Here is a 227,552-nt window from a genome sequence, read left to right as displayed (position 1 = left end):
AGCGCGGGTACTGGTCCGCCTACCCGGAGTCACCCAGCCCCCGGGTGTACGGCGAGACCGCCGCCGCCGACGGCAAGGCCGCCTTCGAGGCGTACCTCGGTCGTGACTTCCCCCTCGATCAGCCCGGCGACGGGAGTACGGTCGCCACCGAGGCCAGCCCGTTCGGCGTCGACCTGGGCGTCCGCTACCCGCACGCGGCGGCCGACCAGCTCGTCGCCGCGGCCACCGCCGCCCTGCCCGCCTGGCGCGACGCCGGCCCGCAGGCCCGGGTGGGCGTCTGCCTGGAGATCCTGGACCGGCTGCACAAGAACATCTTCGAGCTGGCCAACGCGGTGCAGTTCACCAGCGGCCAGGCGTTCGTGATGGCGTTCCAGGCCGGCGGGGCGCACGCCCTGGACCGCGCGCTGGAGGCGCTCGCGTACGCGTACGCGGAGATGACCCGGCACCCGGGGACGGCCGGCTGGGAGAAGGCGGCCGGCAAGGGCGACCCGCTGCGGATGACCAAGACGTTCCACGTCGTGCCGCGCGGTGTCGCGCTCGTGATCGGCTGCAACACCTTCCCGACGTGGAACTCGTACCCCGGGCTCTTCGCCTCGCTCGTCACCGGGAACCCGGTCGTCGTCAAGCCCCACCCGCGGGCGGTGCTGCCGCTCGCGATCACCGTGAAGTACGCCCGGGAGGTGCTCGCCGAGGCCGGCTTCGACCCCAACCTCGTGCTGCTGGCCACCGAGGCGTCCGGCGAGAAGCTCGCCTCGACGCTGGCCCTGCACCCGTCCGTGAAGATCGTCGACTTCACCGGCTCCACCGAGTACGGCGACTGGCTGGAGGCCAACGCCCGGCAGGCGCAGGTCTACACCGAAAAGGCCGGCCTGAACACGGTGGTGGTTGACTCCACCGACGACTTCGCCGGGATGTGCCGCAACCTGGGCTTCACGCTGACCCTGTACAGCGGTCAGATGTGCACCACCTCGCAGAACATCCTGATCCCGCGGGACGGCATCGAGACCGACCAGGGGCACAAGAGCTTCGACGAGGTGGCCGGCGGCATCGCGGCGGCGGTCGGCAAGCTCACCGCGGACGCGGCGCGCGGCGTCGAGTTGACCGGCGCGATCGTCAACGACGGGGTGTTGGAGCGTCTCGACGAGGTGACCAAGGTCGGCGAGCCGGTGCTGGAGTCCCGTACGGTCGAACACCCCGCCTTCCCCGGCGCGGTCGTGCGGACGCCGACCATCGTCAAGCTGGACGCCGGTGACACCACCACCTACTCGCGGGAGTGGTTCGGCCCGATCTCCTTCGCCATCGCGACCGACTCCACCGCCCACAGCCTGGAGATCCTGCGGTCCACCGTCGGCGAGAAGGGCGCGCTGACCGCGGCGGTCTACTCCCGCGACGAAGCCGTGCTGGACGCGGCCGAGGAGGCGGCGGTCGAGGTCGGGGTGCACCTGTCGGCCAACCTGACCGGCGGCGTGTTCGTGAACCAGTCGGCGGCGTTCTCCGACTTCCACGGCAGCGGCGCCAACGCGGCGGCCAACGCGGCCCTCACCGACGGCGCGTACGTGGCCAACCGGTTCCGCATCGTCCAGAGCCGCCGCCACGCCTGAGGTGGCAGCCGGGGCTCCTGCCGACGGTGGGAGCCCCGGGCTCAGGCCGGGCGGCGCATCTGGAGTTCGGTCAGGGTCGGGACCGTCGGGTGCGGGACGCGTACGCCGGTGTCGACGAAGCCCAGCCGCTGGTACGCCCGGTAGGCCCGGTCGTTGCCGACCACGACCTCCAGCATCAGCTCGCGGCGACCGCAGGCGCGCGACCAGCCGGCCACCGCGTCGATCAGGTCGGCGAGCAGGCCGGTGCCCCGCCAGGACGGGGTGACGTACACGGCGTAGACGACGGTGAGCCCGGGCTCCTCCGGGGCCACCGTGCCACCGGCGTGCCCGACCAGGCGGCCGCCCGGGTCGGCCACGAACTGCGCCGTGTCCGTGCCCTCGGACGTGTACGCGATCCGCGCGGCGTACTCGGCGTGCGGGCGGGCGGCCGCGTCGGCGATCGTCTCCAGGAAGGCGAGCGGGGCGTCGGCGAGCATCTCCAGCCGCAGGGCCCGCATCCGGGCGGCGTCGCGCGGCCGGACCCGCCGCACCCGGGCCCGTGCCGCCGCCACCTGCCCCGGGCCGGGCCCGCCCGGAGTGCTCGTCATGCCGAATGCCTACCACAGCGATGAACGGCAATGCGGAACGCTCGGAATATGCCCGATTTGTGGTCGTGCGCCGCCGTCACGCCTCGTGTAGCGTGCGATTTCGGTCACCGATTCAGCGGCCGTCGCCGCTCGCCGAACCGGTGCCGCCCCGCGGTCCGGCGCGCCCGGTCGGCGGGGTGAGTGGGAACGCCGCGCAGAGTGAGGAAGTGCACCGTGGCACAGGGCACCGTGAAGTGGTTCAACGCCGAAAAGGGCTACGGCTTCATCGCCGTCGACGGCGGGCAGGACGTCTTCGTCCACTTCTCCGCCATCGAGATGGACGGCTACAAGGCGCTGGACGACGGCCAGCGGGTGGAGTTCGAGATCGCCCAGGGCCAGAAGGGGCCCCAGGCCGAGCGGGTGCGCGTCATCGCCTGAGCGCGGCCCGCACGACGGGGCGGACGGACGGCCGTGATCCGCCGAGAACCACGGCCGTTCGGGGGTGCGGTGCCGGCACCGCACCAGGGAAGATCATGAGCCGTTCCAGCGCTCGCTGAGGAGGGTTCATTGTCCGATCAGCCACCCCCGACCGTGCCGTCTCCGGCGCCCGGCGATCCCGATCCGGCGTCCGGCGCCACGTCGGTGCCGCCCGCCTCGGATCCGTGGGCACCCTCCGCGCCTCCGCCGCCGCATCAGTGGGATCCGGCCGCGCCGCCGGCTCCGCAACCGCACCCGTGGGGTCCGGCCGCGCCGCCGTACCCCGGGAGCCCGGCCGCGTCCCCGTACCCCTGGGATCCGGCCGCCGGGCAGCCGTGGGGCACTCCCGGCCATCCGGGCGCTCCGGCCTGGCCGGTGCCGCCGTTCTCCGGTTGGGTCATGCCCGGGTTCGACCCGACCGATCCACTGGTCACCCCGCCGGGCGCGGGCCTGGAGGGGTGGTTCAACCGCTGCCGGGGGGCGGTCCGGCGCGGATGGCGCCTCCTCCTGCCGATCGTGTTGCTGACCCAGGTGCTGCCGGCCGCGGTGATCGCGATCCTCACCTACGCGGCCGACCCGAGCGCCGAGTGGGCGGCCACCGGCGCCGACGACCCGACCGCGCTGCCCCCCGGCTTCGGGGCGGACGTGGCCACGCTGGTCGCCGTCAGCCTCGGGGGCGCGGTGCTCTTCGGTCTGGTGCAGAGCCTGGGGTGGGCGGCCGGCACCTGGGTGATCACCCGTCAGGCGGCCGGCGAGAGCGTCGGCCTCGCCGGAGCGCTCCGGTACGGCCTGCGTCGCGCCCTCGGCCTCTGGGGCTGGACCCTGCTGATGGGGCTGCTCATCGGCGTCGGCGTGTGCTTCTGCGTGCTCCCCGGCATCTACCTCGCGTTCGCCCTCAGCCTGGCCGGTCCGGTGTACCTCTTCGAGCGCCAGGCGCCGATCGGCCGCTCCTTCCGGATGTTCCACGACCGCCTCGGGCTGGTGCTCGGCCGGGTGGCGCTGATCGCGGCCGTCGTGGTGGTGGTGACCGTGGTGGCCGGCGTGATCGAGAGCCTGGCCACGGCCCCGCTGGGCGCCACCCCGTTGGGCTCGCCGGGCACGGCCCTGGGGATCGTCGTCGTGGTGACCCTCACCGCGCTGCTGTCCCTTCCGGCCCACTTCGCCCAGCAGGTCGGGCTCGTCGTGACGTACGCCGAGCAGCGCGCTCATGAGGCACCGGTGAACGCCGCACGGCTGGCCGCCGAACTCGGGTGACCGGGGCGGTCGTGCTTGCACTCGGCAAGGGAGAGTGCTAAACAAGTCATTGGCACTCGCAGACCGTGAGTGCCAATGGTCGGGGCGGTAGGGCCACGGCCGCACGCGGTGTCGCGAGGCACCGGGTGCGGCACATGGCCGGTCGTCGCGGGCTATCCGGCCCGGCCGGCGGACGTCGTCGTCGCCAGGTGGCGACGTCCCAAGGTGCGTACACCAGACGGCCCATCCGGGCACACACTCGGGTGGCCCGTGAGTGTCCAGGAGGACAACGCCGTATGGCCAAGATGATCGCGTTCGACGAGGAGGCTCGCCGCGGCCTCGAGCGGGGCATGAACCAGCTCGCCGACGCCGTGAAGGTGACCCTCGGCCCCAAGGGCCGCAACGTCGTGCTCGAGAAGAAGTGGGGTGCCCCCACCATCACCAACGATGGTGTGAGCATCGCCAAGGAGATCGAGCTCGAGGACCCGTACGAGAAGATCGGCGCCGAGCTGGTCAAGGAGGTCGCGAAGAAGACCGACGACGTTGCCGGTGACGGCACGACGACGGCGACCGTCCTGGCCCAGGCCCTGGTCCGCGAGGGCCTGCGCAACGTGGCCGCCGGTGCCAACCCGATGGCCCTGAAGCGGGGCATCGAGGCCGCGGTCGCGAGCGTCTCGGAGGAGCTGCTGAAGCTCGCCAAGGACGTCGAGACCAAGGAGCAGATCGCCTCCACCGCCTCCATCTCCGCTGGTGACACCAGCGTCGGCGAGATCATCGCCGAGGCGATGGACAAGGTCGGCAAGGAAGGCGTCATCACCGTCGAGGAGAGCAACACCTTCGGCCTGGAGCTGGAGCTCACCGAGGGCATGCGCTTCGACAAGGGCTACGTGTCGGCCTACTTCATGACCGACCCGGAGCGGATGGAGGCCGTCTTCGACGACCCCTACATCCTGATCGTCAACAGCAAGATCTCCTCGGTGAAGGACCTGCTCCCGATCCTGGAGAAGGTCATGCAGTCGGGCAAGCCGCTGCTGATCATCGCCGAGGACATCGAGGGCGAGGCCCTGGCGACCCTGGTCGTCAACAAGGTCCGCGGCACCTTCAAGTCGGTCGCCGTCAAGGCGCCGGGCTTCGGTGACCGCCGCAAGGCAATGCTCGCCGACATCGCCATCCTCACCGGTGGCCAGGTCATCAGCGAGGAGGTCGGCCTCAAGCTCGACGCCGTCGGCCTCGACATGCTGGGCCGCGCCCGCAAGGTCGTGGTGACCAAGGACGAGACCACCATCGTCGACGGTGCCGGCGACGCCGAGCAGATCCAGGGCCGGGTCAACCAGATCCGGGCCGAGATCGAGAAGAGCGACTCCGACTACGACCGCGAGAAGCTGCAGGAGCGCCTGGCCAAGCTGGCCGGCGGTGTCGCGGTGATCAAGGTCGGCGCGGCCACCGAGGTCGAGCTGAAGGAGCGCAAGCACCGCATCGAGGACGCCGTCCGCAACGCGAAGGCCGCCGTCGAGGAGGGCATCGTCCCGGGTGGTGGCGTCGCGCTGGTGCAGGCCGGCAAGACCGCCTTCGACAAGCTGGACCTGACCGGTGACGAGGCGACCGGCGCCCAGATCGTCAAGATCGCGCTGGACGCCCCGCTGCGGCAGATCGCCGTCAACGCCGGCCTCGAGGGTGGCGTCGTCGTCGAGCACGTCCGCAACATCGAGGCGGGCCACGGCCTCAACGCCGCGACCGGCGAGTACGTGGACCTGCTGGCCGCGGGCATCATCGACCCGGCCAAGGTGACCCGGTCGGCGCTGCAGAACGCGTCGTCGATCGCGGCGCTCTTCCTCACCACCGAGGCCGTCGTGGCGGACAAGCCGGAGAAGACCCCGGCTGCCCCGGCCGGCCCGGGTGGCGGGGACATGGACTTCTGAGTCCAGGCTCCACGAGACCGGGAGGGGCGGACCGCGTCAGCGGTCCGCCCCTCTTCGTCATGTCGGCAACGGCCGTTGGTTGCGCCGCTTGTGCGCCCGGTCGTACGGCTGCGGTACCTGGACCGGCTCGTCCACCACCGTCGCCGGCTCGTCCGCCGGGGGGTCGTCGATGCCCTCCATCTCGGCCCGCTGCTCCGCGTCGCCGTAGTCGAGGCGATCGAAGGGCAGTGGTCCGGGGCGTTCGTCGTCCGTGGTCATGGCGCCTCCTCTACCAAAAACGGTAGGGGGCGTCGATGGGCGACGGGGGCGAATGACGCTATCAGGTGATCTATCCTATTCGCCCGTTATCGATCCGCGAGAGTCCTCCGGTAGAGGAAGAAGACCCGCTCGATCCGGGCGCCCGCGCTGCCCGAGTAGAACGGGACCGGCCCCACCCAGCCGATCTGCGCGGCCGTGACCCCCGCCGCCCGCTGGTCGGTTAGGCAGCGACGCAGCAGCACTCCGCCGATGCCGGAGCCCTCCGCCGCCGGCACCGTGCCCATCGGGCCGAACCAGCTCGGCCGGGACGAGCCCCACGCGGCGAACCCGAGCAGCTCGCCGTCCCGCTCCGCCAGGTGACATCCCGCCAGCTCCCGGCCGACCGAGCCGGCCAGCTCCGCGTCCCAGGTGCCGCCGAACACCGACCGGGCCAAGGCCGCCAGCGCCGGCAGGTCCGCCGGCTCCGCCCGCCGCACGGTGACGCCCCGGCCGGCCAGCCGCTCCTCCGCCGGCGCCGTCGTGCGCAGGGCGGGGCTGCCGTCGTACGACAGGTCGGCGGTCATGTTCCAGGCAGTGCGGTCCTGGGTGTAGCCGAGCGCCTGGGCCGCGCAGACCGCCGGCGTGTAGCGCACGTCGATGCCCGGCCAGGCGTAGTACGGCGGGTTGCCCGCCAGCAGCACCTCCACCGCACCGAGCCCGGCGAGCTTCTCCTCGGCGTACGACAGCAGCGCCCGCCCGACGCCGCGCCGCCGGTGCCCGGGGTCCACCGCCACCAGGTCGACGTGTCCCTGCGTGCCGTCGCGTCCGGAGAGCGAACCGATGAGCACGCCGGTGAGGCGGCCGTCCCGGTACGCGCCGAGCACGACAACCGGACGGTCGGCGGCGGCCCGCGACCAGAGCGTGTCCACGATGGCCGCCGCCTCGGCGGCGTCCTCCGGCAGATCCAGCGACCGGGCGCACAGGTCAACCACGGCGGGCAGCCGGTCCGGACCCAGCTCGACGATCTCGACGTCCATGGACGCCGACCCTAGATCACCGCGGCCCAACTGTTAAGAAGGGGTCCTGTTGCCTCGCGGCGCCAGGACGGGGCCCGTCCCTCACCGCTGTGCGGCGCGCACGGCCGCGTACGCGTCGACGAGACCGGCGCCGGTCACGTTCCGCGCGTCGCCGCACGTGTCGGTGCCGGGCTCGGCCGGTGCCGCGGTCTCGGTCAGGATTCGCCGGGTCCGGGGGAGGTCCCCGACCAGGGCCGGGTTGGCCGACCACATCAGCGCCACCACGCCCGCCACCTGCGGGGTCGCCATGGACGTGCCGCTCAGTTCGGCGTACCCGCCACCGGGCATCGCCGAGAGCACCTTGTCGCCGGGCGCCACCAGGTCGGGCTTGGCCGCTCCGCCGGGGGCCGGGCCCCGCGAGGAGAAATCCGTCACCCGGCGCTGCCGGTCGACCGCACCGACGGTCAGCACGTCCGCGTAGGGGGCCGGCGGGTCGTCGACCGAGCGGCAGTACGGCCCGGTGTTGCCGGCGGCGGCGACCACCAGGATGCCGGCGGCGTCCAGGGCGGCGGTGGCCGGCCGCAGCGTGCGAGGGTCGCAGCCCTCGATCGCCGGGCAGCCCCACGAGTTGGTGAGGATGTCGGGCGCGCGGTCTGGGCGGCCGTCGGTGAACGGGTTCCCGCCGGCCGGGAAGGGCGCCAGCATGAACTGGAGGCAGCCCAGGTAGTAGGCGGGGTTGCCGAGGTTGCGGTCCAGGTTGACGCAGCCGGTCCAGGAGGCGCCGGGGGCCACTCCGACGCCGTCGCGGCCGACCGCGCTGCCCAGCGTGTGGGTGCCGTGCCCGCCCTGGTCGGTCGGGGTCGCGGTGGCGTCCCAGGGGTCGTACCAGGAGTCGTCGCCGCCGCGGAAGCCGGCGGCGAGTGCGGGGTGCGCACCGTCCACACCCGAGTCGGAGCTGCCCACGGTCACGCCAGCACCGGTGACGCCCAGCTCGGACCAGACCCGGTCGGCGCCGATCAGCCGGACGTTCCACGCGGGACCGCTCGGGGCCGGTGCGTCGCCGCGAGCGGCGGCCGCCGGCGCGGGCAGCGGACGGATCCGCTGGCTCACCAGCACCCGGTCCACCTCGGGGCGGCCGGCGAGCCAGGCCCGCACCGCCGGCCCGCCGTCGACCTCGATCGCGTTGACCAGGTAGTACGGGGTGTGGTCCAGCCGGAAGCGGCGCAGGTCGCGGCGCAGGTCGGCCTGCGTACGCTCGGCCGTCTCGACGAGCCGCCGGTAGACCTCCCGGGCCCGGGCGTCGCGGCCGGCCCGGCCGGTCGTGACCGGTACGCCGCTCAGGTCGGCCTGCTCCCGCAGCACCACGAAGAGCCGCTCGCCGTGCAGGCCGGGCTGCCCCGGCCCCACGGCCACGATCCCCGCCGTGAGCAGCAGGACGGCGGCGGCCACCGCGGCCACCGCCCGGTGGGGTGTGATGGCGTGCCGCCGGGCGAGCAGCACGCCGTACCCGACGGCGAGCACGACCGCGACGGCGAGCCCGGCGCCGGCGGCGACCGACACCCAGAACGGCACGTCGCGGGTGCCCGCCAGGACGACGCTGATCTCCTCGTCGTCGGTCCAGGCGAGCGGGCCGAGGACGGTGAGCCCGACCAGCCAGGCCGTCGCGGCCCCGCCGCCGACCGCGGTACGCCGCCCCGCCGCGGCCAGGGCCGCCAGCGCGAAGCCGGCCGGGGGGAGGGTCAGCAGGAGCGGGAGCTGCGCGCCGGACTGCCCGACGCCCGCGCCGAGCGACAGCAGGGCGACGCCGGCGACCAGGCCGCCGACCAGCACCAGGCGGGCCGGTCGGGGCGGCGTGCCGACCGCGAACCGGGACCAGAAGCCGTCGCCCAGCAACGCGGCGGCCAACCCGCCGACGGCCGCCGCCGCGATCCCGGCGAGCAGCGTCTCCAACAGCCCGCCGAGGGCGCCGAACCACACCCAGGGCAGCAGCAGCGCGAGGCCGCCCGCGAGGCCGAGCAGCGTCACCGGAGCGGGACGCGACACCCGTCCCTGGGCCCAGGGACGCCGCTCGTCCGCCATGCCGCCGCTCGCGGTCGCCGGGTCGGGTGCCGGCGGGGGTACGGCCGGTACGGCCGGCGCGCCGGGCGGAGGCGCGTAGGGTCCGCCCGGCGGTGCGGCGACGGGCGTGACGGCCGCTCGGCGGCGCAGCCGCCGCACGACGAGTGCCGCCAGGGCGGCCGTGGCGGCCAGCGCGGCCAGGTACGCCTCGTGGTGCACCGGCGGCAGCGCCCGGAGCAGGCTCAGGGCGCCGAACCCGAGCAGCGCGACCAGCCAGACACGACCGGTGGTGCGGACGGCGGCCGAGCGGGGCGCCAGGGCCAGGGCCAGGGTGGGTGTGCCGGCCAGGAGCACGACGGCGACGGCCAGCACCGGCCAGAGCCACACCGTCCGGTCCAGCCCGGAGGCCAGCAGGATCTGGTCGGCCAGCCAGCCACCGAGCTGGGACAGCACGGTGAGCCCGACGATCCACAGCCCGGTCGACACGGCGGCCACCACCGCCCAGGGACTTCCCGGCTCGACGCCGTGCGGAGTCGGGGCGACGTGTCCCGGGCGTTCAGGCTGCACGGGCAAACAGTACGTCGCCGCCACAAAGTCGGCGGTGCCGCCGCCCGATCCGCACCCGGAACGAGATCTTGGCAATCCTCCAAGATCCACGATGCGCCGTGGCCGCCGCACGGCGTCGTTGCCGACGGTCGGCCCGGGCGGTACGGGCGTCGTGGATGCCGCCGACGCGGGCCGAGCGGCTACGGTGGAGACGTGCGTGACCCCAACGTGTCCCGAGCGGCAGCCGGCCAGCTCTCCCCGCAGCGGAGGGCCGCCGACCTGCGCCGCCTGGCCGCGGAGCGCTTCGACGTCCTGGTGATCGGCGGTGGGGTGACCGGCGCGGGCGCCGCGCTGGACGCCGCCTCGCGCGGCCTCAAGGTCGCCCTCGTCGAGGCCCGCGACTACGCCGCCGGCACGTCCAGCCGGTCCAGCAAGCTGATCCACGGCGGCCTGCGCTACCTGGAGCAGCTCGAGTTCCACCTGGTTCACGAGGCGCTCACCGAGCGGGGCCTGCTCGCCACCCGCCTCGCGCCGCACCTGGTCCGGCCGGTGCCGTTCCTGGTGCCGCTGCCGGCCGGCCGGGGCCTGCGTGACCTGCCCGGCCGGGTCTTCCGCCGCTCCTACTACGGGGCCGGTGTGGCGACCTACGACGCCTTCGCCGGGATCTTCGGCGGCGGCCGGGGGATGCCCCTGCACCGGCACCTCACCCGCGAGGGCGCCCGCCGGATCTTCCCCAGCCTCAAGGCGGAGGGGCTGGCCGGCGCCATCCGCTACTACGACGGCCAGGTCGACGACGCCCGCCTGGTGGTCACCCTGGCCCGGACCGCCGCCAGCCTCGGCGCGACCGTGGTGACCAGCGCCCGCGCCGTCGGCCTCATCCGGCAGGCCCGGGAGGTCACCGGCGTCCGCGTCCGTGACCTGGAGGCGCCGGCCGGCTCCCCGGACGCCGAGTTCGAGGTACGCGCCCGGACCGTCATCGCCGCCACCGGCGTGTGGAGCGACGACATGTCGCGGATGCTCGACGACGTCGGGCTGCGCCCCGGCGTGCGGGTCCGCGCATCCAAGGGCGTGCACCTGGTCGTGCCCCGGTCGGCGATCACCGGCGAGACCGGGCTGATCCTGCGTACCGCGACGAGCGTGCTCTTCGTCATCCCGTGGGGTGGGCACTGGATCATCGGCACCACCGACACCGACTGGCGGCTCGACCGGTCCCACCCGGCGGCCTCCGCCCGCGACATCGAGTACCTGCTGACGCAGGTCAACGCCGTCCTGGACCGGCCGCTCACCACCGCCGACATCGAGGGCGTGTACGCGGGCCTGCGGCCGCTGCTGGCCGGCGAGGCGGACTCCACGTCGAAGCTGTCCCGGGAGCACGCCGTGTTCGAGCCGATGCTCGGCCTGCTGCTGGTCGCCGGCGGGAAGTACACGACGTACCGGGTGATGGCCTCGGACGTGGTCGACCGGGCCGCCCACCGGCTCGGGGCGGTGCGGGCGTCGCGTACCGCCGACCTTCCCCTGCTCGGCGCGGACGGGTACGCGGCGATGTGGCGGGACCGGGCGGACCTGGCCCGCCGCCACGGGGTGCCGGTCGGCGTGGTGGAGCACCTGCTGGAGCGGTACGGCACGCTCACCCTGGAACTGCTCGCCCTGATCGACGCGGACCCGCTGCTCGCCTCACCGCTGGCCGGCGCACCCGAGTACCTGGCCGCCGAGGTGACCTACGCGGCCCGGGCCGAGGGGGCGCTGCACCTGGAGGACGTGCTCACCCGGCGTACCCGGATCTCCATCGAGACCGTCCACCGCGGCCTGGAGTCCGCCGAGCACGCCGCGGAGCTGATGGGTGCGGTGCTCGGCTGGGACGCCGAGGTGCGGGCGCGGGAGATCGCGCACTACCGGGCGCGGGTGGCGGCCGAGCGGAACTCCCAGCTGATGCCGGACGACGCGACCGCCGACGCGGCTCGGCTCGGCGCGCCGGACGTCCGGGGCTTCGCCGCGGACCGCGGCGGGGACGGCGACGCGGTTGAACTTCCGTCCTCGTCCCGCTGACCGATCCGCCCACGGAACGTCCATCATCGATGCCCGACCGGTCGGTGGGTTACGTGCGCTACCTACGGTGGGGTAGGTTTCGGCGCGTGCTTGCCGCATCCTGGTCGCGTCCGGTCTCGCTGTCCGTCGCCGCGCTGCTGGCGGCCGTGCTCGCCGGCTGCTCCGGCGCCGATGCGGGGGGCTCGCCGAGCCCGGACGGGTCGGTGCCGCCCCAGCAGCAACTCGGCAACGCGGCGACCATCAGCGAGGGCCGGGTCAGCCTGCTTCAGAAGCTGGGCGAGACCGGGCCTCTGCGGACACTCAATGTGGAGGTCGACGGCCGGTGGGAGTGCGTCGACTGCGCCGGCGACGGCGTGACGTCGACCGGCGCTCTCACGCCGGAGCAACTCGCACGCCTCCAGACGCTGCTCGCCGACCCGGGGCTGGCCAAGGAGACCGATCAGGCCCGCCAGTACCGGGTGACCTGCATCGACGTGTTGACCTCCAGCCTGCTCACCGCGTCCGGCCTGATCACCTCCCAGGACTGCCCGGGCGAGGAGAAGCCGCCGATCGCCCACGAGATCCTGCTGCTGCTGACCCAGGCCACCCCGGCGGACCCGACCTCCTGAGCCGGCGCCGACCTGCGGGCCGTCCCTGCGCGGCGTGCGAGGCGCGGGCCGTCCCTGCGCGGCGCGTGCGAGGCGCGGGCCGTCCCTGCGCGGCGTGCGAGGCGCGGGCCGGCAGTCAGAGGACCTTGCCGGGGTTGAGCAGACCGGTCGGGTCGAGCGCGGCCTTGATCGCCTGGTGCACCCGTACGCCGACCGGGCCGATCTCGCGGGCCAGCCAGTCCCGCTTGAGCAGGCCGACCCCGTGCTCGCCGGTGCAGGTGCCGCCCAGGTCGAGCCCGAGCCGCATGATCTCGTCGAAGGCCCGGCGGCCGCGTTCCAGGCTCGCCGGGTCCGCCCGGTCCACCACGATGTTGGGGTGCAGGTTGCCGTCGCCGGCGTGACCCACGACGCCGATCGGCACGTCGCACTCGGCGGCGATCCGCGCCACCCCGTCGAGCATGGCGACCAGCGCGCCGCGGGGCACGGCCACGTCGTCGATGACCAGCCCGCCGTTGCCGGCCGGGTACGTGTCGGCGGCGAACTTCTCCATCGCCGGGTGCGCCAGCCGGCGCGCCTGGAGCAGCGCCGCCGCCTCCACCGCGTCGGTCGCCGCGTACACCTCGTCGGCGCCGGCCGCCTCGCAGACCGCCGCGAGGCCGGCCAGGTCCTCGGCTGCCCGCGACCCGGTGTCCACGGCGGCCAGCAGCAGCGCCTGGGCGTCCGTCCGCAGCCCCATCGGCCGGTACGACTCGATCGCGCGTAGGTGGGTCTGGTCGAGCAGCTCCAGCAGGCTGGGGGAGAGCCCCTGGGCGGCGATCTCCGCCACGGCGACGCCGGCGGCGGCGGTGGAGGGGAAGACCGCCACCATGGTCAGCGACTCGGCCGGGGCGGGACGCAGCGCGACGGTCACCTCGGTGATCACACCGAGGGTGCCCTCGGAACCGACGAAGAGCCGGGTCAGGTCGTACCCGGCCACGCCCTTGGCGGTCCGCCGGCCCGTGCGCAGCACCTCCCCGGACGCGAGCACCACCTCCAGGCCGAGCACGTACTCCGTTGTCACGCCGTACTTGACGCAGCACATGCCGCCCGCGTTGGTGGCGACGTTCCCGCCGATGGTCGACGACTCCCAGGAGCCAGGGTCGGGCGGGTACCAGAGGCCGTGCTTGGCGACGGCGGCGGCGAGCGTCGCGTTGACCACCCCGGGTCGCACCACGGCGATCCGGCTGACCGGGTCGATCTCGAGGATGGCGTCCAGCGCCGCCGTGCTGATCACCACGGCACCGTCGACCGCGTTCGCCGCGCCGGCCAGCCCGGTGCGCGCGCCCTGCGGCACCACGGGTACGCCGTGCCGGGCCGCCGCCCGGACGACCGCAGCCACCTGGGCGGTGTCGCGCGGCCGGGTGACCACGAGGGGCGTGCCGGAGGCGCAGAGGTCCGCCTCGTCCCGTTCGTGCATCCGGAGCAGATCCGGATCCGTCAGTACGCCGTCGTCACCCAGCGCGGCACGCAGTTCATCGAGGAGGGGACCCATGCGCCGAGGCTACGACCCCCGCGTCATGATCATCAAACCCGGCCCCCACCCCTCGCGATCTTGCACTTTCGGCCCCCGACTTATCCCTTGTGGGCGGATTCGTCGGGGCGGGAAATGCAAGATCGCGGGAAGTCGGCGGTGGGGACGGTTCGCCGAGCGCAGGGTTTGGACGGCTCGGTACGGGTAGTACCCGTTGTGGCTCGGAACGACCAACCCTCGATGGCGCAACGGTTCGGGTTGCGCGACGGCGGCGTCGACATCGACGGCGCGCGGATCGCCGAAGCGATGAGCCAGCTGCACCACCGTGGGAAGGCGACCCTGCACGACCGCCTGCACCGCGTCCGCATGGCGCTGGGTCTCGCCGTCCAGGCCGGGCTCGCCGCCGGGCTGTCCTGGCTGGCGGCGCACGAGTTGCTCGGCAACCCGCAACCCGTCTTCGCGCCGATCTCGGCGGTCGGCACCCTGGCTGTCTCGGTGGGCCAGCGGTTCCGGCGGACGGTCGAGCTGATCGTGGGGGTGGCGGTCGGGGTGGCCCTCGGCGACTTCCTCATCTACCTGCTGGGCACCGGCGCCTGGCAGCTCGGTCTCGTCGTGACCTCGGCGATCATCCTGACCGTCTTCGCCGGGGCGAGCGTCGCCATCGTCATCCAGGCGGCGGCCACCGCCGTGCTGATCGTGACGCTCAGCCCGCAGACCGAGAACCTGGAGATACCCCGCTTCGTCGACGCGTTCGTCGGCGGCGGTATCGCGCTGCTGGTCACCGCGTTGCTGCTGCCGCTCAACCCGCTGCGGGTGCTCAACCGGGCCGCCCGCCCCGCGCTGGACCTGCTCGCCGCCCAGCTCGACGCCACCGCCGACGGCCTGCGCGAACGGGACCGGGACAAGGTGCAGCGGGCGCTGGAACGGCTGCGCGACAACAAGGAGGAGTTGGCCGTGTTCGGCGAGGCGATCGAGGGCGCCAAGGAGACCGCCATGCTGTCGCCGGCGCGCTGGCACCGGCGCGACGAACTGGCGCACTACTCCGAGGCGGCCGAACCGATCGACCGCGCGATGCGCAACAGCGGCACGCTGATCCGGCGCGCGGTCACCCTCATCGAGGACGAGGAGGCGATCCCCGACCCGATGCCGGACGCGGTGGCCCACCTCGCCGAGTCGGTGCGCCTGCTCAAGCACGAGTTCGCCGTCGGCGAGGAGCCCGAGAAGGCGCGCGAGCGGTCGCTGCGCGCGGTCAGCGAGGCCGGCCGGGCGTACGGGGAGGGCGTGGGCTTCTCCGGCAGCGTGGTGATCGCGCAGGTGCGTACCACCGCGAGCGACCTGCTGGTCGCCTCCGGCATCAGTCAGGAGGAGGCGAACAGCTGGGTCCGCAAGTCCTTCGGCGAGCTGGAGCAGCCGCCGGGGCGGCCGGCCGAGCCGCAGGGCGCCCCGAAGCCGCCGACCGCCCCACCGATCGGATGACCCGAGAGCTCAGCCCAGCGTGGCGAGGGCGGCGAGCAGCGCGTCCACGTGCTCCTCGGTGCTGCCCAGGCCGATGCTGGCCCGCAGCGCCGTCGGCGGCAGGTCGCGCCGGCCGCTGCGCCCGGCCGCCTCGGTGAGCAGGCGGCGGGCGAGCGGGTGGGCGCAGAACAGGCCGTCGCGTACCCCGATGTCGTGGTGCGCGGCCAGGTGGGCGGCGACCTCGCCCGAGTCCCGGCCGGCCACCACGAACGAGGCGATCCCCACGCGCGCCGCTGCCGGGCCGAAGGTGCGCAGCTCCACCACGTGCGGCAGCGCCGCGATGCCGTCCCGCAGCCGGGCCAGCAGCGCCTGCTCGGCGTCGTGCAGCGCGCCCCGGTCGGCCCCGGCGAGGGCGGCGCACACCGCGGCCAGGGCCACCGCGCCGAGGAGGTTCGGGGTGCCGGCCTCGTGCCGGGCCGGCCCGGTCGCCCACCGGACGTCGTGGGTGGCATCCCCGACGTGGCTCGTCGCGCCGCCACCCGCGAGGTACGGCGCCGCCGCGTCCAGCCAGTCGGCCCGCCCGACGAGCACGCCCGCGCCGAACGGCGCGTACAGCTTGTGGCCGGAGACGGTCAGGTAGTCGACGTCGAGCGCGCTGAGGTCGACGGGGGCGTGCGGGGCGAGCTGGGCGGCGTCCACCGCGATCCGGGCCCGGTGCCGGTGGGCCACCCGGGCCAGTTCGGCGAGCGGCCACCGCTCGCCGGTCACGTTGCTCGCCCCGGTCACGGCGACCAGCACCGGCAGCTCCCGGTTGGGGGTGCCGCCCCGGCGCAGCTCGCCGAGGGCGGCGTCGAGCGCGCGGACCGCTCCGCGCGGGTCGTTTGGCACCGGCAGCCGTACCGAGCCGCGCGGCCAGGGCAGCAGGTTGGCGTGGTGCTCGCCGCCGAAGGTGACCACGGTGGCGCCGGCCGGCAGGGCCCGGGCGAGCAGGTTGAGCGCGTCGGTCGTGTTGCGGGTGAAGACCACGTGGTCGTCCGCCCGGGCGCCGAAGAAGTCGCCGATTGTCTGCCGGGCCCGCTCGTAGGCCAGCGTGGAGCGCCGCGACAGCGCCCCGGCGCCCCGGTGCACGCTCGCGTACCAGGGCAGCAGCTCCGCCACCGCGTCGGCGGCGGCCCGCGCGCACGGCGCGGTGGCCGCGTAGTCGAGGTTGATCTGACCGGGTACGCCGAGCACGTCGAGCGGTCCGGTCGCCGCCCGCGACGGCACGGGCGGGGGTACGAGGGTGAGGGTCATCTGCGGCACCTCCGGGTCCAGGGACCCCGGGTGGGCACACGGGCGGGGTCCGCGCTTGCCCAGCACACGGATCGGGCCGGGCCCGGTCATCACCCGGGGCACCCCACCGCGAACCTCGACGAGGGTTGCCGGCCAGCAAGCCGGGGCTTGACGCTGGCGCTCGTGACCTGCCGGCAGCATAGCGGGCCGGCGGTGCGGGCGGTCCGGCGGGCCGGCGGTGACTACGCTGACGGCATGGCCGACACCCCGCCCGGCGCGGCCCCGCCGCCGCCGACCGCCGCCCCTGTCCCGCCGCCGGTCGAAGGCGTGACGAAGGCCCCCCGGCGCCGGGTCAGCTGGGTACGCGCCCTGGTGCTGGCCGTGGTGATCCTCTTCATCGCCGGCTGCGCGGTCTTCATGGTCTGGACCCTCGGCGAGAGCCTCGGCGGCGAGGCGCTGCTGATCGGGGTGATCGCGGCGGTCCTCCCGGTTCCGGTGCTGGTGGCCTGCTTCCTCTGGCTCGACCGGTACGAGCCGGAGCCCCTCAAGTACCTGATCTTCTGCTTCGCCTGGGGAGCGTTCGTCTCCACCGCCGCCTCCCTGACGGTGAACAACTTCGCCGCCGACTCGTTCGAGCGGCTGAAGCTGCCGACCGCGCTCACGGCGGTGCTGGTCGCGCCGTTCATCGAGGAGTTGACCAAGGCGCTCGGGCCGATCCTCCTGCTGATCTTCCGGCGCCGGGAGTTCTCCGGCATCACCGACGCCCTGGTCTACTGCGGGCTCTCCGCGATCGGCTTCGCGATGGTGGAGAACATCCTGTACCTCGGCGGCTACGGGTACGCGACCGGCGTGGAACGGTACGGTCCGGCGACCGGGACGCAGCAGGTCATCGCGATCTTCATCGTGCGCATCCTGCTCTTCGGGTTCGCCCACCCGCTCTTCACGTCGATGACCGGTGTGGGGCTCGGCATCGCCGCCCGCGCGGCCGACCGGCGGGTACGGGTGCTCGCGCCGGTCGCCGGCCTGCTGCTGGCGATGATGCTGCACGGCACCTGGAACCTGCTGCCGACGCTCACCCAGGCCACCGGCCAGCCGCTGATCCTGCTATACGGCTTCATCGGCGTGATGGTGCCGATCTTCTTCGGCATGGTGGGGCTCGCCGTCTGGCTACGCTCCTGGGAGGGGCGGCTCACCGAGCGCACCCTGCCGGACTACGTCCAGGCCGGCTGGCTCACCCCGCCGGAGGTGGCGGCGCTCAGCAGTCTCGGACGCCGGCACGCGGCCCGGGTGTGGGCCAAGCGCGTGGGCGGTGACGCGGGCCTGAAGGCGATGCGCGGGTACCAGTTCGCCGCGACCCGGCTCGCGCTGCTGCGCGACGGGACGCGCCGTGGGCTGGACCGCCGGCCCGTCGACCGGGCGCGGGCGGCCGCGGAGGAACGGCACCTGCTCGAGGCGATCGCCGGTTACCGGGCGTACTTCGTGGGCCGGGATCCGCAGGCCCCGGTCGGCGTCTGGGACGGGCACCGCTACCACCTGCGCTTCCCGGACGGCTCCCAGCGGCCTGTGGACGCCCCGGACGAGCCGGTGGTCCCGATCCCCGTCGTCCTCGCCCCGCCTCCGCCTCCGCCCGTCTTCCCTGGCTACGGTCCCCCTCCGGGCTGGCCCGGCGTGCGTCCGCCGGCGCCCTGGCCGCCCGCCCGGCCCTGAACCGCGCCCGCTGCCACCCGGCTGGCTGGCCGGCCGACCAGCCGGCCAGTCGGTCAGGTCATCAGGCTGGTCAGGAAGTCACCGAAACCCTGGAACATCGCTACCAGGGCGGCGCCGATCGCCTTGAACATCTCCGCCGCGCCCTCGGGCCGGAACGCCATGAAGTAGATCAGGAACGCGATGAAGCCCCAGAACAGCAACTTCTTGATCAACTCCGGCATGGTCCCTCCCCAGGGCCGCTGGTGCGGCTGGCTTCCCGAGAAGGAGCAGCGCAAACGGCCCTACAGGTAGAGACCGGTCGAGTCCGGTTGGACGCGTTCGGCGGCGACGGCGTGCACGTCCCGCTCGCGCAGCAGCACGTACCCGCGGCCGTGCAGCTCGACCTCCGAGCGGTCGTCCGGGTCGAAGAGCACCCGGTCCCCGGAGACGATCGAACGCACGTTCGGCCCCACCCCGACGGCGGTGGCCCAGGCCAGGCGCTTGCCGACCGCGGCCGTCGCCGGGATCACGATGCCGGCGGTGGAGCGGCGCTCACCCTCGCCGCCCTCCATGCGCACCAGCACGCGGTCGTGCAGCAGCCGGATCGGCAGGCCGGAGTCGAGATTCTTGTCGGCGGTCACGTCGCAGACGCTACCGTGTCCCGCCCCGCCGACCCCGGCGTGGTTACGCGGCGGTGGGTGGGGGCAATGTGTGGCCGATCTGCCCTACGGTGGCAGGGTCGGACGTATCCTGTCCGACCTGACGCCCTGGCCGGTAACGGCTTCTTCGCAGGAGGTGCGCTTGAGCCGCTTCGAGCGGATGCGCGGACGGCTCCGCCGCGCGTACGAGTCGGGCCGTGAGTCGGTGCGCGCGGGGCGCGCGTCCGCCGAGACCCGCCGTGCGCCGGAGGTTCCCGAGCGGGCCGGCACCGCCTCGCCGGCCTCGCCGGGCCCGGTGGCGCCTCCGGCGGCGACCGTCGTCGGTGCGGAGAACCCGACCGCGGTGCACAACTCGACGACCAGCCGCGACGACGCGGACGTGCCGCACGGGCTGCGCATCGCCGCCGCCTGGTCCTGGCGGCTGATCGCGATCGGCATCGTCGCGTGGGCGCTGCTGAAGATCGTTGGCCAGATCCGGATCGTCATCATCCCGCTGGCGATCGCCCTGCTGCTGTCGGCCCTGCTCGCGCCGGCGGTGGGCTGGCTGCTGCGGGCGCGGCTGCCGAGGTCCCTGGCGACGGCCGTGGTGCTGGTGGGCGGGCTCGCCGGGGTGATCGGCACGCTGACCCTGGTGGTCAACGAGTTCATCCAGGGCGTGCCGGAGCTGAGCGAGAAGTCCTCGCAGGGCGTACGGCAGATCCAGGACTGGCTGAAGACCGGGCCGCTGCACCTCGACGACGGCCAGTTGAACCGCTACATCGACGAGGCCGAGGCCTGGGTCGAGAGCAACACCCAGACCTTCACCAGCGGGGCGATCTCCACCGCCGCCACCCTCGCCGAGGTGCTGACCGGCACCGTGCTGGTCCTCTTCGCGACGTTCTTCTTCCTCCGCGACGGCAACCGGATCTGGCGCTTCCTGGTGCGGCTGCTGCCGGTGGGCGCCCGCTGGAAGGTCGACGACGCCGGTCGCGCGTCCTGGCAGACGCTGGGCGCGTACGTCCGTGCCACCGTGCTGGTCGCCTTCATCGACGCGGTGGGCATCGGAATCTTCCTGGTCGTCTTCGACATCCCGTTCGCGTTCCCGCTCGCCGCGCTGGTCTTCCTCGCGTCGTTCATCCCGATCGTCGGGGCCACGCTGTCGGGCGGTGTCGCGGTGCTCGTCGCCCTGGTGGACAGCGGCCCGATCACCGCGCTGATCATTCTCGGCGCGGTGATCGGCGTGCAGCAGTTGGAGGGGCACGTGCTCCAGCCGCTGATCATGGGACGGGCCGTGGCCATCCATCCCCTCGCGGTGATCGTCGGCATCGCCGCCGGGGTGGTGCTCGCCGGGATCACCGGGGCGCTGGTCGCGGTGCCGCTGATCGCGGTGCTCAACACCGCCATCCGCCGCCTCGCCGCCCGTACCGTCCCGGACACCCCACCCGACGCCGTCGTCGTGGCGAGCCAGGCCCCCTGACGCGGGCGGCGCGGGGTCAGGACTTCGCGAGGCGTTCCAGGGCGCCGCGGGCCACGTCGGGGCGGGTCGTGTACCAGAACGGGGGCAGGGACCGGCGCAGGAACGGGCCGTACCCCCGGGCGGTCTCCAACCGGGAGTCGAGCACCGCGACCACGCCCCGGTCGGTGGTGGCCCGGATGAGCCGGCCGACCCCCTGCGCGAGCCGGACGGCGGCGATCGGCACGCTCACCGCCGCGAACCCCGACCCGCCGGTCGCGTCCACGGCCGCGGCGCGGGCGGCGGCGAGCGGCTCGTCCGGCCGGGGGAAGGGCAGCCGGTCGATGACCACCAGTTGGCAGGAGTCGCCCGGCACGTCCACCCCCTGCCAGAGCGACATCACCCCGAACAGGCAGCTCTCCCGCTCCTCCCGGAAGCGGCGGACCAGCAGCGGCAGCGCCTCCTCGCCCTGGAGCAGCACCGGCAGGTCGGTGCGCGCGCGGAGCAGCTCCGCCGCCTGCTGCGCGGCCCGTCGGGAGGAGAAGAGCCCGAGGGTACGCCCACCGAGCGCCTCGACCAGCCCCAGCAGCTCCTCGCCGGCGGCGTCGGGCAGGCCGGAGGCGCTGGGCCGGGGCAGGTGCGCCGCGACGTACAGGATGCCCTGGCGGGCGTAGTCGAACGGGGAGCCCACGTCGAGCGACCGCCAGCCGGGCCCGGAGGTGGGCGGGGCGGCCGGCTCGGCGGCGCGTCCCCCACGGGCGGCGACGGCGAGGGCGGCGGCGGCCGGTGAGAGCGGGGTGTCGGGGACGTCCAGGCCGAGTGCCCGGGCCACCGTGTCGAAGCGCCCACCCAGGGTCAGGGTCGCGGAGGTGGCGACGACGGTGCGTTCCTCGTACAGGTGGGTGGCGAGGGTGCCGGCCACGGAGAGCGGGGCGACCACCAGCGCCCGCCGCCCGGTGGCGTCGTTCTTCTCCACCCACGCCACGTCGTGGTCGGCCTCCTCCAGCATCCGCTGCGCCGTGGTCGAGAGCTCGTCGAGCACCGCCTTGGCCTGCTGCTTGCGGACCGGGTCCGGGTCGTCGGCCTTGACGTCCCCGATCGCGTCGAGCGCGGCCCGGGTGGCGGCGTCGAGCAGCGTGCAGGCCTCCCGCAGCGGGCCCGGCAGCCCGGCGGTGAGCCGCCCGGCCGGCGCCTCGGCCAGCCCGACCGCCAGCGCGTCGCCCGCGGCGGTGAGCGCGTCGGCGGTCTCCGGGCGCAGCAGCGGCCGCGCCCGCCGGGCGGACCGGTCGATCAGCTCGGGCACCAGCTCCGCCTGGGCGGCGGACGAGACCCGGTCGGCCAGCTCGTGTGCCTCGTCCACGACGAGCAGCTTGTGCGGCGGCACGATCTGCCGCCCGGCCAGCATGTCCACCGCGAGCAGGCTGTGGTTGGTCACCACGACGTCGGCCTCGCGGGCGCGGGCCCGGGACGCCTCGGCGAAGCACTCGGCGCCGAACGGACAGCGGGCCGCGCCCACACACTCCCGCGCGGGCATCGACACCAGCCGCCAGGCCTGGTCGTCGACGCCCGGATCCAGCTCGTCGCGGTCGCCCGTGTCGGTCTTCTCGGCCCAGTCGCGCAGCCGCTGGATCTGCTTGCCGAGCCGGCCCGCCTCGCCGAGCCACTTCGTGCCCCCGGCGGGCCGGGGAGCGTCGAAGAGCGTGTCGCCGGGATCCTCCTCGGTGGAGCTGTCCAGGCGGGCCAGGCAGAGGTAGTGGTGGCGCCCCTTCAGCACCGCGAAGGTGGGCCGCCGGCCCAGCAGCGGCTCGACCGCGTCGGCCAGCCGGGGCAGGTCGTGGTCGACGAGTTGGGACTGGAGGGCCAGGGTCGCGGTGGAGACGACCACCGGGCCGTCGACCGTGAGCGCGGGCGCCAGGTACGCCAGGGACTTGCCGGTGCCGGTGCCGGCCTGCACCAGGAGGTGCTCGCGGGCCGCCACGGCGGTCTCGATCGCGGCGGCCATCTCCTGCTGACCGGGGCGCGCGGCGCCGCCCGGCACCGCGCCGACCGCCGCCGCCAGCAGCTCCGCGGCCGTCCCCCGGCCGCCCGACCGCCGGCCACCCGAACGGGACGAGGGGCTGGCGGAACCGGTGGCGGTGCGGGGCGGGGTCACCGTGCGACGGTACCCGTCGGCGCCGACAGGCGTCGGCCGCCGGGCGGCGTGGCGTCGTCACGGTACGGCCGCGTCCGGTTACTTCCCTCCCGCGTCCGTTGAGTCGAATCGGCTAGGGTGCCAGTCATGCCGAGCGACGTGGTCCGTGTGATCTACCGCAAGTACGACGGCAGCGCTCACCGCGACTACCCGGCCCGACGGCTGACCGAGGACGACCTCGGCGTCTGGCTCGGGGTGACGGCCGGCACCCCCTCGGTCTACCACGGCCGGCCCTCCGTCGAGCAGATCCCGTTCGTGCTCCTGGTGCCCCACCACGCCTGGTGGACGGGCATGTTCAACCCGCCGCCGCGCACCAGCGAGGTCTACTGCGACATCGCCAGCCCCGCCCGCTGGGAGGACGACGACACCGTCCATCTGATCGACCTCGACCTCGACGTGGTGCGCCGGCGCGGCACCGGCCTGGTCGAGTTGCGGGACGAGGACGAGTTCGCCGAGCACCGCGAGCGGTTCGGCTACCCGGACGAGGTGGTCGTCGAGGCGCAGGCGGCGGCCCGCTGGCTGTTCGGCGCGCTCGGCGACGGCACCGAGCCGTTCGCCACGTCGTACCGGAAGTGGCTCGCCCTGGTGGTGTGAGCCGGCGGGGTCGGCACGCCGGGACCGTGCCGGCCGGCGGCGGCGTCACCAGCGCGGCGGCCAGGTGTCCTCGGGCCCGAGCGGCGCCAGGTCGCGCAGCTTCTCCGGGTTGAGCTGGTTGAAGACACCGGTGACCCGGCCGTTCTCCACCGCGAGGGCGCTGACGATCCGCAGCGGCCGCCCGTCCCGGAAGACCGTCTCCATCTGGATCCCGAGCACACCGTCGACCAGCACGGGACGGGCCCGCAGGGCGGCGCCGTAACGGCCGGCGTGGCCGAACAGGCCCAGGATGAAGCGGCCCACCTTGTCGGCGCCGTACACGGGCCTGCGGCCGGCGGGGAAGTGGCCGCCGCCGTCGCCGATCAGCACCACGTCCGGCGCGAGGACCTTCAGCAGCGCGTCCAGCTCTCCGGATTCGGCGGCGGTGACGAACGCCTCGACCACCCGGCGCTGCTCGGCCGCGTCCGCGGTCTGCCGGGGCGCCTCGGGTGCGTTGACGGCCCGGCGGGCCCGGGACGCCAACTGCCGGGCGGCGGCGTCGGTGGTGCCGAGCACCTCCGCGACCCGGGCGAACGGAACGGCGAAGACGTCGTGCAGCACGAAGGCGACCCGCTGCTCCGGGCTGAGCCGTTCCAGCACGACCAGCAGGGCGGTGCCGACCTGGTCGGTGCGGACCGCCCGCTCGGCCGGGTCGGGGGCGAAGCCCTCACCGGGAGGCGCCGCGTCGACCGGCGTCACCACCGGCTCCGGCAGCCACGGACCGGGGTACGTCTCCCGGCGTACCCGGGCGGAGCGCAGCACGTCGAGGCAGATCCGCGCGCAGGTGGTGGTCAGCCAGGCGCCGAGCTGGCGGATCTCGGCGCGGGCCGCCGGGTCGGCGAGGGCGGCGGCGTACCGCAGCCAGGTCTCCTGCACGGCGTCCTCGGCCTCGCTGCGGCTGCCGAGCATCCGGTACGCGACCGCGGTCAGCCGTCCCCGCTCGGCCTCGAACTCGGTCACCAGATCCGTCACGCGTCCGCCTCCCTCTCCGCGGACGTCAATTCTCCCGCCCACAGGACACCCCAACGGTGCCGAACGTGACGAGAGTTACCGCCGATCATGGAGCTGTGGTGCCTGACAAAGGCCGTGAATGAGGGCTTTCCGCCCACCACAACTCCATGATCGGCGCGTGCGGTGCGCTCGCCGAGCGGTCTCGGGCGGGCTGGGTGATGATCCGGGGATGACTGGGAGCGACGCGGCCTCGGTGGTGCGGCCCGGGGGCGGGCCGATGCGGGAGTTGCTGCGGGGCGGCCCGGGTGGCCTGGGCGCGGTCGACCCGCGGTCGACGCCGGGGTTGCCGGGGCGGGACGTGACGGGCGAGGACCGCAAGGGCTGGGCCCGCACGCAGGTCCGGCTGCTCGGTGACGACCTGGCCCGCCAGCAGGAGATGCTCTTCGCCACCGCGAAGGCCCGGGCCGGGGCGGCGGGTGGCACGGAGGCCGTGGCGGGCACGAGCGCCGGGGCGGTGGGGGCGCCCCGGGTGCTGCTCGTGCTCCAGGCGATGGACTGTGGTGGCAAGGACGGCACGGTGAAGCGGGTGGCCGGCGCGATGAACCCGCTCGGCCTCCACATCCGGTCGTTCGGCCCGCCCACCCCCGAGGAGTTGCGGCACGACTTCCTGTGGCGCATCCGGCGCGCGCTGCCGCCGCCCGGGTACGTGGGTGTCTTCAACCGGTCGCACTACGAGGACGTGCTGGTCGCCCGGGTCGAGTCCCTGGTGCCCGAGGCGACCTGGCAGGCCCGGTACGACGAGATCAACGCCTTCGAGCGGGAGTTGGTCGACGCCGGGGTGGCCCTGGTCAAGGTGCTCCTGCACATCTCGTACGCCGAACAGGGCCGGCGGCTGCTGGAACGCCTGGACGACCCCCGCAAGCACTGGAAGTACGACCCTTCCGACATCGACGCCCGGACCCGCTGGGACGACTACCAGGCCGCGTACGCGGAGGCGCTGAGCCGCTGCGGCACGGACGCGGCGCCCTGGTATGTGGTGCCCGCGGACCGCAAGTGGTACCGGGACTGGGCGGTCGCGCACCTGTTGCGGGAGACGTTCGACACTCTCGCTCTCGGGTATCCGGCTGCCGATTTCGACGTCCGACGGGAACGGGAGCGGCTGTTGGGGTTTGAGGAAACCAATGAAGGTGAACGGAAGGTGAACGAGCAGTAAATGCCACCTGGCCAGTGGTGGGCCGGCGAATTCCTGGATCTGGGGGCACCTAGCATTCCCTGGCGGGCGCCCCGGGGCGGCCGCCACCCTTCCACCGACACGACGAGGTCCGTGCTGTGAAGTTTTCCTTCCGCCCGAACGAGGGCGCCTTCTACGAGCTCTTCACCAGGGCCGCGCACAACCTGGTGCGGGGCACCGAGCTGCTCAACGAGCTGGCCCTGCCGGGCGTCGAGGTGCAGTCGGTGAGCGAGCGGCTGACCGAGGTCGAGCACGACAGCGACCAGATCACCCACGAGCTGTTCAAGAAGATCAACTCCACCTTCATCACGCCGTTCGACCGCGAGGACATCTACCGGCTGGGCTCGCAGCTGGACGACGTGATGGACCACCTGGAGGCGGTCGGCAACCTGCTCTACCTCTACGGCCTGACCAAGCTCCCCTCGCTGCCGCGGGAGATGCACGAGCTGGTCAACGTCCTGGACCAGCAGGCGAAGCTGACCGCCGAGGCGATGCCCCGGCTGAAGACCATGAAGGCCCTCGAGGACTACTGGATCGAGTGCAACCGGCTCGAGAACGACGGCGACCAGGCGTACCGGATGCTGCTGGTCCGCCTCTTCTCCGGCGAGTACGACGCACTGACCGTGCTGAAGATGAAGGAGGTCGCCGACGAGCTGGAGGCCGCCTGCGACGCCTTCGAGCACGTGGCCAACACCGTCGAGACCATCGCGGTCAAGGAGTCCTGATCCTGTGAGTCCCGAACTCATCGCCGTGCTGGCGGTGATCGCGGTGGCCCTGCTGTTCGACTACACGAACGGCTTCCACGACGCCGCCAACGCGATCGCGACCAGCATCTCGACCCGGGCGCTGACACCCCGGGTGGCCCTGGCCATGGCGGCGGTCGGCAACTTCATCGGCGCCCACTTCGGCGCCGAGGTGGCCAAGACCGTCGGCAGCGGCCTGGTCAAGCTACCGACCGGCCAGGCCAGCCTCGGCATCGTCTTCGCCGGTGTCATCGGCGCCATCGTCTGGAACATCATCACCTGGTACTTCGGCCTGCCGTCGTCCTCGTCCCACGCCCTGATCGGCGGCCTGGTCGGCTCGACCATCGCCGCGTCCGGCACGGTGCTGTGGACCGGCATCGGCGAGAGCGTCATCATCCCGATGATCCTGTCGCCGATGGTCGGCTTCCTGCTCGGCTACATCGTGATGATCGCCGTGCAGTGGATCTTCCGGAAGGGGCACCCGGGCAAGCTCAACCGGGGCTTCCGCTGGGCGCAGACCGCCTCGGCCGCCGCCATGTCGGTCGGCCACGGCATGCAGGACGCCGCGAAGACCATCGGCATCGTGGTGCTCGCGCTCTACGTCGGCGGCTACCAGGACGACGCCACCTTCATCCCGGAGTGGGCATTCTGGACCTCGGCCGCCGTCCTCGCCGCCGGCACGTACGCCGGTGGCTGGCGGATCATCCGGACGCTGGGTCGGAAGATCATCGACCTGCGCCCGCCGGAGGGCTTCGCCGCGGAGACCGTGGCCAGCTCGGTGCTGTACTTCAACGCGCTGGTGCTCGGCGCACCGATCTCCACCACCCACACGATCACCTCGGCGATCATGGGTGTGGGTGCCACCAAGCGGCTCTCCGCCGTCCGGTGGGGCGTCGCGGGCAACATCATCGGCGCGTGGGTCCTGACCTTCCCCGCCGCCGGCTCCATCGGCGCCCTGATGTACTTCCTGGCCCGCCCGCTCTTCAGCTGAGCCGGCCGACGGGAGGGGCCCCCGGTCGATCGACCGGGGGCCCCTCCCGTTCACACGTACTCGACGCCGATCCGGGCGCGGATGCCGTCCAGCAGGGCCATGATCTCCAGGGTCGCCGAGTGCGGGACCAGCGGGCTCTCCAGCAGGCCCTCGGCGAGGCAGCGCTGCACCTCGGCCGCCTCGTCCTGGTAGCCGTTGCCCACCAGCTCCGCGCCGATCGTCTCCGGCTCGGCGCCGGCCCGGTGCAGGGTCACCGACCCGGGACGGTAGAACGGCTCCGGCAGGTCGATCCGGCCCTCCGTACCGGTGATCGAGGCGGTCAGCGGCGTCGCGCCGACCATGCCGCAGCTGAGGGTGGCGACCGCGCCCGAGTCGTACCCGAGGACGATCCCGGTGTTCTCGTCCACGCCCTCCGGGCTGATCTTCGCCCACGCGTGGACGTGGTCGGGCACCCCGAGCAGGAGGTGGGCCAGGCTGACCGGGTACACCCCCAGGTCGAGCAGCGCGCCGCCACCGAGGGCGCGGGCCCGCATCCGGTGCTCGGGCGGGAACGGCCCGCCCGCCCCGAAGTCGGCCCGCACGCTCGTGACCGTGCCGATCGCCCCGTCGGCGACCAGTTCGCACACCCGCCGGATGAGCGGGTTGGTGCGCATCCACATGGCCTCCATCAGGAAGACGGCGGCCCCGCGCGCCGTCTCCACCAGCTCGCGGCTGGTGGCCAGGTCGAGGGTGAACGGCTTCTCCAGCAGCACCGCCCGCCCGGCCCGCAGGCAGGTCAGGGCGGCCTCGTGGTGGGCGGCGTGGGGCGTGGCCACGTAGATCACGTCCAGATCGGGGTCCGCCGCCAGCTCCGACCAGGAGGCGTACGCCCGGGGTGCGCCGTGCCGCCGCGCGAACCGCTCCGCGCTCTCGGCGGTCCGTGAACCGACAGCGACCAGTTCGGCGTCCGGCACCAGCCGGAGGTCTTCGGCGAAGCGCCCGGCGATGTGGCCGGTGGCGAGGATGCCCCATCGAGTCATGGCGGCCACGCTAGCGAAGGAGCCCAGGGTGGCCGGCGCCCGTTCCGGCAGCCGGGAACCGCGGTGTGCTCCCGCGAGGCCGGTCGAGCCGAGCGGGCCCGGTGCAGGCCGGTGGGCGCTTCCGGGGCATGCCCTAGGCTCGCCGCATGACGATCGACCCCGACGGCTTCCCCGCACCGCCGGCGCTCGTGGAGCACGCCCGCCGGTTCCACGCGGAGGGCGGCACCCCGGCGGTGCCCAGGGTGGCGGCCACGGTGCTGCTGCTCCGGCCGGCCACGCCCGGCTTCGAGGTGTACCTGATCCGCCGGGTCGCCGCGATGGCCTTCGGCGGCATGTACGCCTTCCCCGGCGGCGGGGTCGACCCGTCGGACTCGGCGGCCCACGTGGGCTGGGCGGGCCCCACCCCGGCGGAGTGGGGCGTCCGGCTCGGCCTGGCTCCGGAGGCCGCGCAGGCGGTGGTGTGCGCCGCCGCCCGCGAGGTGTTCGAGGAGGCGGGCGTCCTGCTCGCCGGCCCGGACGCCGGCACGGTGGTGGGCGACGTGAGCGGGGACGACTGGGAGGCGGCCCGGGTCGCCCTGGAACGGCGTGACGTGGGCTTCGCGGACCTGCTCGCCGACCGTGGCCTCACCCTCCGGTCCGACCTGCTGCTGCCGTGGAGCCGGTGGATCACGCCCGAGTTCGAGCCGCGCCGCTTCGACACGTACTTCTTTGTCGCCCTGCTGCCGGCGGGACAGCGGACCCGGGACGTCTCCGGCGAGGCCGACCGGACGCTGTGGATCCGCCCGGCGGACGCCGGCGCCCGGGCCGGGGCCGGCGAGCTGACGATGCTCCCGCCCACGCTGGTCACCCTCGGCCAGGTCGCGGCGTGCGGGGACCTGGACGCTGTCGCGGCGGCCTCGGCGACCCGCGACCCGGCCACCCCGGTCGCCCCCCACCTCGACCTCCGCCCCGACGGCGAAGCCCGCTTCGTCCTCGGCTGAGCGCCCTCGCACAGCGAAAGAGTGGCCATTCCCGCGGGAACGGCCACTCTTTCGTGAATCTGCGCGGGGTCCCGGTGACCGGGCACGCGGCTCAGCCGAAGCGGCCCGTGATGTAGTCCTCGGTCTTCTTCACGCTCGGGTTGCTGAAGATCTTCTGCGTGTTGTCGTACTCGATGAGGCGGCCCGGGTCGCCGGTCTTCTCGATGGAGAAGAAGGCGGTCCGGTCCGACACACGCGCGGCCTGCTGCATGTTGTGCGTGACGATGATGATCGTGAACTTGTCCTTGAGCTGGAACATCAGGTCCTCGATGGCCAGCGTCGAGATCGGGTCGAGCGCGGAGCAGGGCTCGTCCATCAGGACCACCTGCGGCTCGACCGCGATGGTGCGGGCGATGCAGAGCCGCTGCTGCTGACCGCCGGAGAGGCCGGCGCCGGGCTTGCCGAGCCGGTCCTTCACCTCGTCCCACAGGTTCGCCGAGCGGAGCGCCTTCTCGGCCGCCTCGTCCAGGATCGACTTGCGGCGCACGCCGTTGAGGCGCAGACCGGCCACCACGTTCTCGTAGATGCTCATCGTCGGGAACGGGTTGGGGCGCTGGAAGACCATGCCGATCATGCGGCGGACCGCGGTGACGTCCACGTCGCGGTCGTAGATGTCCTGGCCGTCGATGGTCAGGCTGCCCTCGACCCGGGCGCCGGGGAGCACCTCGTGCATCCGGTTGATGGACCGCAGGAAGGTGGACTTGCCGCAGCCGGACGGCCCGATCAGGGCGGTCACGGTCTTCGGCTCGACGGTCAGGTTGATGTTCTCGATGGCCTTGAAGCCGCCGTAGTAGGCGGTGACGTTCGAGGCTTCGATGCGCTTGGCCATGGTGGTGGTACCTCCGGAATTCATCGGCCGAGCCGGTTGCGACGGGCCAGCAGCTTCGCCGCGATCGTCAGGATCAGCACGAGGGCGACCAGGGTGAGTGCCGCGGTCCAGGCCCGCGCGGGCGCGTACCGGGACGCGTCACCGGCCTGCTGGTAGACGAAGAGGGCCAGCGACGACTGGTTGTTCTCGAACGGGTTGAAGTTGATCGCCGCGCCGCCGCCGGCGACGAGCAGCACCGGGGCCGTCTCGCCGGCCGCGCGGGCGATGGCGAGCATCACACCGGTGACGATGCCCGGCAGGGCGGTGGGCAAAACGATCCGCAGGATGGTCTTCCACTTCGGTACGCCCAACGCGTACGCGCCCTCGCGCAGCGGCGCGGGGACCAGGCGCAGCATCTCCTCCGTGGAACGGACCACGGTCGGGAGCATCAGCACGCTCAGTGCCAACGCCGCGGCGAAGCCGGAGAATCCCGGCCGCCCGTCGTTGAAGTACGGCGAGACGATCAGCACCCAGAACGCCAGGATGAACAGGCCGGCGACGATCGACGGGATGCCGGTCATGACGTCGACGAAGAACCGGATGGCGAAGGCGAACTTGCCCCGGCCGTACTCGACCACGTAGATCGCGCAGAGGATGCCGAGCGGGACCGTGATCAGCGCCGCGATACCGACCTGGAGCAGGGTGCCGACGATGGCGTGGTACGCGCCGCCCTCCGGGTCCCGGGCCCCGATGTTGTTCATCGAGGTGAGGAAGAAGTTGGCGTCGAACCGCTCCAGACCCTTGCTGACCAGCGTCCAGACCACCGAGGCCAGCGGCAGGACGGCCAGCACGAACGCCGAGTGGATCAGGGCGCTCCAGGTGCGGTTGCGGGCCGACCGGCGGCCCTCCACAACGTTCGCCGCGACGTACAGCGCGCCCAGGTAGAGCAGCGCCCCGATCACCACGACCAGGACCGGGCCGCCGATGCCGGCGCCGTACACGATCGCCGCGGCGACCAGCAGCGCGGCGAGCGCGATGGCCGGTGCCACGTACTTCGGCAGCCGGCGGGCCCGCAGCGTCGGCGGCTGGGCCGGCGGGCGCGTGCGGTGCGAGGTGACGGTGGTGGTCATGCGGCCGACTCCGTGAACTCCCGGCGGCGGTAGATGATCGCCCGCGCCGTGATGTTGACGATCAGCGTGATGGCGAAGAGGACCAGACCGGAGGCGATCAGCGCGCCCCGACCCGTCTCGTTCGCCTCGCCGAACGCGTTGGCGATGTTGGCGGCGATCGTGTTGCCGCCGTTCTCGATCAGGTTGAACGAGATGCCGAAGGTGATGCCGAGGGTCAGCGCCAGCGCGATCGTCTCGCCCAGCGCCCGGCCCAGGCCGAGCATCACCGCGGCGATGATGCCGGGACGGCCGTACGGGAGGACCGCCGTGCGGATCATCTCCCACCGGGTCGCGCCGAGCGCGAGCGCGGCCTCCTCGTTGGCGGTCGGCGTCTGGAGGAACACCTCACGGGAGAGCGAGGTGATGATCGGCAGCACCATGATCGCCAGGACCAGGGCGCCGAGCAGGATCGACCGTCCGAAGGGCCCGTCGCCCCCGAAGAGCGGGAGCCAGCTGAAGTACTCGTTCAGCCAGACCGAGAAGTCGCGGACCGGGTTGATGAACACCTCACGCCCCCAGAGCCCGAAGACGACGCTGGGCACGGCCGCCAGCAGGTCGATCAGGAAGCCGAGCGTCGTCCCGAGCCGGCGCGGTGCGTAGTGCGACAGGTAGAGCGCGATGCCCAGGGCGATCGGCACCGCGACCAGTAGTGCGAGTGCGGAGCTGAGCACGGTGCCGAAGGCGAGCGCGCCGATACCGAACTTCGGCTCGGCATCGTTGGGGAACCAGCCCTCGAACGACCAGAAGTTCTCGGTGTTCGCCCGAAGCGCCGGCACCGCCTTGGCGACCAGGAAGATCGCGATCGCCGCGATGACGACCAGGACGGCGGTCCCGGCGGCCATGGTGAGGCCGCGGAAGGCCCGCTCCGCGCCGAACCTGCGGGCGCGCGGCAACGCACCGCCGCCGCCCAGCCCGCTCCCGCTCGGGCCGCTGGTGTGGAAGGAGTTCTCGGCCACACGCGCCGAGGCACCGGCGGGCCACTCGCGACCTTCGGTCACGGGGGTCCCGCCGGTGCCGGCGTTGGCCGAGCGGGAAGGGTAGTCACCCATCAGCTCGCTCGCTCCGATTGAGGAATATGGCGTGGTTCAGGATCCGGTCAGGAGAGGCTCTTGACCGCGGTCTCGACCTTGGTGCGGACGGTCTCCGGCAGCGGGGCGTAGCCGAGCTCGGTCAGCTCCGCCTGGCCCTCGGTGCTGGCCGCGTGGCCGAGGAAGCCCTTGACCAGGTTGAGCTTGTCGGCGGCGGTGCCCTTCTCGCAGACGATCTCGTACGTCACCAGGACGATCGGGTAGGCCCCGGCCTCCTTGGTGTTGTAGTCGATCTTCATCTTGAGGTCGTTGCCCTGGCCCGTGACCTCGGCACCGGCGATCGTCTTGCCGGCCGCCTCGGCGGTCAACTCGGCGAACTCGCCGGCGCCGTTACCGATCTTGGCGATGCCCAGGTCGGCGTTCTCGGCGAACGACCACTCCATGTAGCCGATGGCGCCGTCGGCCTGCTTGACCGCGCTGGCCACGCCGTCCGAGCCCTTGGCGCCGGTGCCGCCCGGGGCCTTCCACTCCTTGGCCTTACCGAAGGTCCAGTCGGCTTCGGAGGTCTTGGCGAGGAAGTCGGTGAAGTTGTCGGTGGTGCCGGACGAGTCCGACCGGTGCACGGTCTGGATGGTGGTGGCCGGCAGCTTGGCGTCCGGGTTGTCCGCCTTGATCGCCGCGTCGTCCCACTTGGTGATCTTGCCAGCGAAGATCTTGGCCAGGGTGGCCGGCTTCAGCTGGAGGTTCTCCACGCCGTTCAGGTTGTAGGCGACGGCGACCGGGCCGATCACCATCGGCAGGTTGATGGCCTTGCCGGTGGCGCAGCGCGCGTCCGCCTTCGGCTGCTGGTCCTCCTTGAGGGCGGAGTCCGAGCCGGCGAAGTCGGCGGTGCCGGCGATGAAGGCTTCGATGCCGGCGCCGGAGCCCGAGGGCTCGTAGTTGATCGTGACACCCTGGCACTTCTGCTGGTACGCCTTGATCCACTCGGCCATGGCGTTCTTCTGGGCCGAGGAGCCCTGGGCGTTCAGCGTGCCGGTGGCGCAGTCGGCCGCGGCGGACGACCCGGAGGCCGACGGGTTGGCAGGCTCGTTGTTGTCCGAGCCGCATGCACTGAGAGCGAGCGTCGCGGTAAGAGCGAGGCAGGCGAGAGTGCCGTGCCGCTGGAGCTTCACCTGAGGGGTTTCCCTTCACGTCTGACTGGCTTGGCGGCCCCGGGTTGGGGGCCGGGGGAGCCGGCACGCTGACCGGCCTGGTCCAAAAGCTAGGAGCGCCAGGTGACCGGATCGCCGGTCACAAGTGAACGGAAGGTGAACACGTGCGCCCCTCGTGGTGTCCGCTCGCTGAGGGCGAGTTGTCCGTTAAGTGAACTCGGCTGCCCCTGTCGGAAGTATGAGCATTTTTCCGGTAGGCCGTTACCGCGTCGAGTCGCGGCCGTTATCCGGCGGTGATGCGGAGTGGCGGCCCGGGTCACGAGATGCGGGCGACCTCGGCGGCCACCCGCCGGCGCAGCGCCTCCGGCAGCGGCGCGTAGCCCAGCTCGGTGAGGAGCCGCTGGCCCTCCGCGCTGGCCGCCCACCCCAGGAACCCCCGGACCAGCGGCACCTCGTCGGCGGCGAGCCCGCGGTCGCAGACAAACTCGTACGTCACCAGCACGATCGGGTACGCCCCGTCGGCCCGCGTCCCGCTGTGGACGTCGACGCGCAGGTCGCCCGTCGGCTCGGGGACGGCCTTCACGGCGGCCTCGGCCGACGGGGCAACGAACCCACCGGACGCGTTGCGGATCCGCGCCACCGCCAGGCCCTGCGTCCGGGCGTACGACAGCTCCAGGTAGCCGATCGCGCCGTCGGTGTCCCGAACCGTCTCGGCCAGCCGCTCCGATCCCTCGGTGCCGATGCCGCCCGACGCCGGCCACTTCCGGTCGGAGCCGAGCGTCCACTCCGCCGGGGCCGCCTCGGAGAGGAAGGTGGTGAACGTCTCGGTGGTGCCGGACTCGTCCGCCCGGTGGACCGCGTGGACCGGGGTAGGGGGCAGCTGCACACCCGGGTTGTCCGCCCGGATCGCCGGATCGTCCCATCGCTCGATCTCGCCCGCGAAGATCCGGGCGAGGAGCGCCGGGCTCAGCCGCAGCTCGGGGAGGCCGCCGACCCGGTAGGCGACCGCCACCGGGCCGATCACCATCGGCAGGGTGACCGCCCGACCGCCCGAGCACTGCGCGTCGGCCTGCACCTGCTCCTTCGGCTCGAGCAGCGACTCGCTGCCGGCGAAGTCCGCCATGCCGGCGACCAGCGCCTTGATGCCCGCGCCCGAGCCGGAGGGCTCGTAGTTGATGGTCGAGCCGGGACACGACCGCTGGTACGCGCGGATCCACTGGTCCATGGCGTTGCGCTGGGCGGAGGAGCCCTGGGCGTCCAGGGTGCCGGAGGCGCAGAACTCCTCGGGCACCGGGCCGTACGGCGGGGCGGGCGCGCACCCGGCGACCAGCAGTGCCAGGCACAACCCGGCCAGGGCCGGCCGCCACCGGGGCCGGCGGTCGGCGAACGGACGGCACCGCGAGCCACTCGTCCGCCGGCCGCCCACGGGTCAGCCCAGGTGGTAGTTGACGTGCGCGGACCAGCGGGCGAAGCCGAGCCGCTCGTACAGGGCCACCGCCGCGGTGTTGGACTCGTCGACGTAGAGCATCACCCGGTCCAGGCCGCGCCGGTCCCGCAGGTACGCGAGGCCGGCCGCGGTCAGCGCCTTGCCGAGCCCGCCGCCGTGGGCGCCCGGGTCGACGCCGAGCACGTACACCTCGCCGATCGGGGCGGAGCCGGGCCGCTCGTGGACCTTCGTCCAGTGGAAGCCGAGCAGCTCACCCGTCGACTCGGCGACGGCGAGCAGGAAGCCGGCCGGGTCGAACCACGGCTCGTCGAGGCGTACCCGCAGGTCGGCGGCGGTCCAGCGGCCCTGCTCGGGGTGGTCGGCGAAGGCTCGCGCGTTGAGCGCCAGCCAGGCGTCGTCGTCGGTGCCCGGCCGGTACGCGCGCAGCGCCACCCCGTCGGGCAGGCGCGGCTCGGGAACCGGGGCGGTGAGCGGCCGGCGCAGTTGCCACAGCACCCGGGCCCGCGTGAAGGCCAGGTCCACCGCGAGGGCCGCGGCCGAGGGGTGGTCGCCGTGCGCCCAGGCGCGCAGCGGCCCGGTCGCCGCCGCCAGCACGCCGCGGGCCAGGGCGCGTCCGGTGCCACGCCGGCGGCGGGCGGGATGGACCACCATCTCCACGCCGGTGCCCGCCGCCGGGTCGGTGGTGTCCAGGTGCGCGTACCCGGTCAGGGTGCCGTCGTCGGCGCGGGCGGTGAGGTGCACGGCCGCTGCCCGCGGGTCCCGGAGCCGGAGCAGGACGTGCTCGTCGAGTGGGCCGGCGCCGTCGGCGTCCCCGGCGGCGCGGGCGAGGGCCAGCACGTCGGCGATCTCCGTCGGGTCGAGTCGGTCGGTCCGGTACACCCGGTCACTGGTGGGTTCGGGGCTGCTCACCGGGTCACCGTAGCCCGTTCCCCAGGCCGGCTCCGGCGGACCGCACGGCCTCCGCCGCCGGCGCGCCCGCCTGCCCGGCGGTTCCCGGCCGGCGCCACCGCCGACCGTCGTGGACGTCGCCGTCACGTCGTTTCGGGCGGCAGGGCCTCCACCTGGAACCGGCTGGTGAGATCCGGCAGGATCCGGTACAGCGCGTCCACCGTGCCCTGCCGGTCGCCGCCGGCGTCGTGCAGCAGCACGACCGCACCCGGCTCCACGCCGGTGGTCACCGTCGAAGCGATGCGGCCCGCGCCGGGCGCGCGCCAGTCGGACGGGTCGACCGTCCAGTGCAGCGGAATCATGCCGAGTTCCCGTGCCACCTTGACCACGGGGTACGTCCAGGCGCCGCCGGGCTGCCGGTAGTAGGCGACCGGCGCGTCCGGCACCGCCGCCCGGATCGCCTCGGTCGTCCGGAGCAGGTCGGCCCGGATCCGGTCCGGCGACTTGGCGCCGAGCGTGACGTCGTGGTTCCAGGTGTGGTTGCACAGCGTGTGGCCGTCGGCCACGATCGCCCGGATCAGTTCGGGGTGGTTGCGCGCGTTCTCGCCGACCACGCAGAACGTCGCCGTGACGTGGAACTCGCGCAGGATCGCGAGGACCTGCGGGGTGTACGTGGGGTCGGGCCCGTCGTCGAAGGTCAGCGCGACCGTCGACGTGCCGGTCGTGCTGCGGGCGCCGTACGTGTGGACGCCGTCGACGATCTCCGGCTCGCCGGTCGGCTCCTTCGGCCCGGTACGCCTCGGGGCGTCACCCGACCGGGACGGGACGGCCTCGGCCTCCCCGGGCATCTGGTCGCCGTAGTGCGGGCCGGTGGCGCTGGTGGTGACGCCGGAGCCCAACCCGTCCGGGACGAGGCTGCGGCCGATCCCGTACGCCGAACCGAGCAGCGCGGTCAGGACCAGCGTCACGATGCCGAGGGCGCGGACCGTCGGAGAGACGCGCATCAGTCAGCCCACCTGTGTCGAACCGCCGCTCCTGTGGTTATCGCGCGCACCGTCGCCCCCTCTGACTGTCCGAACCTGGCAGTCAGAATAAATTGAGCTATTCGCCCAAAAGGGGCGAATAGCTCAATCGGGGGCTCAGACCGGCAGTGGCGCGTGCTCGCTGTCCGGCAGCGACCGCGACGGCGGGACGACGAACTTGTAACCCACCTGGCGGACCGTGCCGATCATCGACTCGTACTCCGAGCCGAGCTTGGCCCGCAACCGCCGGACGTGCACGTCCACCGTGCGGGTGCCGCCGAAGTAGTCGTAGCCCCAGACCTCGCGCAGCAGCTGGTCCCGGGTGAAGACCCGGCCCGGGTGCTGGGCCAGGAACTTGAGCAGCTCGAACTCCTTGTAGGTGAGGTCGAGCGGACGGCCCTTCAGCTTCGCGGCGTACGTGTCGGGGTCGATGGTGAGCTCGCCGGCCCGGATCGAGCCACCGGCGCCGGCGGTCGCGCTGCTCAGCCGGCCCACGGCCAGGCGCAGCCGCGCCTCGACCTCGGCCGGACCGGCCGAGGCGAGGATGACGTCGTCGACGCCCCAGTCGGAGTTGAGGGCGATCAGGCCGGCCTCGGTGACCACGGCGACCAGCGGCACGCCGAGCCCGGTGGCGTGCAGCATCCGGCAGGTGGCCCGGGCCTCGCTCAGCTCGGAACGGGCGTCGACCAGCACCGCGTCGGGGCTGGGGCCGGCGACCAGCGTGCGGACGTCGCGCGGCGCGGTGCGGACCGAGTGCGGCAGCAGGTCGAGCGCCGGCAGCACAGCGGACGGCTCACCTGCTCGCGCGGTCACCAGCAGCAGGATCTCCACGATCACCTCCGTCCCGGCGGCCTTCGGCCGCGCGCGACCAGCGGCACACTCCTCGCGGGTGGCGCTGAGAACTTGCGTGGGTCCCGGCGTCGCTGACGGGCGGGGTAACGGCTTGAGCGTAACCGATCGCCCCGGCTGGGCCTCCTGGCCATTTCCCGTTTGCCCGATGTGCCCTTGATCGCGCCACAGGTTTTAACCTCGCCGAAACCGCAACCCCCGTGGCCGGGGCCGGGTCTGGCACGATCGGTGGGTGTTTCCCTCCAGCACGCCGGACACCGGCCGTGACCCGTGGCCCGACCAGTCCCCGGGCGGCCCGCCGAGCGCGCCACGGCCCGGTGACGACGAGGAGCGGGCGGAGCGCGGCGGCCCCCGCCGGGCCCGGCGGGACGGGGAGCCGGCGCGCCGGCCCCCCGCCGAACCGGGGGACGAGAAGGGCGAGGAGGTCACCCCGCCCGTCGAGGTGCGGCGGCCGCTCGCGCTGAGCGTCGCCGGCTTCGCCGCCCTGCTCGGAACCGGTCTGGTCCTGGCGGCGCAGACCTCGGGGCCCGGTCACCGCCTGCCGTTCACGATCGTCGTCCTCAGCGTCCAGCTGCTCTCGGTGCTGGCCTGGACGATGGCGGCGCGGCCGCCCGCGCTGGCGGTGGTCGCCGCGGTCAGCGCCGTCGCGGCGGTCACGGCCGACACGCTGGCCGTGCAGACCGACGTCGCCCGGCTGATGCCCCTGGTCCAGGTCCTCCTGGTGGGTCTGGTGGCCGCCGTCCTCGGCCAGCTCGTCCGCCGGGTCGACCGGGTGCGGGTCACCGACTCGCTCCGGGGCACCGCGCTGATCGTGGCCGGCGTCGTGGCGTTCGGCACGCTGATCGTGCTGAGCCGGATCCCGGCGGGCACCCAGACCATGACGGTCTGCCTCACCGCGGCCGGCGTCGCGCTCACCGTCGCCCGGGCCACCGACGCGTTCGCCGCCTGGCCCCGGCTGGCCCCTCAGGTTCCCCGGGGCGCCGCCGGCGTGGTCGGCGGCGCCATGGTCGGCACCCTCGTCAGCGCGCTCCTCGGCAGCTACCTGGTGACCCCGTTCACCCCGACCCGGGCCGCGATCATGGGCCTGGTCGCGGCCGTCGCGGCCGTCCTGGCCGACCTGGCGGTCGGGTACGCGGAGGCGGGCCGCCTGATGGCCGGCGAGCAGCCCACCATGTGGGTGGCCCGGCACATGCAGGGCCCGCTCGCCGGCTTCGCCCTCGCCGCTCCGGCCGCGTACGCCATGTGCAAGCTGGTCCTCTGACCGGAGATTGAGAATTCGACCGTTCGGGTACCACCGAGGCGCCGCGGCGCGGCACCGGCGAGGACGACAGGAGGCGGCGTGACCGAGGAGTACGCGTACCAGGAGCGGCCCCGGCGGCGGGGGCGCCGCGCACTCGTCGTCCTCCTCGTCCTGCTGCTGGTCCTGGTCGGGCTGCTGGTGGTGGCCGACCGCGTGGCGGCCGGGGTGGCCGAGCGCGCGATCGCCGACCAGGTACGCCAGGAGATCGCAAAGCAGGACGCCCAGTCCTCCCCGCCGGAGGTCGAGATCGGCGGCTTCCCCTTCCTCACGCAGGTGCTCGACGGCCGGTACGAGCGCATCTCCATCGGGCTGCGCGAGGTGCGCGGCTCGGTGCAGGGCGACGCGGTGGCGCTGCCGACCCTCGACGTGGACGCCCGCGACGTGGCCGCCTCGCTGGACACCATCCGGTCCGGGCAGGGTGACGTGGTGGCCGAGACCGTCAACGGCACCGGCATCATCAGCTACGACAGCCTCGCGGCGCTGCTCGACCGCGAAGGGCTTCGACTGGGCGAGCAGGGCGGCCGGCTCGCGGTGACCGCCCCGGTGGACATCCTCGGGCAGCGGCTGACCGTCACCGGCACCGCCGACATCACGGTCAGCGAGCAGGGGAAGGTGGCCCTGCGGTTCAACAACCTCACCGCCGAGGGGCTGCCCAACGTGCCGCTGGCGCGCACCCTGCTCAACAACTACGCGCAGAGCATCTCGATCGACGTGCCCCTGCCGGACCTGCCGTTCCAGCTCAGGGTCCGTGAGGTCCGGCCGCTGTCCGAGGGGCTCCAGGTGACTGCCGACGCCAGCAACGTGCCGATCAACGCGGTGAGCTGACCGGCCGGCGTCCGGGCGGCGCGTCCCGGATGCTGGTCCGGCCGGTGGCGTCGCCTGGGATCGCTGGTAGGCTCCCTGCCCATGGGGACGCTCCTCACCAAACGGCGCGCGGTCGACCTGTGCCGCGTGGCCACCTGCCTGTGTCGCCCCGTCATCTGACGGCGGGGCTGTCCTCGGCTGCCTAGCAGCCATCGGCACGCAGGGGCTTCTTTCTTCTCCCGTGCTCTCTTTCCACGCCCGGCAGCGGCGCCGTCGCGCGAACCCGTGATCCGTCCATACGGTGGATTCCGCGCGTGGTGCGATCCTCACATCTTTCGATGCCTCGTGCTGGTTCACCGTCCATCTTCACCAAGGAGTGATCTGATGAGTCGCGACACCGCACTCGTCTCGGCCGACTGGGCCGAGAAGAACCTCGACGCCCCGGGCGTCGTCTTCGTCGAGGTCGACGAGGACACCTCGGCCTACGACGCCGGCCACCTGCCCGGCGCGATCAAGCTCGACTGGAAGACCGACCTGCAGGACCCGGTCCGCCGGGACTTCGTCAACAAGGCCCAGTTCGAGGCGCTCCTCTCGGAGCGGGGCATCGCCAACGACGACACCGTCATCCTCTACGGCGGCAACAACAACTGGTTCGCCGCGTACGCGTACTGGTACTTCAAGCTCTACGGCCACGGCGACGTCAAGCTGCTCGACGGCGGCCGCAAGAAGTGGGAGCTGGACGCCCGCCCGCTGGTCAAGGACGCGGTGACCCGTCCGGCGACCCAGTACGTGGCCCAGGAGCCGGACACCAGCATCCGGGCCTTCCGCGACGAGGTCGTCGCCGCCATCGGCACGAAGAACCTCGTCGACGTCCGCAGCCCCGACGAGTACGCGGGCCGCCTCCTCGCCCCCGCCCACCTCCCGCAGGAGCAGGCGCAGCGCGCCGGCCACGTCCCGACCGCGATCAGCGTGCCGTGGTCGAAGGCGGCCAACGAGGACGGCACCTTCAAGTCCGACGACGAGCTGCGCAAGATCTACGCCGAGGCCGGGCTGGACGACAGCAAGGAGACCATCGCGTACTGCCGGATCGGCGAGCGCTCCTCGCACACCTGGTTCGTGCTCCAGGAGCTGCTCGGCCACCGGAACGTGAAGAACTACGACGGATCCTGGACCGAGTACGGCTCGCTGGTCGGTGTGCCGGTCGCGCTCGGCGACACGCCCGGCGAAGCCGGGCCCAACAGCACTGTCGGGGAGGCCTGAGATGACCGCACCCACCGCAGCAAGCGCTGTCAGCGCCGCCGGTTGCGCCGCACCGGACCAGGCCGCCCCGCTGCCCGCCAGCCTCGACCTGGAGAAGGAGACCGTCATCACCGGCGTCGTCCGCTCCACCGAGGGCGAATCGGTGCCGGGCGCGTACGTCCGGCTGCTCGACTCCACCGGTGAGTTCACCGCCGAGGTGGTCACCTCGCCGGCCGGGCAGTTCCGCTTCTTCGCCGCTCCCGGCACGTGGACGCTGCGGGCGCTCTCCCGTCACGGCAACGGCGACACCGCCGTGACCGCCGCCCGGGGCATCAACGAGGTGGCCGTCACGGTCGCCAACTGACCCACGCTCTGAATCGACCGCGGCCCGTCGCTCCTGCCGGAGTGGCGGGCCGCGGTCGTGCACGTCAGGACCAGCGGCTCAGTCGGCGTCCGGGTCCGGGCGGCGCAGCGTCAGCGACTGGAACCGGTAGCCGCGGCCGGTGTCGACAGGGTGGAAGTCCACGACGTCGAACCGCGCGTCGGTGGCGAAGCCGAGCAACTGCCGGTCGGTGCGCCACGAGAAGAACCGTGGCGGCACGTGCGCGTCGTCGTCGATCGGGCCTTCGGCGCTCTCGTCGCCGCCGTACACCCCGACGAAGAACAGCCCGCCGGGGCGCAGGACCGCCCGTACCGCCGCCAGGACCGCGGGCGCTGTCCTGCCCGGTGCCGGCGCCGATCTCCAGCAGCCGTGCGTCCGGCGCCAGCCGCTTCCGGAACGCCTGCCGCTCCGCCAGCTTCCACGGCTCCTTGCGCTGCCCGTCACGCCAGGCCGCCCGGGCGTCGTACGCCTCACGCAACGGGCCGAGTACCTCGTCGTATCGAACGCTCATCCGGCCCTTGTCGACGGGCGTGCGCGAGCGCAGGTGCCCGGCGGCCCGCCCTCGCAGCGCGCCACCTAGTAAGACGTGACGCCGCTCGGCTCCCTTTGGAGCTGATCCACCTATGTCGTCAGCAAGCGGTCCACCTGTGTCGTCAGCAAGCGGTCCACCTGTGTCGTCAGCAAGCGGGCGGTTGCCGGGGCACCAATGCGATGCACTGACGACATCAGCTCCAAAGGGAGCGATCGGCGTCGTCCTTCCGGCCGGGAACGGCCGGAGCCCCGGCCCGACGAGGCGCACGGGAAGACCGGAGTCGTTCTTCGGCCGGACCCGGCCGGACCGGCCGGACCCGACCGGAGCCGACCGGAGCCCCGGTACACCGAGGCGCACGGGAGAACCGTTTGAGTCGGTCCGGTGGGTTCCCGAGACGGCTGGTGGTTGGCGGTCCCCTGGACCGCCGACCACCAACTCACTCAGATGCCGGTCGCTCTCGTGCAGCCCGACGACGGATCGAGGGCGAAGTCGAGGGTGCGGACGAAGCCCGCCTCGACCCGGGTGCGCTGCACCTCCGGGATCCAGCCGTCCTTGGCGACGATCACCTCGTACCGGCCCTTAGGCAGCCACCACGCGTACCGGCCGCGGGTGTCGGCGGTGAGCGTGTGGCCGCTGGTGCCACCGACCAGGTTCACCCGCACCGTCGCCGGCACGCCGACCGTCACGCCGCCGCAGGTCACGCCGGTGACCGTGCCCTGGAGCTTGCCCCAGCTCGCCGGGGGAGACACGTTCATCTCCACGTTGACCGGTGGCACCGCGTACGGCACGTCGGCCGCGAAGGCCAGCTCACCCGCGTACCGTCCCGGCTGCGCCACCCCGGCGGCGGCCGTCGCGGTGAGCGTGACGGTCACCGTGCGGGACGCTCCGGGCGCCAGCGTGAAGCTGGCGGGCGACGTGGCGAGCCAGGGCAGGTCCGCCTCCTCCGCGCACAGCTCCAGGCCACCGAGCCGTTCGCTCTGCGTCGACCCGACGAAGGAGGTGGGTGAGCCGCCGATCCGGTACGCCCCGCACGCGGCGGCGCCGCGGTACCGTGCGAACCCGGTGTTCGGCAGGGTCCGCCAGCTCCCGGTCGCCGGGTCGTAGCCGACCGTCCGGTTCGTCACCACGCTGGATCCGCTGGTCACGCCGCCGGCCAGCACGAGCATCCCGCCGGCCGCCGCGTACTGCGAGCCCCACATCTCCAGCGGCAGGTCGGCGATCCGGGTCCAGCTGTCCGAGGCCGGGTCGTACCGGTACGCGTCGGTGTACTCGGTGCTGCCGGTGCCGCCGGCGCAGTACACCTGGGCGCCGATCCCGCCGCAGCTCAGCCAGGCGACCGGGTGCGGGTAGGGCGCGCCGGTGGTGAAGGTTCCGGTCTTCGGGTCGAACACCACCAGCCGGTCGGTCGCCGCGCAGGCCCCGTCGGCGCAGCCGCCCACGAGGTAGACCTTGCCGCCCGCGACCGCCGTCCCGGCGGCGGCGACCGGTGCCGGGTTGGTCGCCCCGGACAGCGTGCTCCAGGTGCCGGTGCCCGGATCGAGCACGTCCACCGACGCCACGGTGTCCTCGTCGGCACCCCAGCCGCCGAGCACGTAGAGCTTGCCACCAACCGACGCGACGCCCGGCTTGGCGCGAGCGGTCGGCAGGTCGGGCAGGGCCGTCCAGGCCTCCGTGCCGGGGTCGTACGCCCAGGCCTTGCGCTCGGTCCCGGTGCCGCTGCCACCGCCGACCGAGTAGACCCGCCCGTCGAGCCACGCGGCCCCGTTGTCGAAAACGGCCGCCGGCAGGTCGGCGATCTGGGCCCAGGCGTCGTCCGCCGACGTACCGGCCTCCGGCGCCGCGCCGCCGTACGCGGTCCCGGTGCGCGCCTTGCTGATCCCCTTCACCGTGACCTCGCGCAGCGGGGCGCCCGCCCGGTCGAGCAGCTCGAACCGGCCGGCCCGCTCCAGCACCTCCACGGTGGCCGGGGCGGTGCCGGTGTTCCTCATCGTGAGCCGGGTGCTCCGGGTGCTGCCGTACGGCTGGTGGGACTCCACCTGCGCCGGGGTGACCGTGAGCCGGCCGGCAGCCAGCGCGAAGTCGGCTCGCCGGACGTCGTCGGCGACGACCGCCACGTCACGGGTGGCCGGCGCGTACGGCGTCCGCGTCGCGGTGACGGGGTGCGTCCCGGTGAGGCCGGAGAAGAGCCAGTAGAAGCCGTCCGGCTCGTTCGGGTCGTCCGGCGTGGCGGCCGAGACGCCCTTGTCGGCCGGGCGGTCCACGCTGGTCACGGAGACCCCGTTCACCGGGGTGCCGGTGTTGCGGTCGGTCGTCGTGCCGACCACCAGGCCACCGGGCACCGGCGTGCAGTCCCGGTTGACGAGGGCGACGTCGTCGACCTGCCACCACCAGGCGAACGTGCCCTTGAAGCGGAACCGCACCCGGACGTCGGAGGCGCCTCCGGCCCCGGTCAGCGGCACTTCCTCGATGCGCGGCCCGCGCCGGCTCGACGTCTGGTGCCAGACGGTGGTCCACGTGGCGCCACCGTCGGTGGAGACGTCCACGTCGGCGGTGTCGGTCACCCCCACCGCCCGCCAGTCGCTGCGAAAACGCAGGACGGGCGCCGGCGCGCCGGACAGGTCCACCGCCGGGGCCACCAGGTCGGTGTCCTGGGTGTTGCCGGAGCCCAGCGAGTCACTGTCGATGATCGCGAAGCCGCCGCTGCCGCCGGTGAGGTTGCCGCGGCGCCCGGGGTCGTCGAAGGCCCAGCCGCCCTTGTCGGTGCGCTTGACCACCGACCACCCGGCCGGTGCGGTGGTGCCGTCGAAGCCCTGCGTGAGCAGCGGCGCGCCGAAGCTGCTCGTGTAGCCCGCGGCGGTGCAGGCCGGGTCGACCGGCACCGCGACGTCCGCCGTGGTGGCACCGTCGCCGACCGGGACGTCGCGGGTCACGGTGCGGTAGCCCGGGTACCGGGCCGTAACCGTGATCCGGTACGCGGCGTCCCCGGCCACGGTGGCCGACCAGCGACCGGTCGCCGGGTCGGTGAAGACCGGGCCGCCGGGACGGCCGGCCACGTCGACGCGGGCGTAGAGCGGCCAGCCGTGCCCGGAGCCGTCGGTGACCCGGCCGCCGAGCGTGACCATCGGGCTCGCCACCAGCGCGAAGTCCCGGGTGACCGCCGCGCCCTCGGCGACCGTGACGGTGGCCGACTGCGTGGCGAAGCCGTACGCGGAGACCGTGACGGTGGTCTCGCCGGCCGGCACCGTCAGCGCGTACCGGCCGTCGGGGCCGGTGGTGACGGTGCGGGTGCCGTCGCCGACGGTCGCCCCGGCGACCGGGTCGTCGTCACCGGCCGAGGTCACCGTGCCGGTGATCCGGCCGACCGCTCCGCGCGGGGCGCCGCGCACCGCCTCGTACGCGTCGAGGCGCCCTTCGCCGAACACGTTGTTGTCGGCGGCGGTCCCGCCGCAGGTGGTGGCGTCCACGTCCCGGGCGGTGCGGTCCAGCAACGCCTCGGTGGCGGCGACGTCACCGCGCAGGCTGGGGGCGGCCGACCAGACCAGGGCCGCGGTTCCGGCGACGTGCGGGGCGGCCATCGACGTGCCGTTGAAGGCCGCGTACCCGCCGCCGGGCACGCTGGAGCGGACGGCCACCCCGGGGGCGGCGACGTTCGGCTTCAGCGGTTCGGTGCCGGAGCCGCGACCGGAGAAGTTGGCGATAGCGCCGTTCGACGCGTACGCCCCGACGGCGTACGCGGTCGGGTAGTCACCGGGTGAGCCGGCGCTGCCGCAGGCCGGGCCGTCGTTGCCGGCGGAGAACACCGGGAAGATGCCGGCGGCCCGCCAGGCGGCCACGGTCTGCTGGTACCAGGGGTCGCCCCCGTTGCCGCCCCACGAGTTGTTGACGATGTCGGGACGCAGGTCGGGTCGCGGGTTCTGTCCGTTCGGGTCGGTCGGGGCCAGGACCCACTGGCCGGCGGCGAGCAGCGAGGCGTCCGAGCACGTGTTCACCTCGCACCCCTTGGCGGCCATCCACCGCGCGCCGGGGGCGACACCGATCTGGTTGCCGGCCCCGTCGTCGCCGACCATCGTGCCCATCACGTGGGTGCCGTGGTCGTTGTTGTCGCAGGGCGCCGGGCCGGCGCAGATCCCGGTCGGGTCGTACCAGTTGTAGGCGTGGTCGAAGCTGCCGCCGAGGTTGCCCCGGTAGGAGCGGACCAGGGCGGGGTGGTCGTACTGCACGCCGCTGTCGATGTTCGCCACCACGACGCCCTCGCCGCGGTCGCCGAACTCATCCCACACGCGGGGCGCGCCGATGTCGGTGATACCCCACTCGACGGCGGCGGTCCGGGCGCGGTCGACCGTGGCCGGCGTGGGCCGGACCAGCGGGTAGCTGCGGGTGGGCTCGATCCGGGCCACCTCGGGCCGGCCCGCCAGCTCGTCGACCAGGGCGCGGTCGCCACGGACGCGGAGGGCGTTGGCGATCCAGTACGACGTGTGGTCCACCTTCCGCGCGTCCAGCAGTTTCCGGAGGTCGCGCTGGGTGCGCTCGGCGGTGCCGGTCAGCAGCTGGTGCACGGCGCGGGCCCGGCTGTCCGCGTCCCGCAGTTTCGCGGTGTCGGCGAGCGGGGCCGTCTCCCGCAGGTATACCAGGAACGTCGCACTGCCGGTGGCGGTGCGGCCGTCGAGCAGCCCCGGCGCGACGGTCGCCCGGGCCGGTGTGCCGGGCGGCGACGCGGCGAGCGCCGGCTGGGCGGTCAGCCCGAGCACCAGCGCGCCGAGCGCGACGGCCACACGCCCCAGGCGGGACCGCGCGGATGGTCGTACGAACACTGTTGCCTCCCCACGTCCGCGGGTCCGGGCGGTTCCGGTCCCGCGAAAGCCATGCTCGTGGGCCGACAGAGGACGATCAATGGAATGTTTCGGTCAGTACCTGGTCAGTGACGGGGCGCGATTCTGGCCGATACGCTGACCGCGGGCCCCGTCGGTACGCGTCGGCGGGTGGGAGCGTTCACGTCAGCGCGGACAGCCGGGGAGGCAGCGTGTCCGGTGGGGGAGTCCCGATAGTTGTCTGTGTCAGTCCCGACGTGGCCGTGCGCGAACATGTGCTGCGCCGGCTCGACGGGGTGGGGCCGGTCGTGAGTTGCGCCGATCTCGCCGAGCTGCGCGCGATGCTCTTTCCCGAGCCGCCGGTGCCGGTTCCAGTGCCACCGGAGAGCCCGGTGAGCTGCGGTGACCTGGTCGTCGACGGGCCGGGGCACCTGGTCACCTGGCGGGGGCGGCCGCTGGCGCTGACCCGCACCGAGCGGGAGCTGCTGGCGCGGTTGGCCAGCCCGCCGGTCGTGCTCTGGAGCTACGAGCAGCTCTTCGCCTCGGTCTGGGGCGGCGCGTACCTCGGCGACACGGCCATCCTGCACTCGGCGATGAAGCGGCTCCGGCACAAGCTTCGCCTGCTCTCCGGCGGCCCGCGGGTGCACACCGTGCGCGGGGTCGGCTACCGTCTCGTCTCCGTACCGGACGACCCCGACGGGTGAGCCGCGGGGGGAGTTCGGGCGGGCGACGCCGGGGGTGCGCGGTCGGCGCGCGGCGGGCCGTCGAGCCGTCGGCGGGTGACGTGCCGGCGCGTGACACGATGGCGCGGTGAGTGCCGTCCACCCCGGGTACGCCCTACCGTCCGGTCCTGACCGCCCGCCGGGCCGCCGGCGGGCCGCGCGTTGGGTCGTCGTCGCGGCCGTGGCGTGGGCGGTGCTGCTGGCGGCGCTTGCGTGGTGGTCGGTCCGCACCGACCCGCCGACCGTGAAGGAGCAGCGCACCATCGGCCAGGCGACGCCGGTGGTCCACCGGGCGGTGGGCCACCTCGTCGCCGCGATCGGCCCGGCCGGCGCGTGGGTCATGACCCCGGAAACGGTCGAGAAGGGATGCCGCGTCACGCCGGTCAGCGACGGCGCCGACCTGACCCGTGGCGTGGACGTGCTGGTCGCCGAGGGCGGGGAACGGGCCCTGCTCGACCGGGTCGCCGACGCGCTTCCGGAGCCCTGGCGGGCCGGGGTGCGGGACAGCGTGGACGGCCCGCGCCTGCGCGCCGACGCCGGCGAATTCATCCCGGTCGAGGGCCGGGTTGCCGCGCCCGGCCGGGTCCGGTTCACGGTGGCGACCGGCTGCCGGCCGGCCGACGTGGAGTTCGGGGACCTGCTGCCGCTGCACGCCGCCGGCCCGGCACTGGAGGAGGCGTCACGCGCCCTGGGCCGACCGGCGACGGACGTCACGCGGGTGGTGGTGGCACGCTGCCCCGACGGCGGTAATGCCTGGACCCGCTGGGTGGACGCCGGTTCCGACCCGGTGTCGCTGGACGCGCTGGCGCCGCTGGCCGCCGGCGCCGTCCTCGTCGACACCCCGGAGGCGTACGCCTACCGGCGCGGCCCGGACATCGTCCTCGCCGACGCCACCGGCGAGGAGCTTCGGCTCGCCGCCTCCACGGGCTGCGCCGGCTGACCACGCTGCCGTCGGACGGGCGACCGGCCGCGCGGAGGGCGACGCCTCAGCGGCCTCGGCTGGAGTCGTGCGGGGTGCGGCTGCGGCCGAGGGCGTCGACCCGGCCCCAGCGGCCCGGGATGTCGAGCAGTTCGATGCGGCCCATGCCGTCCGGCACGTACGGGTCGATGATCAGGTGGTCCCCCTGCGGCTCCAGACCGAGGATGACCCGGAGCAGCAGCAGCGGTGTCCCCGCCGACCAGGCCTGGGGGCTGCACGCGGTGGGGTACTTCACCGGGTACTCGGTGAGGGTCCGGTCGTAGCCGGCGAACGCCTCCGGCAGCCGGCCCTCGAAGAAGCGGGAGGCGTCGAGGATCGCGTCGCAGATCCGCCCGGCCTCCTCGCGGAAGCCGTACTTCCACAGGCCCCAGGCGATGATCGAGTTGTCGAACGGCCAGACGGTGCCGACGTGGTAGCCGATGGGGTTGTACCGGCCCTGGTCGTCGGCGAGCGTTCGCACGCCCCAGCCGGTGAAGAGGCGGGGGCCGAGCAGATGCTCGGCGAGCCGCCCCGCGCGTGACTCGTCCACGATGCCGCTCCAGAGGAGGTGGCCGACGTTCGAGCTGAGCGCGTCCACCTGCCGGCCGTCGGCGTCGAGAGCGAGCGCGTAGTACTCCTTGTCCGGGATCCAGAAGTCCCGGTTGAACCGCATCTTCAGATCGGCGGCCTCCCGCTCCAGCCGGTCTGCGTAGGCGGGGTCGTTGAAGAACCGGCGGGCCAGCCGGGCGCCCCGGATCTTCGCGTCGTACGCGTACCCCTGTAGTTCGCAGGTGGCGCGGGGGAAGCCCGGCAGCCGGCCGTCGCGGTACGAGATCGAGTCCCAGGAGTCCTTCCAGCACTGGTTCGCGAGTCCGGTGTCCGGGTTGCGGGTCCGGTACCAGATGTAGCCGGTCCCGAGCAGGTCGCCGTACGTGTCGATCCAGGCGAGGGCGGCGCGGATGGAGGACTCCAGCTTCATGATCAGCGCGCCGTCGCCGGTCCACCGCTCGTACTCGTCGAGCAGGATCACGAAGAGCGGCGTGGCGTCGGCGGAGCCGTAGTAGGGCGAGTGCGGCTGCTCCTCGAAGCCTGCGGTCTCGCCGTACCGCAGCTCGTGCAGGATCTTGCCCGGCTCCTCGTCCCGGAAGTCGTCCAGCCGGTGTCCCTGGAGACCGGCGAGGAGCAAGAGCGTCGACGGAATCAGCTCGGGCAGGAACGGCAGCACCTGGAGGGAGGTGAAGATGCTGTCCCGCCCGAACAGGGTCATGAACCATGGCAGGCCGGCGGAGATCAGCCGGGCCCCGAGGGAGATGGACTCGTAGCGCAGGGCGGCCAGGTCGTTCAGGCTGCGCCGGTACGCCCCGGCGAGCGGCTCGCAGTCGCAGCCGAGTTTCGGGGCCTGCTCGATCAGCTCGTCCTGCTCGGCCTCGATGGCCGCCGGGTTGCGGACACCCCGGTACAGCGGCAGGTTGGACCGGATGTCCTCGCCCCGGGCGCCGTAGATGAGGGTGGCCACGTGCAGCCGGGTCGTCCACTCCCCGTGCGGGCCGATGCGGATCCGGAACGTCATCCCGGCCACGTCGATGTCGCCGGGCGTGCTGGTCGACACCACGGTCTCCCGGTGGAAGGCGTCGCGCCGGTAGGTGAGCCGCAGTTCGTTCTCGCCGACGCTGGCGGTGGCGTGGCCGTGTTTCTGACGGACGTTCTTGATCTCGAACAGGTCGGCGAAGTCGGCGCCGATGTCGAGCCGGAGGGCGAACTCGATCTCCTCGCCGGCGTGGTTGAGCACGGTCACTTCCTCGTCGATGCTCCCACCGATGGCCCGGCTGCGGATCACCGACACCTTCGCGTCGAGGTAGTGGGTCGGCTCGCCGGGGGCCAGGAAGAACCGGGTCTGGTACGACCGGGCGTCGTCCACCGACAGGGCGTGCAGGCGTTGCCCGTCGAGCGTGATCAGCCACGTGGAGAGGAACCGGGTGTCGAACGAGAAGAGCCCGGTGGGGAAGTCCAGGGACGGCTCGACGTCCCCGCGGCGGTCGCTGACCAGGAAGGTGTTGCCGTCCAGGATGCTGATCAGTTGCTTCACCGCAGCCGCCCGACCTGTTCACGCGCGACCTCGCGCGGGTCCCGGGTGCCCGGCGGCTCGGGGAAGAACCGGCGGAAGGCGAGGAAGAGCACGACGTTGCCGCTGAAGCTGCTCTCGTTGCGCAGCACTGCGGAGATCGCCTGCGCCCGGCCGGTGACGAGCTGGTCGAAGAGGTCCTGGCTGCTGTACCAGATCCCGTCGGCGGGGCCGCGCATGCGGCTGACCTCGACCGAGCCGGGTCCCATCCGGACCCGCCAGTGCTCGGTCCGGTTGCCGTCGCTGAGGTCGATCTGGATCGTGCCGCTGACCGGGCCCCGGAGGATGGCCGGGGCGCGCGCCGGCAGTGATTCGAAGAATCGCTCCGTCGCCTCGGTCACAACCGAATCGTAGGCATTGGCCCGAGTTGCCGGGTCGGTTCCCGTCCGGCGCTTCGCCGACGAGCTCCGGAAGAGTCGCCCTCGGGCCGGTGTACTCGGCTCGACCGAGGACTGCGACACCGGCCCTAGTAGACGAGCGCCCGGGCGTCCTCGGCCATGGTCTCCTCGACGAAGACCGCCGCGCCCGCGATCCGGACGCCCGGCAGCACGTCGCCCGGGCCGATGTCGCGCCGCGCGGCGCACTGGGTGCACGCCGTCACCCGGCCGGTGGTCAGGATCACGTGCAGCAGTTCCGCCAGCGGCGCCGAGTGCGGCAGCTCGAACTCCTGTGCCCGCCCGGGCAGCGCGAACCAGGTCGCCTCACCGGTCAACCACAGCGAGACGTCCACCCCGGCCGCGGCCGCGGTGGACGCGACCGTGAACGCCTGTGCGCACCGCTCCGGGGCATCGGCGCCCGCGGTGGCCTTGACGACGAGGGTACGGGCCATGACGCCAGCATAGGATGGTCGCCGATGGTCACCGAGATAGGGTTCGTCAGCCTGTTGGTCGCCGGCCTCGGTGCGCTCGCCGGTGGCCTGGTCTACCTTGCCGTACGCATATCGAGAGGCCGTTGGTGAGCGCGAGGAGTGAGCCGGGTTTGCGAGCCCCGCAGTCGCGAACGAAAAGTGACGCGGTGAGCGCGAGAAGTGGGCGTGCCCCGACGGGGAAGGGCGGAGTGAACCGGTGAGCGACGAGAATCCACTGCAGCCACCGCCGTGGCTGAACGCGCCGCCGGTCGACCCGTACCCCTACGAGGAGAGCCACGACCTGCGGGTCGGCCCGAAGCTGCACCCGACGCTGGACGGCCTGCTGCCGTACATCGGGGTGTGGCGGGGGCGCGGCCGGGGCGGCTTTCCCACGATCGAGGACTTCGACTTCGCGCAGGAGATCCGGATCAGCCACGACGGCCGGCCGTTCCTGTTCTACGAGTCCCGGGCCTGGCTGCTGGACGAGCAGAGCCGGCCGATCCGCCCCGCCGGGCGCGAGGTCGGCTGGTGGCGGCCGGTGCTGGCGGGTGATCGGGCGACCGACGAGCTGGAAGCGCTGATGACCACGCCCACCGGCGTGATGGAGCTGCACATCGGCAAGCGCAAGGGCACGCAGATCGAGTTCGTGACCGACGCCGTCGTCCGCACCTCCACCGCCAAGGAGGTCACCGCCGGCCACCGCCTGTTCGGCATCGTGGAAGGCGCTCTGCTGTACGCGCAGGAGATGGCTGCCGTCGGTCATGGCCTGTCCCCGCACCTCTCCGCCCGACTGATCCGCGTCGGCGGCTGAGCACCGGCCGGGGTCCGGGTCGCGGACCCCGCCTCAGCCCGATGGCACGGGAAAGCCCACCAGGGCCTGCAACCGCCCGGTGTACGCCGACCGGGGCCGGTCGACTCCGTCGAGCGCACGGACCTCGACCAGGCCCCGGACCGACGAGGTGAACCAGACGCCGTCGGCGGCGACCAGGTCGGCCGGCGTCGCCATCCGTTCGTCGGCGCCCAGCCCCGCCTCGTCGGCGTGGGCGAGCAGCCAGGCGGCGGTGGTGCCGGGAAGGATGCCGGTGTCGGCGGCGGGCACCGTGCAGAGGACATCCCCGGCCAGCCACACGACGTTCGCGATCGGCCCCTCCAGGGCGTACCCGTCGGAGGAGATCCAGAGCACGTCGTCGACGCCTGTCCGGGAGGCCCAGCGGCGGGCGGCGGTGCTCACCGCGTACGACGTCGACTTGACTCCGGCGGGCAGCCAGTCCAGGCCAGCCCGGGCCCGGGCGGGCACGCCCAGCGGCAGCGTCGCCACGGTGATGGCGTCGCGGCGGGCGTCCCGCGCCGACGCCGGCACCTCGGCCAGCGTCGCGTACACGGTGGGCGGCCCGCCGCCCTCCGGCCCCCGGGTGCAGACCAGCCGCAGCGCCCCCTCGACGTCGACGGGCCACCCCTCGGCGACCTCGTCGAGCAGGGCGACCAGCGCCTCGGCCGGGGGGAGGGGCAGCTCCACCGCCTTCGCCGACCGGGCCATCCGCTCCAGGTGGGCCTCCCGCAGCCAGGGCCGCCCGGACCGCAGGTGCATCGTCTCGAAGAGCCCGTCGCCGCGCAGGACGCCGAGGTCGTCGCCGCGCAGCACCGCCTCCCCGGCCGGCACCCGGCCGCGCCCGAGCACCGCCAATCTCGCCGCCACCATGACCGCCGAGCATAGGGCCTGTGCCGCGGCGGCCGGGTCCCGCGCGGGGGCGAACTATGATCGGACGGTGTCCGAAACCTCCCTCGCGGAACTGCTCCGGGCCCGTGGCCTGCGGCTGACGGCGCAGCGGCAGCTCGTCCTCCAGGCGGTGCTCGACCTGGGGCATGCCACGCCGGAACAGGTCCACACGGCCGTCCGGGAGGTGGCCGCGGGGGTCAACATCACCACCATCTACCGCACGCTGGAGCTGCTGGAACGGCTCGGCCTGGTGACCCACACCCACCTCTCGCACGGCTCGCCGACGTACCACGCGGCCGGCGAGGACCAGCACGTGCACCTGGTCTGCCGCGAGTGCGGCGCGATCGACGAGATCGATCCGGACCTGCTGCGCCCGCTGGCCGACCAGCTCACCGCGCAGCGGGGGTTCTGGGTGGACATCGGCCACGTCTCCCTCTTCGGTGTCTGCGGCCGCTGCGGGAACGGGGACCGGGAATGATCGACATTGCGGGTGCGGTGGCTGTCGAGAGCATCGACGAGGCCAGCCGGGACCAGCCGGAGCCGGTGCACGCGGCGGCCGGCGTACGCGGGGTGGCCGCACACTACGGCGACCCGCTGCGCGAGCAGCGCACGCTGGAGACCGCCGTCGGCCTGGTCGACCGCTCCCACCGGGGCGTGATCGCGGTGCCCGGCGAGGACCGGGCCGGCTGGCTGCACACGCTCACCACCCAGCACCTCGGGCAACTGGCCGCCGGGCAGGGCACCGAGCTGCTGGTGCTCTCCCCGCACGGGCACGTGGAGCAGCACGCGATGGTCGCCGAGGACGGCGTCACCACCTGGCTGGACACCGAGCCGGGCGCGACCTGCGACCTGCTCGCGTACCTGGAGCGGATGCGCTTCTTCAGCAAGGTCGACCCGCGGGACGTGACGCCGGACCACGCGCTGCTCTCGCTGGTCGGCCCCGAGGCGCCGGCCGCCCTGGCGACCCTGGGCGTGAGCGGCCTGGCCGCGCCCGACGTGGTCGCCGTACCGGGCCCGAAGTTCCACGCCGGCTCGGTGCCGCCCCGGCCCACCGTGCTCTACGACGTGCGCCCGCTGCCGGTGGGCGGGTGGGCGCGCCGCGGGCACCTGGGTGTCGACCTGCTGGTGCCCCGGGCCGCGATGGCGCAGGTGGTGGCGGAGCTGCGCGGCGCCGGCGTGCCGGTGGCGGGCCTCTGGGCGTACGAGGCGGTGCGGGTGGCCGCCCGTCGGGCCCGGGTCGGGGTGGACACCGACCACCGCACCATCCCCGCCGAGGTGGACCTGATCGCTCCGGCCGTACACCTGGAGAAGGGCTGCTACCGGGGGCAGGAGACGGTGGCCCGGGTGCACAACATGGGCCGGCCGCCACGCCGGCTCGTCCTCCTGCACCTCGACGGGGTGACCACCGACCGGCCGCCGGCCGCCGGGACGCCGGTGACCCTCGACGGCCGGGCGGTCGGCTTCGTCGGCACCGCCGTGCAGCACCACGAGCTGGGCCAGATCGCCCTGGCGGTGGTCAAGCGCAACGTCCCCGACGACGCCCGACTGTTCATCGGCGACACCGCCGCCGCGATCGATCCGGCGTAGAGCCGCCTTCAGAGGAAGGTTCACTTCCCCGTGGCACCGATGACGGAAAACTTCCTGTCGACCGGTGCCGGGGCCGCCGTCTAGGATCCGGGGCATGACGACAGGGACGTTGATCACGGTTGCCCCGACCGGCGCGGAGTCGGCCAAGGCGGAGGTGCCGGCGCTGCCGGTGACCCTCGACGAGCTGCTGCTGACCGCCAAGGAGTGCGAGGCGCTGGGCGCCGCGGTGATCCACGTCCACATCCGGGACGACGACGCCCGGCCGACCCTCGACCAGGGCCGGCTGCGCGACACCGTGGCGGCGCTGCGGGACAGCACCGATCTCGTCGTCCAGCTCTCGTCCGGCGGCGCGGTCACCGACCCGGAGGCCGACCGGCTCGCCGTCCTCGACGCCGGCCCGGACATGGCCTCCTGCACCATGGGCACGGTCAACTTCGGCGACGACGTGTTCCTCAACCGGTGGGAGTTCATCGTCGAGCTGCACACGCGTATGCAGGAGCGGGGCATCGTCCCCGAGTACGAGATCTTCGACCTCGGCCACCTCACCGCCCTCCAGCGGCTGCTCGGGAAGTACGGCCTGCCGGCGGGCGGGCACGTGCACGTCGACTTCGTCATGGGTGTCCCCGGGGGCATGCCCGGCACCACGGCGACGCTGGTCGCCGCCCAGCAGATGCTGCGTGACCTGCCGGAGAGCACCACGTTCTCGGCGACCGGCATCGGTCGCAGCACGATCCCGGTGCTGCTCGCCTCGCTGTCCGCCGGCGGGCACCTGCGGGTCGGCATGGAGGACACGGTGACGTACGCCAAGGGCCGGCCGGTCGAGTCCAACATGCAGCTCGTCGCGCGCGCGGTCGGCTTCGCCCAGCTCGCTCAGCGCCCGCCGCTCACCACCGCCGAGGCCCGCGGGCTGCTCGGCGTGACCGCCGCCGGCCGGTAAGCGGCGGCGGGTCGAGCGTCCGTGTACGCCGCCGCGTGGTGTACCTGGTCACCCGCCCGACGACGGTGATCGGCGGGCGGTACCGTCCACGTCGTGGGAAAGACGTACGAGGGCGGCGTGCCGCTCGCCGAGGTGGTCCGGTCCGGGTTCGTGGAGGGCGTGCACCGAGGGTCGGTGGTGGTGCTGGATGCCGCCGGTGTACCGGTGGCCGCCGCCGGGGACGTGACCGCACCGGTCTTCCCCCGCTCGTCGAACAAGCCGATGCAGGCGGTCGGCATGATCCGCGCCGGGCTGCCGTTGACGGACCCGGCCGATCTGGCCCTCGTCTCGGCCAGCCACGCGGGGGAGGAGTTCCACCTCGCCCGGGTCGGCGCGCTGCTGGCGCAGGCCGGGCTCGACGAGTCGGCGTTGCACTGCCCGCCGGACCTGCCGGTCGGGGAGGACGCCCGCGCCGCCGTGCTGCGCGCGGCCGGCGGCCCCACGCGTATTCAGATGAACTGCTCCGGCAAGCACAGCGGGATGCTGTTGACCTGCCGCGCCGCGGGGTGGCCGCTGGAGGGGTACTGGCGGCCGGAGCACCCGTTGCAGGAGCGGCTGCGGGAGGCGGTCGAGGAGCTCACGGGTGAGCCGGTGGCGGCGACCGGTGTGGACGGGTGCGGCGCCCCCGTGCTCGCCGTGTCGTTGACCGGCCTCGCGACGGCGTTCCTCCGGCTGGTCTCCGCCGAGCCGGGTGCGGTGCCGCGTGTGGTGGCCGACGCGATGCGGGCCCACCCCGAGATCGTGGGCGGTACGCAGGCCGACGACACCCGGCTGATGCGCGGGGTGCCGGAGCTGCTCGCCAAGGTCGGTGCCGAGGGCGTCATCGCGGCGGCGGTGCCCGGCGTCGGGGCGGTCGCCCTCAAGATCGACGACGGCGCCGGCCGGGCCCGGATGCCGGTGCTGGTCTCCGCGCTGCGCCGGCTCGGTGTCGCCGCGCCGGTGCTGGAGGAGTTCGCCGAGGTGCCCCTGTTCGGCGGCGGCCTCCCCGTCGGAGCCGTCCGCCCCCTCTGGTAACCGACCCGGCCCCACCCGCGCCGATCATGAAGATAGCGGGTGATTCGGCGATCAACTCACCCGCCAACTCCATGATCAACGCGCTTGGGTCGGCCTGGCTCGGGTCGGCCGGGTCCGGGTTTCAGGGGAGGAAGTCGAGTAGGGCGGTCGGCGTTGGCGGGGTCCACCTCGCCGATCAGGCTGTCCCAGAGGTCGTTGGCCTCGTCGGACCACCGGTTGCCGGAGACCGCCGCACCCAGCAGGGCCAACGCCGTCACCCGGTCCGGATGCGCCAGCGCGGTGTCGATCGCGACCGCGCCACCGAAGGACCAGCCGACCAGGGCGGCGCGCTCGATGCCGAGCGCGTCCAGCAGCCCGGCCACGTCGTCGTGGTTGGCGAACGGTGCGGGCGGCAGCTCGGACTCGCCGTAGCCGCGCAGGTCCAGGGCGATCACCCGGTGCCGGGACGCCAGTGCGTCCACCTGCTCCCGCCACATCCGGCGGTCGGCGATTCCCGCGTGCAACAGGACGACGGGCGTGCCGTCGCCGATGTCGTCGTACGCCAGTCGTGCCCGTGAACCATGATCTCAGCCATCGCGGGAACCGTAGAGATCCGGACGCGGGAGGCGCAGGGGGATTGCTGAGACGTTGCTAACTCTGGCTAGCGATCCGCTTGCAGGAGCTAGCAGTGGGAGATAGCGTCGAGGTATGGCTACTGGTAAAGACCTTCCCGACGTCGGCGAGTTCATTCGTGACCTGCGCCGGAACGCGAAGATTTCGCTCCGGCAGCTCGCCGAGCAGGCGGGGGTCAGCAACCCGTACCTGAGTCAGATCGAGCGTGGGCTGCGCAAGCCCAGCGCCGAGGTGCTCCAGCAGCTCGCCAGCGCGTTGCGGGTGTCGACGCCCGCGATGTACCTGCGGGCCGGTCTGCTGGACGACAAGGAGGGGCAGGGCGTCCTGGCCGCGATCGCCGTCGACCCCGACCTGACCATGGCACAGAAGCAGTCGCTCACGCAGATCTACGAGACGTTCCGCCGGGAGAACGCGCGGCTGGCGGAGGCCACCGCGGCCGCCGGCGGCGCGACACCGGCCACCACCGAGGAGGCGGGCCCCTCGACGCCGTCCGGGTCGGCTGCGGACCTGGCCAACGCCGCCGCCACCGGGCCGACCACACCGGAGGGCACGCCGACCGAGGCGGTCATCGAGTCGGTCGCCGTCACGGAGTCCGGCCCCGCACCCGCCCCGACCCCCGCGAAGAAGGCCGTCCGCCGGGCGGCCCCGAAGGCCGCCGGTGCGGCCGAGGAGGAGAAGTCATGACCACCCAGCCGAAGACCAACCGCATCCCGGCCCCGCTCTACGCCGCCGCCGGCGCGGGCGAGCTGGCGTACCAGCAGCTGCGCAAGCTTCCCGCCGTGGTGGGCGACCTGGGCACCCGGGTCGTCGCCGACCTCGGCGGCAAGGCCGTCGTCACCGGCGTCGAGCTGCGGCAGAAGGCCAACGAGACCCTGCGCACCGCGACGGTGACCGCCGAGGGCCTGCGCCAGAAGGCCGCCACCGACCTGGACCTCAACCGGCTCCGCGAGGCCGCGGACCTCAAGCGCGTCCGCGAGGCGGCCGACCTCAACCGGCTCCGTGAGGTCGCCGACCTCGACAAGCTGCGCGAGGTCGCCACGCGCAACGCCGCCGTCGTGGTCGCCGGCGCGCACGCCGCGCAGGAGCGGGCGCTCGCCGCGTACGGCGCGCTGGTCGCCCGTGGTGAGCGGGTCGTCGGTGCCGGCGTGCTGGAGGCCGCCGAAACGGTGAACGCCGACATCGACGCCACCGAGGGCGCGCTCGCCGCGCCGACCACCACCGACGGCGCGCTCGCCGCGCCCACCACCGAGGGCGCGCTCGCCGCGCCGGCCACCGCCGAGGTGCCGACCCCCGCCGAGGTCGCCGAGGTGGCCGAGGCCAAGCCGGCCGCCGTGAAGAAGCGGGCCACCAAGGCCGCCGCCAAGCCGGCCACCCCGTCCGCGAAGCTGCCGCGCGCCACGAAGCGGACCCGCCCGGCCGCCGAGTGACCTGCCGAAGAAAGTGACCCCGGGTACGTCCTGTCGGACGTACCCGGGGTCACCGGCATAAGCTTGCCGTCATGGCCACTGCCGCGCCGATCTTCGCCTTCGCCGTCCGTGACGTGATCGAGCTGATCCTGCTCGCCTTCGCACTGATCGTCCAGGGTGTAGCCCTGGTGCACGCCATCACGCAACGGTCCGACGGGTTCACCGCGATCGGCACCCTGCCCAAGGGTGGCTGGGTCGCGATCCTCGCCGTCTGCCTCGTGCTGACCCTGCTCGGCTTCGGTCCGATCAGCCTCTTCGGACTGATCGGCATCGCCGCCGGGCTCATCTACCTGCTCGACGTCCGGGTCGGCCTGCGCGACCTCAGCGACGGCCGAGGATCCTGGTGAGGGGTTTCCGCTGGCCCCCACCGCCGGACGGCGGTCCCCGCACCTGGGGCCCCGGCCCGGGAGCCCCCCGCACCGGCCGTCCGGCCCTGCCCGAGCCGGAGACGGACCTGGTCACCACCCCGCACGGCGTACGCCTGGAACAGCTGGTCACCGGCGCGGGTGACCCGGTCACGGTGTTCGCGCACGGGTTGGGCAACGGCATCGCGACCACCCGGCCGTTCGGGAGCGGCGTGGCCGGCCGCAAGATCTTCTTCCAGTTCCGCGGTCACGGCCGCTCCGACGCGCCGGCCGGTCCGTGGAGCTACGCCGACCTCGCCCGCGACCTGCGCGCGGTCGCCGACCTCGGCGGCGCGACCCGGGCGTTCGGCGCGAGTCTGGGTGCCGGCGCGCTCTGCCGACTGCTCCTCGAGAGTCCGCACCGGTTCGAGCGGCTGGTCTTCTTCCTGCCGGCGGTGCTGGACCGGCCACGCGGCGAGGTGGCCCGGGACCGGCTGACGGCGCTGCTCGACGCGGTCGAGAGCGGCGACGCGGCCACGGTCGCGGACGTCGTGCAGGTGGAGCTGCCGTCGGCCGTACGGAACACGCCCGCCGGCTGGGCGTACCTGCGGCAGCGCCTCGACCAGCTCCTGCGTGACGGTCTCGCGCCGGGCCTGGCCAGCCTGCCCGACTCGGTGCCGCTGCGCGACGCCACGGCGCTGGCCGCGGTGACCGCACCGGCCCTCGTGATCGCGTGCGCGGGCGACGACCTGCACCCGGTCGAGGTCGCGGAGCAGCTCGCGGGTGCGCTGCCCCGGGCCACCCTGCACGTGTACGACCGGCCGGGTGTCCTCTGGACCGACCGCGCCGATCTGCGGGAGCGCGTCTCGGGCTTCCTCAACGAGTAGCCTGCGGTGGCATGGGCGTCACACACCACGGCCGTACGCACCGGCTCGACCTCGCGGACCCGACCCTGCGGGAGTGGGAGTGCACGGTGCTGCTCGCCGACGCGGAGCAGGGCATCGTGCTGGACCAGTCGGCCTTCTACCCGGGCGGTGGCGGGCAGCCGCCGGACCACGGCGTCCTGCTCTGGCAGGGCGTGCAGACCCGCGTCGTCGGCACCCGCAAGGGCGACGACCTCTACCTGATCCCGGCCGAGGGTGACCCGCTGCCGCCGCCCGGCACGACCGTCACCGGCGCGATCGAGGACGAGCGGCGCACCCGGCTGATGCGTATCCACTCCGGCCTGCACGTGCTCTGCGGCGTGGTCTTCCGGGACTTCGGCGCGCTGGTCACCGGCGGCAACATGGAACCCGGCGAGGCGCGGATGGACTTCAACCTCCCCGAGGTGCCGCCGGACTTCAAGACCCGCATCGAGGAGCTGGTCAACGCCGAGGTCGCGGCCGACCGGGCCGTCGCCGTCCGGGTGCTGCCCCGGGCCCAGGCCCTCGCCCTGCCGGACATCATCCGTACCCAGTCCAACCTGATCCCGCCGGACGAGCAGGAGGTGCGGATCGTCGACATCGTCGGGTTGGACGTGCAGGCCGACGGCGGCACGCACGTGGCCTCCACCGCGCAGATCGGCAAGGTCCAGGTGGTCAAGGTGGAGAGCAAGGGCCGGGCGAACCGCCGGGTCCGCGTCCGCCTGGTCGACTGAGGACGTACGCGCCGTGGCGACCTTGCCGAGAGGTTGCCATCAGGTGAACAGGTGACGAGGATCTCCGAAGGATCGGTCCCCGGCCTCGACGGCCGGGGCCCCGGCGACAAAGGAGTCCCCGATGCCTGATCTTGACCGGCGTACGTTGCTGCGCGGCGCGGCCGCCGCGGCCGGCGGCGCCGTCCTCGGCGGCCCGTTCCTCGGGTTCGTGGCGCGTGACCAAGCCGGCGCGGTCGGCCGGCGTCCGGCGCCCGACCCGGTCCTCGGGCCGGTGCCGGACCTGCGCGACGGCCAGGTCCGCCTGCACCTGCCCGAGGGCTTCCAGTACCGGTCGTTCCACGACACCGAGTTCCCGGTGGTCCTCGACGACGGCACGCGGCTGCCGGGCCGGCACGACGGCATGGGCGCGTTCCGTGGCCGCGGCGGCACGGTGCGGCTGGTCCGCAACCACGAGGTGAACAACCCCGGCCCGGCCTTCGGCGACGCCTCCACCGCGTACGACCCGATGGCGCAGGGCGGCACCACCACGATCGAGGTGACCCGGTACGGCGAGGTCCGCCGCTCCTGGACCAGCCTGAACGGCACGATGATGAACTGCTCCGGCGGCGTGATGCCCTGGGGGAGCTGGATCACCTGCGAGGAGACGGTCAACGGGCCGGACGTCGGCCCGGACTTCACCGGTACCTCCAACGTGCCGCTCACCCAGCCGCACGGCTTCATCTACGAGGTACCCGTCGACGGGCGGTCGGACGGACAGCCGATCACCGCCGCCGGCCGGTTCGCCCACGAGTCGGTGGCGTACGACCCGCGCGGCGGGCACCTGTACCTCACCGAGGACAACTTCGGCTTCCCCTCCGGCTTCTACCGCTACACCCCGCCCCGGCACCCAAGGTCGTGCGGCCGGCTGCTGGACGGGGGCCGCCTGCAGATGCTCGCGGTGCGTGGCCGGCCCAACCTGGACCTCGCCGCGGCGCAGCCGAGGCACGCCGCGTACCGGGTGGAGTGGGTGGACATCGACGACCCGGCGCCCCGGTTCCCGTACACCCCCGGTGAGGTGGCGCCCACCACCAACGAACAGGCGCTGACGTACGTCTCGCGGCAGGGCTGGGAACGCGGCGCCGCCTACTTCTCCCGGCTGGAGGGATCGGCGTACGACGACGGCGTCGTCTACTTCACGGCCACCCAGGGTGGTGGCCCCGCCGAGACCTCGACCGGCCCGATCGCCGACGGGTACGGCAACGGGCACGGCCAGGTGTGGGCGTACCACTGCCGGTCGCAGGTGCTGCGGCTGGTGTACGAGTCGCCGGGGCCGGATGTGCTGGACTTCCCGGACAACGTGACCACCAGCCCGCGCGGCACCCTGGTGGTCTGCGAGGACAACGTGAACGACAACTACCTGCGCGGGCTCACCCCTCGTGGCGAGTTGTTCGACATCGCGCTGAACCGGCTGGTCAGCAGCACCGGCGCGGACCGGTCCAACGACGAGTTCGCCGGCTCCACGTTCAGCCCGGACGGGCACACCCTGTTCGTCAACATCCAGGCGAGCCGGGGCATGACGTTCGCGATCTGGGGCCCCTGGTCGCGGATCGGCGTCTGAACCAGCGGTCGTGGGGGTGGCGGTTCCACCCCCACGACCGGGTCAGCCGCGGGGTTCGGCGGGCAGGTGGGCGGCGCGGACGTCCAGCAGCCAGCGCTCCACGGCCGCCTCGTCGGGGCGGTCCGGCAACGGCGTCCGGATGCCGTCGAAGTCGCGTTCCGCCTCCGCCAGCAGCGTCCGCGCCGCCTCGATGTCACCGCCGGCCACCCGCTCGCCGAAGGACCGGAACCACTGTGGATCCGCGAGCCGGATCTCCAACACGCCGGTGGCGTAGAGGTGCCGGCCCTGGTGCACCAGCCGGGCCAGGTGCCGGGCGTGTTTCGCGGTGCGGCGCCGCACGTCGGACGAGAACGTTCCGTCGCCGCGCGACTCCAGCTTGCGGAACTGCCGGGACGCGTACCCGAGGAAGGCGTCGCGGACCCGAGGTGCGGACAGGAACGCGGACCGGATCGCGATCAGCCGCTCGCCGAACTCCGTCCGCGTCTCGTAGCAGTCGTCGGGCAGCCACATCAGCTCGGTGGCGGTCGGGTTGCCGCTGAGCGCCAGCTTCGCGTACTTCGCAGCCTCGTGAAGCGTGACGTCCGGGTCGGTGGTGACCACGGACTCCTTCGGCGGGTGCAGGCCGTGGAACGCGACGGTGGGCGCGGCGAACACGCCGATCCGGTCGACGTCGGAGCCGGGGCCGGCCAGCCCGTACGCGACCGAGCCGACGATCCCGGAGAGCAGCAGGTGCATGCCGGCGAGCATGACGCACGACACCCGGCCGGGAAACCGGACTTCGGATGTCAGGTTTTCCTGACAGGGTCGGACGCATGACGACGACACCGCTGACAGGAAAGGTCGCGCTGGTCGCCGGCGCGACCCGGGGCGCCGGCCGGCAGATCGCGGTCCAGCTCGGTGCGGCCGGCGCGACGGTCTACGCCACCGGTCGCAGCAGCCGGGCGGGGCGCTCGGAGATGGACCGGCCGGAGACGATCGAGGAGACCGCCGAGCTGGTGACCGCGGCCGGCGGCACCGGCATCGGCGTCCGGGTGGACCACCTGGTCCCCGACGAGGTTCGCGCGCTGGTCGAGCGGATCGACGCCGAACAGGGCCGGCTCGACGTGCTGGTCAACGACATCTGGGGCGCCGACCCGCTGATCACCTGGGAGAAGCCGGTCTGGGAGCAGAAGCTCGACGACGGCTTCCGTGCCCTGCGGCTCGCCGTGGACACGCACATCATCACCAGCCACTTCGCGCTCCCGCTGCTGATCCGCCGCCCGGGCGGGCTGGTCGTCGAGATGGGCGACGGCACGAGGGCGTTCAACGAGGACCGGTACCGGTTGTCGGTCTTCTACGACCTGGCCAAGGTCTCGGTGACCCGGCTGGCGTTCGCCTGGGGGCACGAGCTGAAGCCGCACGGCGGCACGGCCGTCGCACTCACCCCGGGTTGGATCCGGTCGGAGGCGATGCTGGAGCACTTCGGGGTCACCGAGGAGAACTGGCGCGACGGCGCCGCCAAGGACCCGCACTTCCTCATCTCGGAGACCCCGGCCTTCGTCGGGCGCGCGGTCGCCGCGCTGGCCGCCGACGAGGACCGGGCCCGCTGGAACCAGGCCTCCGTCTCGGCCGGGGAGCTGTCCCAGGTGTACGGGTTCACCGACGTCGACGGCAGCCGACCGGACGCCTACCGCTACATCGCCGAGGTGGTGGAGAAGGGCAGGCCGGCGGACGTGACCGGCTACCGCTGAGCGGTGCGCGCGGGCGGCCCGGCGTCACCCCGCGCCGCCCGCGTCGCCGGTCCCGCCCGCGTAGAGCGCCGCGCTGCGCCGGGCGGCGTCCGCCAGCCGCGCCCGCAGCTCGGGCGGGTCGAGCACCTCCACCTCCGGCCCCAGCCCCAGCAGCTGCGGGTACGCGACCTGAAGCGACTCGACGGGCAGCCGGGTCACCACCCACCCCTGCCCGTCGGGCTCGCCGGCGGCGGCGAGCGCCTCGTCGTACACGAAGGGGGCGTCGGCGAGGAAGCGGAGCCCGCGCAGGCCGGCGGGGCTCAGCCGGATCGTCACCTCGGCCCGGAGCATGCTCCGCAGGAACGCCTCGGCCTGCTCCCGCCAGTACGCGGCCAGGTCGAAGCCGGCGTCCCGGTCGAAGGTCTCGGCGTCCACCTCGACGTGGGTGACCCGGTCCACCCGGTACGTGCGGTACGCGTCGCCGACCCGGCCGACCAGATACCAGACGCCGCTCTTGAGGACCAGCCCGTACGGGTGTGCCTTCCGCTCGACCTCGCGGTCGCCGCGCCGGTAGCGCAGCCGGACCACCCGGTCGCGCCAGACCGCGCCGGCCAACTCGCTCAACCACGGCGGTGGCCCGGTCTCGCGGAACCAGCCCGGCACGTCCAGGTGGAACCGTTGGCCGGTGCGCACCGGCGCGTCGCGCAGGCTCGGCGGCAGCGCGGCGAGCACCTTCAGCTCGGCGGACGCCACCGCGTCGGCCAACCCCATGTCACCCGCCGGCCCCGGCAGCCCGGCCAGGAAGAGCGCCTCCGCCTCGTCCCGGGTCAGCCCGGTCAGCCGGGTCCGGTAGCCGCCCAGCAGCCGGTAGCCGCCCGCACGACCCCGGTCGGCGTAGACCGGCACCCCGGCGGCGGACAGCGCCAGCACGTCCCGGTAGACGGTGCGCTCGGAGACCTCCAGCTCGCGCGCCAGCTCCGCCGCCGTCATCGTCTCCCGCGACTGGAGCAGCAACACCAACGAGATCAACCGGGCCGCCCGCACCCGCCCATTGTGTCGCGAGCGACCGATAGGCTCGGCGACCGTGAGCACACCCCGTGACCTCGCCGCACCCGTGACCGGGGCCGCCGGCCGGTTCCTCGCCGGCGTCGGGCTGTTCCTGCGCGGGCTCGGCCTGTACGTCCGCAGTCCCGGCCTGATGCTGCTCGGCGTCGTGCCGGCGCTGATCTCCGGGGCGCTCTTCGTCACCGCGTTCGCCACGCTGGTGTACTTCGTGGACGACCTCGCGGCGCTGCTCACGCCGTTCGCCGACGGGTGGTCCGCCACCTGGCGCAGCCTGGTCCGGGTGGTCGCCGGCCTGGCCCTGCTCGGGTTGGGCGGCCTGCTCGCCGTGGTCGCGTTCACCGCCGTCACCCTGGTCATCGGCGACCCGTTCTACGAGAAGATCTCCGAGCGGGTGGAGGAACGGTACGGCGGCACGCCGAACGCCGTCGACGTGCCGCTCTGGGCGTCGCTGCGGCGCAGCGCCGCCGACTCCGTGCGGTTGGTGGGGCTGTCGGTGCTGTTCGGGGTGCCCCTGTTCGCCGCCGGCTTCATCCCGGTGGTCGGCCAGACCGTGGTGCCGGTGCTCGGCGCGGCCGTCGGCGGCTGGCTGCTCGCGGTGGAGCTGACCGGCGCGCCGTTCTCCCGGCGCGGCAAGCGGCTGCCGGACCGGCGCGCCGCCCTGCGGGCGGACCGGCCGACCGCCCTCGGCTTCGGGACGGCGGTCTTCGTCTGCTTCCTGATCCCGCTCGGCGCGGTGCTGCTCATGCCGGCCGCCGTCGCCGGCGCGACGCTGCTGACCCGTCGCGTGCTCGGCCAGCCGACGGAGGCCGGACCGTGAAGATCACCCTGGTCGAGGGGGACATCACCGCCCAGCGGGTCGACGTCGTCGTCAACGCCGCCAACTCGTCCCTGCTGGGTGGCGGTGGAGTCGACGGGGCCATCCACCGCCGGGGCGGCCCGGCCATCCTGGCCGAGTGCCGGCAGCTGCGGGCCTCCCGGTACGGGCGCGGGCTGCCCACCGGGCAGGCGGTCGCGACCACCGCCGGTGACCTGCCCGCGCGCTGGGTCGTCCACACGGTGGGGCCGGTCTGGTCGGCCACCGAGGACCGCTCGGGGCTGCTGCGTGACTGCTACGCGAACAGCCTGCGCGTCGCCGACGAGCTGGGCGCGGCGACCGTCGCGTTCCCGCTGATCTCCGCCGGGGTGTACGGCTGGCCGCTGGAGGACGCGGTGCGCCAGGCGCTGGCGGTGCTGCGGTCCGCCAGCCCGGCGCACGTCACCGAGGCCCGGCTGGTCCTGTTCGGCGCGGCCACGTACGCGGTCGCCGAGCGGGTGGCCGACGCCAGCTGATCAGGGGCGCGGCCCGTGAAGGGACCAGGGCTCATCCGCCGAGGGGTGCGATCTCGGGGTTGTCAGCGCCGCCGCCCCGGCATCGCGCTGACGATCCGATGCATGCCTGTGCGCGATCGCGCGATCCAACGATGGATTCTGAGCGCTTCGGGGCCTGTGCTTGCTGCACTCCCGCAACGCGGGGCGTAAGCCCGCCGGAGGGCTGGCGTACGCCGCCTCGGGCTCGGAGCTGGCTCGGCGCGGCCGAGGCCAGCGAGGTCAGCGCGACACGCCGAAGAATCCGAAGCGCGCTCCGGTTTTCGCTGATGAGCGCCTAGACCGGCTATCCTTCATCCACAGGTTGTCCACAGGGGAGGCTGACGTAACCGAGCCAGGATCGCCCCTTGGTGCCCGATTTGCTGAGGTCGAACATATGTTCTGCCTTCGAATCGAAGGCACAACCCGCGCCGCCCGCCAAGCGGCTGGACGTTTTCCACAAGATGTGGGCCATCCTGACGCATATGTCCACGACATGTGGGGGTCTGGGTCAGCTTGCGAATCTTCGGTCCGACCTGTACGGGGATCTCCCGGAAGCACGAAAAAACCCGGCGTCCGCCGGGTGGCGGTCGCCGGGTCTCCTCGTACTGTCAGAGGTTTGAGAGACTAGCAGGGTGGCGCGCTCCTCGTAAGAGGTAGTGCGCCTTCTTGTTGCGTGGTCGCCACGGCTTCCTCCATCAGGAAGGACGCCATGTCCAAGCAGAAGGTCACCGGCAGCCCCGGTGAGGCCGCCCCGAAGAGCGGTCAGTACAAGCCGGTGAAGGGTGGCAACGAGGTGACGGTCCCGAAGGGCACCACCCTCCCGCCGACCCCGAAGGGCGGCGACTGGGTCTTGGTCGACCCGAGCAAGAACAAGTCCGGCAAGTAGTCCGCCCGCCCTAGCTGCGGCCGGGCCTTGATCCAGGAAGCCCGTCCGGTCCGCCGGGCGGGCTTCCTGCGATCTGCCACCCCGGGACTCTGGCGATCGAGGGATGTCGTAGTGCAATGGCTTTCGACGGGCGTCCCCCGCAGGAAGCTCTAGGCCTCTCGGCAGAGCGAATCAGGGTGTGGCGGCTGCCTGCCTCTTAGCGTCTCGGGCGGCCCTCGCTCTGGCGACCTTAGCTGGTGACTGGAAGACCTCGCTGAGAACTTCACTCATCAGTGCCAAGACCAGGTCGGCGTCCTCCTTGTCCACGGGATCGACGAAGTCACCATGAGCCATGTCGTTCCCGAGATAGCGCACTTCGTGCGCGCCCTCCTTAATGTGTTCTCTGATGAATCCCTGATCGTGCATCTCATCGATCTTGTCCGCCAAGCTGCCCTTCTTGATGTCCTTCGCCTTGGCGGTCGCCTCGATCACTGACCTTGCGAGCAGGACAGCTGCCCTCAGGTCGTTGTTTTCGGCGCAGCGATATGCCTCGGATGCCGCCGCTCCGATGTGCTCGGGCACGTCGAGGAAGCCCCTATTGCTGGATGCGCTCGGAGTCCATCGCAGGAACTCTCGATGGTCGTTGAGAAAGGACAGGATCCCGCTAACGCTGTCGTTGTCGGGGTATGCGTCGGCCTCGATGGAGGCGATCATTAAGCCGGAGCAGCCGTCGCACTTAAAGCAGGCCATGGTCGTTGCAAGGACCGTTTCGGTGTCCATGAACCACGTCGCCGCGTGTGATCCGTCCACGTACGCCATGTGCGCGTATCGCCCGCACCATGCACAGTAAGCTGCCGCCACGCACGAAGCCTACGTCCCAGCTTGGGCGGCTTCCTACCCAGATTGTTCGGCGCTCATCGCCACATGTCCGGCTCGGGGAACAGCTCGTACGCCGTGCGCCGAAGCCCTTCAAGTCGGTGGTAGACAAACTGGGGCAGGGGCAGGTTGCGCCGGCCGCGGGATCTGTCCCGGTCCTGATTGCCAGGTAAGGCCGATTCGCTCGGCGGACGTGGGAGCATCCAGCGTCCACTCGCGGCGTGAGCCGTCGATGCCCACCAGACGCGATCCTGTTGATGTCGGTGATGTCGCGGCAGCCGTGGCAGACCCACGTATCCCGCACGGGTGCGCCACGGCTCTTACTGAGCAGGTTCCCGCTGGGTCGCGCGTCATCACCATCTCGTGCGCTGGACGAAGCACCCACATGTGCGCACAGCCGCAGCGCTGGCAGGGCCCGCCGTTGGTGTAGCTGGGGTGAGAAGATGCAGCCGGGGTCAGCGCGGCGCACATCTCGTCCACGTCCGTTTAGGCAAAGCGCTCGCCGGGGACGGCGGAGGCGTCTTGTGCCACCGCGTGAAGCCGGTCTGCTCACGATGTGCGTTCCCCACCAGCCCCGAGCCGCGTCCTCGCTGAGGTAGTCCGGCGGAAGCAGGCATGACGGGGACGCCGCTGACTACGACGCTTCTTCGTCGGCCAGCCGACGGCCTCGCCGTTCCGCGTACGCGCGCACCTCGGCGGCGTCCCAAATGCGGCCGACGGTCAGGGTGTCGATGGGGGCGGGAAAGTCCGGTCGGTCGACCAGGATCGCGGCGCGCTGGCGGGAGACGCCAAGGTGATCAGCGACCTCTGCTAACGCCATGACCCGCACGGGCGGACCTTCCGGTGACATGGGTAGGCAACTTGCCATCGGAGGGGTTGACTACCTGCCAACAGTGAGTCAACGTGGGGGTATGCCCGTACGCCGTACCTGCAAACCTGTGCCGCTCGCCCCACGCCACCGCCGGACCTGGCGCACGCTTTGGCGTCGCTGTTCGTGTGGCCTCCCGGCCCCGTGCCCTGACCGGTTCGCGCCCGTTCCGGTTGAGGGGAGCCGGCAGAGTTGAGCGCCATCGCTGTCGGTCGCACGATCCGGGTACCCGAGGGCGCCTACAAATTCGGCACGGGCACCCTGACCCTGACCATCACCGAGGTCATCAGCAGCCAGGTCATAGACGGCGCGATCTGGGTCCAACTCAAGGGTCGGCAGGTCCGTCCGGACGGGTCACTCGCCGTTCGTGAGCGTTACGCCGCCGTACGGCTCGACGCGGTGACGGAAGTCGAGCCGGCGCGGTGACCCGGCGCCACCCGGACCATCTCCCGTCACGGCCGACCTGGCGCTGCTCCACCTGCGGTATCGCCTGGCCCTGTTCACCGGCGAAGCTGCGGCTCCTGGTTGAGTACCGGAAGGATCGAACCGCCCTGCTGATCTACCTTGCCACCCTGGAGACAGAGGCCGCCGAACATCTCGCCAAGCTGGGTGGCAGCCCACCAAAGAACCTCGCCGAGCGTTTCATCCTGTGGGCCCGCGCTCGGTAGTCGCTGGCCGGTCAGGCCGTTTCGCGGAGGCAACTCCACTGGGAAGCGACCGGCCGGTAGCCGAGGCGCTCGTTGATGGCCACCATCGGGGCGTTGGCCTCGTCGTTGCCCGTGTACGCGACGGTCACCCCGCTCGCGGCGGCCCGGTGCAGGGCGGCGGTCTTCGCGGCAGTGGCCAGCCCGCGTCCCCGGTACGCCGGCACGGTGCCGGTGTAGTCCGACCACATCCGCGCGCCGTCGCGCTTGACCAGGCTGATCGCGGCCAGGACGCCGTCCACCTCCGCGCCCGTGCTGGCCTCCCGGTCCAGCCCGACGTTGTCCCACGTGTCGGCCAGCCAGTGCTCGTACGCGAGGGCGTCGGTCGGCACGTCCCCGGGCTCGTCGACGCTGGCGGCCGCATCCACCTCGTACACCCGGCGCGGGTCGACGCCGGCCAGGGAGATCAGGCGCACCCCGGCGGGAGCGGGCGGCAGCGGCGGGAGCGACCCGAGGTCCAGCGCGGAGAAGCGTTCCTCCCGGCTCGGCGTGAAACCGCGCCGCCGGGCGTACGGCAGCGCCTCCGCCAGCGCCCGCCCGCGCAGCAGCGGGAGCCGCAGCGGGGCGAGGTGGTCCAGGGCGGCGTCCAGAAGTCCACTGCCGATGCCCCGCCCCCGGTGCTCGGGGTGGACGTGCAGGAGCGAGACCTCGCCCACCGGGCGGGTGGAGCTGGTGTTACGGAACGCCGAGACCCAACCGACGACCTCACCCTGGACCTCGGCGACGAAGGCCGTCCAGTGCCGGTCCGGCGGCGGTTCCGCGATCATCTGCCGGGTCGACGCGACGCCGCGCACCAGGAACGGCAGGACGTGGGCGCGCAGCGCCGCGACGGCGGGCGCGTCGTCCGGGACGGCGGTACGGATCCCCACCTCAGCCCTCCGCCGGTACGGCGGCGACGGCCTCGACCTCGACGAGTTGGTCGGGGTAGCCGAGGACCGCCACGCCGAGCAGGGTGCTGGGCGGGTCGTGGTCGCCGAAGGCGTCCCGGACGACCTGCCAGACCGCCACCAGGTCGGGGCGGTGCGCCGACGCCACGTACACCGTGGTCTTGACGACGTCGGCGAGGCCGGCGCCGGCCGCCGCGAGGGCGGTCTCCAGGTTGGCCATCACCTGCCGAGCCTGCGCGGCGTGGTCACCGGGGGCGACGGTACGGCCCTCGCTGTCCAGCGGGCACGCGCCGGCGGTGAAGACGAGGCGGGTCGCTGACTCGACCGTGGCGACGTAGGCGTACTCGGCATCGGCGAGCGCGGGAACGTGAAGGAGATGGGGCACCGCCCGACGCTAGCCCCGCCCCGGCGGACGCTCGACCCAATTTCCGGGTGTTAACAGGGGGCCCTTCCCCTACCGGAGGCGTTAAGAAGGGGCCCTTCCTTTCAGGCGGACTCGCGCACCACCAGCTCCGTCGGGAGGATCACTGCCGGCTCGATCGGCTCCCCGGCGGCCAGGCGCAGCAGTTGCCGGGTCATCTGCCGGCCGATCTCCTGGATCGGCTGGCGGACGGTGGTGAGCGGCGGCTCGGTGTACGCGGCGGTCTCGATGTCGTCGAAGCCGATCACCGCGACGTCGTCCGGCACCCGCCGCCCCGCCTCGCGCAGCGTCCGCAGGGCGGCGTGCGCCATCAGGTCGGAGGCGGCGAAGATCGCGTCCACATCCGGGTGCTCGGCGAGGATCTGCCGCGTCGCCGCCGCCCCGGACTCGCGGGTGAAGTCACCGAGGGCGATCATCTCGGCCAGACCGGCGGCGACCACCGTCTCGCGGTAGCCGGTGAGCCGCTCGATACCGGCCACCATGTCCTGCGGGCCGGCGATCGTGGCGATCCGCCGCCGGCCGCCGTCGATCAGGTGCCGCACCGCGCGGCTCACCCCGCCGACGTGGTCGACGTCCACGTACGGCACGTCCTCGTCGCCGAGCGGCCGGCCGCTGCACACCACCGGGATGCCCAGCCGGGCCAGCCGGCCGGGCAGCGGGTCGGCACCGTGCAGCGAGGCGAACAGCACCCCGTCCACGTGCCGGCCGGTGGTGTACCGCTCCACCCGCTCGTGCCCGCCCGGCGAGCCGGCCAGCATCAGCACCAACTGCTTGTCGGCCGCCTCCAGCTCCTGGGCCGCCCCCCGGATGATGCCGGGGAAGACCTGGTCGTCGGAGAACACCCGGGTCGCCGCCTCGGGCATCACCAGCGCGATCGAGTCGGTCCGCTGGGTCACCAGGCTGCGGGCGGCCAGGTTCGGCACGTACCCCAGCTCGGCGACCGCGCGGCGCACGGCCTCGCGGATCGGCTCGGCCACCGTGGTGGAGCCGTTCACCACCCGGGACACGGTCGCCCGGGAGACCCCGGCCCGCCGGGCCACCGCCTCGAGCGTCGGTCGTTGCGCCGTCGTCATCGCCGTCGTACCCCCGCTCGTCACAGCCCGTTCCGGGAGATCACCTCCTGGTACCAGCGGGCGCTCGCCTTCGGTGTGCGCCGCTGGGTCAGGTAGTCGACGTGGACGATCCCGAACCGCTTCCGGTAACCCTCGGCCCACTCGAAGTTGTCCAGGAACGACCATACGAGATAGCCGCGCAGATCCACTCCCCGGGCGATGGCCTCGTGCGCCGCCCGCAGGTGCCCGTCGAGATACGCGATCCGGTCGGTGTCGACGATCTCCCCGGCCGGGTCGCTCCCGGTCTTGTCCGGGAAGGCCGCGCCGTTCTCGGTGACCAGCAGTGGCACCCCCGGATAGTCGGTGGCGAGGCGCTCCAGCATCCGGGTGAGGCCGGCCGGCTCGATCATCCAGCCCGTGTCGGTGAGCGGACCGGCGGGCGGCAGGAACTCCACGGCACCGTCGGTGCCCGGGTACGCCCCGCCGCCCCCGGCGCCGTCCGGCCTCCCGGCGACGTAGGTGGGCGCGTAGTAGTTCACCCCGAGCAGGTCGACCGGCGCCGCGATCAGCTTCTCGTCCCCGTCCCGGACGAAGCTCGGCTCGACGATCCGCGCCACGTGCTCCAGCACGTCGTCCGGGTAGGCCGCCCGCAGCAGCGGCTCCAGGAAGATCCGGTTCTGCAGGCCGTCGACCAGGCGCACCGCGGCGGCGTCCGCCGCGCTGTCCGGGTCCGCCGGGCGGATGTCGCCGGTGTTGAGCGTGATCCCCACGGTCTCCGCGCCGGCCGCCCGCAGCGCCCGGGCCGCCAGGCCGTGCCCGAGCAGCAGATGGTGTACGGCGGTGAAGGCGGCGCCCGCGTCCCGCACCCCGGGGGCGTGCACCCCGTTGCCGTACCCCAGGTAGGCCGAGCACCACGGCTCGTTGAGCGTGGTCCACGTGCGCACCCGGTCGCCGAGCCGGGCGTACACGGCGGTGGCGTAGGTGGCGAAGTGCTCCGCGGTCTCCCGCTCGATCCAGCCGCCCCGGTCCTCCAGCGCCTGCGGCAGGTCCCAGTGGTAGAGCGTGACGAGCGGGTCGATGCCCCGGTCGAGCAGCGCGTCCACCAGCCGGTCGTAGAAGTCCAGGCCGCGCGGGTTGACCGGGCCGGTGCCGTCGGGCTGGATCCGGGGCCAGGCGACCGAGAAGCGGTACGTCCGCAGCCCGAGCTCCGCCATCAGGGCCACGTCGTCGGCGTACCGGTGGTAGTGGTCGCAGGCGACGTCACCGGTGTGGCCCTGGTGGACCTTCCCCGGCGTACGGCTGAAGGTGTCCCAGATCGACGGGCCGCGGCCGTCGTCGCGGGCCGCGCCCTCGATCTGGTACGCCGCGGTGGCGGCACCCCAGCGGAAGTCCTCGGGAAATCGCAGCTCGTTCACGCGGTACCTTCTTTCGTTCGCGACTGCGGGGCTCGCAACCCCGGCTCACTCCTCGCGCTCACGCCTTGACCGCACCTTCCATGATCCCGCCGATGATCTGGCGGCCGAACAGGACGAAGACCAGCAGCAGCGGGAGCGTCGCGATGGCCGTGCCGGTGAAGACCTGCGACATGTCCTGGTAGTACCCGTCCGACAGGGCCCGCAACGACAACTGCACGGTCGGGTTCTCCGGGTCGTTGAGCACGGCGTACGGCCAGAGGAAGTCGTTCCAGGTGGTCATGAAGGTGAGCAGGCCGAGGACCGCGGCGGCCGGGCGGAGCGCCGGCAGCACCACGTTCCAGTAGATGCGCGCCGTGCCGCAGCCGTCGACCCGGGCCGCCTCGATCAGCTCGGTGCTGACGGCCTGCGCCGCGTACTGGCGCATCATGAACACCCCGAACCCGGTGACCAGGGCGGGGACGATCACGGCCGGCAGCCGATCGTTCCAGTTCAACTTGGTCATCAGCATGTACAACGGGATGACGCCGAGCTGGGTGGGCACCATCATCGTCGCGATGATGACCATGAGCAGGGCGTTCCGCCCGCGGAAGCGCAGCTTCGCGAAGGCGAAACCGGCGAGGGTGGAGAAGAAGACCACCGACACGGTGACGGTGGTCGCCACGATCGCCGAGTTGATCAGACCGGTGAGGAAGTACGCGTCGGTGTTGGCGAAGAGCCGGGAGATGTTCGCTCCCAGGTTGCCGCCGGGGGTGACCGGCGGCGGGAGCTGACCCATCGCGTCGCTGGACCGGCTGGCCACCACGAACATCCACCAGATCGGGAAGATCGAGGAGAACGCGGCGACCACCAGGGCGCCGTACGTGAGCGGGCTGGCCCGCCAGAGCCGGCTCATCCCCGGCCTCCCTTCCGGCCGCCCGGGCGGGTCCCCGCGCCGGTGCCGAGCCGGCGGATGATCAGCACGTTGACCACCGCCACGACGGCGATGAGCGCGAAGAGCAGCCAGGCCACGGCCGAGCCGTACCCGAAGTTGTAGTACGGGGCGAACGCGTTCTCGAACATGTACATCGTCACCGTCTGGGACTCCCGGGACGGCCCGCCGCGGATCGCGTTGGTCCCGGCGTGGAAGAGGCGGGGCTCGGTGAAGAGCTGAAGCCCGCCGATGGTGGAGATGATGACCGCGAAGATGATCGTCGGCCGGAGCAGCGGGACGGTGATCGACCAGAACTGCCGGGCCCGGCTCGCCCCGTCGATCGCCGCCGACTCGTACAGGTCGCGCGGAATGGCCTGCATGGCGGCGAGGAAGATCAGCGCGTTGTAGCCGGTCCACCGCCAGTCCACCATGGTGGAGATGGCGACCCAGGACGCCACGCGGTTGGCCTTCCAGTCGATCCCGTCGACGCCGGCCAGGTCGAGCACCCAGTTGACCATGCCGAACTCGCGGCCGAACAGCACCCCGAAGACGATCGCCACCGCGGCGGTGGAGGTGACGTTGGGGACCAGCACGGCCATCCGCCAGCCGGTCCGGGCACGGAGCTGACGGTTGAGCAGGTTGGCAAGCCAGAGCGCGGCGAGCAGCTGCGGGACGGTGGAGATGACGAAGATGCCCAGGGTGTTGACGACCGCGTGCCAGAAGTCCACGTCGGCCAGCAGCCGGGTGTAGTTCTCCGCGCCGATGAAGGTCGGATCGGTACCGAGCAGGTCCCACTCGTGCAGGGAGACCCAGAGCGTGTACGCCAGCGGGTACGCCCCGAAGACCGCGAAGAGCAGGAAGAACGGGGCGATGTAGAGGTAGGGCGACCAGCGCGCGTCGAACCGGCTGAGCCGGTACGAGCGGGTGGGTCGCACGGGTGGTGCCGCCGCCACCGGCGGCCGGGCGTCAAGCTGAACGCTCATGCCCGCGTACTCCTTTCCACGCCGCCCGCTCCCCACCGGCCCCGACGCGACGGTTCGGGGGGCCGGTGGGGCAGCGGGGAGCGGCTACTTGGCGGCGGCCTTCTTCGCGTTCGTCACCGCGTCGGTCCAGCCCTGGTCCGGGCTGCGCTGACCCAGTTCCACGGTGCGGACGGCGTTCTCGACCTCGGTGCGGACGGCCTGGTTCTTCGGGCCCATGTAGACCGGCTTCAGGCTCTTGGCGCCGGCGGCGAAGATCTGGCCCACCGGGGCGCCGGAGAAGTACGCGTTGGTGGCCCCGGCGACGGCCGGGTCGTCGAGCGCCTGCGGCGAGGAGGGCAGTGGACCCTTGGCCTTGAACGCGCCGATCTGGCCCTTGGCGCTGGTCAGGTACTTCGCCAGCTTGACCGCCTCGTCCTGGTGCTTGCTCTGCTTCGGCACCGCGAGGTACGAGCCGCCCCAGTTGCCGCCGTTGCCGGGCACCCGGGCGATGTCCCACTTGCCCTTGGCGGCCGGGCCGGCGTTGCCCTCGATGACGCCGGTCATCCAGGCCGGGCAGGCGATGGTGGCGAACTTGGCCTGCTTGAACGCGGAGACCCACTCCTCGGACCACGCGCCGTACTTGCCGGACAGGCCGGAGTCGATGATGTCCATGGTGGTGTCCCAGGCCTGCTTCACCGCCGGGTTGGTGTCGACCACCAGGTTGTCGCCGGTGTCGTAGTAGTGGTAGCCCGAGGAGTTGCCGGCGGTCTGCAGCACGATCGTGTTGAACGTGTTGGTGGCCGCGTCCAGGAACGACGCCCCGGTCTTCGCCGCGGTGAACTTCTCACCGACCCGGATGTAGTCCTGCCAGGTCGGCCAGAGCGCCGACACGGCGTCCCGCTCGGTGGGCAGGCCGGCCTTGGCGAACAGGTCCTTGCGGTAGCACATCGCCATGCCGCCGACGTCGGTGCCGAGACCGATGAGCTGCTTGCCGTCGGCGGTGAGGCCGGCGTTCCACTTCCAGTCGAGGAAGTTGCCCTTCAGCTCGGCCGCGCCGTGGTCGAGCAGGTTGACGAAGTTGCCCGGGTTGGCCTTGTACTCGACCAGCAGGCCCTCCTCGATCGCGACCACGTCGCCGGCGCCCTTGCCGGCGGCGAGCCACTGGGTGAGCTTCGGCGAGTACTCGTCGAGGTTGCCGCCGGTGCCCCGCTCGACGATCTTCACGCCGGGGTTGGCGGCCATGTACTCCTTGTACAGCTCCTCGTAGCCGAACTGGCCGAACACGTCCACGGTCAAGGTGACCGTGCCGTCGCCGGCGTCTTCGCCGTCTCCGCCGCAGGCGGTGGTGGCGAGCAGGGTGGTGGCGGCGAGGAAGGCGACCGCCGCGAGGCGGCGGCGCGAGGTGGCACCCATGTCTCGGACCCCTCTCAGGTCGGGTGGGTGGTGGTGGGTTGAATCTGAGAGAGCGCTCTCTCAGAGCCTCGCCTGCCGCCGTGCCGGCTGTCAAGAGAGCGCTCTCTCGGTTCCCCGCCGACCGCCTGGAAGAGGCCGCTCACGCGAAAGAGTGGCTGATCCGGCGCGGACAGCCACTCTTTCGGGGAAGCGCGCGTCCCTGGGTCGGGGCGCGGCCGGCGGGGTGTGGGGCGGTGGGTCAGCCGACGCGGAGGCCGCCCAGGAGGTTCCGGTCGCCGGTGGCGGTCAGGGTGTCGAAGCTGACCCGACCCCAGAGCGCCAGCAGCAGGTCACTGGCCGTGCCGACGACCTGGACGCGAGCGTGGTGGTCGTCGTGGAAGATGGTCGCGGTGTCCAGCAGGGCGACGCCCTCGCCGCGCAGCCGCAGGAACCACTCCTGCGCCGTGTCGGGAGCCGACAGGTGCACCACCCCGTGCCACGGCCCGCCCGGCCGGCGGCGCCCGGCGGGCAGCCAGGTGTCCAGCACCTCGCTCACCCCGTCGGCCGCGAGCTTCGCCTCGATGGGCTCACCGGCGGCGATGGCGAGCTGGGCGTCCCAGCGGTGCACCGCCGTCTCGTGCGCCATCCGGCGCGGCCAGAACCCGGCCTTCTTTGGCTGGGGCGCCCAGTTCCACGCCGGCGCCTCCGGGTCGAGCGTGTCGAAACGGGCCATGAGCTGGTCGTACGCCTGCTGCCAGACCTGCAGCGGGGTCTCGCCCGGACCCGGCTCGGCCGGCTGGGGGCGGCCGGACGGTGCGGTGGTGGCGGGCGTCCCGGCGACGCCGTGCACCCAGCGGTAGATCCCGGCGAGGTGCAGTGTCAGGTCGGCCACCGTCCAGCCGGGGCAGGACAGCACCGGCGTCTCCGGCGGTGCCTCGGCAACCGCCGCGGCGAACGCCGCGCCCTCCGCCCGGAGTGCCCCGATCCAGAAGTCCTTCGTGCCGTGCAGTCTGCTCATCGCCATCCTCCCGGGGGTGACCCGGCCACCAGTGGGTGCCGCGGCTACCCCTCAGCCTAGGGTGAAGGGCGTGTCAGACGTCCATACCCAGCCGACAATCGGGGCCGAACGGGACGCCGGGTTCCATCTGGCGCCGTACACGACACTGCGTCTGGGCGGCGTGGCCACCCGCGTGGTCACGGCCACCACCGCCGACGAGATCATCCGCGCCGTACGGGAGGCGGGTGAGCGGGGCGAGAAGACCCTGATCCTCGCCGGCGGCAGCAACGTGGTGATCGGAGACGCCGGCTTCCCCGGGACCGTGGTGCTGGTCCGCTCCCGGGGCGTCCAGGTCGTCGCGGAGGACGCCGACACGGTCACCGTACGCGTCGAGGCCGGCGAGCCGTGGGACGAGTTCGTCGCCACCACGGTGGCCAACGGCTGGTCCGGCCTCGAGTGCCTCTCCGGGATCCCCGGCTCCACCGGCGCCACCCCCATCCAGAACGTCGGGGCGTACGGGCAGGAGGTCGCCGAGACCATCACCGGCGTGCAGGTCTACGACCGGGTCGCCGGCACCACCGACCGGATCGCCGCCGCCGACTGCGGCTTCATGTACCGGTCCAGCATCTTCAAGTACAGCGACCGCTGGGTGGTGCTGTCGGTCGACTTCCGGCTCGCGCGGTCGCCGCTGTCCGGCCCGGTCCGGTACGCGGAACTGGCCCGGGCGCTCGGCGTCGAGGTGGGTGACCGGGTGCCGCTGGCCGACGCGCGTACCACCGTGCTGCGGTTGCGCGCCGGCAAGGGCATGGTGCTCGACGCCGCCGATCCGGACACCTGGTCGGTCGGGTCGTTCTTCACCAACCCGGTGCTCGACCGGGCCGCGTACGAGCGCCTGCGGGAGCGGGCCGCCGACGTCGGTGAGCCGCCGTCCTGGCCCGGCGCGGGGGACACGGTGAAGGTCAGCGCGGCGTGGCTGATCGACAAGGCCGGCTTCGGCAAGGGCCACCCGGGCCCCGAGGGCGTCGTCGCCATCTCCTCGAAGCACACCCTGGCCCTCACCCACCGCAGCGGCACCGCCCGCACGGAGGACCTGGTGGCCCTGGCCCGCGAGATCCGCGCCGGCGTGGAGTCCCGCTTCGGCGTAACCCTCCACCCCGAACCCGTCCTGGTCAACTGCACCCTGTAACCCCCCGGACGCCGCGATCTTGCACTTTCTGCCCGGACGAAAGCCGCCGTTAAGGACATAGCGGGGGCCAAAACTGCAAGATCGCGGGATGTGGGGGCGTCAGCGGGGGGCCACGGCGGGCCAGGGGAGGGTGAGCCGGCCGTGGCGCCAGTCGTGACGACGGTCGGCGAGGACGGGCCAGCCGGACTCGCGGACGGCGGTCACCGTTCGCAGCCAGCGTTGGCGGGGGCCGTAGGGCGCGTAGGGGGCCGCTGAGTGCCAGCCGCTCTCCAGCGTCTTGAGCAGGGCGTGGATGGGCTCGCCGTCGACGTTGCGGTGGATCAGGGCCTTGGGGAGGCGCTCGGCGAACTGGGCGGGGCTCGCCAGGGTGGTGAGCTTCGCGGCCAGGGTCAGCGAGCGCGGGCCGTCCGCGTCGAGCAGCACCCACGCGCCGAGCCGGCCCAGTTCGTCGCAGGTCCCCTCGACCAGCCGGCCGCCCGGGGCGAGCGCCCCGGTCATCGTCGCCCAGGCGCCGGCGACCTCGCTCTCGTCGTACTGGCGCAGCACGTTGAACGCGCGGACCAGGGCAGGACGGAGCCCGGCCAGCTCGAAGCCGCCCCGGGCGAACGTGAGCCACGGCGGGTCGGCGGCGGGCTGGGCGGCGGCGACGCGTACCGGATCGATCTCCAGCCCGACCACCCGCACGTCGGCGCGGACCGCGGCGGCGAGCCGGGCCCGCAGTTCGACGGCCGTGACCGGGGTGGCGCCGTAGCCGAGGTCGACCACCAGCGGGTCGGCGGCGGCCCGTACGACGTCACCGCAGGCGTCGACGATCCAGTTGTCCACCCGGCGCAGCCGGTTGGGGTTGGTCGTCCCGCGGGTGACGACGCCCTGCGGTCGCCGCGCCGACCCTGCCATCAACCCACCCGGTGCACCTTGTGCTGGGCGGCCTGCGCCAGCGGGCGGACCACCAGCCGGTCCACGTTGACGTGGTGCGGCCGGGTCGCGCACCAGGCGACGCAGTCGGCCACGTCGTCGGCGACCAGCGGGTCGGGGACCCCGGCGTAGACGGCGGCCGCCCGGTCGGCGTCCCCGTCGAAGCGGACCAGCGAGAACTCGTCGGTCTTCACCATCCCGGGGTCGATCTCGACGACCCGGACCGGCCGGCCGCACAACTCCAGGCGCAGCGTGCCGGCGACGGCGGTCTGCGCGTGCTTGGCGGCCGTGTAGCCGCCCCCGCCCTCGTAGACGGTGAAGCCGGCGGTCGACGACACGATGACGATGGTGCCGGCGCCGGAGGCCTCCAAGGCGGGCAGCAGCGCCTGGGTGACCCGCAGGGTGCCCAGCACGTTCACGTCGTACATCCACTGCCAGTCGCCGACCGAGCCGGTTTCCACCGGGTCCATGCCCCGCGCACCGCCGGCGTTGTTGACCAGCAGGGTGACCGGCCCGGGCGCCGCGGCGGCCGCGGCGGCGAGCCCGGCCACCGAGTCGTCGGAGGTGACGTCGCAGGCCACCGCGGTGGCCGAGCCCCCGGCGGCCGCGATCTCCGCGACCAGGTCGGCGAGCCGGTCGGTACGACGCGCGGCGGCCAGCACGTGGAAGCCCTCGGCGGCGAGGCGGCGGGCGGTGGCCGCACCGATCCCGCTGGAGGCTCCGGTGACGACGGCGACTGAGGTCATCCGCTCATTCTCACCCCCGGCCGCGACCGGTGGCGTGATGAGGTCCGTCACGCCCGGGACCGCCGGGAGGCATTACCGATCCCCGATCGGGAAGATGACATCCGGCGTGGAGGTTGACCGAGAAGCGCCGGTCGTGCGGAACGGCAACAACCGTGACAGAAGGAGCGGGACGTGGCGGAACAGCACACCGGTGTCGGTCGTCAGCGAGGTGCCCGCCCGTGGCCGCGGCCCCGCCGCATCGCGACGCTCTCCGTGCACACGTCGCCGCTGCACCAGCCGGGCACCGGCGACGCCGGCGGGATGAACGTCTACATCGTCGAGGTCGCCCGGCGGCTCGCCGAGGCGGACGTCGAGGTGGAGATCTTCACCCGGGCCACCTCCGGTGACCTGCCCCCGGTGGTCGAGATGGTGCCCGGCGTCCACGTCCGGCACATCACCTCCGGCCCACTGGAGGGGCTGACCAAGGAGGAACTGCCCGGTCAGCTCTGCGCGTTCACCGCCGGAGTGCTGCGCGCCGAGGCCTCCCGCCCACCGGGCCACTACGACCTCATCCACTCGCACTACTGGCTCTCCGGCCAGGTCGGCTGGCTGGCCAAGGAGCGCTGGGGCGTGCCGCTCGTGCACAGCGCGCACACCCTCGCCAAGGTGAAGAACGCGCAGCTCGCGGCCGGGGACCGGCCGGAGCCCAAGGCCCGCGTGATCGGCGAGGAGCAGGTCGTCGCCGAGGCCGACCGCCTGGTCGCCAACACCAAGGTCGAGGCCGGCGACCTCATCGACCGGTACGACGCCGACCCGACCCGCGTCGCCGTGGTGGAGCCCGGCGTGGACCTGACCCGCTTCCGGCCGGCCGCCGGCGACCGCGAGCGGGTCCGGAGCGCCGTCCGCCGCCGGCTCGGCCTGCCCGCCAACGGGTACGTCGTGGCGTTCGTCGGCCGGATCCAGCCGCTCAAGGCGCCCGACGTGCTGATCCGCGCGGTGGCCGCCCTGCGGGAGCGGGATCCGGCGCTCGCCGCTGAGATGACCGTGGTGATCTGCGGCGGCCCCAGCGGCAGCGGGCTCGACCGGCCGACCGCGCTGATCGAGCTGGCCGCCTCGCTCGGCGCCACCGACCGGGTGCGCTTCCTGCCGCCACAGACCGGTGACGCGCTGCCCGCCCTGTACCGGGCCGCCGATCTGGTGGCTGTCCCGTCGTACAACGAGAGCTTCGGGCTGGTGGCGCTGGAGGCACAGGCCTGCGGCACGCCGGTCGTGGCGGCCGCGGTCGGCGGCCTGGTCACCGCCGTCCGCGACCAGGTGAGCGGCGTCCTCGTGGGCAGCCACGACCCGGTCGACTGGGCCCGTACGCTGGCGCAGTTGCTGCCGGACGCGGGCCGCCGGGCGGAGCTGGCCCGGGCCGCGGAACGGCACGCCCGCAACTTCTCCTGGGACCGTACGGTCGCCGGCCTGCTGGACGTCTACGGCGAGGCGATGTCCGAGCAGCGCGCCCGCCTGACGTCCGAACTCGCCACCTGCTCCTGGTGAACCGGCGCCGCGCGGGTCGGTCGGGGCGACCGTAGAGTGGGTGCGATGAGCGGGAAGAGCGATCTCGGGGCGTTGATCGAGTCGGTCTGCGACGAGCGGGACCTGGCGTGGGAGTCCACCGGCCCGAACTCGTACGCGGTCACCCTGCCGGGCACCCACAAGCTCAAGACGGTCTGCAACCTGATCGTCGGCGAGCACGCCCTGCGGATCGAGGCGTTCGTGATGCGGCAGCCGGACGAGCGCCGCGAGGAGCTCTGGGCGTGGCTGCTCCAGCGCAACGCCCGCATGTACGCGGTCTCCTTCTCCATCGACGCCGTCGGCGACGTCTACCTGACCGGCCGGGTCAATCCGGCGGGCGTCGACGCCGACGAACTGGACCGACTGCTCGGTGCGGTGCTGACGTACGCCGACGAGTCCTTCGACACCATGCTGGAGATCGGCTTCGGCACCTCGATCCGCCGGGAATGGGAGTGGCGGGTCAAGCGCGGCGAATCCACCGCGAACCTCGCCGCGTTCGCGCACCTCTTCGAGCCCTCCGCCGCGGGCACCGACCCGGCCGTCGCGGGCACCGACCCGGCCGCCGCGGGTACCGGCCCGGCCGCCGGAGGTTCGGACCGGTCCTGACGGGTATGCCGCACCGCGCGGTGCGGCACTTGGGACCCGCCGCGTGCCGAGAACGGACTGTCGAGGAGCGTGAGCGTCCCATGGCTCAGCGAAGCAGCTCAGGTCGTGGTGGGACTGCGACCCGGACCGGACGGCAGGCGGGGAACCAGACCCCGAACACACCGGACATCTCCGAATCCGCGATCTCTCGGATGAAGGTGGACGAGATCCGCGGGCAGTTGCGCCGGCACGGGGTGTCCGGCGTCTCCGCACTGCGCAAGCCCGAACTGGTGAAGACACTGGCGAACGCGATGCGGTCGGCACGGCGCGGCGGCGGTGCGGCCCGGACGACCACCGGCCCCGCCGGCCGGGCGGCCGGCACCAGGGCGTCGGCGGGCCGCGCGGCGGCGACGAAGCGGGCGGCCGGGCGTACCGCGAAGGCCGCGCCGGCCCGCGCGAAGGCCGCGCCCGCCAACAAGGCCGCGCCCGCGAAGAAGGCCGCGGTGAAGAAGGCCGCCGCCCGCAAGGCGGCACCCGCGAAGAAGGCGGCGGTGGTCAAGAAGGCGGCGCCGGCGAGGAAGACGGCGGCGGCGAGGAAGACGGCGGCGGCGAGGAAGACGGCGGCGGCGAAGAAGGCGGCGCCCGCGAAGAAGACCACGGCGGCGAGGAAGGCCGCGCCGGCGAAGAAGGCCGCGGCGGCGAGGAAGGCGGCGCCCGCGAGGAAGGCCCCGCCGGCGAAGAAGGCCGCGGCGGCGAAGAAGGCGGCGCCCGCGAAGAAGGCCCCGCCCGCGAAGAAGGCCCCGCCCGCGAAGAAGGCCGCGGCGGCGAGGAAGGCCGCGCCCGCGAGGAAGGCCGCCGCGGCGAGGAAGGCCGCGCCGGCGAGAAAGATCACGGCGGCGGCGAAGGCCGCGCCCGCGCCCGCGACGAAGGCCACGGCGGCCCCGTCCGGCCGCGGTACGGGGGTGCGGACCGGGCGGACCACGTCGCGGTCGGTCCTGTCGTCGCAGGTCATCTCCTCGCCGGCCGACCGGCCCGAGCGGCCCGGTCGCAGCCTGGTGACCAGCAACCACGACGTCATCCGGCAGTGGGCCGAGCAGCGCAACGCGAGACCGGCCACGATCGCGGGCACCGAACGGGAGGGCCGCGCCGGCGTGCTGACGTTCAACATGCCGGGTTACCGGGAGAGCAGCCGGGTTCGGGAGATCAGCTGGAACGAGTGGTTCCAGACCTTCGACCAGCGGAAGCTGAACCTGATCTACCAGGAGCAGATGCGGGACGGCCGGCAGAGCAACTTCTTCCGGACCGAGTCACCCGATCGCGAGGACGCCTGAGTGTTTGCGGGAATGGACAACGGGTATGCGCTGTTGGCCAAAGGGAGACCCGTGACGGCGGTGACACCGGGTGGGACACCGGTGCTGTGACCGGCGAGACAGCCGGTTCAGGTTGAATCCGCAATCCGGGCGAACTAACTTTATTGCACCGCGCTGCGCTCGGTTCCGTTCGGGGGAGCGGAGGATCGATCAGATCCGTGCACGAGCGGAGTGCGGGGGACGGGTGGACCAGCACCGTTGGGGGACGGTGGCCACCTGTTTGGACCGGCGGCGCGAGTGGGCGCCGCTTACGGGGGTGAGTGCCGCCCGCCGCCGCCGGTCATACGCGCGAAACGCCCACCACGACGAACTCGTGGTGGGCGTTTCGCGCGTGCGGGCAGTCCGCCGAGACCGGCCCCTCGCTCGCGCCAAGATCCTCGCAACTTCAGGGGAAGAGTGTCCTCGACTCCGCCGTGGGAGGCCACTCTTTCCCTGAAGTTGCGTTCTCAGGTCATGGCGGCGGGGGAGGGGCGGTCAGCGGTCGGTCGCCAGAGCGGGCTCGCGGCGGGTCGCCAGGGTCCGGCGCAGGGCGGCGACGCGGCGCTCACGCGGCGGGCCGGCGAGCAGGTGGCAGCCGGCGGCGAGCAGGCCCAGGGCGCCGACGATCAGCCAGTGCCGCTCGCCGAGGTACTGGAGACTCACGCCGCCGAGGGTCGGCGCGACGAACGACGCCGCCGGGAACGCGAGGTAGAAGACCGACTGGTACCGGGCCCGCAGCTCCGGCGGCGCCAGGTCGGCGTTGATCTGCGCGTTGGGCGGGGCGGCGAGCATCTGGCCCACTGTCCAGACCACCGCCGCGGCCAGGTAGACCCAGAGGTCGTCGGCGACGGCGAGAGCCGCGAAGCCCGCCGCCAGCAGCGCGGTCGAGACGGCCAGGACGCGGGCCTTGCGGTGCCGGTCGATCAGCCGGGGTACGAAGAGCTGCCCCACCACGATGAGTACCCCGCCGAGCGCCACCACCGCGCCGTACGCCGAGGGGCGCAGCCCGTCCGCCCGCATGGCGAGCGGCATGATCGTGGAGGTCTGCATGGTCAGCACGGCCAGCACGAAGGTCAGCCCGACGAAGGCCAGGAACACCCGGTCGGTCAGCGCCGTGTGCAGACCGGGACGTCGTACCCGCCCGGCCTGATCCGTCCGTCCGGCCTGATCCGTCTGCCCGGCCCGGCGCGCGCGGCGGGTGTCCGGCAGCGTCTCGGGCACCTTCGCGGCGATCACCAGCGCCGCGATCAGGGTCGCCCCGGCGTCGACCAGGAAGAGCGCGAGGAAGCTCGCCTCGGCGAGGACGCCGGCGAGCAGCGACGCGACCGCCATGCCGAGGTTGAACGCCCAGAACTGGAGGTTGAAGGCCCGCGACCGGCGTTCCTCGGGCACCACGTCGACGATGGCCGCGACGAAGGCGGGACTGGGCATCGAGTGGGCCACGCCGACCAGGGCGCTGAGCACCGCGATGAGCAGCAGGTGCCGGCTGAACGCGAGCGCCACCATCAGCGCGGTCGTGACGAGGTGGGCGGCGAGCAGGGTGGCCCGCCGCCCCCAGCGGTCGGCGAGCACCCCGCCGAGCAGCACGCCGGCCGCTCCACCCAGCCCGTACGCCCCGACCACGGTCCCGGCCAGGCTCTCGCTCGCCCCCCGTGCCACGGTGAGGTAGAGCGAGAGGAAGAGCATGGCGAAGGCGCCGGCGCGGTTGATCAGCAGACCGGCCCAGAGGTACCAGAACGTGGCGGGGAGCCCGCCGGCGGTGTCGTGCAGCCAGCGGCGCAGCACGTGCCCTCCGAACAGTTTTGTTTCCTAAACGAACTGTTCCCGACCGTAGGAAGGTCAACCCTCCCGCGCCAGCGTGTCGCGCGTCACGCCCATGCCTAACCGGCGGCGACCGTGGTGGTGCGCGTACCCCGATCGGGCGTGCCCGGGAGCGGCTCGGCCGGCGCGGTCGCCGCCGCCTCGCCCGCCTCCGGTGCGGGCGGCTGGAGCGCCACGGCCGGGACCACCGGCGTTGCCGTCCGCAGCGCGGCGGCGCGCCGCTCGCGGGCCGGCCCGGAGACCAGGTGCGCCACCGCCATCAGTCCGCCGATCACGGCGCAGCCCAGCCACAGCGCCGTGTTGCCGGCCTGCTCCCGGACCAGGCCGCCGAGGACCGGCGCGACGGCACCGGCCACCTGCCAGGACAGCGAGAAGACGCCCTGGTAGCGGCCCCGCAGCTCGGCGGGGGAGAGCTCGGCGATCAGGGTGGCGTTGGACGGCGAGTTGAGCATCTCGCCGACGGTCCAGATCAGTACGGTCAGGCCGTAGAACCAGGCGGTCTCGGCGAACGCGGTCAGGCCGAAGCCGATCCCCATCACCACCGCCGCCAGGGCGAGCACGTGCGAGCGGCTGCGCCCCCTGATCAGCCGTGGGACGAAGAGCTGCCCCACCACGATCAGCACGCCGTTCAGGGCGATCACCGAGCCGTACGTGGTGGGGGTGAGGCCCGAGTCGCCCATGGCGATCGGCAGCATCGAGATGTGCTGGAGGAACACCAGCGCGGCGAAGAGGTTCAACGCCACGAAACCGAGGTAGACGCGGTCGGTCAGGATCGTGCGCAGCGCCCCGGCCGGTGCGGACGGCCGCCCGGCGAGGGCCACCACCGGCCGGCGGGTCTCCCCGACCTTGAGGAAGATGATCAGCGCGGTGACCAGGGTGGTGGCGGCGTCGACGACGAAGAGCAGCAGGTAGCCCGCCTCGGCCGCGACACCGGCGAGTACCGCGGCACAGGCGAAGCCGAGGTTGATCGCCCAGTAGTTCAGGGAGAAGGCGCGCAACCGGTCCTTCTCGGGGACGACGTCGATCATCATCGCGCCGAACGCGGGGCGGGCCGCCTCGGCGAAGAGGCCGAGCAGGAGGGCGCCGAGCCCGACCGCCCACAGGTCCCGGGCGAAGCCGAGGGCCAGCATCATGGTCGCGGCGCCGAGGTGGGCGGTGAGCAGGGTCGGGCGGCGACCCCAGCGGTCGGTGAGCGTCCCGCCGATGGTGGTGCCCACCGCGCCGCCGACGCCCCAGAGGCCCAGCACCAGGCCGGCTTGGGAGGCGGAGAAGCCCCGCTCCTGGGTGAGGTAGATGGCGAGGAAGACCAGGACGAACGAACCGAGGCGATTGATCAGGGTGCCGGCCCACAGGTACCAGAAGGTCCGGGGCAGTCCGCCGGCCGTGTCCTGTAACCAACCCCGCATCGTCCGCACGTCGGCGCCCCCGTATTCGTAATGACCGGTGTTATGGCAGCGCCTTACAACCTAGTGTCGCCGCCCGGCGGGGGGCATCGGATTTTCCACGTGGTGGTCGTCACGACCCTTCGCGCGCGTGCGCCGGGTCGGTGCGGCAGGATGATCGGCATGACTGCTAGCGATGGGCCCACCGTCGGGACGCTGGTCCTGCTGCGGCACGGCGAGAGCGACTGGAACGCGAAGAACCTCTTCACCGGCTGGGTCGACGTCGACCTGACCGCGAAGGGCGAGGCGGAGGCGTGCCGGGGCGGTGAGCTGATTCGCGAGCACGACCTGCTGCCGGACGTGGTGCACACCAGCCTGCTGCGGCGGGCGATCCGCACCGCCGAGCTGGCGCTGAACACGGCGGACCGGCAGTGGATCGCGGTACGCCGGTCGTGGCGGCTCAACGAGCGCCACTACGGCGCCCTTCAGGGCAAGAACAAGAAGCAGACCCTCGACGAGTACGGCGAGGACCAGTTCATGCTGTGGCGCCGCTCGTACGACACGCCGCCGCCGCCCATCGCGGACGACGACGAGTGGTCGCAGGTCGGCGACCCGCGCTACAAGCTGCTGCCGCCGGAGCTGATGCCGCGGACGGAGTGCCTCAAGGACGTCGTCGAGCGGATGCTGCCGTACTGGTACGACTCGATCGTGCCGGACATCCTGGCCGGCCGGACGGTGCTGGTGGCGGCGCACGGCAATTCGCTGCGTGCCCTTGTCAAGCACCTCGACCAGATCAGCGACGAGGAGATCGCCAAGCTGAACATCCCGACCGGGATCCCGCTGCGGTACGACCTCGACTCCGAGCTGCGGCCGCACAAGCTGGGCGGCACCTACCTCGACCCGGAGGCGGCGAAGGCGGCGGCCGCCGCAGTGGCCAACCAGGGTCGCTGACCGAAGCGACGACGGCCCCCGGTCCGGGTGGACCGGGGGCCGTCACGCGTCGCGGCTCAGCCGGCCGACGGCGTCGTCTCGCCGGTGATCAGGTAGACGACGTGCTCGCCCGCGTTGACCGCGTGGTCGGCGAAGCGCTCGTAGAAGCGCCCCAGGAGGGTCGCGTCGATCGCGGTCTCCACCCCGTACGGCCAGTCGTCGCCGAGCAGCACGCCGAACAGGCTCTTGTGCAGGTCGTCCATGGCGTCGTCGTCGCGGTCCAGCTCGGCCGCCAGGTCGGCGTCGGGCTTGGCCAGCACGGTGGCGATCTTCGCGCCCATCCGGTCCGCGATCCCGGCCATGTCGGTGAAGATCGGCCGCAGCTCCGCCGGTACGGCCGGCGACGGGTGCCGCCGCAGCGCCGTCTTCGCCACGTGGTCGGCCAGGTCGCCCATGCGCTCGAGGTCGGCGGCGACGTGCAGCGCGGTGATCATCATGCGCAGGTCGGACGCGACCGGCGCCTGCCGGGCGAGCAGGTCGCACACCCGCTCCTCGACGTTCCGGTAGAGGTCGTCGATCTCCGCGTCCCGCTCGATCACGGTCTCGGCAGCCGCCCGGTCGGCGGTGAGCAGGGCGCGGGTGGCCTGCCGCATCGCGGCGCGGACCCCCTCCGCCATGTCCACCAGCAGCTGGCTGACGAGCTGCAGATCGGCCCGGAACTCCTCGCGCATGATCACGTCCTGTGGTCGGTGTCGCCGGTCGGTGCCGGCGGGATGGCAGTCAGGTGCGGGGCCCACGGTAGGCCGGACGGGCGGACCGCAGATGAACCCCGGTGAACGAGGCCGGACGCAATGGTGAACTTTCCCGGAAGCGAGAGGGTTTCGTCCAGTTCTGGGCGGTCGCCAGGTTAACAATGACCCTACGATCGCCGCGTGGAGTGGGCGGTGACGGTCGCGGTGGCCGTGGGCGTGGTGGCCGGGCTGGCGGCCGGGGTGCTGCTGTCCCGGCTCGCCCCGGCGCTGCGCCAGCGTGCCGCCGCTACGGGGAGCCGCTGGTCCGGCTTTCTCTGGAGCAGGGGGAGGCTCACCATAGCCGAGGATCCGCAGTCCGGCCTCGGCCGCCGGACGATCGACTCCCTCCGGGCCGGTGTCGTCGTGCTCGATCCCGACGACGTGCCCGTCCTGGTCAACCCGGCGGCCCGCGCGATGGGGCTGCTCCGTACGGGCACCTCACCGGGTTCGATCGCGGCCCACCCGTTGATCCGTACGCTCGCCGGCCAGGTCCGGCGCACCGGTGTACGGCGCGAGATCGAGCTGGACCTGCCCCGGGGCCGCGACAACGCGGGGGACCCGCTGGGCGTGCACCTGCGGGCGATGGGGATCGGTGCCGGTTACATCGCGGTCGAGGCCGCCGACGTGACCGAGTCGCACCGGCTCGCCCGGGTCCGGCGCGACTTCGTGGCCAACGTGAGTCACGAGCTGAAGACGCCCATCGGTGCCCTGCAACTGCTGGCCGAGGCACTGTTGGACGCCACCGAACCCGGCGGCGAGGGGCAACCGGACCTCTCCGAGGACCTGGTCGCGGCGCGCCGGTTCGCCGAGCGGATCCAGCACGAGTCCACCCGGCTGGGGCGGCTGGTGCAGGAGTTGCTGGAGTTGACCCGGCTCCAGGGCGCCGAGCCGAAACCGGCTCCCGAGCCGGTCGCGGTGGACTGGGTGATCGCCGAGGTCATCGACCGTACGCGGACCAGCGCCAGCTCCCGTCGGATCGACGTGGTCGTCGACGGCGAGCGAGGGCTGACCGTGTACGGCAGTGACACCCAACTCGCCACGGCGGTGGCGAACCTGGTCGAGAACGCCATCAACTACTCGGGCGAGGACACCACGGTCCGCATCACCGCCCGGGCGGACGACGACCACGTCACGATCGCCGTCGCCGACCAGGGCATCGGCATCGCCCCGACCGACGTCGACCGGATCTTCGAGCGGTTCTACCGCGCCGACCAGGCCCGGTCCCGCGCGACCGGCGGCACCGGTCTCGGGCTCGCCATCGTCAAGCACATCGCCAGCAACCATGGCGGAAGGGTCGAGGTGTCGAGCACTCTTGGTGGGGGGTCGACGTTCACCCTCCGGCTGCCCGCCCGTCCACCGGACGACCTCCTGGCGACACTGCCCTCCGCTGGGATCGAGGCCGGTCCGGCCGAGCTCCGGCAGGTCTGACAGCAATGAAAGGACATTTCCGTTGAGCCGCGTTCTGGTGGTGGAGGACGAGGAGTCGTTCTCGGACGCCCTGTCGTACATGCTCCGCAAGGAGGGCTTCGAGGTCTCCGTCGCCGCCACAGGCCCCTCCGCCCTCACCGAGTTCGACCGGACCGGCGCCGACATCGTGCTGCTCGACCTGATGCTGCCCGAGATGTCGGGCACCGAGGTGTGCCGCCAGCTCCGGCAGCGCTCGCACGTGCCGATCATCATGGTCACGGCGCGGGACAGCGAGATCGACAAGGTGGTCGGCCTGGAGATCGGTGCCGACGACTACGTGACCAAGCCGTACTCGCCGCGCGAGCTGGTCGCCCGCATCCGGGCGGTGCTGCGCCGGCAGAGCGCCGAGGCGGCCGAGTCGGGGGCGCCGACGCTGGCCGCCGGCCCGGTCCGGATGGACATCGAGCGGCACGTGGTCACCGTCGACGGCGCTGCCGTGCAGCTGCCGCTCAAGGAGTTCGAGCTGCTGGAGCTGCTGCTGCGCAACGCCGGTCGGGTGCTCACCCGCGGCCAGCTCATCGACCGGGTCTGGGGAGCCGACTACGTCGGCGACACGAAGACGCTGGACGTGCACGTCAAGCGGCTGCGCTCCAAGATCGAGCCGGAGCCGTCCGCTCCGCGCTACATCGTCACGGTCCGCGGCCTGGGCTACAAGTTCGAGCCGTGATGTGACGGACCCGAAAGGGGGGCTCGCGCCGATCGCGCGGGCCCCTCTTCTCGTCGTCCTCCGTCAGCCCACCCAGCAGTAGCGCCGCTCCGGGCGGCCGGCGGCACCGTACCGAAGGCTCACCTCCGCCCGGCCGGTGCCGGAGAAGTGCTCCAGGTAGCGGCGGGCGCTGACCCGGGAGATGCCCACCCGGTTGGCGCACTCCGCGGCGGACAGCGTGCCGGTGATCTCCCGCAGGGCGCGTTCGACCAGTTCCGCCGTCTCGGGGCTCAACCCCACCGGCAGTGTCGAGGTCGCGATGTGCGACCCGGTACGCGACAACACCCGGTCGACGTCGGCCTGGTCGCTGACGACCGCTGCGCGCAGTGAGTTGCGCCGGGCGGCGTACTGCTCGAGCCGGCTCCGCAGCTCGTCGAAGCCGAACGGCTTGAGCAGGTAGTTGACCGCTCCGTAGCGGACCGCCTGGCGTACCGCCTCGGCCTCCCGGGCGGCGCTGATGACGAGGATGTCGCAGTCGTGCCGGGCGGCGCGCAGGCGGGTCACCACGTCCAGACCGAACATGTCCGGTAGGTAGAGGTCGAGCAGCACCAGGTCGGGGTGGAGCTCGTCGACGGCGGCGAGTGCCTCCGCCCCGGTGCTCGCGCTGCCGACCGCCTGGAAACCGTCGACCCGGTCGACGAAGCCGCGGTGGATCCGGGCCACCATGAAGTCGTCGTCGACGACCAGCACCTTGATCATCGAACCTCCTCCAATGCCCTGGTGAGCGACATCCGGGCGGTGAACATCGCGCCCTCCTCGGTGTTCGTCACCGCGACCTCGCCGCCGCGACGGTGACAGACCAACCGGGTGAGCGCGAGGCCGATGCCGCGCTCACCGCCCTGGGCCGCCTTCGTGGTGAAGCCGTGGGTGAAGACCTCCTTGGCCAGCTCGGGCGCGATCCCGGGGCCGGAGTCGCGGACGACGATCTCCACGGACGACGCGTCCTGGCGCAGCTCGACCTCCACCCATGCGGCCCCGCCCGTCCGGTGACCACCCTCGCCCGGGCCGGTGCCGGCCTGCGTCGTGCCGCCCTCCGCGGGGCAGGCGTCCCGGCCGGTGCCGGCCTGCGTCGTGCCGCCCTCCGCCGGGCCGGCATCCCGGCCGGTGACGGCCTCGACGGCGTTGTCGATCAGGTTGCCGAGCACCGTCGCCACATCGGCCGAGACCTCCGGCGCCAGCCGGTCCAGCCCGGTCCGCTCGGACACCCGCAACTCCACCCGGCGCTCGGCGGCCACGGCCGACTTGGCCATGAGCAGGGCGGCGACCGCGGTGTCGTGGACCCGGCTGGTGACGGTCAGGTCCAGCGACGCCCGGTGCCGGCTCAGCGCGTCCACGTACCGGACCACCTCGTCGTGCTCGCCGATCTGGATCAGCCCGGAGATCGTGTGCAGCTGGTTGGCGAACTCGTGGGTCTGCGCGCGGAGCAGCTCGGTCGTACTACGGAAGGAGCCGATCTCCTGCTCCAGCCGGGCCAGTTCGGTGCGGTCCCGCAGGGTCGTGACCGAGCCGAGCCGCCGGCCGTCCTTGCGCACCGTCATCCGGTTCATCACCAGCACCCGGCCGGCCCGGACCACGACCTGGTCACGGGCTGCGGAGTCGCCACCGGCGCCGGCCAGCACGTCCCGCAGCCGCCCGGAGATTCCGAGGTCGGTGAGGCTGCGCCCGAGGAAGTCCGCCGGCAGGTCCAGCAACCGCCGGCCGACCGCGTTCGCCAGGGTGACCCGGTGCTGCGGGTCCAGCGCGATGACGCCCTCGGCGATGCCGTGCAGGAGCGCCTCCCGGTGCTCGGCCAGGCCGGCGATCTCCCGTGGTTCGAGACCGAGGGTCTGCCGCTTGATCCGCCGGGCCAACAGCCACGAACCGGCCACGCCGAGGGCGCAGGCGATGCCCAGGTAGGTGAAGAGGTACGACGAGGCCCCGACCAGCCGCTGTGACCAGGTCGGCGACGCCTCGCCGATCACCACCACGCCCAGTTGACGTCCGAGGTTCTCCGCCTTGCGGTCGCCGAGCACCGGCACCTGGGCCACCAGCTCGCGCGACCCGTCGACGTCCAGCTCGCCGAACCAGGCACGGCCCTGCGCCACCCTGGGATCACCGAGCACCATGGGGCTGCCCACCAGGGTCGGGTTGGTGGAGCTGACCACCCGCCCCCGCGCGTCGGCGACGCTGACGGTGGTCACGCCGGACTGCGTCAGCACGTTCTGCACCAGCGGTGCGATCGTCTCCGCGGGGGCCGGCTGGGTGAGCCGGTCGCGCAGCAGCGGGTTGCCGGCGAGCTGCTCACCCAGGGCGGCGACGCGGCGCCCCTCGACCCGGTTGAAGGTCGCCGCGGACTGGGCCAGCGACACGGCGGCGACGGCCAGCAGCACCACGACGATGATCGCGAGCTGGAGGACCAGCAGCTGCCCGGCCAAGGTGCGGCGGCGGGACGTGATCGCGACCACAAAGACCTCAACTTCCGCTGGTGACACAACGCAGACGGGCGGTCCGTCCGGAGGCCATCATCTTGCCGCCGGACTCATTCGAAACGGAAGAGAAACAACATGGCAACTAGGAGAAACGTGCTGGTCATGGGCGTCGCCGCCGCCACGGCGCTCGCCCTGGCTGCCTGCGGCGCCACGGCCGACAAGAACGAGGGCGGCACCTCCGGCGGCGACGGCAAGCCGGTCACCGGTCTGCGGATCATGGTGCCGAACACCCCGGGCGGCGGATACGACACCACCGCCCGCACCGCCGCAAAGGTGATGGAGGACGCGAAGATCGCCACCGGTGTGCAGGTGTTCAACCTGCCCGGCGCGGGCGGCACCGTGGGCCTCCAGCGGACCGTCAACGAGAAGGGCAACGGCAAGCTGGCCATGCAGATGGGGCTTGGCGTGGTCGGCGCCTCGTACACCTCGAAGTCGAAGGCGACCCTCACTCAGACCACCCCCCTGGCCAAGCTGATCGAGGAGGCCGGCGCCATCGTGGTGCCGAAGGACTCGCCGTACCGGACGATCGGCGACCTGATCGCGGCCTGGAAGGCCAACCCCAAGGGCATCGCCGTCGGCGGCGGCTCGTCGCCCGGCGGCCCGGACCACCTGCTGCCGATGCAGCTCGCGAAGACCGTCGGCATCGACCCCCGGCAGGTCAACTACGTCTCGTACGACGGTGGCGGTGAGCTGCTGCCCGCCCTGCTCGGTAACAAGATCGCCTTCGGCGCCAGCGGCTTCGGGGAGTTTCTCGACCAGGTGGAGGCCGGCCAGATCCGGGTCCTCGCGGTGACCAGTGAGGCGCCGATCGAAGCGCTGAAGGAGGTGCCCACGCTCAAGTCCGCGGGCATCGACCTGGTCTTCACCAACTGGCGGGGCATCGTCGCGCCGCCGGAGATCAGCGACGCCGACAAGAAGGTCTGGATCGACACTCTGACCAGGATGCACGAGTCCGCGGAGTGGAAGGCCGAGCTGACCAAGCGCGGCTGGACCGACGCCTTCGTCACCGGCGACCAGTTCGGCACGTTCCTGACCGAGCAGGACAAGGCCGTCGCGGACATCCTCAAGCAGCTCGGGCTGGCGTGAGCGCCATGACGACCCGACCGGACCGGGGCGGCGACCCGCCGCCCCGCCCGGCCGCGCCCGGAGAGACGGGCGCGGCCGGCGCCGTACCGTCGATCCCGGAGCAGCCGACCGCGGAGCGTCCGCAGCCGGCGGCGGCGCGGCCCGCACCGGCCGACGTCGCCCCGGCGGTCGTGACGGATGACCCGGCCGACGGCGAGCGACCGGCAACCAGGCCGGACCGCGCGCAGTACGGCGTGTGCGCGTTCCTCGCCCTGGTCGGCGCCCTGGTGATCGTGGACGCGACGCGGATCGGGCACGCGGTCAGCAGCGCCGACCCGGTCGGTCCGAAGCCGGTGCCGATCCTGCTGGGCGTGCTGCTGCTGGTCATCGCCGCGATCTACGCGGTGGACGTGGCACGCGGCGGCACGGGTGAACCCGAGGCCGGCGAGGACGTCGACCTGAGCAGCCCGATCGACTGGCGGACCCTGCTGCTGCTGATCGGCGCGTTCCTGGTCAACGCGGTGCTGATCGACCGGCTCGGCTGGGTGATCAGCGGCAGCCTGCTCTTCTGGGGCTGCGCGTTCGCCCTGGGCAACCGCCACCACGTCCGCAACCTGCTGATCGCCGTCGCCCTGTCGCTGATCACCTTCTACACGTTCGCGATCGGGCTGGGGGTCAACCTGCCCGCCGGCGTCCTGCAAGGAATCCTCTGATGGACAACCTCGCCTCCCTGCTCGACGGGTTCGCCACCGTGGTGACCCCGATGAACCTGCTGATCGCGCTGCTCGGCGTGACCATCGGCACCGCGGTCGGCGTGCTGCCGGGCATCGGTCCGGCGATGACGGTGGCGCTGCTGCTGCCGGTCACCTACGGGATGGAGCCGGCCCAGGCGTTCATCATGTTCGCCGGCATCTTCTACGGCGGCATGTACGGCGGTTCGACAACGTCGATCCTGCTCAACACCCCCGGCGAGTCGTCCTCGGTGATCACCGCGATCGAGGGCAACCGGATGGCCAGGGCCGGTCGGGCCGCCCAGGCGCTGGCCACCGCCGCGATCGGTTCCTTCATCGCCGGCACCATCGGCACCCTGCTGCTGGTGCTGGTGGCCCCACCGGTGGTGGCGTTCGCGGTCAGCCTTGGCGCGCCGGACTACTTCGCCCTCATGCTGCTGTCGTTCGTCGCGGTCACGGCGGTGCTCGGCGCCTCCCGGGTGCGCGGCTTCGCCTCGCTGCTCATCGGCCTGGTCATCGGCATCGTCGGCATCGACGCGGTGAGCGGCCAGCAACGGCTCACCTTCGGGGTTCCGCTGCTCGCCGACGGCATCGACGTCGTGGTGGTCGCGGTGGGCATCTTCGCCGTGGGCGAGGCGTTGTGGATCGCCGCGCACCTGCGCCGCCGGGCTGCCGAGGTGATCGGCGTGGGCCGTCCGTGGATGGGCCGCCAGGACTGGAAGCGGTCCTGGAAACCGTGGCTGCGGGGTACCGCGTACGGGTTCCCCTTCGGCGCGCTGCCCGCAGGCGGTGCGGAGATCCCGACCTTCCTGTCGTACGCCACCGAGAAGAAGCTGTCGAAGCACCCGGAGGAGTTCGGTCGGGGCGCGATCGAGGGCGTCGCCGGGCCGGAAGCCGCAAACAACGCCTCCGCGGCGGGCACGCTGGTGCCGATGCTGGCGATCGGCCTGCCCACCAACGCCACCGCCGCGGTCATGCTGGCCGCCTTCCAGCAGTACGGCATCCAGCCCGGCCCGCTGCTCTTCGAGCGGGAGTCCGCCCTGGTGTGGACGCTGATCGCCAGCCTGTTCGTCGGCAACCTGCTGCTGCTGGTGCTCAACCTGCCGCTCGCTCCCGCCTGGGCCCGGCTGCTGCGGATCCCCCGCCCGTACCTCTACGCGGGGATCCTCTTCTTCGCCTCGATGGGCGCGTACGCGGTCAACGCCCAGCCGTTCGACCTGTTCCTGCTGCTCACCCTCGGCCTGATCGGGTTCGGGATGCGGCGCTTCGGCCTGCCCATCCTGCCGCTGATCGTCGGGGTGATCCTCGGCCCGCGTGCCGAACTCCAGGGGCGCCGGGCGTTGCAGCTCTCCGGTGGCGAGCTGCACGGCCTGGTCGGCGGCTGGGTGTCCTGGCTGATCTACGCGGTGATCGCGGTGGTGCTGCTCTGGCCGCTGCTCGGCCGTTTCGTGGTCCGTCCGCTTCGTGGGAGGTTGGTGACCGGATGACCGTGCTGGTGGGATACGTGCCCTCGCCGCTCGGCGAGGTGGCTCTGGCGGCCGCGGTGGAGCAGGCCCGGTTCCGTGACGAGCCGGTGCTGGTCGTGAACACGTCACGCGGTGACGCGTACGTCGACCCGCGCCTCGCACCGGAGGCCGACCTGGACCGGGTGGTCCGTGAGTTGACCGCGGCCGGAGTGCCGCACAGCGTCCGCCAGCTGATCCGCGGCCGGGACGCGGCGGAGGAGATCGTGGAGATCGCGGAGACGGAGGACGTGTCGCTGGTGGTGATCGGAATCCGGCACCGCAGCCCGGTGGGCAAGCTGATCATGGGGTCGACCGCGCAGCAGGTCCTGCTCGACGCGCCCTGCCCGGTGCTCGCAGTCAAGGCAAGGTGAGCGGGCGAAGGGGGCTCCCGGTTTGACGGGAGCCCCGGTGCGCACTCAGGCGGGCCTGCTGCTCGCGCACACCATCGTGGTGCAGGCGGTCACCTTCGTACTCCGCCCCGCGTCCGCGTACCAGGCGCTGGACCTGGACGTGCCGGCGGCCTGGCTCGGGGTGCTCGGCGCGAGCTTCGCGGTCGTACCGCTGGTGCTCGCGGTCCCCTCCGGCCACGCCGTCGACCGGTTCGGCGAACGCCGGATCGTGCTGGCCGGGTCGGCCCTGCTCGCCGTCGCCGGCCTCTGCTTCGTGCTCCTCGCCGAGTCGGTCGCCGGCCTGGTGCTGGCCAGCATGGTCCTCGGCACCGGACACCTCTGCGCGGTGGTGGCACAGCAGGCGCTGGTCGCCAACCGCACCCCGCCGACCGCTACGACGCCGCGTTCGGCTACTACACGTTCGCGGCCTCGCTGGGGCAGGCCCTCGGCCCCGGCCTGATCGTGCTGTTCGGCGGGGACCGCCCGATCCCGGACACCGGAGGGATCTTCCTCGGCGCGACCGCCCTCACCGTGCCACTGCTGGTCGTCGCCGTCCTGCTCCGCCCGTCCGGGCACCATCAGCGGGCCGCCGGTCCGGGCTGCGGCGGGATCCGGGACCTGCTCCGTCAGCCGGGCCTGGTGCGGGCCCTCACCGTCAGTTGCATCGTCCTGGCCGCCGTCGACATCACCCTGGTCTACCTGCCGGCGCTCGGCGCGGAGCGCGGGATCGCCGCCGGCTCGATCGGCGTCCTGCTGGGGCTGCGCGCGGTCGCCTCGATGGCCTCCCGGCTGCTGCTGGGCCGCCTGGTCGCCGCGGTGGGCCGGCGCACGCTGCTGATCGGCACCGTCGTGCTCTCCGCCGTCGGCCTCGGGCTGCTGCTGCCGCCCCTCCCGGTGTGGGCGATGGCCGTGGTCGTCATCGTCGCCGGGCTGGGGCTGGGCGCCGGGCAACCGCTGACCATGTCGTTCCTGGCCGAGTCGGCCCCACCCGGGCTCCGCGGCCGCGCGATGTCGCTGCGGCTCACCGGCAACCGGCTCGGGCAGGTGCTGATCCCCAGCGCGGCCGGGGCGCTGGCGGCCGGCGCCGGCGCCGTCGGGGTGCTCGCCTGCACCGCCGCGGGCCTGGCCGGCGCGGCTGTCGCCGCCACCGGCCTGCACCGGCCGAACCCGACCGCCGACTAGACGATTCCGTGGCGCGCCCTCGTCGGCGGGAGCCCGGCTGCCGCACGACGCCCCGCGGTGGGTAGCAACGGCCGTCGGCCGTCGCGTCCCGATTTCCCTGCTCAGCCGTTGCTGGCCGGGTGGGGGGCGATCTGGCCCTGGCGCAGCCGGGCGGCGCACATCTCGGCGAGCGTCGCGTACGCGGGGGCGCCGATCAGGGCGGTCAGCTCCGGGCCGTACGAGACGTACATCGGTTCGGTGCCGACGTGCGCGTCCGTCGACGAGGTGCACCACCAGTCCAGGTCGTGGCCACCGGCGCCCCAGCCCCGGCGGTCGAACTCGCCCAGCGTGGACATCAACACCTTGGTGTTGTCGGTCCGCTTGACCCACTCCTGGTCCCGGCGGATCGGCAGCTGCCAACAGACGTCCGGCTTGTACTCCAGCGGGTGCACGCCGTCCCGCAGCGCCTGCGCGTGCAGGGCGCAGCCGCCCCCGCCCGGGAAGTCGGCGTCGTTCAGGAAGACGCACGGACCGTCCGCGTCCCGGGTGGCCGTCCGGCGGGCCGGCGTCTTGCCGTCGACCGTGTCGTCCGCGGTCCAGTTCTTGAAGCCCCGCCGGTGGTGCTGCCAGGTCTCCGGCGTCAGCCGCTTCACCGCGGCGCGGACCCGCTTCTCGTCGTCGGAATCGGTGAAGAACGCGCCGTGCGAGCAGCAGCCGTCGGCGGCCCGGCCGGCGATGATGCCGTGGCAGCCGCGACCGAAGACGCACGTCCAGCGGGACAGCAGCCACGTCAGGTCGGCCCGGACCACGTGCTTCTCGTCGGCCGGGTCGACGAACTCGATCCACTCCCGGGGGAAGTCCAGCGGGACCTCGCGGCTACGCGGGTCGCCCGGGTCGTCCACCAGCACGCGGAGCTCGATCTGCCCTGTCACCCGGCCCAGCGTACGCGCGGAGTCGCGGGCGGGCCGGCGAGCCGGGCGAACGAGTTGGGCCTAGTGTCGTGGACATGCGACTGGGTGTCCTCGACGTCGGGTCCAACACGGTGCACCTCCTGGTGGTCGACGCCCACCGTGGCGCCCACCCCTGGCCGGCGCACTCCGAGAAGGCGGTGCTGCGCCTGGCCGAGCAGATCGGCCCGGATGGCGCGCTCACCGACGCCGGCGCGGACGCCCTGGTGAAGGCGGTCGCCACGGCCAAGGAGGCCGCGGCGGGGCTGGACACCGACGACCTGATGGCCTTCGCCACCTCGGCGGTCCGTGACGCCGCCAACTCCTCCCAGGTGCTGGCCCGGGTCCGCGACGAGACCGGCGTACGCCTGGAGGTCCTTCCCGGTGCGGACGAGGCCCGGATGACCTTCCTCGCGGTGCGGCGCTGGTTCGGCTGGTCCGCCGGGCGCCTGCTGGTGCTGGACATCGGCGGCGGTTCGCTGGAGATCGCGGCCGGCATCGACGAGGAGCCGGACGCCGCCGTCTCGTTGCCGCTGGGGGCCGGCCGGCTCACCCGCGACCGCCTCCGGGTCTCCCCGGACAGCGCCGCGCCGCCGTCGGCCGAGCTGGTGGACGACCTGCGGGCGTACGTGGACGGCCGGCTCGACAAGGTGGTCGAGCAGTTGACCGAGGTGGGCTGGGAGCGTCCGGTCGCCACCTCGAAGACCTTCCGCATGCTGGCGCGGCTCGCCGGGGCCGCCCCCTCCGGAGCCGGCCTGTGGGTCCGCCGCCAGCTGACCCGCTCCGGGCTGCGGCAGGTGCTCGGCTTCATCCGGCACATCCCCCCGGCGCAGCTCGTCGAGTTGGAGGGGGTCAGCGTGGGCCGTGCCCACCAGCTCCTCGCCGGCGCGGTCGTCGCCGAGGCGGTGATGCGCCGCCTCGACGTCGACGCGCTGGACATCTGTCCCTGGGCGCTGCGGGAGGGCGTCATCCTGCGCCGGCTGGATCAGCTCGCGCCGATGTGACGTACGCGGGGGCCCTGCGGAGTTTGCGGACACTCGTCCTGAAGGTCCCATCGACGCCCGCTACCCTCGACGGTGTGACTTCCCGCGTCCCGGTGCTCCTGTCCACGTCGTCGGTCTTTCCCGAGCGGACGGCGGCGGCGTTCCAGCTCGCCGCGGCGCTCGGCTACGACGGCGTCGAGGTCATGGTCTGGACGGACGCCGTGAGCCAGGACGCCGGCGCGCTCGCCGGGCTCGCCAAGCACTACGGCGTGCCGGTGCTCTCCGTCCACGCCCCGTGCCTGCTGGTCACCCAGCGGGTGTGGAGCGCCGACCCGTGGGAGCGGCTGCGGCGCTCCGGTGAGCTGGCCGAGACCCTCGGCGCCCCGACGGTGGTGGTGCACCCGCCGTTCACCTGGCAGCGGGAGTACGCGCGCACCTTCGCCGAGGGCCTGCACGAGGTAACCGAGCGGTTCGGCGGGCTGCGGTTTCCGGTGGAGAACATGTACCCGGTCCGGATGGCCGGCCGGCAGTTCGTCCCGTACGTGCCCGGCTGGGACCCGACCGAGACCGGCTACCCGTCGTACACCCTCGACCTGTCCCACTGCGCCGCCTCGCACACCGATTCACTGGAGATGGCGGACCGGATGGGCGCCGGCCTGGCGCACGTCCACCTGGGCGACGGCACCGGCGAGGGGCGCGACGAGCACCTGGTGCCGGGTCGGGGCAACCAGCCCTGCGCGGAGCTGCTGCGGTCCCTGGCCGGTCGGGGCTTCACCGGGTCGGTGGCGGTGGAGGTGTCGACCCGGGGCGCGAAGAGCCGCGCCGACCGCGAGGCCGACCTGCGGGCCGCGCTGGAGTTCGCCCGGCAGCACCTCGGCACCCCGTCCCCGGTCGACGCCTGAGCGTCGACCCGCCCGACCGGACGGGACGACGAGGTCAGCTGACCGGCGTCAGGGTGTCCGCCGGGGCGGTGGACTGGGCCGCCACCGGAACCTGCTCGCCGACCGCGGCCCGCTTCCGGGCGCGGTGCGCGGCCACGTGGGAGCGGGTGGCGCAGCGTTCGGAGCAGAACCGCCGGCAGCAGTTGGACGAGGTGTCCAGGTAGACGTTGCCGCAGCGCTCGTCGGCGCACACCCCGAACCGGGCACTGCCGTACTCGCAGAGCCAGACCGACAGGCCCCAGACGGCACCGGCCAGGTACTCCGCGCTCACCGAGGCACCGCGGCTGGTGACGTGCATGTGCCAGTCGCTGGAGTCGTGCCCGGAGATGCGCGGCTGCACCGGGTACGCCTCGAGGAGCGCGTTCAGTTCGGCGACCGCCTGGGCGTCCCGCCCGGAGGTGCCGTAGTCGAAGACGTCGCGCAGGCGCTTCTGCGCCCGCCGGAAGATCGCGAGGTCCCGCTCCGACACCTCGTCGCGCATCCACGCGTTGTCGTCGGGGAAGAGGGCCCGCAGGGCGTCGAGGTCGTCCAGCCGCGCGTTGACGAGATCAACGCCGGTCCGGGCGTACGCGTCGAAGTTCACCCCACCAACGGTAGACGACTCACGGGGCGCGTGGCGCGTCGATGTAGTGCGGCAGGAACCGCGCGTAGCCGTCGGTGATCAGACTCGCGCTCTCCCGGACGCCGGCACCGGCCGACTCGCCGTCCACGACCCAGCTGCCCAGCACCATCCGGTTGCCGGCGAACTCGGGCAGCGCGCGGAACTCCTGGTAGCACCAGCCCTCGTTGCCGTAGATCCCCGGATTGACGATCTCGGTGCCGCCGGTCACGATGCGCACCGAGCCACCCTCCCGGCCGAGCAGCGGCTTGGCGACGTACTCGGACATTCCGCGCGGCGAGTCCAGGTACGCGGGAAGCAGCAGCTCGTGCCCCGGGTACAGCTCCCACAGCACGGCGAGCAGCGCCTTGTTCGACAGGAGGAGCTTCCAGGCCGGCTCGATCCAGGTGGTGGGGGTGCCCGGGTCCAGCGTCGGCCGCCCGTACGGCTCGGCGAGCATCCACTCCCAGGGGTAGAGCTTGAAGCAGGTGGTGACCGGGCGATCGGCGGCGTCGACGAAGCGGCGGCCGTCCCAGCCGATCTCCTGGATCGGCAGCAGCTCCACGTCGAGGCCGGCCTGCCGGGCGGTCTCGGCCAGGTAGCCGGCGGTCATGTGGTCCTCGCCGGACTCCTCCTCGCTCGACCAGACCACGTGCACCCGCCGGTCGTGCAGCCCCGCGCCGATCTTGGCCCAGGCGGTGACCAGGCGCTCGTGCAGGCTGTTCCACTGGTCCAACTCCGGCCGGGTGTGCTCCAGCCAGTACCACTGCACGATGGCCGCCTCGACAAGCGCGGTCGGGGTGTCGGCGTTGTACTCCAGCAGCTTCGGCGGCCAGCTGCCGTCGTACCAGAGGTCGAACCGGCCGTACAGGGTGGGCGGCGCCTCGCGCAGCGACCGGGCGACCGCCTCGGCCGCCCAGGCGGGGATGCCGAACTCCGCGTACCGGTTGCGGGCCACCACGTGCTCGGCGGCGGCCACCGACATCCGGTGCAGCTCCTCGGTGGCCTCCTCCAGGCGGAGCACCTCGGGCAGGTCGAAGGCGTACGCGGCGGTCTCGTCCCAGTACGACATGATCCCGCCGTCGGGCAGTTCGGTGTCCACGTACACCAGGCCCTGCGAGCGGACCGTCGCGTCCCAGCCGGCGCGGGGGGTCACCGGCGTCCGGCGCACGTCAGCCGCCGCAGGCGGCGAGGTGGCTGCCGAAGCCGCCGCGCTCCGGCAGCGCGGCCGGGGCCGGCTCGGGGGCGACCCGCGCGGCGCCGGCCTCGGGTACGCGCAGCGCCAGGGCGACCGTGCCGCCACCGCCGACCGGGCCGATGGCGCAGTCGTCGTCATCGTCGTCGGACGTCATGTTGCAGCCGGAGAGGGCGAGCGCCAGGGCGGTGAGCGCGCCGAGCTGCACGGAGGCCGACCGGAGCCGGCGGCGGGGATGTGCGGTCACGTTCATGGTTGTAACCGATGAACGCCACCCGCGTCGTCCCGCGCAGGTGCAAGGAGCGGCCCTTCCTATCGCCTCGTGAGGTGCGAGGGGCCCCTGTTGGCACCTCGGCCGGCCGTGCGTCACACCCCCGGCCGCCGCCCGGCGCGGCTCCCCGTGCTGGCGTTACGCTCAGCTCATGCTCCGTTCTGTCATCCTCGCCGCTTCCCGGTCATCCCAGGTCGAGCGGCTCGTCGCGACAGCCCCGTTCACCCGGGACGTCGTCCGCCGGTTCGTCGCCGGCGCCAAGACCGACGACGCGTTGCGCGCGACCCGCGCACTCGTCGACGACGGTCTCGCGGTCACCCTCGACAACCTCGGCGAGGACACCGTCACCCCCGAGCAGGCGAACGCCACCCGGGACGAGTACCTGAAGCTGCTGCGGCTGCTCGCCGCCGCCGGCCTGACGCCGGCCGCCGAGGTGAGCGTCAAGCTCTCCGCTCTGGGGCAGGCGTTCGACGAGCAACTCGCGTACGACAACGCACGGGCGATCTGCGCGGCGGCCGACGAGGCGGGCACCACGGTCACCCTCGACATGGAGGACCACACCACCACCGACTCGACGCTGGACATCCTCGCCAAGCTGCGCAAGGACTACCCGTCGACCGGGGCGGTGCTCCAGGCGTACCTGCGGCGCACCGAGTCGGACTGCCGCGAGCTGGCCGGCGCCGGTTCCCGGGTGCGGCTGTGCAAGGGCGCGTACAAGGAGCCCGAGTCGGTGGCCTACCAGTCCGCCCGCGAGGTGGACAAGTCGTACGTCCGCTGCCTGAACATCCTGATGTCCGGCGACGGGTACCCGATGCTCGCCACGCACGACCCCCGGCTGATCGCGATCGGTGAGGACCGGGCCCGCTGGTTCGACCGCGGCCCGGAGCGGTTCGAGTTCCAGATGCTGTACGGCATCCGCCCCGAGGAGCAGAAGCGCCTCGTCGGCGAGGGCTACACCGTGCGCACCTACGTCCCCTACGGCGACGAGTGGTACGGCTACCTCATGCGCCGTCTCGCCGAGCGTCCCGCCAACCTGGCGTTCTTCGCCCGCGCCCTGGCCTCGAAGAAGTAGCGCCGCGACGCGGTCGACGGGCCACTTGACGGCATTGGCTAATGACATTAGCTTTAAGGCTATGGGCGTTAGCTTTGTGGAGCGGCCGGGCGGACGGATCGCGTACGAGGTGCACGGGCAGGGCCCGCTGGTCGTGCTCTCGCACGGCATGGGGGAGAACCGCGGCTCGTTCCGCCACCTCGTGCCGCTGCTGGTCGAGGCGGGCTACCGGGTGGCGGCCGTGGACGTGCGCGGGCACGGTGCGTCGAGCGCCGGTTGGCCCACGTACGCCCCGGCCGAGGTCGGCGCCGACCTCCTCGCGGTCGTCCGCGACCTCGGCGGCGGACCGGCCACCCTGGTCGGCAGCTCGTCCAGCGCGGCGGCCGTGGTCTTCGCCGCCACCGACGCGCCGGAGCTGGTCAGCGGCATCGTGCAGATCGGCGCGTTCGTCGGTCAGGCCAAGCCGAACCCGGCGCTGCGGCTGGCCCAGTTCGTGGTGCTGCGCAGCCCACGGCTGTTCGGGGCGTTCCACCGCACACTCTTCCCCGTGCGACGGCCGGCCGACGACACCGCGTACCGGAAGGCCATGGTGGCCACGCTGCGGGAGCCCGGCCGGATGGCCGCGACCCGGGGCGTCGTCGCGCCCGTCGAGCCGCACTGGACCACCCGGGCGCCGCAGGTCCGGCAGCCCGTGCTGGTGCTGATGGGGACCAAGGACCCGGACTTCCCCGACCCGGGCGCGGAGGCGCGCGCCGCCCGGCGGCTCTTCGCCACCGCCGAGGCGCGGATGATCGACGACGCCGGGCACTACCCGCACGCCGACAGCCCGGCGGCGACCGCCGCCCCGCTCGTCGAGTTCCTGGCGGTGACCGCCGGTGCCTAGGGCCGGCCTCACCCCGGACACCGTCGTGCGCGAGGCGGCCCGGCTCGCCGACGAGGTCGGCCACGACCGGCTGACCCTCGCCGCCCTGGCCACCCGGCTCGGCGTCGCGTTGCCGAGCCTCTACAAGCACGTGCGAGGTGCCGACGCGCTCGCGCAGCGCCTCTCCGTGCTGGCGACCGCCGAGCTCGCCGACGAGATGACCGCGGCGGCCGCCGGCCACGCCGGCGCCGACGCGCTCCGCGCCGTCGCCACCGCCTACCGGGCGTACGCGCGCCGGCACCCCGGCCGCTATCCGGCCGCCCAGCGGGCGCCCGACCCGGCCGACGCCGAGCACCAGGCGGCGGGGGAACGGGCGGTCGGCGTCGTCTACGCCGTCCTCCGGGGGTACGGGGTGACCGGCGAGCCGGCCGTCGACGCCGTGCGCATGTTCCGCAGCGCCGTGCACGGCTTCGTGTCCCTCGAGGCGGCCGGCGGGTTCGGGCTCCCGCAGGACGTGGACCGCTCGTTCGAGCGGCTGCTCGACGGCCTCGACGCCGCATTCCGTTCCTGGCCGACGCACTGACCCGTCGCGCGCGGCGGCGAGGGCAGGGTCAATCCGGCGGCGCCGGCGAGCCCCTCGCTCGATGGGGACACGGGTGGGACGTGCTCGCGGGCCGGCTGACGGGGCCGTACCCTTCGGCGGTGACTGAGGGCACACCCGTGACCGACGGCGCGGCGGAGGGCACGCCGGATGGGGCATGCCGGGGCATCGCCCGGTCGGAAGACCCCGACCTGGCGCAACCCGTCCCCCGGGTGCCGGCCGCGCCCGGCGACGCCCCGCTCGGGGAGGGTGGCGCGGAGGGGCCGGCGGAGGTCGTACCCACGCCGGCGCCGCGCCGGTCGCGCCGCTGGGCGCTGTGGACGGCGCTGGCGGCCGTGGTCGTGCTGCTGGCCTGCGGCCTGCCGGCGGCGCTGGTGGCCGGGGAGCGGGGGAGCACCGGGCCCGCCGTGGCGGCCGTCGAGCCGGCGACCGTCGTCGCCCGCCAGTTCGCCGAGCGGGTCGACGCGCAGCTCGACCGCCAGTCGGCCGCCCTGCTGCGCGGCGACCGGGCGGGGTGGCTGGCCGTCGCCGAGCCGGGCGTCCACGCCGAGCTGCGGCGTCGCTTCGCCGCGCTGCGCGCATTGCGGGTGACCGGTTGGCAGGCCCGGCCGGACGGCCTGCCGACGCCGGTCGAGGGCCGGCCGGGCGAGTGGCGGGTGATGGTCGAGTTCCGCTACTGCTTCGCCGTGCCGGACTGCCGGACCAGCCCGGTGCTGACCGCCACCCGCTGGCGGGACGCCACCCAGCCCCGGCTGCTCGCCGTCGAGCCCTCCGCGTCGAGGTCGGCCGGCACCCGGCCGTGGGAGGTCAGCGACCTGGTCGTCGCGGTCGGCGAGCGTACCGTCGTCGCCACCACGCCGGCGCAACGAAAGCGGCTGCCCGACCTGTTGGCGCGGGCCGAATCAGCCGCCCGGATCGCCGACACCTACGCCGTCGACGGGCGGACGCCGGACCGGTACCGGATCTTCCACGCCGGCCCGGCCGAGTGGAAGCGCTGGTACGGCGGCGGCCGGCCCAGATGGACGGCGGGGTACGCGGTCACCGTCGGCGGCGGCCACCACGAGGTGGTGCTGAACGCCGACAGCGTCACCGGGACCGGACTCGACGACCTGCTCCGCCACGAGCTGACCCACGCCGCCACCATGCCCGACGTCGGCTATCCGGGCGCCCGGGCGTGGTGGCTGGTCGAGGGACTGGCCGAGTACGCGGGCGTCGACGGCCGGCCGGTCGAACGGTACGACGGGCTGGCGGACGTCCGGCGGCTGGTCACCGGGGACTGGTCCGGGCGGCTCGACCGCCTCGCGCCGGCCGGCAGCGCCCCGGCCGACCGGGTCTCCGGCAGCTACGGGGTCGCCTACCTGGCGGTCCAGCACCTGGTGGACCGGTTCGGCATCGAGCGGCTGCTCGCGTTGTTCCGGGTCGTGGCGCACGAGGGGCGGTCGCTCGACGAGGCCGCCGACGAGGTGTTCGACACCCCCTGGAGCGTCCTGCACGACGAGTGCGTCGCGTACGCCCGCTCGCTCACCGGCTGAGCCGACATCGGCGCACGTCGCGGTGCCCCCGTCGCGCCGCCGCCGCGCGGACGCGCCTCCCGGCGTCGTAGCCCGGCCCAGGGGACCGCAGACGGGCGCGGGACCGTACTCTTCGCCGCGTGACTGACCGGCAGCCCCTGACCGACCTTCTGCCAACGACGCCCGCCGCGCCGGCCCCGGCGACCGACCCTGCACCGCATCCGGCGCCCGACCGACGACCGCGCCGGCGCTGGCCGTTGTGGTCGGCGCTCGTCGCGATCCTGCTACTCGTCTCCGGCCTGGTCATGGTGCTGCCGGCCGTTGTCGCCCGCGACGGCGCGGCGTTCGCCGGGGTCGTCGCGCGGGCCGAGAACCCCACCACCCGGGCGGCGCGGCTGCTCGCGGGGCGGATCACCGGGCAGCTGGACCGGCAGTCCGCCGCGCTGCTCGCCGGAGACCGGGCCGGGTTCCTTGCGATCGCGGAACCCGCCGTGCACGCCGACCTGCGCCGCCGGTTCACCACGCTCCGGGCGCTTCAAGTGACTGGTTGGGAGGCCCGCCCGAGCGGCCTGCCCACTGAAGCGGGACGACCGGGTGAGTGGCGGTTGACGGTCGAGTTCCGGTACTGCTTCGTGGTGCCGGACTGCCGTACCAGTTCGGTGCTCGTCGAGACCCGGTGGCGGGGGGACAGGGGGGAACCACGCCTGCTCGCGTTGGCCGGGTCGCGGACCGAGACGCAGCTGGCCGGTCGAGCCGAGTGGCAGGCCGAGGCTCTGCCCTGGGAAGTCAGTGAGCTGGTAGTCGCGGTGGGCGGACGTACGCTCGTGGCGACCACCCCGGCGTTGCGCAAGCGGCTGCCGGACCTGCTGGCCCGTGCCGAGGCGGCGGCCAAGGTCGCCGACCGGTACGTGGTGACCGGTTCCCGACCTGACCGTTACCGGATCTACTACGCCGGGCCGAAGGAGTGGAAGCGCTGGTACGGCGGCGACCTGCCGGGGTGGGCAGCCGGGTACGCGATCGGCATCGGTGGCGGTCACCGCGACATCGTCGTCAGGGCGGGCCAATACACCGACACCGCCGTGGACGAGCTCCTCCGGCACGAGCTGGCGCATGCCGCCTCGCTTCCCGACAACGACCGCTGGGACGAGTCGGCGTGGTGGCTGGTTGAAGGCCTGGCCGAGTATGTGGCCTCCGACGGACGGTCGATCAGCCGGTACGACGGACTGAGTGCGACCCGGCGGTTGGTCAACCGCGGCTGGAACGGCAAGCTCGACAGCGTCGCCCCCGCCGACGACGCCTCGCCCCTGCGGGTGGCCGGGAACTACGGGATCTCGTACCTCGCCGTTTCGCACCTCGTCGCCCGGTTCGGCGAGGAGCGCGTGTTCGCCTTCGTCAAGGCGGTCATCCACGATCTCCGGATTCCGAGGCAGACCGCCGAGGAGATCTTCGGCCAGCCCTGGTCGACCATCCACGACGGCTGTGTCGCGTACATACGGGACGTGGCGGGATGACGAGCCGGGACGGCCGTATCGTCGTACGTCGACGTGCCTCGTAGCATGGGGCGCGTGCGCCGCACCGACCCGCCGCGGCTGCCCGCAGCCACGCGCTTCCGCCCCCGCCTGCTCACCGCCCTCCTCGCGGTCGTCGTCCTGACCGGCACCACCGCCGCCTCGTGCGGCGGGGAGGAGTCACCGGTCGCCCTGGCGGCCGCCGGCCGGACCGCTGTCGCCGAGGTCATCGACGCGCCGGCCACCGTGACCGCCCGGGCCGCCGCCACCCTCACCGCCGCCGCGGACGGGACGCTGGCGAGCCTCCGCGTGCAGCCCGGCCAGCGGGTCCGGCGGGGGCAGGTGCTCGCCGTCATCGACTCGCCGCAGGCGGAGGAGCGGCTCCGCCAGGCCCGGGACGCGCTCGCCGCCGCGCGGCGGGCCGGGCGCGGCGGCGGCGGGGGCGACCTGACCGGCGGGCTGCGGGGCACCGACCGCGCGGCCGACGAGACGTACGCGGCGGCCCGCGCCGCGGCGGCGAAGATCAGTGACCCGGAGCTGCGGGAGGCGCTGCTGCTCCAGGTCCGGGACGCCCAGCAGCGGTACGAGACCGCCGCCCGCGCCGCCGACCGTGCGGTGCGCGCGGTGCAGCGCGGCGTGAGCAACCTCAACGCCGCCGTCGGCGCGCTCGCCACCGCCCAGCGCCTCCAGGCCCAGCAGGCGTACGACCTGGCGAAGGCGACCGTCGACGCGCTGACCCTGCGCGCCCCGATCAACGGTGTCGTCCAGGCGGGCGGCACGACCACCGGGGGTGGTGTCGCGCCGGACGCCCTGGCCGGCCTGCTCGGCGGGGGCGCGGCGACCGGCCTGAACCCGTCGGCGCTCGGGCCCGTGCCGGCCGGCCCGCCGCCCGGTGTGGACGTCGCCGTTCCGGTGGGTGGCCTGGTCACCGCCGGGACGCCGGTGCTGACCATCGTCGACACCGGCCAGCTCGGGCTGCTCGCCGAGGTGGACGAGACCGACGTCCTCCTGGTGAAGGCGGGGCTGGCCGCGACGGTCGAGCTGGACGCGGTCCCCGGCGCCACGTACGAGGCCACGGTCCGCTCGGTCGACGTCCTGCCCACCACCTCGGCGCGGGGCGGGGTGGGCTACCGGGTGCGGCTGGTCCTCGGCGCGGGCCGGTTCGGCGAGGGCGAGCCGGCGCCGGCCCCGCGGCCGGGCATGAACGCGGTGGTCCGCCTCCAGGCACGGGAGGCCACCGACGCGGTCACCGTGCCGGCGTCGGCCGTCTTCTCGGCCGACGGGCGCGACGTGGTCTGGGTGGTACGGGAGGGCCGGGCCGAGCGGGCGGCGGTGACGGTCGGCGTACAGGGCCAGGACCTGGTGCAGATCGTGAGCGGGGTGCAGGCCGGCGACCGGGTCGTGGTCCGGGGCGCCGACCAGGTCCGCGACGGCCAGGAGCTGGGGTGACCGCCCCGGCGATCGAGGCCGTGGACGTGTCCCGCACGTACCAGCTCGACGGCGTCTCGGTGCCGGCCCTGCGCGGGGTGTCGCTGACCGTCGCGCCGGGGGACTACGTGGCCCTGGTCGGGCCGTCCGGCTCGGGCAAGTCGACCCTCATGCACCTGCTCGGCGGGCTGGACCGGCCGACCGGTGGCCGGCTGGCGATCGGCGGCCGGGAGGTGGGCAGCCTCTCCCCCGGGGAACTCGCCGCGTTGCGCAACGAGACCATCGGCTTCGTCTTCCAGGCCTTCCACCTGCTGCCCCGTACCTCCGCGGTGGACAACGTGGCTCTACCCCTGGTCTACCGGGGGGTGGGCGCCCGGCAGCGGCGGGAGCGGGCCGCCGCCATGCTCGGCCGGGTCGGCCTCGGGCACCGCCTCGACCACCGGCCGAACCAGCTCTCCGGCGGCGAGCAGCAGCGGGTGGCCATCGCCCGCGCCCTCGTCACCGATCCCACGGTGCTGCTGGCCGACGAGCCCACCGGCAACCTCGACAGCGTCACCGGCGCGGCTGTGCTGGAGCTGCTGGAACGGCTCAACGCCGAGTCCGGTGTGGCGTTGGTGATGGTCACCCACGACCACGAGGTGGCGGCGCGGGCCCGTCGACGGATCGCGATGCGCGACGGTGTGGTCGTGGCGGACAGCGCCGACGAGCGTCATGATCCACCGGTGTCGGCGGGCACCGGGCGACCTGACACACTGGTGCCCGCTCCCAGCGCGGAGTCCCGGTCCGCGTCCGGAAGCGGCCCGGGGCACCCGTCCGGTGGCACCGGTGGCGCCGCCGGAGCCACCGGGCGCCGCGCGGGCGAGGGGCCGGCCGGTGACGCGCCCGCCGTGCCGGCCGACGAGGAGGCCGTCCCGTGAGACTGGCCGAGGCCTGGCGGGTGGCGCTGGACGCCCTGCGCGCCAATCGCCTGCGCAGCGCCCTCACCATGCTCGGCGTGATCATCGGTGTCGCCTCGGTCGTGATCCTCGTGGCCATCGGCACCGGCACCAAGCAGAAGGTCGAGCAGCAGGTCGAAGGGCTGGGCTCCAACCTGCTGCTGGTCGTACCCGGCCGGATCGACGTGGGCTCCGCGCCCGCGCTCTCCCCGCTGACCCTGGACGACGTCGACGCGGTGTCCCGCGTGGTCGGGGACCCCGACCGGGTGGCCGTCACCGTCGCCTCCGGCGCCACCGTCCGGGCGGGCGCCCGGTCGGACTTCAGCACGGTCCAGGGCGTACTGGAGACCACGCCCGCGGTGTTCACCCGTGAGCTGGCCCGGGGCCGCTACCTCACCGGGTCCGACGTGGACACCAGCCGCCGGGTGGCGGTGCTGGGCGCGTCGGTGGCGCGGGCTCTCTTCCCCGACCGGGATCCGGTCGGGCAGCAGGTCACCGTCTCCGGGGTCCGGTTCCGGGTGATCGGGGTCTTCGCCCCGCTCGGCCAGAGCCTCGGCGTGGACCGGGACGACGAGGTCCACGTGCCGGTCACCGCCGCGCAGCGGCTCTACGGCACGCAGCGGATCGACGGCATCGCGGTGAAGGCGCCGGACCGCGAGCGGATCGACGAGTTGGGCGGGCGGATCGTCGCCGAGTTGACCCGTCGCCACCCGGGGACCGAGTTCAGCGCGGTCACCCAGGAGCAGATCCTCGGTGTCCTCGGCGACATCCTCGGCATCCTCACCGGCGTGCTGGCCGCCATCGCCGGCATCTCGCTGCTGGTCGGCGGCGTCGGCGTCTCCAACATCATGCTGGTCTCGGTCCGCGAGCGGACCAGGGAGATCGGGCTGCGCAAGGCGGTCGGCGCCCGCCCGCGCGACATCGGCGTGCAGTTCCTGCTGGAGGCGGTGCTGCTCACCTCGATCGGCGGCCTGACCGGCATGGCCCTCGGGGTTGGTACGGCCCTGACCGTGGCCGCCGTGTCGCCGATCCCGGCGGCGGTCACGTGGTGGTCGCTGGCGCTGGCGTTCGGCGTGTCGGCCGCGGTGGGGATCGTGTTCGGCGTGGTGCCGGCCCAGCGCGCCGGTCGGCTCGATCCCGTGGTGGCGCTGCGCTCCGAGTGACCCCGCGATCCGGACGGGTGAACCGCGAGCCGGACGACCGACCCGCGAAGCCGGTAAACGATGTAACAGACGGTCGGACACCCGTGCGAATTATGATCAGTTGTACGAAGGGATCGCGCCGGTCACAGCGGCCCCGCTACCGTACTGGTAACACGCGCGTCGCCGGTCCGGGCGGAGGTTCCCCGCCGGATGGGACGCGCCGGGCATGGGATGGGTCGGGTGAGCCATGGCCGGGTCGCAGTCCGACGGTCGGCTGTCGGAGGTCAAGTTCCTCACTGTCGCCGAGGTGGCGACGGTCATGCGGGTGTCGAAGATGACGGTCTACCGCCTGGTGCACAGCGGCGAGCTCACCGCGGTCCGGGTCGGCCGGTCGTTCCGTGTTCCCGAGCACGCGGTGCACGAGTACCTGCGCGGTGCCTTTCAGGAAACCGCCTGAGCCGCCGCCGGGGCAGGCGGACCAGCCGGCGTGACGGGCATCGAGGGGCCGCGTTGGTCCTGCTGAGGCTCTCCGGCTACCCTGGACCCCGACCGTGACCGCAGGTGCGCTCCGCCGCCCGTCCCGCTGGTCCGGTCCGTTGTCCGCAAGCGGTCGCCGGCGTCACCCGTGGCGTCATCCGGTCCGCCCCGCACGTTGCATCGAAAGGCTGTCGTATGGGCTCGGTGGTCAAGAAGCGCCGCAAGCGCATGGCTAAGAAGAAGCACCGCAAGCTGCTGCGCAAGACCCGCGTCCAGCGTCGCCGTCTCGGCAAGTGACCGGGGCCGGGCCCGGCCCGGCACCGTCGTCACCGCCAACTGTCGACCCTCGGAGGCTCAGGTGATCAGGCCGTGGACGTCCCGGCTCGGTCCCGCCTGCCGGGGGAGGTGCGAGACATGACCCCCGGTGGCACCCCTGGTGCTCCGGGGGTCGTGGTCGTGACCGGGGTGAGTCGGTACCTCGGCGCCCACGTCGCGGCCCGGCTCGCCGCCGACCCGCGGATCGAACGCGTCATCGGCGTCGACCCGCCCGAGTCCGGCGCGGAGCTGACCGACCTGCTCGACCGCGTCGAGCGCGTCCGGGTGGACGCCGGCTCGATCGGCGGCCTGCTCGCCGACCTCGACGTGGACGCCGTCGTGCACCTCGCGCTGGTCAGCGCACCGGACCCGCAGCACGGGGGCCGGGCGGGCATGAAGGAGCAGAACGTCATCGGCACGATGCAGCTGCTCGCCGCCGCCCAGCGTGCTCCCCGGCTGCGCAAGCTCGTCGTCCGCTCGTCGACCGCCGCGTACGGGGCCTCGTTCCGCGACCCGGCCGTCTTCACCGAGGAGACCGAGCCGCGCGAGGTGCCGCGCGGCGGTTTCGGCCGCGACATCCTGGACATCGAGGGGTACGTGCGAGGTTTCCGCCGCCGCCGGCCCGACGTGACCGCCACCGTCCTGCGGTTCGCGCCGTTCATCGGCTCGACCGCCGACACCACGCTGACCCGCTACTTCTCGCAGCCGGTGGTGCCCACCGTCTTCGGCCGCGACCCGCGCCTGCAGTTCCTGCACTTCGACGACGCGCTGGAGGTGCTGCACCGGTCGATCGTCGAGGATCATCCCGGCACGTACAACGTCGCCGGTCCCGGCGTGCTGGCCCTCTCCCAGGCGATCCGGCGGGCCGGCCGCATCGCGATGCCGGTCCTCGAACCGGGCCTGTCCGGGGCGGCGGCGCTCGCCCGCAGCCTCGGTTTCGGCCGCATCGGGCTCGACCAGGTCGACCTCTTCGTGCACGGCCGGGTCGTCGACACCGGTCGGCTGGAGCGGGAGTACGGCTTCACGCCGCGCTCCACCGCCGCCGCGTTCGACGACTTCATCCGCGCCCACCGTGGTGGGGCCGTGGTGACCCGGGACCAGCTCGCCGCCGCCGAGCGGCTGGTGCTGGACGGGATCCGGCAGGTCCGGGCGGCCGCCCGGGAGCGGTCGTGACCGCCCGGCCCCGGCGCGAGCCCGCCGGCGGCGACGGCCGGTACGACGTACCCCTGGCCGTGCCGGATCCGGCGGCGGAGCCGGCGCGGGCCAACGGTCACCGGCCCGTCGCGGCGGCGGTGCCGGTGCCCGACGAGCTGGACACCTCCGCGACGGACGAGGCTCTGGCCGTGCCCGACGAGCTGGACACGGCGGCGACGGACGAGCCGGCGGCGGTGCCGGACGAGCTGGACACGGCCGTGACCGACGACACGCCCGGTGCCGTCGAGCGGGCCGCCGTGGCGCCGGACGGGCCGGCCGTCCCCGACCGGCCGGGCGACCACTGGGACCGCAAGGTGGCCACCGGCCTGGCGTTCCTGCGGCGGAGGCTCGCCGGGGAGTACGAGGTCGACGAGTTCGGCTTCGACCCGCAGATCACCGAGGCGGTGTTCCACCCGCTGCTGCGGCTGCTGTACCGGGACTGGTTCCGCACCGAGGTCAGCGGCCTGGAGAACGTGCCCGCCGACGGCGCCGGCCTGGTCGTCGGCAACCACTCCGGCACCGTCGCCCTCGACGCGCTGATCCTCTCGGCGGTGCTGCACGACCGGCACCCGGCGCACCGGTTCCTCCGCCTGCTCGGTGCGGACCTGGTCTTCCGGATGCCGGTGGTGTCGGAGATCGCCCGCAAGACGGGCGGCACGGTCGCCTGCAACCCGGACGCGGAGCGCCTGCTCGGCTCCGGTGAGCTGGTCGGCGTCTTCCCCGAGGGCTTCAAGGGCATCGGCAAGCTGTACGCGGAGCGCTACAAGCTGCAACGCTTCGGCCGGGGCGGGTTCGTGTCGGCGGCGCTGCGCACCGGTACGCCGATCGTGCCGGTGGCGATCGTCGGGGGCGAGGAGATCTACCCGATGCTCGCCGACGTCAAGCCGCTCGCGCGGTTGCTCAAGCTTCCGTACTTCCCGATCACGCCGACCTTCCCGTGGCTCGGCCCGCTGGGCATGGTGCCGCTGCCGAGCAAGTGGCTGATCGAGTTCTGTCCGCCGATCCCCACCGCGCACCTGACCGACTCGGCCGACGACCCGCTGGTCGTGTTCAACCTCGCCGACCAGGTGCGGGAGACGATCCAGCAGACCCTGCACAAGCTGCTGGAACGCCGGCCGGATCCGTTCGGCCCCTGACCGTCGGCTGCCGGTGGCGGGGAGCACCTCGCCGGTAATGCGGGTGCGCCACCCCGTCCGGCGTCGTACGGTCCTGGGTTTGTGAGCAGGGTCGTGGAGGCCGTCGTACCGGCCCGGTTGGGGAATGGTTTCCGCTGGTTGCTGGCCTCGTCGTGGGCGACGAACCTCGGCGACGGGGTGGCGGTCGCCGCCGGGCCGCTGCTGGTGGCGTCGCTGACCGACAATCCCTTCCTGGTCTCACTGGCGGCGCTGCTGCGGTGGGCCCCGCCGATGCTGTTCGGCCTGTACGCGGGCGTGCTCTCCGACCGGCTCGACCGGCGCCGGATCGTGATCGTGGCGAACGCCGTCCGCGTCGGCGTCCTGGGCGTGCTGACCCTGGCGCTGGTCGCCGACCGGCTCTCGGTGTTCGGAGCGCTGCTGGCGCTGGCGCTGCTCGCCACCGCCGAGGTCTTCGCCGACAACACGACCGGAACGCTGACGCCCATGCTGGTGCGTCGGGAGGACCTGGCGATCGCCAACTCCCGCGTCCTCGCCGGGTTCATCACGCTCAACCAGTTGGCCGGCCCGGCGATCGGTGCGGCGCTCTTCGCGGCCGGCCAGGCCTGGCCGTTCGCCGCCGAGGCCCTCCTCGCGGCCGCCGGGCTGCTGCTGGTGTCCCGGGTGTCGCTGCCGCCCCGCGACCCGGCCCCGACGGAGGCGACCCGCAGCGTGCGGCGGGACATCGTCGAAGGGCTCCGGTGGACCGTCCGCCATCCGGCCGTCCGGACGCTCTGCCTCACCATCCTGGTCTTCAACATCACGTACGGCGCGGCGTGGTCGGTCCTGGTGCTCTACGCGAGCGACCGCCTCGACCTGGGTGCCGTCGGCTTCGGCCTGCTCAGCACGGTGACGGCGGTCGGCGGGCTGCTCGGGACCGTCGGGTACGGGTGGCTGACCCGCCGGGTGAGCCTGGGCCAGATCATGCGGATCGGGCTGATCATCGAGACCCTCACCCATCTCGGTCTCGCCGTCACCACGTCACCGTGGGTCGCCTCGGCGATCCTCTTCGTCTTCGGCGCGCACGCGTTCGTCTGGGGGACCACCTCGCTGACCATCCGGCAGCGGGCCGTCCCCGCCCAACTCCAGGGGCGGGTCAACAGCATCAACACCATGAGCACGTACGGCGGTCTGGTCGTCGGTTCGGCGGTGGGCGGCCTGCTGGTGACCCACTTCGGGGTGACCGCGCCGTTCTGGTTCGCGTTCGCCGGCTCGGCGGTCCTGGTCGCCCTGCTGTGGCGCGAGTTCACCCGCATCGCGCACGAGGACGACCCGGCCCCGGAGCCGGCCGTGGCGACCGGCTGACGGTCTCCGGAAGTCAGGAGCCGCGGTGGCGGCGCCGGTGCAGCGCCAGCCCGGCGGTGACGGCACCCGCGACGAGCCCGGCGGCCGCGGTCGACGGGACCGCGATCTTCACCGCCCGGCGCCCGGTGCGGAAGTCCCGCACCTCCCAGCCCCGCTGCCGGGCCTCCCGCAGCAGCGTGCCGTCCGGGTTGACCGCGACCCCACGACCGACCGCGCTGAGCATCGGCAGGTCGTTGGACGAGTCGCTGTACGCGGTGCAGCGGGACAGGTCCAGCCCCTCGACCGCGGCGAGCTGGGTGACCGCCTCGGCCTTCGCCGGCCCGTGCATCAGGTCGCCCACCAGCCGCCCGGTGTACGCCCCGTCGACGACCTCGGCAACGGTGCCGATCGCCCCGGACAGCCCCAGCCGGGCGGCGATGATCCGGCCGATCTCCACCGGCGCCGCGCTGACCAGCCAGACCCGCTCGCCGGCGTCGAGGTGACGCTGGGCGAGCCGGCGGGTGCCGGCCCAGATCCGGGGGGCCATCAGCTCGTCGAAGATCTCCTCCGCGAGCCGCTCCACGTCGTCCACCCGCCAGCCCTCGATGAACGCGAGCGCGGTCTCCTTGGCCTGCGACATGTCACCCGCGTGCTCGGTGGCCAGCACCCGGAACCGGAGCTGCTGCCAGGCGAACCGGAGCAGGTCCCCGGTGGTGAAGTAGTTGCGCGCGGCCAGCCCACGGGCGAACCAGTAGATCGAGGCGCCCTGCATCATCGTGTTGTCCACGTCGAAGAAGGCTGCGGCCGTCGGATCCGGCGCCGGGGGCGGGGCGTCCGCCTCCGCCCAGCCGGAGGTGTGACCGTGGGTGTCGGTGCTGACCGTCACCTTACGGCTGCGGGCCACGCGCCCTCCCTCCGCTCGATCGGCGCGCCGTGCGCCACCTGGCGAGGGTAGCCGGACGCACGGCCGAGCCGGCGACCCTCCGGGCAACTGTGGCGTGGACGGCCCGCACGGCCGGTGCCGACGTCACGCCGGGGTACGGAAACGGCACCTGTGTCCGGGCCGGTCGGGGCCGGACCTCCCCCGCGGCTCGTGCCCGGACGTCGAGGGCCGGTGTCGAAGTCCCTGGCTGGACTCCGCCTCGGCTCGACCGAGGACTTCGACACCGGTCCTAGCGGTCGGCGGGGCAGGTGGCCGGGGCCGGGCCGAGGGCGTCGCTGCCGGCCGGGGCGGGCAGGCCGCACGCGATGGCGGCGCGCAGCGCGTCCGAACGCTTGCGGACGGCGTCCAGCAGGGCGAGCGAGCGGCGGGTACGGTCCCGCTCGGTGCGCGTCCCGTCGTCGAGCAGGCCGCTGACCGCCTGCCGCTGCGCGGTGACGAAGGTGTTGACCGCGTCCAGCGGAGCCGGGTCGGAGCGCTGCACGGCGGCACCGGTCAGCAGGCGTACGCCCTGGCGGGTGTCGGCGTCCATGTCGTCCAGGACACCGCTGTAGCCGGCCCGGTCGCCCCGCAGCTCCGCCGCCTCGCTCAGCCGGGTGCGGGCGAAGCCCAGGAAAAGCTGCCCACGGCTCACGTCCGAGCTGGTGAGCGCGAGCTGGGCGCGCTCGGTCGAGCGCTTCATGCCGTAGAGGGCGTCACCCGGCACGGCGTTCTCGCTGGCGGCCGAGATGCCGGAGACGGCCACGGCACCGGCCGCGATACCGACGAGGATGGCGCCACGGGCGCGGGCCCGTCGGGCGGTGACCGCCGGCAGCAGCGACGGGCGGAATGCTTTCGTGCGGCGCGTCGTCGAGCCGGACGCGGCGTCGGTGGCGGGTGCGCCGATGCCCTCGCGTTCGGCGGTGGCCAGCAGCATCGCCCGCAGGCCGGTACGGAATTCCGGGTCCACCTCGACGGCCGGCGGGGCGGCGCTGAGCCGCTGCCCGACCGCGACGAGGGCGGCGAGCTGATCGTCCACGCGGGACCGTTTGTGCTGCCGCCGGCCGCCGTTCGCCTCGTCGAGAAGTTGAGCGAAGCGCTCGGCGCGCCGACGGGAGAAGAGGTCGCTGTCCACCGTGGGGCACCTCCTCTCGCTGGTCACGGCCGGTCGGCCGCGGTCGTCACCGGCGACCGGTGACGACGGCACACCACAGGGAGGCTCGTGGCCGGCAGGATCGCCGGACCTGAGGAACCCGGGGGGACGCCGGGACTGCCAACGGTCGCACCCGGAGAAACGCGCCGCGCAGGGCATGGGTTACGGGGCCGGCGCGGGAGAAATCACGGAAAGTGATCGGTCTCACCAAGCGATGCCGCCGCCGAGCTGCGCGGACGTCCGTCGGGCCGCCCGGGGGTCACGGTTGGAAGCCGTCGGGCAGCAGCCGAGCCAGCGCGCGGACCGCCCGGTACTGCAACGCCTTGATCGCACCCTCGTTCTTGCCCATCGCCCGGGCCGTCTCCGCCACGGAGAAGCCCTGGAGGAAGCGGAGCACGATGCACTCCTGCTGCTCCGGGTTGAGCTGCTTGACGGCGCTGAGCAGGGCGACGTTCGTGATGTGCTCGACCACCGCCGCCTCCGGGCTGCCCTCCGGTCCCCGGTCCTCGCGGTCGGCGTCGAGGACGTCCCCGGTGGTCACCTCCAGCCGGTACCGGCCGGACTTGAAGTGGTCCGCGACGAGGTTGCGGGCGATCGTCACCAGCCACGCCCCGAGGTCCCGACCCTGCCAGGTGAAGCTGCCGATCCGCTTGAGCGCGCGCAGGAAGGTGTCGGACGTGAGGTCCTCCGCCAGTTGGCGGTTGCCGACGCGGAAGTAGACGAACCGGAAGACCGTGTCGACGTACCGGTCGTAGATCAGACCGAAGGCCTCGGCCTCACCGGCCTGCGCCCGCTCGACCAGCGCCCAGACCTCGGTGGCCGGGTCGGACGGGTCGGGGCGGCTCGGGAAGCCGGTCGTGGTGCCGGGCGTGGCGGCGGACACCGCCGGCAGCACCGCGGTCTCCGTGGTGGACGGGTCGGCCGTGGTCGGCGGGTCGGTGGCCCGACGGCCCTGCACCGGCATCGTCGGTCGGGCCGGTGTCGCGACCCGGCCGCCGATCGGCTTGGCGTTCCCGCCCGGCGTCGCCGGTCGCACCGGCGGCTCGTTGTGGTGCGGTCGGTTACGCAGGCGGTTCGACGCCCCGTCGCCACGGGTGGCGAGGCTGCCCGTGTCCTCCACCGGGCCCCGGGCGGCCGGGCGTTCGTTCGTCGCGGGGCGTGGGGCCGGACCGGTCAGGCCGAGCGGGCGGTCCGCGTAGCCGAAGGTCGTCATCGGGCCACCTCCGTCCCGCCGGTCACACGCCGCGCGCCCGGCGCGCCGGGGACGCGGGAGGCGGGCAGGGCGGGTCGGGGGCGTGCCGACAGGCGGCAGATCCCCTTGAGGTGCTGGTCCAATGCGCTCACGGGCACGGGGGCCTCCTCGGGCTGAGGGGTGTCGACTCACGGCAAATGGGGTGAGCCGACCCGAGTGATGATAGGGCCAACGTCACCCGCGCGTGGCAAGTCCGTTACACAGGGCCGAAGTATTTCCCGCGGTGTCGCACAAATGGCGGACCGGTTGTCCGTCGTGTGCGGTTGACTTTCGGATTTGCCGGTGATCCGCAATGGATTCCCAGGTAGAGCGCCTGCGGCGAGCCGACTCGGCGGTCCGCTCGACCCGGTCGGCCGAGGGTGGGTCGGTGTGTCGGCCGGATCCGGTGTGTCCTGTGGACGGGACCGAAGACGTCACGGCAGGCGTCGAACGTCGGTCCTGTCGGCGGGACCGAGCCGGATATCTATCGAGGATTGCCGATGCCGGCGGGCGACATTCGGCGTGGGTCCCGTTGCGGCATGGCCGGCCGACCCGGCCTGTGCCAGACTCAGCGACCGTGCAGGACGCAACCGGAAGCACCCTGTCGACCCTCGCCGACCGGCTCCGCCGGGCGGCCGCCGCCCACGGCGACCGCCCCGCGCTGCACTGGCGCGACGACACCCTGACCTGGTCCGAACTGGACGCCGCGGTGACCGCCGTCGCGCACGCGTTGGCCGCGCAGGCGCCCGGCGCCGACCGGCATCCGCCCCGGGTCGCGATCGCGCTCGGCAACACGCCGGACTTCGTGGTCAGCTACCTGGCCACGCTCCGTGCCGGCCTGGTCGCGGTGCCGGTCAACCCCGCCTTCACCGCCCGCGAACTGACCCACGTCCTCGCGGACTCGGGCGCGTCCGTGCTGATCGGCACCGCGCCGGTGCGCGACCGCGTCGCCGAGGTGGCCGGCGACCTGCCGGCCCTCGCCGCCGTGCACACCACGCCGCCGACAGCGGACGGTGACGGCGCGTTTCCCGCCCGGAGCGGGGACGACCTGGCCGTGCTGCTCTACACCTCCGGCACCGAGGGGCGGCCGAAGGGGGCGATGCTGTCGCACCGCGCCCTGGCGGCCAACCACGAGCAGGTCGACCGCATCGAGCCGCCCGTGGTGGGCCCGGACGACACGGTGCTGCTCGCGTTGCCGCTGTTCCACGCGTACGGGCTCAACTCCGGGCTCGGCGCGGTCGTCCACCATGGCGCCACCGGGGTGCTCGTCGACGACCTCGGCGGCGACGCGGGACTGGCGGAGATCGCCCGGCACCGGGTGACCGTGCTGGTCGGCGTACCGTCGATGGTCGCGGCCTGGTCCACGGCGGACCCCGGGACCGCCGCGACGGCGCTGGCGTCGGTGCGGGTCGCGGTCTGCGGCGCGGCACCGCTGGAGCCGGCCGCCGCGGCGCGCTTCAGCGAGGCCACCGGGCTGCCGGTGCATGTCGGGTACGGGCTGACGGAGACCGCTCCCGTGCTCACCTCCACCCTCGTGGGCGGGGAGCCGAAGCCCGGCTCGATCGGTCGCCCGCTGCCCGGTGTGGAGCTGCGGCTGGTCGCGCCGGACGGCACCGACCTGTGGCGGGACGGCGTGGCGGTGCCCGACGAGGACGCCGACGAGCTGGACATCGCCGACACGGCCCCGGGCGCCGACCCGGGCCAGATCGTGGTGCGCGGGGCCAACCTGTTCTCCGGCTACTGGCCCGACGGGCGGGACGGGCCCGACGCCGACGGCTGGTGGGCGACCGGGGACGTGGCGTACGCCGACGAGGACGGCGACCTGTTCCTGGTCGACCGGATCGGCGAGCTGATCCTCGTCAACGGCTTCAACGTCTACCCGCACGAGGTCGAGTTGGTGCTCGCCGCGTACCCGGGCGTGGCGGAGTCGGCGGTACTGGGTGTGCCGCACCCGCGGACCGGCGAGACTGTCCAGGCGTACGTGGTGCCGGAGCCGGGGCGGGAGGTGACGGCGGAGGAGCTGCTCGCCCACTGCGCCCGCAACCTGGCCCGCTTCAAGTGCCCGACCGCCGTCGAGTTCGTCGACGAGTTGCCGTACTCGGCGATCGGGAAGGTCCGCAAGACGCTGCTCCGGCCACCGGCCGGGGCGATGCCCGCGACGCCGGCCCCGGCGGCGGCGCCGGCCAGCCACCCGCCGGTCCCGGCCGGCACGACGGAGGAGACCGATGCGTGAACCCCGCCTCACCCTGATCACCCGGCCGGGCTGCCACCTCTGCGAGGACGCGAAGGCGGCGCTGGACCGGGTGGTGTCGGTCACCGGGGACCGGTGGATCGAGAAGGACGTGACCGGCGACATCGAGCTGGAGCGGGAGTACGGCGACCGGTTGCCGGTGGTGCTGCTCGACGGCAAGGAGCACGGCTACTGGCGCGTCGAGGAGGACCGGCTGCTGCGCGACCTCACCACCCCGCAGCTCTGACCGCCCCGAATGTAGGGTGCGGCGATGACCCCTGCGCACCCCCACCTGGTCTGGGACTGGAACGGCACCCTGCTCAACGACCTGGACCTGGTCGTGGCGTCCACCAACGCGGCCTTCGCCAGCGTCGGCGGGCCGGCGGTCACCGCCGACGAGCACCGGGTCCGGTTCCGCCGGCCGATCGCGGACTACTACGCGGAGGTGCTCGGGCAGGCGGTCGACGACGAGGCGTTCGGTCGGCTCGACAAGATCTTCCACGACGCGTACCGGGACGGGCTGACGACCTGCGCGCTGGCGCACGACGCGGTCGAGGCGATGTCGTCCTGGCCGGGTGGCCAGTCGTTGCTGTCCATGTGGTTCCACGACGAGCTGGTGCCGGCCGTCCACACGTACGGGCTGACCGGCCGCTTCCTGCGGGTCGACGGGTTGCGGGCGACGGTCGGCGGTGACCGCAAGGCCGAGTCGCTGGCCCGGCACCTGGCCGAGCTGGGGGTCGACGGCCGGGACGTGGTGCTGATCGGCGACTCCCTCGACGACGCCGACGCCGCCCTGTCCGTGGGCGGCCGCGCGGTCCTCTACACCGGCGGCTTCACCGACCCCGCCCGCCTGAAGTCCTCCGGCCACCCGGTGGCCGACACCCTCACCGAAGCAGTAACCCTGGCCCACACCCTGTAACCCGCCCCGTGGCCCCCGCCCGCCCCCGCCCCCCCCGCCCCCGCTTGCGTTGATCATGGAGTTGGCGGGTGCTTTGATCTCCGGACCACCCGTCAATTTCATGATCGACGGGGTTCGGCTCGGGCGTCAGGTGCGGAGGTAGGTCAGGACGGCGCGGACCCGGCGGTGTTGTTCCGTGTCCGGGGGCAGGTCGAGCTTGGTGAAGATGTTCCGGACGTGCTTCTCCACCGCGCCGTCCGTCACGACCAGGGTGCGGGCGATGGCCGTGTTGGACTGGCCCTCGGCCATCAGAGCGAGCACCTCCCGCTCCCGCGGCGTCAGGTTGCGCAGCGGGTCGTCGCGGCGGCGCCGGGCGAAGAGCTGGCCGATCACCTCGGGGTCGAGCACGGTGCCGCCACGGGAGACCCGCTCCAGCGCGTCGAGGAACTCGCCGATCGCGGCCACCCGGTCCTTGAGCAGGTAGCCGATCCCGGCCCCGGTGGCGAGCAGGTCGTCGGCGTACGACACCTCGACGTACTGGGACAGCACCAGGATCGGGGTCCGGGGCACCAGCCGCCGGGCCTCCACCGCCGCGCGCAACCCCTCGTCGGTGTGCGACGGAGGCATCCGGACGTCGACGATCGACACGTCCGGTCGGTGGGCCTCCACCGCCGCCACCAGGGCGTCACCGTCGCCGACGGCGGCCACCACGTCGTGCCCGCGTTCGGTGAGCAGCCGGACCAGCCCCTCCCGGAGCAGGACGGCGTCGTCGGCGATCACGATCCGCATGGCCGGTTGTCTACCACGTCGGCACTACGCCCGGCCGGCTCGTCGTCCGGCAGCCGTCGCCGCGGCTCACCGCGGGAGGTCCGCGCGTACCTCGGTGGGGCCGCCGGCCGGGCTGGTCACGGTGAGCCGGCCGCCGGCCGCCCGGACGCGGTCGGCGATGCCGGCCAGCCCGTGGCCCTTGGCCAGGTGCGCGCCGCCCTCGCCGTCGTCCTGCACGGCGACCCACAGCAGCGGGCCGTCCCGCTCCACGATGACGCGGCACTCGGTGGCCCGGCTGTGCTTCGCCACGTTGGTCAGCGCCTCCGCGACGACGAAGTACGCCGTGCTCTCGACCGCCGGGTCGAGCCGACCGCCGGACGCGCCGAGCGCGGGGTCGACCCGCAGCTCGATCGGGATCAGCCCGCGCCCGGCGAGCGCGGCCAGGGCGCTCGGCAGGCCCCGGTCGACCAGGATGGGCGGCGCGATGCCCCGGGACAGGGCGCGCAGCTCGGCGAGGGTCTCCCGGGTCTGGGCGACCGCCTCGTCCAGCGTCCGGCGGGCCGCCTCCGGATCGGACGCGAGCTGCTCGCGCGCCCGGCTGAGGTCCATCGCGAGCCGGACCAGGCGCTGCTGAGGCCCGTCGTGGATGTCGCGCTCCAGCCGGCGCAGCGCGCTCGCCTCGGCGGACACGGCCGCGCGCTTCTGCTCCTCGAGAGTGGTGATGCGGTTGCGCATCTCGGCCACCCCGGTCAGCAGCGAGCGGGCCAGGCCGGCCTGGAGCCGGGCGCAGGCACGGGCGACCAACGGCAGGGTGAACAGGAAGAACACGCCGATGGCGGAGTTCAGGAAGATCCGTGCGCCGGTGCCGTCGCCCATCCCGAGGAGCTGGCTCAGGTCCTGGTCGTCCGGGCCGCGCGGGATCGCCCAGTCGTACGCCCCGTAGAGGGTGCCGGCGAGGACCGGCAGGCCGAGCGTGGTTACCAGCAGGGCGGCGGTGAGTGAGATCCCGGCCACGGCGAGCACGAAGCCGACCAGCGCGAGCGGCAGGCCGAAGAGCACGTAGCCCGAGTCGCGCAGGACCTGACGGGCGACGCTGCGGACGGGTGTGACGGGGGCCGGTGCGGTGCCCACTGGTACGGCGGTCATGCAGCGAGGCTATGGGCCGGTGGCCGTCCGGCCCATCCCGTACACCGCCCTCCGGACAGTGGTGCTGGCCCTACCGCGGGTCGATCCGGGATGTGACGCGCCCGCGCGCGATTGGTCAGAGAAGTCGCAATTGAGCAATAATCGGCGGGCGGCGCCGGCGGAGGCCGCCGGATCGATCTTGCGGAATGGAGGGCCTGGTGGAGCCGCGTCGCGCGCGACCAAGATCGCGATTTGTGCGTGTCTTCACAAGCGCCTACGCTGTAGTTCCGACGCGCACTGCTAGCACAGCCGGCAACCTCGGTCGCCAGCGGGAGTCCCTCAGCGGCCGACCGGCGGAGTTGGCCCAGGATCGCACCGCACGGAGTCGCATGAGTCAGCACCGCCACCCAGGCGCGCCCGACCGCCCCGGGGCCGTCCCCGCGCTGCCGGACCTGCCCGAGGCGACCGTCGCCCGGCTCCCCGAGTACCTCCGTGCCCTGCACAACCTGGCCGAAACCGGCCACGAGACGGTGTCGAGCGAGGGGCTGGCCAGCGCCGCCGGGGTGAACTCCGCCAAGCTCCGCAAGGACCTGTCGCACCTGGGGTCGTACGGCACCCGGGGCGTGGGCTACGACGTGGCCCTGCTGATCGACCAGATCGAGTACGTGCTCGGGCTCACCCATCGGCGGTCGGTCGCCCTGGTCGGGGTGGGTAATCTCGGTCACGCCCTGGCCGGCTACGACGGCTTCGCCACCCGTGGCTTCCGCATCGCCGCGCTCTTCGACGCCGACCCGTCCCGCGTCGGTGAGGAGATCAACGGACTGGTCGTCCGGCACGTCGACGAGCTGCCCGGGGTCGCCGCCGAGGAGTCGATCGCGATCGGCGTGATCGCCACCCCCGCCGCCGCCGCGCAGCGCGTCGCCGACCAGCTGGTCGCCGCCGGCGTGACGAGCATCCTGAACTTCGCGCCCTGCGTACTCTCGGTTCCGGACGGTGTCGACGTGCGCAAGGTCGACCTCGCCATCGAGCTGCAGATCCTGTCGTTCCACGAGCACCGCAAGGCGTCCCTGACCGCGCTCCCCGCCACCGGCGGGTCCACCCTCACCGCCCTGCCCGGCGGCCTCGCGGTCACCGACCCCCAGGAGGCGATCGGCACGTGAAACTGCTCGTCGTCGGTGCGTCCTACCGCACCGCTCCCGTCGCCACGCTGGAGAAGCTCGCGGTCGCGCCCGCCGATCTCACCCGCACCCTGGACCGGCTGGTCGCGCAGCCGTACGTCACCGAGGCCGTGCTCGTCTCCACCTGCAACCGGGTGGAGGTGTACGCCGCCGTGTCCGGCTTCCACGGCGGTCTGGGCGACATCTGCGCCGTCCTGGCCGAGCAGGCCGGCTGCCAGCCGGCGGCGCTCGCCAACCACCTGTACGTGCACTTCGACGCCGCCGCCGTCGACCACGTCTTCCGGGTCGCCGCCGGCCTGGACTCGATGGTGGTGGGCGAGGCGCAGATCCTCGGCCAGGTCCGTGACGCGTACCACTGGGCGTCCGGCGCCGACACCACCGGCCGGTTGCTGCACGAGCTGATGCAGCAGGCGCTGCGGGTGGGCAAGCGGGCCCACTCCGAGACCGGCATCGACCGCGCCGGGCAGAGCGTGGTCACCGCCGCGCTCGACCTCGCCGCCGAACTGCTCGACGGCGACCTGACCGGCCGTCCGGCGCTGGTCGTCGGGGCGGGCGCCATGGGCTCGCTCGGCGTGGCGACCCTCTCCCGGCTGGGTGCCGGGCCGATCACCGTGACCAACCGCGGTGCCGACCGGGCGGTCCGGCTGGCCGAGTCGTACGGCGCCGCCGCCGCGCCGATGGCCGAGCTGACCGCGACGCTCTCCACGGTGGACATCGTCGTGGCCGCCACCGCCGCCACCGAGCCGGTCCTCACCCGCGAGGTCGTGACCCGGGCGCTCGCCGACCGGGACCCGGCCCGCGGCCCGCTGGTCCTGCTCGACCTGGCCGTCCCGCGCGACGTCGAGGCCGGCGTCGCCGAGCTGCCCGGCGTCGAGGTGATCGACATCGACCGGATGGCCGCGCTGATCGCCGACGGCCCGGCCGCCGCCGACGCCGCCGCCGTCGAGGGGATCGTCGTCGGCGAGGTCGACGCCTTCCTCACCTGGCTGCGGGGCGCCGACGTCGCGCCGACCGTCGCCGCCCTGCGGGGCCGCGCCGACGACGTGGTCAGCGCCGAGCTGCGCCGGCTCGCCCAGCGCCGCCCCGACCTCACCGACGACCAGCGGGCCGAGGTGGCCCGGACGGTGCACCGCGTCGTCCAGCGCCTGCTGCACCAGCCAACCGTGCGGGTCCGCCAGCTCGCCGCCGAACCCGGCGGCGACCAGTACGCGGCCCTGCTGCGCGAGCTGTTCGACCTCCAGGTGCCGCAGACCTCACCGGTCGACACCGTTCCCGACGTGGTGGAGCCCGAGGTCGTCCCGCCGCTCGGCGGCACCGCCGGCCTTCCACCGCTCGACGGCGCCGCCGGCCTCCCGCCGCGCGGCCACGCCGTCGACGTCCCACCCACCGGAGGTGAGCGATGAGCACCACCCCCCTGCGCCTCGGCACCCGGGGTAGCGCCCTGGCGATGGCCCAGTCCGGGCACGTCGCCGAGGCGCTGACCGCTGCCACCGGCCGCCCGGTGGAGCTGGTCGAGGTGGTGACCGCCGGCGACCGCTCGAACGCCCCGGTGCACCGGCTCGGTGTCGGCGTGTTCGTGTCGGCGCTGCGTGACGCCCTCGCCGCCCGCACCATCGACTTCGCGGTGCACTCGTACAAGGACCTGCCCACCGCGGCGGCCCCCGGCCTGCACATCGCGGCGGTCCCGCCCCGGCAGGACCCACGTGACGCGCTCGTCGCCCGGGACGGCCGTACGCTCGCCGAGCTCCCGCCCGGCGCGCGGATCGGCACCGGCGCCCTGCGCCGGATGGCCCAGCTGTACGCCCTCGGGCTGCAGCTGGAGGTCCAGCCCATCCGGGGCAACGTCGACACCCGCCTGGCGCGGGTGCTCGGCCCCGAGGCCGACCTGGACGCCGTCGTCCTGGCCCGGGCCGGGCTCGCCCGGCTCGGCCGGACCGACATGATCACCGAGACGCTCGACCCGATGCTGATGCTGCCCGCGCCTGCCCAGGGGGCGCTGGCCGTGGAGTGCCGGATCGACGATCCGGACCTGGTCGAGCTGCTCGCCGTGCTCGACCACGCACCGTCCCGCGCCGCGGTCGTCGCGGAGCGGGCGCTGCTGGCCACCCTGGAGGCCGGGTGCAGCGCACCGGTCGCCGCCTACGCCGAGCTCGCCGAGGGCGACGCCGGTGAAGAGATCTACCTGCGCGGGGCGGTGATCAGCCCGGACGGCACCCGTGACCTCCGGCTGTCCCGCACCGGAACGCCCGCCGACGCGGCGGAGATCGGTAAGGCACTCGCCGCCGAACTCCTCGACCTCGGCGCCGACTCGATCCTCGGCCAGGAAGGACACACCGGCCCGGGGACCCAGCAATTTGGGAGCACAGAATGACCCGCACCCGTAAGCCCGTAGGCCGTATCGCGTTCGTCGGGGCCGGTCCCGGCGACCCGGGCCTGCTGACCCGCCGGGCGCACGACGCCCTGGTCGACGCCGACCAGGTGGTGTACGACCGGGGAGTCCCCGAGTCGCTGCTCGACGTCGTCCGCGCGGAGGCGAAGGAGGACGCCCAGTTCACTCCGGCCGAGGGCGCGCCGGGTGACGTGGCGAAGGTGCTGATCTCGGCGGCCCGTTCCGGGCTGAACGCGGTGCACCTGGTCGCCGGGGACCCGTTCGGCCACGAGTCGGTGGTCAAGGAGGTGCAGGCGGTCGCGCGTACGGCCGCGCACTTCGAGGTGGTGCCGGGCGTCGGGCAGGCCGAGGGTGTGGCGACGTACGCGGGCGTGCCGCTGCCGGGCGTCCGCACGGTCGCCGACGCCGAGGACGTGACCACGCTGGACTTCGACGCGCTGGCCGCGGCCGTCGCGCGCGGCTCGCTGGCGCTCGCGGTGGACGCGGGCGACCTCGCCGCGGTCCGGGACGGGCTGCTCGCCGCCGGCGTCGACGGGGTCACCGCCGTCGGGGTGACCGGCGACGGCACGGGCGAGACGCAGTACACCACCACGTCGACCGTCGACTCCTTCGTCGCGGCGGCGCTCGGCTTCACCGGCCGGGTCGTGCTCACCGTCGGCGACGGCGTCGGCCAGCGGGACAAGCTGAGCTGGTGGGAGAACCGCCCGCTGTACGGCTGGAAGGTGCTCGTCCCCCGGACCAAGGAGCAGGCCGGCGCGATGAGTGCGCGGCTGCGTGCGTACGGCGCCATCCCCTGCGAGGTGCCGACCATCGCGGTCGAGCCGCCGCGCACCCCCGCCCAGATGGAGCGGGCGGTCAAGGGCCTGGTCGACGGCCGGTATGCCTGGGTGATCTTCACCTCGGTGAACGCGGTCCGCGCGGTGTGGGAGAAGTTCGCCGAGCACGGTCTCGACGCTCGCCACTTCGGCGGCGTCAAGATCGCCTGCATCGGTGAGGCGACCGCCGACGCCGTCCGCGCGTTCGGCATCCAGCCGGAGCTGATCCCGTCCGGGGAACAGTCCTCGGAGGGCCTGCTGGCCGAGTTCTCGCCGCACGACGAGGTGCTCGACCCGGTCGGCCGGGTGCTGCTGCCGCGCGCCGACATCGCCACCGAGACGCTCGCCGCCGGGCTCACCGAGCGCGGCTGGGAGGTCGACGACGTGACCGCGTACCGGACGGTCCGGGCGGCCCCGCCGCCGGCCGAGATCCGCGACGCCATCAAGTCGGGCGGGTTCGACGCCGTGCTCTTCACGTCGTCGTCCACGGTCCGGAACCTGGTCGGCATCGCGGGGAAGCCGCACGCGCGTACCGTTGTTGCTGTCATCGGGCCCAAGACGGCGGAGACCGCCACCGAGTTCGGCCTCCGGGTCGACGTGCAGCCTCAGCACGCCTCGGTGCCCGACCTGGTGGAGGCGCTGGCCGCCTACGCCGTCGAGCTGCGCGAGAAGCTCGCCGCCATGCCGGCGAAGCAGCGGCGCGGTTCGAAGGTGCAGGGGCCGACCGCCCTGAGGTTCCGCTGACCCTGGAGGCTTCCGTGCCGTACCCCGAGATCCGGCCCCGCCGGCTGCGTCGCAACGCCGCCGTGCGGCGGCTGGTCTCCGAGACCCGCGTCGACCCGGCCGAGCTGGTCCTTCCGATGTTCGTCAAGGAGGGGCTGGCCGAGCCGCGGGCCGTGGCGTCGCTCCCGGGGGTGCTCCAGCACTCCCGGGACTCGCTCCGCAAGGCCGCTGTCGAGGCGGTCCAGGCCGGGGTAGGCGGGATCATGCTCTTCGGGGTGCCGGAGTCGCGGGACGAACGCGGCTCGGGCGGGATCGACCCGGACGGCATCCTCAACGTCGCCATCCGGGACGTGGTCTCCGAGGTGGGCGACGCCACGGTCGTGATGAGCGACCTGTGCCTGGACGAGTTCACCTCGCACGGGCACTGCGGCCTGCTCACCCCCGACGGCGGGGTGGACAACGACGCCACCCTGGCCGCGTACGCGGAGATGGCGGTGGCCCAGGCCGCCGCCGGGGTCCACGTGGTCGGGCCATCCGGCATGATGGACGGCCAGGTCGGCGTGGCCCGCCGGGCCCTGGACGCCGCCGGGCACCAGGACGTCGGCATCCTCGCGTACGCCGTGAAGTACGCCTCGGCGTTCTACGGCCCCTTCCGGGACGCGGTGGAGTCGGCGCTGGAGGGCGACCGCCGTACCTACCAGCAGGACCCGGCGAACCTGCGGGAGTCGCTGCGCGAGGTCGAGCTGGACGTCGCCGAGGGCGCCGACATGGTGATGGTCAAGCCGGCGCTGCCGTACCTCGACGTGGTCGCGGCGGTCCGGGCCGCGGTGGACGTCCCGGTCGCCGCCTACCAGGTCTCCGGCGAGTACGCGATGGTCGAGGCGGCCGCTGCGAACGGCTGGATCGACCGTGAGCGGGTGATGCTGGAGACGCTCACCTCGATCCGGCGGGCCGGCGCGCAGATCATCCTCACCTACTGGGCGGTCGAGGCCGCCGGCCTGCTCCGCCAGCGCTACTGAACGCTGACGCGTCAGGCACACGCCTCCCACCCGGGATCGGTTCCCACCCCACGTCGGCCCGTCTCTGGCGCGCGGGTTGAAGCAGAGCAAAAGGCGGCGGAGAGGGTCGGAGGGGGCGCCTACCGTCGTTGTCCACAGGCTTATCCACAGGGGTTGTCGCGCCGGCCGCCGAGCCGGGACAGTCTCGACATGACCTCCGCCTTCGACCCGCCGACACCGGCCCGACCCTCGGCCCGTTTCCGGTCGAGGGGCTTGTCCGCCGGGCACGCCGGATCCTCGGCCTCAGCCAGATCCGCATGGCACGCTTCGGTCGCGCAGAACCGGACCGTTCCGCGCCCGCCGAGCCCGCGCAACTACCGGTGACGGCCCGTCGGCCAGGAGCGAGACCTGGCCGACGGGCCGTCGATGAAACGGGGCGACGAGGGTCAGTCGTCGTTGACGATCGTGCCGGCGCCGAGCGGGTCGGCCAGGCGGAGCCCCGGCACCCCGGCCACCAGCAGCGTCAGCTTCTCGTCGCCCTCAAGCTTCCGGTCACCGCGCACGGTCACCGGGAACGTGAGGGTCGTCTGACCGGCCGCCAGGGTCTTGCACCCGACGTACGACTCGTAGTCCGAGCCGGACTGGGCGGTCGTCCCGTAGGTCGCGGCGCAGACCAGGACCGGCTGGGACAGCGGCCGCGAGACGGTGACGGTGAAGGCGAGCTGGGTGGTGTCCCGGTCGCCCTCGACCACCGACGCGTCTCCCACGCTCAGGGAGGCGCGGGAGCGGAACCGGGCCACCTGCGGGTCGTGGTCGCTGGAGCCGCGCGTGCCGTCACCGGCGTGCTCGGCCGGCCAGTCGGCGTTGATGTGCGCGGCCCGCATCCGCACCAGGTCGCCGTGCAGCGCCTCGTTCACGAACAGGTGGTCCAGCGTCTGCGCCTGCCCCTCGAAGCTGTACGAGTACGCGGACGACGGCGCGTCGGCGAGCAGGTCCTCCCAGAGGTTGCGCAGCCCCGCCTCGTACAGCGGGCCGAGCTGGTCCGACGGGGTCGGGTCCGCCCCGGTCGCGATCGGGTCATCGGGGCGCGGGAACACGTTCAGGTCGCCGCCGTACACCACGCGCGCGTTCGGGTCGGACGCCTCGATCGCCGTCACGATCGCGGCACCGTACGCGGCCTGCTCCCGGCGCTGCCCCACCCGGCTGTCCGGACCGGACGAGTAGTGGTTGCTGGCCGCCCACACCGTGAACCGCTCGCTCGACCCGGGCTCGGCGGCCACGGTGAACTTGCCCAGCTGCGGCGCCCGGGTGAAGACGTTGTCGCCGTCCTTGCCGGTGGAGGTGTCCACATCGGACGGCAGCACCGCGTTGAGCGCCTTCGGGTTCTGCACGTCCGCGTTGGACGGCAGCCCCGCGGCGCGGTACTGCACCGTCGGCGACGAGCCCAGCAGCGGGTCGTCGGCGGTCGCCTCGGCCAGCGAGACGCGGTCGGTGCGGTAGAGGAAGGCCGCCGTGATGCCCCGGGCGTCCGCGCCGGTGCGGTCGTACGCGGCCGCGTAGGCGGGACCGCCGTTCGCGGCGATGGTCAACGCCAGCTCCTGGAGGGTGTCCGGCGCGCCGTCGGCGTTGTTCGTGGTGCCGCAGACCAGCTCGCTGCCGCTGACCGTGCAGATGTCCTGGTCCTCCGCCTCCTGCACGAGGATCAGGTCGGGGGAGTGCAGGTCGGTGGTGATCTGGTCGGCCAGCGCGGCGAGCTGATCCCGGTACTCCTGCTCGCTGCCCGGCACGTAGTCGAACGGCGGGCGGACCCCGGTGCAGCCGGCGTTGCCGGTGAAGTCGCAGCCGTCGAACGGGTCGTCGCGGAAGTCGTACAGGTTCTCCACGTTGTACGTCGCGACCGCGAACTCCTCCGACCGCTTGGCCGGCTGCGGCGGGTTGTTCTTCGACGGGTCGGCCCCGGCGGTGAACGCGGCCGTCTCGACCTGGACGCCGTACTTCTCGAACGAGTAGTAGAGGCCACCGACCGCGTCGCCGGTCAGGGTGTCGAAGGTGTGCGCCGGCGGCAGCAGCGCGCCACTGTCACCGGTGGTGCCCTTGACGCCCATGCTGCCCAGCATGATCCGCTGGCCGTTGCCGTCGTCGAAGGTACGGGTCGGGTCGTTGTCGAGCGGGTGCGTGTCCCGGAAGACCCGGCGGGTGTACGGGTCGGCGCGGTCGAGCAGCGGGTCGTCCCGGTCGATGACGAACGTCTCGGCGTCGGCGGTGGAGGCGAAGACGTTCCGCCCGCTCACCGCGGCGCTGCCGGCGCGGACCCGGAGCCGGGCGCCCTCGTGCCGCTCCCAGAAGCGCTGCGCGTCGGCCAGGTCGACCGGCGGAACCGCGTCGGTCACCGCGACCACCGCGTCCACGTCCAGCCCGGAGGCGAGCTTGCGGACCAGCGACGCGCTGGAGAGCTGGGTCATGTTGAAGTACTCGGAGACGCGGGCGCGCAGCACCACCTCGTCGCCGACGGTCGGCACGTAGCCGCCGACGAGCGACGTGAACGAGCCCATGAAGACGAAGATGCCGTCGGAGCTGGTCGGGTCGCCGTCGGTGGCGTCGGAGCGGCTCTGGAGGAAGAAGCCGTGCTGGTCCCGGCCGGACGAGTCACGGGCCAGGGTGCGCTGGGTGATCACGCCGCGGACGTCGTGCAGCGCGCTGCTGGTCCCGTTGCCGCTGGCCGGCGCGAGCGGCGAGCGGTCGGCCGGGCCGGCCTCGGCGTCCGTGGTCGGGCCCTGCACCTCGCCGACGGCCAGCTCCCGGGTCACCTGCACGGCCAGGGTGCAGGTGGCGGTGGTGCCGTCCGCGTCGGTCGCGGTCAGGACCACGGAGTACGCCCCGGCGGCCAGGTCGGCGCTCGCGGTGACGGTGGCCCGGGCGGTGCCGCCGGCCGCGTCGGCGGGGGTGACCGCCGTACGGCTGATCGAGCCGGCGGCCGGCGTCGGGCTGACCGAGGTGACGGCCAGGTCGACGATCCGGTCGTCCGGGTCGGTGGCGGTCACCTCGCGGGTCGCGGCGGTGCCGGCCGGGGTGACGAGCGCGCCGCCGCACGTGACGGTGGCCGGCGCGTCGACCGGGCCGCCGCCGTCGGTCGTGTGGGCGCCGAGCCCGTCGACCGTGTCGACGGCGAAGCCCGCCCACTGGGCGGCCGGGTCGAAGGCGTCGGCGGGATCGGTGTCGCCGGCCGTGACGCCGCCCAGGCGGCGCAGCGTGTTGTCGGCGGTGCTGGTCACGCCCGTGCCCCACTCGGCGCCCGGGTCCACGCCGACCTGGCCGATCGCGTCGAGCACGGTGTCACCGCGCCGCAGGACGATCGCGTCGTCGCCGTTGAACAGGCCGGCGCCGGTGGTCTGGTCGGCCTGGGCGAGGATCGCGGCGTTCGCCGACGAGTGGGCGAAGACGTGGACGTCACCCGCCGCGACCGTGCCGGTCAAGGGGAAGGCCGTCGGCGTGGTGGAGCCGTTGAAGTACAGCAGCAGCTGGTAGCCGCCGGCGCTCAGGTCGATCGGCGCGCCGGTGCCGTTGAAGAGCTCGATCGCCTTGTTGTTGGACGAGCCTTCGACGTACTCCGAGATGAACAGGTCGGTGGGCGCGGCGCTGGCCGCGGTGGGTGCGACTGCGACCGCCGTGACGGTGACGGCGGCGGTGGCGGTCGCGAGCGCGGCGAGTGTGCGGCGCGGGCGCATGGAGCCTCCACGGTGGGTGGACGTGAACTAACGCACGTTAAGGGGCGTGGTTGACCGCCGTCCATCCCCCGACGGACCGTTTCGTGAACTTCTCAGCGCCCCGCGTCGAGCCGATGGACGAGGTCGGCCACGTCCACGCTGTACTCGCACCACTCGCGGTCGGGGCGGTACCCCAGCTCGGCGTTGACCTTGAGCATCGCCTCGTTGGCCTGGGCGTTCCAGGTCTGCACCTCGGCAAGCTGGGGCTCGGCCGAGCGCAGCTCCAGCAGCATGCGTGCCTTGATGGCCCGGTCGATGCCGTAGCCGCGGTGGTCCTGGACGACGATCGTGTCGTACTGGTCGGCGCGGGTGGGGTGCTGGGCCGGCACCACCACCTCGGTCAGGCCGGCCACCTCGCCGGTCTGCTCGTGCAGGGCGAGCACGATGTACGGCTTCATGCCCCGCCGGTGCAGGCAGTCCAGGCTGTCGCGCAGCCGCTGCGGGTCGTACGAGCTGGGGCGCAGTTCGCCGTCCTCGATGTCGCGCACCTCGGCCTTGGCGCGCGCGTACGCCTCGATCAGCTCGTCGGGCGGCCCGCCGGGGTGGAACTCCAGGTGGTACCCCGCGCCGATGCCGGTGGACATCTCGGTCAGCTCGGCCCAGTCCACCGCGGAGAGGTCGAGCACGCTGCGGGTCTCCACGTACTCCTTGGCGAAGCCGAGCGCCTCGTAGAAGGCGACCGCCGGGGTGTCGCCGACGACCTCGACGCCGATCGACTGGAACCCCTCCTGGTAGACCCGGCGGGCGGCGGTCAGGACCAGCTCGCGGCCGAGGCCGGTGCGCCGCGCGGACGGGTGCACCAGCACCTCGAGCACGCCGATGTCGCCGAGCAGCAGCACGTGGACCTGCCCCAGGATCGCCCCCGGGACGCCGTTGGAGGCCGGCTCCGCCTGGGCGACCCAGGAGATCCGTCGCTCGCCGGGCATCACCTCGGCCAGGTATTCCCGCAGGGAATGCTCCTGCCACGGCGGATCCTGCGGCAGATCGGCCGCCAGGACCGCGTTCAGCGTGTCCAGCAGCGACGCGATCTCGGCGGACGACGCGGTCCTGGGGTCCCACTCGCGCACCATCACCCGTCTAGCTTGCCGCTAACGGCTGCTCGGCGGAAGTGTCCAGTTCTCCAATGTATGCGGACGATCACGTCACGTGCGGCTGGCCTGCCCGTACTGGTTGGCCTTGTCGAACACGTCCTGCGCGTACCGCCGGACGTCGTTGTACGACAGGATGGCGTTCCACCAGTCACCGGCGATGGTCAGGTTGCGGCCGCCCTTGCACAGGTAGTTCGCGGCGGCCAGGGCGGCGTCGTCGATGTCGTGCGGGTCCTTGCGGCCGTCGTTGTCCGCGTCGGCGCCGACCTCCTGCCAGGTGGTCGGGATGAACTGCATCGGCCCGATCGCCCGGTCGTAGATCGTGTCCCGGTCGAGCGCACCACGGTCGGTGTCGCGGATCAGCATCCGGTTGTCCCGCCCGTCCAGCGGGAGGCCGATGATCTCGGGGGCGGCTCGGCCGTCCGTGCCGAGCCGGGCGCCGTTGGCCTGCCCGTGCGCGGACTCGACGTGCCCGATCGCGGCCAGCGTGGTCCAGCTCAGCGCGCAGCTCCGGTTGGTCTGGGCGAGGACCAGCTCGGCGTACCCGTACGCCTGCATGGCCACCGGGGCGATGCCCACCTTCGGGCCGATCTGGGCCGCCCACCCGGCGAGGGCGTCGGCGGGCCGGCCGGTGCCGGGCGCCGGGACGACGGTGCCGCCGGTGGGCGCCACGGCCGTCGGCCCGCCGAGCGGCGGCAGCGTCGTGGCCGGCAGCGGTGCGCCCGCCGCCAGGGTCGGGTCGGGAGCGGTCGTCGGTGCCCCCGCGCTGGCGTCGACCGCGACCGGCCGGGACCGTACGGCCGCGGGCACCAGCAGGGCACCGGCCGCGGCGGTCGCCGCGACCAGGAACAGCAGGAAGACGCCGGGTAGGGTGAGCCGGCCGCTGGGGCGCCGCGACCAGTCGCGGACCGCCCGTGTCGCACCCACCGCCAACTGTCTCGGCCGGGTACGTACGGCGTGCGCGAAGGGGACCCGGCGCCGCCGGGCTGCCGCGGGCCGGTGCGGGGCGGCCGGGTCGAGCGGAGCCAGCGGGTCGACCCGGGTGACCGTGAGGTCGTCGCCGGTGCGCGGCGGCGCCGCCGTCGACGGTCCCTCCGTAGGCGCCCCGCCCTTGGTCGTCGTCACCGGCTCCGGATCGGCCTGCGCCGCGGGCCGGTCGTCCGTCCGCGCCGCGGGAGGGTCGTCCGTCCGCGCTGCCTCGTCGTCGGTGTGCGGCGCCTCGTCGTCGGCGGGTGTCGCCGATCGCAGCCACGGCCGGCGCGGGCGGGGCACCGGCGCGAGCGGCTCGTCCGGGGCGGCGCCGGAGCCGGCGACCGGCCCGTCGGGCGGCGCGGCCGGCCGGAGGGGTCGAAGGTTCGTCCTGTCCTCGCCGTCCACCACCCGTCGAGTATCACCCATGTTCCGCGTGGCGTCAGGACCGGTCCTAGGCTGGTGTCATGCCCCGGTACGAGTTCCGCTGCCGCGCCTGCGGCGACACCTTCGAGGTCAACCGTCCGATGGCGCGGGCCGCCGAGCCGGCGTCCTGCCCGCAGGGGCACGACGACACGGTCAAGCTGCTGTCCACGATCGCGGTGACCGGCCGCGGCGGGGCGGGCGCGCCCACCCCGGCGCCGAGCGGTGGCGGCTGCTGCGGCGGCGGCTGCGGCTGCTGAAACGCACTCGGAGTCCGTCGGTACGGCCCCCGCGCTTGCCCGCACGAGGTGCTAGTGGCACGTTGGGGCGGAGCCGGGACGGCCGTTCTCACGATGCGTGACGGCTTGCCTTCAGGCAGCATGAACCCGACGTCACGGGGCGGAGGTTCCACGCATGTCGCCACGGATCCACCTCCCGGCTGGGTGGGTGACCTTCGTCTTCACCGACATCGAGGGTTCGACCCGGCTGGCCCAGCTGCTCGGCCCCGACTACCGGCCGGTGCTGCGGGAACACCGGCGCCTGCTGCGCCGGACCATCGCCGCCACCGAAGGCGCGGAGCTGCTCACCGAGGGGGACTCGTTCTTCCTGGCCTTCGGTGACGCGTCCGCCGCGCTGACCGCCTGCCTGACCGCCCAGCGGGCCCTGGCCAGTCATGACTGGCCGACGCAGGAGGCCGTGCCCCGGGTGCGGATGGGCCTGCACACCGGGTGGGCCGAGCCGCGCGACGGCGAGTACGCGAGCCCCGAGGTCCACCGCGCCGCCCGGGTCGCCGCGGCCGCGCACGGCGGGCAGGTGCTCTGTTCCGCGGCGACGGCGAGGCATGCCGACCCGCTGCCGTCCGGCGCGTCCCTGCTCGACCTCGGCCTGCACCGGCTGCGCGGCTTCGACGACCGGGAGCGACTGTTCCAGCTCGTCGCCCCGGGGCTGGAGCGGCAGTTCCCGCGCCCGCGTACCGCCGACGCGGTGGCGCACAACCTGCCGACCCAGGTCACCTCGTTCGTGGGCCGGCAGAACGAGTGCGCCGAACTGCGGCGGCTGGTGGAGGGGCACCGGCTGGTCACCGTGCTCGGTGCGGGTGGCGCCGGCAAGACCCGCCTCGCCGTGGAACTCGCCAGCGACCTGGTCGAGTCCTATCCGGACGGGGTGTGGTTCGTCGACATCGCCACCGTCACCGACCCGGGTCTGGTGGCGTTCGCCATCGCCGCCGTGCTCGGCCTCCGCCCGGAGCCGGGCCGTCCGATGGTGGACACCCTGGTGGAGTACGCGGCCGCCCGTCAGATGCTCGTCCTCCTCGACACCTGTGACGCCCAGCCGGCCGCGTCGGCCGAGGTGATCTCCCGGCTGCTCGCCGGCGGGATGGGCGTCCGGGTCCTCGCCACCAGCCGGGAGTCGTTCGGTGTGCCCGGCGAGGTGGTGTGGCGGATCCCTCCGCTGTCGGTGGACCCGCCTCCGGACGGCGCGGAGAGCGACGCGGTCGCACTGCTGCTCGACCGGACGGCCGCGGCCCGGGGCGGCCGGCAGCCGGACCCGGCCGAGTCAGCCGACCTGCGCCGGGTCGTGCAGCGGCTGGACGGCCTGCCGCTCGCCATCGAGCTGGCCGCCGCCCGGCTGCGGGTGCTCTCCGTCGGCCAGCTCGCCGAACGACTCGACGACGTGCTGGGCACCCTGGACGCCGGCCGGGACGACCCGGAGCCGCCGCCGGCCGATCGCGGCTGGATGGGCAACCAGCAGGACACCGTGGACCTGGTCGCGGCGGCGGCCGGGATGAGCCCGCCCAGTCCGGCCACGCGCGCGGTGCAGCGGTCGGCGACGGAACGGCACCTCACCATGCAGGCCACCGTCACGTGGTCGTACCGGACGCTCGGGCCGCGCGCCGCCCGGCTGCTGCGGTGGTTGGCGGTGTTCGCCGGACCGGTGGACCTGCCGACCGTGGAGTGGCTGCTCGAGGACGATCCGCTCGACCCGCTGTCGGTCCTGGTGGACAAGTCGATGGTGCTGGCCGAGCCGCACGCCTCGGGCAGCACGTACCGGATGCTCGACCCGATCCGCGCGTACGCGGCCCGGCGGCTGGTGGACGCGGGGGAGGAGCAGGCCGCCCGGGACCGGCACGTGGCCTGGTCCGCCCACGCGCTCCAGCGGGCGCACCTCGGTCCGGACGGCCGGCCGGCGACCCTCTCGCTGTACGCGCTCGACCCGCTCGCCGGTGAGCTTCGCGCCGCGCTGCGCTGGTGCGCCACGGGCGGCAGCGCCCGGGCGGGGCTGGAGCTGGCCGGTGGGCTGGACCAGTGGTGGCGGGAGCGGGGGCTGGCCCGGGAGGGGCGGCTCTGGCTGTCCCGGCTGTACGGCCGGATCGCCGAGACCGGGGAGCGGATCCCGGAGGCGGAGCTGGCGGCGGCGTACCACATGCACTCGCTGCACGCCGGTGCCGACGGCGAGTTCGCCGAGGAGCTGCGCTTCTCGCAGCGCGCGGAGGAGGCGGCGCGGCAGGCCGGCGACGCGGGCCTGCTCGCCCGGGTCCTGGCCGGTCGGGCGGCCCCCCTGGTCGACATGGGACAGTTCGCCGAGGCCGAGCGGGTGTGCCGGGAGGTGATCGATTGGGCGCACCGGCAGGACGTGGTGGGTGACGCCCTGTTCGCCGTGTTCAGCCTGGCCGAGCTGCTCTGGTGCCGGGGCGCGCTGGACGAGGCGGCCGAGCTGCTCGGCGCGGCCCGCCCGGTGGAGGCGGCCCGCCCGCTGGAGCGTGGCCGGCGCTCGGTGGACATGCTGCTCGGCCTGGTCGCGCTGGCCCGGGGGGATCTGATCGCCGCGCACGAGCACCTGCTGGTGGCGCTCCGCTCCCGCATGGCGCACGGCTTCCACGGCCGCGCCTGCGACACGCTGCACGCGATCGCGGTGCGCTGCGCCGCCGGGGGTGACCCGCTGACCGCCGCGCGGCTGTTCGGGGCGGCGCAGGCGACGCGGGCGAGCCTGCGCTGCACACCGGGCATCTACGGCGCGTACTGGGCGCAGCGGCAGGCGGAACTCCGCGCGGTGCTGGGCGACACGGCCTTCGACGACGCGTACGCCGTGGGCGCGGAACTGAGCCTGGAGGAGGCGGCGGCGGTGGCGCTCGGCGTAGAGCACCCCGACCTGGCCGCGGACTCGACCCGTTTCGCGACGGGCGCCGCCAACCCCGCTCCCCGCCAACCCACCGGCACCCCCACCCCGACCCCCCACACGGAGCACGCCTGACCCTCACCGCGTTGATCATGAAGTTAGCGGGTGCTTTGATCTCCATATGACCCGCTAACCTCATGATCAACTTGGTGAGTGGGGGTTAGGTGCGGGAGGTGGTGCGGGCGCGGCGTTCGGCGTCGGCCTTCATCCTGGCGGCGCGGTCGATGTCGGACTGCTGGACGGCGGCGACCGAGCCGAAGACGCTGACCGCCTGGTAGTAGGTCCAGGCCAGGCTGTAGCAGGCCGGCCGGACAACCGAGCTGTACGTGGCGCAGACCCGCTTCAGGTCCTCGTAGAAGGCGCTGTCCAGGCGGGCCTTGTTTGACGAGAACAGGCCCATCGCCTTGTAGTTGCGGTACCCGAAGTCGTGCCGGTAGCAGGACAGGGTGAAGTTGAACCCGAGCGGGTTGTCCGGGCTCGACGAGCAGTAGTCGGTGGACCAGTCGAAGGCGTACTCGGACCAGGCGGCCTTGTTCAGCCGACCGGCGTTCCAGGCGTTGTAGCTGGTCGCGCTGGTCTGGGTCCAGCTGGACAGGACGGAGAGCTTCTGCTCGCGGGTGACGGCCGCGGCGGGCGAGGCCAGGCCGAGGGCGACGAGCAGGGTGACCGTGAGCGAGGCGAGGAGGGTGGCGAGGCGTCTGGACACGATTACCTCCGCGAGGGTGTGCGGGACGGCACGTTACCGGCCGGTTACCAGGTGTAGATCAGTGTCGATCCCGTGCCTCGCGCCGACCTCGCGGCGGTCTCAACAATTCGTTGCCGGCGCCTAAACAGACGAATGCCCCGGGCGCCAGGGGCACCCGGGGCGTTCATCGAGGAAGGGTCAGCGGACGAAGGCCGGCGAGCTGGCCGGTCCCTCGTTGGCCACCCGGCCGAGCGCCCGCACGTAGTAGGTGTACGAGCGGCCCGCCCCGGCGGTGGTGTCCACCCAGGACTCGACGCCACCGGTCGCCCGGACGGTGTCGACCAGGTGCGCCGCGTCGGCGAAGTCGCACCGGCCGGCCAGGTCGAACCCGTCGAGGCGGTAGATCGCGTACGACGTGGCGGTGCCCAGCGGGCCGCTCCCGTCGGCCGGCTGCCGCCAGGTCAGCCGGATCCCGTCGTCCTGCCGCTCCTTGTCGGTGACCACCGGCATGAGCAGCGGCTCGGCCGGCAGGTGCGGCATCGCCGGCACCAGCGCCGGGCGGGAGTAGTGCTCGGCGGCGTAGATGTCGGTCGCGCCGAGGCGGTTGGCCCGCACCTGGACGGCGGAGAAGTGGACGTTGCCCAGCACCTCGGGGTACTGCCGGTTGAGCGTCAGGTGGTCGGACAGCTCGCGCGGGTTCATCCAGAACGAGCCGTACACCGGGTCGCCGCTCTTGTAGTCGGCCTGTCCGATGTAGAGCTGCACGCGGGTGCCGCGCACCTGCTCCGCCCACCACGGCACCAGGCGCGCGTAGTCGGCGGCCGGGTACTGGCCGATGTACCAGTAGAGCTGCGGCACGACGTAGTCGATCCACTCCTCCTTGATCCACTTACGGGTGTCGGCGGAGATGATGTCGTACGACTGGCTGCCGGTGGTGTCCGAGCCCAGCGGGTCGACGGACTTGTTGCGCCAGATGCCGAACGGGCTGACGCCGAACTTGACCCACGGCTTCTCGGCCTTGATCTTGGCGTTCATCTCCTGGATCAGCAGGTTGATGTTGTCCCGCCGCCAGTCGGCCTTGTTCGTGAAGCCCCGGTTGTGCTCCGCGAACGTCGCGTCGTCCGGCACCTGGTGGGTGCCGCTCGGGTACGGGTAGAAGTAGTCGTCGAAGTGGACGCCGTCGATGTCGTACCGCTTGACCGCGTCGAGCATCGCGGTCTGGACGAACTCGCGGACCGCCGGGATGCCGGGGTTGTAGTAGAGCCGGCTGCCGGCGACGCCGGCCGGCGGGTACGCGAAGACCCAGTCGGGGTGCTCGCGGGCCGGGTGGTTGGGCGCCAGCTTGCTGATGTCGGCGCCGGCGCCGCTCGGTGCGGGCATCGAGACGCGGTACGGGTTGAACCAGGCGTGGAACTCCAGGTTCCGCTTGTGCGCCTCCTCGACGACGAAGGCCAACGGGTCCCAGCCCGGGTTCTTGCCGCGTTCCCCGGTCAGGTACTCCGACCACGGCTCGTACGGCGAGGGCCAGAACGCGTCGGCGGTCGGGCGGATCTGCACGACGACGGCGTTGTGGTTGAGGCGCTCGGCGAGGTCGAGCCAGCCCAGGTACTCGGCCTTCTGCGCCGCGATCTGGTCCGGTGCGGTCCAGGAGCCCTTGGTGGGCCAGTCGATGTTGGTGACCGACGCGATCCACATGGCACGGAACTGCCGCTTCGGGGTGGCCGGGTCGGTGGTGCAGGTCGTGGTGGAGGCGCTGGCCGTGTCGGGTGCCGCGGTCGCCGGGGTGGTGGCGACGAGCGCCCCCAGCAGCGCCGCGGCGAGCCCGGCGGCGCCGAGCCGAGTTGCCTTCATGCGGTGTGTCCCTTCGTTGGGCCCCCGTGACAGGGTTCGAGCGGCGCCCTCGGCAACATCCGCCGCTGACTAGGTTCCGCTGGTAGAAAATTTTCACACCGTACGCGCTCCGCGCAAGGGTCTGCGACTGATCGATCCGTCCGTCGCTTTCCGGGTCCGTCGAGTGGCCCAGCTCACCGTGCGGACCGTGACGACCTACACGCGCCTGGTGGCGACCGGGTTGCGGCGAGAAGTGGGGGTTGAGGCGGATCCGCCCTGGGTAGCTTGGCCCGACGCCGACCACCGCGGGGGTGGTCGAGGGAGGGGTGAGCGCGGTGTCCGTGCTGCGTACCAAACCGATCTCAGACGTCATCGCCCAGAGCGCGGCCGACCGCCGGTGCTGCCGATCGTCTCCGCCCTGGCCTGCCGCTACCTGATGCTCAACCTCTCGGTGGAGACCTGGCTGCGGTTCGGCGTCTGGATGCTGCTCGGCGCCCTGATCTACGTCGGCTACGACTACCGCCGCAACCGCCTGGCCACCCGGGAGCAGGCGCCCTCCCCGGAGACCACCTCGGCGTGACGAGGAGCCACGTAGGGACGGTCGGTAGACACCGACCGTCCCTGGGGTCTGTGCCGAAGTCCCTGGCCGGCCTGCGGCGGGCCCAGGCGCCGACCGAGGACTTCGACCCAGACCCTACGTCGGCGGGACCGTCAGAGACCGTTGGTGAACACCAGCCGGTTCGGCGTGCCGGCCAGGTCGCCCTGGACGACCCCGGTGGTGGCGTTGCCGACCAGCCAGCTGTGCAGGGTCGCCTGCGGGGTGTCGCCGTTCGCGCTCTTGTACAGCGCGGCGATCCCCGCCACGTGCGGCGTGGCCATCGAGGTGCCGTTGAAGACGGCCGTGGTGTTGTTCGGCTGGGTCGACAGGATCGCCGAGCCGGGGGCGTAGAGGTCGACGCAGGCGCCGGTCGAGGAGTAGCTGGCGCGGGCGTCGGTGTTGGTGGAGGCGGCGACGGCCACCGCGGCGGTCACCGCCCGGGGCAGCCGGTCGCAGGAGTCGGCGCCGGTGTTGCCTGCCGAGGTGGCCAGGAAGACACCGGAGTCGATCATGCCGGTGATCGCGGCGGCCATCGTGTCGGAGTAGGTCCAGTTCCACGACGTGTTCGCCACCGCGGGCCGCACCGCGTTGGCGGTCACCCAGTCGATCGCGGCGATGGTGGCCGAGGTCTTGCCGGACCCCCGGCAGTTGAGCATCTTCACCGCGTGCAGGCGGACGCCCTTCGCCACCCCGTACGTCCGGGAGCCGATCGTCCCGGCGACGTGGGTGCCGTGCCCGTCGCAGTCGGTGTCGCGCCGGTCGATGGCGTTGTAGTCGAAGCTGGCCCGTCCCTCGAAGTCCGGGTGGGTGACGTCGATGCCCGTGTCGATGACGTACGCGTGCACGCCGGCGCCGGTCGCGGTGGTGGTGTAGCTCGCCGACAGCGGCAGCGTCCGCTGGTCGACGCGGTCGATACCCCAGGACGGCGGATTGGTCTGCGTGCCCTCGGTGACGTCGTCGAGCCAGGCGTCCTGCTCCACGGCGAGCACCGCGGGATCGCGTCGCAGCGCCTGCACCTGGCCGGCGGTCAGTGTGGCGGCGAACCCGTTGACCGCCCGCTCGTAGACGAAGTGCGGGGTGACCGCCAGGGCGCGGGCGAGGCCGCGCGCGTCGGCTCCCGGTCGCAGCCGGACGATGTAGTCGCCCGCGACCGGCCGGACACCGGGCGCCGCCGACGCCGCGCTGATCGAAGCGAGCGACTCCGACGCGGGTGCCGCCGTGGCCGGTACGGCGAACAGGGCGCTGCCGGCGGCCACCAGCGAGGCGATCAGGACTCGTGATCTCATGCTGCCTCCCAGACTCACCCGGCGTCATCAGGGGTGGAGTGATGACGTCCGTGGTGAGGAGGCACGTTAGGTGGACGGATGTCGAAACGTCAATGGCCTGTCCGGGTCGGTCCCCCGGGCCCTGCCCGCCTCCGTAACCGGCGTCAGGGCCGGGACTGGCGGGTGGCGGTGGGGCCCTTGACGACCGGCTTGCCGTTCTCCCAGACGACCTCGTCGAGCCAGACCTGGCGGCCCGGGTCGATCGTGCCCTCCTGGCCCGGCGGCCAGGCGTGGTAGAGCAGCCAGGTGCGGCCGTCCTCGACCACCATCGACGCGTGGCCGGGGCCCGAGGCGACCTCGTTGCTGCGCAGGATCGGGTTCTCCGGCGCCTTCACGCACGGGCCGGCCGGGCTCTCGCAGACCGCGTAGCCCTCCGCGTACTCGGCGCGGTCGTACGCGTTGGCGGCGAAGAACAGGTACAGCTTCCCGTCCTGGCGGTGCAGGAACGGCCCCTCGATCAGGGTGCCCTCCCACGGCTCGCTCTGCTTGAGCAGCTTCGTCGGCTCGCCCACCAGCGTGAGCCCGTCGTCGGCGAGGCGCTGCGACCAGAGCCAGGTGTCCACCCCGATGGCGTTGCCGTCGTTCTTCCACAGCAGCCACAGGCTGCCGTCGGTGTCCCGGAACGGGCTGGCGTCGATCGCGCCGCCCAGCTCCGCCTGGCAGATCAGCGGCCCGGTCGAGTCGTCCCGGTACGGCCCCGCCGGCGCGCTCGCCACCGCCCGCCCGACGCACTGCCGGCCCGACTCCCGTCCGGCCGCGGTGTAGTACAGCACGAACCGGTCCGGGGCCAGCTCGATCGCCTCGGGCGCCCAGTTCTTCCCCGGCTCCACCCAGGCCGGCAGGTCCGGCAGGGCGTCGCCGGCCGGCGTCCAGGTCACCAGGTCGGGCGAGGTGAGCACGGGGACGTTCCGGCCGCCCGCGTTGGTGTGGAACAGGTACCAGGTGTCGCCGACCCGGATCGCCTGCGGGTCGGGGGCGTCGCTGCGGACGACCGGGTTGGTGAACATGGACGCGTCGTCTCCCGTACTCGAAGGGGCTTCTCCACCACTGCAACCGGCGGCGAGCAGCGCGGCGGCGAGCACTGCCGCCGCGCGTCGCCGCGTGGGTCGCGCCGTCACCCCTTGAGCCCGCTGCGCGACACGCCCTGGATGATGTGCCGCTGTGCCAGCACGAACAGGATCAGCACCGGCACGCTGGCCAGCACCGCGCCGGCCATGATGACCGGGTAGTCGGTGACGTACGAGCCCTGGAGCAGGCCGAGGCCCGGCGGCAGGGTCAGCGTCTCCGGGCTGAACAGCACGTAGATCGGCCAGAGGAAGTCGTTCCAGTTGGTGAGGAACGACAGCACGGCGAGGGTGGCCAGCGCCGGCTTGGAGAGCGGGAGCACGACCTTCCAGAAGATCTGCCACTGGCTGGCGCCGTCCAGCGTGGCGGCCTCCTCCAGCTCGCGAGGCAGGGAGAGGAAGAACTGCCGCAGGAAGAACACCCCGAACGCGCTCGCCGTACCGGGGACGATCACCACGGTCAGCGTGTCGAGCCAGCCCAGCGAGTCGACGATCAGGAAGTTCGGGACGATCAGCGAGGTCGGCGGGATGAACAGCGTCCCGACGACCAGGGCGAACAGCACCTTGCGGCCGCGGAACCGCAGCCGGGCCAGGGCGTACGCGGCCATCGAGGCGGTCACCAGCACGAGCAGCGCGTGCAGCGTGGCGGCCACCATGCTGTTGAGGAACCAGCGCAGCACCGGGTTCGCCGTGTTGTTCAGGATCTGCTCGTACCCGTAGCCGGAGAGCGGGTCCGGCAGCCACGTCGGCGGGATCTGCTGGGCGCCCGCGTAGGTTTTCAGCGAGGTGATCAGCATCCACACCAGCGGCATGAGGAAGACCAGGGCCAGGGCCACCAGGGTGGCGTAGAGCGCCGTCCGGCGCAGCGCGAGCCCGGGGGCGCGCGTGGGCGCCGACGCGTCGGTCACCGCCGGGGCGGGGCCGCGCGTGGTGGGCGTGGACGTCGTCATGGCGGCCCCCTCAGTCTTCCCGGTAGCGGAAGAGGCGGAAGTTGGCGATGCTCACCACCGCCAGCATCAGCGCGAACACGATGCTCATCGCGGCGGCGCGACCGGCGTCGTTGTCGCGCAGACCCTCCTCGACGATGAACCACACCACGGTGCGGGTCTTGGTGCCCGGCGCGCCCTGCGTGATCAGGAACGACTGGCCGAACACGTTCGCCGAGGCGAGCACGGTCGTGGTGATGATGAAGAGCAGCACCGGCCGCAGTCCCGGCAGCGTGACGTTCCGGAATCGGTCCCAGGCGTTCGCGCCGTCCACCTTTGCCGCCTCGTACAGCTCGGCGGGGACGTCCTGGAGGCCGGCCAGGTAGATCACCGCGTTGAAGCCGGAGGTCCACCAGACGGTGACCCCGACCAGCGAGATCCAGGCCCACGGGGTGCTGGTCACCCACGGGGTGTCCGACGGGAGCCCGACCATGCCCGCGAGCCGGTTCACCAGGCCCAGGTTGGCGTCGAGCAGGAACCGCCAGAGCAGGCCGATGACCGCCACACCCAGCACGTACGGCGCGAAGTAGACCGCCCGGAAGAAGGTGCGGCCGGGGAACGAGTGGTTGAGCAGCAGCGCCAGCCCCAGCGGTACGACCACCAGCAGCGGCACCGACAGCACGGTGAAGATCGCCGTCGCCCGGACGCTCTGCCACCAGTCGCCGTAGATCGCCGAGTCGCTGGAGAACAGCTCGGCGTAGTTGTCCAGCCCGACGAAGGGCCGGTTGGGCAGCTGGAAGTCCCACTGGTGCACGCTCAGCCAGAGGCCCAGCACGATCGGCAGGAGGCCGAAGACCCCGAAGAGCAGCAGGTACGGGGCGAGGAACAGGTACGGCGTCGCCCGGCCGGCCCGGCGTACGGGAGCGTTCCGCCGGCCGGGGCCGGCCGCCGGGGGCGGCGCGTCACCACGCGCCGCCCCGACCTCGATCACGTCCGCCACAGGGGATCAGCTCCCGTACTTCTTGCGGTTGTCCTCGAGCTGCTTGTTGGCCTTGGCCACCCCGTCGTCCAGCGCCTGCTTGGCCGACTTCTTGCCCAGCACCGCCTCGTTGAACGAGTTGTAGAAGGTGGTCATGACCTCGCCCAGGCCGGGGGCCGCCGGCGGGAACGCCGCGTACTCCAGCTCCGGGGCCAGGGCGTTGACCTCGGTCAGCGCCGTGAACTCGCCGCTCTCCCGGACCGCCTTCCGGGCCGGCACCTGGCCGCCCTTGGCCCAGTCGAGGGAGTGCTGGCTGAGCCAGTTGATGAAGACCTTCGACGCGGAGACCTTGTTGGCGTCGTTGGCGCGGCCCTTGACGATGGTGAAGTTGTGGGAGTTGGCCCACGCCGCCGGCTGGGAGCCGATCTGCGGCAGCGGCGCCACGCCCCACTGGATCTCCGGGCTCTTCTTCAGGTCGTTGATCTGCCAGATGCCGTTCCAGTTGAACGCGTTCCTGCCGCTCTTGAACGCGAGGTAGTCCGCGTCCTGGCCGACGTTGGCCGGGGAGTGGCCCTGCTTGATCATGTCGATCAGCCAGGTGGCGGCCTCGACCGCGGGCTCCGAGTTGAAGGTGGCGGTGCGCGCCTCGCCGTCGAAGACGCTGCCGCCCCACTGGTGCAGCAGCGAGTAGAAGGTCATGCCGCCGGTGAACTGGAAGGGGCTCACCCAGAAGCCCTGCACGCCCGACTTCTTCAGCTCGGTCAGCGCCGCCTCGTACTCGGCGCGGGTGGTCGGCGGCTTGTTCGGGTCCAGGCCGGCCTTCTGCATGACCCCCTTGTTGTAGTAAAAGCCGAGCGGGTGCATGTCCAGCGGGATGCCGTACCGCTTGTTGTTGTAGAGCCCGCCTTTCCAGACGGTCGGGGCGAAGTCGCCCTCGGTCAGTTCCAGAGTCTTCGCCACGTCGTCCAGCTCGGTGATGACGCCGCGGGCGGCGAACGTGGCGAGCTGGTCCATGTGCATGACCGCGATGTCCGGTCCGTTGCCGCTCGACGCCGCGCCGGGGAGCTTGTTGTAGTAGTCGTCCCACTGGTACGTGGCGATCGTCACCGCGATGTTCTGGTGCTCGGTGTTGAACTGGTTCACCAGCGTCTTGAAGATGTCGCCGTCACCGCCGGTGAACCCGTTCCACAGCTTCAGGTCCACCTTCGGGCCGGTGTACTCCTTGCCGCCGTTGCCGGCCGCCGGCCCGGCGTCGTCGCCACCGCCGCAGCCGGCCAGGGTCAGCGACGCCGCGGCGCCGAGCCCGAGGCCGAGCCCGAGCAGCCGCCTCCGGCTCATCTCGTTGTGGATCATGCTGTTCAACTCCTTGGGGGACGGGATGAATTCTGCCTGGTCAGAGCCGGTGCTCAGACATCGCCGGTGGGGGCGAAGCGCAGCACGTTCCAGGACACAGCCGGCAGCAGCACGGAGGACCGGCCGCCGTCGGTGGTGGGGGTGTTCATCTCCCGGGGCGTGACCCGCTCGGGCTCCGCCTCGGTGTTCGTCGCCGTCGGGTCGTCCCCGGCGGCGAGGCTCGTGTGGGCCAGCCCGCGCAGGCCGGGCAGCCCGCGCAGGTCCAGGTCCAGGGGCAGGTCGGTCTCGCCCCGGTTCACCGCGAAGACCGTGAGGACCCCGGTCTCCTCGTCGTGCACGGCGACCGTGTCCAGCACCGGGACCTCGCCGTACTTCTTCGTCTCGTACGTGGGCGAGACCGGCTCGGTCCGCAGCACGGTGCCGCGGGCGTACCGGGCGGTCAGCGCGAAGGGGTGGAAGATGCTCTGCCGCCAGGCGGGCCCGCCGGTGCGCGTCCGGATCGGGGCGATCACGTTGGCGAGCTGGGCCTGGCAGGCGACGCCCACCCGGTCGGCGTGCCGGAGCAGGGTGATCAGCAGGTCGCCGACCACCACCGCGTCGACGGCGGTGAAGTCGTCCTCGATCAGTGCCGGGGCCTCGACCCAGCCGCGCCGGTCGAGGTCGGCCTGGAGGCGGGACTCGTACCAGACGTTCCACTCGTCGAAGGAGATCCTGAGCTTGCGCCGGTGGCGCTGCTTCGCCGCCACGTGGTCGGCGGTGGCCACCACGTCGCGGATGAAGTTGTCCATGTCGACGGCGGAGGCGAGGATGCTCGCCCGGTCCCCGTCGGACGGGTCGTAGTAGGTGTGCGCCGAGATGTAGTCGACGTGCTCGTACGTGTGCTCCAGCACGGTCGCCTCCCAGGAGGCGAAGGTCGGCATCCGCCGGTTGGAGCTGCCGCAGGCCACCAGGCTGATCGACGGGTCGATCATCTTCATCGCGCGGGCGGTCTCGGCGGCGAGGCGGCCGTACTCGTCGGCGGTCTTGTGGCCCACCTGCCACGGCCCGTCCAGCTCGTTGCCGAGGCACCAGAGCCGCACCCCGTACGGCTCCTCGGCGCCGTGCTTGCGGCGCAGGTCCGACAGCTGGGTGCCGCCCGGGTGGTTCGCGTACTCCAGCAGGTCGAGCGCCTCCCGCACGCCCCGGGTGCCGAGGTTGACCGCCATCATCGGCTCGACGCCCGCCTCGGCCGCCCAGGTCATGAACTCGTCCAGCCCGAACGCGTTGGTCTCGATCGTCTTCCAGGCCAGGTCGAGCCGGCGCGGCCGGTCACCGACCGGGCCGACGCCGTCCTCCCAGCGGTAGCCGGAGACGAAGTTGCCGCCGGGGTAGCGGACCACGGAGACGCCCAGCTCCCGGGTCAGTGCCAGCACGTCGCCGCGCAGCCCCCGTCCGTCGGCGGTGGGGTGGCCGGGCTCGTAAACCCCGCCGTACACGCAGCGGCCCATGTGCTCGACGAAGGAGCCGAAGAGCCGGCGGTCCGCCGGGCCGATGGTGAAGGCCGGGTCGATCGTGAGCTGCGCGGTCCGCAAGGGGGTGCCACCTTTCCTGTCGCCGAGCCGGGTGACCCGGGTCACCCGTTCCGCTCGCTTTCTACAACGTTGTAAGCAACGTTGTAAAGAGGTCGTGACCCGCCCGTGACGCGGTAGAGTGCGGGCCAGCGTCTCGCGGGAGGAAGCAGTGCGGCACAGGCTCAAGGACGTGGCGGAGCGCGCCGGCGTGTCGGTGAAGACCGTCTCCAACGTCGTCAACGGCTACGTGCACGTCCGGCCGGACACCCGGGCGCGGGTCGAGGAGGCGATCGCCGAGCTCAACTACCGGCCCAACCTGTCCGCCCGTAACCTGCGCAAGGGGCGCACCGGGGTGATCGCCCTGGCCGTGCCCGAGCTGGACATCCCGTACTTCGCCGAACTGGCCCGGCACGTCGTCACCGCCGCCGCCGAGCACGGCTGGACGGTCCTGATCGACCAGACCGGCGGCGGCCGGGAGCAGGAACGGGTCGCCGCCGCGGGCATCGGCGACCACATGATCGACGGTCTGATCTTCAGCCCCCTCGCGCTCACCGCCGACGACCTGGCCGGCCTCGACGGCACCCCGATGGTGCTGCTCGGTGAGCGGGTCGACCACGGCCCCGCCGACCACGTGGGGATCGACAACGTGGCCGCCGCCCGGGAGATGACCGCCCACCTCATCGGGCTCGGCCGCCGCCGGGTCGCCGCGATCGGGTCGCAGCGCACCCCCGAGGGCGCCAGCGCCCGGCTCCGGCTCGCCGGCTACGCCGCCGCGCTCGCCGACGCCGGCATCGCGTACGACGAGTCGCTGGTGGCCTCCGCGCCGGCCTGGCACCGCGCGGAGGGCGCGGCCGCGATGCGGTCGCTGTTGGCCTCGGGGGTACGCCCCGACGCCGTCTTCTGTTTCAACGACACCCTCGCCCTCGGCGCCCTGCGTGCCCTGCACGAGGCCGGTCTGCGCGTGCCCGAGGACGTCGCGGTGGCCGGCTTCGACGACATCGAGGACGGCCGCTTCTCGGTCCCCACCCTGACCACCATCGCCCCGGACAAGGAACGCATCGCCCGGCTGGCCGTCGACCTCCTCGCCAACCGCCTGGGAGGCGACCGCACGGCCCCCCCACGAGAACTCCCCGCCCCCTGGACCCTGATCCCCCGCGAATCCACCACCCCGGCCTAACCCCCGCCCCCCGCCCGTTACCCCCCCCGGGCCCCGGCCCACCCCGCCCGGCCCCGCCTGTCCTGGTTGATCATGGAGTTAGCGGGTGGATTGATCTCCAACTCACCCGCTAACTCCATGATCGACCCGACGCGGGTGGGGGCCGGCGGGATGCGGAGGGGGTTAGGCGAAGAAGCGGGCCAGGTGGGACGGGGATGGGCCGTCGGCGTCGGGTGGGAGCGGGGTCAGGTCGGCGAAGATGCTGGCGCCGTCGCAGCCGGCGTGCAGCGGATACCAGCGCGGGGTGCCCGGTGGGCGCTGCATGCAGATGCCCTTGATGGTCTGGACGTCGAGGAGCCGGACGTGGGTGGGATCGGCGACCGCGTTGACGTGCCCCCACCAGGGGCTCATCACGTGCAGGACGCCCCCCGGCCGCAGCACCCGGTGCGCCTCGTCGACCAGCGGCAGGAAGTCGATCAGGTGCTCCAGGATGTGGACGGTGAAGAGCACGTCCACCGAGTCGTCGGCCAGCGGCAGGGTGCCCGACAGGTCCGCGACCACGTCCACGCCGGATGCCGGGAAGATGTCCAGCCCCAGGTTGCCGGGCCACTGCTTGGTCGCCCCGCAGCCCAGGTCCACCACGACGGGATCCCGTCCGCCGACGCGGACCCGGCACCAGACGGCCAGGACCCCGGCGAGCCGGCCGACGCGATCCCGCACCAGACGCAGGTCGTCCGGCTCGCCGACCTCCCCGGTCAGGTGAGCCACCCCCCGGTCGAAGCGCACCTCGACGGCGAGGTCCCGCAGGCGGTCGTCATGCCGGGCCTGGTCCGTCCAGGCTTCGGCGAGGAACTCGTCGACCGCCCGCAGCCGCTCGGCCGAGGGCGGGGTCAGTGCCAGCGCGACCATCGGCCCACCTCCGGCCGCCCGTTACCCACATCCCCGCCCGGTATGCCCCACCTCTCGGAGGTTAGCCGGAGAGGGTGCGGCGGGGGCGGCCCACCGTACGCATCCGCTGGCGTGGCTGGGGAGCGGCGGGTTTGGGCCGCTTCAGGTGGTAGCGGTGGAGTTCGTTGTTGCCGGGCAGGGACGGGTCCTCGCTCATCGCGACGAGTTCCCAGCCCTGGTCACCGGCCCGGTTCAGGTGGGCCAGCGCGGTGTCCCCGTACGGGGTGACGTCGACCATCGAGCCGTCCGGGCCGTACCAGACGAAGACGACCTCCCAGCCGATGTCGTTGGTGGCCGCCTGCCGACGGCGGACCAGCAGCGCGTACTCCCACTTGAGCATGCGCTCATTCTCACCCGGCGCGACCGGGTCGGCACGGATCAGTCCTCGGCGATCCGTCCGGCGTCCACCCGGAGCCGCCGGTTGACGCTCACCGCGTCGAGCATCCGCCGGTCGTGGGTGACCAGCAGCAGCGTGCCGGGGTAGCCGGCCAGCGCGGATTCCAGCTGTTCGATGGCCGGCAGGTCGAGGTGGTTGGTCGGCTCGTCGAGCACCAGCAGGTTCACCCCGCGCCCCTGCAGCAGCGCGAGCGCCGCCCGGGTGCGCTCGCCGGGGGAGAGGGTGGCCGCCGGCCGCAGCACGTGCGCCGCGCGCAGGCCGAACTTGGCCAGCAGGGTCCGCGCGTCGGCCGGCGACAGGTCGGGTACGGCCAGCCGGAAGGCGTCGAGCAGCGGCGCGTCGCCCAGGAAAAGCCCGCGTGCCTGGTCGACCTCGCCGACGACGACACCCGGCCCGAGCGACGACTGCCCGGCGTCCAGCGGCAGCCGGCCGAGCAGGGCGGCGAGCAGGGTGGACTTGCCGGACCCGTTCGCCCCGGTGACGGCCACCCGGTCCGCCCAGTCGATCTGGAGGTTCACCGGCCCGAGGGTGAAGGCGCCGCGGCGTACCACGGCGTCGCGGAGCGTGGCCACGACGGCGCCGGCGCGGGGCGCGGCGGCGATCTCCATGCGTAGCTCCCACTCCTTGCGCGGCTCCTCGACCACCTCCAACCGTTCGATGAGCCGCTCGGTCTGCCGGGCCTTGGCCGCCTGCTTCTCGGTCGCCTCGGAGCGGAACTTGCGGCCGATCTTGTCGTTGTCGGTGGCCTTGCGCCGGGCGTTCTTGACGCCCTTCTCCATCCACGACCGCTGCGTCCGGGCGCGCGCCTCCAGGTCGGCACGGGTCTCGGCGTACTCCTCGTAGTCGGCGCGGGCGTGTCGCCGCGCCACCTCCCGCTCCTCCAGGTAGGCCGCGTAGCCGCCGCCGTAGTGGTTGACCTGCCGCTGGTGCAGGTCCAGTTCGAGGACGCGCGTCACGGTGCGGGTGAGGAACTCGCGGTCGTGGCTGACCAGGACGGTCCCGGCGCGCAGCCCGGTGACGAACTCCTCCAGCCGCTCCAGCCCGGCCAGGTCCAGGTCGTTGGTGGGCTCGTCGAGGAGGAAGACGTCGTACCGGCTGAGCAGCAGCGACGCCAGCCCGGCCCGCGCGGCCTGGCCGCCGGAGAGGCCCGTCATCGCCATGTCGAGGGAGACGGCGAGGCCGAGGTCGGCGGCGACCTGTTCGGCGCGTTCGTCCAGGTCGGCGCCGCCGAGGGCGAGCCACCGGTCCAGCGCCTCGGCGTACGCGTCGTCGGCGCCGGGGGCTCCCGCGGTCAGCGCCTCGGTGGCCGCGTCCAGCGCCGCCTGCGCCCCGGCCACTCCGGTGCGCCGCGCCAGGAAGTCGCGGACCCGCTCACCGGCCCGCCGCTCCGGCTCCTGCGGCAGGTGCCCCACGCTCGCGGTGGGCGGGCTGATCGTGACGCTCCCGGCCTCGACAGGGAGCAGCCCGGCAAGGGTACGCAGCAACGTCGACTTCCCGGCGCCATTCGGCCCGACGAGCCCAACCACGTCCCCCGGCGCAACCACAAAATCAAGCCCGGAGAACAACTCCCGCTCCCCGTGCCCAGCACCCAACCCCTTGACAACCAACGTCCCACTCATCAGCCCGCAACCCTATCCGGCCCCCACCGCTCCCGCGATCTTGCACTTCCTGTCCGGACATTAGCTCGCAAAAGCGGCATATCGCGGGCCAAAAACGCATGATCGGCGAGGGTGGTCCGGCGCGGACCGGGCACACTTCTCGGCGTGGTGACCACTCTCGCGATCGACTGCGGCGGCGGCGGGCTCAAGGCGTCCGTCCTCGACGCCGCCGGGACGATGCGGGCGCGGCCGGTGCGCGTGCCGACGCCGTACCCGCTGCCGCCCGCGCTCTTCGTCAAGACGCTGCACGACCTGGGGTCGCAGCTGCCGCCGGCGGACCGCCTGACCGTGGGCATGCCCGGCATGATCCGGCACGGGGTGGTGGTGGCCACGCCGCACTACGTCACCCGTTCCGGCCCCCGCAGCCGGGTGGATCCCAACCTGGTCGCCGAGTGGTCGGGGTACGACGCGCGCAGCGCCCTCGCCGACGCCTTCGGGGTGCCGGCGCTGGTGCTCAACGACGCCGAGGTGCACGGGGCCGGCGTGGTCGCCGGCACCGGTTGCGAGCTGGTGCTGACGCTCGGCACGGGGCTGGGCAGCGCCCTCTTCGACGGGGGCGTGCTCGCCCCGCACCTGGAGCTGTCCCACGCCCCGGTGCGCTGGGGCACGACGTACGACACGTACGTCGGCGAGGTCGAGCGGCGCCGGCTCGGGGACGCCTTCTGGTCGCGCCGGGTGCGGCAGGTGGTGGAGGGGTTGCGGCCGGTGTTCCGGTGGGACCGGCTCTACCTGGGCGGGGGCAACTCCCGGTTGATCCGCCCTGAGCAGCTGGCCCGGATGGGCGACGACGTGGTGGTGGTGCCGAACACGGCCGGCATCGTGGGCGGTGTCCGCGCCTGGGACCTCGCCGCCGCCCGGTCGGTCTGACGTGCGATTCCCAGCGGGGAACAGTCGCGGTGCGGCTGGTGTTGTGCCAGCGTCGGTGCAGTGACGACGTGACACGAGGGGGTGGGTCGAATGGATCTTCTGGCTGAGTACCGGCGGGCGACTCTGTTCTTCGAAGCCGGTGACCCGACCGGAGCGGCCCGGCTGCTCGAGCCGATCGTCGAGGCCGAGCCCGGCAACTCCGCCGTCCGGCAGCTGCTGGCCCGGGCCTACTTCCAGTCGGCCCAGCTCAACCGGGCCGAGGAGCAGCTCCGCGAGCTGGTCGACCGGGATCCCAGCGACCACTACGCCCACCACGTGCTGGGCCGGACGCTGGAGCGGCTGAACCGGCCGGCCGACGCGCTGCGGCACCTGCGCATCGCGGCGGCCATGCACCACGGGAACGACGACTACCAGGCGGCGCTGCGCCGGGTGGAGACCCGGATCGGCCGCTGACCGAACACGACGGGGCAGCCCTTCGGGGCTGCCCCGTCGTCGTCTGCCCGGTGTCAAACCGGGAGGCGGTAGACGGACACGTGGGAGCGGGAGTCCGCGGTGAACTCCGCCCCGGTCCAGTCCGCGTGCCGGCTCTCCAGCTCGAACCCGGCGAGCTGGGCCATCAGGTCGAGTTCCGCCGGCCAGATGTAGCGGTGCGGGCTGAAGTACACCCGGGCCGTGCCGTCCTCCTCGTACCGGACGTGGTGCGACACGGCCCGCTGGTGGAGCACGTCGTACGTGTCCAGGCCGATGTAGCCCGGTTCGTAGTGCCAGACCGTGGCCGCCTGGCCCGGTGGGAGCTTGCGGAGCTCCGGCACCCACAACTCGATCACGAACCGGCCGCCGGGTGCCAGGTGCCGGGCGGCGTTACGGAAGCAGGCGACCTGCTCCGCCTGGGTCTGCAGGTTCGAGATCGTGTTGTAGACGAGGTACACGAGCGTGTACGTCCCCGGTGCGGTGGCGACGGCCATGTCGCCCTGGACCACCGGGATCGTCTCCTCGTCCACCTTCGTCCGTAGCTGCTCGATCATCGGACCGGACAGCTCGATCCCGGTGACCGGTACGCCCCGCTCGGCGAGCGGGACCGCCACCCGGCCGGTGCCGATCGCGAACTCCAGGGCCCGGCCCCCGCCGGCCAGCCCGGCGAGCCGATCCGCGGTCGGTTCCAGCACCTCGGGTGCGAACATCCCGCTGCCCGGTGTGTCGTAACGCCGCGCGGCGTCGGTGTTCCAGAGATCCTCTTGGCGCATCCCCCGACGATCGTCACCGGCAGGAGGGACGTCCACCGATTTCCGGCGCCCAGCTCACCCCGGCCTACCATGGGCAGGCCATGGAACCCGACCCGCTGGAGGCCCGGCCGTGAAGCTCAAGCTGGACCTGCACGACATCTACAACAGGGGCATCGACATCGACCGCGCCCTGCGCGGGATCATGGACGAGGCGGTGGCGAAGAAGGCCACCCTCGTGGAGATCATCCCCGGCAAGGGTTCCGGCCAGCTCAAGAAGCGGGTGCTGCGGTTCCTCGACCAGAAGGACGTCAAGGCGCTCTACCACCGCGTCGAGAAGGACTCGAAGAACTTCGGCCGCCTCTTCGTGCACTTCCGCTGGAAGTAGCCGCCCGCCCCCGCGATCTTGCAGTTTGTGCCGCCGGGACGCACCTTTCGGTCCGTTTCGCCGGGGCAGGAAGTGCAAGATCGCGGAAGCGGGGTCAGGGCGGGGAGCGGGAGCGTCAGAGCGGGTAGGTGCGGGCCACCGCGAGCATCTCCGAGCTGTGCGAACCGACGATCCCGACGTCCGGCGGGCGGGGCCGGAAGCCGGGTACGGAGTCCAGGCCGTCGCTGGCGTCCATCGCCCGGAACGCCACCTGGCCCGCCTTCGGCGTCACCGTCAGCGTCACCTCGATGCCCTCAGCCGGCGGGGCGTGGAAGACCACCCCGAAGCCCCAGCGGCCCTCGCGCGGCTCGACCGGCACCGACCGGCCGGCCACCTCGGCGCGCAGCACCGTCGCCGTGCCGGAGTCGACGTGCAGGGCGGCCAGGCGGACCGGCCGCTGCGGGGTGAGCCGTAGCCGCAGCATGCGTTCCGCACCGGCGGTGGTGTCGGCGAGCACGTCCAGCCTCGGGGCGGGAAGGCCCGCCGCCCGCGCCGGACCGGCCAGCAGCTTCTCGTCACCGAAGACCGGGAACTCGTCGGCGACGGAGACCGGGTCGCCGTCCACGTACCCGTCGGTCCACGCTTGCGGCTCGGCCTCGTGGCTGAGCCAGCGGGCCTGGCCGGTGCCGGCGTCGAGCGCGTACATCAGGTGGGTCGGCGCGGGGTGCGCGGCGTCGAACCGGTCGACGGTGAGCCCGACCCCGGCGAACACCGCGGCCGCGAGGGTCGCGGCGGCGGCCGGCAGCGCGCCGAGCCGGCGGGCCCGGAGGGCGACCATCCCGCGTTGCCCGCCGGCCTGCGGGTGCAGCAGGTCGACCACGGGCAGGGCGGCGAGGCCGAGCAGCACCGCCACGAGCGCGGCGACGCCACCCATCGCCATGCCGAGCGCGGGGAAGAGCAGCACGACGGTGGGCAGCAGCACCACCACGGCCACCGCGCCGGCCAGCGTCACCGCGACCACGGGCCACGGCCCGTCGATCCGCGTGGCGAGCGCGACCAGCCCGGCGAGGGCGCCGGCCAGGGCCGGCAGGGTCACCAGGTACGCCCCGCCGGGCACCAGGGCGGCGAACAGCACACCGAGCAGGGCCAGCCACCCGAGCGCGCCGATCGCCAGCGCGGCCGGGCCGACCCGGCGGCGGGTCAGCGCGTACCAGGCGAACAGGACCGCCGCGGCGAGCGCCAGCACGGCGAGCCGGTACCACGTGGGTCGGTACGGGTCGAGCAGTTCGGCGTAGCCGGGGCGTGCCGCGGTGATCCCCGCCCAGAGCAGCGTCGCGCCGACCGGGGCGACCACCAGCGGCACGAGCGCCAGGCCGAAGCCGGCGGCCAGCCGGCCGGCGGTCACCCGCCCCCGGCGCCGCGCGAGCCAGCCGAGCGCGACCACGCCGGCGAGCGCGAGCAGCGCGAGCGGCAGCGCCAGCCAGCCCGGGTAGCGGACCAGCCCGCCGGGGACGGGGAAGTACGTGGCGTCGTGCCCGGCGTCGAGCGTCGCCAGGTCGACCCGGCCGAACTCGCGGGCCAGGGCGAGCGCGTTGTCGCCGTGGTGCTGGAGGCTCGCCCGGTCCATCGCGGCCGGCGTGTCCAGCGGGGTGTGGTAGATCGCCCCGCCGTCGATGTACGCCGAGTTGAGGCCCACGAAGCCGGCCTCGTCGAGGAAGGCGGTGAAGTCGGTGTCGTTCGGCAGCGCGCGGTAGATCTCGACCGCGAACGAGGTGCCCACGGGGTGCGGGGCGGCCCGGCCGAAGGCGTCGACCAGGGCGGCGTTCCGTTCGGACGTCTCGAACATGATCACCGGCCCGGTCGAGCCCCGCGCCTCCAGGTTCAGCACGACGCCGCCGTCCGCGGCGAGCGGGTGGGTCGACGCGAACGCGGACGCGCCGCACAGGCACGCCTCCTCGGCGTCGGTGAGCACGAAGACGACGTCGTTGCGGGGCCGCGGAGCGGCGGTGAGCGCCCGGGCCACCTCCAGGATGGCCGAGGTGCCGGCGGCGTCGTCGTTGCCACCCGGTCCGACCTGGACGGAGTCGTAGTGCGCGACGAGGAAGACCTTCCCGGTCGGGTCGGTGCCGGGGAGGCGGGCCACCACGTTGCGTACCCGGGCCAGGGTCGCGCCCCCGGCCGCGCCGCTGAGCTGGCCGGCCTCCGGGGCGACCGTGTCCTGCACGCCGGTCTCCAGGCCGAGGCCGCGCAGCACCCCGACCAGATGCTCGCGGACCTGGTCGTTGGCGGGACTGCCGGCCACGTGGGTGCGGGCCGCGATGACCCGCACCTGGTCGTACGCCCTCGCCGCGCTGAACTCGCCGGGCGGTGCGTCGGCCGGACGCGGCGCGGGGGTGCGCAGGTCGACCAGGGTCACGGCGCCGACGGCGACGAGCGCGACCAGCGCGGCCACCGCGGCCGCGAGCCGCCGGCGGGGTCGGGCCAGCGTGCGGTCGGAGGCGAGGACGAGCGCCGCCGCGGCGATGGACCGGTGCTTCGTGGTCGGGATGGGAGGTACGCCCACGGGGACTCCTCGGGGGTGGGGGTGGCACCATCCTGCACCCCTCCGGGCGTCGGCGGGACTCCCGGTGTGGCCCGACCGAGGTCGCCACTTGCCGGATTCGTCCCCTCTGCACCTGGGGCGTCCCGTGATCGGGAGCATCGGGCGTCGGGCCGAGGCCGTCGTGTTGTGTGGGACCGTTGTCTAATACAGGATCAGCAGGGCACTTGGAAGGAGCCCGACATCACCAGCGATCTTCCGCGTCTCGCGGCGGTGACCCGGCCGCACCGGGGGACCGGCCTGGCCGGTCCTTCCGTCGTGGGCCGGGCCGACCCGCTCGGCGGTCTCGGGCACCACGCCAGCGTGCCACCGGGCGAGCGGCTGCGCGTGCTGCTGGTCGAGGACGACGAGGGCGACGCCTTCCTGGTCGGCGAGCTGCTCGCCGAGACCAAGTCGGGTATCGACCTGCTGGTGGCGACCAGTCTGCGCGAGGCGCGCAAGCGCGTGATGGGCGTGGACTGCGTCCTGCTCGACCTCGGCCTGCCGGACGCGCAGGGCATCGACGGGCTGCGCCAGGTGCTGGAGATGGCCAGCGGCGCGGCGGTGTGTGTGCTCACCGGCCGGTCCGACGAGCACCTCGGCATCGTCGCGGTCGCCGAGGGTGCGCAGGACTACCTGGTCAAGGGCCAGGTCGACGGTGTGCTGCTGACCCGCGCGCTGCGGTACGCGGTGGAGCGCAAGCGGGCCGACGAGAACGCCCGCCGGCTGCGCGAGGTGGAGCTGCGCCAGGCCGAGTCCGCCCGCCTGGAACGGGGCCTGCTGCCGCAGCCGCTGATGTCGACCGAGCAGGTCGCGGTGCACACCTTCTACCGGCCGGGCCGGCACGCCGCCCTGATCGGCGGCGACTTCTTCGACGTGGTGCAGACCCGCCCCGACCGGCTCGACCTGATCGTCGGCGACGTCTGCGGGCACGGGGTGGACGAGGCGGCGCTCGGCGTCGAACTGCGGGTCGCCTGGCGGGCGCTGATCCTGGCCGGCGTGCCGGACGACGAGGTGCTGCCGGCGCTGGAGCAGGTGCTGATGAGCGAACGCCGGCTCCAGGAGATCTTCGCGACCGTCGCCACCACCCGACTCCACCTGGGCGCCAACCGGGCCACCGTGCGGCTGGCCGGGCACCCGCCGCCGCTGCTGCTCCGCGGGGGGCGGGTCGCGCCCGTCCCGGCGCCCGGCGGGCTGCTGCTCGGCGTACGGCCCCGTCGGCCGGTCGCGTACGACCTGGAGTTCGACACCGAGGACTGGTCCCTGTTGATGTACACCGACGGTCTGATCGAGGGGCGCGTTGGCGAGGGCGACGAGCGCCTGGACGTGGACGGCCTGGCGGGCCTGCTCGCCGACCCGGCCACCGCCGGAGTGCCCCTGTCCGAGCTGCCGGCCTGGCTGGTCGGGCGGGCCGAGCAGCTCAACGGCGGCCCGCTGGCCGACGACGTCGCCATGCTGCTGGTCACCAGCGGTGGTGGCCGGTGATGCGCGTGGCCGGGGGTTGGACGCTGCGCCAGCGGGTCGTCACGCTGCTCACCGTGGTCGCGCTGCTCCTGGTCGCGCTGGCCGGCGGGGCGGTGGCCGTGGCGGCCCGCAACCGGACCCACATCGACGCGATCCTCAACAAGACCGGTCCGCTGCGGGTGCAGGCCCAGGAGGTGCTCAACGCGCTGCTGGACCAGGAGACCGCCGTCCGTGGCTACGCCGTCAGCGGTGATCCGGCAGACCTGGCTCCGTACGAGGACGGCGTGAAGCTCGAGCGCGAGCGGGTGGCCTCGATGCGGCGGATCCTCGTCGACTACCCGGAGATCCGGCAGGAGCTCGGGGTGGTCGAGGAGCGGGCGGAGCAGTGGCGCCAGGCGGTGGCCGTACCGGTCATCACGACAACCCGGCAGGAGGGCACCGCCGCCGGGCAGGCGCTGATGACCGAGGACGCTCGCCAGCGGTTCGACCTCGTCCGGACCGCCGTGGAGGAACTCCAGTTCTCGATCTTCCAGGCTCGGCAGAAGAGCGCCCAGGACGTCCGAAGCACCAGCAACCTCCTGGTCATGCTGCTGATCATCGCCCTCGCGGTGGTGATCCTCGCCGGAACGGTGCTGTTGCTGTCGCTGGACCGGATGGTGATCCGGCCGCTCTCCGGCCTCGCGGACCAGGTGCGCGAGGTCGCGGACGGGGACTACCGGCACGGCATCACCGGCGCCGGCCCGGCCGAGTTCGTGCGGCTCGCCGGCGACGTGGACGCGATGCGGCAGAAGATCGCGAGGGAACTCGACGAGGTTCGCGAGGCCCGCGAGCGGATCGAGTGGGTCAACAGCCAACTCCAGAAGCAGGCCGAGGAGCTGACCCGCTCCAACCGCGACCTGGAGCAGTTCGCGTACGTCGCCTCGCACGACCTCCAGGAGCCGCTGCGCAAGGTGGCCAGCTTCTGTCAGCTGCTCCAGCGCCGGTACGCGGGTCAGCTCGACGAGCGCGCCGACCAGTACATCGCGTTCGCGGTGGACGGGGCGCAGCGGATGCAGCGGCTCATCAACGACCTGCTCGCCTTCTCCCGGATCGGCCGGCTCACCACCGGCTTCACCGAGGTCGACCTCAACAAGGTGATGGGTGACGTGGCCGCCCAGACGGAGGCCGCCCGCCAGTACACCGACGGAGAGCTGACCTGGGGCGAGCTGCCGGTGATCCGGGGCGAGGAGCCCCTGCTGACGAACCTGCTGGCCAACCTGGTCAGCAACTCGATCAAGTTCCGTCGCCCGGACGTGCCGCCGAAGGTGCACGTGTCCGCCCGGCTGGTCGGCGACGAGTGGGAGATCAGCTGCGAGGACAACGGCATCGGGATCGAGCCGGAGTTCGCCGACAAGATCTTCGTCATCTTCCAGCGGCTGCACGCGAAGGACGCCTACCCGGGCACCGGCATCGGGCTGGCCATCGTCAAGAAGATCGTGGAGTACCACGGCGGCCGGGTCTGGGTCGACACCAGCCTCCCCGAGGGGACGGCGATCCGGTTCACGCTGCCCGCGTTGCCCGAGGACGTGGAGGCCGCCGCGGCCGGCGACGCCGCGGCCGAGAACGTCGCGGCCGGCGACGCCGGGGACGGCACGACGGCCGACGGGCCGGCGGGCGAGGGGTCGGGCGGTCGCGTGGACGGTGGCCCGGCGGAGGACGCGGTGGCCGGGGACGGGCCGACGGACGGCGACGGCGACGGCGACCGTGCCGGTACGGCGGACGGCCCCGGTGGCGAGCCGGATGGCGGTAGAACGGGTGACATGAGGGAGACGGTGGGATGACCGTGCCGGCGGACGGCAACAGCCCGATCGAGGTGCTGCTGGTCGAGGACGATCCGGGCGACGTGCTGATGACCCAGGAGGCGTTCGAGGAGCACAAGCTCCGCAACCGCCTGACCGTGGTGTCCGACGGCGCCGAGGCCCTGGCGTACCTGCGGCGCGAGGGGCCGTACGCGGACGCGATCCAGCCGGACCTGATCCTGCTCGACCTGAACCTGCCCCGCCGGGACGGGCGGGAGGTGCTCGAGGAGATCAAGAAGGACGAGCAGCTCTGCCGGATCCCGGTCGTGGTGCTCACCACCTCCCAGGCCGACGAGGACATCCTGCGCAGCTACCAGCTCCACGCGAACGCGTACGTGACCAAGCCGGTGGACTTCGAGCGGTTCATCTCGGTGGTGCGTCAGATCGACGAGTTCTTCGTCAGCGTGGTCAAGCTCCCGCCGCGTGGCTGACACCCTGCTCGACGACGTCGGTGGGCTGCTGCGCGAGGCGGCCGACCAGGCCGTGCTGCCGCTGTTCCGCAAGCTCGACGACGACGACGTCGCGGAGAAGGCCCCGGGCGACCTGGTCACGGTCGCCGACCGGGCGGCCGAGGAGCTGATCTCGGCGGGCCTGTGCCGCCTGCGGCCGGGGTCGGTGGTGGTCGGCGAGGAGGCGGTCGCCGACGATCCGGGCCTGCTGCGGCACCTGCGCGGATCGGGTGACGTGTGGCTGGTGGACCCGGTCGACGGCACCGCGAACTTCGCGGCCGGCCGTCGACCCTTCGCGCTGATGGTGGCGCTGCTGACCGACGGGGAACCGGCCGCCGCGTGGGTGCTCGACCCGCTGGCGGACACCCTGGCCGTGGCTCGGGTCGGCGTGGGGACGTACCTCGACGGGCGGCCGGTGCGGACGGCCGACGTGCCGTCCACGCCCGGCGACCTGCGCGGCGCCGCGATGTCCCGCTTCCTGCCGTCCCGGGCCCGGGCCCGGGTGGAGGCCGGCGGTGCGCGGCTGGGCGAGCTGCTCCCCGGCCAGCACTGCGCCGGTCGGGAGTACCTGGACGTGCTCACCGGCGACCAGCAGTTCGTGCTCTTCTGGCGCACCCTGCCGTGGGACCACGCGCCCGGCACCCTCCTGGTACGGGCGGCCGGCGGCGTCGCCCGGCGGTTCGACGGCACCGAGTACCACCCGGCCGACGAGGGGCACGGGCTGCTCGTCGCGGCGAACGAGCGGGTGTGGTCCGAGGTGCGGGAGGCGCTGCTCGGCGGAGCGTGACCGGCGCCGCGACGGAGCGTCGATGTTCGATGGTTCGCCGGGTCGCGGGCCTGGTCAGCGGTCGCCGGTCCGGTATCGTGTCCGGCGGTCTCCGCCAGCAGGCCGCCACCCGGCGCCCGGTGGGGCCGCCGCCGCGCAAGAGCACCGACCGGGGGCCGGCGGCCGACGGAAGGATGAACGTGCGTACGACCCTGCCCCGCGGGCGTCGCGGCCCGCTGATCGCTCTCCTCGCCGCCGTGGCGCTGTTCCTCGGCCTCGGTGCGGTGCCCGCGCACGCGGAGCCCAACGAGGGCGGGACGAAGAAGCTGCGGGACGCCCTGGCGGCCACCGCCAAGGCGCACCTCGAGGCGACGACCAAGCTGGAGAACTCGAAGCGGCGGCAGAAGGCCCTGACCGCGGAGGTGAAGGCCCTCGAGGTGCGCCTGGTGGACCTCACCGCCCAGGTGGGGGAGGTGGCGGCGCAGTCGTACCGGCTGGGCCGGCTCACCTCCGCCGCGATGCTGCTGGAGAGCAAGTCGCCGGAGGCCTTCCTGGAGCGGGTGGCGAGCCTGGACACGATGGCCCAGCGCGACGGCCGGAAGGTGCGGGAGCTGACCGAGGCCCGGCAGGCGGCGCGGGATGCCAAGATCGCCATTGACGCCGAGGTCCGCGAGCAGACGAAGCAGGTCGCCGTGCTGAGGAAGAACAAGCAGGCGGCCGAGGCGGCGCTCGCCGCGGTCAGCTCCGGAAGCAGCTCCGGCTTCAGCGGATCGTCGACCAGCGCCAGACCGGCCCCGCGCAACTCGGACGGCTCCTGGCCGTCGGAGTCCTGCTCGGTGGACGACCCGACCACCTCGGGCTGCATCACCCCGCGCACCCTGCACATGCTCAGGCAGGCCCAGGCGGCCAACTACAAGCGGTACGTCTCCTGTTACCGCAGCGGCGGCGACGGCGAGCATCCGAAGGGTCGGGCCTGCGACTTCTCCGCCGCCAGCGGTGGCTTCGAGAACGTCTCCGCGACCGGCGGCGACAAGGCGTACGGCGACAGCCTGGCCGCGTACCTCAAGAACAACGCGAGCCGGCTCGGCGTGATGTACGTGATCTGGTACCGGCAGATCTGGATGCCGAGCACCGGATGGCGGTCGTACAGCGGTGGTGGCAGTCCCGCCGCCGACCACACAAACCATGTTCATGTTTCGATGTACTGACCCGGGCGGCCAGGTTCGCTGCGTACCATCGCGCGGGTGAACCCTGCATCGTCCGACGTCACCGTCCCGGCCCGGCCCGCACCGGCGACCGGCCGGGCCCTGCCCACCGGGCTCGCCGCGTTCCTGGTCTTCTTCTCCAGCGGCGCGGTCCTGGTGCTGGAGACCGCCGCGCTGCGCCTGGTCGGCCCGTACGTCGGGGTGACCCTCCAGGTGACCAGCTCGGTCATCGGCATCGCGCTGGCCGCCATCGCGTACGGGGCGTGGGCCGGCGGGTGGCTGGCCGACCGGCGGGATCCCCGCACCCTGCTGGCGCCGGCGCTGGTGCTGGCCGGCATCGCCACCGCGGTGACCCTGCCCGCGGTCCGCTACGCTGGTGAGGTGCTGCGGGGTGGGGCGGCCACCGCGATCCTCCTGCTCGTCGCGCTCGCGGTGTTCGTTCCGGCGATGCTGCTGTCGGCGGTCACCCCGATGGTGGTCAAGCTTCAGCTCGCCGACCTGCGCCGCACCGGCCAGGTCGTCGGCCGGCTCTCCTCCATCGGCACGCTGGGCGCCGTCACGGCCACCCTGGTCACCGGCTTCGTGCTGGTGGCGGCCCTGCCCAGCACGGTGATCCTGCTCGGCCTGGCGGTGTCCCTCGGGGTCACCGGGCTGGCCCTCGGCGTGTGGCTGCGCCGGGCTGCCGGCGCGCCGGTGACCGGGCCGGCCCGGGTGTCGGCGAGTCTCGCGGTGCTCGGCCTGATCGGTGCCGGCCTCACCACCGTCGCGCCGAACCCGTGCGACATCGAGACCGCGTACCACTGCGCCCGTGTCGAAGCCGACCCCGGCCGGGAGACCGGGCGGACGCTGCTGCTCAACTCGGCGGAGCACTCGTACGTGGACCTGGCGGACCCGACCTACCTGGAGTACGCGTACACGAAGTGGATCGGCGCGGTCGCGGACGTGGCGGCCCCGGCCGGGCGACGGCTGGACGCGCTGCACCTCGGCGGGGGCGGCTTCACCGTGCCGCGGTACCTGACCGCCACCCGCCCGGGCACCGACAACGTCGTGTTCGAGATCGACGGCGGCCTCGTCGAGCTGGGCGAGGAGAAGCTCGGCGTACGCCAGGGGCCGGACCTGCGCGCGGTGGTGGGTGACGCCCGGATGCTGGTCGCCGACGAGCCCGCGGGCAGTCGCGACATGGTGGTGGGGGACGCGTTCGGGCACCTGGTGGTGCCCTGGCACCTCGCCACCCGGGAGATGGCCGCCGAGATCCGCCGGGTGACCCGTCCGGGCGGCGTGTACGTGCAGAACGTCATCGACTATCCGCCGCTGCGGTTCATCCGCAGCGAGGTCGCCACCGTGGCGGCCGAGTTCGGGCACGTCGCGCTGATCGCGCCACCGGCCGCGCTCGCCGGCACGGAGGGGTCGAACTTCCTCATCGTCGCCTCGGACGCCCCGCTGCCGCTGGAGGCGGTCCGCGCCCGGCTCGGCCGGGTCGACCCGTCGGTGACGGTGCTCGACGAGGAGGCGCTGGCCGATTTCGTCGGCGACGCTCTGGTGCTGACCGACGACTACGCCCCGGTGGACCAGCTGCTCGCCACCGCCTGATCGGGTGACATTGCGAACCGGATCCGATTCGGAGGTGTAGCCCCGCCGGTCCGGGGCAACAACGATCCCCATGGGTGGAGGTGTCCGTGACGGCGCGCAACTGCTCGGTGAGCGGTACCGGCTGATCGAGCAGCTCGGTGCCGGTGGCATGTCCGTGGTCTGGCGGGGCTACGACGAGGTGCTCGGCCGCCAGGTGGCGGTCAAGGTGCTCGCCTCCCGGCTCGCCAGCGACCGGGCCTTCCGGCACCGGATCCGCGTGGAGGCCCAGGCCGCCGCCCGGCTGTGCCACCCCAACATCACCAACGTGTACGACTACGGCGAGTCCGAGCAGGTCGGGCTGACCGTGCCGTACGTGGTCATGGAACTGATCGACGGCGAGTCCCTGACCGGGCGGCTGCGGCGGGGGCCGCTGCCCTGGCGGGAGGCGGTGACGGTCGGCGCGGAGGTGGCCTCGGCGCTGGCCACCGCCCACTCGCGCGGGGTGGTGCACCGGGACGTCACCCCCGGCAACATCATGCTGACGGCCACCGGCGTCAAGGTCGTCGACTTCGGCATCTCGGCGCTGGTGGGGGAGAAGGAGAAGGGCCCGGACGGGGCGCTGCTCGGCACCCCCGCGTACCTGGCCCCGGAGCGCCTGGACAACGGTGACGTGTCGCCGGCCACCGACGTGTACGCGGTGGGCCTGCTGCTCTACCGGATGCTCACCGGTCGGCTCCCCTGGGAGGCGAGCACCACCACGCAGATGCTGCGCGCGCACATGTACAACGACCCCGAGCCGATGCCGCCGGTGCCCGGGCTCCCCGACGAGGTCGCCGACCTGGTGCGCCGGTGCCTGGCGAAGCGCCCCGAGGACCGGCCGGTCACCGCCGAGGTCGCGCGTACGCTCGCCGCGGCCGCCGGAATGATGGCCGCCGTGCCCGTCTCCCCGGCTCCGGCTGGCCTCGTCGACGCGACCACCGTGGCGAACCTCGGCACCACGATCCTCCCCTGGTCGGCGGCGACCGACGCGCTGCCGTTCTCCCGTCGCCGCAATCGGCGAGCGTTGACCCGGCGCCGGCGGGTGGAGGCCGGGGTCGCCGCCGCGGGCCTGGTCGCCGTGACGGCCACGATGTGGGGAGTGACCTCCGGCAGTTCGGCGAGCGGCGGCGTCGACCAGCCCACCGAGGTGCGGATGGGCGCCGAGGAGAAGATCTCCTGCCGGGTGACGTACGCCCTGCGCACGGACTCGGGCAAGGACTTCGCAGCCGAGCTGTCGCTCACCAACACCGGCGATCGCGAGCTGCGCGACTGGCGGCTCGCCTTCGCCTTCCCCGGCCAGCAGACGGTGACGAAGGCGTCGCCGGTGCCGGTCCGCCAGGAGGGCCGGAACGTCCACGTGCAGCCCGTGCCCCAGCGGGCCGCTCTGGCGCCCGGAGCGACCGAGAAGTTCACGCTCACCGGCCGCTACACCGGGGTCAACCCGCTGCCGGTGGAGTTCCGCATCGCCGACGAGCTGTGCGGTGTCCAGGTCTCCGGGGTGGCCGGGACGGTCCCGAGCACGGCTCCCGCCACGAAGGCACCGGCGAAGAAGGCGCCGCCGAAGAAGGCGCCGGTGAAGAAGGCCACCACCTCCAGTCGCGGCTCGACCGCGAAGGTCGTGAGCGACAGCAAGGGCAAGGGCGATGGTGGCGGAAAAAGCCGCGGGGAGGGAACAGCGCGACGATGACGACTGAGCGCGCCGCGCTCAACTGAGCGCCGCGAACCGCTGCACCCCGTCGATGCTGCCCTCCACGATCAGCATGCTTCCCGCCACCGGGACGGTGGCGTCGGTGGCGTACCGGTACCGTTCGTTTGGGAGCTTGACCCCGACGACCCGGACGCCGTAACGGTCCGCCGGCCGCAGCTCGCCGAGGGGACGCCCGGTCATGCTCGGCGGGGCGAGCACCTTGGCGATGGCGAAGTCGTCGCCGAACTCGACGAAGTCGAGCATCTTGCTGACGATCAGGTGCGCGACCCGCTCACCGGTCTCCTGTTCGGGAAAGATCACGTGATGGGCGCCGACCGACGACAGGATCTTCGCGTGCTTGTTCGATGTCGCCCGGGCCCAGATCTGCGGCACGCCCAGCTCGACCAGCGCGAGCACGGTGAGCACGCTGGCCTCGACCGAGTCGCCGATCGCCACCACGGCCCGCTCCATGTCGGCCAACCCGAGCTGCCGGAGGACACCCTCCTGCGTCGCGTCGGCCTGCACCACCCGGTCGAGCTGGTCGGACCAGCGTTGCACCGGGGCGGCGTCCCGATCGATCGCCAGCACCTGGTGGTGCTGCCGGATCAACGAGTCGGCGAGGTGGGACCCGAACCGGCCCAGCCCGATCACCACGATTCCACTACGTTCCGCGTCCCTAGCCGACAATGGGCTGCTCCTCCGGATAGCGGTAGAGGCGGCGTCGGGTGTTGATCGCGATCGCCGACCCGAGTGTCAGCGGCCCGACCCGGCCGATGTACATGAGGACGGTCAGCAGGAAGACGCCGCCGTCCGAAACTGACTGCGTGATACCGACGGACAGCCCCGTCGTGCTGAACGCGGAGGTGACCTCGAACAACGCCTGGTAGAACTGGACGCCCGAGGTGATCAGGATCAGCGTGGCCGTGCCGGCGACCACCAGCGCCACGCTGAGCAGCGCGACGGTTATCGCCTGGCGCTGGCTGGCGGTGGCCACGCGCCGCCGCCCGACCGCCACGTCCGGCTCGCCGCGCAGCTCCGCCCAGATCACGAAGGCGAGCAGGAAGAAGGTGCTGACCTTGATGCCGCCGGCGGTGCTGGCACTCCCGCCGCCGATGAACATCAGCGCGATGAGCAGCGGGTAACTCTCCTCCCGCAGGTAGCCGGTGGGCAGCACACTGAACCCGCCGGTGCGGCTGAGCGCGATCTGGGCGAACGACGCCACCACCTTGCCGGGCACGTCGTACTGGCCGATCGTGCGCGGGTTGGCCCATTCGGCGATCAGCAGCACGACGAAGCCGACGACCAGCAGCACGACGCTGCCCCAGATGGTCAGCTTGGTGGCGACCGCCCACCCGGCCGGGTGGCGCCACTCCCGTACAGCCTCGAAGAGCGCCGGGAAGCCGAGGCCGCCGATGATGGCACCGAAGGAGAGCGGCAGGGCCACCCAGGGGTCGCGGGCGAACGCCAGCAGCCCGTCGGAGTACAGGGCGAAGCCGCCGTTGTTGAACGCCTGCACCGAGTGGAACAGGGCGGACCACAGTGCGCGACCGGGCGAATAGTCGTAGCCGAACCAGAGCCGCGCCGTGATGATCACGGTCATCACCGCCTCCGTGACGAACACCGTCGCCACGATGCGGAACAGCAGCCGGCGCACGTCACCGATGCCGTACTCGGCGGTCTCGGCCTGCACCAGCAACCGGTTCCGCAGGCCGAGCTGCCGGGACACGGCGAGGACGACCAGCGCCGCGCCGGTCAGGATGCCGATCCCGCCGATCTGGGTCAGCACGGTGATCAGGACCAGGCCGGGCCCCGACCAGTAGTTCGGCGTCTCGGTCACCGCCATCCCGGTGACCGAGACCGCCGACGTGGCGGTGAAGAGCGCGTCGATGAACGGCGTGGGCTGATACTCGGTTCTGGCCGGGCGCAGCATCAGCAGGCCGGTGCCGATCAGGATCGCCACCAGGAACCCGACCGGCACCAGCCGGACGGGGCGACGCAGCAGCCAGCGCACCTGACAATCTTCACTTTTCGGTACGGGCGGCGGTGGCGGAAACGGCATCCCGGAGGGTTCACCCGGCGGCCAGCAACCGACCACCTCGCCGTCAACGTCGGCGGTTCTGCTGAGGCGGTTGCCCCGACGAACGACAGGAGACGGCGTTGCGACGACGCACCCTTTCCGCCCTCGGCCTGGCCGGCGCGCTGCTCGCGGCCACGGTCGCCGTGCCGGCCGTGACCGCCTCCGCCGACCCGGCGCCGGCCGCCGACCGGTCCCGCGCCGATGACCGCCCCATCGTGATCGCCCACCGCGGCGCCAGCGGCTACCGTCCCGAGCACACCCTCGAGGCGTACCGGCTGGCGATCCGGCAGGGCGCCGACTACATCGAGCCGGACCTGGTCGCCACCCGCGACGGCGTGCTGGTCGCGCGGCACGAGAACGAGATCAGCGGTACGACCGACGTGGCGGCCCGCCCGGAGTTCGCCGCCCGGAAGGCGACGAAGACCATCGACGGCGTGGCGGTGACCGGCTGGTTCACCGAGGACTTCACGCTCGCCGAGCTGAAGACGCTGCGCGCCAAGGAGCGGCTGCCGCAGGTCCGCGTGGCGAACACCGCCTTCGACGGCCGGTTCCAGGTGCCGACCTTCCAGGAGGTCATCGACCTGGCCCGGACCGAGGGCAGGGCACGGGGGCGGGTGATCGGTGTCTACCCCGAGACCAAGCACCCGACCTACTTCGCCTCGATCGGGCTGCCGCTGGAGAAGCCGCTGGTCGAGGTGCTGCGGCGCAACAAGCTGACCCACCGGAACTCGCCGGTCGTCATCCAGTCCTTCGAGACCGCCAACCTGCGTGAGCTCAACAAGGTCATCGACGTCAAGCTGGCCCAGCTGCTGAACGCCAGCGGCCGCCCGTACGACTTCACTGTCGCCGGCGACACCCGTACCTACCGCGACCTGGCCGCACCGGCCGGCCTGAAGTGGATCGCCGGGTACGCCGACGGCGTGGGCGCCAACAAGGACCTGATCGTCCCCCGCGACGCCGCCGGCAAGCTGCTCGCCCCGACCACGCTCGTCCGGGACGCGCACCGGGAGAAGCTGATCGTCCACGCCTGGACGTTCCGGGCGGAGAACCAGTTCCTGCCGGCCGACTTCCGGGTCGGAACCGACCCGAACGCGCGCGGTGACATCCAGGCCGAGTTCGAGCTCTTCTACGGCCTGGGCCTGGACGGCGTCTTCACCGACCACCCGGACACGGCCGTGGCCGCCCGCGCCGGCCTGCCCCGCCACTGACGCCGCCTTCCTCCTGTCGGCCCGCCACCCCGGTCCGGGTGGCGGGCCGACGCCTGCGGTGCGCCCCGGGGCCGGCGCCAAGAGCATCCCGCCTTCATGGAAGTCGGGCTGTCCGGCACGGCGTGACACCCCGACTTCCATGAAGACGAGTCGATCGTGCTGGTCCGGACGGTGCCGGCGGCTCGGTGATCGGCCAGGGCACCTGTCGAGCTGCCCCGCCTGTGCGACCGCTGCCGCAGGGAGCGACCTTGTCGGCCCCGAACTGCCCGCCACCATTCGTGAGCGGGACACGGGTCAGGGGTCACGTGCGGTCGCGGGTCCTTTGGAGCTGATGTCGTGGATGGATCAACCGGCTCATCGGCAACGGACATAGCCGTGCGTTGCCTGTCGAGCGAGGAGACCATCTCGATGATCGACTCCGTGCCGGCGGCATGGGGGTGCCCGCCCGCGCCGGTCGGATACCGCGATGCCACCGGCATGGAGACGATCACCGGCTTTGGGCCTCGCCTGGTTATCCTGCGGAGTGGTTACCGCCCGGGCTGCTCCGCGACGTAGGTGCCCCGGCCGGGCTGGCCGGTGATCAGCTCCCGGTCGTGCAGGAGGGACATCGCCCGGTAGGCCGTGTTCATGCTGACCTCGTACTGGTCGGCAATCTGCCGGGTTGACGGCAGCTTGTCGCCGGGCTTGAGCTCGCCGCTCTTGATCTTCGCGGCGAAATCGTTGGCGATCACCTTGTAAGGGGCAGGCGCTGTGGGCATGGCGAAGACTCCGGTTGGTTCGGCGACTTCGATCCTGCCCTACCTACACAAGTAACTGCAACAAGTTGCGACGCGGCGGCGGTTCGAGGCTCGACCAACGCAAGATACTGGTGTAGGTCTCGGATGTCCGGCTCCGGTTGGTTCGGCAAGCCTCGGGGTCGGGCCCGAAAGTGGGCTCCGGGGTCGTGCCGCCGATGAGGGCTGCGGTTGCGGGGCCGGCGGTCCGGTCCGCGTCCCCTATCGGCGGGCCGGACCGCCCTCCAGGTCCCGTCATCAAGGAGGTCCGGCTTGCGCAACGTGCTCAACCTGTTTGGCGAGATCAGAACCAGGCGGCCGGGGCGGTCGCCGAACGGCGGGTGGTACCGGTCGGAGTCGTGCCGGCCGTTGACCGCGAGGCAGGTGCGGGACCGGCAGTTCCGGTCGGTACGGCGGGGGCTCGACCCGGCCGAGGTGCACGCGTTCCTGCACCGGGTGGCCTGTGAACTGGCCGCCGCTCGGCGCGACCTCGTGGCGGTCACCGAGGAGAACGCCCGGATCAAGCGGGCGCTGCGGAGCTGGCAGGCCCGGTTCGCGTCGGAAGCGCGGCGGTGAGCCGGGACCGCTTCGTGGTGCACCTGCCGGTGCTCGCCGCCGACCTGGCCGCCGCGAAGCGCTTCGCCCGGACGATCACCCGCTCGCTCGGCTTCCTGCCCGACATCGACCCGGCCGAGACGACGGTGTCCGAGGAGGACGCACAGTTCGTACGCCATCGGGTCTTCTGCGACGCCCGGTTGGACGGCGCCGGCCGCTGCGCGCGCCTGGCCGACCACGACGGCCCCTGCGTCCCACCGCCCACCACCTGACGCCCCCGCTCGTCGATCTTGCAGTTTCGGCCCCCGTTATCTACAGGTTCACCCGATTCGCCGGGGCAGGAAGTGCATGATCGCGGGCCTGGGGTGGGGCGCGGCGTGGGTCGGCTGGTCGGGTGGGGGTGGGTGGCGGGACGGGTGGCCCTGCACGGCGTTCGGCGATGGTGGTGGCGGGGGGCGACACACGGCCGCCGCCGGCCGTGGCGGCGACGGCCGTAGCATCCGGAGGCCGTCACTGCCGGTCAGGCGACGCTGTCACCGAGGGCCATCCATCCCCTGTTACTTGTGTGTTTCGACCACATAGCCCGTGCATGACGTCACTTCTAGCGTGAGCCGACAAACGAGTTCCCTTCCTCCGAGTCCTCACGTGGAGTCGCAATGACGGTCCGGACGACGCGGCGGGTGTTCCTCTCCGCCGCCACGATGATGGCGGCGGTGCTCGCCGCCACGGCCTGTGGCAGCCCGCAGGAAACCGCCTCCGGTGGCGGCGACAGCGCCGCGCCGGTGAAGGTTGGCCTGGTGTACTCCCAGTCGGGAGCCCTGGCCAGCTACGGAAAGCAGTACATCGAGGGGTTCAAGGCCGGTCTCGACTTCGCCACCAAGGGCACCAACAAGGTCGGTGACCGGGCCGTCGAGCTGACCGAGGTCGACGACGCCGGTGACCCGGCGAAGGCCGTCAACGCCGCCAAGGACCTGATCGGCAAGGGGCACAAGATCATCGCCGGGTCGACTGCGTCCGGTGTGGCCCTCCAGGTCGCCCCTATCGCCGCCCAGAACAAGGTGCTGTTCATCTCCGGGCCCGCCGCCACCGACGGCGTGACCGGCGCCAACAAGTACACGTTCCGCTCGGGTCGGCAGTCGTACCAGGACGTCGTGACCGCGAAGTCGTTCATCGGCGACCCGGCCGGCAAGAAGGTGGTCGTCTTCGCGCAGGACGGCGCGTTCGGCGACGCGAACGAGGCGGCCGTCAAGGCGGTCATCGGCGGTGCCGGCGCCACCGTCAGCAGCGTACGGGCCCCGGCCAGCGCGACCGAGTTCACGCCGTTCGCCAGCCAGATCAAGGCCGCCAAGCCGGACCTGCTCTTCGTCGCCTGGGCCGGCACCACCGCCCCGGCGATGTGGCAGACCCTCGACCAGCAGGGCGTGCTGACCTCCACCACGGTCGTCACCGGCCTGGACATCCGCGCCTCGTGGCCCACCTTCGGCGCCGCCGGCAGCAAGATCTCCTTCCTGTCGCACTACTTCGACGGGGCCACCGACAACGAGGCCACCAAGGCCGCCAAGGCGAAGATCCCCGGCGGCACGCTGGACCTGTTCCACCCGGACGGGTTCCACGCGGCGCAGATGGTCGTCCGCGCCATCGAGGAGGGCGGCGACGACGTCGAGAAGATGGTCACCGCCCTGGAGGGGTGGAGCTTCGAGGGCGTCAAGGGACAGCTGACCATCCGCAAGGAGGACCACGCCCTGCTCCAGCCGATGTTCCAGGCGAAGCTCTCCGGCAGCGGCCAGGCGTTCACCGCCAGCGCGCAGAAGAGCCTCACCGGTGACGAGACCGCGCCGCCGGTCGTGGCGATGAAGGGCTGACAGGAATGCTCGCCACCCGCGGTCTGACCTGGCGGATCGGTGAGGTCGCCATCGTCGACAGCGTCTACCTCGACCTGGCGCCCGGGGAGTTCCTTGGCGTCATCGGGCCAAACGGCGCCGGCAAGACCTCACTGTTCAACCTGATCACCGGCCTGCGCCGGGCCACGGAAGGTCGGATCACCCTCGACGGGCAGGACATCAGCGCCCTCCCGCCGTACAAGCGGGCCCGCCTCGGGCTCGGCCGTACCTTCCAGGCGTCCTCGGTCTTCGGTTCGCTCAGCGTGCGGGAGAACGTCCGGCTCGCCGTGCAGGCGTACCGCGGGGGCTCGATGAAGCTGTGGCGGCGGGCGGCGGCCGACCGGGAGGTCGCCGCCGCCGCCGACGCGGCGCTCGAACGGGTGGGCCTGGCCCACCGGGGTACGGCGCTCGCCGGCACCCTCGCCCACGGCGAGAAGCGCAAGCTGGAGATCGCCCTGCTGCTCGCCGGTGAACCGCGGGTGATGCTGCTGGACGAGCCGATGGCCGGGGTCAGCGCCGAGGACGTGCCCGAGCTGGTGCAGGTGATCCGTTCGCTGACCGGCGACAGCGGTCGCTCGGTGCTGATGGTCGAGCACCACATGGACGTGATCCTGGAACTGGCCGACCGGATCGCCGTGATGCACCACGGCGCGCTGCTGGCCTGCGACACCCCGGAGACGGTCATGGCCAACCCGACGGTGCAAGAGGCCTACCTGGGGGAGTCCCTATGACCGAGCCGGTACTCAGCGTGGCGGACCTGTCGGTCCGGATCTCCGGGCTGCACATCCTCCAGGGGGTGTCCTTCACGGTCGCCCCGACCGGCGTCACCGTGCTGCTCGGCCGCAACGGCGTCGGCAAGACCACCACCCTACGGGCCATCGTCGGGCTCACCCCGCGGGCGGGCGAGGTGCACGGCACCATCCGGATGGGCGCGCAGAGCCTGCTGGCCCGGCCCACCCACCGGCTGGTCCGCGGTGGGCTCGGCTACGTGCCGGAGGACCGCTGCGTCTTCGCCGGCCTCACGGTCGCCGAGAACCTGCGGCTCGCCGAGCGGCGGGGGACCACCCCGGCGTACGACCGGGTGTACGCGCTCTTCCCCGAGCTGGACCGGCGGGGACGGCAGCGGGCCGGCTCGCTCTCCGGCGGGCAGCAGCAGATGCTGGCGATCGGCCGGGTGCTGCTCAACGACAACCGGCTGCTGCTGATCGACGAGCCGACCAAGGGCCTCGCGCCGAAGGTCGTGACCGAGGTGGCCGAGGTGCTCGAACGGGTCGCCGAGTCGGTGCCGGTGCTGCTGGTCGAGCAGAACCTGGCCGTGGTGCGGCGGCTGGCCCGGGACGCGGTGGTGCTCGCCGCCGGCAAGGTGGCCTGGACCGGCGACGCGCAGGAGCTGCTGCTGGAGACCGGCCTGACGAAGTCGCTGCTCGGCGTGGGCTCCGCGGAGGTGCATCACTAGTGGACACGATCATCCTGTTGACGCTGACCGGGCTCGGCCTGGCGGCGCTCTACTTCCTGGTCGCCTCCGGCCTGTCCCTCGTCTTCGGCCTGGCCGACGTGCTCAACTTCGCGCACGGGCTGTTCCTCGGCGTCGGGGCGTACGCGACCTGGTGGGCGGCCGGCAACCTGCCCGGCGCCGGCGGTGACGGGTTCGGGTTCGTCGTCGCGGTCGCCTTCGGCGTGCTCGCCGGCACCCTGGTCGCGGTCCTGGTCGAGCTGGTGCTGATCCGGCCGTTGTACTCGCGCACGATCGAGCAGGTCCTGGTCACCGTCGGTCTCTCGCTGGCCGGGGTGGCGCTGCTCCAGGCGACGTGGGGTGCCGACGCGCGCACGTTCCCGCGCCCGGAGTGGACCCGGCAGGTCACCAACGTGCTGGGCGCCAACGTGCCCAACGGCGGCCTGCTGCTGATCGTCGCGGCGGTGCTGGTGCTCGGCGCGATCCTGACCTTCCTCCGCTGGACCCGCTACGGCCTGGTGATCCGGGCGGGCGTGGAGAACCGGGAGATGGTCACCGCGCTCGGCATCGACGTCCGGAAGGCGTTCACGCTGGTCTTCGCCATCGGTGGGGCGGCCGCCGCGCTGGCCGGGGCGCTCGGCAGCGTCTACTTCGGCACCGTCTCACCCGGGCAGGGCGGCTCGCTGCTGATCTTCGCGTTCATCGTGGTGGTCATCGGCGGCATGGGCTCGGTCGTCGGGTCCGCGTACGCGGCCGTCGCGGTGGGGCTGCTGCAACAGTTCGTCAACTACTACGGCACCTCCGGGCTGGGCGACATCTGCGTGGTCGGGCTGCTCGCCGTGGTGCTGCTGCTGCGCCCCCAGGGCATCGCCGGAAAGGTGGCAACGGCATGACCGAGGTCAAGAGTCCCGAGGTTCCGGCGCCCCCGGCGGCGGTGCCCTCCGAGCTGACGCCCGGCGGTCGCTGGGGTCGCGTGCGCCCGTTCCTGCCGCTGGTCGCGCTGGCTGTGGCGCTGACCCTGCCGTACTCGACGCTGCACCTGCCGGGGATCTTCGAGGGCGCGCTGAACGAGCCGGGCACCCTGCAACTGCTCGCCGTCTGCATGGTCTTCGGTGGGCTCGCCGCCGGGTACGACCTGCTGTTCGGGCGGACCGGGATGCTCTCCTTCGGGCACGCCCTCTACTTCGCCGCCGGTGTTTACGGCACCGACATCCTGGTCACCAAGGCCGGGCTGCCGCTGTGGCAGGCCGCGCTGTTCACGATCACCGGCGGGACGATCCTCGCCGCGCTGATCGGCGCGGTGGCGCTGCGGACCGTCGGCATCGCGTTCGCCATGGTCACGCTGGCCTTCGCCCAGGTCGGCGCGATCCTGGTGGCCCGCGACTTCGGCGGGCTGACGGGCGGCGAGGAGGGCCTGCCGCTGGACGTCTCCGGGGTGCCGGAGGCGCTGGTCGGGGTGACGAACACGGTCAACCTGTACTGGCTCGCGCTGGCGTACCTGGTCGTCGTGGTGTTCGTCGTGCACCGGGTGAGCGGCTCGCCGACCGGGCGGGTGCTCGCCGGCCTGCGCGACGACGAGCGGCGGGTCGGTGTGCTCGGGCTCGACCCGTACCGGTTCAAGCTGGTGGCGTTCACGCTGGCCGGCGGGCTCGCGGCGGCCGGTGGCGTGGTCTACTGCCTGATCGTCGGCGGCGCCTCCCCGCACATCACGTCCAGCGAGTTGACCCTGTCGCTGCTGGTCATGGTGGTGCTCGGCGGGCCGGGCACCCGGTGGGGGCCGGTGCTCGGCGGCATCCTCTACATGTACCTGGACCACCGGCTGGTCGCCTTCGGCGCCAGCGAGGCGGTGGACGCCCTCCCGGCGTTCCTCAGCCGGCCCCTGTCCCAGCCGCTGTTCGTGCTGGGCGCCGTGTTCATCCTGGCCGTGTACTTCTTCCCCGGCGGTCTGGCCAGCCTGGCCCCCCGCCTGGCGCTGCTCCGCGGTTCCCTCCGTATCCCGTCCCGGGGTCGCTGACCCGAACAGCGCACCGGGACCACCCGCCGATCATGAAGTTACTGTTGCGACACGCCGTGTGTCTGGGCGATAACTTCATGATCGGCGGGGTTTCGGCGGGTTGGGGAGGACGACGTATGGGTGAGCGGCTTGCGGTCGTCAGCGGCGGCGGGACCGGGATCGGGGCCGCCGTCGCCCGGGTGCTGGCCACCGACGGGTTCGACGTGTTCGTCGTCGGGCGGCGGGCGGACGTGCTCACGGACACCGCCGAGCGGATCTCCTGGGACATCGGGCGCCCCCGTGCCGTCCGGCCCGTGGTCGCCGACCTGACCGACCCGGAGCAGGTGTCCGAGGTGGTCGAGGCGGTCGGGGACCGGGCGGTGGACGCGGTCGTCAACAACGCCGGCGGATACCTCGGCGGCGACACCGGCGGCCTGGCCGGGATCGCCGCGCACTGGCGGGCGAACCTCGACGCCAACGTGCTCACCGCGGTCCTGCTCACCGAGGCGCTGCGGTCGGCCCTGCGCCGCCCCGGCGGGCGGGTGGTCCTGGTCAGCTCGATCGCCGCCCAGCGGGGCGGCGCCGGGCCGTACTCGGCGGCGAAGGCGGCGCTGCACGGCTGGGCGTACGACCTGGCGGCGCAGCTCGGGCCGGACCAGATCACGGTCAACGTGGTGAGCCCCGGTTACGTCGCCGACACCGAGTTCTTCGGTGACCGGATGACCCCGGAGGGGCACGCCAAGCGGGTGGCGGCCACCCTCGTCGGCCGGGCCGGCGTACCGGACGACATCGCCGAGGCGGTCCGCTACCTGATCGGCCCCGCCGCCGGTTACGTCACCGGGCAGGTCCTCGGCGTCAACGGCGGGTCCGTCCTCGGCCGATGAGGCGGACGGCGAAGGGGCCGCGGCTCCCCGTGTGGCCGCGGCCCCGTACGCCGTGTGTCAGCCGTTGAACATCTCGTACGCCGACGCCGGTGCCGCCTTCGCGCCCTCGGGCGCGGTGATCGCCGGCGCCTTGCCGAAGTCGTAGTACTTCACGACGTACTTCAGCGCCTTCTGCTTGCCGGCGGCCGGGATGTCGAGGGTCAGCGAGGTGAGGTTGCCGTCCGGTCCGACCACCGCGGTGAACGGCACGGTCTTGGCGGCGTCACCGAGCGCGGCGACGTCGATGCTGTCCATGGCTTCGACCGCCTCCGGGCCGGACAGGTCGACCGTTCCCGCGTACGTCCCGTCGGCCTGCTTCTCGACCGTGGTGGCGGTGGCGATGATCGGGCGGGCGTTGCCCGGGTCCGCGCCCTCGTAGCCGGGCACGGCCTCCGCGTCGGTGAGCTTCGCCTTGTCCAGCTCCATCCAGTTCTTCGGCAGCTTGAGTAGGGTGTGCAGCTCCTCCGCGCCGCCGAAGTCCACCTTCACCCAGGACTGCTGGTCCACGAAGCGGAAGGACATCTTCATCGTGAAGCCGGCCTCCGCGTCCTTCTCGGTGACGTTCAGCTCCATGCCCTTGCTGGCCGGGTCCACGGAGCCGGTGACCGTGCCGTCGGCGTCGGTGCCGCTGAAGAGGAACGCCGGGTCCTTCTCGTCCGGCACGGCGGCCAGCAGGTCGGCCTTCGGGTCGGGCGACGGGGACGGCTCCGCCGAACCCCCGTCCTTGCCGGTGCACCCGGCCAGCAGAGCCGTGGCGGCCAGCACGGCGGTCGCGCCGGTGACGGCCCGGCGGGCCAGGGCGGCGGTGCCGGTTCGCTGCGTCATCAGATGATCTCTTTCTCGTACGGGGCTGTTGCCAGGGCCGATACTGGCACGAGTTCGCTGCCGCGCCACTGCCGCTATGCTGCCGTCCGACTGCCGCACGCTGCCGCTTGGCGCGCGGCCGGGTGTCAGGAGCGGTGAACTCGCATGTCAGGGTCGTTGCGCTTCGAGCTTCTCGGGCCACAGCGGGCCTGGTACGCCGACCGCGAGCTGGACCTCGGTCCGGGCAAGCGCCGTGCGGTGCTGGCCGTGCTGCTGCTCTCCGCCGGCCGGCCGGTCCCGACCGCGCACATCGTGGACGCCGTCTGGCCGGACGATCCACCGGCGAACGGCCCGAACGTGGTGCAGAAGCACGTCGCCGGGCTGCGCCGGATCCTGGAACCGGAGCGGTCGCCACGGACACCCGGACAGGTGCTCGCCTTGACCGACGCCGGTTACCTGCTCCACGTGGACCCGGAGGCCGTCGACGCGATCCGCTTCGAGCGGGGCGTACGCCGGGCGGAGCGGCACCGGGAGGAGGGCCGGCCGGCGGAGGCGCTGGCTGAGCTGGCCGCGGCGCTGGACCTGTGGCGGGGCGAGCCGTTCACCGGCTTCGGCGGGCCGTTCTTCGACTCGGTCCGGCAGCGGTACGTCGACCTGCGGGCGACCGCCCTGGAGAACCGGGTCGAGGTCGAGCTGGACCAGGGCCGGCACCGGGAGCTGGTGGGCCCGCTCGTGGAGCTGGCGGTGGAGTTCCCGGTCCGGGAGCGGCTGCGGCGGCACCTGATGGTGGCCCTGTACCGCAGCGGCCGGCAGGCGGAGGCCCTCGCGGCGTACCGCGACCTGGACGAGCTGCTGCGCGACGAGTACGGCATCGAGCCGGGCGAGGAACTGCGCGAGCTGCACCGCCGCATCCTGTGCGCCGACCCCGAGTTGCTGCGCGCCGCGCCCCCGCCGCCCCCGGCCGCGCCGGCCCCGGCCGCGACATCCGAGCCGGCCCGGCCCATGCCCACCGCGTCGGCACCGGCTGCGACCGACCTGCCGGCCCCCGTCGGGTACGCGGTGCCCGCGCCGGTGCCGGCCCCGCACACATGGCCGCCCGTGCCGGCGCAGGTGGCACCCCCGGCCGTCCCGTGGCCCGCCGTCGCCGCCACCGTCCACCAGATCGCGGTCGGCCCGGCCTCCCATCCCGTGACCACCGCGCCGCTCCGGCGGGCTCCCCGCTGGCTCGGTGTCGTCGCCACGGTCGTCGGCACGCTGACCGTCCTGCTCTCCTTCGGCGGGCTCACCTGGCTGGTGATGCTCGGGTACGCGGCCTGGCGGCGCAGTTGGCTGCTGGCGCTCGCCGGCGCCGGATACCTGGCAGTCCTCGTCGGGCTCGTCGTCGTGGGCGCGCAGGTGGATCCGGATCCCGACGTGGAGCTGCCCGACTCCCAGTTCCTCTTCCTGGTCGGCGCGGTGGGCGTGTGCTGGCTGGTCGGGGCGCTGCACGTGATCCTGCTCGACCGGGGGGTCCGCGCGTTGCTCGGCGGCGGGCGACCGGCCGGCGACGGACACCAGCCGGGCGGCGTGCCCGGACGCTGGTAGAAATGCCGGATGAGCCAGGACCGGACGGCGGTACGCGAGCGGGCCGAGGCGGTGCTGCGGCAGCTCGCCGGGGAGCACGCCCGGCTCCGGGAGGACCAGTGGCGGGCGATCGAGGCGCTGGTGGTCGACCGGCGGCGGGTGCTCTGCGTCCAGCGCACCGGGTGGGGCAAGTCGGCCGTCTACTTCGTGGCCACCGCCCTGCTGCGCGAGACCGGTGAGCACGGCCCGACGGTGATCGTGTCGCCGCTGCTGGCGCTGATGCGCAACCAGGTCGACTCGGCAGCCCGGGCCGGCATCCGCGCCCGGACCATCAACTCCGCGAACCTGGACGAGTGGGACGAGATCACCGCCGAGATCCACGCGGGGGCGGTGGACGTCCTGCTGATCAGCCCGGAACGGCTCAACAACCCCGACTTCCGGGACACGGTGCTCCCGAAGCTGGCGGCCACCACCGGGCTGCTCGTGGTGGACGAGGCGCACTGCGTCTCCGACTGGGGGCACGACTTCCGCCCGGACTACCGCCGGCTGCGGACGTTCCTCGGCAACCTGCCGTCGGGCACGCCGGTGCTCGCCACCACGGCCACCGCCAATGCCCGCGTCACGCAGGACGTCGCCGAGCAGCTCGGCGACGTAGGGCCTGCGCCGACGTCACAGCCCGGCCGCGCCGGACCCAGACGACGACCGGCGGCGTTGGAGATCGGTCCGGATACAACACCGGTATCCGGACCGATCTCCGCCTTGCCGGATCGCCGCCTGGGCCTCGCCGCAGCTCGGGCCGGGACGTCGGCGCAGGCCCTGGTCCTGCGGGGCAGCCTGGACCGGGAGTCGCTGCGGCTCGGCGTGGTCGACCTGCCCGGCCCGGCGCACCGGCTGGCCTGGCTCGCCGACCACCTCGACGAGCTGCCCGGCTCCGGCATCGTCTACACGCTGACCGTCGCGGCGGCGGGGGAGACCGCCGAGTTCCTGCGCTCCCGGGGCTACGCGGTGGCCTCGTACACCGGGCAGGCCGAGGACGCGGACCGCCGCGCCGCCGAGCAGGACCTGCTCGACAACAAGATCAAGGCGCTGGTCGCCACCAGCGCGCTGGGAATGGGCTTCGACAAGCCGGACCTCGGCTTCGTCGTGCACCTCGGCGCACCACCGTCGCCCATCGCGTACTACCAGCAGGTCGGCCGCGCCGGCCGCGCCGTCGCGCACGCCGAGGTGCTGCTGCTTCCCGGCGCCGAGGACGCGGCGATCTGGCGGTACTTCGCCTCGCTCGCCTTCCCGCCGGAGGAGCAGGTGCGGGCCGTGCTCGCCGCCCTGTCCACCGACCGGCCGCTCTCCACCCAGGCCCTGGAGCCGGTCGTCGACCTGCGCCGGGCACGGCTGGAGCTGATGCTCAAGGTCCTGGACGTCGACGGCGCGGTCCGCCGGGTACGCGGCGGGTGGCTCGCCACCGGCGAGCCATGGGCCTACGACGAGGCCCGGTTGCGGCGCGTCGCCGCCGCGCGCACCGCCGAGCAGGCGGCGATGCGGGAGTACGCGACAACGCCCGGCTGCCGCCTGCGTTACCTGCGGGAATGCCTGGACGACGCCGGGGCGGCGGACTGCGGCCGGTGCGACCGGTGCGCGGAGCCCATCTTCTCCGTCGACGTCTCCGAGGCGGCGCTGCGCGCCGCGCAGGCCTTCCTCGGCCGCCCCGGCGTCGAGGTGCCGCCGAAGAAGCTCTGGCCGACCGGGCTGGAGGCGGTCGGCGTACCCCTCAAGGGGCGCATCGCGCCCGCGGAGCAGGCGCTGCCCGGCCGGGCGGTCGGGCGCCTGTCCGACCTCGGCTGGGGTGGCCGGCTGCGCGAGCTGGTCGGGCCGGACGCGGCGGACGTCGACGTCCCGGACGACCTGGCCGCCGCCGTGGTCGAGGTGCTGAAGGCGTGGGCGCACGGCGACGATCCCTGGCCGCGCCGGCCGGTGGGGGTGGTCGCGGTCGGGTCGCGCCGCCGGCCCCGACTGGTCGGCTCGCTCGCCGGGCGGATCGCCACGGTGGGGCGGTTGCCGCTGCTCGGCGCCGTAACCGTGACGGCACCGGGCGGCCCGCGCGGCAACAGCGCCCAGCGGGTACGCGCCCTGCACGGCGCGGTCACCGTGCCGCCGGACCTGGCCGGTGCCCTCGCCGGGCTGGACGGGCCGGTGCTGCTCGTCGACGACCTGGTCGACTCGGGCTGGACGCTGACCATGGTCGCCCGCGACCTGCGCCGCGCCGGAGCGCCGGACGTGCTCCCGCTCGCCCTGGCCGTCGCGGGCTGACCGCGGGGATGCGTCCTGACCTGCCCGTACGTCGTCGGACGGGCCGGAGAAGTTCCCGGGCCCGGCGGATTGCGACGGTCACCACGCCCGGCGGGCACCCGCCCGGCGGGGCGCGTCGCCGACGGTAGCGTGGACGGTATGACCGATCAGCCGCCGCCGGACGCCGCGCGCGCTGACCGTGTCTCCGCCGTGCCCGACCGGAGCACGCTGCGGCTGGCGCTGGTGGTGGGCGGGCTGATCCTCGCCGTCCTGCTCGGGTTCGGCCTCGGCCGGACCGGCGGCGGCGACCCGACCACGGAGGTCGGCTACGGCAGCGCGCTCGCCGACCACACCCACGCACCCGGCACCGGGGCCCACGAACACGGTGCCGACCAGGGCCTGGCGGCGGAGGCCACCGGCCTGTCGGTCAGCGCCGCCGGCTACACCCTCGCCCCGTCGGCCGTGGACTTCGTCGCCGGCCGTCCCGGCGAGCTGAGGTTCCAGATCCGCGACGCGCAGCGCCGCCCGGTGACCCGGTTCGCCGTGGTGCACGACAAGCCGCTGCACCTCATCGTGGTGCGCCGTGACCTCACCGGCTACCAGCACGTGCACCCCACGATGGCGGCCGACGGCACCTGGTCGGTGCCGCTGACGCTGCCGCAGCCGGGCGTCTGGCGCGCGTACGCCGACTTCACCGCCCTCGCCGACGACGGCCGGCAGACGGCGGTGACCCTGGGAAGAGACCTGGTCGCGGCCGGCGACTACGACCCGCGCCCGCTGCCGGCGGCGACCACGTCGACCACCGTGGGCGGGTTCACCGTCGACTACCAGGGCACCCCGCAGGCCGGCGTGTCGGTGCCGCTGACCTTCCGGATCACCGGCGAGGGTGGCCGACCGGTGACGCTGGAGCGGTACCTCGGGGCGTACGGGCACCTGGTCGCGCTCCGCGCGGGAGACCTCGGATACCTGCACGTCCACCCCGAACCGGCCCTGGTCGACGGGACGGTGCGGTTCTGGGTGACCGTGCCCGGCTCCGGCCGGTACCGCCTCTACCTGGACTTCCAGGTCGACGGTGTGGTGCGGACCGCCGAGTTCACGCTCGACGCCTGACCGGCGGCGCACGCCCCGGCCGGGGCGCGGCCCCGCCCGTTCGTCAGCCGACCCGGCGGATCGGGCGGCGGGCCAGGTAGCGCAGCAGGTCCCGGATGTGGTGCTTCTCCTCGGCCGGCACGGTCGGGTCGGCGAGCCGCTGGAGGATCACCCGGACGTCCGCGTCGACCGGCCCGTCGTCGCTGCGGCGGCGGGGCGTGGGGCCGGCGTCCGGCAGGCCGAGCGCGCGGAACGCGGCCGCGACGGGCAGGTCGAGCGCGGCGCAGAACCCGCGCACCTTCGCCAGCTCGGGGTAGTCCTGCCAGTCACCGGCGAGCCAGCGGAAGACGGTGGAGCGACCGACACCTGTGTGTGACGCCAGGTCGGTGACGGTCCACCCGCGCTCCTCCCGGGCGTCGTCGATGGCGCGCCGCACGAAGCGCGCGAACGCCGCCTGCGGCGATAGCTCTACCGAAGCCATTCCAGCGGGTCTTCCCTCCCGGCCGGCACCGACGGTGCGTGGGTTCGAGGGTAGTACGGCTCGCGGTGGAAGCAATTGACTGACCGACCAGACCGTCCCGTCGACGGGACGGTCCGTCGTGCGGCCGCAGAACGCGCGCCGGTACGAGCGATGATTGTCGTTCATCAATCAGGCACGACGTTCGGAACGGCGACCGCCGCCGCTGACCCGGCGTCAGCCCGCGGTCGCCCCGGCGGCCGTGCCACCGGTGACGGGGCCCGGCGCGGCGGTGCTGCCGTCGGTGGCGTCGCCCACCGGCCCACCGAGCAGGGTCGCCAGCCTCGGCGTGACGCCCCACTGGTCGACCAGCGCCCGGTACTCCGCCCGCTGCGCCCCGGTCGGTGCGGTGGCGGTGCGCCGGGCCCGGATCAACAGGTTCCGCGGCGTGTGCCGCGAGTCGACGAATTCGACCACCTCGGCCCGGTAGCCGTGCAGCCGCAGCAGCCCCGCCCGCAGCGCGTCGGTGAGCACGTCCGCGAAGCGCTCCCGGAGGATGCCCTGCCGGGTCAGCAGGTCGTACGGCGGCGGCGCCGGCCGGGAGCGCAGCTGCGCCGCGACGTCGTGGTGGCAGCACGGTGCCGCGAGCACCCAGCGAGCCCTCCAGCGGACGGCCCGCGCGAGCGCCTCGTCGGTGGCGGTGTCGCAGGCGTGCAGCGCCAGCACCAGGTCCGGAGCGGGCTCGACGATCGCGTCGGCGATCGAGCCCGCGACGAATCGCACCCGGTCCGCCCAGCCCAGCCGCTGTGCCAGCTCGGTGTTGCGCTGCCGCTGGTCCTCGCGGACGTCCACGCCGACCAGGTGCACGTCGAGCCCCCGCTGGGCCAGCCACCGGTACGCGGCGAACGTCAGGTACGCGTTCCCGCACCCCAGGTCCACCACCCGCAGCGGGCCGGTCAGGTCGTCGGGGAGCGTCGCGGCGAGCGCCCGCAGGAAGGCGTCCACCTGACGCCGCTTCGCCGCCGATCCGCCGATCTCGGCGAAGATGGGATCACCGGGGTCCAGCAGGTAGTCCTTCGCCCGGTCGTGACCGGCCGGCTCGGCTGTCGGGCGGTCCGTCGCCGCGCGGTGCACCTGTGCCTCGCCCGACTTCGTCACCCGCAGTTGCAGGGTCGTCCGCACGGTCTCCACGTGCCAGTTGCCGAACGGCTCGGCGAGCAGCGCGTCCACCGCCGCGTCCGCCTCCGTGCCGGGCGCCACATTGCGGGTGTAGGGCCGGCTGCCGTCGGACGTGGCGATCTGGAGGCGGGGGCCGGCCTTGAGGGTGACCGGCCGCAGCTCCGCCCGGACCACCGAGGGGCGCTGCCCGCGCCGCCGGCCGGCGGCCACCGCCCGCGTCAGCCCGGGGTCGAGCAGCAGCGCCCGCACCTCGGCGAGCGCGGCGTCCAGTGGCTCCGGCATGGGTTGATCCTCCCCGGTGGGGTGTTGTGCCCGGCGGCGACGAACTGATGTACCCGCAGAGCAAAGGAGGCCGGCCGAGTGGTCGACGGTGCGGCCCGTGTCTTCCTGAGCGCGCGACGTCCCCCGCTCCCTAAGGAGACGGGGGACGTGGGATGTGCGCGTGTGTCAGTCGGCGGTCGCCTCGGCCGGCGTACCCGCGCCGGAACCACCGCCACCACGACGGCGCCGGCGGCGGCGCGGCTTCGGCGACGCCGTGCCCTCGGCGGCGATGGCCGCCGCCAGCTCGGTGCCGCCCTCGGCGGAGATCACCGCGGTCGGCTCGCCCGCGACCACCTCGCCGGCCCGGCGGCGCCGGCGGCGGCGCGGGCTGCGCTCCTCGCCGTCCTCGGCGGCGTCGGTCGGCGCGTCCGTCGTCGACGCGGCGGCCGCCTCCCCGCCCCGGCTGCCCCGGCGCTCCCGCCCCCGGCCCTCGCCACGCCGCGAGCCCCGGGCGTCGCCCCGGCGGGACCGGCCGCCGAGGTCCTCCTCGACCTCGGCGGAAAGCCCGGCGCGGGTGCGCTCGGCGGTCGGCAGGGTGCCGGTGACCTCGGTGGAGATGCCCAGGTCGGTGTAGATGTGCGGGGACGTGTGGTACGTCTCCGGCGGCTCCGCCATGTCCAGGCCGAGCGTCTTGTCGATGATCCGCCAGCGGGGCATGTCGTCCCAGTCGACGAAGGTCACCGCGACGCCGGTCGCCCCGGCCCGGCCGGTGCGACCGATCCGGTGGGTGTAGGTGTCCTGGTCCTCGGGGCAGTCGTAGTTGATGACGTGGGTGACGCCGGAGACGTCGATGCCGCGCGCGGCGACGTCGGTGGCGACCAGGGTGTCGATCTTGCCGGCGCGGAACGCCCGCAGCGCCCGCTCGCGGGCGCCCTGTCCGAGGTCGCCGTGCACAGCGGCCACGGCGAAGCCCCGGAAGTCGAGGTCCTCCGCGACCCGGTCGGCGGCCCGCTTCGTCCGGGTGAAGATCATGGTGAGCCCGCGTCCCTCGGCCTGGAGGATCCGCGCCACGATCTCGACCTTGTTCATCGAGTGGGTGCGGTACGCCAGCTGCTTGGTCTGCGGCGACGGGCCGGTCTCGGCGGTGTGCCCGGCGTGGATCGTCACCGGACGGCGCAGGAAGCGCCGCGACAGCGCGACGATCGGGTCCGGCATGGTGGCCGAGAACAGCATCGTCTGCCGGTCCTCCGGAAGCATCGCCAGGATCTTCTCGACGTCGTCGAGGAAGCCCAGGTCGAGCATGCGGTCGGCCTCGTCGAGGACGAGCGCGTGGACCCGGTCGAGGCGCAGGTGCTTCTGCTTGGCCAGGTCGAGCAGCCGGCCGGGGGTGCCGACCAGGATCTCGACGCCCTTGCGGAGCGCCTCGATCTGCGGCTCGTACGCGACACCGCCGTAGATCGGCAGGACGCGGACGCCCCGGGTGCTGCCCGCGGCCTGGAGGTCCTTGGCGACCTGGATGCCCAGCTCACGGGTGGGGACGACGACGAGCGCCTGCGGCTGGCCGTCACCGCCCTCGGACGGGGCGAAGACCCGCTCCAGCAGCGGGATGCCGAAACCGAGCGTCTTGCCGGTGCCGGTGGGCGCCTGGCCGATCAGGTCGGTGCCGCGCAGCGCGATCGGCAGCGCGTACTCCTGGATGGCGAAGGCGCGGGTGATGCCGGCCGCGGTCAGCGCCTCGACGGTCTCCCGCCGGGCGCCGAGCTCGGCGAACGTGGGTGCCTCCGGTCGTACCGGGGCGGTGGGGGCCAGCTCGTGGCCGTCCATCAGTTCTTGCGTCAGCTCGCTCATGTGGATTTGGGGGTGCCCTCTCGTGGGTGCGCCCCGTTGAGTCCTCAGGGCGCGGACGGTATGGCGCGGGCCACACGGTCGGCGGCGGATCTGCCGCGCGGGACCGGGCCGCACGCGCGCCGTGGGACCGGCTGCGACCAGATCAAACGTCGGTCGGCGCCCACGGCAACTGCTCCAGTCTACCTGAACAGGTCCGACCCCGTTCTGATTCCTGGTCGGGGTGCCGTACGCCGTCCTGGTCAGGGTGCCCTACCCGGAAACGGACAGGTGTGACGGCGTTCACAGCGAGGCGATTTCGCTGCCGGACGGTACCCTGCGCTGGTGTCCGCCCCAAGCGATCCCACGTCAACCGATTCCGCCCCGACCGACGCCGCCGTGGCCGATTCCGCGCTCGTCGACCTGCTCGGCCTGGTGGCCTTCGGTGAGCTGCTCGCCTTCGAGCGGATGGCCGCCGACGCCCGGCTGGCCCCCGACCTGCCCCGGCGGGCGGCGCTGGGCGAGATGGCCGCCGCGGAGATCCGCAACTACCGGCGGCTCGCCGACCGGCTCGGGGAACTGGGCGTCCTGCCCGACGACGCGATGGAGGTCTACGTGGAGCCGTTGCAGGCGTACCACGACTCCACCGAGCCGAAGGACTGGGCCGAGGCGGTGACGAAGGCGTACGTCGGGGACGCCATCACCGACGACTTCATCCGGGAGATCGCCGACGTGCTGGCCGAGCCGGACCGGGGACTCGTGCTGGAGGTGCTGCACGAGTCGCGCTACGCGGAGTTCGCCGCCGCCGAGATCCGGGCGGCCATCGAGGCCGACCCCCGGGTGGCCAACCGGCTGTCCATGTGGGCGCGCCGGCTGGTCGGCGAGGCGCTGTCGCAGGCCGGCCGGGTCGCGTCCGCCGACCGGGGCGCGTTGACCGCGCTCATCGCGCGGGGGGAGCAGGTGGACGTGCCGGGCCTGTTCCGCAGGTTGACCGCCGCCCACACCGCCCGGATGGCGGCCGTCGGCCTCAACAACTGACCGGGGACGCCGCGGCAGGTGACGGGCACCTGCCGCGGCGTCGGGCCGAATGGTCGGAGGTGCGTCTGGGTGCGCCGCGGCTCAGCGGACGGTGAACCCGACCGCCCGGGGGGACGCCTCGGCGATCTCCACGTAGGCGACCTTGTCGACCGGCACGATGACCCGCCGGCCCTTCTCGTCGGTGAGGGAGAGCGTGCCGGCGTTGCCGGCGATGGCGTCGGTCACGATCTGCTCGATCTCGGCCGGCGACTGCGCGCTCTCCAGAACCAGCTCGCGCGGCGCGTACTGCACGCCGATCTTGACCTCCACTGTGCCTCCTCAACTGGGGCGAATATGCCGCCCTGCGAAGGCTATCCGATCACCGGGCTGGCGGTCAGGCTGACTCACCTTGCAGCGGGAAGCTGGCGATGCCCCGCCAGGAGAGCGCGGCCACCAGGGCCTCGGCCTCCGCCTTGGGCACCTGCCGGCCGCTGGCCAGCCAGAACTGCGCGGCGGTCTCGGCCGCACCGACCAGCCCGGACGCGAGCAGCTCCGCGTGCGCCCGGCTCACGCCGGTGTCCGAGATGATCGTGTCGGTGATGGCCGCGATGCAGCCCTGCTCGACCCGCTCGACCCGCTGGCGTACGGCCGGGTCGTTGCGCAGGTCCGACTCGAAGACGAGGCGGAAGGCCTCGCTCTCGTGGTCGACGAAGTCGAAGTAGGCGCGAACCGAGGCACTGACCCGCTCCTTGTTGGAGGTCGTACCGCGCATCGCGTCCTGCACCTTCGCCACGATGGCGTCGCAGTGCGTGTCGAGCAGCGCCAGGTAGAGCTCCATCTTGCCGGGGAAGTGCTGGTACAGCACCGGCTTGGAGACCCCCGCGCGCTCGGCGATGTCGTCCATCGCGGCAGCGTGGTAGCCCTGCGCGACGAACACCTCCTGAGCCGCGGCGAGCAGCTGCTTGCGGCGCGCGGAACGGGGCAGGCGGGTGGGCCGGCCGGCGGTCTGTGCACCGTTCCCCACAGCGGTCATGGGAACCTCCGAGTTCTTCGTACGAGCCGGCATTTCACCCGAACCGGTCAGGGCTGTTCGTCCGTCGCGGAATTGGCCCGCCGCTGTAACTTATCGCCACTGTCACCACACGGTAGCCTCAGCGGGGGCGACCAAGGAGCGCGCGGTGAGTGAAGCAGGGCAACCCGGTGCCGCCACCCCGGGAGAGCACGGCGACGGGACCGGTCCACAGGAGGATCATTCCCGCTCCGGCGGCGGATGGGTGCCCCCGGCGGCCGGTTGGCCCCCGGAGCCGGCAGCGTCCTGGCGGCGGTCCGACCCGACCCCCGGCTGGGCCACCTCCTCCCCACGTCACGGTGACCTGCCCGCCCCGGTGCCCGGCGCGTCCGGCGCCGAGTCGCGACCGCACGTCAACGGCCATCGGGTCAACGGCTTCCCGCACGCCCCCGCCCAGGCGCCGCCCGCCCGCCAGTCCCCCGTGAGCGCCCCGCCCGGCCTCTCCGGTGAGCCGCGCCGCGACACCGACGGTGGTGACCGCCTGGTGGTGCCCGCCCCGCGTCCCGCGCCCGCCCTCGAGCAGCCCTCCGGGCCGGCCGAGCCGGAGGCCGGTCCGGCGCGGCACGCCTCCGAGGAGCCGCCGGTCACGCGCGCGTCCCGGTGGGCCGAGCCCGGGCTGCCGACGTCGGCGCCGCCGGCCGTGCAGGTCCCGCCGGTCGGCACGGCCGCGAGCGGTTTCGAGGTGCCGCCCGGCCTCCACGCGCCGACGGCCGACCGGTCGCCGGAGCCGCCGTCCGCCCGCGACGAGCCGCGCACCTGGGAGCCGTCGTACCCGCCCGAGCCGGCGCCGCGCGACCCGCGCGCGTTCCCGCCGCCGACCGAGCCCCGGGCCGGCGACCGCACCGAACGGCCGCCCGCCGGTGACCGCGCGTTCGGTGAGGCCGCGGCGAGCCGCGCCGCGGCCGAGGGGCCGGCCGGTGACGGCGACCCGGCGTACGACGCCGACCGCCCGCGCGCCCGCTGGGAGTCCGGCGACCGGGTGTCCGGGATCGACCGTGCGCTCGGTGCCGACGACGCCGACAGGGGTCCGACCGGCTCACCGTCCGGTGCGCCGGCCCGCCCGGCGGAGCCGGGATCGGCCCCGGTGGTGGACCGCCGCGCACCGCTCCCCGAGCCGGACTGGTCCGGTCCGAGCTGGAACCGGCCGAGCTGGGGGAACGAGTGGGCGCCCCCGTGGGCGCGGGTGGAGCCGGAGGCGCCCGGTCGCGGGGCGCGCGACGGCTCCGAGCAGGCCGGCCGTGACGAGCCGGGTGACCGGTGGGAGCCGTCCGGGCGCCGGGTCCGGGACGAGGCCGAGCCGGTGTCGTCCGGTCCCGAGACGTCCGGCCGCCGGGCTCGGGACGAGGCGGAGCCAGTGCCGTTCCGCTCGGGTCCGGAGGCGTCCGGCCGCCGGGCCCGCCCGGAACCCGAGGCCCGCGACGCGGAGCCCGCCACCGGCCGCCGCGCGCGCGACGAGCGCCCCGCCTGGGCGGTCGAGCCGCAGCGCCCGTACGAGCCGGTACGTGCCGACGCGTATCCCCCGCCCGCCGAGTCGGGCCGCGCCCCCGGCATCCGGCCGATGTACGAGCCACCCGCCGACCGGGCGCCGGCGACCTCCCCGGTCCCGCCGGCCGACCGGTCCGCCTGGGCGCCGGAGCGGCCGGCCAGCGCGCCCCCCGCCGCGGCCGCGGCCACACCCGACAAGGACGACGCCTCGCTGGAGAGCCGCCGGCCGTTCCGCCTCCGCCCGGAGCCTTCCGCCCCGGCGGACCCACCCGCCACCGGACCGACGGCCGCCGGTCCCACCACGAGCGGTCCCGCCGCCGCGCCCGCCACGAGCGGCGCCGGCGGTCGCGACCGCATCCCCACCGCGCCCGCCCCGACGAGCGCACCCCCCTACGCGGCCCGCCGATCCGCCCCGGAACCGGCACCGACGACCGGGCCGGTCGGCAACGACCGGCTGCCGGACCCTGCGTCGGCGGTGTTGCCGCAGCGCGTCCCCGCCGAGCCGGACGTGCCCGTCGTGCCGGAGCCGCCAGCCGTGGAGCCACCCGCCGAGACCCCGGAACTTGCCCGCATCGCCACCCATCTCCGCCGCGACGACGAACCGGCCCCCTTGCGTGACCGCCCCGAGGGCTTCGACGTGGACGCCATCCTCGACGCCGTGCGCGGGGTGGCGGGCGTCCGGGACGCCGAGTTGCGCCGTACCCAGGCCGGCGCGCACAGCCTCCGGCTCGACCTCGCCGACGGTGCCGACGCCGCCGAGGTGAGCCGGCAGGTCGCCCGGCTCCTCCAGGAGCGGATGGGCCTCGCCGCCGCCCCGCAGAACGTGCCCGGTGTGCCCGCCGAGCCGGCACCTCCGGTCCGCCGGCGGTCCGCCGAGCGGCCCGGCGCCGAGTCCCGGCCCGCCGAGTCCCGGGTGCCCCGCCCGCCGGCCGGGCGGGACGGCCTGCCGTCCCGCTCCGAGCGGCCGGAGGCGGCCCTGCCGGAGACCCCGCGGCGGCGCCGGCAGTCCGGCGGACCGCACCGGGGCCGGGCCACCGTCGACGAGCCGGGTTCGGTCGCCGCGCCGCCCACCGGCAGCCCGGCGACGGCCGGCACGTCGTACACCGGGGGCCAGGTCACCACGACGGAGGCGGCACCGTCCCGCCCGCTCGACACCGGCGGCCAGCCGGGCCCGCGGGTGGTGATCGACCACGTGCAGGTCAGCACGTTCGGGCTCGACGCCACGGTGGAGGTTCGGCTGACGGCGGCCGGCGCGCCCGCGGCCGGGTACGCGACCGGCCCGGCCGTCGACGGGTACGTGCTGCGCCTGTGCGCGGTGGCCGCCGCCGCCGCGGTCGACGAGCTGCTGCGCGCGTCCGGACCGGAGTCGGGCCGGGGACGCTGCTTCGTCGAGCACGCGGCCGTGGTGCCGTTCGGCAACTGCGAGGTGGCCATGGTGGTGGTCCTGCTCGTCTGCGACGGCTGGGTCGAGCAGCTAGCCGGCTCCGCGCTGGTCGCCGGCGACCCGCGCCAGGCCGTCGTCCGGGCGACCCTGGCCGCGGTGAACCGACGCCTCGAGGCGCTGCTCGCCTGACCGCCGCCGGCGGGTATGCCGGTGGCGGGTACCTGCCGGTGGTCCTCGTCGAGAGCTGGTGGCACAGCGAGCGGGTGCACGGCCATCGCCCGGTCGCCAAGGGCCGGGCGCCGTCGGATGCGCTGCCGGTCGCCGCCACCACGGGCAGACTGGAGCGATGAAGCGCGCCACCCTCTGGCCGGATGACCTGCTTCCCGAGCACTCCGTCCCACCCCCCTGGCCCGGTCGGGAGGTACGCCTCGACGGCATCGTCACGTACGTCCGGGAGACCCCGGCGACCGCGCCCGGCGCGGAGCCGGCGCTGTACGTGCACGGGCTCGGCGGCTCGTCGCAGAACTGGACCGACCTGGCCGGCCTGCTCGCCGACCGGCTGGACGGGCAGGCCATCGACCTGCCCGGCTTCGGCCGCAGCGAGCCGGGCCGCCGCTACACGGTCCCCTCGTTCGCGCAGCGGGTGATCCGCTGGATCGAGCACTCTGGCCGTGGCCCGGTGCACCTGTTCGGCAACTCGCTGGGCGGCGCGATCTCGGTGCAGGTGGCGGCGGTGCGCCCGGACCTGGTCCGGACCCTGACCCTGATCTCGCCCGCCCTGCCGTTCCTCGACTTCCGGCGGTCGTTGCAGGGTCGGATGCTGCCGCTGCGTGGCGATCCCCCGGGGCGAACGGCTGGCCGCCTGGCGGCTGGCGCAGATGGCGCCCGAGGTGATGGCGCAGCAGGTGATCGAGGCGTGCGTCGCCGACGTGAGCCGGATCAGCGAGCAGCGCCGCCGGGAGGCGCTGGAGGAGATCCGGGTCCGCTACGAGGCCGCGCACTACGCCGCCGCGTACGTCCGGACGTTCCGGGGGCTGGTCTCCTGCTTCCTGCGGTCGTACCTGCCCGGCTCCGGCTCGATGTGGCGGCTGGCCAACATGGTCCAGGCGCCGACGCTCGTCATCGGCGGCCGGCACGACCGCCTGGTGGACGTGCGGGTGGCGCCGCAGGCGGCGCGGGCCATCCCGGACAGCCGGCTGCTCATGCTGGACGGCGTGGGGCACGTCGCCCAGCTCGAGGTGCCGCGCCTGGTCGCCCGCGCTGTCCTGCCGCTGCTCGCCGAAACTGGGGACTCCGCGAAGCGACCCGACATGGCAGGCTGAGCGGGATGCCCTCCGCACGTAGCATCGCCAGCTCCTCGATGCACCCTCGTACCCCCGCCGTCCCGCCGGGCACCCGGGGCGGCCGGGCCGCCGTGCCGGCCCCTGCGCCGAACGGCGGTCGGGCGACCGCACCCGCTGGGAGCCGGGTGCCTCCGCCGGCTGGTGGCCGGGCAGGCGGGTACCCGCCCGCCCAGCGCTCCGGTGGTCGTGCCGCGGCCGCGGCGGCGGGGTCCGGAGGCCGTACGCCGTCCCGCCCGCCCGCTGGCGAGGTCCGGGGCCGGCACCGTCGCCGGAGCAGGCGGACCCGGCGTGTGATGGAGGCGATGGCTCTCGTGCTGGCGGTCGTCGCGGCGGTGGCGGTGGTCGTCGACCAGCGCGGTGTCGACGTCGGCGCGGAGGTCGTCACCGCGCCGACCCCGGTCACCGCGCCGACCCCGGTCACCGCGCCGACCCCGGTCACCGCGCCGACCCCGGTCACCGCGCCGACGTCGGCGCCCACGTCGGCCGCACCCAGCCCGTCCCCGGCGACAGTGGCGGCGGAGCCACCGGCGACCCCGGTGTTCCAGATCGCGGGGCCGGTGCCGTCGGCCGGGCGGGGCACCTTCGGGTACGACGACCGCCTCGGGCCGCTGCTCGGCGAGGCGGGCACGCTGCGCCGGTACCGGGTCGCCGTGGAGAACGGGGCGCAGGAGGACGCGGCCGAGTTCGGCGCGACCGTCGAGGAGGCGCTCGGCGGGACGGGGAGCTGGGTCGACGGTGGTCGGCTGCGGTTGCAGCAGGTGCCCGGCGACGCCGCCGCCGACTTCACGGTCTACCTGGTCACCGCGCAGACGGCCGGCCGGATGTGCCTCGCGGGTGGGGTCGACATCCGGATCGGCGGCCGCCCGTACACGTCCTGCCGGGCGCCCGGCAAGGTCATCATCAACCTGGACCGGTGGCGGCTGTCCGTCCCGCACTTCGTCGCGATGAAGGTGCCGCTGTCGGTCTACCGGCTGTACGTCGTCAACCACGAGGTCGGGCACCAGTTGGGCAACCGGCACGAGCGCTGCCCTGGTCGGGGCCGGCCGGCGCCGGTGATGATGCAGCAGACGCTCTTCCTCGACGGCTGCGTCGCCAATCCCTGGCCGTACGTCGACGGGCGGCGGTACACCGGCCCGCCGGTCTGAGGTCGACCGCTCCGGGGGTGTTTAGCCAGCAGTTGCGGGGTATTGCCCGATTGTTCTGAGACGCTGGCGGCATGGCCACGCCGTCCCCTCCCGGCCCGTCCGCCCGCCCGCCACGGCGGCCGAGCGGCGTCCGCAGGCGCCGCCGTGCCCGGTGGCTCGGCCTGGTCCTCCTGCTCGCCGCGGCGGCATCGGTGGCGCTGGTGCAGGCCGCCGAACGGCCGGCGGGCACAGCGCCCGACCGCACCTCGTACGGGGCCGCCGAGCGGCCGCAGCCCGGCGGCTACCCGCGCACCGGAGCGGGCAGCTTCGTCACCGCGACCGGCGGCACCGACGTCCGGGGCGGCGACGGGCCGCTGCGCCGCTACCGGGTGGCCGTGGAGCGCGACATCGGCCAGGACGCCGGCGCCTTCGCCGCGACGGTCGACGGGGTGCTCGGCGACTCCCGCAGCTGGATCGGCTCGGGGGAGCTGCGCGTGCAGCGGGTCGAGGACGCGGACCTCGCCGACTTCACCGTCTACCTCGCCACCCCGGAGACGTCGGAGCGGATGTGCGCCGAGGGCGGTCTCAGCACCGAGGGCTACACCTCCTGCCGCCTGCCCGGCCAGGTGATCATCAACCTGGCCCGCTGGATGGAGGGGGTGCCCGACTACGGGGCGCCGCTCGCCGTGTACCGCAGCTACGTGATCAACCACGAGGTCGGGCACGAGTTCGGGGAGTGGCACGAGGACTGCCCGGGCCCCGGATCGCCCGCGCCGGTCATGCAGCAGCAGACGTACGGGCTGGACGGCTGCGTCGCCAACCCCTGGCTGTACCTGGACGGGCGGCGGTACGCCGGCGAGCTGGTTCCCGGTACCTGAGCTTGCTCCCGCACTTATTCCCGCTCCCGCAGTGCGGACGAGTGTCGCTCCTCATGGCCGACCGGCCGCCCGGCGAGCGACAATGGCCCGGTTCGCCACCGCCGATCCCGGGGAGTCCACCGTGTCGTTGCCCCCGCTCGTCGAGCCCGCCGCCGAGCTGACCGTTGACGAGATCCGCCGCTACTCCCGCCACCTGATCATTCCGGACGTCGGCGTCGAGGGTCAGAAGCGGCTGAAGAACGCCCGGGTGCTCTGTGTCGGCGCCGGTGGTCTCGGCTCTCCGGCCCTGATGTACCTGGCCGCCGCCGGGGTCGGGACGCTCGGCATCATCGACTTCGACACCGTCGACGAGTCCAACCTCCAGCGCCAGATCATCCACGGCGTCTCGGACGTCGGCCGCTCCAAGGCCGAGTCGGCCGCGGCCTCCATCCGCGAGATCAACCCGCTGGTCAACGTGGAGATCCACAACACCGCGCTGGACCGGGACAACGTCCGCGAGATCTTCGCCCAGTACGACCTGATCGTCGACGGCACCGACAACTTCGCCACCCGGTACATGGTCAACGACGCCGCGGTGCTGCTCGGCAAGCCGTACGTGTGGGGGTCGATCTACCGGTTCGACGGCCAGGCGTCGGTGTTCTGGGCCGAGCACGGCCCCTGCTACCGCTGCCTCTACCCGGAGCCCCCGCCGCCCGGCATGGTCCCGTCCTGCGCCGAGGGCGGCGTGCTCGGCGTGCTGTGCGCGTCCATCGGCTCGATCCAGGTCAACGAGGCGATCAAGCTGCTCGCCGGCATCGGCGAGCCGCTGGTCGGTCGGCTGATGGTGTACGACGCCCTGGAGATGACCTACCGCAAGATCAAGGTCCGGAAGGACCCGAACTGCGTTCTGTGCGGCGAGAACCCGACGGTCACTGACCTGCTGGAGGACTACGAGGACTTCTGCGGCGCGGTGTCGGTCGAGGCGCAGGAGGCGGTGGTCGACTCGACCATCACCGCCCTGGAGCTCAAGGAATGGCAGGACGCCGGCAAGGACGTGTTCCTGGTCGACGTCCGGGAGCCGGCCGAGTACGAGATCGTGCGGATCCCCGGTGCCCGGCTGATCCCCAAGGGCGAGATCATCTCCGGCGAGGCGCTGGCCAACTTCCCGCAGGACAAGCAGATCGTGCTGCACTGCAAGTCCGGTGTCCGCTCCGCGGAGGCGCTCGCCGCCCTGAAGGCGGCCGGCTTCAAGGACGCGGTGCACGTCCAGGGCGGCGTCCTCTCCTGGATCAAGCAGATCGACCCGTCACTGCCCGCGTACTGACGGCGACTTGGTGGCCCCTTCTCGACGAGGAGGGGCCACTACTTTACCTCGGACAAGCAGTGGCGTCGGCTAGCCGATTCACCGAGGCGGAGTCACGTTTGCACAGGTAGCGTGTCCGCCGTGGTGGATATCGACGCCGCGATCGGCTTCGTGGTGGCGCACGGGGACGTGGTGGACCGTGCCCGGCTCTCCCGGCTGCGCACCGGCACCCCGCCCGGCCCGGACGTGCTCGACGTGGTCGAGGGCGGCCAGCTGCCGGACGGCGGCTGGCCCGCGTACCTCGAGGGCAAGGTGCCGTCCGTCGACGCCACCTGCTTCCGGCTCGCGGAGCTGGACGACCTGGGCGCGATCGACCGGCCGGCGGCCCGGCGGGCGCTGGACTGGCTCGCGTTCCGCCAGTTGCCCGACGGCGGCTGGGAGGAGGACGCCGCGCTGGCCGACACCGCCCCGGAGTGGGCCCGGCCGGGCGACCCGGAGGCGGGGTTCTACCTGACGGCCAACGCCGCGTTCTGGCTGACCGTCGCCGGGCTGGACGCGCGGGCCGCCGGGCCGCTGGACCACCGGGTCGGCGGGGTGTACGCGGGTGTCGTGCACGCCGCCGCGTTGTCGCTGGTCGCGCGACTCAACCCGGACGGCAGCTGGCCGTCCTTCCTCGCCGCCGGCTGGCTGAGCGCGGGCGTGCTGTTCCGGCAGGAGATGTTCCAGGAGTCCGCCCGCATCCAGGTGGCGCTCGCCGAGCGGATCGCCGACATGTCCCCGGCCAACGTCGCCTGGCTGGCCGCGTCCCTGCGCCGGGTCGGCGTCGACGACCAGGACTGGATCCTGGTGCGGGCCCGCCGCCGGCTGGCCGAGACGCAGCGCAGCGACGGCGGCTGGGAGAGCGACGACGGGCACCAGTTCGACGTGCACGCGACCCTGACGGCGATCCGCGCCTGCCGCTGACGGACGCGCCCCACGCATGACGGGCGCGCCCGTCATGCGCCGGGCGTGTCGGGACGGACCCGCACCCCTCAGCGCAGGTGACCGTCCCCGGTGACCACGTACTTCGTGCTGGTCAGCTCCGGCAGCCCCATCGGGCCGCGCGCGTGCAGCTTCTGCGTGGAGATGCCGATCTCCGCGCCGAAGCCGAACTCGCCGCCGTCCGTGAAGCGCGTGGACGCGTTCACCATCACGGCCGCCGCGTCCACCCGGGCCACGAACTCCCGCGCCGCCGCCTGCGAGTCGGTGACGATCGCCTCGGTGTGCCCGGTGCCGTACCGCCGGATGTGCGCGACCGCCGCGTCCAGCGAGTCGACGACGGCGACGGAGATGTCCGCCGACAGGTACTCGGTGGCGAAGTCCTCGTCGGTGGCCGGCACCACCGCGTCGGAGAGAGCGGCCACCCGGCCGTCGCCGTGCACGGTCACCCCGGCCTCGGCGAACGCGGCCAGCATCGGCGGCAGGAAGGCCTCGGCGACGTCGGCGTGCACCAGCAGGGACTCGGCCGTGTTGCAGGTGGAGAGGCGCTGCGTCTTGGCGTTCAGCGTGATCGCCACGGCCTTCGACACGTCCGCCGCGGCGTCCACGTAGACGTGGCAGTTGCCCACGCCGGTCTCGATCACCGGCACGGTCGACTCCTCGACCACCGTGCGGATCAGCGACGCGCCGCCACGCGGGATCAGCACGTCGACCAGGCCCCGGGCGCGCATCAGCTCCTTGACCGAGTCGCGGGAGGTGGCGTCGAGGAGCTGCACCGCGTCCGCCGGCAGGCCGGCGCCGGCCACCGCGTCCCGCAGCACCGCGACCAGCGCGGCGTTCGAGTGCATGGCGGAGGAGGAGCCGCGCAGCAGCGCCGCGTTGCCGGACTTCAGGCAGATGCCGGCGGCGTCGACGGTCACGTTCGGGCGTGCCTCGTAGATGATCCCGACCACCCCGAACGGCACCCGGACCTGCCGCAGCTCCAGGCCGTTCGGCAGGGTCGAGCCCCGGACGACCTCGCCGACCGGGTCCGGCAGCGCGGCCATCTGGCGCAGCGCCTCCGCGATGGCCGCCACGCGCCCCGCGTCGAGGGCGAGCCGGTCCAGCACGGCCGCGCTCAGCCCGGCCTCGCGCCCGGCCGCCAGGTCCGCGCCGTTCGCGGTCAGGATCCCCGGCGTACGCGCCACCAGCGCGTCGGCCATCGCGTGAAGCGCGGCGTCCTTGACCGTACGCGTGGCGACCGCGAGGGCCTCCGCCGCCGCCCGGGCCCGCCGCGCCTGCTCGACGACGCTCATCCTGCACTCCTCGATCCGTTCACGGGCCCACCCATCGGTGGCCCCTCCCTACAACAGCACCAGGTCGTCGCGGTGGACGACCTCCCGCTCGTACGCCGGGCCGAGCGCCGCGGCGAGTTCCGACGTGGAGCGCCCGAGCAGGCCGGGCAGCTCCACCGCGTCGTAGTTGACCAGCCCCCGGGCCACCGGCGCACCCTCGGTGTCGACCAGGTCCACCGGGTCGCCGGCGGTGAAGGCGCCGTCGACGGCGGTGATGCCGGCCGGCAGCAGCGACTTGCGCCGCCCCACGACGGCCTGCACCGCGCCCGGGTCCAGGTGCAGCCGCCCCCGGGGCGAGGTGGCGTGGGCGAGCCAGAACAGCCGGGCGGCCGGTCGCCGCCGGCTGGGGTGGAAGAGGGTGCCGACCGGCTCCCCGGCCAGCGCCTCGGTGGCCAGGCCGGCGGCGGTGAGCACCACCGGGATGCCGAAACCGGTGGCGATCCGGGCCGCCTCGACCTTGGTCACCATGCCGCCGGTGCCGACCCCGGCCCGGCCGGCGCCGCCGATCGTCACCCCGGACAGGTCCCGGTCGTCACGCACCTCGGCGATCCGCGCCGAACCCGGGCGGGTCGGGTCGCCGGTCCAGAGCGCGTCGACGTCGGAGAGCAGAACCAGCAGGTCGGCGTCGACCAGCGCGGCGACCAGGGCGGCGAGCCGGTCGTTGTCGCCGAACCGGATCTCCTCGGTGGCGACCGTGTCGTTCTCGTTGACGATCGGCACCGCGCGCAGGTCGAGCAGTTTGCGCAGGGTCCGGTACGCGTTGCGGTAGTGCGCCCGCCGGGTCACGTCGTCGACGGTGAGCAGCACCTGCCCGACGGTGAGCCGGTGCCGGGCGAAGGCCGTCGCGTACCGCCCGATCAGCAGGCCCTGCCCGACGCTGGCGGCGGCCTGCTGGGTGGCCAGGTCGCGCGGGCGGCGGGCCAGCCCGAGCGGGGCGAGGCCGGCGGCGATCGCGCCGGAGGAGACCAGCACGACCTCCCGGCCCTGGCCGGCGAGGGTGGCGAGGGTGTCCACGAGCGTGTCGACCCGCCGGTCGTCCAGCCCGCCGGTGGCGGTGGTCAACGAGGAGGATCCGATCTTGACGACCACCCGCCGGGCCGTCGTCACCATGTCGCGCACCCGCCCATTCTGCGTGGTCGGTCCCGCGCCGCCGCGGCGCGTTCCCATATCGTGGCGCGTCGTGGGACCGGATGAGTACGTCGAGGCGGTGCTGGAACTGGTCGAGCGCATCCCGCCCGGCCGGGTCATGTCGTACGGGGCGGTGGCCGACGCGCTCGCCGAGCGGTCGGGCCGGTCGTCGGCGCGGCTGGTCGGGTCGATCATGGCGCGACACGGTGGCGGGGTGCCGTGGCACCGGGTCGTGACGTCGTCCGGGCGGCTGCCGCCCGGTCACGAGCGGGAGGCGCGGGCGCGGCTGCTCGCCGAGGGGACGCCGCTGCGGTCCGCCGGCGTGGACATGCGGGCGGCGAGCTGGTCCCCGGAAGAGGGGATGTGACCGGCGCCATAACGTAAGTAGCATTCGGCGCCATGGACGCGCCGCCGGCTGGAGCGGGATCGCCCGCCGCCGGCCCGTCCGCCGGCACCGCCGACCCGGCTCCCGCCGGCACCGCCGGACCGGCCACCGCGGCCGGGCCGGGGCCGGCCGGCGTACTGCCGCGGCGGGTGCACGCCGGGTACGCGCTCGGCTCGCTCGCCACCGGCGCGTTCGGCACGGTGCCTGGGCTGCTCCTGCTGCCGTACCTGACCGACACGCTCGGCGTCGCGGCGGGCGTGGCCGCCCTGCTCGTGCTGCTGCCGAAGGCGTGGGACGTGCTGGTCAACCCGGTCGCCGGGCGGATCTCCGACCGCACCCGCTCCCGGTGGGGAGCCCGCCGGCCGTACCTGCTGGGCGCCGGCCTCGCCCTCGGCGTGCTCTTCGCCGCCATCTTCGCCGCGCCGTTCGGGGCCGGGGCGGCGGCCGGCCTGTACGTGGCGCTGGCCTTCCTCGCCACCGCCACCGCGTTCGCCTTCTTCCAGGTCCCGTACGTGGCGATGCCGGCCGAGCTGACCGGCGACTACGCCGAACGTACCCGGCTGATGACCTGGCGGATCGCGGTGCTGGCGCTGGCCATCCTGGTCTCCGGTGCGGTGGCGCCGCTGCTCCGGGACCGCCCTTCTGGTGATGCCCCTGTGGAGCCGGGTCGGGCGGCGGTTCGGCAAGCTCGCCGGGCTGGTCGCCGCGTCGCTGATCTTCGCCGCCGGCGCGCTGGCCCTGGTCGCCGCTCCCGTGCTCCCGGCCGTCGGCATCTACCTGCTGGTCGCCCTGATCGGCGTCGGGTACGCGGGCCAGCAGGTCTTCGCCCTCGCCATGCTGGACTGCGTCGCGTACGACGAGGCGCGCACCGGCCGGCGGCAGGCGGGCGTGTTCACCGGCCTGTGGACCGCGGGGGAGACCTTCGGCCTGGCGCTCGGTCCGGGAATTTTCGGGCTGGTGCTGCAGCTCTCCGGCTACGTCTCCTCGGACACCGGCGCGGCGTCGGCCCAACCCGACAGCGCCCGCCTCGGCATCCTCCTTCGACGCATGGCGCCGGCGCTGCGGGAGCGACTGCTGGTGGAGTTCGTCGGCCTGCTGCAACGACCCTCCTGGTGACCGCCGGTCCGGCCGAACGCTGCCCGCGCGGCCCGGCACCGGCTGCCGCCCATCGAGCCGGACACTCCGTGCCCCCAACGCGCCCGGGTGCATCGCCGGCCGGGCCCCGCGATCTCCCCCGAGGGACAGGGCTGGCCGGATCCCGCCCGACCTGCTGACGCCGGCCGCCGGCCGGTCGTCCGGTCGGGGGCCGCCGTCAGCCCCCGATCGCTGCCCGGTGCCGCCGGGGAGAGAGCGCTGTGGCGGTACAGACACGTCCGACCGCCGCCGCCGGTTGCAGCCGGCTCGAAACCGCCGTCAGTCCCGAGCGCCGGGGAAGCGGGTCGGGCCGCTCACCTGCGGGAAGGCCGTGCCGTCCCAGCGGTAGCTGCGCCACTGCCGGTGCGCTCGTCCCGGCACCTCGCCGTCGCTGTGCACGGCGTCCGTCACCTCGATCCGGATCAGCCCGTCCGGTCGGACGTCCAGCGCGTACAGCCACTCCGGCCGGTCCGGGTCCGAGCGGAAGACCTGGCCGAGGACGACGATCCGGCCGTCCGTGGTGCGGTCGAGGACGACCACCTGTTCGGGGTACATGCCCTCGTCGACCAGGCAGCGGAGCAGGGCCACCGGCTCGGCGACGCCGTCCCGGTCGATGTCGCCGTAGCCACCCGCGAACGTCGACAGGATCACGTCACCGGGCCGGCCGGGCGGGTCGACCAACCGGGTGGGACCGGGAGCGCACGGTGTCCCGGCCGGCCAGTCGGGAAGGTCGACCGTGGTCGCGAGCAGTTCCTCCCGGCTGAGCCGGCCGGGCGGCGACCCGGTCGGGTCGGCGGATTCCGTGGACGCGTCGGACGCCGCGGGGCCGACGGCGACGGGCGTGTCCGGCGCGTCCCGGCTGAGCTGACGCCAGGCGGCCAGCGGGACGGTGGCGGTGAGCACCGCCACGGCCGCCGCCAGCACCGTCGCCCGTCGCCGCCGGCGCTGGCGGACCGCCTCCCGGACGGCGTCCGGACCCGCGGGCCGGACCACCGCCCGCAGGGTGTCGCGGTACGCCACGAACTCGCCGTCGAGCCGGTCGTCCGCCCGGTCACGCATCCTCGTTCACCTCGTTCGCGGGGTTCAGGTGCCCGGCCAGGGCCGTACGGGCCCGGTGCAGCCAGGACTTGACCGTCCCCGGTGCCACCTGCTCCTGCTCGGCGATCTCCGCCACGCTCAGGTCGGCCAGGTAGTGCAGGACCACCGCCCGCCGGTGGTGCGACGGCAGCTTGGCCAGCGCGCTGTGCAGCGCCACCCGGTCGGGGCTCGGCCCGGGGACGTGCTCCTCACGCTGCCGGCGGAGGAAGGACTGGGCGGTGCGCAACCGGCGCCACCGGCTGGTGGCGAGGTTCCAGGCCACCCGCCGCACCCAGGCGACCGGGTCGTCGTACGCGGCGATCGTCGACCAGCGGACGAACGCGCGGCAGAACGCCTCCTGGGTCAGGTCCTGGGCCAGCGAGAGGTCGCCGACGTACGCGGCGAGCTGGGCCGCCAGGGACCGGAAGTGCGCGTCGTACACCTCGTCGAAGCTGGCCGGCCCGCCCGGCCGGGGCTCCGCCCCGAGCTTCGCCGGCCCGACCTCGGCCGGCCCGACCTCGGCCGGGTCGACCTCCGCCATCTCCGGCGGGGGGTCGTCGAGCAGTGCGTCGATGGTCACGAACACCGGTGCCTCCCCTGGGCGCAGACCCGGCAACTCTTCTCACACGTCCGGGCCCCCCGACCGGTTGCGGGGACCGTACCGGAATCCTGTGGTTGACTGTCAGGCCGGGGAGACGTGAGGGAGGCCCGAGGTGCAGTTGCCGGCGGTGCTCGGCGAGCCGATCCGGTTCGTCCTGAACTGGGGCCGCCGCTACTCGCTCTGGGTCTTCAACTTCGGTCTCGCCTGCTGTGCGATCGAGTTCATCGCCACCAGCATGAGCCGGCACGACTTCATGCGGCTCGGCGTGATCCCGTTCGCCCACGGCCCCCGCCAGGCGGATCTCATGGTGGTCTCCGGCACCGTCACCGACAAGATGGCGCCGGCGATCAAGCGGCTGTACGACCAGATGCCCGAGCCGAAGTACGTCATCTCCTTCGGCGCCTGCTCGAACTGCGGCGGGCCGTACTGGGACTCGTACTCGGTGACCAAGGGCGTCGACCAGCTCATCCCGGTCGACGTGTACGTGCCGGGCTGCCCGCCCCGGCCGGAGGCGCTGCTGCACGGCATCCTGCGGCTCCAGGAGAAGATCGCCGCCGAGAGTTCCGGCGTGGGCGGTGTCGCCCGCCCGGACGTGCTCGCCCCGCCGAGCGACGGCACCGCGGCGCGCTCGGCCGAGTCCCTCACCGCCCCGCCGGTCCGCCCGCCCGCGTCGACCTGACGCCTTGCCGGCCCCGCCGGTCGGGGTGGGAAGCCCGGTGACCGATCCGGTGGGGTGGACTGGGCGGTCGGCCGACGGTTCGGGGTGGCCCACGGGCGCTAGCGTGCGCACCATGACCGACCCCGCGGACCGGCGTTCCGCCCTCATCGTCGACGTGCTCACCGAGGAGTTCGGGGAGTCGATGGCGCTCGACCCGGCGGCGTTCCGCCGCAAGTTCCGCAAGATGGCGGCGTCCCCGTTCGCCTTCTACCGGGGCAGCGCCGCCCTCTTCTACGCCGACCAGCGCGGCGACTTCGCCGACGGCGCGTTCCTGGACGGGCGCACCAGCCGCGTGTGGATCCACGGCGACCTGCACGCGGAGAACTTCGGCACCTACATGAACGCCTCCGGGCAGCTCGTGTTCAACGTCAACGACTTCGACGAGGCGTACGTCGGGCCGTTCTCCTGGGATCTGAAGCGCTTCGCGGCGAGCGTGGCGCTGCTCGGGTACGCCAAGGCGCTCTCCGACGACGTGATCAGCGACCTGGTCGGTGTCTTCGCCCGGTCGTACCTGGCCGAGCTGCGCGGCATCGCCACCGGTGGGGACGACGTGATCGGCTCGATCACCCTGGACACCGCCGACGGGGTGCTGCTGCGGGTGCTCCAGCAGGCCCGGCTCAACACCCGGGTCGAGCTGCTGGCCGGGCAGACCACCATCGACAACTACGAGCGGCGGTTCTCCCTCGGCGACGGGGTCTTCGAGATCGACGGGGACACCCGGGACAAGGTCTGCGCCGCGTACGAGGACTACCTGGACACCCGGCCGCCGTCGGCGTCGAAGCTGCGGCCGGTCGCCGCGCAGATCAAGGACGTGGTGCTCCGCAAGGGGGTGGGCATCGGCTCGGCCGGGCTCCCGTCGTACAACCTGCTGCTGGAGGGGCACACGCAGGCCCTGGAGAACGACGTCGTCCTCTACATGAAGCAGGCGCAGGTGCCGGCGGTGGTGCGGCACATCACCGACGAGACGGTCCGCGGCTACTTCCGGCACCAGGGGCACCGCACGGCCGAGTCCCAGCGGGCCCTCCAGGCGTACGCGGACCCGTGGCTGGGCTTCACCGAGCTGGACGGGGTGGGCCAGCTCGTCGCCGAGGTCTCCCCGTACGCCGCCGACCTCGACTGGGCCGACGTCAACGAGCCGGAGGAGCTGACCAACGTCCTCGGCCACCTGGGTCACGCGGTCGCCCGGATGCACTCGGTCGCCGACGACGAGTCCAGCCACGACCTGGTCGACTACTCCACGGAGGAGGCGATCGTGGCCGCGGTGGGTGACGACACCGACGGGTTCGTCGCGCACCTGGTCGAGTTCGCCCACCGGTACGGCGCCCGCACGCGGCAGGACCACCAGCTCTTCGTGGACGTGTTCCGCAACGGCCAACTGCCCGGCATCTGAGCGGGACGGGCCGGTCGCTGGGTCGTGCCGGCCGGCCCGGCGCCGCTCAGGAGGTGAGGTCCAGCATCACCTTGATGTCCTCACCCGTGTGCTCGTACGCCATGGCGAAGTCGGACATCGGCACCCGGCGGGTGATCAGCGAGTTGAGCCACGACTGGTCGGCCCGGGCCAGCGCCTCGGCGGCCTGGTCCCAGTGCCTGCGGTTGGCGTTGACCGAGCCGAAGACCACGTTGTTCTCCAGCACCAGCTCCCGGTTCAGGGCTCCGGCGTCGAAGTTGATGGTGCGGCCGCCGCTGGACACGCCGGTCAGGCACACGATGCCGTTCGGTCCCACCTTGCACATCGCGTCCAGCACCACCACGGGCGCGCCGGTGCACTCCACCAGCACGTCCGGTTTGAAGTCCAGTTCGTTCACGGGCGCCGTGTGGTACGTGGCGCCCAGCGCCCGGACCAGGTCCGGCTTCGGCCCCGTGGTGTTCCGGTCGAGCACGTGCACGGTCAGCCCGCGTTGGGTCCCGAGCAGCGCGGCGAGCAGGCCGATCGGTCCGGCGCCGGTGATCAGCACGGTCTGCGGGTTCCACTCCGCGCGGTTGCCGATCCGTTCGATGTGGTCCCACGCCTTGGCGACCACGCTGGCCGGCTCCAGGAGCATCCCCACCGGGGCGAGGACGGGATCGAGCCCCACGGCGAACTTCGGCTGCACTCGCCACCGCTCGCGGGCGAAGCCGGGCAGCCCCTTGATGCCGTGCTCGGTGTACCGCCCGTTGCGGCACATGTCCCACTCGTCGACGGCGCAGTTGGGGCAGGGCACCGGGTCGGGGTGCCGTACCACGCCGGCCACCAGGTCGCCGGGTTCCAGGGAGCCCGTCGGGTCCTCCAGCACCCGGCCCAGCGCCTCGTGCCCGATGACCAGCCGTTCCTGGCCCGGTGGGGCCTCGCCGTAGTGCCCGGCGATGATCTCCAGGTCGGTGCCGCAGATGCCCACCGCGAGCGCCTCGACCAGGATCGCGCCCTCCTCGGGGGCCGGCTCGGGCCAGTCGTCCACGAGTCGCAGGGAGTCGGGGACCCCGGGAGCCACAGTCACAGCGCGCACGGTCCTCATCTTTCCCCGGGCGGCGGCGGTCCGCGTCCGGAACGCGGCAGAAGGCACCGGCGCGGGCGGCCCGACGCGCCGCGGCGGTGCCGGTCATAGGATCAGCGGCATGACTCCGGAGGAGGTCGGCCAGCGGCTGGCCGCGCTGCTCGCGCCGGCCGAGGTCTCCACGTCGGTCTCCGGCGGCCAGGAGCACGCCCGGGCCACGGTCGACGTGCCGCCGGCGAGCTGGCCCGACGCGCTGCGCGCGGCCCGCGACGACACCGAGCTGGCCTGCGACTTCTTCGACTGGCTGTCCGCCGTCGACGAGCTCGCGGCCGGCTTCGACGTGGTCGCCCACCTGTGGTCCACCACCCACCGGCACGGCGTCCTGCTGCGCACCCGGGTGCCCCGTGCGGCGCCGACGATCCCCTCGGCGGTCACCGTCTACCCCGGGGCGGCCTGGCACGAGCGCGAGACGCACGAGATGTTCGGCATCGGCTTCGCCGGCCACGCCGACCTGAAGCCGCTGCTGTTGCCGCCGGAGTTCGAGGGGCATCCGCTGCGCAAGGAGTTCGTCCTCGCCTCCCGGGTCGCCAAGCCCTGGCCGGGCGCGAAGGAACCGGGCGAGTCGGAGGCCGGAGGGGGCCGCCGCCCGATCCGCCCGCCGGGCGTACCGGCCCCGGGCGAGTGGGGCACCACCCCGGCGCCCGCCGGGGCGGCCGGCGTCGGTGAGGGCCCGCGCGGCGGGGTGCCGGCCCGGCCGGCCCGGGAACGGCCCGCGCGACCTGCGCCGGGCGCCCGTCCGGCGCGTACCCCTCGGCCCGGCGGCGCCGCGGACGGCCCGGCGCCCGCCGACCCGCGCGCGCCCGACGCCACCGCGGAGCCTCCCGCCGACGCCGGCGCGGCCCCGGCCGCGCGGGGTGACCGGCCGGCCGGCACCGACACCGGTCCGCTGCCCGGGGCCACGGGCGGCACCGGGGACGGCCCGGCGCGCTCGGGCCCGCCGGCCGACCGGCCGTCGCCGCGAGGCCCGGCGGCGACCGAGCGGGCCCACGACGACGGAGGTACGACCTGATGCCGCTGTGGGTGGAGCTGCTGCTGCGGGTGGGCGGGGTGGTGGTCGCCTTCCTCACCCTGCCGCTGCTGGTCGGCCAGGCCGAGCACAAGGTGATGGCCCACATGCAGGGGCGCCTCGGCCCGATGTACGCCGGCGCCTTCCACGGGTGGGCCCAGCTCGTCGCCGACGGCGTCAAGTTCGTGCAGAAGGAGGACGTGACGCCCCGCGAGGCGGACCGGCCGGTGTTCCGGCTCGCCCCGGTCGTCGCTCTGGTGCCGTACCTGCTGGTGCTGCTGGTCATCCCGCTCGGCCCGGGCGACCTGGTCGGGCAGCCGCTGGACATCGGGCTCTTCTTCGTCCTGGCCGTGGTCGGCGTCGGCGTGGTGGCGGTGCTGATGTCCGCGTGGGCGTCGGCCAACAAGTACAGCCTGCTCGGCGGGCTGCGCGGTGCGGCCCAGCTGCTCGGCTACGAGCTGCCGCTGGTGCTCGCCGCCGCGTCGGTGGCGATGGCGGCCGGCACGCTCAGCCTGTCCGGCATCGTCGAGGCGTGGGAGCCGTGGTGGCTGCTGTGGCAGGCCCCCGCCATGATCGTCTTCTTCGTGGCCGGGCTCGCCGAGATCCGGCGGCCGCCCTTCGACATGCCGATCGCCGACTCGGAGCTGGTCTTCGGCTACCTGACCGAGTACACCGGGCTGCGGTTCGCGTTCTTCCTGCTCGCCGAGTACGTGGGGATCGTGGTGATCGCCGCGCTGACCACGGTGCTGTTCCTCGGGGGCTGGCAGGGCCCGTTCGCCGACGCGCAGCTCGGCTGGCTCTGGACGCTGCTGAAGGTCTTCGCCGTCAGCTTCGTCATCATCTGGCTCCGCGTGAGCTACCCACGCCTGCGCGAGGACCAGCTCCAGCGCCTCTGCTGGCTGGTCCTGGTCCCCGTGTCGCTGGCCCAGCTGGTCCTGACCGCGGCGGTCCGCGTCGCCCTCTGAGGCCGCTCAGCGCAGCGGGGTGTGGGCGGGGTCGACGCGTTCCGCCGCCGGCGGGGGCGGCGGGGGAGTGCCGTCACCGAAGGGGCGGCCACCGAGTTCCTCGCGGTTGTGCGGGGTGAGCCAGTTCGACAGGTCGGGGCCGAGCGGGACGACGCCGGTCGGGTTGATGTCGCGGTGCACCTCGTAGTAGTGCCGCTTGATCTGCTCGAAGTCGATCGTGTCGCCGAAGCCGGGCGTCTGGAACAGGTCCCGCGCGTACGCCCACAGCACCGGCATCTCGCTCAGCTTGCTCCGGTTGCACTTGAAGTGGCCGTGGTACACCGGATCGAAGCGCACCAGCGTCGTGAACAGCCGCACGTCCGCCTCGGTGATCGTGTCCCCCACCAGGTAGCGCTGCCCGGCCAGCCGGTCGCTCAGCCAGTCCAGCCGGTCGAACAGCCGCCGGTACGCCTTGTCGTACGCCTCCTGGCTGCCGGCGAAGCCGCAGCGGTAGACGCCGTTGTTGACGTCGGCGAAGACCACCTTGTTGACCTCGTCGATCTCGTCGCGCAGCCGCTCCGGATAGAGGTCGGGCGCCCCGTCGCGGTGGTACGCCGTCCACTCCGTCGACAGGTCGAGGCTCATCTGCGCGTAGTCGTTGGTCACCACCTGCCCGGTCGGCACGTCGACGAGCGCCGGCACGGTGATGCCCCGGTCGTAGCCGGGGAAGCGCTTCATGTAGGCGTCCGCCAGGCGCTCGATGCCGAGCACCGGGTCCCGCCCGCCCGGGTCGAGGTCGAACGTCCAGCTCCGCTTGTCGTGCGTCGGACCGGCCAGCGCCATCGAGATGGCGTCCTCGAGGCCGAGCAGCCGCCGGACGATGACCAGCCGGTTGGCCCAGGGGCAGGCGCGGCTCACGGCCAGCCGGTACCGTCCAGGCTCCACCGGCCAGCCGTCGCGTCCGTCGCCGGTGATCCGGGTGGCGATGTAGCGCTGGTCCCGGGTGAACTCGCCGCCCGGCTCGACGTACTTTCCGCCGGTGCGCAGGAGCACCTCGTCGTTGCTGGCCGCCGCCGTACCCTCGGTCACGCCGTCTCCTCCGATGTCCGCGAGCCCTCGTCCCATCATGGCCGCCCCGCGGCCGGCGGGCGCGCCGAGCGCGCCGATCGCCCCGCCGGATCACGCGGGAGCGCCGGGGCGGTCCGCGGGCTGAGGGCCTGTCCTAGGCTGCCGAGATGACCGATGTGGAGGCGGCGGCGCGGCGGTTCGTCGCCGACGTGTGGAACGCGGGGCGCGAGGAGTCGGCGTACGACCTCGTCGCACCGGAGTGCCCCGGGCTCGGCGGCACCGGGCCGGACGCGACGCTGGCCTGGCACCGGGACCGGCGGGCGGCCTTCCCCGACCTGCGCTACAAGATCGTGGACCTGGTGGCGGCCGGCGACCGGGTGGCCGTCCACTGGCGGGCCGCCGGCACCCAGGCCGGGCAGTTCGGCCCGGTGCCGCCCACCGGCCAGGTGGTCAGCTACTCGGGGGCGACGTTCCTGCGTTTCGACGACGCCGGCCGGATCGTCGACGTGTGGATCTGCAACGAGCTGTTCCAGCTCCTCCAGCAGCTCGGCGTCGAGATGGTCCCACCGGCTCCGGCCGGCTCGCCCGCTCCGCGGACGTCCTAGAGTCACCGACCGCCGGGTGGTGGTCGCGCGCGCCGGGGGCACAGGGCAGGATGGTCCGCATGAGCGACCCCAGCGAGCGCAGCGGCGTCGGCGAGCGCGGCCTGCCCGGAGCGGGCCTGGTCAAGGGGCTCGCGGTCACGTTGAAGACGATGACCCGCCGCTCGACCACCCAGCAGTACCCGGACGTCGCCCCCGAGCTGCCGCCGCGCTCCCGCGGGGTGATCGCGCTGCTCGAGGAGAACTGCACGGTCTGCATGCTCTGCGCGCGCGAGTGTCCGGACTGGTGCATCTACATCGACTCGCACAAGGAGGAGGTGGCGGTGCCCGGCGCCGCCCGCCCCCGCCAGCGCAACGTGCTCGACCGGTTCGACATCGACTTCTCGCTCTGCATGTACTGCGGCATCTGCGTCGAGGTCTGCCCGTTCGACGCGCTCTACTGGTCGCCGGAGTTCGAGTACGCCGAGTACGACATCAAGGACCTCCTGCACGACAAGGACCACCTCGGGCAGTGGATGGGCACCGTACCGCCGCCGCCCGCGCACGACCCGAACGGTGAGCCGGCCAAGGAGGAGAGCGCCGCCGCGCGCAAGGCCGCGGTCCCGGCGAGCCCCGCCGCCCGTCCGGCCGCCCCGGCGGTACGCCCCGAGCGCGGTCCCGCCGGAGAGGCCACCACCGGCGACGGGGAAGGCGGCGCGTCGTGACCGCCGCGGACGTGCTGCTGCTCGCCCTGGGCGCGGTGGCGGTCGGCTCCGGCGTCCTGGTCGTGGCCACGAAGCACCTGGTCCGGGCCGGCCTCTACCTGGTGGTCTGCCTCGGCGCGGTCGCCGGGATCTACCTGGTGCTCACCGCCGAGCTGGTGGCCTGGGTGCAGGTGCTGATCTACGTCGGTGCCGTGGTGGTACTGCTGCTGTTCGCGGTGATGCTGACCCGCGCCCCGATCGGCGCCTCCGACGACCTGGACCGCCCGGGCTGGCCGGCCGCCCTGATCGGGGGCGGCACCGGGCTCGGGCTCGCCGCGCTGCTGGTCGACGCGTACCGGTGGTCGTCGGTGGAGCTGCCCGCGGCCGGCACGGCGGGCCGCATCGGCGACCAGATCTTCCGCAGCTGGGTGCTGCCGTTCGAGGTGCTGTCGGTGCTGCTGCTCGCCGCCCTGGTGGGGGCGATCATCCTGTCCCGGCCGGACATCGGCCGGCCGCCGGCAGACCGGGCCGCCGACAGCGGCCGATCCGGCGTCCCGGCCGGCCGCACCGGCGCCGCGCCGACCGCCGGGGACGGGCGGTCGCGATGAGGCCGGTCATCCCGTACGTCACCGCCGCGCTGCTGTTCGGTCTCGGCGTGTACGGCGTGCTCCGCCGCCGCAACGCGGTCCTGGTGCTGATGGCGGTCGAGCTGATGCTCAACGCGGTGAACCTGGTCCTGGTCACCGCCGACACCACGGTCCGGTCGGAGCTGCCGCACGGCGGTCAGGTCTTCGCGCTGTTCGTGATCGTGCTGGCCGCCGCCGAGGTGGGCGTCGGGCTGGCCATCGTGCTCCAGCTCTACCGGCTGCGCGCCAGCGTCGCCGTGGACGAGGTGCCGCTCACCGAGCCGCCGGCCACGCTGGCCCCGGCGGGCGCCGGCACGATCGAGGAGAACCGGTGAGCACACCCGTCCTGCTCGGCGCGCTGCTGCCGGTCGTGCCCCTGGTGGCCGGCCTGGTCGGCCTGCTCCTCCCGCCCGCGCCGCGCCGCACGGAGACGGGCGAGGCACCGGCGCGGCGGTTCGCCATCGCGCTCGGCGTGGCCGGCGCGGCGGCCTCCCTGGTGCTCGCGCTGGCGCTGCTGGCGACCCTGGACGGGCTGGCCGACGCCTCCTGGACCTGGGTCGACCTCGGCGGGCTGACCGTCACCCTGGGCGTCCGGCTGGACGGGACGGTGGCGCTGGTGGGGGTCGCGGTCGCCGCCGTGGCGCTCGCGGTGCAGGTCTACTCGACCGGCTACCTCAAGCGGGGCCCGCACGACGACGTGGACGTCGACCACCGCTACCCGCCGTACGCGGCGCAGGTCAGCCTCTTCACCGCCGCGATGCTGCTGGTGGTGGTCTCCGATGACCTGATCCTGCTGCTGGTGGGCTGGGAGGTGATGGGCCTCTGCTCCTACCTGCTGATCGCCCACGACCGCCGGCTCCCGGAGGCGCCCGCCGCCGCGATGAAGGCGTTCCTGGTCACCCGGGTGGGTGACGTCGGCTTCCTGCTCGGCATCGCGCTGCTCGGCGTCTCCGCCGGCAGTTTCCGGATCGCCGACGTGCTCGGCCACGAGCACTCCACCGCCACGCTCACCGCCGCCTGCCTGCTCCTGCTCGCCGGGGTCGCCGGCAAGAGCGCCCAGTTCCCGCTGCACACCTGGCTGCCGGACGCGATGGCCGGCCCGACCCCGATCTCCGCGCTGATCCACGCCGCGACGATGGTGGCGGCCGGCGTGTACGTGGTCGCCCGCCTGTTCCCGCTCTTCGCGCAGGCGCCGGTCGCGCTGGCGGTGCTCGGCGTCATGGCCTCGGTGACCCTGCTGCTCGGCGCGTTCGCCGCCACCGCGCAGGACGACCTGAAGCGGGTGCTCGCCTGGTCGACCGTCTCCCAGATCGGCTACATGACCGGCGCTCTCGCGGTCGGCGCACCCCAGGCGGCGCTGTTCCACCTGCTCACCCACGCCGCCTTCAAGGCGCTGCTGTTCCTCGCCGCCGGAGCGGTGATCCACGCGGTGGGCACCACTCTGATGTCCCGGATGGGCGGCCTCCGGCACACGATGCCGGTCACGTTCTGGTGCACGGTGGTCGGCCTCGGGGCGCTGGCCGGGCTGCCGCCGCTCTCCGGCTTCTTCAGCAAGGACGGCGTCCTGTACGCGGCGGAGCAGGCCGCCCTGAACGGTGCCGGCCACACCGCCGCCTGGGTCGGCTGGCTGGTCTGGCTCGCCGGCCTGCTCGGCGTCGCGGTCACCGCCTGGTACGCCACCCGGCTCCTGCTGCGCACGTTCCTCGGCGAGTCCCGCACCCCGCTGGTCGAGCCGCACGACCCGCCCGCGGTGATGCGCTGGCCGGTGCTGCTGCTCGCCGTCCCGGCCGCCCTGCTCGGCCTGGCCGGGTTCGCCGGGGCGTTCGCCGCGCGGCTCCGGCCGGTGCCGCCGGCCACGCGCGAGCAGCCGTCCGACCTGCTGCCGCCGGAGCCGCTGGTCCACCTCAGCGCGGCGGTGCTCCTGCCGCTCGCCCTGCTGGTGCTCGGTGCGGGGCTCGCCTGGGCGCGCTGGCGGCGGGACCGGGCCGGCGACCCGGCCGCCACGCTGGGTCCGCTGCGGCCGCTGTTCGCCCGCGCGTTCCGGCTCGACGACGTCCAGCACGCCCTCGTCGTACGCCCGGCGACGGCGCTGGCCGCGGCGACGCGTACCGCCGACGAGGTGGTGGTGGACGGCGCGGTCACCGGCAGCGGCCGGGCCGCGCTCGGCCTCGGCGGCGGGCTGGCCGCGCTGCACCGGGCCACCCTGCCGCGGGCCGCCGCCGGCGTGCTCGCCGGCGCGCTGCTGATCGGGCTGGCCGCCGCCCTGATCGGAGGCGTCGCGTGAGTGCGAGGAGTGAGCCGGGGTTGCGAGCCCCGCAGTCGCGAACGAAGGTGGCGCGGTGATCCTCGGTGAGTTCCTGCTGGTCGCGGTGCTGGCGGTGCCGGCGCTCGGCGCGGTCGTGGTGGCCGCGATCCCGCACGATCGGGCGGCCCGGGTGGTCGGCGTGGTGGTCGCCGCGCTGACCCTGCTCGCGACGTTGCCGCTGCCGGCCGGCCGCGAGCGCGGCTGGTTCGCCTACGCGCCGCTGCCACCCTCGCCGGAGGCGTCGGTGGCCATCCACCCGTGGCACCAGGTCGACGCGCCCTGGGTGCCCGGCCTGGACCTGCGCTTCCACCTGGGCGTCGACGGGATCTCCTGGCCGCTGGTGGTGCTGACCGCGCTGCTCACCCTGCTCTGCTGCTACTACACGCTCTGGAAGGTGCCGGAGGGTAGCAGCGGCCGGGCCCTGGTCGCGCTGCTGCTGGTGGTCGAGGTCGGCATCCTCGGGACCTTCCTCGCCTTCGACCTGGTGCTGTTCTTCGTCTTCTTCGAGGTCGTCCTCCTGCCGATGTACGCGGTCATCGCCGGTTGGGGCGGGCCGGACCGGCGGCGCGCGGCGCGGAAGTTCGCCCTCTACACGCTGTTCGGCTCGGTGCTGCTGCTGGTCGGCGTCTTCGTGGTGGTCGCCGCCGCCGGCACCGCCGACCTCCTGGCGCTCACCGGCAGCGCCGGGATGTCCCGGGGTACGCAGCTCGCCGCGTTCACCCTGCTGGCGCTCGCCTTCGCGGTGAAGAGCCCGCTGTGGCCGCTGCACTCCTGGCTGCCCGACGCGCACACCCAGGCACCCACCGTCGGCAGCGTGATCCTCGCCGGGGTCCTGCTGAAGATGGGCACGTACGGGCTGATCCGGATCGCGGTCGGTGTCGCGCCCGAGGGCGCCCGCTGGGCCGCGCCGGTGCTCGGCGTGCTCGCCGTCGCGGCGATCCTGGTCGGCGGGCTGGTCTGCCTCGCGCAGACCGAGCTGAAGCGGTTGATCGCGTACTCCAGCGTCGGCCACATGGGCTTCGTGCTGCTCGGGATCGCCACGCTCACCGCCACCGGTCTCCAGGCGGCCCTGATCGGCAACGTCGCGCACGGCGTGATCACCGGCCTGCTGTTCTTCCTCGCCGGGGCCGTCAAGGACCGTACGCACACCGGCGACCTGGGCGACCTGTCCGGGCTGCGGGAGACCGCGCCCCGGCTGGCCGGGCTGCTCGGCTTCGCCGCCGTCGCCTCGCTCGGGCTGCCCGGGCTCGCCGGCTTCTGGGGGGAGGCCTTCGTCGTGGTCGCCGCGGTGCAGGTCGGCGGGGCGCTGTGGACCACGCTCGCCGTCCTCGCCGCGGTCGGCGGGGCGCTCACCGCCGCGTACTTCCTCCGGCTGCTGCGCCAGGTCACCCACGGGCGGCCCAGTCCCGCCGTCGCGCGACTCACCCCGGGCCTGGCCGGCGCGGAACTGGCCGCCTGGGCGCCGCTGGTGCTGCTCGCCCTCGCCGTCGGCCTGGCCCCGACGCTGGTGCTCGGCGTCGCCGAGGCCCCGGTCGACGCGCTGTTGGAGGTCCTGCCGTGAGCGCGAGGAGTGAGCTTGCGAGCCCCGCGGTCGCGAACATCGCGGACACCGTGAGCGCGAGGAGTGAGCTTGCGAGCCCCGCGGTCGCGAACATCGCGGACACCGTGAGCGTCGTGCAGAGCGTCGACAACGTGGCGTTGCTCCCGGCGTACCTGGCCGCCGGCACCGCCGTGCTGGTGCTGCTCGCCGACCTGCTGGTGGCCCGCGCGCGGGTCACCGTGGTGGCCGCCGCGCTGGGCGCCACCGCCACGGTGGTCGGTGCCGTGCTCGTCGGCTCCGGTGGGGAGCGCCGGACGTTCTGCGTGGGATCCGACTGTTCGTACGTCTTCGACGGCCGGGCCGCCCTGGTCGCCGTGGTCGTCGCGCTGCTCACCCTAGGGGTGCTCGGCCTGTCCGGGCCGCTGCTGCGGGACGGGACGTCGCCGGCGGGGGAGTACTGCTTCCTGCTCGCCGCCTCGATGACCGGCGGTGTGGTGCTCGGCGCGGCCGGTGACCTGATCACCCTGATCGTGGCTCTGGAGACCCTGACCCTGCCGCTGTACGTCCTGGTCGGGCTGCGGCGGGGGAGCCTGGCCAGCATCGAGGCGGCGGTGACGTTCTTCGTGGTGAGCGTGGTCGCCACCACGCTCACGCTGCTCGGGGCGGCCCTGCTCTACGCGGCGACCGGGGCGCTGCACCTCGGGCGGCTCGGGGCGCTGTTCGCCGAGCGGCCGGAGCTGCTGGACCTGCCGCTCACCACCGCCGCGGTCGCCCTGGTCGTGCTGGGGCTGGCGTTCAAGGTGGCGGCGGTGCCGTTCCACGCCTGGGCGCCGGCCACGTACGACGGTGCGCCGCTGCCGGTGGCCGCGTACCTGTCGACCGCCTCGAAGCTCGGCGGTGTGGTGGCCCTGCTGGCCGTGGTGCAGCGCGCGCTGCCGGCCGAGGTCACCGGCCCGGTGCTCGCGCTGCTCGCGGTGCTCACGATGACCGTGGGCAACCTGGTGGCACTGCGCCAGCGCCGCACCGTCCGGCTGCTCGCCTGGTCGTCCGTGGCCCAGGCCGGTTACATCCTCGCCCCGCTCGGCGCGCTGGCCCTCGCCGCGGGCCGCACCGACGACGCCCGGGCCGCCGCGTACGCGGCCGCCGTCGCGTACGCCGTCTTCTTCGTGGTCCTGGAACTGGGAGCCTTCGCGGCCGTCGTGGCGCTGCGCCCGGCCGGCGCGGCCGGCGGCACGCTCGACGACCTGCGCGGAGCGGCCCGCCGGCGGCCCTGGCCGGCGGTGGCGCTCGCGCTGGCGCTGATCGGCCTCGCCGGGCTGCCGCCGGGGCTCGCGGGGCTCTTCGCGAAGGTGACCGTGGTCCGGTCGCTGCTCGACGGCGGCGCCGGCTGGCTCGCCCTGGTGGTGGCGGTCAACGCCGTGATCGGCCTCGCCTACTACCTGAAGGTCACCGCCGCGCTCTGGGCCGCTCCGGTACCCGGTGGGGTCGCCGGGCCGGCGGCGTCGGGGCCCGGCGAGCCGGTGCCGGTCGGCCCCGTGCCGGCGCCGGCCGTGCGGGCCTGGTCGGTCGCGGCGGTGCTGGTGGCGGCGACGGCGGCGGCCCTGGTGCTCGGCGTCGCGCCGCAGCTCGTCCTCGACCTCGCGGCCCGCTGACCCGACCCGGGCGGGACGCGGCGTCCGGCGGTGGGCCGCGTGCGGGAACACCGCACCCACCCTGAGCTGGGAGCCCGCTGGCAGCGCTCCCAGCCATTTCACAGCCATACGACGGATGGTTGACGGGTACCGGTGGTGTTGAACCGGTCAGCGGATCCCCTCGATCCGCGCACCGAAGGAGTGATCGTGCACTACAACCGTCTGAAGACCGCCGCGCTGCTCGGCCTGCTCACCGCGTTGATCCTGGCGGTGGGCTACTGGTTCGGCGGCAGTGGCGGACTGGTCATCGCCGTCGTCCTCTCGCTGGTGATGAACGGCGTCAGCTACTTCTTCTCCGACAAGCTCGCGCTGCGCGCGATGCGGGCGCAACCGGTCAGCGAGGCACAGTTCCCCGAGCTGTACCGGATGGTGCGGGAGCTGGCCACCGAGGCCCGGCAGCCGATGCCGCGCCTGTACGTGAGCCCGACGGCGCAGCCCAACGCGTTCGCGACCGGTCGTAACCCGCAGAACGCGGCGGTCTGCGTCACCCAGGGGATCGTCGAGATCCTCGACTACCGCGAGCTGCGCGGTGTGATCGGGCACGAGCTGTCACACGTCTACAACCGCGACATCCTGATCTCCAGCGTGGCGGCCGGCCTGGCCGGCATCATCACCGCGCTGGCGAACCTGGCGTTCTTCATCCCGCTCGGCGGCGGGGACGACGAGGACGCCCCGAACCCGGCGGTCCTGCTGCTGACCATCATCCTGGGCCCGATCGCGGCCACGCTGATCCAGCTCGCGATCAGCCGCAGCCGGGAGTTTCAGGCGGACGCCTCCGGTGCCCAGCTCACCCGGGATCCCCTGGCGCTGGCCAGCGCCCTCAAGAAGATCCACCGGGGGACCCAGCTGCGGCCGCTGCCGCCCCAGGGTCAGCTCACCAGCACCGCCCACCTGATGATCGACAACCCGTTCAAGGGTGGCGGTGTGGCGGCGCTCTTCTCCACCCACCCCCGGATGGAGGAGCGGGTCGCCCGCCTGGAGCACATGGCGGCCGGTGCCGGCCCGGTCCAGTAACCGCTGACGCACGTCACGTCCGCACCCCGCGCCGCACCGGGCGCGGGGTGCGGTCACGTCCGGGGTAGGCGATAACACGTTTTCCGCCGGGCCCGCCGGCGTTAGGGTCGAGACGGCTCCCACTCATTACACCTACGGAGGTCCACCGTGGCCGCACTGCGCCAGTACCTGGGCGTCTGGTGGATCCCCGGGGCGCCGATGCTGCTGGTCACCGGCATCCTCGGTCGGCTCGGGATCGGCATGACGCCGCTGGCGCTGCTGCTCGTCGTCGAGCAGGTCACCGGCCGCTACTCCCTCGCCGCCGTCGCCGGCGGCATCTACGCCCTGTCCGGCGCCGCGCTCAGCCCGGTCGCCGGACGGATCGCCGACCGGATCGGCCCGAGCCCGGTGCTGCTCGGCACCGCCGTCGCCCACCCGCTCGCCCTGCTCGGGCTGCTCTGGGCGGCCCGCACCGACACGGGCAGCCTCGCCATGGTGTTCGTCGCCGCCGGCGTTGCCGGTGCCACGTACCCGCCGCTGACGGCCGCGATCCGGGGCGCCTGGAACGACCTCACCGCACCCGCCACCGGCCGGTGGCACCTGCGCAACACCGCCCTGGCGGCCGAGACCACCCTGTTCGAGCTGGTCTTCGTGCTCGGCCCCCTGCTGGTCGCCGCGTTCGTGCTGCTCGCCGACGCCGGCGCCGCCCTGGTCGGCTCGGCCGTGGTCACGTTCGCCGGCACCACCGCCGTGGCGCTCGGCCGGGTCATGCGCGGCTGGCGGCCGCACCCGCACGAGCACCACACCAGAGGGCTCGGCCCGCTGCGCGTCGCCGGCTTCCCGGCCCTGCTGGTCTGCGTGGCGAGCCTCGGTATCGCCTTCGGCGCGGCGGGCGTCATCGTCCCGGCCTTCGCCACCGCGTACACCTCCGACGACCCGGACAGCCTCGCCGGTGTCCTGCTGGCCGTCTGGGGCATCGGCAGCGCCGTCGGCGGGCTGTGGTTCGGCACCCGCCGGCCGGCGAGCAACATGAGCCGCCAGTTCGCGCTGCTGCTCGGGGCCGTCGCGGCCACCTTCGCCGTGTTCGCGGTGATGCCCACCCCGGCCGCACTGGGCACCGCACTGGTAATCGGCGGCGCCACCATCGCGCCCGCGCTCACCCTGGAGAACACCCTGATCGGGCGGATCTCGCCGACCAGCATGCTGAACGAGGCGTACACCTGGGTGGTGACCATGTCGGTCGGCGCGAGCGCGGCCGGCGGCGCGGTCGCCGGCCTGATCGTCGACCACGGCGGCGGGGTGCCGTGGGCCTTCCTCTTCGCGGGGGCGGCCGTCGCCGTCGGGGCCGCGGTCGCAGGCCTGCCCGCCGGGCCCGTCGCCCGCGCGGAGGCCCACGCCGTACGCGCCGAGCAGCCTGTCCCCGCCTGATCCGCGCCGGGACGGGTACACCGTCCGGATGTTCGTCTTCTTCTCGAACCGGATCGGCTGCCTGGGTTCGCTGCTGATCAGCGCCGTGCTCACGGTGATCCTGCTGCTCGTCTTCGCCACCTGAGCGGGCAGCATCTGCCGCCCGGTCACGGCGGCGGAGGCGGTGCGCGGTGGAATTGACGGCGTTCGGACCGTCGCACGCGGCGAGCGTGGCCGGCTGGGCCCGGTCGGCCGAGGAGACCCGGCGCTGGTGCTCGCGGGACGAGGTGACACCCGAGGTGGTCGCCGGCTGGTCCGCTGCCCCCGACGCGGTCGCGTACGTCGCCGTCGTCGACGGCGAGCCGGTCGCGTACGGCGAGCTGTGGCTCGACGACGAGGAGGCCGAGGTCGAGCTGGCCCGCCTGATCGTGGCGCCCGCGTACGGCGGCCGGGGGCTCGGCCACCACCCGGCCGTGTTCATGCGGGTGCACCCGGACAATGAGCCGGCGCTGCGCTGCTGGTGGCCGTCGCCGGTTCGGCGGTCGTCGGTCCGCTGCTCCTGTTCTACGGGTGGCTGCTCCTGTGGTTCCATCCCGAGATCACCAATCCCGGGTGGTGCGTCCAGGAATCAGCCGACTGGGGCTTCGACAACGGCACGTTCGTCTGGCTGGTGACCTGCGCGCACACCGTCGCCGGAATCGTGTGCTTCGGGCTCGCCCTGCTGAACCTGTACCGGGGACGGCGCTGGTGGCTCTGGCTGATCCTCGCGGCGGTGTTCCTGGGCGCCGCGTGGCCGTGGGCGACGGGACTGTCCCGCGCGGCGTGGTGCCCGCCGTTCTGACGCAGCCTGAGCCCGGCGGCGCATCTGCCCGTCACCGCGCTACGCCCAGGTGAGGCGTTGGCGGAGGAGTGATCGTTCGGCGGGGTTGGCGGCCAGGGCGAGGGCGCGTTCGTCGGCGGCCCGCGCCCGGGCGGCGTCGCCCACGTCGCGGAGCAACTCGGCTCGGGTGGCGTGGAACAGGTGGTAGTCGTTCAGGTCGCCGGCCAGGGCGTCGACTTCGGCGAGCGCGGCTGACGACCCGGTGACGTAGCGCAGGGCGATCGCCCGGTGGAGGCGGGCGACCGGTGACGGTGCCAGGTGCAGCAGCATGTCGTAGAGCACGGCGATCTGGGCCCAGTCGGTGTCCTCCCACCGGGCGGCCTCGGCGTGGCAGGCGACGATGGCGGCTTGCACCTGGTAGGACCCCGGTCGCTTCTGCGCCGCGGCACGGGCGATCAGCCGGCCGGCGTCGTTGATGGCCTGGTGATCCCAGCGGGACCGGTCCTGGTGCTGGAGCTGGACGATCTCGTCGTTGTGGTCGAAGCGGGCGCTGGCCCTGGCCCGGTGGAGCCGGATCAGGGCGAGCAGGCCGGCGACCTCCGGTTCGGTGGGCATGAGCTGGTGCAGCAGCGCGGCGAGGAACTCGGCGTCGTCGGCCAGATCCCGCGACTGGGCCCGGTCACCGCCGGTGGACAGGTAACCCTCGTTGAAGAGCAGGTAGATGACCGCGAGGACCTCGGCGAGGCGGGAGCCGAGGTCGTCCGGTGAGGGGATCCGGTACGGGATGCCCGCCTCGCTGATCTTCCGCTTGGCGCGGGTGATGCGCTGCCCGACGGTGCTCTCCGGGACGAGGAACGCTCGTGCGATCTGCGCGGTGGTCAAGCCGCACACCACGCGCAGTGTCAGGGCGACCTGGGCAGCGCGGGGCAGGGCCGGGTGGCAGCAGGTGAAGATCAGCCGAAGCCGGTCGTCGGGTTGCGGCTCGGGCGGCCACGCCACCAGCGCGAGCTTCTGCCGGTGGCGCTGCTCGCGACGGAGCTGGTCGAGACCGCGGCGGCGGGCCACGGTGTACAGCCAGGCGTCCGGCCGCTCCGGGATGCCCTCGACGGGCCAGTGCGTCAGCGCGGCCTCCACGGCGTCCTGGACGAGATCCTCGGCGGCGGTGAAGTCGCCGACCAGATGCACCAGGGACGCGGCGAGCCGGCCCGCGTGGTCGCGGACCACGCGGGCGAGCTCGGCGTGCGTCGGTCGGCTCATCCGGCGACGGGTCGGATCTCCACCACCGGGCAGGCCGGCCAGGACCTGGCGATCCGCAGTGCCTCGTCGAGGTCCGCCACGTCGATCTCGGCGTAGCCGCTGACGATCTCCTTGCCTTCCACGAACGGCCCGTCGGAGACCAGCGGCTCGCCCCGGTCCAGCCGCAGGGTGGTGGCGGTGTCCGGCGGCATCAGGTGCGTGTGGTGGGTGATCCTGTCGTGGTGGTCGGCGAACCACTGCCGCACGCGGGCGTAGGCGCGTTCCCGCTCGGGCTCGTCCATGGCGGCCAGGTCGGCGGCGAACTGCTCGGTGTCGACGAACAACAGCACGTACTTCATCGTTCCTCCGTCGGTGCTCTACGCGAAAAGGGCGGCCATACGTCGGGCCAACTCGTCGTGGCTCACGTCCTCCACGTGCGTGGCGACGGTCCAGCCGTGCCCGAACGGGTCCACGATGAAGGCGTCCCGGTCACCGTAGAACTGGTTCTCCGGGGCGCGCCGCATGGTCGCGCCCAGTTCCACGGCCCGTGCCACCGTCGTGTCGACGTCCTCGACGTAGACGAACTGGAACACCGGGGTGCCGGGTAGCCCGCCGACCGGCGGAGCGGTCGTTCCCCGCTGCGGGTCCTCGTCCTCCACGATGACCACCGCATCCCCGATCTCGATCTCGGCGTGGGCGACGGTGCCGTCCGGGCCGGGGAACCGCATCCGCTCGGCCGCGCCGAACACGTCGGCGTAGAAGTCCAGGGCCTTCGCGGCACCGCGTACGACCAGACACGGGGTGACCCGGCGATAGGTGTCCGGGATCGGGCTCGATGACGCCGTCATGGCGCTCCTCCTCTTCGTTGGTGGTGCCCTCACCAACGAAGACGACCGGGGAGCGACCGGATCCGACAACCGTCCGGAAGATTCCTGTCAGGCGGAGCCCTCCTGCGCCGCCTCGCGCACCATCCGGTTTGGCCGTGTCCGGTTCGTACCCGGTCGCGCGGAGCAGGTCACTCGCCGCCGTGCGGAGCTGGGTCACCATCGCGTCGGCGTACGACTTCAGGCCCCTTGCGCGGGCCTGGCCGGCCAGGCGTGCGACGTCCAGAACCGCGTGGCGTGTCCGCTCCGGTGGCTGGCCTTGCCGGGTCTCCAGGGCGCAGTAGCCGGAGCGCCTCGGCGAGCCGCTCCACGGCGGCGACGCCGGCGCGATCGAGCACGCGCATCGGGTTCGGGGCCAGGCGGGCCGTCTCGATCAGCGGCCATGAGCGGATCACCCCGCGTGTTCCTCGCGAAGCGCCGGGGCCCGGAGGCTTGCCACCACCTCGGACGAGCTGCTGCCCCTTACCGGTAGTTGGTGAACTGGAGCGCGACCCCGAAGTCCTCGCCCTTCAGCATCGCGATGACGGCCTGGAGATCGTCCTTCTTCTTGCCGGTGACCCGGAGCTGGTCCCCCTGGATCTGCGCCTGCACGCCCTTCGGACCCTCGTCGCGGATCTTCTTGCTGATCGCCTTGGCCTTGTCCGAGTCGATGCCCTGGATGATCTTCGCGTCGATCTTGAAGACCTTGCCCGACGGCCGCGGGTCGCCGGCGTCCAGCGACTTGAGCGAGATGTTCCGCTTGACCAATTTCTCCTTGAAGACCTCCAGCGCCGCCCGCACACGCTCCTCGGTCTCCGCCTGGAGGCTGACCGCCTCCTCGCCCGACCAGGAGATCTCGGCGCCGGTGCCCCGGAAGTCGAACCGCGTCGCGAGCTCCTTCTCGGCCTGGCGAAGGGCGTTGTCGACCTCCTGACGGTCGACCTTGCTCACGATGTCGAACGACGGGTTGGCTGCCATCCTGATGCTCCTGTTGTCCGGGCGGTCTGTCCTGTTCCGTGCACCACTGACCAGTGGCACGACCCCCTGACGGTACCCGGTTGCACCAGCGGCGGGGGGAGCCGCTATCCTTGCTTCCGCTGCCGCGTCACGACGCGGTGGGTGCCCTGGCGGGTTGCCCGAGCGGCCAATGGGAGCGGACTGTAAATCCGTCGCGAAAGCTACAGAGGTTCGAATCCTCTACCCGCCACCAGGTGCACCAACGGCCCCTGACCAGCAGGAATGCTGATCAGGGGCCGTTGTCGTTCGTCCGGTGGAGTCCGGCTGCGTCCAGCGGTTCACGACTGGTTGTGGGCAGATCGTGGGCGGGTCGATCTTGCCTCTGAGTGCTCTTCTGGGGCTGCGTCTGCTGGTGTTGGTGGCGCTTTCCGAGCTGGCGCGGGCCGTGCCCGTAGGGACCGGCTGAGGGCTCCACGCGGGCCTCGCCGCTCTGGGAGGTAGCCCGGGGGCAAGCCAGTCCCGGGGTTGGACTGGTGCGGCAGGCGGAAGCCCCGACCACGACGGAGGCTGGGGCGGCGGCTTCCGTAGCGGACCTCGTGGTCCAATCCGTGGGTGGGCTGGGAGGAGCGGGTGCCGGAGTTGCTGGCGCGCCTGGGGGAGTTGGGCCTGGTTGGGATCGTCAAAATTGACGGGGAGCGAGACCACAAGCCCTGGACGGTGGTGATCTCGGGTCAGCGGCTGGCCGGGGCACCGATCAGGTGCGACGGCAGCAGCCTTGACTACTGCATGCGCAGCGCGGCTGCCGCGCTTCGTGAGCGTTACCCGGACGAATTCGACCTGGAGTGATCGGTGCCTGCTGTAGGGCGGGGTCCCGGCGGCTGTCGGTGGCTGACCGCCCCGGCGCCGTAGGCGGCCGGGGCGGCTTGCCGCCGGCCGGGCTTGCCGCCCCGCACCGCGCGGAGCGCGGTGCCTTGATCCAGAACAGAACAAGTCGGCAGTAGCGTGGCCACAAGAGATGTCCTCCGTCGGCGATGTGCGACACGCGTCCGCCAGGTGATCTGCAACAGTGGTCGGGTTCGGCACTCTGGGCCCGTACCTCCGGGCGCTGCCGGTCGACTACCCAGTGGATGCTGGGCCTCACCGCGCTGCTGCACATCGAGGCGTTACCGACCGGCCCGCTCGCCAAGGGACTCGAACCCTGGACCCCCCCAATCTCTGGGGTACCTCAAACGTGCTGGTCGGCGCTCTCGCCGGGGCGATCCCTTCGGCGGGTCTAGCGTCGCCCAGCGGTCGGACATAGGTGGTCGAGGGCGGTACGGTTCCATGCCGTGACCCCCGACCAGATTCAGGCATATGCAGGCGTCGGCACCGGACTGCTTACCGCTGGCGTCCTGTGGTGGGAGATCCACACCCGCAACCGGGAGCGAAGAGATGCAGAGGCCGCACAGGCACGTACGGTCGTCACCGAAGTACGGCCGGGCCAGCACACTACAAACGCCGACTACGACCGCACCCTGCACGAATACCTTTTCAGCGTCACCAACCACAGCAACGCGCCCATCCTTGGGGTACACCTGACGGCTTGGGTATGGGGCAACGACGGCATGGACGAGCCGGCAGCGGGCGAGGACAGGGCCGAAGAGTGGACTGATTTCGTGCCACCGGGAGGAACTCTGTCCGGGGCTCAGTACCTAGCCGGCCGTCTCTGGCAGCAGGGTGAAAAAGCGCCGCTGGAGCAGATAGCAGTGGAAGTGGTCTTTACCGACGCCGCAGGGCTGATGTGGCAGCGCCGGGACAACGATGGTCCTCGCCGCTTCATCAACCCCACGATCCCGACTTGGAGACTGCGTATCAGGGACCGGGTCAAGTCGTGGTTCAACCGGCTCCGAGGGCGTGAGTTGTCCCGCTGACATCTCGCTTTCAAGTTCTAA

General features: G+C 73.4%; 212 protein-coding genes, 1 tRNA gene, 5 pseudogenes and 1 riboswitch (1 of these 219 running past the window's edge). Of the genes and pseudogenes, 128 read left to right on the top strand and 90 right to left on the bottom strand.

Annotated elements, in window-relative coordinates; translation table 11 throughout:
* Positions 1-1,601, top strand: the 3' portion of a protein-coding gene (gene paaN / locus HCJ94_RS05860) for a phenylacetic acid degradation protein PaaN (protein WP_205800701.1). It extends 73 nt beyond the left edge of the window; 1,601 of the gene's 1,674 nt are visible here — the last part of the coding sequence; its start codon lies off the left edge, out of view; its stop codon occupies positions 1,599-1,601.
* A gap of 41 nt (positions 1,602-1,642) precedes the next feature.
* On the opposite strand, the gene HCJ94_RS05855 is transcribed toward paaN, so the two are convergent.
* Complete coding sequence (locus tag HCJ94_RS05855) at positions 1,643-2,188, bottom strand: GNAT family N-acetyltransferase (protein WP_167999924.1); 546 nt, start codon at positions 2,186-2,188, stop codon at positions 1,643-1,645.
* 213 nt (positions 2,189-2,401) lie between these two features.
* On the opposite strand from HCJ94_RS05855, the gene HCJ94_RS05850 reads away from it, so the two are divergent.
* From HCJ94_RS05850 to groL, 3 genes are all read left to right on the top strand, one after another.
* A complete protein-coding gene (locus tag HCJ94_RS05850) occupies positions 2,402-2,605 on the top strand; it encodes a cold-shock protein (RefSeq protein WP_013288855.1) in 204 nt (67 codons plus the stop codon).
* Positions 2,606-3,043: 438 nt separating this feature from the next.
* Complete coding sequence (locus HCJ94_RS05845; RefSeq protein ID WP_167999923.1) at positions 3,044-3,898, top strand: hypothetical protein; 855 nt, start codon at positions 3,044-3,046, stop codon at positions 3,896-3,898.
* 275 nt (positions 3,899-4,173) lie between these two features.
* Positions 4,174-5,796 (top strand): chaperonin GroEL, encoded by a 1,623-nt coding sequence (gene groL, locus HCJ94_RS05840; RefSeq protein ID WP_155330032.1) that lies wholly within the window; start codon positions 4,174-4,176, stop codon positions 5,794-5,796.
* A 57-nt stretch (positions 5,797-5,853) separates the two neighbouring features.
* Here groL and HCJ94_RS05835 read toward each other — a convergent pair whose 3' ends face one another.
* From HCJ94_RS05835 to HCJ94_RS05825, 3 genes are all read right to left on the bottom strand, one after another.
* On the bottom strand, positions 5,854-6,054 hold the full coding sequence (locus HCJ94_RS05835) for a hypothetical protein (protein ID WP_167999922.1): 201 nt from the start codon (positions 6,052-6,054) through the stop codon (positions 5,854-5,856).
* An 86-nt stretch (positions 6,055-6,140) separates the two neighbouring features.
* Entirely contained in the window at positions 6,141-7,070 is a 930-nt protein-coding gene (locus HCJ94_RS05830) for a GNAT family N-acetyltransferase (protein WP_167999921.1), read from the bottom strand.
* A gap of 81 nt (positions 7,071-7,151) precedes the next feature.
* Entirely contained in the window at positions 7,152-9,605 is a 2,454-nt protein-coding gene (locus HCJ94_RS05825; RefSeq protein WP_167999993.1) for a S8 family serine peptidase, read from the bottom strand.
* Positions 9,606-9,881: 276 nt separating this feature from the next.
* Here HCJ94_RS05825 and HCJ94_RS05820 point away from each other — a divergent pair, with 276 nt between their 5' ends.
* Both HCJ94_RS05820 and HCJ94_RS05815 read left to right on the top strand, forming a co-directional pair.
* Positions 9,882-11,699, top strand: coding sequence for a glycerol-3-phosphate dehydrogenase/oxidase (locus HCJ94_RS05820; protein ID WP_167999992.1), 1,818 nt, complete (start codon positions 9,882-9,884; stop codon positions 11,697-11,699).
* A gap of 86 nt (positions 11,700-11,785) precedes the next feature.
* Positions 11,786-12,307: a hypothetical protein gene (locus HCJ94_RS05815; protein ID WP_167999920.1), complete on the top strand. Its 522-nt coding sequence runs from the start codon at positions 11,786-11,788 to the stop codon at positions 12,305-12,307.
* Between the two features lie 115 nt (positions 12,308-12,422).
* Here the strand turns inward: HCJ94_RS05815 and HCJ94_RS05810 are convergent, their stop codons facing one another.
* On the bottom strand, positions 12,423-13,817 hold the full coding sequence (locus HCJ94_RS05810) for an FAD-binding oxidoreductase (protein ID WP_167999919.1): 1,395 nt from the start codon (positions 13,815-13,817) through the stop codon (positions 12,423-12,425).
* Positions 13,818-14,036: 219 nt separating this feature from the next.
* Between HCJ94_RS05810 and HCJ94_RS05805 the strand changes: the two genes are divergently transcribed.
* Complete coding sequence (locus HCJ94_RS05805; protein ID WP_167999918.1) at positions 14,037-15,272, top strand: FUSC family protein; 1,236 nt, start codon at positions 14,037-14,039, stop codon at positions 15,270-15,272.
* A 9-nt stretch (positions 15,273-15,281) separates the two neighbouring features.
* Here HCJ94_RS05805 and HCJ94_RS05800 read toward each other — a convergent pair whose 3' ends face one another.
* On the bottom strand, positions 15,282-16,544 hold the full coding sequence (locus HCJ94_RS05800; protein WP_167999917.1) for an aminotransferase class V-fold PLP-dependent enzyme: 1,263 nt from the start codon (positions 16,542-16,544) through the stop codon (positions 15,282-15,284).
* A gap of 46 nt (positions 16,545-16,590) precedes the next feature.
* Positions 16,591-16,712, bottom strand: a riboswitch (SAM riboswitch).
* Between the two features lie 66 nt (positions 16,713-16,778).
* Between HCJ94_RS05800 and HCJ94_RS05795 the strand changes: the two genes are divergently transcribed.
* A complete protein-coding gene (locus HCJ94_RS05795) occupies positions 16,779-18,230 on the top strand; it encodes a PrsW family intramembrane metalloprotease (RefSeq protein WP_167999916.1) in 1,452 nt (483 codons plus the stop codon).
* Positions 18,231-18,283: 53 nt separating this feature from the next.
* Here the strand turns inward: HCJ94_RS05795 and HCJ94_RS05790 are convergent, their stop codons facing one another.
* Complete coding sequence (locus tag HCJ94_RS05790; protein ID WP_167999915.1) at positions 18,284-18,451, bottom strand: hypothetical protein; 168 nt, start codon at positions 18,449-18,451, stop codon at positions 18,284-18,286.
* A 60-nt stretch (positions 18,452-18,511) separates the two neighbouring features.
* On the bottom strand, positions 18,512-18,850 hold the full coding sequence (locus HCJ94_RS05785; RefSeq protein ID WP_167999914.1) for a GroES family chaperonin: 339 nt from the start codon (positions 18,848-18,850) through the stop codon (positions 18,512-18,514).
* A gap of 178 nt (positions 18,851-19,028) precedes the next feature.
* Between HCJ94_RS05785 and HCJ94_RS05780 the strand changes: the two genes are divergently transcribed.
* Positions 19,029-20,324: an AI-2E family transporter gene (locus tag HCJ94_RS05780; protein ID WP_240944000.1), complete on the top strand. Its 1,296-nt coding sequence runs from the start codon at positions 19,029-19,031 to the stop codon at positions 20,322-20,324.
* Between the two features lie 16 nt (positions 20,325-20,340).
* On the opposite strand, the gene HCJ94_RS05775 is transcribed toward HCJ94_RS05780, so the two are convergent.
* Positions 20,341-22,452 (bottom strand): ATP-dependent DNA helicase, encoded by a 2,112-nt coding sequence (locus HCJ94_RS05775; RefSeq protein WP_167999912.1) that lies wholly within the window; start codon positions 22,450-22,452, stop codon positions 20,341-20,343.
* A gap of 126 nt (positions 22,453-22,578) precedes the next feature.
* Between HCJ94_RS05775 and HCJ94_RS05770 the strand changes: the two genes are divergently transcribed.
* Positions 22,579-23,085 carry a DUF402 domain-containing protein gene (locus HCJ94_RS05770; RefSeq protein WP_155330044.1) on the top strand — a complete coding sequence of 169 codons (507 nt, stop codon included), beginning with the start codon at positions 22,579-22,581 and terminating at the stop codon, positions 23,083-23,085.
* Positions 23,086-23,130: 45 nt separating this feature from the next.
* On the opposite strand, the gene sigJ is transcribed toward HCJ94_RS05770, so the two are convergent.
* A complete protein-coding gene (gene sigJ, locus HCJ94_RS05765; protein ID WP_167999911.1) occupies positions 23,131-24,096 on the bottom strand; it encodes an RNA polymerase sigma factor SigJ in 966 nt (321 codons plus the stop codon).
* A 208-nt stretch (positions 24,097-24,304) separates the two neighbouring features.
* On the opposite strand from sigJ, the gene HCJ94_RS05760 reads away from it, so the two are divergent.
* From HCJ94_RS05760 to HCJ94_RS05750, 3 genes are all read left to right on the top strand, one after another.
* Positions 24,305-25,288 (top strand): PPK2 family polyphosphate kinase, encoded by a 984-nt coding sequence (locus HCJ94_RS05760; protein WP_167999910.1) that lies wholly within the window; start codon positions 24,305-24,307, stop codon positions 25,286-25,288.
* A gap of 116 nt (positions 25,289-25,404) precedes the next feature.
* Positions 25,405-26,031, top strand: coding sequence for a DUF47 domain-containing protein (locus HCJ94_RS05755; protein WP_155330046.1), 627 nt, complete (start codon positions 25,405-25,407; stop codon positions 26,029-26,031).
* 4 nt (positions 26,032-26,035) lie between these two features.
* Positions 26,036-27,040 carry an inorganic phosphate transporter gene (locus HCJ94_RS05750; protein WP_167999909.1) on the top strand — a complete coding sequence of 335 codons (1,005 nt, stop codon included), beginning with the start codon at positions 26,036-26,038 and terminating at the stop codon, positions 27,038-27,040.
* 50 nt (positions 27,041-27,090) lie between these two features.
* Here HCJ94_RS05750 and HCJ94_RS05745 read toward each other — a convergent pair whose 3' ends face one another.
* A complete protein-coding gene (locus tag HCJ94_RS05745) occupies positions 27,091-28,059 on the bottom strand; it encodes a Gfo/Idh/MocA family protein (RefSeq protein ID WP_167999908.1) in 969 nt (322 codons plus the stop codon).
* Positions 28,060-28,205: 146 nt separating this feature from the next.
* Between HCJ94_RS05745 and HCJ94_RS05740 the strand changes: the two genes are divergently transcribed.
* Positions 28,206-29,039, top strand: a complete 834-nt coding sequence (locus HCJ94_RS05740; RefSeq protein ID WP_167999907.1) for an NUDIX hydrolase — start codon at positions 28,206-28,208, stop codon at positions 29,037-29,039.
* Positions 29,040-29,130: 91 nt separating this feature from the next.
* Here the strand turns inward: HCJ94_RS05740 and pstB are convergent, their stop codons facing one another.
* The 8 genes from pstB to HCJ94_RS05700 all read right to left on the bottom strand — a co-directional run bounded on the left by pstB (position 29,131) and on the right by HCJ94_RS05700 (position 37,428).
* Entirely contained in the window at positions 29,131-29,907 is a 777-nt protein-coding gene (pstB, locus tag HCJ94_RS05735; protein WP_167999906.1) for a phosphate ABC transporter ATP-binding protein PstB, read from the bottom strand.
* A 20-nt stretch (positions 29,908-29,927) separates the two neighbouring features.
* A complete protein-coding gene (pstA, locus tag HCJ94_RS05730; protein WP_167999905.1) occupies positions 29,928-31,016 on the bottom strand; it encodes a phosphate ABC transporter permease PstA in 1,089 nt (362 codons plus the stop codon).
* A complete protein-coding gene (pstC, locus tag HCJ94_RS05725) occupies positions 31,013-32,104 on the bottom strand; it encodes a phosphate ABC transporter permease subunit PstC (RefSeq protein WP_167999904.1) in 1,092 nt (363 codons plus the stop codon). The genes pstA and pstC overlap by 4 nt, the downstream gene beginning before the upstream one ends.
* 47 nt (positions 32,105-32,151) lie before the next feature.
* A complete protein-coding gene (gene pstS, locus HCJ94_RS05720) occupies positions 32,152-33,255 on the bottom strand; it encodes a phosphate ABC transporter substrate-binding protein PstS (protein ID WP_167999903.1) in 1,104 nt (367 codons plus the stop codon).
* Positions 33,256-33,550: 295 nt separating this feature from the next.
* Positions 33,551-34,660 (bottom strand): phosphate ABC transporter substrate-binding protein PstS, encoded by a 1,110-nt coding sequence (pstS, locus tag HCJ94_RS05715; RefSeq protein WP_167999902.1) that lies wholly within the window; start codon positions 34,658-34,660, stop codon positions 33,551-33,553.
* Between the two features lie 3 nt (positions 34,661-34,663).
* Positions 34,664-35,590: a mycothiol synthase gene (mshD, locus tag HCJ94_RS05710; protein ID WP_167999901.1), complete on the bottom strand. Its 927-nt coding sequence runs from the start codon at positions 35,588-35,590 to the stop codon at positions 34,664-34,666.
* 122 nt (positions 35,591-35,712) lie between these two features.
* Complete coding sequence (locus HCJ94_RS05705; RefSeq protein WP_167999900.1) at positions 35,713-36,573, bottom strand: polysaccharide deacetylase family protein; 861 nt, start codon at positions 36,571-36,573, stop codon at positions 35,713-35,715.
* A 135-nt stretch (positions 36,574-36,708) separates the two neighbouring features.
* On the bottom strand, positions 36,709-37,428 hold the full coding sequence (locus HCJ94_RS05700; protein ID WP_309227158.1) for a winged helix-turn-helix transcriptional regulator: 720 nt from the start codon (positions 37,426-37,428) through the stop codon (positions 36,709-36,711).
* Positions 37,429-37,672: 244 nt separating this feature from the next.
* On the opposite strand from HCJ94_RS05700, the gene HCJ94_RS05695 reads away from it, so the two are divergent.
* From HCJ94_RS05695 to HCJ94_RS05680, 5 genes are all read left to right on the top strand, one after another.
* Positions 37,673-38,701: a hypothetical protein gene (locus HCJ94_RS05695; RefSeq protein WP_167999898.1), complete on the top strand. Its 1,029-nt coding sequence runs from the start codon at positions 37,673-37,675 to the stop codon at positions 38,699-38,701.
* A gap of 78 nt (positions 38,702-38,779) precedes the next feature.
* Positions 38,780-39,565 carry an LmeA family phospholipid-binding protein gene (locus HCJ94_RS05690; RefSeq protein WP_167999897.1) on the top strand — a complete coding sequence of 262 codons (786 nt, stop codon included), beginning with the start codon at positions 38,780-38,782 and terminating at the stop codon, positions 39,563-39,565.
* An 81-nt stretch (positions 39,566-39,646) separates the two neighbouring features.
* On the top strand, positions 39,647-39,724 hold the full coding sequence (locus HCJ94_RS31395; RefSeq protein ID WP_311202345.1) for an Ms5788A family Cys-rich leader peptide: 78 nt from the start codon (positions 39,647-39,649) through the stop codon (positions 39,722-39,724).
* A 204-nt stretch (positions 39,725-39,928) separates the two neighbouring features.
* Entirely contained in the window at positions 39,929-40,804 is an 876-nt protein-coding gene (locus tag HCJ94_RS05685; protein ID WP_167999896.1) for a sulfurtransferase, read from the top strand.
* 1 nt (position 40,805) lies between these two features.
* Positions 40,806-41,147: a DUF1416 domain-containing protein gene (locus HCJ94_RS05680; protein ID WP_167999895.1), complete on the top strand. Its 342-nt coding sequence runs from the start codon at positions 40,806-40,808 to the stop codon at positions 41,145-41,147.
* A gap of 78 nt (positions 41,148-41,225) precedes the next feature.
* Here HCJ94_RS05680 and HCJ94_RS05675 read toward each other — a convergent pair.
* Positions 41,226-41,676 (bottom strand): annotated as a pseudogene (locus tag HCJ94_RS05675) (hypothetical protein).
* 461 nt (positions 41,677-42,137) lie between these two features.
* On the bottom strand, positions 42,138-46,508 hold the full coding sequence (locus HCJ94_RS05670) for a S8 family serine peptidase (protein WP_167999894.1): 4,371 nt from the start codon (positions 46,506-46,508) through the stop codon (positions 42,138-42,140).
* A 209-nt stretch (positions 46,509-46,717) separates the two neighbouring features.
* Here HCJ94_RS05670 and HCJ94_RS05665 point away from each other — a divergent pair, with 209 nt between their 5' ends.
* Together HCJ94_RS05665 and HCJ94_RS05660 are read left to right on the top strand one after the other, a co-directional pair.
* Positions 46,718-47,209 (top strand): winged helix-turn-helix domain-containing protein, encoded by a 492-nt coding sequence (locus tag HCJ94_RS05665; RefSeq protein WP_167999893.1) that lies wholly within the window; start codon positions 46,718-46,720, stop codon positions 47,207-47,209.
* A gap of 106 nt (positions 47,210-47,315) precedes the next feature.
* The gene (locus HCJ94_RS05660; RefSeq protein ID WP_167999892.1) at positions 47,316-48,167 is read left to right on the top strand and encodes a hypothetical protein; all 852 of its coding nucleotides are present in this window, start codon (positions 47,316-47,318) and stop codon (positions 48,165-48,167) included.
* Between the two features lie 46 nt (positions 48,168-48,213).
* Here the strand turns inward: HCJ94_RS05660 and HCJ94_RS05655 are convergent, their stop codons facing one another.
* From HCJ94_RS05655 to HCJ94_RS05645, 3 genes are all read right to left on the bottom strand, one after another.
* Positions 48,214-50,271 carry an amylo-alpha-1,6-glucosidase gene (locus HCJ94_RS05655; RefSeq protein ID WP_167999891.1) on the bottom strand — a complete coding sequence of 686 codons (2,058 nt, stop codon included), beginning with the start codon at positions 50,269-50,271 and terminating at the stop codon, positions 48,214-48,216.
* On the bottom strand, positions 50,268-50,648 hold the full coding sequence (locus HCJ94_RS05650) for an SCP2 sterol-binding domain-containing protein (protein ID WP_167999890.1): 381 nt from the start codon (positions 50,646-50,648) through the stop codon (positions 50,268-50,270). The genes HCJ94_RS05655 and HCJ94_RS05650 overlap by 4 nt, the downstream gene beginning before the upstream one ends.
* Positions 50,649-50,773: 125 nt before the next feature.
* Positions 50,774-51,136 carry a DsrE family protein gene (locus tag HCJ94_RS05645; RefSeq protein ID WP_167999889.1) on the bottom strand — a complete coding sequence of 121 codons (363 nt, stop codon included), beginning with the start codon at positions 51,134-51,136 and terminating at the stop codon, positions 50,774-50,776.
* A gap of 24 nt (positions 51,137-51,160) precedes the next feature.
* On the opposite strand from HCJ94_RS05645, the gene mtfM reads away from it, so the two are divergent.
* Positions 51,161-51,265 (top strand): small membrane protein MtfM, encoded by a 105-nt coding sequence (gene mtfM / locus HCJ94_RS30875; protein ID WP_267897534.1) that lies wholly within the window; start codon positions 51,161-51,163, stop codon positions 51,263-51,265.
* A 106-nt stretch (positions 51,266-51,371) separates the two neighbouring features.
* Positions 51,372-51,965, top strand: coding sequence for a heme-binding beta-barrel domain-containing protein (locus HCJ94_RS05640; protein ID WP_167999888.1), 594 nt, complete (start codon positions 51,372-51,374; stop codon positions 51,963-51,965).
* 33 nt (positions 51,966-51,998) lie between these two features.
* On the opposite strand, the gene HCJ94_RS05635 is transcribed toward HCJ94_RS05640, so the two are convergent.
* Positions 51,999-52,853, bottom strand: a complete 855-nt coding sequence (locus HCJ94_RS05635; protein WP_167999887.1) for an aminotransferase class IV — start codon at positions 52,851-52,853, stop codon at positions 51,999-52,001.
* 67 nt (positions 52,854-52,920) lie between these two features.
* Between HCJ94_RS05635 and HCJ94_RS05630 the strand changes: the two genes are divergently transcribed.
* From HCJ94_RS05630 to HCJ94_RS05615, 4 genes are all read left to right on the top strand, one after another.
* The gene (locus HCJ94_RS05630) at positions 52,921-53,349 is read left to right on the top strand and encodes a Fur family transcriptional regulator (RefSeq protein ID WP_167999886.1); all 429 of its coding nucleotides are present in this window, start codon (positions 52,921-52,923) and stop codon (positions 53,347-53,349) included.
* On the top strand, positions 53,346-54,458 hold the full coding sequence (gene ygfZ, locus HCJ94_RS05625; protein ID WP_167999885.1) for a CAF17-like 4Fe-4S cluster assembly/insertion protein YgfZ: 1,113 nt from the start codon (positions 53,346-53,348) through the stop codon (positions 54,456-54,458). Before HCJ94_RS05630 ends, ygfZ begins: the two co-directional genes overlap by 4 nt.
* Positions 54,459-54,552: 94 nt before the next feature.
* Positions 54,553-55,395, top strand: a complete 843-nt coding sequence (locus HCJ94_RS05620) for a beta-keto acid cleavage family enzyme (RefSeq protein ID WP_167999884.1) — start codon at positions 54,553-54,555, stop codon at positions 55,393-55,395.
* A 93-nt stretch (positions 55,396-55,488) separates the two neighbouring features.
* Positions 55,489-56,448, top strand: coding sequence for an asparaginase (locus HCJ94_RS05615; protein ID WP_167999883.1), 960 nt, complete (start codon positions 55,489-55,491; stop codon positions 56,446-56,448).
* A 56-nt stretch (positions 56,449-56,504) separates the two neighbouring features.
* On the opposite strand, the gene HCJ94_RS05610 is transcribed toward HCJ94_RS05615, so the two are convergent.
* On the bottom strand, positions 56,505-56,951 hold the full coding sequence (locus HCJ94_RS05610) for an alpha/beta fold hydrolase (RefSeq protein ID WP_305070241.1): 447 nt from the start codon (positions 56,949-56,951) through the stop codon (positions 56,505-56,507).
* 184 nt (positions 56,952-57,135) lie between these two features.
* Between HCJ94_RS05610 and HCJ94_RS05605 the strand changes: the two genes are divergently transcribed.
* From HCJ94_RS05605 to HCJ94_RS05580, 6 genes are all read left to right on the top strand, one after another.
* Positions 57,136-57,744: a helix-turn-helix domain-containing protein gene (locus HCJ94_RS05605; protein ID WP_167999882.1), complete on the top strand. Its 609-nt coding sequence runs from the start codon at positions 57,136-57,138 to the stop codon at positions 57,742-57,744.
* Positions 57,741-58,487, top strand: a complete 747-nt coding sequence (locus HCJ94_RS05600; protein ID WP_167999881.1) for a hypothetical protein — start codon at positions 57,741-57,743, stop codon at positions 58,485-58,487. The genes HCJ94_RS05605 and HCJ94_RS05600 overlap by 4 nt, the downstream gene beginning before the upstream one ends.
* A gap of 71 nt (positions 58,488-58,558) precedes the next feature.
* Positions 58,559-58,873 carry a DUF2516 family protein gene (locus HCJ94_RS05595; RefSeq protein ID WP_167999880.1) on the top strand — a complete coding sequence of 105 codons (315 nt, stop codon included), beginning with the start codon at positions 58,559-58,561 and terminating at the stop codon, positions 58,871-58,873.
* On the top strand, positions 58,870-59,757 hold the full coding sequence (locus HCJ94_RS05590) for an alpha/beta fold hydrolase (protein WP_167999879.1): 888 nt from the start codon (positions 58,870-58,872) through the stop codon (positions 59,755-59,757). The genes HCJ94_RS05595 and HCJ94_RS05590 overlap by 4 nt, the downstream gene beginning before the upstream one ends.
* Positions 59,758-59,768: 11 nt before the next feature.
* Positions 59,769-60,506 carry an alanyl-tRNA editing protein gene (locus HCJ94_RS05585; RefSeq protein WP_167999878.1) on the top strand — a complete coding sequence of 246 codons (738 nt, stop codon included), beginning with the start codon at positions 59,769-59,771 and terminating at the stop codon, positions 60,504-60,506.
* A 121-nt stretch (positions 60,507-60,627) separates the two neighbouring features.
* Entirely contained in the window at positions 60,628-62,103 is a 1,476-nt protein-coding gene (locus tag HCJ94_RS05580; protein ID WP_167999877.1) for a PhoX family protein, read from the top strand.
* 42 nt (positions 62,104-62,145) lie between these two features.
* Here HCJ94_RS05580 and HCJ94_RS05575 read toward each other — a convergent pair whose 3' ends face one another.
* A complete protein-coding gene (locus HCJ94_RS05575) occupies positions 62,146-62,838 on the bottom strand; it encodes a nucleotidyltransferase domain-containing protein (protein ID WP_167999876.1) in 693 nt (230 codons plus the stop codon).
* Positions 62,839-62,915: 77 nt separating this feature from the next.
* On the opposite strand from HCJ94_RS05575, the gene HCJ94_RS05570 reads away from it, so the two are divergent.
* A complete protein-coding gene (locus tag HCJ94_RS05570) occupies positions 62,916-63,833 on the top strand; it encodes an SDR family oxidoreductase (protein WP_167999875.1) in 918 nt (305 codons plus the stop codon).
* A gap of 24 nt (positions 63,834-63,857) precedes the next feature.
* On the opposite strand, the gene HCJ94_RS05565 is transcribed toward HCJ94_RS05570, so the two are convergent.
* Positions 63,858-64,856, bottom strand: a complete 999-nt coding sequence (locus HCJ94_RS05565) for a helix-turn-helix transcriptional regulator (protein WP_167999874.1) — start codon at positions 64,854-64,856, stop codon at positions 63,858-63,860.
* Between the two features lie 40 nt (positions 64,857-64,896).
* Here HCJ94_RS05565 and HCJ94_RS05560 point away from each other — a divergent pair, with 40 nt between their 5' ends.
* The 3 genes from HCJ94_RS05560 to HCJ94_RS05550 all read left to right on the top strand — a co-directional run bounded on the left by HCJ94_RS05560 (position 64,897) and on the right by HCJ94_RS05550 (position 67,110).
* Complete coding sequence (locus tag HCJ94_RS05560; protein WP_167999873.1) at positions 64,897-65,694, top strand: EI24 domain-containing protein; 798 nt, start codon at positions 64,897-64,899, stop codon at positions 65,692-65,694.
* Positions 65,691-66,206, top strand: a complete 516-nt coding sequence (locus HCJ94_RS05555; protein WP_167999872.1) for an O-acetyl-ADP-ribose deacetylase — start codon at positions 65,691-65,693, stop codon at positions 66,204-66,206. The genes HCJ94_RS05560 and HCJ94_RS05555 overlap by 4 nt, the downstream gene beginning before the upstream one ends.
* 727 nt (positions 66,207-66,933) lie before the next feature.
* The gene (locus HCJ94_RS05550) at positions 66,934-67,110 is read left to right on the top strand and encodes a hypothetical protein (RefSeq protein WP_167999871.1); all 177 of its coding nucleotides are present in this window, start codon (positions 66,934-66,936) and stop codon (positions 67,108-67,110) included.
* A gap of 171 nt (positions 67,111-67,281) precedes the next feature.
* Here HCJ94_RS05550 and HCJ94_RS05545 read toward each other — a convergent pair whose 3' ends face one another.
* On the bottom strand, positions 67,282-67,908 hold the full coding sequence (locus HCJ94_RS05545) for a DUF4145 domain-containing protein (protein ID WP_205800697.1): 627 nt from the start codon (positions 67,906-67,908) through the stop codon (positions 67,282-67,284).
* 691 nt (positions 67,909-68,599) lie between these two features.
* The gene (locus HCJ94_RS05540; RefSeq protein ID WP_167999870.1) at positions 68,600-68,794 is read right to left on the bottom strand and encodes a helix-turn-helix transcriptional regulator; all 195 of its coding nucleotides are present in this window, start codon (positions 68,792-68,794) and stop codon (positions 68,600-68,602) included.
* A 231-nt stretch (positions 68,795-69,025) separates the two neighbouring features.
* Between HCJ94_RS05540 and HCJ94_RS05535 the strand changes: the two genes are divergently transcribed.
* Positions 69,026-69,259, top strand: a complete 234-nt coding sequence (locus HCJ94_RS05535; RefSeq protein ID WP_167999869.1) for a hypothetical protein — start codon at positions 69,026-69,028, stop codon at positions 69,257-69,259.
* A gap of 253 nt (positions 69,260-69,512) precedes the next feature.
* Here the strand turns inward: HCJ94_RS05535 and HCJ94_RS05530 are convergent, their stop codons facing one another.
* The 8 genes from HCJ94_RS05530 to HCJ94_RS05495 all read right to left on the bottom strand — a co-directional run bounded on the left by HCJ94_RS05530 (position 69,513) and on the right by HCJ94_RS05495 (position 77,594).
* Positions 69,513-70,406: a GNAT family N-acetyltransferase gene (locus HCJ94_RS05530; RefSeq protein WP_167999868.1), complete on the bottom strand. Its 894-nt coding sequence runs from the start codon at positions 70,404-70,406 to the stop codon at positions 69,513-69,515.
* Between the two features lies 1 nt (position 70,407).
* Entirely contained in the window at positions 70,408-70,809 is a 402-nt protein-coding gene (locus tag HCJ94_RS05525) for a RidA family protein (protein WP_167999867.1), read from the bottom strand.
* Positions 70,810-70,910: 101 nt separating this feature from the next.
* Positions 70,911-71,918 carry a LacI family DNA-binding transcriptional regulator gene (locus tag HCJ94_RS05520; RefSeq protein ID WP_167999866.1) on the bottom strand — a complete coding sequence of 336 codons (1,008 nt, stop codon included), beginning with the start codon at positions 71,916-71,918 and terminating at the stop codon, positions 70,911-70,913.
* Between the two features lie 20 nt (positions 71,919-71,938).
* Positions 71,939-73,312, bottom strand: a complete 1,374-nt coding sequence (locus HCJ94_RS05515; protein WP_167999865.1) for a GH1 family beta-glucosidase — start codon at positions 73,310-73,312, stop codon at positions 71,939-71,941.
* 58 nt (positions 73,313-73,370) lie between these two features.
* Positions 73,371-74,204: a carbohydrate ABC transporter permease gene (locus HCJ94_RS05510; RefSeq protein ID WP_167999864.1), complete on the bottom strand. Its 834-nt coding sequence runs from the start codon at positions 74,202-74,204 to the stop codon at positions 73,371-73,373.
* Positions 74,201-75,205 (bottom strand): carbohydrate ABC transporter permease, encoded by a 1,005-nt coding sequence (locus HCJ94_RS05505; RefSeq protein WP_167999863.1) that lies wholly within the window; start codon positions 75,203-75,205, stop codon positions 74,201-74,203. Before HCJ94_RS05505 ends, HCJ94_RS05510 begins: the two co-directional genes overlap by 4 nt.
* Before the next feature lie 84 nt (positions 75,206-75,289).
* Complete coding sequence (locus HCJ94_RS05500; RefSeq protein ID WP_167999862.1) at positions 75,290-76,597, bottom strand: extracellular solute-binding protein; 1,308 nt, start codon at positions 76,595-76,597, stop codon at positions 75,290-75,292.
* Positions 76,598-76,835: 238 nt separating this feature from the next.
* Complete coding sequence (locus tag HCJ94_RS05495) at positions 76,836-77,594, bottom strand: maleylpyruvate isomerase family mycothiol-dependent enzyme (RefSeq protein ID WP_167999861.1); 759 nt, start codon at positions 77,592-77,594, stop codon at positions 76,836-76,838.
* A gap of 70 nt (positions 77,595-77,664) precedes the next feature.
* Between HCJ94_RS05495 and HCJ94_RS05490 the strand changes: the two genes are divergently transcribed.
* Positions 77,665-78,759: a UDP-N-acetylmuramate dehydrogenase gene (locus HCJ94_RS05490; RefSeq protein ID WP_309227156.1), complete on the top strand. Its 1,095-nt coding sequence runs from the start codon at positions 77,665-77,667 to the stop codon at positions 78,757-78,759.
* Positions 78,760-78,858: 99 nt separating this feature from the next.
* Here the strand turns inward: HCJ94_RS05490 and HCJ94_RS05485 are convergent, their stop codons facing one another.
* The gene (locus tag HCJ94_RS05485) at positions 78,859-79,656 is read right to left on the bottom strand and encodes a class I SAM-dependent methyltransferase (protein WP_167999860.1); all 798 of its coding nucleotides are present in this window, start codon (positions 79,654-79,656) and stop codon (positions 78,859-78,861) included.
* Positions 79,656-80,420 carry an SDR family oxidoreductase gene (locus tag HCJ94_RS05480; protein WP_167999859.1) on the bottom strand — a complete coding sequence of 255 codons (765 nt, stop codon included), beginning with the start codon at positions 80,418-80,420 and terminating at the stop codon, positions 79,656-79,658. The genes HCJ94_RS05485 and HCJ94_RS05480 overlap by 1 nt, the downstream gene beginning before the upstream one ends.
* 171 nt (positions 80,421-80,591) lie before the next feature.
* Here HCJ94_RS05480 and mshA point away from each other — a divergent pair, with 171 nt between their 5' ends.
* Positions 80,592-81,941, top strand: a complete 1,350-nt coding sequence (gene mshA, locus HCJ94_RS05475; protein ID WP_167999858.1) for a D-inositol-3-phosphate glycosyltransferase — start codon at positions 80,592-80,594, stop codon at positions 81,939-81,941.
* Between the two features lie 45 nt (positions 81,942-81,986).
* Positions 81,987-82,565: a type III secretion system chaperone family protein gene (locus tag HCJ94_RS05470; protein WP_167999857.1), complete on the top strand. Its 579-nt coding sequence runs from the start codon at positions 81,987-81,989 to the stop codon at positions 82,563-82,565.
* Between the two features lie 85 nt (positions 82,566-82,650).
* Here HCJ94_RS05470 and HCJ94_RS31390 read toward each other — a convergent pair whose 3' ends face one another.
* Positions 82,651-83,478 carry a hypothetical protein gene (locus HCJ94_RS31390; protein ID WP_240943972.1) on the bottom strand — a complete coding sequence of 276 codons (828 nt, stop codon included), beginning with the start codon at positions 83,476-83,478 and terminating at the stop codon, positions 82,651-82,653.
* Between the two features lie 28 nt (positions 83,479-83,506).
* Between HCJ94_RS31390 and HCJ94_RS31385 the strand changes: the two genes are divergently transcribed.
* The gene (locus HCJ94_RS31385; protein WP_240943971.1) at positions 83,507-83,875 is read left to right on the top strand and encodes a hypothetical protein; all 369 of its coding nucleotides are present in this window, start codon (positions 83,507-83,509) and stop codon (positions 83,873-83,875) included.
* A gap of 513 nt (positions 83,876-84,388) precedes the next feature.
* Here the strand turns inward: HCJ94_RS31385 and HCJ94_RS05460 are convergent.
* Positions 84,389-85,675 carry an MFS transporter gene (locus HCJ94_RS05460; protein ID WP_167999988.1) on the bottom strand — a complete coding sequence of 429 codons (1,287 nt, stop codon included), beginning with the start codon at positions 85,673-85,675 and terminating at the stop codon, positions 84,389-84,391.
* A gap of 98 nt (positions 85,676-85,773) precedes the next feature.
* Entirely contained in the window at positions 85,774-87,120 is a 1,347-nt protein-coding gene (locus HCJ94_RS05455) for an MDR family MFS transporter (RefSeq protein WP_205800696.1), read from the bottom strand.
* A gap of 159 nt (positions 87,121-87,279) precedes the next feature.
* Between HCJ94_RS05455 and HCJ94_RS05450 the strand changes: the two genes are divergently transcribed.
* Positions 87,280-88,047 carry a phosphoglyceromutase gene (locus HCJ94_RS05450; RefSeq protein WP_167999854.1) on the top strand — a complete coding sequence of 256 codons (768 nt, stop codon included), beginning with the start codon at positions 87,280-87,282 and terminating at the stop codon, positions 88,045-88,047.
* A 56-nt stretch (positions 88,048-88,103) separates the two neighbouring features.
* Here the strand turns inward: HCJ94_RS05450 and phoU are convergent, their stop codons facing one another.
* A complete protein-coding gene (gene phoU / locus HCJ94_RS05445) occupies positions 88,104-88,757 on the bottom strand; it encodes a phosphate signaling complex protein PhoU (protein WP_167999853.1) in 654 nt (217 codons plus the stop codon).
* A 201-nt stretch (positions 88,758-88,958) separates the two neighbouring features.
* Here phoU and HCJ94_RS05440 point away from each other — a divergent pair, with 201 nt between their 5' ends.
* Together HCJ94_RS05440 and HCJ94_RS05435 are read left to right on the top strand one after the other, a co-directional pair.
* The gene (locus tag HCJ94_RS05440; RefSeq protein WP_167999852.1) at positions 88,959-90,245 is read left to right on the top strand and encodes a sensor histidine kinase; all 1,287 of its coding nucleotides are present in this window, start codon (positions 88,959-88,961) and stop codon (positions 90,243-90,245) included.
* Between the two features lie 22 nt (positions 90,246-90,267).
* Positions 90,268-90,951 carry a response regulator gene (locus HCJ94_RS05435; protein ID WP_167999851.1) on the top strand — a complete coding sequence of 228 codons (684 nt, stop codon included), beginning with the start codon at positions 90,268-90,270 and terminating at the stop codon, positions 90,949-90,951.
* Positions 90,952-91,014: 63 nt separating this feature from the next.
* On the opposite strand, the gene HCJ94_RS05430 is transcribed toward HCJ94_RS05435, so the two are convergent.
* Both HCJ94_RS05430 and HCJ94_RS05425 read right to left on the bottom strand, forming a co-directional pair.
* Entirely contained in the window at positions 91,015-91,689 is a 675-nt protein-coding gene (locus HCJ94_RS05430) for a response regulator (RefSeq protein ID WP_167999850.1), read from the bottom strand.
* Positions 91,686-93,434, bottom strand: coding sequence for a sensor histidine kinase (locus tag HCJ94_RS05425; RefSeq protein WP_309227155.1), 1,749 nt, complete (start codon positions 93,432-93,434; stop codon positions 91,686-91,688). The genes HCJ94_RS05430 and HCJ94_RS05425 overlap by 4 nt, the downstream gene beginning before the upstream one ends.
* A gap of 99 nt (positions 93,435-93,533) precedes the next feature.
* Here HCJ94_RS05425 and HCJ94_RS05420 point away from each other — a divergent pair, with 99 nt between their 5' ends.
* Genes HCJ94_RS05420 through HCJ94_RS29515 form a run of 6 tightly spaced genes read left to right on the top strand, consistent with a single transcriptional unit; the run spans position 93,534 to position 98,330 of the window.
* Complete coding sequence (locus HCJ94_RS05420; protein ID WP_167999849.1) at positions 93,534-94,544, top strand: Bug family tripartite tricarboxylate transporter substrate binding protein; 1,011 nt, start codon at positions 93,534-93,536, stop codon at positions 94,542-94,544.
* 5 nt (positions 94,545-94,549) lie between these two features.
* Positions 94,550-95,236, top strand: a complete 687-nt coding sequence (locus HCJ94_RS29935) for a tripartite tricarboxylate transporter TctB family protein (RefSeq protein WP_240943970.1) — start codon at positions 94,550-94,552, stop codon at positions 95,234-95,236.
* Positions 95,236-96,741: a tripartite tricarboxylate transporter permease gene (locus tag HCJ94_RS05410; RefSeq protein WP_167999848.1), complete on the top strand. Its 1,506-nt coding sequence runs from the start codon at positions 95,236-95,238 to the stop codon at positions 96,739-96,741. The genes HCJ94_RS29935 and HCJ94_RS05410 overlap by 1 nt, the downstream gene beginning before the upstream one ends.
* On the top strand, positions 96,738-97,130 hold the full coding sequence (locus HCJ94_RS05405; RefSeq protein WP_167999847.1) for a universal stress protein: 393 nt from the start codon (positions 96,738-96,740) through the stop codon (positions 97,128-97,130). The genes HCJ94_RS05410 and HCJ94_RS05405 overlap by 4 nt, the downstream gene beginning before the upstream one ends.
* Positions 97,131-97,167: 37 nt before the next feature.
* Positions 97,168-97,608, top strand: a complete 441-nt coding sequence (locus HCJ94_RS29520) for an MFS transporter (protein ID WP_205800695.1) — start codon at positions 97,168-97,170, stop codon at positions 97,606-97,608.
* 2 nt (positions 97,609-97,610) lie between these two features.
* A complete protein-coding gene (locus HCJ94_RS29515) occupies positions 97,611-98,330 on the top strand; it encodes an MFS transporter (RefSeq protein WP_205800694.1) in 720 nt (239 codons plus the stop codon).
* Between the two features lie 101 nt (positions 98,331-98,431).
* Here the strand turns inward: HCJ94_RS29515 and HCJ94_RS05395 are convergent, their stop codons facing one another.
* Positions 98,432-99,241 carry a DUF3109 family protein gene (locus tag HCJ94_RS05395; protein WP_167999846.1) on the bottom strand — a complete coding sequence of 270 codons (810 nt, stop codon included), beginning with the start codon at positions 99,239-99,241 and terminating at the stop codon, positions 98,432-98,434.
* A 74-nt stretch (positions 99,242-99,315) separates the two neighbouring features.
* On the opposite strand from HCJ94_RS05395, the gene HCJ94_RS05390 reads away from it, so the two are divergent.
* The gene (locus tag HCJ94_RS05390; protein WP_167999845.1) at positions 99,316-100,260 is read left to right on the top strand and encodes a Ppx/GppA phosphatase family protein; all 945 of its coding nucleotides are present in this window, start codon (positions 99,316-99,318) and stop codon (positions 100,258-100,260) included.
* Between the two features lie 74 nt (positions 100,261-100,334).
* Entirely contained in the window at positions 100,335-101,141 is an 807-nt protein-coding gene (locus HCJ94_RS05385) for a sugar phosphate isomerase/epimerase family protein (RefSeq protein ID WP_167999844.1), read from the top strand.
* A gap of 34 nt (positions 101,142-101,175) precedes the next feature.
* Here HCJ94_RS05385 and HCJ94_RS05380 read toward each other — a convergent pair whose 3' ends face one another.
* The 3 genes from HCJ94_RS05380 to HCJ94_RS05370 are packed head-to-tail and all read right to left on the bottom strand — an operon-like array spanning position 101,176 to position 103,220.
* Positions 101,176-101,763 carry a CGNR zinc finger domain-containing protein gene (locus HCJ94_RS05380; protein ID WP_167999843.1) on the bottom strand — a complete coding sequence of 196 codons (588 nt, stop codon included), beginning with the start codon at positions 101,761-101,763 and terminating at the stop codon, positions 101,176-101,178.
* A gap of 19 nt (positions 101,764-101,782) precedes the next feature.
* Positions 101,783-102,949 (bottom strand): glutathionylspermidine synthase family protein, encoded by a 1,167-nt coding sequence (locus HCJ94_RS05375; RefSeq protein ID WP_167999842.1) that lies wholly within the window; start codon positions 102,947-102,949, stop codon positions 101,783-101,785.
* Position 102,950: 1 nt separating this feature from the next.
* A complete protein-coding gene (locus HCJ94_RS05370; protein ID WP_309227154.1) occupies positions 102,951-103,220 on the bottom strand; it encodes a hypothetical protein in 270 nt (89 codons plus the stop codon).
* Between the two features lie 175 nt (positions 103,221-103,395).
* Here HCJ94_RS05370 and HCJ94_RS05365 point away from each other — a divergent pair, with 175 nt between their 5' ends.
* The 13 genes from HCJ94_RS05365 (at position 103,396) to HCJ94_RS05305 (ending at position 116,745) form a co-directional block, all read left to right on the top strand.
* Entirely contained in the window at positions 103,396-104,316 is a 921-nt protein-coding gene (locus tag HCJ94_RS05365; protein ID WP_167999841.1) for a proline dehydrogenase family protein, read from the top strand.
* 61 nt (positions 104,317-104,377) lie between these two features.
* On the top strand, positions 104,378-105,178 hold the full coding sequence (locus tag HCJ94_RS05360; RefSeq protein ID WP_167999840.1) for an alpha/beta fold hydrolase: 801 nt from the start codon (positions 104,378-104,380) through the stop codon (positions 105,176-105,178).
* Positions 105,171-105,740 (top strand): TetR/AcrR family transcriptional regulator, encoded by a 570-nt coding sequence (locus HCJ94_RS31070; RefSeq protein WP_167999839.1) that lies wholly within the window; start codon positions 105,171-105,173, stop codon positions 105,738-105,740. Before HCJ94_RS05360 ends, HCJ94_RS31070 begins: the two co-directional genes overlap by 8 nt.
* A 119-nt stretch (positions 105,741-105,859) precedes the next feature.
* A complete protein-coding gene (locus HCJ94_RS05350) occupies positions 105,860-107,290 on the top strand; it encodes a hypothetical protein (protein ID WP_309227153.1) in 1,431 nt (476 codons plus the stop codon).
* A 119-nt stretch (positions 107,291-107,409) separates the two neighbouring features.
* Positions 107,410-108,780 carry a hypothetical protein gene (locus HCJ94_RS05345; RefSeq protein WP_309227152.1) on the top strand — a complete coding sequence of 457 codons (1,371 nt, stop codon included), beginning with the start codon at positions 107,410-107,412 and terminating at the stop codon, positions 108,778-108,780.
* A 45-nt stretch (positions 108,781-108,825) separates the two neighbouring features.
* Positions 108,826-110,226 (top strand): efflux RND transporter periplasmic adaptor subunit, encoded by a 1,401-nt coding sequence (locus HCJ94_RS05340; protein WP_167999838.1) that lies wholly within the window; start codon positions 108,826-108,828, stop codon positions 110,224-110,226.
* Positions 110,223-111,122, top strand: coding sequence for an ABC transporter ATP-binding protein (locus HCJ94_RS05335; RefSeq protein WP_309227151.1), 900 nt, complete (start codon positions 110,223-110,225; stop codon positions 111,120-111,122). Before HCJ94_RS05340 ends, HCJ94_RS05335 begins: the two co-directional genes overlap by 4 nt.
* A complete protein-coding gene (locus HCJ94_RS05330; protein ID WP_167999837.1) occupies positions 111,119-112,303 on the top strand; it encodes an ABC transporter permease in 1,185 nt (394 codons plus the stop codon). The genes HCJ94_RS05335 and HCJ94_RS05330 overlap by 4 nt, the downstream gene beginning before the upstream one ends.
* A 226-nt stretch (positions 112,304-112,529) precedes the next feature.
* A complete protein-coding gene (locus HCJ94_RS05325) occupies positions 112,530-112,739 on the top strand; it encodes a helix-turn-helix domain-containing protein (protein ID WP_007465625.1) in 210 nt (69 codons plus the stop codon).
* 215 nt (positions 112,740-112,954) lie between these two features.
* Positions 112,955-113,056, top strand: coding sequence for a 30S ribosomal protein bS22 (locus tag HCJ94_RS05320; protein ID WP_007465623.1), 102 nt, complete (start codon positions 112,955-112,957; stop codon positions 113,054-113,056).
* 117 nt (positions 113,057-113,173) lie between these two features.
* Positions 113,174-114,247, top strand: coding sequence for an NAD-dependent epimerase/dehydratase family protein (locus HCJ94_RS05315; RefSeq protein WP_167999836.1), 1,074 nt, complete (start codon positions 113,174-113,176; stop codon positions 114,245-114,247).
* A gap of 278 nt (positions 114,248-114,525) precedes the next feature.
* Positions 114,526-115,404: a lysophospholipid acyltransferase family protein gene (locus HCJ94_RS05310; protein WP_167999982.1), complete on the top strand. Its 879-nt coding sequence runs from the start codon at positions 114,526-114,528 to the stop codon at positions 115,402-115,404.
* Positions 115,405-115,485: 81 nt separating this feature from the next.
* Positions 115,486-116,745: an MFS transporter gene (locus tag HCJ94_RS05305; RefSeq protein ID WP_167999835.1), complete on the top strand. Its 1,260-nt coding sequence runs from the start codon at positions 115,486-115,488 to the stop codon at positions 116,743-116,745.
* 13 nt (positions 116,746-116,758) lie between these two features.
* Here HCJ94_RS05305 and HCJ94_RS05300 read toward each other — a convergent pair whose 3' ends face one another.
* The 3 genes from HCJ94_RS05300 to HCJ94_RS05290 all read right to left on the bottom strand — a co-directional run bounded on the left by HCJ94_RS05300 (position 116,759) and on the right by HCJ94_RS05290 (position 120,009).
* Positions 116,759-117,628, bottom strand: a complete 870-nt coding sequence (locus tag HCJ94_RS05300; protein ID WP_167999834.1) for an HAD family hydrolase — start codon at positions 117,626-117,628, stop codon at positions 116,759-116,761.
* 268 nt (positions 117,629-117,896) lie between these two features.
* Entirely contained in the window at positions 117,897-118,778 is an 882-nt protein-coding gene (locus tag HCJ94_RS05295) for a DUF5667 domain-containing protein (protein WP_167999833.1), read from the bottom strand.
* A 277-nt stretch (positions 118,779-119,055) separates the two neighbouring features.
* Positions 119,056-120,009 carry an ECF subfamily RNA polymerase sigma factor, BldN family gene (locus HCJ94_RS05290; RefSeq protein ID WP_167999832.1) on the bottom strand — a complete coding sequence of 318 codons (954 nt, stop codon included), beginning with the start codon at positions 120,007-120,009 and terminating at the stop codon, positions 119,056-119,058.
* A gap of 595 nt (positions 120,010-120,604) precedes the next feature.
* Here HCJ94_RS05290 and HCJ94_RS05285 point away from each other — a divergent pair.
* From HCJ94_RS05285 to HCJ94_RS05275, 3 genes are read left to right on the top strand one after another with little or no spacing between them, the layout of a single operon-like run.
* Positions 120,605-122,260 (top strand): AMP-binding protein, encoded by a 1,656-nt coding sequence (locus HCJ94_RS05285; protein ID WP_309227150.1) that lies wholly within the window; start codon positions 120,605-120,607, stop codon positions 122,258-122,260.
* Entirely contained in the window at positions 122,253-122,504 is a 252-nt protein-coding gene (locus HCJ94_RS05280; protein WP_167999830.1) for a glutaredoxin family protein, read from the top strand. The genes HCJ94_RS05285 and HCJ94_RS05280 overlap by 8 nt, the downstream gene beginning before the upstream one ends.
* A 24-nt stretch (positions 122,505-122,528) precedes the next feature.
* Positions 122,529-123,176, top strand: coding sequence for an HAD family hydrolase (locus tag HCJ94_RS05275; protein WP_167999829.1), 648 nt, complete (start codon positions 122,529-122,531; stop codon positions 123,174-123,176).
* Positions 123,177-123,302: 126 nt separating this feature from the next.
* Here the strand turns inward: HCJ94_RS05275 and HCJ94_RS05270 are convergent, their stop codons facing one another.
* Positions 123,303-123,944, bottom strand: a complete 642-nt coding sequence (locus tag HCJ94_RS05270) for a response regulator transcription factor (RefSeq protein WP_167999828.1) — start codon at positions 123,942-123,944, stop codon at positions 123,303-123,305.
* A 66-nt stretch (positions 123,945-124,010) separates the two neighbouring features.
* Positions 124,011-125,069, bottom strand: a complete 1,059-nt coding sequence (locus tag HCJ94_RS05265) for a sensor histidine kinase (RefSeq protein ID WP_167999827.1) — start codon at positions 125,067-125,069, stop codon at positions 124,011-124,013.
* Positions 125,070-125,437: 368 nt separating this feature from the next.
* On the opposite strand from HCJ94_RS05265, the gene HCJ94_RS05260 reads away from it, so the two are divergent.
* Genes HCJ94_RS05260 through hemB form a run of 5 tightly spaced genes read left to right on the top strand, consistent with a single transcriptional unit; the run spans position 125,438 to position 131,172 of the window.
* Complete coding sequence (locus HCJ94_RS05260) at positions 125,438-126,208, top strand: redox-sensing transcriptional repressor Rex (RefSeq protein WP_167999826.1); 771 nt, start codon at positions 125,438-125,440, stop codon at positions 126,206-126,208.
* Positions 126,205-127,629 (top strand): glutamyl-tRNA reductase, encoded by a 1,425-nt coding sequence (locus tag HCJ94_RS05255; protein ID WP_167999825.1) that lies wholly within the window; start codon positions 126,205-126,207, stop codon positions 127,627-127,629. Before HCJ94_RS05260 ends, HCJ94_RS05255 begins: the two co-directional genes overlap by 4 nt.
* Entirely contained in the window at positions 127,626-128,597 is a 972-nt protein-coding gene (gene hemC, locus HCJ94_RS05250; RefSeq protein ID WP_167999824.1) for a hydroxymethylbilane synthase, read from the top strand. The genes HCJ94_RS05255 and hemC overlap by 4 nt, the downstream gene beginning before the upstream one ends.
* The gene (locus HCJ94_RS05245) at positions 128,594-130,174 is read left to right on the top strand and encodes a bifunctional uroporphyrinogen-III C-methyltransferase/uroporphyrinogen-III synthase (RefSeq protein WP_167999823.1); all 1,581 of its coding nucleotides are present in this window, start codon (positions 128,594-128,596) and stop codon (positions 130,172-130,174) included. The genes hemC and HCJ94_RS05245 overlap by 4 nt, the downstream gene beginning before the upstream one ends.
* Positions 130,175-130,188: 14 nt before the next feature.
* Complete coding sequence (gene hemB / locus HCJ94_RS05240; protein ID WP_167999822.1) at positions 130,189-131,172, top strand: porphobilinogen synthase; 984 nt, start codon at positions 130,189-130,191, stop codon at positions 131,170-131,172.
* Positions 131,173-131,597: 425 nt separating this feature from the next.
* Here hemB and HCJ94_RS05235 read toward each other — a convergent pair whose 3' ends face one another.
* The 3 genes from HCJ94_RS05235 to HCJ94_RS05225 form a co-directional block, all read right to left on the bottom strand.
* Positions 131,598-134,876, bottom strand: coding sequence for a lamin tail domain-containing protein (locus tag HCJ94_RS05235; protein WP_167999821.1), 3,279 nt, complete (start codon positions 134,874-134,876; stop codon positions 131,598-131,600).
* 92 nt (positions 134,877-134,968) lie between these two features.
* A complete protein-coding gene (locus HCJ94_RS05230) occupies positions 134,969-135,985 on the bottom strand; it encodes a GNAT family N-acetyltransferase (protein ID WP_167999981.1) in 1,017 nt (338 codons plus the stop codon).
* A gap of 72 nt (positions 135,986-136,057) precedes the next feature.
* Positions 136,058-137,383, bottom strand: coding sequence for a lytic murein transglycosylase (locus tag HCJ94_RS05225; protein ID WP_167999820.1), 1,326 nt, complete (start codon positions 137,381-137,383; stop codon positions 136,058-136,060).
* A 56-nt stretch (positions 137,384-137,439) separates the two neighbouring features.
* Between HCJ94_RS05225 and HCJ94_RS05220 the strand changes: the two genes are divergently transcribed.
* Both HCJ94_RS05220 and HCJ94_RS05215 read left to right on the top strand, forming a co-directional pair.
* On the top strand, positions 137,440-137,655 hold the full coding sequence (locus HCJ94_RS05220) for an FmdB family zinc ribbon protein (RefSeq protein WP_167999819.1): 216 nt from the start codon (positions 137,440-137,442) through the stop codon (positions 137,653-137,655).
* A 154-nt stretch (positions 137,656-137,809) separates the two neighbouring features.
* On the top strand, positions 137,810-140,647 hold the full coding sequence (locus tag HCJ94_RS05215; protein WP_167999818.1) for an ATP-binding protein: 2,838 nt from the start codon (positions 137,810-137,812) through the stop codon (positions 140,645-140,647).
* An 85-nt stretch (positions 140,648-140,732) separates the two neighbouring features.
* On the opposite strand, the gene HCJ94_RS05210 is transcribed toward HCJ94_RS05215, so the two are convergent.
* Together HCJ94_RS05210 and HCJ94_RS05205 are read right to left on the bottom strand one after the other, a co-directional pair.
* Positions 140,733-141,278, bottom strand: coding sequence for a phospholipase (locus HCJ94_RS05210; RefSeq protein ID WP_167999817.1), 546 nt, complete (start codon positions 141,276-141,278; stop codon positions 140,733-140,735).
* Positions 141,279-141,455: 177 nt separating this feature from the next.
* A complete protein-coding gene (locus tag HCJ94_RS05205) occupies positions 141,456-143,108 on the bottom strand; it encodes a glycoside hydrolase family 10-like protein (RefSeq protein WP_167999816.1) in 1,653 nt (550 codons plus the stop codon).
* A gap of 376 nt (positions 143,109-143,484) precedes the next feature.
* On the opposite strand from HCJ94_RS05205, the gene HCJ94_RS05200 reads away from it, so the two are divergent.
* Entirely contained in the window at positions 143,485-143,667 is a 183-nt protein-coding gene (locus tag HCJ94_RS05200) for an amino acid permease C-terminal domain-containing protein (protein ID WP_309227149.1), read from the top strand.
* A gap of 131 nt (positions 143,668-143,798) precedes the next feature.
* On the opposite strand, the gene HCJ94_RS05195 is transcribed toward HCJ94_RS05200, so the two are convergent.
* The 6 genes from HCJ94_RS05195 to arfA all read right to left on the bottom strand — a co-directional run bounded on the left by HCJ94_RS05195 (position 143,799) and on the right by arfA (position 150,903).
* Positions 143,799-144,971, bottom strand: coding sequence for a S8 family peptidase (locus HCJ94_RS05195; protein ID WP_167999815.1), 1,173 nt, complete (start codon positions 144,969-144,971; stop codon positions 143,799-143,801).
* A 143-nt stretch (positions 144,972-145,114) separates the two neighbouring features.
* Positions 145,115-146,017 carry a glycoside hydrolase family 43 protein gene (locus HCJ94_RS05190; RefSeq protein ID WP_240943968.1) on the bottom strand — a complete coding sequence of 301 codons (903 nt, stop codon included), beginning with the start codon at positions 146,015-146,017 and terminating at the stop codon, positions 145,115-145,117.
* A 107-nt stretch (positions 146,018-146,124) separates the two neighbouring features.
* Positions 146,125-147,024: a carbohydrate ABC transporter permease gene (locus HCJ94_RS05185; protein ID WP_167999813.1), complete on the bottom strand. Its 900-nt coding sequence runs from the start codon at positions 147,022-147,024 to the stop codon at positions 146,125-146,127.
* A 10-nt stretch (positions 147,025-147,034) separates the two neighbouring features.
* Positions 147,035-148,000: a carbohydrate ABC transporter permease gene (locus tag HCJ94_RS31065; protein WP_167999812.1), complete on the bottom strand. Its 966-nt coding sequence runs from the start codon at positions 147,998-148,000 to the stop codon at positions 147,035-147,037.
* 6 nt (positions 148,001-148,006) lie between these two features.
* Positions 148,007-149,332: an ABC transporter substrate-binding protein gene (locus HCJ94_RS05175; RefSeq protein ID WP_167999811.1), complete on the bottom strand. Its 1,326-nt coding sequence runs from the start codon at positions 149,330-149,332 to the stop codon at positions 148,007-148,009.
* Between the two features lie 53 nt (positions 149,333-149,385).
* Entirely contained in the window at positions 149,386-150,903 is a 1,518-nt protein-coding gene (gene arfA, locus HCJ94_RS05170; RefSeq protein WP_167999810.1) for an arabinosylfuranosidase ArfA, read from the bottom strand.
* Positions 150,904-151,051: 148 nt separating this feature from the next.
* Here arfA and HCJ94_RS05165 point away from each other — a divergent pair, with 148 nt between their 5' ends.
* Positions 151,052-152,059, top strand: a complete 1,008-nt coding sequence (locus tag HCJ94_RS05165; protein ID WP_167999809.1) for a LacI family DNA-binding transcriptional regulator — start codon at positions 151,052-151,054, stop codon at positions 152,057-152,059.
* 162 nt (positions 152,060-152,221) lie between these two features.
* Here HCJ94_RS05165 and HCJ94_RS05160 read toward each other — a convergent pair whose 3' ends face one another.
* The 3 genes from HCJ94_RS05160 to HCJ94_RS05150 all read right to left on the bottom strand — a co-directional run bounded on the left by HCJ94_RS05160 (position 152,222) and on the right by HCJ94_RS05150 (position 155,002).
* Positions 152,222-152,947 carry a methyltransferase domain-containing protein gene (locus HCJ94_RS05160; RefSeq protein WP_167999808.1) on the bottom strand — a complete coding sequence of 242 codons (726 nt, stop codon included), beginning with the start codon at positions 152,945-152,947 and terminating at the stop codon, positions 152,222-152,224.
* Between the two features lie 61 nt (positions 152,948-153,008).
* Positions 153,009-153,326, bottom strand: coding sequence for a hypothetical protein (locus HCJ94_RS05155; RefSeq protein WP_167999807.1), 318 nt, complete (start codon positions 153,324-153,326; stop codon positions 153,009-153,011).
* A 38-nt stretch (positions 153,327-153,364) separates the two neighbouring features.
* Complete coding sequence (locus HCJ94_RS05150; RefSeq protein ID WP_167999806.1) at positions 153,365-155,002, bottom strand: ABC-F family ATP-binding cassette domain-containing protein; 1,638 nt, start codon at positions 155,000-155,002, stop codon at positions 153,365-153,367.
* Positions 155,003-155,146: 144 nt separating this feature from the next.
* On the opposite strand from HCJ94_RS05150, the gene HCJ94_RS05145 reads away from it, so the two are divergent.
* Entirely contained in the window at positions 155,147-155,908 is a 762-nt protein-coding gene (locus HCJ94_RS05145) for an ROK family protein (protein ID WP_167999805.1), read from the top strand.
* 90 nt (positions 155,909-155,998) lie between these two features.
* Positions 155,999-156,361, top strand: a complete 363-nt coding sequence (locus tag HCJ94_RS05140; RefSeq protein ID WP_167999804.1) for a tetratricopeptide repeat protein — start codon at positions 155,999-156,001, stop codon at positions 156,359-156,361.
* A gap of 53 nt (positions 156,362-156,414) precedes the next feature.
* Here HCJ94_RS05140 and HCJ94_RS05135 read toward each other — a convergent pair whose 3' ends face one another.
* Positions 156,415-157,152, bottom strand: a complete 738-nt coding sequence (locus HCJ94_RS05135) for a class I SAM-dependent methyltransferase (protein ID WP_167999803.1) — start codon at positions 157,150-157,152, stop codon at positions 156,415-156,417.
* Between the two features lie 109 nt (positions 157,153-157,261).
* On the opposite strand from HCJ94_RS05135, the gene HCJ94_RS05130 reads away from it, so the two are divergent.
* The gene (locus tag HCJ94_RS05130) at positions 157,262-157,516 is read left to right on the top strand and encodes a Smr/MutS family protein (RefSeq protein ID WP_167999802.1); all 255 of its coding nucleotides are present in this window, start codon (positions 157,262-157,264) and stop codon (positions 157,514-157,516) included.
* Positions 157,517-157,631: 115 nt separating this feature from the next.
* On the opposite strand, the gene HCJ94_RS05125 is transcribed toward HCJ94_RS05130, so the two are convergent.
* Complete coding sequence (locus HCJ94_RS05125) at positions 157,632-160,019, bottom strand: M28 family peptidase (RefSeq protein WP_167999979.1); 2,388 nt, start codon at positions 160,017-160,019, stop codon at positions 157,632-157,634.
* Positions 160,020-160,307: 288 nt separating this feature from the next.
* Here HCJ94_RS05125 and HCJ94_RS05120 point away from each other — a divergent pair, with 288 nt between their 5' ends.
* The 7 genes from HCJ94_RS05120 to HCJ94_RS05090 all read left to right on the top strand — a co-directional run bounded on the left by HCJ94_RS05120 (position 160,308) and on the right by HCJ94_RS05090 (position 169,090).
* Entirely contained in the window at positions 160,308-161,558 is a 1,251-nt protein-coding gene (locus HCJ94_RS05120; RefSeq protein ID WP_309227148.1) for a PP2C family protein-serine/threonine phosphatase, read from the top strand.
* Positions 161,558-163,357 (top strand): sensor histidine kinase, encoded by a 1,800-nt coding sequence (locus HCJ94_RS05115; protein ID WP_167999801.1) that lies wholly within the window; start codon positions 161,558-161,560, stop codon positions 163,355-163,357. Before HCJ94_RS05120 ends, HCJ94_RS05115 begins: the two co-directional genes overlap by 1 nt.
* Positions 163,354-163,806: a response regulator gene (locus HCJ94_RS05110; RefSeq protein WP_167999800.1), complete on the top strand. Its 453-nt coding sequence runs from the start codon at positions 163,354-163,356 to the stop codon at positions 163,804-163,806. The genes HCJ94_RS05115 and HCJ94_RS05110 overlap by 4 nt, the downstream gene beginning before the upstream one ends.
* A complete protein-coding gene (locus HCJ94_RS05105; RefSeq protein ID WP_167999799.1) occupies positions 163,799-164,611 on the top strand; it encodes an inositol monophosphatase family protein in 813 nt (270 codons plus the stop codon). The genes HCJ94_RS05110 and HCJ94_RS05105 overlap by 8 nt, the downstream gene beginning before the upstream one ends.
* A gap of 179 nt (positions 164,612-164,790) precedes the next feature.
* Positions 164,791-165,798, top strand: coding sequence for a coiled-coil domain-containing protein (locus HCJ94_RS05100; RefSeq protein WP_167999798.1), 1,008 nt, complete (start codon positions 164,791-164,793; stop codon positions 165,796-165,798).
* 36 nt (positions 165,799-165,834) lie between these two features.
* Complete coding sequence (locus HCJ94_RS05095; protein ID WP_167999797.1) at positions 165,835-167,385, top strand: fused MFS/spermidine synthase; 1,551 nt, start codon at positions 165,835-165,837, stop codon at positions 167,383-167,385.
* A 70-nt stretch (positions 167,386-167,455) separates the two neighbouring features.
* A complete protein-coding gene (locus HCJ94_RS05090; RefSeq protein WP_167999796.1) occupies positions 167,456-169,090 on the top strand; it encodes a serine/threonine-protein kinase in 1,635 nt (544 codons plus the stop codon).
* Positions 169,091-169,108: 18 nt separating this feature from the next.
* Here the strand turns inward: HCJ94_RS05090 and HCJ94_RS05085 are convergent, their stop codons facing one another.
* Together HCJ94_RS05085 and HCJ94_RS05080 are read right to left on the bottom strand one after the other, a co-directional pair.
* Positions 169,109-169,777 carry a potassium channel family protein gene (locus HCJ94_RS05085; protein ID WP_167999795.1) on the bottom strand — a complete coding sequence of 223 codons (669 nt, stop codon included), beginning with the start codon at positions 169,775-169,777 and terminating at the stop codon, positions 169,109-169,111.
* Complete coding sequence (locus HCJ94_RS05080) at positions 169,767-171,101, bottom strand: TrkH family potassium uptake protein (protein ID WP_167999794.1); 1,335 nt, start codon at positions 171,099-171,101, stop codon at positions 169,767-169,769. Before HCJ94_RS05080 ends, HCJ94_RS05085 begins: the two co-directional genes overlap by 11 nt.
* A 146-nt stretch (positions 171,102-171,247) precedes the next feature.
* On the opposite strand from HCJ94_RS05080, the gene HCJ94_RS05075 reads away from it, so the two are divergent.
* Entirely contained in the window at positions 171,248-172,375 is a 1,128-nt protein-coding gene (locus tag HCJ94_RS05075; RefSeq protein WP_240943967.1) for a glycerophosphodiester phosphodiesterase, read from the top strand.
* Positions 172,376-172,902: 527 nt separating this feature from the next.
* On the opposite strand, the gene HCJ94_RS05070 is transcribed toward HCJ94_RS05075, so the two are convergent.
* The gene (locus HCJ94_RS05070) at positions 172,903-173,106 is read right to left on the bottom strand and encodes a winged helix-turn-helix domain-containing protein (RefSeq protein WP_373684189.1); all 204 of its coding nucleotides are present in this window, start codon (positions 173,104-173,106) and stop codon (positions 172,903-172,905) included.
* A 411-nt stretch (positions 173,107-173,517) separates the two neighbouring features.
* Between HCJ94_RS05070 and HCJ94_RS05065 the strand changes: the two genes are divergently transcribed.
* The 8 genes from HCJ94_RS05065 (at position 173,518) to HCJ94_RS05030 (ending at position 179,913) form a co-directional block, all read left to right on the top strand.
* Positions 173,518-173,724, top strand: a complete 207-nt coding sequence (locus HCJ94_RS05065) for a DivIVA domain-containing protein (protein WP_240943966.1) — start codon at positions 173,518-173,520, stop codon at positions 173,722-173,724.
* On the top strand, positions 173,721-173,975 hold the full coding sequence (locus HCJ94_RS05060) for a hypothetical protein (RefSeq protein ID WP_167999791.1): 255 nt from the start codon (positions 173,721-173,723) through the stop codon (positions 173,973-173,975). The genes HCJ94_RS05065 and HCJ94_RS05060 overlap by 4 nt, the downstream gene beginning before the upstream one ends.
* 384 nt (positions 173,976-174,359) lie before the next feature.
* The gene (locus tag HCJ94_RS05055; protein WP_167999790.1) at positions 174,360-175,565 is read left to right on the top strand and encodes a substrate-binding domain-containing protein; all 1,206 of its coding nucleotides are present in this window, start codon (positions 174,360-174,362) and stop codon (positions 175,563-175,565) included.
* A 5-nt stretch (positions 175,566-175,570) separates the two neighbouring features.
* Positions 175,571-176,314, top strand: coding sequence for an ABC transporter ATP-binding protein (locus tag HCJ94_RS05050; RefSeq protein ID WP_167999789.1), 744 nt, complete (start codon positions 175,571-175,573; stop codon positions 176,312-176,314).
* Positions 176,311-177,039, top strand: a complete 729-nt coding sequence (locus HCJ94_RS05045) for an ABC transporter ATP-binding protein (protein WP_167999788.1) — start codon at positions 176,311-176,313, stop codon at positions 177,037-177,039. Before HCJ94_RS05050 ends, HCJ94_RS05045 begins: the two co-directional genes overlap by 4 nt.
* A complete protein-coding gene (locus HCJ94_RS05040) occupies positions 177,039-177,929 on the top strand; it encodes a branched-chain amino acid ABC transporter permease (RefSeq protein WP_167999787.1) in 891 nt (296 codons plus the stop codon). Before HCJ94_RS05045 ends, HCJ94_RS05040 begins: the two co-directional genes overlap by 1 nt.
* A complete protein-coding gene (locus tag HCJ94_RS05035) occupies positions 177,926-179,050 on the top strand; it encodes a branched-chain amino acid ABC transporter permease (protein WP_167999786.1) in 1,125 nt (374 codons plus the stop codon). The genes HCJ94_RS05040 and HCJ94_RS05035 overlap by 4 nt, the downstream gene beginning before the upstream one ends.
* A gap of 116 nt (positions 179,051-179,166) precedes the next feature.
* The gene (locus tag HCJ94_RS05030; protein WP_167999785.1) at positions 179,167-179,913 is read left to right on the top strand and encodes an SDR family NAD(P)-dependent oxidoreductase; all 747 of its coding nucleotides are present in this window, start codon (positions 179,167-179,169) and stop codon (positions 179,911-179,913) included.
* A gap of 57 nt (positions 179,914-179,970) precedes the next feature.
* On the opposite strand, the gene HCJ94_RS05025 is transcribed toward HCJ94_RS05030, so the two are convergent.
* On the bottom strand, positions 179,971-180,777 hold the full coding sequence (locus tag HCJ94_RS05025; protein WP_167999784.1) for a hypothetical protein: 807 nt from the start codon (positions 180,775-180,777) through the stop codon (positions 179,971-179,973).
* A gap of 144 nt (positions 180,778-180,921) precedes the next feature.
* Here HCJ94_RS05025 and HCJ94_RS05020 point away from each other — a divergent pair, with 144 nt between their 5' ends.
* The 3 genes from HCJ94_RS05020 (at position 180,922) to HCJ94_RS05010 (ending at position 185,712) form a co-directional block, all read left to right on the top strand.
* The gene (locus tag HCJ94_RS05020; RefSeq protein ID WP_167999783.1) at positions 180,922-182,340 is read left to right on the top strand and encodes an AfsR/SARP family transcriptional regulator; all 1,419 of its coding nucleotides are present in this window, start codon (positions 180,922-180,924) and stop codon (positions 182,338-182,340) included.
* Between the two features lie 9 nt (positions 182,341-182,349).
* Positions 182,350-184,623 (top strand): DEAD/DEAH box helicase, encoded by a 2,274-nt coding sequence (locus HCJ94_RS05015; RefSeq protein WP_167999782.1) that lies wholly within the window; start codon positions 182,350-182,352, stop codon positions 184,621-184,623.
* 138 nt (positions 184,624-184,761) lie between these two features.
* Entirely contained in the window at positions 184,762-185,712 is a 951-nt protein-coding gene (locus tag HCJ94_RS05010) for a DUF8832 domain-containing protein (RefSeq protein WP_167999781.1), read from the top strand.
* A gap of 43 nt (positions 185,713-185,755) precedes the next feature.
* Here the strand turns inward: HCJ94_RS05010 and HCJ94_RS05005 are convergent, their stop codons facing one another.
* The 3 genes from HCJ94_RS05005 to HCJ94_RS04995 all read right to left on the bottom strand — a co-directional run bounded on the left by HCJ94_RS05005 (position 185,756) and on the right by HCJ94_RS04995 (position 189,436).
* The gene (locus HCJ94_RS05005; protein ID WP_167999780.1) at positions 185,756-186,172 is read right to left on the bottom strand and encodes a helix-turn-helix domain-containing protein; all 417 of its coding nucleotides are present in this window, start codon (positions 186,170-186,172) and stop codon (positions 185,756-185,758) included.
* A 213-nt stretch (positions 186,173-186,385) separates the two neighbouring features.
* The gene (locus HCJ94_RS05000; protein ID WP_167999779.1) at positions 186,386-187,609 is read right to left on the bottom strand and encodes a class I SAM-dependent methyltransferase; all 1,224 of its coding nucleotides are present in this window, start codon (positions 187,607-187,609) and stop codon (positions 186,386-186,388) included.
* 165 nt (positions 187,610-187,774) lie between these two features.
* Positions 187,775-189,436, bottom strand: coding sequence for a DEAD/DEAH box helicase (locus HCJ94_RS04995; RefSeq protein WP_167999778.1), 1,662 nt, complete (start codon positions 189,434-189,436; stop codon positions 187,775-187,777).
* Positions 189,437-189,757: 321 nt separating this feature from the next.
* On the opposite strand from HCJ94_RS04995, the gene HCJ94_RS04990 reads away from it, so the two are divergent.
* Positions 189,758-190,450 (top strand): ferritin-like fold-containing protein, encoded by a 693-nt coding sequence (locus HCJ94_RS04990; protein ID WP_167999777.1) that lies wholly within the window; start codon positions 189,758-189,760, stop codon positions 190,448-190,450.
* An 81-nt stretch (positions 190,451-190,531) separates the two neighbouring features.
* Here the strand turns inward: HCJ94_RS04990 and HCJ94_RS04985 are convergent, their stop codons facing one another.
* Complete coding sequence (locus HCJ94_RS04985) at positions 190,532-190,759, bottom strand: DUF3107 domain-containing protein (protein ID WP_167999776.1); 228 nt, start codon at positions 190,757-190,759, stop codon at positions 190,532-190,534.
* Between the two features lie 64 nt (positions 190,760-190,823).
* A complete protein-coding gene (locus tag HCJ94_RS04980; RefSeq protein WP_167999775.1) occupies positions 190,824-191,462 on the bottom strand; it encodes a TetR/AcrR family transcriptional regulator in 639 nt (212 codons plus the stop codon).
* 1,015 nt (positions 191,463-192,477) lie between these two features.
* On the opposite strand from HCJ94_RS04980, the gene HCJ94_RS04975 reads away from it, so the two are divergent.
* From HCJ94_RS04975 to HCJ94_RS04950, 7 genes and pseudogenes are all read left to right on the top strand, one after another.
* Positions 192,478-194,556, top strand: coding sequence for a hypothetical protein (locus tag HCJ94_RS04975; protein ID WP_309227163.1), 2,079 nt, complete (start codon positions 192,478-192,480; stop codon positions 194,554-194,556).
* 157 nt (positions 194,557-194,713) lie between these two features.
* A pseudogene (locus tag HCJ94_RS31380) lies at positions 194,714-195,331 on the top strand (alpha/beta fold hydrolase); the annotation flags it as partial.
* Positions 195,246-195,689 (top strand): alpha/beta fold hydrolase, encoded by a 444-nt coding sequence (locus tag HCJ94_RS31375; RefSeq protein ID WP_373684193.1) that lies wholly within the window; start codon positions 195,246-195,248, stop codon positions 195,687-195,689. The pseudogene HCJ94_RS31380 and the gene HCJ94_RS31375, both read left to right, overlap by 86 nt.
* A 323-nt stretch (positions 195,690-196,012) precedes the next feature.
* Positions 196,013-196,855 carry a DUF3152 domain-containing protein gene (locus HCJ94_RS04965; protein WP_167999774.1) on the top strand — a complete coding sequence of 281 codons (843 nt, stop codon included), beginning with the start codon at positions 196,013-196,015 and terminating at the stop codon, positions 196,853-196,855.
* A 71-nt stretch (positions 196,856-196,926) separates the two neighbouring features.
* Entirely contained in the window at positions 196,927-197,712 is a 786-nt protein-coding gene (locus HCJ94_RS04960) for a DUF3152 domain-containing protein (RefSeq protein WP_167999773.1), read from the top strand.
* A gap of 82 nt (positions 197,713-197,794) precedes the next feature.
* A complete protein-coding gene (gene moeZ / locus HCJ94_RS04955; protein WP_205800689.1) occupies positions 197,795-199,015 on the top strand; it encodes an adenylyltransferase/sulfurtransferase MoeZ in 1,221 nt (406 codons plus the stop codon).
* Positions 199,016-199,126: 111 nt separating this feature from the next.
* Positions 199,127-199,957: a prenyltransferase/squalene oxidase repeat-containing protein gene (locus HCJ94_RS04950; protein WP_167999771.1), complete on the top strand. Its 831-nt coding sequence runs from the start codon at positions 199,127-199,129 to the stop codon at positions 199,955-199,957.
* Positions 199,958-200,025: 68 nt separating this feature from the next.
* On the opposite strand, the gene HCJ94_RS04945 is transcribed toward HCJ94_RS04950, so the two are convergent.
* Together HCJ94_RS04945 and proB are read right to left on the bottom strand one after the other, a co-directional pair.
* Positions 200,026-201,267, bottom strand: coding sequence for a glutamate-5-semialdehyde dehydrogenase (locus HCJ94_RS04945; protein WP_167999770.1), 1,242 nt, complete (start codon positions 201,265-201,267; stop codon positions 200,026-200,028).
* A gap of 48 nt (positions 201,268-201,315) precedes the next feature.
* Positions 201,316-202,473, bottom strand: a complete 1,158-nt coding sequence (proB, locus tag HCJ94_RS04940) for a glutamate 5-kinase (protein ID WP_167999769.1) — start codon at positions 202,471-202,473, stop codon at positions 201,316-201,318.
* Between the two features lie 13 nt (positions 202,474-202,486).
* On the opposite strand from proB, the gene HCJ94_RS04935 reads away from it, so the two are divergent.
* Positions 202,487-202,801 carry an MGMT family protein gene (locus HCJ94_RS04935; protein WP_167999768.1) on the top strand — a complete coding sequence of 105 codons (315 nt, stop codon included), beginning with the start codon at positions 202,487-202,489 and terminating at the stop codon, positions 202,799-202,801.
* Between the two features lie 32 nt (positions 202,802-202,833).
* A pseudogene (locus tag HCJ94_RS04930) lies at positions 202,834-203,926 on the top strand (MFS transporter); the annotation flags it as partial.
* Positions 203,927-204,232: 306 nt separating this feature from the next.
* Here HCJ94_RS04930 and HCJ94_RS04925 read toward each other — a convergent pair.
* Both HCJ94_RS04925 and HCJ94_RS04920 read right to left on the bottom strand, forming a co-directional pair.
* Positions 204,233-205,012 carry a hypothetical protein gene (locus tag HCJ94_RS04925; RefSeq protein WP_167999767.1) on the bottom strand — a complete coding sequence of 260 codons (780 nt, stop codon included), beginning with the start codon at positions 205,010-205,012 and terminating at the stop codon, positions 204,233-204,235.
* A complete protein-coding gene (locus HCJ94_RS04920) occupies positions 205,005-205,616 on the bottom strand; it encodes an RNA polymerase sigma factor (RefSeq protein ID WP_309227147.1) in 612 nt (203 codons plus the stop codon). The genes HCJ94_RS04925 and HCJ94_RS04920 overlap by 8 nt, the downstream gene beginning before the upstream one ends.
* Before the next feature lie 127 nt (positions 205,617-205,743).
* Here HCJ94_RS04920 and HCJ94_RS04915 point away from each other — a divergent pair, with 127 nt between their 5' ends.
* On the top strand, positions 205,744-206,310 hold the full coding sequence (locus tag HCJ94_RS04915; protein WP_167999766.1) for an NADH-quinone oxidoreductase subunit B: 567 nt from the start codon (positions 205,744-205,746) through the stop codon (positions 206,308-206,310).
* 112 nt (positions 206,311-206,422) lie between these two features.
* A complete protein-coding gene (locus HCJ94_RS04910; RefSeq protein WP_167999765.1) occupies positions 206,423-207,739 on the top strand; it encodes a DUF2252 domain-containing protein in 1,317 nt (438 codons plus the stop codon).
* Positions 207,740-207,785: 46 nt separating this feature from the next.
* Here HCJ94_RS04910 and HCJ94_RS04905 read toward each other — a convergent pair whose 3' ends face one another.
* On the bottom strand, positions 207,786-208,832 hold the full coding sequence (locus tag HCJ94_RS04905; RefSeq protein WP_309227146.1) for a glucose 1-dehydrogenase: 1,047 nt from the start codon (positions 208,830-208,832) through the stop codon (positions 207,786-207,788).
* A 109-nt stretch (positions 208,833-208,941) separates the two neighbouring features.
* Here HCJ94_RS04905 and HCJ94_RS29930 point away from each other — a divergent pair.
* Together HCJ94_RS29930 and HCJ94_RS04895 are read left to right on the top strand one after the other, a co-directional pair.
* A pseudogene (locus HCJ94_RS29930) lies at positions 208,942-209,544 on the top strand (NADH-quinone oxidoreductase subunit C); the annotation flags it as partial.
* A gap of 344 nt (positions 209,545-209,888) precedes the next feature.
* Complete coding sequence (locus HCJ94_RS04895) at positions 209,889-210,851, top strand: complex I subunit 1/NuoH family protein (protein WP_167999763.1); 963 nt, start codon at positions 209,889-209,891, stop codon at positions 210,849-210,851.
* Positions 210,852-210,857: 6 nt separating this feature from the next.
* Here the strand turns inward: HCJ94_RS04895 and HCJ94_RS04890 are convergent, their stop codons facing one another.
* The gene (locus HCJ94_RS04890) at positions 210,858-211,919 is read right to left on the bottom strand and encodes a glutathione S-transferase family protein (RefSeq protein WP_167999762.1); all 1,062 of its coding nucleotides are present in this window, start codon (positions 211,917-211,919) and stop codon (positions 210,858-210,860) included.
* Between the two features lie 146 nt (positions 211,920-212,065).
* Between HCJ94_RS04890 and HCJ94_RS04885 the strand changes: the two genes are divergently transcribed.
* From HCJ94_RS04885 to HCJ94_RS29920, 11 genes and pseudogenes are all read left to right on the top strand, one after another.
* Positions 212,066-212,503 carry an ester cyclase gene (locus HCJ94_RS04885; RefSeq protein ID WP_167999761.1) on the top strand — a complete coding sequence of 146 codons (438 nt, stop codon included), beginning with the start codon at positions 212,066-212,068 and terminating at the stop codon, positions 212,501-212,503.
* Positions 212,504-212,553: 50 nt separating this feature from the next.
* Positions 212,554-213,204, top strand: coding sequence for a NuoI/complex I 23 kDa subunit family protein (locus tag HCJ94_RS04880; RefSeq protein ID WP_167999760.1), 651 nt, complete (start codon positions 212,554-212,556; stop codon positions 213,202-213,204).
* Positions 213,201-213,791: an NADH-quinone oxidoreductase subunit J family protein gene (locus HCJ94_RS04875; RefSeq protein ID WP_167999759.1), complete on the top strand. Its 591-nt coding sequence runs from the start codon at positions 213,201-213,203 to the stop codon at positions 213,789-213,791. The genes HCJ94_RS04880 and HCJ94_RS04875 overlap by 4 nt, the downstream gene beginning before the upstream one ends.
* Entirely contained in the window at positions 213,788-214,144 is a 357-nt protein-coding gene (gene nuoK / locus HCJ94_RS04870) for an NADH-quinone oxidoreductase subunit NuoK (RefSeq protein ID WP_167999758.1), read from the top strand. Before HCJ94_RS04875 ends, nuoK begins: the two co-directional genes overlap by 4 nt.
* A complete protein-coding gene (locus tag HCJ94_RS04865; protein WP_167999757.1) occupies positions 214,141-216,093 on the top strand; it encodes an NADH-quinone oxidoreductase subunit 5 family protein in 1,953 nt (650 codons plus the stop codon). Before nuoK ends, HCJ94_RS04865 begins: the two co-directional genes overlap by 4 nt.
* 55 nt (positions 216,094-216,148) lie before the next feature.
* Complete coding sequence (locus tag HCJ94_RS04860) at positions 216,149-217,675, top strand: complex I subunit 4 family protein (protein WP_167999756.1); 1,527 nt, start codon at positions 216,149-216,151, stop codon at positions 217,673-217,675.
* Between the two features lie 104 nt (positions 217,676-217,779).
* A complete protein-coding gene (locus HCJ94_RS04855) occupies positions 217,780-219,306 on the top strand; it encodes an NADH-quinone oxidoreductase subunit N (protein ID WP_167999755.1) in 1,527 nt (508 codons plus the stop codon).
* A gap of 186 nt (positions 219,307-219,492) precedes the next feature.
* Entirely contained in the window at positions 219,493-220,359 is an 867-nt protein-coding gene (gene htpX, locus HCJ94_RS04850; RefSeq protein ID WP_167999754.1) for a zinc metalloprotease HtpX, read from the top strand.
* 147 nt (positions 220,360-220,506) lie between these two features.
* Positions 220,507-221,766 (top strand): MFS transporter, encoded by a 1,260-nt coding sequence (locus HCJ94_RS04845; RefSeq protein WP_167999753.1) that lies wholly within the window; start codon positions 220,507-220,509, stop codon positions 221,764-221,766.
* Between the two features lie 170 nt (positions 221,767-221,936).
* Positions 221,937-222,197: pseudogene (locus tag HCJ94_RS31370) on the top strand (GNAT family N-acetyltransferase); the annotation flags it as partial.
* Positions 222,198-222,265: 68 nt separating this feature from the next.
* The gene (locus HCJ94_RS29920) at positions 222,266-222,586 is read left to right on the top strand and encodes a hypothetical protein (RefSeq protein WP_240943965.1); all 321 of its coding nucleotides are present in this window, start codon (positions 222,266-222,268) and stop codon (positions 222,584-222,586) included.
* A 39-nt stretch (positions 222,587-222,625) separates the two neighbouring features.
* Here HCJ94_RS29920 and HCJ94_RS04830 read toward each other — a convergent pair whose 3' ends face one another.
* The 4 genes from HCJ94_RS04830 to HCJ94_RS04815 form a co-directional block, all read right to left on the bottom strand.
* On the bottom strand, positions 222,626-223,822 hold the full coding sequence (locus HCJ94_RS04830) for an RNA polymerase sigma factor (RefSeq protein WP_167999750.1): 1,197 nt from the start codon (positions 223,820-223,822) through the stop codon (positions 222,626-222,628).
* On the bottom strand, positions 223,819-224,160 hold the full coding sequence (locus HCJ94_RS04825; RefSeq protein ID WP_167999749.1) for a YciI family protein: 342 nt from the start codon (positions 224,158-224,160) through the stop codon (positions 223,819-223,821). Before HCJ94_RS04825 ends, HCJ94_RS04830 begins: the two co-directional genes overlap by 4 nt.
* 18 nt (positions 224,161-224,178) lie before the next feature.
* Positions 224,179-224,649, bottom strand: a complete 471-nt coding sequence (locus HCJ94_RS04820) for a VOC family protein (protein ID WP_167999748.1) — start codon at positions 224,647-224,649, stop codon at positions 224,179-224,181.
* 498 nt (positions 224,650-225,147) lie between these two features.
* Complete coding sequence (locus tag HCJ94_RS04815; RefSeq protein WP_167999747.1) at positions 225,148-225,642, bottom strand: YajQ family cyclic di-GMP-binding protein; 495 nt, start codon at positions 225,640-225,642, stop codon at positions 225,148-225,150.
* 148 nt (positions 225,643-225,790) lie between these two features.
* Between HCJ94_RS04815 and HCJ94_RS04810 the strand changes: the two genes are divergently transcribed.
* The 3 genes from HCJ94_RS04810 to HCJ94_RS04800 all read left to right on the top strand — a co-directional run bounded on the left by HCJ94_RS04810 (position 225,791) and on the right by HCJ94_RS04800 (position 227,531).
* A tRNA-Tyr gene (locus HCJ94_RS04810) sits at positions 225,791-225,874 on the top strand.
* 359 nt (positions 225,875-226,233) lie between these two features.
* Entirely contained in the window at positions 226,234-226,467 is a 234-nt protein-coding gene (locus HCJ94_RS04805) for a hypothetical protein (RefSeq protein WP_167999746.1), read from the top strand.
* 482 nt (positions 226,468-226,949) lie between these two features.
* On the top strand, positions 226,950-227,531 hold the full coding sequence (locus HCJ94_RS04800; RefSeq protein ID WP_167999745.1) for a hypothetical protein: 582 nt from the start codon (positions 226,950-226,952) through the stop codon (positions 227,529-227,531).
* The last annotated feature ends 21 nt before the right edge of the window (positions 227,532-227,552 follow it).

It is taken from the genome of Micromonospora thermarum (assembly GCF_012034245.1).
Taxonomy (GTDB): Bacteria; Actinomycetota; Actinomycetes; order Mycobacteriales; family Micromonosporaceae; genus Micromonospora; species Micromonospora thermarum.
The sequence above is the reverse complement of the archived record's forward strand: the minus strand, read 5'-3'. Positions and strand labels throughout refer to the sequence as shown.

Bases quoted from the DNA above. Each gene is read 5' to 3' on its own strand.
- HCJ94_RS05855 (WP_167999924.1), bottom strand. From the start codon at position 2,188: ATGACGAGCACTCCGGGCGGGCCCGGCCCGGGGCAGGTGGCGGCGGCA.
- HCJ94_RS05845 (WP_167999923.1), top strand. From the start codon at position 3,044: ATGCCCGGGTTCGACCCGACCGATCCACTGGTCACCCCGCCGGGCGCG.
- groL (WP_155330032.1), top strand. From the start codon at position 4,174: ATGGCCAAGATGATCGCGTTCGACGAGGAGGCTCGCCGCGGCCTCGAG.
- HCJ94_RS05835 (WP_167999922.1), bottom strand. From the start codon at position 6,054: ATGACCACGGACGACGAACGCCCCGGACCACTGCCCTTCGATCGCCTC.
- HCJ94_RS05830 (WP_167999921.1), bottom strand. From the start codon at position 7,070: ATGGACGTCGAGATCGTCGAGCTGGGTCCGGACCGGCTGCCCGCCGTG.
- HCJ94_RS05810 (WP_167999919.1), bottom strand. From the start codon at position 13,817: ATGGGTCCCCTCCTCGATGAACTGCGTGCCGCGCTGGGTGACGACGGC.
- HCJ94_RS05805 (WP_167999918.1), top strand. From the start codon at position 14,037: ATGGCGCAACGGTTCGGGTTGCGCGACGGCGGCGTCGACATCGACGGC.
- HCJ94_RS05800 (WP_167999917.1), bottom strand. From the start codon at position 16,544: ATGACCCTCACCCTCGTACCCCCGCCCGTGCCGTCGCGGGCGGCGACC.
- HCJ94_RS05795 (WP_167999916.1), top strand. From the start codon at position 16,779: ATGGCCGACACCCCGCCCGGCGCGGCCCCGCCGCCGCCGACCGCCGCC.
- HCJ94_RS05790 (WP_167999915.1), bottom strand. From the start codon at position 18,451: ATGCCGGAGTTGATCAAGAAGTTGCTGTTCTGGGGCTTCATCGCGTTC.
- HCJ94_RS05780 (WP_240944000.1), top strand. From the start codon at position 19,029: ATGCGCGGACGGCTCCGCCGCGCGTACGAGTCGGGCCGTGAGTCGGTG.
- HCJ94_RS05770 (WP_155330044.1), top strand. From the start codon at position 22,579: ATGCCGAGCGACGTGGTCCGTGTGATCTACCGCAAGTACGACGGCAGC.
- HCJ94_RS05760 (WP_167999910.1), top strand. From the start codon at position 24,305: ATGACTGGGAGCGACGCGGCCTCGGTGGTGCGGCCCGGGGGCGGGCCG.
- HCJ94_RS05745 (WP_167999908.1), bottom strand. From the start codon at position 28,059: ATGACTCGATGGGGCATCCTCGCCACCGGCCACATCGCCGGGCGCTTC.
- HCJ94_RS05740 (WP_167999907.1), top strand. From the start codon at position 28,206: ATGACGATCGACCCCGACGGCTTCCCCGCACCGCCGGCGCTCGTGGAG.
- pstB (WP_167999906.1), bottom strand. From the start codon at position 29,907: ATGGCCAAGCGCATCGAAGCCTCGAACGTCACCGCCTACTACGGCGGC.
- pstA (WP_167999905.1), bottom strand. From the start codon at position 31,016: ATGACCACCACCGTCACCTCGCACCGCACGCGCCCGCCGGCCCAGCCG.
- pstC (WP_167999904.1), bottom strand. From the start codon at position 32,104: ATGGGTGACTACCCTTCCCGCTCGGCCAACGCCGGCACCGGCGGGACC.
- HCJ94_RS05705 (WP_167999900.1), bottom strand. From the start codon at position 36,573: ATGCGCGTCTCTCCGACGGTCCGCGCCCTCGGCATCGTGACGCTGGTC.
- HCJ94_RS31395 (WP_311202345.1), top strand. From the start codon at position 39,647: ATGGGGACGCTCCTCACCAAACGGCGCGCGGTCGACCTGTGCCGCGTG.
- HCJ94_RS05685 (WP_167999896.1), top strand. From the start codon at position 39,929: ATGAGTCGCGACACCGCACTCGTCTCGGCCGACTGGGCCGAGAAGAAC.
- HCJ94_RS05680 (WP_167999895.1), top strand. From the start codon at position 40,806: ATGACCGCACCCACCGCAGCAAGCGCTGTCAGCGCCGCCGGTTGCGCC.
- HCJ94_RS05645 (WP_167999889.1), bottom strand. From the start codon at position 51,136: ATGGCCCGTACCCTCGTCGTCAAGGCCACCGCGGGCGCCGATGCCCCG.
- mtfM (WP_267897534.1), top strand. From the start codon at position 51,161: ATGGTCACCGAGATAGGGTTCGTCAGCCTGTTGGTCGCCGGCCTCGGT.
- HCJ94_RS05635 (WP_167999887.1), bottom strand. From the start codon at position 52,853: ATGGTGGCGGCGAGATTGGCGGTGCTCGGGCGCGGCCGGGTGCCGGCC.
- ygfZ (WP_167999885.1), top strand. From the start codon at position 53,346: ATGATCGACATTGCGGGTGCGGTGGCTGTCGAGAGCATCGACGAGGCC.
- HCJ94_RS05620 (WP_167999884.1), top strand. From the start codon at position 54,553: ATGACGACAGGGACGTTGATCACGGTTGCCCCGACCGGCGCGGAGTCG.
- HCJ94_RS05605 (WP_167999882.1), top strand. From the start codon at position 57,136: ATGGCTACTGGTAAAGACCTTCCCGACGTCGGCGAGTTCATTCGTGAC.
- HCJ94_RS05600 (WP_167999881.1), top strand. From the start codon at position 57,741: ATGACCACCCAGCCGAAGACCAACCGCATCCCGGCCCCGCTCTACGCC.
- HCJ94_RS05595 (WP_167999880.1), top strand. From the start codon at position 58,559: ATGGCCACTGCCGCGCCGATCTTCGCCTTCGCCGTCCGTGACGTGATC.
- HCJ94_RS05585 (WP_167999878.1), top strand. From the start codon at position 59,769: ATGGGCGTCACACACCACGGCCGTACGCACCGGCTCGACCTCGCGGAC.
- HCJ94_RS05580 (WP_167999877.1), top strand. From the start codon at position 60,628: ATGCCTGATCTTGACCGGCGTACGTTGCTGCGCGGCGCGGCCGCCGCG.
- HCJ94_RS05575 (WP_167999876.1), bottom strand. From the start codon at position 62,838: ATGCACCTGCTGCTCTCCGGGATCGTCGGCTCGGTCGCGTACGGGCTG.
- HCJ94_RS05570 (WP_167999875.1), top strand. From the start codon at position 62,916: ATGACGACGACACCGCTGACAGGAAAGGTCGCGCTGGTCGCCGGCGCG.
- HCJ94_RS05550 (WP_167999871.1), top strand. From the start codon at position 66,934: ATGTCCAAGCAGAAGGTCACCGGCAGCCCCGGTGAGGCCGCCCCGAAG.
- HCJ94_RS05545 (WP_205800697.1), bottom strand. From the start codon at position 67,908: ATGGCGTACGTGGACGGATCACACGCGGCGACGTGGTTCATGGACACC.
- HCJ94_RS05520 (WP_167999866.1), bottom strand. From the start codon at position 71,918: ATGACGACGGCGCAACGACCGACGCTCGAGGCGGTGGCCCGGCGGGCC.
- HCJ94_RS05510 (WP_167999864.1), bottom strand. From the start codon at position 74,204: ATGAGCCGGCTCTGGCGGGCCAGCCCGCTCACGTACGGCGCCCTGGTG.
- HCJ94_RS05505 (WP_167999863.1), bottom strand. From the start codon at position 75,205: ATGAGCGTTCAGCTTGACGCCCGGCCGCCGGTGGCGGCGGCACCACCC.
- HCJ94_RS05500 (WP_167999862.1), bottom strand. From the start codon at position 76,597: ATGGGTGCCACCTCGCGCCGCCGCCTCGCGGCGGTCGCCTTCCTCGCC.
- HCJ94_RS05495 (WP_167999861.1), bottom strand. From the start codon at position 77,594: ATGAGCAGACTGCACGGCACGAAGGACTTCTGGATCGGGGCACTCCGG.
- HCJ94_RS05485 (WP_167999860.1), bottom strand. From the start codon at position 79,656: ATGGCAGGGTCGGCGCGGCGACCGCAGGGCGTCGTCACCCGCGGGACG.
- HCJ94_RS05480 (WP_167999859.1), bottom strand. From the start codon at position 80,420: ATGACCTCAGTCGCCGTCGTCACCGGAGCCTCCAGCGGGATCGGTGCG.
- HCJ94_RS05470 (WP_167999857.1), top strand. From the start codon at position 81,987: ATGAGCGGGAAGAGCGATCTCGGGGCGTTGATCGAGTCGGTCTGCGAC.
- HCJ94_RS05455 (WP_205800696.1), bottom strand. From the start codon at position 87,120: ATGCGGGGTTGGTTACAGGACACGGCCGGCGGACTGCCCCGGACCTTC.
- HCJ94_RS05450 (WP_167999854.1), top strand. From the start codon at position 87,280: ATGACTGCTAGCGATGGGCCCACCGTCGGGACGCTGGTCCTGCTGCGG.
- phoU (WP_167999853.1), bottom strand. From the start codon at position 88,757: ATGCGCGAGGAGTTCCGGGCCGATCTGCAGCTCGTCAGCCAGCTGCTG.
- HCJ94_RS05430 (WP_167999850.1), bottom strand. From the start codon at position 91,689: ATGATCAAGGTGCTGGTCGTCGACGACGACTTCATGGTGGCCCGGATC.
- HCJ94_RS05420 (WP_167999849.1), top strand. From the start codon at position 93,534: ATGGCAACTAGGAGAAACGTGCTGGTCATGGGCGTCGCCGCCGCCACG.
- HCJ94_RS29935 (WP_240943970.1), top strand. From the start codon at position 94,550: ATGACGACCCGACCGGACCGGGGCGGCGACCCGCCGCCCCGCCCGGCC.
- HCJ94_RS05410 (WP_167999848.1), top strand. From the start codon at position 95,236: ATGGACAACCTCGCCTCCCTGCTCGACGGGTTCGCCACCGTGGTGACC.
- HCJ94_RS05405 (WP_167999847.1), top strand. From the start codon at position 96,738: ATGACCGTGCTGGTGGGATACGTGCCCTCGCCGCTCGGCGAGGTGGCT.
- HCJ94_RS05390 (WP_167999845.1), top strand. From the start codon at position 99,316: ATGCGACTGGGTGTCCTCGACGTCGGGTCCAACACGGTGCACCTCCTG.
- HCJ94_RS05365 (WP_167999841.1), top strand. From the start codon at position 103,396: ATGCTCCGTTCTGTCATCCTCGCCGCTTCCCGGTCATCCCAGGTCGAG.
- HCJ94_RS05360 (WP_167999840.1), top strand. From the start codon at position 104,378: ATGGGCGTTAGCTTTGTGGAGCGGCCGGGCGGACGGATCGCGTACGAG.
- HCJ94_RS05340 (WP_167999838.1), top strand. From the start codon at position 108,826: ATGGGGCGCGTGCGCCGCACCGACCCGCCGCGGCTGCCCGCAGCCACG.
- HCJ94_RS05325 (WP_007465625.1), top strand. From the start codon at position 112,530: ATGGCCGGGTCGCAGTCCGACGGTCGGCTGTCGGAGGTCAAGTTCCTC.
- HCJ94_RS05320 (WP_007465623.1), top strand. From the start codon at position 112,955: ATGGGCTCGGTGGTCAAGAAGCGCCGCAAGCGCATGGCTAAGAAGAAG.
- HCJ94_RS05315 (WP_167999836.1), top strand. From the start codon at position 113,174: ATGACCCCCGGTGGCACCCCTGGTGCTCCGGGGGTCGTGGTCGTGACC.
- HCJ94_RS05290 (WP_167999832.1), bottom strand. From the start codon at position 120,009: ATGACGACCTTCGGCTACGCGGACCGCCCGCTCGGCCTGACCGGTCCG.
- HCJ94_RS05280 (WP_167999830.1), top strand. From the start codon at position 122,253: ATGCGTGAACCCCGCCTCACCCTGATCACCCGGCCGGGCTGCCACCTC.
- HCJ94_RS05275 (WP_167999829.1), top strand. From the start codon at position 122,529: ATGACCCCTGCGCACCCCCACCTGGTCTGGGACTGGAACGGCACCCTG.
- HCJ94_RS05270 (WP_167999828.1), bottom strand. From the start codon at position 123,944: ATGCGGATCGTGATCGCCGACGACGCCGTCCTGCTCCGGGAGGGGCTG.
- HCJ94_RS05265 (WP_167999827.1), bottom strand. From the start codon at position 125,069: ATGACCGCCGTACCAGTGGGCACCGCACCGGCCCCCGTCACACCCGTC.
- HCJ94_RS05260 (WP_167999826.1), top strand. From the start codon at position 125,438: ATGAGTCAGCACCGCCACCCAGGCGCGCCCGACCGCCCCGGGGCCGTC.
- hemC (WP_167999824.1), top strand. From the start codon at position 127,626: ATGAGCACCACCCCCCTGCGCCTCGGCACCCGGGGTAGCGCCCTGGCG.
- HCJ94_RS05245 (WP_167999823.1), top strand. From the start codon at position 128,594: ATGACCCGCACCCGTAAGCCCGTAGGCCGTATCGCGTTCGTCGGGGCC.
- HCJ94_RS05235 (WP_167999821.1), bottom strand. From the start codon at position 134,876: ATGCGCCCGCGCCGCACACTCGCCGCGCTCGCGACCGCCACCGCCGCC.
- HCJ94_RS05230 (WP_167999981.1), bottom strand. From the start codon at position 135,985: ATGGTGCGCGAGTGGGACCCCAGGACCGCGTCGTCCGCCGAGATCGCG.
- HCJ94_RS05220 (WP_167999819.1), top strand. From the start codon at position 137,440: ATGCCCCGGTACGAGTTCCGCTGCCGCGCCTGCGGCGACACCTTCGAG.
- HCJ94_RS05215 (WP_167999818.1), top strand. From the start codon at position 137,810: ATGTCGCCACGGATCCACCTCCCGGCTGGGTGGGTGACCTTCGTCTTC.
- HCJ94_RS05205 (WP_167999816.1), bottom strand. From the start codon at position 143,108: ATGAAGGCAACTCGGCTCGGCGCCGCCGGGCTCGCCGCGGCGCTGCTG.
- HCJ94_RS05195 (WP_167999815.1), bottom strand. From the start codon at position 144,971: ATGAGATCACGAGTCCTGATCGCCTCGCTGGTGGCCGCCGGCAGCGCC.
- HCJ94_RS05190 (WP_240943968.1), bottom strand. From the start codon at position 146,017: ATGTTCACCAACCCGGTCGTCCGCAGCGACGCCCCCGACCCGCAGGCG.
- HCJ94_RS05185 (WP_167999813.1), bottom strand. From the start codon at position 147,024: ATGACGACGTCCACGCCCACCACGCGCGGCCCCGCCCCGGCGGTGACC.
- HCJ94_RS05175 (WP_167999811.1), bottom strand. From the start codon at position 149,332: ATGATCCACAACGAGATGAGCCGGAGGCGGCTGCTCGGGCTCGGCCTC.
- HCJ94_RS05160 (WP_167999808.1), bottom strand. From the start codon at position 152,947: ATGGTCGCGCTGGCACTGACCCCGCCCTCGGCCGAGCGGCTGCGGGCG.
- HCJ94_RS05155 (WP_167999807.1), bottom strand. From the start codon at position 153,326: ATGCTCAAGTGGGAGTACGCGCTGCTGGTCCGCCGTCGGCAGGCGGCC.
- HCJ94_RS05150 (WP_167999806.1), bottom strand. From the start codon at position 155,002: ATGAGTGGGACGTTGGTTGTCAAGGGGTTGGGTGCTGGGCACGGGGAG.
- HCJ94_RS05140 (WP_167999804.1), top strand. From the start codon at position 155,999: ATGGATCTTCTGGCTGAGTACCGGCGGGCGACTCTGTTCTTCGAAGCC.
- HCJ94_RS05135 (WP_167999803.1), bottom strand. From the start codon at position 157,152: ATGCGCCAAGAGGATCTCTGGAACACCGACGCCGCGCGGCGTTACGAC.
- HCJ94_RS05115 (WP_167999801.1), top strand. From the start codon at position 161,558: ATGCGCGTGGCCGGGGGTTGGACGCTGCGCCAGCGGGTCGTCACGCTG.
- HCJ94_RS05110 (WP_167999800.1), top strand. From the start codon at position 163,354: ATGACCGTGCCGGCGGACGGCAACAGCCCGATCGAGGTGCTGCTGGTC.
- HCJ94_RS05090 (WP_167999796.1), top strand. From the start codon at position 167,456: ATGGGTGGAGGTGTCCGTGACGGCGCGCAACTGCTCGGTGAGCGGTAC.
- HCJ94_RS05055 (WP_167999790.1), top strand. From the start codon at position 174,360: ATGACGGTCCGGACGACGCGGCGGGTGTTCCTCTCCGCCGCCACGATG.
- HCJ94_RS05050 (WP_167999789.1), top strand. From the start codon at position 175,571: ATGCTCGCCACCCGCGGTCTGACCTGGCGGATCGGTGAGGTCGCCATC.
- HCJ94_RS05045 (WP_167999788.1), top strand. From the start codon at position 176,311: ATGACCGAGCCGGTACTCAGCGTGGCGGACCTGTCGGTCCGGATCTCC.
- HCJ94_RS05035 (WP_167999786.1), top strand. From the start codon at position 177,926: ATGACCGAGGTCAAGAGTCCCGAGGTTCCGGCGCCCCCGGCGGCGGTG.
- HCJ94_RS05030 (WP_167999785.1), top strand. From the start codon at position 179,167: ATGGGTGAGCGGCTTGCGGTCGTCAGCGGCGGCGGGACCGGGATCGGG.
- HCJ94_RS05025 (WP_167999784.1), bottom strand. From the start codon at position 180,777: ATGACGCAGCGAACCGGCACCGCCGCCCTGGCCCGCCGGGCCGTCACC.
- HCJ94_RS05020 (WP_167999783.1), top strand. From the start codon at position 180,922: ATGTCAGGGTCGTTGCGCTTCGAGCTTCTCGGGCCACAGCGGGCCTGG.
- HCJ94_RS05015 (WP_167999782.1), top strand. From the start codon at position 182,350: ATGAGCCAGGACCGGACGGCGGTACGCGAGCGGGCCGAGGCGGTGCTG.
- HCJ94_RS05010 (WP_167999781.1), top strand. From the start codon at position 184,762: ATGACCGATCAGCCGCCGCCGGACGCCGCGCGCGCTGACCGTGTCTCC.
- HCJ94_RS05005 (WP_167999780.1), bottom strand. From the start codon at position 186,172: ATGGCTTCGGTAGAGCTATCGCCGCAGGCGGCGTTCGCGCGCTTCGTG.
- HCJ94_RS05000 (WP_167999779.1), bottom strand. From the start codon at position 187,609: ATGCCGGAGCCACTGGACGCCGCGCTCGCCGAGGTGCGGGCGCTGCTG.
- HCJ94_RS04995 (WP_167999778.1), bottom strand. From the start codon at position 189,436: ATGAGCGAGCTGACGCAAGAACTGATGGACGGCCACGAGCTGGCCCCC.
- HCJ94_RS04980 (WP_167999775.1), bottom strand. From the start codon at position 191,462: ATGACCGCTGTGGGGAACGGTGCACAGACCGCCGGCCGGCCCACCCGC.
- HCJ94_RS31375 (WP_373684193.1), top strand. From the start codon at position 195,246: ATGGCGCCCGAGGTGATGGCGCAGCAGGTGATCGAGGCGTGCGTCGCC.
- HCJ94_RS04965 (WP_167999774.1), top strand. From the start codon at position 196,013: ATGGCTCTCGTGCTGGCGGTCGTCGCGGCGGTGGCGGTGGTCGTCGAC.
- HCJ94_RS04960 (WP_167999773.1), top strand. From the start codon at position 196,927: ATGGCCACGCCGTCCCCTCCCGGCCCGTCCGCCCGCCCGCCACGGCGG.
- moeZ (WP_205800689.1), top strand. From the start codon at position 197,795: ATGGCCCGGTTCGCCACCGCCGATCCCGGGGAGTCCACCGTGTCGTTG.
- HCJ94_RS04945 (WP_167999770.1), bottom strand. From the start codon at position 201,267: ATGAGCGTCGTCGAGCAGGCGCGGCGGGCCCGGGCGGCGGCGGAGGCC.
- proB (WP_167999769.1), bottom strand. From the start codon at position 202,473: ATGGGAACGCGCCGCGGCGGCGCGGGACCGACCACGCAGAATGGGCGG.
- HCJ94_RS04925 (WP_167999767.1), bottom strand. From the start codon at position 205,012: ATGCGTGACCGGGCGGACGACCGGCTCGACGGCGAGTTCGTGGCGTAC.
- HCJ94_RS04910 (WP_167999765.1), top strand. From the start codon at position 206,423: ATGACCGACCCCGCGGACCGGCGTTCCGCCCTCATCGTCGACGTGCTC.
- HCJ94_RS04895 (WP_167999763.1), top strand. From the start codon at position 209,889: ATGCCGCTGTGGGTGGAGCTGCTGCTGCGGGTGGGCGGGGTGGTGGTC.
- HCJ94_RS04885 (WP_167999761.1), top strand. From the start codon at position 212,066: ATGACCGATGTGGAGGCGGCGGCGCGGCGGTTCGTCGCCGACGTGTGG.
- HCJ94_RS04880 (WP_167999760.1), top strand. From the start codon at position 212,554: ATGGTCCGCATGAGCGACCCCAGCGAGCGCAGCGGCGTCGGCGAGCGC.
- nuoK (WP_167999758.1), top strand. From the start codon at position 213,788: ATGAGGCCGGTCATCCCGTACGTCACCGCCGCGCTGCTGTTCGGTCTC.
- HCJ94_RS04830 (WP_167999750.1), bottom strand. From the start codon at position 223,822: ATGAGCCGACCGACGCACGCCGAGCTCGCCCGCGTGGTCCGCGACCAC.
- HCJ94_RS04825 (WP_167999749.1), bottom strand. From the start codon at position 224,160: ATGAAGTACGTGCTGTTGTTCGTCGACACCGAGCAGTTCGCCGCCGAC.
- HCJ94_RS04820 (WP_167999748.1), bottom strand. From the start codon at position 224,649: ATGACGGCGTCATCGAGCCCGATCCCGGACACCTATCGCCGGGTCACC.
- HCJ94_RS04815 (WP_167999747.1), bottom strand. From the start codon at position 225,642: ATGGCAGCCAACCCGTCGTTCGACATCGTGAGCAAGGTCGACCGTCAG.